We start from the raw sequence: 230686 nt of genomic DNA, 5'->3' as shown, positions 1-230686 counted from the left end.
CTGCCGGTGCCTTCGAGGAACATGTTCTGTTGTTCGAGGTGGCTGAAGTCGATGGTGCCTTTGATTGCGAAGCGTTGCTCCAGCACTTGCAGCACGCCTTTGTTGCGTTCCAGGCGGCGGTTCTGTCCTTCCATCGGGTACAGCACCAGGCTGCCGTCGGCGTGGCTGCTCCACCAGTTGTTGGGGAAGATCGAATCCGGAGTGTGGGGCGCGGGGGTGTCCTGTACCACCAGCACTTCCACGCCATGCTTGCGCAGGGTGTCGACGTAACCGTCGAACTCTTCCAGCGCTTTGTGCTGTGCGGCCTGGGGATCGGCGGGCGCGCGCTGGAAGCGGTTGTTGATCGCGGTGTCCGGGTTAAAGGCAAAGTGTGCCGGGCGGATCATCAAGACGGTATTGGTGGTTTGCATGGGGGCACGAGTCCATGAGGTTGGGCATTGAGGCTATTGTGTGCGCTCTGGTTGCAGAATCCCGGCTGAAACAAGGTCGCGCCTCAGCCGGGAAAGCTGAAAAGAGGGGTGAGGCAGCCGAATCGGCTGTAGCGTCGAGCGCCGCTCAAAATGTGGGAGCTCCCACACAAGCCCACACATAGGTATTGTGGTGGCTGTCGTAACGTCGTCCGTCAGGAGGAGTCATGTCTACCGCCGTTCGCCTTGCTCAAGCCTCGGATGCCGAAGGCATCAGCCAGGTCATCCTTGCCGCCCTGCACAGCAGCAACGCCGGCGATTACCCGGCGGACGTGATTGCCCGGGTGGCGAGCAACTTCACGCCGCAGGCGGTCCTGCAATTGCTCACGCGGCGCACCGTGCTGGTTGCACTCCAGGATCAGCAAATCGTCGCGACCGCCGCCCTTGATACCAATGTCGTGCGTTCGGTGTTCGTCAACCCGGCACTGCAAGGGCAGGGCATCGGCCGCCAACTGATGGTCGATATCGAACAGCGGGCCCGTGAAGCTGGGGTCACGGTGCTGAGCGTACCGTCGTCCCTCACCGCCGAGCCGTTCTATACCAGGCTGGGGTTTCATACCGTGCGCGATGTGTATCACGGCAACGAGCGCACGCTGGTGATGGAGAAGGTATTGTCGTCACGCCATCCCATCGGCGTCTATCGCGACCGCCAGCACCGTGCCCAGGTGGCAGCGCTGTGGCAGCAAGCGTTTGGTTATGACACGCCACACAACCGGCCGGAACTGGCGATTGATAAAAAGCTGGCGGTCGACGATGGGCTGTTTTTTGTCGCTACCGATAAGACGGCGGTGATCGGTACCTTGATGGCCGGTTACGACGGGCATCGTGGCTGGTTGTATTCGGTGGCCGTGCATCCCGACTATCGCCGCCAGGGCCTGGGCGCGTCATTGGTGCGGCATGGGGAGCAGGCGTTGATCGCCCTGGGCTGCCTGAAGATCAACCTGCAGATCAATCTGGGTAACGATACGGTGGTGGGGTTCTACGAAGCGCTGGGGTATGGCGTGGAACCGAGGATCAGCATGGGCAAGAAGATTGCGCAGAACCTGCCCAAACCCTGAAACCATCCCCAAACACATGTGGGAGCGGGCTTGCTCGCGAAAGCGGTGGATCAGTCTATACATCTGGTGACTGACCCACCGCATTCGCGAGCAAGCCCGCTCCCACACAAGCCGGCTCCTGCAATCAGTGTTGGCTTAGACCTTGACGATCCAGCCCGCTGGCGCTTCGACATCACCGGACTGCACACCGGTCAGCTCTTTGTAGAGCTTCTGGGTGACCGGGCCGACGTCTTTTTCGCTGTAGAACACGTGCAGCTTGTCTTTGTACTCAATGCCGCCAATCGGCGTGATCACGGCAGCGGTACCACAGGCGCCGGCTTCCTTGAAGTCTGCCAGTTTGTCGATCAGCACATCACCTTCAACCACTTCCAGGCCCAGGCGGGTCTTGGCCAGCTCGATCAGCGACAGGCGGGTGATGCCTGGCAGTACCGACGGCGAGTTCGGGGTGACGAACTTGTTGTCGTGGGTGATCCCGAAGAAGTTGGCCGAGCCGACTTCTTCGATTTTCGAGTGGGTGGCCGGGTCCAGGTAGATGCAGTCGGCAAAGTTGGCTTTTTTCGCCAGGGAGCCGGGCATCAGGCTGGCCGCGTAGTTGCCACCGACCTTGGCGGCGCCGGTGCCGTTTGGCGCGGCGCGGTCGTAGCCGGAGATCAGGAAGTTGTGCGGGGTCAGGCCGCCCTTGAAGTAGGCGCCGACCGGGATGCAGAAGATCGAGAAGATGAACTCGGGCGCGGTACGCACGCCGATGTTGTCACCGGTGCCGATCACGAACGGGCGCAGGTACAGCGCGCCGCCGGTGCCGTACGGCGGGATGAAACGCTCGTTGGCGCGGACCACTTCCTTGCAGGCTTCGATAAAGGCTTCGGTCGGCACTTGTGGCATCAGCAAGCGGCCGCAACTGCGCTGCATGCGGGCGGCGTTCTGGTCCGGGCGGAACAGGTTGATCGAGCCGTCCTTGCAGCGATAGGCCTTGAGGCCTTCAAAGCACTGCTGGCCGTAGTGCAGGGCAGTGGAGCCCTCGCTGATGTGCAGCACGTTGTCGTCGGTCAGGGTGCCTTCTTGCCAGGCGCCGTCTTTCCAGGTCTGGAGGAAGCGCTTGTCGGTCTTGATGTAGTCAAAACCCAATTTGTCCCAATTGATGCTTTCGTTACTCATGACACCCTCTATCTCTTTGCAACCGCCTGGTCGAAGGCAGGCTTTCGGTTTATTTCCGGATGGGCGCAACAATACTTCATTCCGCTGCTGGTCTTCCAGTTGCATACGGTTCCTGTAGGAGCGAGCTTGCTCGCGAGAATCGTCAACGATAACGCGTATAACCAAAATAAACGCGGTGCCCTTGAGTTTTTCGCGAGCAAGCTCGCTCCTACAGGGTTGTGTGTGGCTTTTTACAGGTGCAGGGCATGCCCCAAGGCCCGCAGGGCTGCTTCCTGCACCGCTTCGCCCAAGGTTGGATGGGCATGAATGGTGCCGGCCACATCTTCCAGGCGGGCGCCCATTTCCAGGCTCAGGCCAAACGCCGTGGACAGCTCGGACACGCCAACCCCCACTGCCTGCCAGCCGACAATCAGGTGATTGTCGCGGCGCGCTACCACCCGCACGAAGCCGGTTTTTGACTCCAGGGTCATGGCCCGGCCATTGGCGGCGAACGGGAAGCTCGACACGATGCAGTCCAGGCCTGCCGCCTTGGCTTCGTCCGGGGTCTTGCCGACCACCACCAGTTCCGGGTCGGTAAAGCACACCGCCGGGATCGCCGCCGGGTTGAATTCCCGGGATTTACCGCTGATCAGTTCGGCGACCATTTCGCCCTGGGCCATGGCCCGGTGCGCCAGCATCGGCTCGCCGCTCAGGTCACCGATGGCCCAGACATTGCGCATGCTGGTCTGGCAACGGTTGTCGATCTTGATCGCCGCACCGTTCATCGCCAGGTTCAAGGCTTCCAGGTTCCAGCCCTGGGTGTTGGGTTTGCGCCCGACGGCGACCAGTACCTGGTCGGTGTCCAAAGAGAGCGTGTCGCCATTTGGATCGCGTACCTGCAGGCTGCCACCTTCAAACCCGGTGACGCTGTGCTTGAGGTACAACTTGACCCCCAGTTGCTTGAGGGACTCGGCCACCGGTTGCGTCAGCTCGGCGTCGTAGGCTGGCAGGATGCGATCCTGGGCTTCGACCACGCTGACCTCGGCGCCCAGTTTGCGATAGGCAATCCCCAGCTCCAGGCCGATGTAACCGCCACCGACCACGATCAAGCGTTTGGGTACGCGGGTTGGCGCCAGGGCTTCGGTGGACGAGATGATCGGCCCGCCAATCGGCAGCATCGGCAGGTTGACGCTTTTCGAGCCGGTGGCCAGCAGCAGGTGTTCGCACTGGATGCGTTGCTCGCCTACCTCCACGGTCTTGCCGTCGATGACCTTGGCCCAGCCATGGATCACCTGGACCTTGTGCTTTTTCAGCAGCGCGGCGACGCCAGTGGTCAGGCGGTCGACAATGCCGTCTTTCCATTCCACGCTCTTGCGGATATCCAGGCTCGGCACATCCACGTCGATGCCCAGGGCCGAACCCTGGCTCAGGTGTACGGTTTGCTGGAACTGTTCGGCCACGTGAATCAGCGCCTTGGACGGAATGCAGCCGATGTTCAGGCAGGTGCCGCCCAACGCCTGGCCTTCTACCAGGATGGTCGGGATGCCCAGTTGGCCGGCACGAATGGCTGCCACATAGCCGCCAGGGCCGCCGCCGATAATCAGCAGCGTGGTGTTCAATGCTTGCGACATGACTTACTCCAGGAACAGGCTGGCGGGTTGTTCGAGCAAGCCACGGATGGCCTGGATGAATTGCGCCGCGTCCATGCCATCGACCACCCGGTGATCGAAGGAGCTGGAAAGGTTCATCATCTTGCGGATCACGATCTGCCCCTTGATCACCATCGGCCGCTCGACGATGCGGTTGACCCCGACAATCGCCACTTCCGGCAGGTTCAGCACCGGGGTGCTGACAATCCCGCCCAGCGCGCCAAGGCTGGTCAGGGTGATGGTCGAGCCTGACAGCTCGTCGCGGCTGGCCTTGCCATTGCGTGCAGCAGTGGCCAGGCGGGTGATTTCCTCGGCGGTACCCCACAGGCTGCGTGCCTCGGCGTGCCGTACCACCGGCACCATCAGCCCAACATCGCTCTGGGTGGCGACGCCCACATGCACCGCGCCGAGGCGGGTGATGACCTGGGCTTCGTCGTCATAACGCGCGTTGATCTGCGGGAAGTCACGCAGCGCCACGACCATCGCCCGCACCAAAAATGGCAACAGGGTCAGCTTGCCGCGGCTGGCACCGTGTTTTTCATTGAGGTGTACGCGCAAGTCGTCGAGGGCCGTCACGTCGATTTCTTCGACGTAGCTGAAGTGTGCGGCGCGGCGGGTCGCGTCCTGCATGCGCTGGGCGATCTTGCGACGCATGCCGATCACCGGGATCTGCTCTTCGTCGTTGCGTTCGGCATACGGGTTGGCGCCGGCCGAGGCCCGCGTGGAACCCTGTTGCAGATAGGCATCGAGGTCTTCATGCAGAATGCGCCCGGCCGGGCCCGAGCCCTGGACCAGACGTAACTGGATCCCGGCGTCCAGCGCATGCTTGCGCACGGCCGGGGAGGCCAGCGGGCGCTCGGCGGCGTCACGGGCCACCGGGGCTTGCGCTGTTGTCACTACCGGCTTGGTCGCTGCCGGCTTGCTTTCAACCACGGGTGCCTTGGTTTGGGCTTGCGGTGCCGGCGCGGCTTGTGCAGCCACCGCCGACAGCGCCGATTCCTTGGTATTGCCGGCGCCTTCCACTTCAATGCTGATCAGGATGCTGCCCACCGCCATGACTTCACCCGGCTCGCCGCCGAGGGCAATCACCTTGCCGTGGACTGGCGAGGGGATGTCCACCATCGCCTTGTCGGTCATCACATCCGCCAGTACCTGGTCTTCGACGACCATGTCGCCGACCTTGACGTGCCACACCGACAACTCAACCTCTGCGATGCCTTCGCCAATGTCCGGCATCTTGATAACGTGCGTGCCCATTCAGACCTCCATGACCCGTTGCAAAGCCGCGCCCACACGGGACGGGCCAGGGAAATACGCCCACTCTTGCGCGTGGGGGTAGGGGGTGTCCCAACCGGTCACACGTTCGATTGGCGCTTCCAGGTGGTGGAAGCAGTGTTCTTGCACCAACGACACCAGCTCGGCGCCGAAGCCGCAGGTACGGGTGGCTTCATGCACCACCACGCAACGGCCGGTCTTTTTCACTGACTTGACGATGGTTTCCAGGTCCAGCGGCCACAGGCTGCGCAGGTCGATGACTTCGGCGTCGATCCCGGTTTCTTCGGCGGCCACTTGCGACACATACACCGTGGTGCCATAGGTCAGCACGGTCACGGCCGAGCCAGGGCGCACGATGGCGGCCACATCCAGCGGTACGGTGTAGTAACCGTCCGGCACCTGCGCCTGCGGGTGCTTGGACCATGGCGTTACCGGGCGATCGTGGTGGCCGTCGAACGGGCCGTTGTACAGGCGCTTGGGCTCCAGGAAGATCACCGGGTCATCGTTTTCGATCGAGGCGATCAGCAGGCCCTTGGCGTCATACGGGTTGGACGGCATCACCGTGCGCAGGCCGCAGACCTGGGTGAACACCGCTTCGATACTCTGGCTGTGGGTCTGGCCGCCATAGATGCCGCCGCCGCAAGGCATGCGCATGGTCAAAGGCGCGGTGAACTGGCCGGCCGAGCGATAGCGCAGGCGCGCCGCTTCCGAGATGATCTGGTCGGTGGCGGGGTAGACATAGTCGGCGAACTGGATCTCGGCTACCGGCCGCAAGCCATACGCGCCCATGCCCACGGCCACACCAACGATGCCGCTTTCGGAGATCGGTGCGTCGAATACCCGCGAGGTGCCGTATTTGGTCTGCAAGCCTTCGGTGCAACGGAACACGCCGCCGAAATAACCGACGTCCTGGCCGAACACCACCACGTTGTCGTCACGCTCAAGCATCACATCCATGGCCGAGCGCAGGGCCTGGATCATGGTCATGGTGGAAGTGGTCATGGCGGTTTCCAACTCGATTTTATTGTTGTGATCGTTCATGTCAGATCCCCAACTCTTGACGCTGGCGCTTCAAGTGCTCCGGCATCTCTTTATAGACGTCTTCGAACATGCTCGCGGCGCTCGGGATCTGGCCACCGGCCAGGGTGCCGTACTGTTCGGCTTCTTTCTGCGCGCTGATCACTTCGGCTTCCAGCTCTGCACTGACTGTGGCGTGTTCCTCTTCGGACCACTGGCCAATCTTGATCAGGTGCTGCTTGAGGCGGGCAATCGGGTCGCCCAGCGGGAAATGGCTCCAGTCGTCGGCAGGCCGGTACTTGGATGGGTCATCCGAGGTGGAGTGCGGGCCAGCGCGGTAGGTGACCCATTCGATCAGGGTCGGGCCGAGGTTGCGTCGCGCACGTTCTGCGGCCCAGGCGGAGGCGGCGTAGACGGCGATGAAGTCGTTGCCGTCCACGCGCAGGGAGGCGATGCCGCAACCCACGCCGCGTCCGGCAAAGGTCGTGGCCTCACCGCCGGCAATCGCCTGGAAGGTGGAGATTGCCCACTGGTTGTTGACCACGTTGAGAATCACCGGCGCGCGGTACACGTGGGCGAAGGTCAGGGCGGTGTGGAAGTCCGATTCGGCGGTGGCGCCATCGCCGATCCACGCCGAGGCGATCTTGGTATCGCCCTTGATCGCCGAGGCCATGCCCCAGCCCACGCCCTGTACGAATTGGGTGGCGAGGTTGCCGGAAATGGTGAAGAAACCAAAGTCCTTGACCGAGTACATGATCGGCAACTGGCGGCCCTTGAGCGGGTCGCGCTCGTTGGACAGCAGTTGGCAGATCAGGTCCACCAGCGGCACTTCGCGGGCCATCAGGATGCTTTGCTGGCGGTAGGTGGGGAAGCACATGTCGTCGATGTTCAAGGCCAGGGCCTGGGCGCTGCCGATGGCTTCTTCGCCAAGGCTTTGCATGTAGAACGACATTTTCTTCTGGCGTTGGGCGACCACCATGCGGTTGTCGAAGATTCGTGTCTTGAGCATGGCACGCATGCCACGGCGCAAAATCTCTACCGGCACACCTTCAGCCCAGGGGCCCAGGGCCTGGCCCTGGTCGTCGAGCACGCGGATCAGGCCCTTGGCCAGGTCGGCGGTGTCGGCGGGTTCTACGTCAACAGCGGGTTTGCGCACCGTACCGGCGTCGGTCAGACGCAGGTAGGTAAAGTCGGTCTTGCAACCTGGGCGGCCGGAAGGTTCGGGAACGTGCAGGCGCAGCGGTTCATAGTGCTGGGTCATGGCTTTCTACGCTCGATCTTGTGGATTTCTTATAGTGGGCGCGCTTAGCTGACAGTCAGTCCCCGGGTAAGGGAAATCTTGTCCTACAACAATCATAGGCCGGGCTGGGGAGAATATTTATCTCTGTTTGGTTGCGCCTGAGATCATTTGCGGATAAAAAATCTGCATAAACATAATAAACAGGTGGTTTTGTCTCATGCGCAAGCTGGACCGTATCGATATCGGGATTCTCAACAGTCTTCAGGAGAACGCCCGCATCACCAACGCCGACCTCGCACGCTCGGTCAACCTGTCGCCTACACCGTGTTTCAACCGGGTCAAGGCGATGGAGGAACTGGGGCTGATCCGTGACCAGGTGACACTGCTGGACGCTGACCTGCTGGGGTTGCACGTCAATGTGTTTATCCACGTCAGCCTGGAAAAACAGAACGAACTGGCGCTGCAACAGTTCGAGGGGGCGATTTCCGACCGGCCGGAGGTGATGGAGTGCTACCTGATGGCCGGTGATCCCGACTATTTGATCCGGGTACTGGTGCCGACCATCCAATCGCTGGAGCGCTTCATGATGGACTTTCTGACCAAGGTACCGGGGGTGGCGAACATCCGCTCGAGCTTTGCGCTCAAGCAGGTGCGCTACAAGACGGCGCTGCCGTTGCCGGCCAATGGCATCAACCTGGGTTGATGATTGGAATGCGTTTGAAAATGTAGGAGCTGGCTTGCCTGCGATAGCGGTAGATCAGGCAAAGCTGTGTTAACTGGCCCACCGCTATCGCAGGCAAGCCAGCTCCTACAGGGGGCGGTGTTTCACAGTTGGTTGAGGGGGATCTTCAGGTACACCACCCCGTTGTCTTCCGCCGGCGGCATATGCCCCGCCCGCACATTCACCTGGATCGCCGGCAGCAACAGCGTCGGCATGCCCAGCCCGGCATCGCGCGTTGTACGCATCTGCACAAACGCCGCCTCATCCACCCCGTCATGCACATGAATATTGCCTGCTCGCTGCTCGGCCACGGTGGTCAGGCATTTGGCCGGGCGGCCTTGCGGTGGGTAGTCATGGCACACATACAACCGTGTGTCGTCGGGGAAGGCCAGCAGCTTGCGCATCGAGGCATACAACTGGTGCGCATCGCCGCCGGGGAAGTCGCAGCGGGCGGTGCCGACGTCGGGCATGAACAGCGTGTCGCCGACCAGGATCATCTGGTCGTCGATCAGGTAGGCCATGTCCGCCGGGGTGTGGCCGGGCACGTGCAGGGCCTGGGCCTTGAGCTGGCCGATGTGGAAGATCTCGTTGGGGGCGAACAGATGGTCGAACTGCGAGCCATCGACGCGGAACTCCGGCTCCAGGTTGAACAGGTTCTTGAATACATCCTGGACCTTGCTGATGGATTGCCCAATCGCGATCTTGCCGCCCAACTGCCGGCGCAGATAAGGCGCGGCAGAGAGGTGATCGGCGTGGGCGTGGGTTTCCAGCAGCCATTGCACTTGCAAGCGGTGCTCAACCACAAAAGCGACCAGCCGCTCGGCCTGCGCGGTGCTGGTGCGCCCGGACGCCGGGTCGTAATCGAGTACCGAATCGACGATGGCGCAGGGGCCACCGTCGGCTTCATAGACGATGTAGGTCCAGGTCGACGAGGCCTCGTCCAGGAAGGGTTGAATCAGCGCTGACATGACGGCGGTCCCTGATGGCTAAAAAAAGGCGTGATATTCACTTTATATTTAAACATAATGTTTTGAGCTTAAGTGAGAGAAAGGACCGAGGCAAATGGAATCCAGTCTGAGTGAAGGCGAAGTCGCCCAGTTGCGTGCATCGGCGTCCAAGGCGTGCACCTTGCTCAAGGCCCTGGCCAATGAGGACCGGCTGTTGATCCTCTGTCAGTTGACCCAGGGTGAACGCAACGTCGGTGAGCTGGAAACCATGACCGGCGTGCGCCAGCCAACGTTGTCCCAGCAGCTGGGGATCCTGCGCGATGAGGGGCTGGTGGCGACACGCCGTGAAGGCAAGTACATCTTTTACGGGCTGGCCAGCCACGAAGTGATTCAAGTGATGAAAACCCTCTCCGGGTTGTACTGCGGGGCGGTGATAAAAAGCTGGGCGTGACGCCATGCGGCAGCGACCCTTGTGTGCATTGATTCAAAAGGCGATAGACCATGAACGAGCAACACTGTGGCCCAACCATCAGTGGCGATATCGTAGTCATCGGCGGCGGCTCGGCAGGCATCGGCCTGCTGGCCAGCCTGCTCAAGCGCGACCCGCAGCTGAATATCATCCTGATCGAACCCAGCGCCGAACATTACTACCAGCCCGCCTGGACCCTGGTGGGCGGCGGCGCCCATGACATTCGCAAAACCATGCGGCCCATGGCCCGGGTGCTGCCCGATGGCGTGACCTGGGTCCAGGCGGCGGTCAGCGAGCTGCTGCCCGACGAGCAAGCCCTGCTGCTCGACAGCGGCCAGCGCGTGACCTGGAACAACCTGATTGTCTGCCCGGGCCTGCGCCTGGCCTGGGAGAAAATCGAAGGCCTGGAGCAGACCCTGGGCCACAACGGCGTCACCTCCAATTACAGCTACCAGCACGCGGCCTACACCTGGCAGTTGGTGCAGCAGCTCAAGGGTGGCAAGGCGATCTTCACCCAGCCGGCCATGCCGATCAAATGTGCTGGCGCGCCGCAAAAAGCCCTGTATCTGTCCTGTGATCACTGGCTCAGGCAAGGCGACCTGCACCACATCGAGGTTGAGTTCAACCTGGCGGGCGCGGCCCTGTTTGGCGTCGCGACCTTTGTCCCGCCGTTGATGAAGTACATCGAGAAATACCGCGCACGGTTGGCCTTCAATTCCAACCTGATCAAGGTCGATGGCCCGGCGCGCAAGGCCTGGTTCGAGGTCAAGGACGCCGAGGGCAATGTCAGCGTCGAGGAAAAATCCTTCGACCTGCTGCACGTAGTCCCCCCTCAAATAGCCCCGGACTTTATTCGCCACAGCCCGCTGGCCGATGCTGCCGGCTGGTGTGAAGTCGACCCTCACAGCCTGCAGCAGGTGCGCTACCCGCACATCTTTGCCCTTGGCGATGTGTGCTCCACCAGCAATGCCAAGACAGCGGCGGCGGTGCGCAAGCAGATTGTGGTGGTGGCCGAGAACCTGCTGGCCCTGCGCAGGCAGGCGCCGTTGCCGCTCAAGTACGACGGCTATGGCTCCTGCCCGCTGACGGTCGAGAAGGGCAAGGTGGTGCTGGCCGAGTTCGGCTATGGCGGCAAGCTGTTGCCCACGTTCCCCCTCGACCCGACGGTGGCGCGGCGCTCGGCGTGGTTGCTCAAGGCGACGCTGCTGCCGTGGTTCTACTGGAACGGCATGCTCAAGGGCCGCGAGTGGCTGACCCGTCTGGCCAAGGTGGATTGAGAGAACCCTATGCTGCTGGCAAGTTTTTTTGGCGTGATGATGGGCCTGGTCATGGGCTTGACCGGGGCCGGGGGCGGGATTCTCGGCGTGCCGGCGTTGGTGCTGGGGCTGGGCTTGAGCATGACTGAAGCGGCGCCGGTGTCGTTGTTCGCGGTCGGCGCGGCGGCGGCTGTCGGTGCCATCGATGGCCTGCGCCATGGCCTGGTGCGTTACCGCGCGGCGCTGTTGATCGCCTTGCTCGGCGCGCTGTTTTCACCACTGGGGGTGTTTTTTGCCCATCAACTGCCGGACAAGATCCTGATGGGCCTGTTCAGCGCGCTGATGGTGCTGGTGGCGTGGCGCATGCTGCGGCGCGAGAAGGTCGAAGCCGGCCCCAGCGATCACGGCGCAGCGTCCTGGGGGCAGAAGAACTGCATGCTCGATCAGCAGACCGGGCGCTTTTCCTGGACCGCTAAATGCACCGCGACCCTGGCGGCATTGGGTGCGGTGACGGGGGCGGTATCGGGCCTGCTCGGCGTGGGTGGCGGCTTTCTGATTGTGCCGGCGTTCAAGCAACTGACCGATGTGCAGATGCGCGGGATCGTCGCCACGTCGCTGATGGTGATCAGCCTGATCTCGCTGATCGGCGTGGTGGGGGCGTTTCATGCGGGTGTGACCATCGACCCTCTGGGCTGGGTGTTTATCGGCGCCAGCATTGTCGGCATGCTCGTTGGCCGGCGCCTGGGTTCGCGGGTTCCGGCGCGGGTGCTGCAAGTCGGTTTTGCCAGCCTGTGTGTGGTGGTCGCCGGCGGGATGTTGTTCAACGCGGTCTAACCTGCGCACCGCTCACCTTGCTCGTGAAAAAACCAAGGACGCCCCCGTTCTTTCAAGCACCCCGCGTCATCATTGACGACCTTCGCGAGCAAGCTCGCTCCTACAGGTGTAAGCCTTAAGTGGCGGGCCCTTGCCGCCGTCCAAAGCACCGCACATTCCCCTCCAAGGCAGCGTTTAACCGCGCAGCCTGCCTTTCGATAATCGCCTCCGACACCCAGACCCCCGTCGCGGAGCGCGCCATGCATAACAATAAGAATGTCCCCCGTCATTTGTTGCCTGTCTTTATCGCCAGCCTCGGTTTGAGCTCAGTGGCCCAGGCCGAAATAGTGCTGTACGACAAGGACGAGACCACGTTCTCGACCGATGGCTATATCAACGCCTTCTACGTCAACAGCGATGTGGACCGTGCCGGCGAACAGTACGACCGGCGCCAGTCGCGGGTGAAGATGGGATTTCTGCCCAACTACCTGGGTTTCAACATGGGCAAGCAGGTCGATGACCTCAAGCTCGGCGCCCGGGCCTCGTTCTGGGTGACCATCAACGACAGCGAAACCAACGGCACCGACACCGCCATCGACGTGCGCCAGTTCTACGGCACCGTGGCCAACCCCGAATGGGGCGAGGTGTTGATCGGCAAGGACTTCGGCCTGTTCGCCCGCTCCAACATCCTGCTCGACGAACTGCTGGCCGGTTATGGCCAGGTCAGCGACAGCCTGGGCCTGGTGGACGGCGGCGGGGTGTCGTTCGGCAATATCGGCAGTGGTTACCCGTACCCGTTCCCCACCTCGCAGATCACCTACCGCACCCCGGTGATGGAAGGCCTGCGCGTGGCGGTGGGCATCATGGATCCGGTCGATACCAACGACAGCAGCACGCTGGGCAAGGCCTACCAGAAGAACCCGCGCACCGAGAGCGAGATCACCTACCAGTTCGATGTCGGCGGGGCGAAGATCTACAGCTGGCTCAACGGCAGCTACCAGACTTCGGACAACACCGATTCCACCGTCGAATCGGTGACCTCCAAGGGCCTGGGCTACGGCGTGCAGGCGAAGATGGGCGGCTTGTCGCTGACCGGCTCGGGCTTCCAGGCCAAGGGCATCAACCCGTTCTTCACCAACAACGCGGGTGAGGCGACGCTGCGTAATGTCGACAGCAACGGCTACCTGTTGCAGGGCTCCTACAAACTGGGCAAGAACCGTCTGGCCCTGTCCTACGGCAAGACCAAGGACGACGGCAACGGTGTGGTCGGCAGCGGCGCGGATTATGAAACCCGTGGTATTGCCCTGTTCCATGACATCAACGACAACCTGAAACTGGTGGCCGAGTACAACCAGTTCGAGATCACCGGCCACGACACCAGCGCGCAGAACGAAGACACCGATACCTTTGCCGTAGGTGCGGTGCTCACCTGGTAATGACTTGGAATGGGATCAAAATGTGGGAGCGAGCAAGCCCGCTCCCACATTTTTTGATCTCATTTCACATGGATTGCTCGCCAACCTGGCGTTCTCATCCCATCGAAGCCCCGACCCAGTACCCAAGTAGCATAGGTTGCCATCCCGCGCGTTCGTACACTTGAGTTTCAAAGGCGGAGATGACCATGCAACAGATGCACAGCGAAGGCGTAGTCACAGCCATGTCCCAGGCCAGCGAGGCGTGGCAGGTGGCTGATGAGCTGGCCAGCCAGTTGTTGCACCCGTACCTGGGTTTCGTGCTGTTCTTCTGCTCCGCCACCTATGACCTAAAGGCCCTTGGCCAGGCCCTGCAGCAGCGTTTCGGCGGGGTCCGCGTGGTGGGTTGCACCAGTGCCGGCGAAATCACGCCCCAGGGCTATGGGCGCAATTGCGTGACAGCGGTGGGGTTTGATCATGCGCACTTTTCCATCGCTACCGAATTGATCGACCAGGTGGAACACTTCAGCCTGATCGACGCCCAGCAAATGGTCGAGCGCCTGGTGGGTGGCTGTCGCAGCAACAGCCTGGCGCCGATCAAGGGCAACAGCTTTGCCTTGACCCTGCTCGACGGCCTGTCCAGCCGTGAAGAGATGGTCCTGGCCGCCCTGAGTGCGGCTCTGGGCGATATCCCGCATTTTGGCGGCTCGGCGGGTGATGACAACCACCTGACCCACACTCACGTGTACTTCGACGGTGAGTTTCACAGCGGCGCGGCGGTGGTGGTGCTGGTCAATACCTGGCTGGATTTTGAAGTGTTCACCACCCACCACATCCTGCCCCGGGCGCAGAAACTGGTAGTGACCGGCGCCGACAGCCCTTCGCGGCGGGTCTTCGAACTGAATGCCGAACCTGCCGCCGAAGAATACGCCCGGCACATCGGCGTGGCGGTGGAACAACTCGATCACCGGATCTTCGCCGCCCACCCGCTGGCGGTGCGCATCAACGACCAGTACTACGTGCGCGCGATCCAGCGGGTCCACGCTGACCTGAGCCTGAGTTTTTACTGTGCGGTAGAGAACGGCATCGTCCTCACCGCCATGACGCCGGGGCCGATCCTGCCCAACCTGCAAACCCTGTTCGACGGCCTGCAAGCACGCCTTGGCGACCTGCTGCTGACCATCGGCTGCGACTGTTTCCTCAGGCGCCTGGAGCTGGAAGACCACGGTACCCTGGAGTCGATCGGCACATTTTTGCGTGAGCAACGGGTGATGGGGTTCAACACCTACGGAGAGCAGTTCAATGGCATGCACATCAACCAGACCTTTACCGGGGTCGCCATTGCCCGTGGTCGTCCCCCTGGACAGCGCTGAACTGCAGGCGCAGATCAGCGCCCTGCAGCAGGACAACCACAAGCTGCAACGGATCAACGCCGCGCTGATCGAACGCATCGAGTCCGGTGCCACCCGTGGCAACGACCCTTATGCGGCGTTCCAGCATTCGGTGGTGCTGGCCGAGCAGGTCCGCGAGCGTACCGATGCGTTGAACCAGGCCATGGCCGAACTCAAGGCCAGCAACCATCTGCTGAGTGATGCACGACTGCGGGCAGAAACCGCGCACCAGCATCTGATCGATGCCATCGAGAGCATTTCCGATGCCTTTGTGCTGTTCGACCAGCACCAACATATTGTGTTGTTCAACAGCCGCTTCCAGGGGTTCTGGAGCAACAGCCCGGTGCAGATTGTCGCGGGCATGGGCCTGCGCGAGGTCAAGCGGCTGATGACGGTCAACGGTCTGTTCACTGAAGAGGCCCACGGGCACGCCGATGAGACCCTGTTCTATCGCCTGGATAACGGGCGCTGGCTGCAAGTCAGCGAACGGCCGACCCAGGACGGCGGCCGGGTGATTCTGTTTACGGATATCACGGACGTCAAACTGGCCGAGACCCTGCGCCGAGAACAAGCCGTCGCGCAGAAATCCCAGGAGAGCGAGCGCTGGATTCGCCTGATTACCGACCATGTGCCAGCGTTGATTGCCTACCTCAATGGCGACTTGATCTACGAGTTCACCAATAAAGTCTACGAGCAATGGTATTGCTGGCCCCAGGGCGCGATGCTCGGCAAAAGCCTGCGCCAGGCCCACAGCGAACAGCATTACCAGCGTCTGGAAACCTACGTGGCGCAGGCGTTGGCGGGGGAGAGCGTGACCTTTGAGTTCGCCGAAACCAACAGCAACCACCAGGAGCGCTACATGCTGCGCTCCTATGTGCCCAACCGCCTGGCCAGTGGCGAAGTGGTGGGGATCTTTGTGCTGATCCGCGACATTACCGAGCGCCGCCGCACCGCCGAAGCCTTGCACCAGGCCTATCAGAACCTGGAGCTGCGGGTACGCGAGCGTACGGCCGAGCTGACCTCGCTCAACGACCAGTTGTTACAGGAAATCGACGAGCGTCGCCGCGTGGAATCGCGCTTGCTTGAGGCCAAGCTGGAAGCCGAGCAGGCCAATTTGTCGAAAACCAAGTTTCTCGCGGCGGTCAGCCATGACCTGCTGCAACCGCTCAATGCCGCGCGCTTGTTTACCGGCGCCTTGCTGGAACGGCGCGACCCGGTGGCCAACGAGACGCTGGTGCGTAACGTCAGCAACTCCCTGGAGGATGTGGAAAACCTGCTGGGTACCCTGGTGGATATTTCCAAACTCGATGCTGGGGTGATCAAGGCCGATATCGCGCCGTTTGCCTTGAGCGAACTGCTGGACAACCTGGCCGCCGAATACACCCAAGTGGCGCGCAGTGAGGGGCTGGAATTGCATTTTATCGGTTGCTCGGCACTGGTACGCAGTGACGTTCAACTGCTGGCGAGGATCTTGCGCAACCTGTTGAGCAATGCCATTCGCTACACCTTTAGCGGGCGTGTGCTGCTGGGCTGTCGGCGTGAGCATCAGCGCTTGTCGATCCAGGTCTGGGACACCGGCATGGGCATCGCCGAGGAGCGTCTGGAGGAGATTTTCCAGGAGTTCAAGCGCGGTGATGTGCAACGCCCGGATCAGGATCGCGGGCTGGGCCTGGGCCTGGCGATTGTGGAGAAGATCGCCAGGATTCTCGGGCACCGGATCACCGTACGCTCATGGCCGGGCCGGGGCTCGATGTTCAGCGTGGAGGTACCGCTGAGCAGCACCGCGCCCAAGGCTTTGCCCAAGCCGGTGATGAGCGAGCCGATGCTGGAGCGTTTGCAGGGCGCGCGGGTGTGGGTGCTGGATAACGACGCCGCGATCTGCGCCGGCATGCGCACGCTGCTTGAGGGCTGGGGCTGCCAGGTGGTGACGGCCTTGTCCGAGCAGGACCTGGCGCGCCAGGTGGACAACTACCATGCCCAGGCGGATTTGCTGATTGCCGACTATCACCTGGATGACGAACAGAATGGCGTGGACGCGGTGGCCAGGATCAATGCGCGGCGGGCCAGCGCGATCCCGGCGATGATGATCACGGCCAACTACAGCAATGAACTGAAACTGCAGATCCGCGAGTTGGGGCATACGTTGATGCACAAACCGGTGCGGCCGATGAAGCTCAAGACAGCCATGAGCCACTTGCTCGGCCGGCCCTGACACTGTTGCGATCACAGGTGGGTGTCATATCCCCTGTAGGCGCAGAGTTATTTGCCACTGGTAATCTGCCTTACCAGCAGCCCATGCCCTGTCACGTCCTCGGCCCGGGAAATGGCCTGGATCACCAGCAACCGGTTGCCGGAGCCGGCCAGGAAGGTCGAGTTCAAGGTCTTGCCGCCGCCCATGCTCGCGGTGGCATCAATCTGGCGCAGGCCCACGCCTTTGATCAGCAGTTTCTTCTGCGACAGTTTTTTGTAGTCCGGCAGGCTGGTGCCGACGTCCTTGAGGAAACCTTCAACCGCGCTATCGAGAAACAGCGGTTCGTCGTCCTTCAGGTCGATGCCGTCGTTGCGCAGGGTCTGGGCCACGACCACCACGCTTTTTGACGCCTGGTTGATGTACATCGTGCCGTTGGCGCCAGCGGTACCCTGGGCTTGCGCGCCAGCGGGCAAGGCGTCGGCGACATAGCCTTTGGGCAGGGTGAAGGTGAATTTGCCGTCGAGGGTCGAGACGATCTGGAAGTCGTCCGGTTGCGCAGTGGCCGGCTTGGCTGCCGCGAACAGCGGGCTGGCACCCAGGCTGATGGTCAGCGCCAGGGCCAGGCGGGCGGCGGTTTTGCTGAGAATGGCCATGAGGTGGTCCAATGGGTGAACGAAATTGCGACCTATTCTGTCAGAAAATTCGCAATTTCGTTCGGATCCATCCTCAAGCCTTGCCGGACTCTTCCTCAAGACGGTCCATTTCAAACAGACGGGCCAATTCTGCACGGGACTCCTGGGCCGACTGCATCACCTTGGCCGCGTCGTCGTACACCGCGTGCTGGGCGGTCAACAGTTGCAGGTCATGGTGTTTGAAGCGGTTGATCCGCGCATCGGCCTGGGTTTCGCTCAGTCCCAGGCCGACCAGGGTGCGGCGGCTCATTTCCAGGCTGGAATAGAAGGTTTCGCGCACCGGTGACGCGTCCAGGTCCACCAGGCGATGCACGTGCTGGCGGTTACGGGCACGGGCGATGATCTTCATGTGCGGGTAGAGGTTGCGCACCAGTTCAGCGGTCTTGATATTGATTTCGGGATCATCCATGGCGATCACGAAGTACTCGGCCTGGTCGACCTTCGCCGCATGCAGGATCTCTGGCCGCTGCGGATCACCGTAGAACACCGGCATGCCGCCGAAACTGCGGGTCAGCTCGATGGTTTCCACCGAAGTGTCGAGGGCGATAAACGAAATGTTTTGCGCCCGTAGGATCCGTGCCACGATCTGCCCCATACGGCCCATGCCGGCGATCACCACCCGAGGCGCATCGCTCTCGATGGCGCGGTACTCTTCTGGCACTTCCACCGGCTTGGCCTTGGGCCTGAACAGTTTCGGGCACAGCAACAGCAGCAGGGGCGTGAGGGCCATGGACAGGGTGATGGTCAGCACCAGCACGTCGTACAGGTGCGGGGCGAACAGGCCCTGGTCGCGGCCGATCTTGAACACCACGAAGGCAAACTCACCACCGGCCGCCAGCACCACACCCAGGCGTACTGCGCTCTCGCGGTTCAGTTCGCCGACCATCTGCCCGACCGCGTACAGCAGCGGCAACTTGATAGCGATCAGCAGCAGGGTCAGCCCCAGCACCACAAAGGGTGTGCTGAACAACAGGCCGATATTGGCGCCCATGCCCACACTGATAAAGAACAAGCCCAGCAGCAGGCCCTTGAACGGTTCGATCTGCGATTCCAGTTCGTGGCGGTATTCCGAGTCGGCCAGCAGCAGGCCGGCGAGGAACGCGCCGAGGGCCATGGACACCCCCACCAGCTCCATCAGCCAGGCGGTGCCGATCACCACCAGCAGCGCGGTGGCGGTAGACACTTCGCGCAGGCCGGTCTTGGCGACGATACGAAACACCGGGCGCAGCAGGTAGCGGCCGCCGATGATCACCACGGCGATGCTGCCCAATACCTGCAAACCGTGGTTCAGGTCCTGGGCGGCGGTGGTGGTGTGGTCGCTGCCGGCCAGCAGCGGCACCATGGCGATCAGCGGGATTGCCGCGATGTCCTGGAACAGCAGGATCGCAAAGGCCAGGCGCCCGTGGGGGCTGTTCAGTTCCTTGCGTTCGGCCAGGCTTTGCAGGCCGAAGGCGGTGGAGGACAACGCCAGGCCCAAGCCCAGCACAATGGCGCTGTTCCACGACTGGCCAAAGGCCCAGAGTGCCACTGCGCCCATCACCATGGCGGTCAACAGCACTTGCGCCAGACCCACGCCAAACACCGCCTTGCGCATCACCCACAGGCGTTTGGGCGACAGCTCCAGGCCGATGATGAACAGCAACAACACCACCCCCAGCTCGGAGAACTGCGCGACGCTTTGCGGGTTGCCTATCAGCCCCAATACCGAGGGGCCGATAATCACGCCGGCGAACAGATAGCCCAGCACCGCCCCCAGTTTCAGGTGCTTGGCCAGGGGCACGGTGAGCACCGCGGCCAACAGGAACACCACGGCCGCTTGTAACAGGTTGCCTTCATGGGGCATCGCTTACTCCAGGATCTTTGAGGCGAATCGACAGGGCGCTATTAGAGCGCGCTTTTACGCAGTTGAATCTGAATTTTTGCCGAGCTCCGGCGCTTCACTCCAGCGCCTGTTGAATGTCGTGCAAATCCTACAGGGCACTTACGAAAGTATTAATACCATTTATTTCAATGACTTTAACGCGCGTCAGCTACGGTTCTGACAACAGGATTGTTGTCATCACGGTCAGGTAATTCGCTTTTGATGCGTGTTGGATCTGTTACATGGGGCTTCTACGCATTCACGGACGAAAGGCTTGGACCACGAAGGAGTGACCCGTGGAAAGAAGACTTGTTGCTGGCGCTAAAACTCGTGTTTCTCCTCTCTCTCTTGCGATTCGTCTCGGTGTGCTCGGGCTGGTGGTTGGCCTGGTGAGCCCCGAGGTGTTGGCGGCGTGTACGACGGTGGGTGTCACGGTGACGTGTACCGGGGCGCCAAGCCTGCCCCTGACGCCAGCGAACAGTTTTGCCAGTTCGGCCAATGACCTGCAGGTCACTGTCCAGGCCGCAACGCGGATGAATAGCTTAGTGGGCACGGTATTGAGCCTGACCGGCAGCGGTGTATCGCTGACCAACCTGGGCGTGATTGATCCGGCTTTCCTGTTGTCCCTGAGCGTCTTGACCAGTGGTGTGGTGATTGGCAACTCCTCAACCTCAGGCAATGTGTCAGTGACCAACAGCGGCACGATCAAGGGCACTATTCCCCTGGTGGATGTGGCCTCGTTGCTGGGCGGCGCGGCGCTGAGTATTACCAATGGTGCAGGCTTCACCACCACCCTCAACAACAGCGGCATCATCGGCGCCTCCAGCATTGGTGTATCCGTGTTGCAACCTGACGAGGCAACTGTCGTGGTGGTGCAGGGGGGCTCCCAGGTCAATATGACCAACAGTGGCACCGTCACGGGTCGGATCGGCTTTGAGGCGTCAGGTGTCGCCGGTGGGGTGGGCAACTCGTTTATCAATGCCGGCACGCTCAACGGTGGGGTTTCCCTGGGTGCCGGGCGCGGTGGCAATACATTTACCGCGGTTACCGGGTCTGCGGTGAATGCCGGTACCGGGATCAGCCTGGGTGGGCTGGTCAACATCAACCTGTCGTTCGCGCCCACCGGCAAAGTCGACGGCGGTGTGGGCGGGACCAACAACACCCTGATCCTCGATAACCAGTTGGCTGGGGTGAACGCCGCAATCCAGACGGGCACCGCATCCAGCGGCCAATACATCAACTTCAACAACCTGGTGATCAATGGCGGGACCTGGACCCTGCTAGGGGCACTGGTCAATGGCTCGACTGCGCTCAATGGCGGCATCGTGCAGTTCGACAATAACGCCACGTTTGGCAGCGGCTTACTGAGCGTCAATGGCGGGACCCTGGCGGCGAGCGCCGGTAACTTGAGCCTGGCCAATGATGTGGTGATCGGCGCCAGTGGGCTGGCGGTACAGGGCGTCAACGGCTTTACCTTCGGTGGCAACCTCAGCGGTACGGGGGCCTTGAGCAAGACCGGTACGGCTGACTTGACCCTCAGTGGCACCAACACCTACGGCGGCGGTACCACATTGAGCGGCGGCCGCCTGTTGCTTGGCTCGGGCAGTGCCTTGGGCACCGGCACGCTGACGGCGGCGGGCAGTACTTCGCTGGTCAGCAACAGCCAGATCACCCTCAATAACGCCGTGACCCTGGGTGGCGCGGTGAGCCTGCTGGCGGACGGGATCAGCCACCTGACCCTGAACGGCCAGATCGGCGGCACTGGCAGCCTGGTCAAGACCGGCGCGGCCAACCTCATCCTCAACAATACCAATGCCTACAGCGGTGGCACCCAGTTGAACGCTGGCACCCTGGTGGTCGGAGCAACGGGCGCGCTGGGTACCGGTGCGTTGAACGCCGCCGCAGGCACCGCACTGGATGCCAATGCCGCAGCAACCCTGAGCAACCAAGTCAGCCTTGCAGGCGCGGTCACGGTAGGCGGCAGCGCAGACCTGACGCTCGCCGGGCCGGTTATCGGAGCAGGCAGCCTGATCAAAAATGGCATCGCCAACCTGAGTCTCACTGGCGCCAACAATTTCCTCGGCGGTCTGACCCTTAATGCCGGGACGCTGACGGCGGGCAGCAGTTCTGCACTGGGACTGGGTAACTTGACCGTGGCGGGCGCCGCGAAACTGGACAACAGTACAGCGGTTGCCCTGGGCAACAACATCGTCCTCAACGCCGGCCTGACTGTGGCGGGTAGCAACGCCCTGACCCTGGGTGGCGTACTCAGCGGCGCCGGTCCACTGATCAAAGAGGGCGTGACCAATCTCACCCTCAATGGGGTCAACACTTACCAGGCGGGCACTGTGCTCAATGCCGGTAGCCTGACCCTGGGCAATGCCGCGGCCCTGGGCGGCGGTGCGTTGACTGTCGACGGCCCGGCGAGCCTGGAGAACAGCGGGGTGTTCACCCTGGGTAACAACATCACCCTCAATGCCGACCTTGCCCTGGCCGGCACCCAAAATCTGACCCTGGGCGGCGTAATCAGTGGCGCCGGCGGCCTGGTCAAAAATGGTACGGCCGACCTGACTCTGACCGGCACCAACACCTTTACTGGCGCCTTGAACATCCAGGGTGGCAGCGTGTTCGCCAGCAGCGCCGCTGCCCTTGGGGCCAACTCCGGGCTGACCATCGGCGCCGGCGCCAGTCTCAACCTGGCAGGCAATGGTGTACTCGGCGGCTTGAGTGGTGCGGGTGTTGTCGATGTGGGCTTGAACAACAGCTTGACCGTAGGCGGCGCCAACACCAACACCACGTTCAGCGGCAGCCTCACTGGTAGCGGCGACCTGATCAAAGTGGGCAGCGGCGAACTCGACCTGATCGGGGTCAACAGCCTTAGCGGTAACATCCAGGTCAATGCCGGCATCTTGAAGGTGAGCAATACCCTGGCAAGTGCCATCGTCGATGTGAATGCCGGGGCGACCCTGACCGGCGGCGGTTCGTTGCTGGGTACGCTGAATATCAACAGCGGCGGCCATCTGGCCTTGAACAGCGCGGATACGCTGTCTGCTGCTTCGCTGGTGGTAGGCAGCGGCGCCAGCCTGGATGTGAGTCTCGGCGCGCCGTCCCTGACGCCACTCCTCGATATCGGCGGCAATGTGAGCCTGGATGGCAACCTGAATGTGAGCAATGGCGGAGCCTTTGGCGCGGGTATCTATCGGTTGATCAACTACACCGGCAGCCTGGCCGGGCAGGGCTTGACGGTGACCGGTGTGCCGCTGGGCTTCAACCTCGGCGACGTGCTGGTGGATGTCACCACGGCCAACCAGGTGAATGTAGTGGTGTCGGTGGCCAATATGCTGTTCTGGGACGGTAGCCAGATCACCGGTAATGGCACGGTCGAGGGTGGCAATGGCACCTGGAGCGTCGGCGGCAGTAACTGGACAGTCATCGGCGGCACGCCCAACTCGGCCTGGGCCGGCGGGTTTGCGGTGTTCACCGGCGCGGCGGGCACGGTCACTGTGGACGGTACGCAGCAGTTCACCGGGCTGCAATTTGCCAGCGACGGCTACAACGTCGTGGGCGGTACGGCGGGGCAACTGACGGCGATCGGCAGTACGACAATCCGGGTTGATCCGACACTCACCGCGACCCTGGGCGTCAATATCGACGGTAGCGGCACCCTGGCCAAGGTCGACAGCGGCACTCTGGTGCTCAATGGCAACAACAGCTACACCGGCGGCACTTCCCTCGACGGTGGGGCAGTGGTGGTCGGCAGCGATACCGCGCTGGGTAGCGGCCTGTTGAGCGCGGCCGCAGGCACCGCACTTTCCAGCAATAAAACCGTGACCCTGGGCAACGATGTGGTCCTGGCTGGCAACCTTAGCGTCGCCGGCAGCAATGCCCTGGCCTTGAATGGCGTGATCAGTGGCGTAGGCGGCCTGCTCAAAAATGGTACGTCGCAGCTCACGTTGGGCGGTGTGAACACCTACCTCGGGCCCACCGCGCTGAACACCGGTGGCCTGATCCTGGCGAACAACGGCGCCTTGGGTGGCGGTGCGCTGATTGCGGCAAACGGTACAAGCCTGGATAGCAGCACCGCCGTCAGTGTCGGCAATGCTATTAACCTGGCGGGCAACCTGGCCATTGGCGGTAGCGCTGACCTGACCCTGGGCGGCCTGGTCAGCGGTACGGGTGCGTTGATCAAAAATGGCGGGGCTAACCTGACCCTCAATGGCCTCAATAATTACCAGGGCGGCCTGACCCTCAACGCGGGCACACTGACCCTGGGCAACGCTGCGGCACTGGGCACGGGCGGCCTGATCGTGGCGGGCAATTCGACCCTGGCCAACAGCACACCGCTGGTCCTGGCCAACGACCTGACGGTCAACGCCGGCTTGAGCGTGGGTGGCAGCAACAACCTGACGTTGGCCGGGGTGGTGGCGGGCAATGGCAGCCTGATCAAGACCGGTACTTCGGACCTGGCATTGTCGGGAAACAACACCTTCAGCGGTCTGCTGGATATCCAGGCGGGCAGTCTGACCACCCTGGGCGCAGGTGCGCTGGGTAACAACAGCGGGATCAATCTGGCGTCCGGCACTACCTTCAACCTGGGCAGTTCCGCCAGCCTGGCCAACCTCACAGGGGCGGGCACAGCGGTGGTCGGCCTGGGCAATACCTTGAGCCTGGGTGCCAATAACGCAAACAACACCTTTGGCGGCATTCTTGCCGGCCTGGGCACTGTCGAAAAACTTGGCAGCGGTACTCTAACCCTGTCCGGGATCAGCGCGCTGACAGGCAACACCCAGGTCAGCGCGGGCACCTTGAACGTCAATGGCCAACTGGCCAGTGCCGGCGTCAATGTGAACAGCAGCGCGACCCTTGGCGGCTCGGGCACCTTGCTGGGCGCGGTGAACATCGCCGACGGTGGCCACCTGGTGGTGAACTCCGGCAGCACCCTGACCACCGGCTCGCTGGTGCTGGGGGCCAATGCCAACCTCGATGCCGGCCTCGGCGCACCCTCCAGCGGCGGCACCGAGTTGCTCAAAGTGCTGGGCAACCTGACCCTGGACGGCACTCTCAACATCAGTGATATCGGCGGATTTGGCGCCGGGCTCTATCGCCTGATCGACTACACCGGCGTGTTGACCAACAACGGCCTGCAACTGGGCAGCCTGCCCGGTGGCGTCCTGCCGGGCAGCCTCGACCTGCAAACCGCTATTGGCAACCAGATCAACCTGCTGGTCACTGGCAGCACCAATGTGCAGTTCTGGGACGGCAGCCAACTGGTGGGCAACGGTACCATCGAAGGCGGCAACGGCACCTGGAGCGCGGCGGCCAACAACTGGACCGGGATCAACGGCAGCCTCAACCAGGGCTGGGCACCCAATAGCCTGGCGGTGTTCCAGGGTGCGGCCGGCACGGTCACGGTTGATGGCGCGCAGGCGATCACGGGCCTGCAATTTGTCACCGACGGCTACAACCTAGTGGGGGGGACGGCAGGGGGGCTGACGCTGTTCAATGGCGCCGGCGGCAACACGGCAGTGCGGGTTGATCCTACTGTCACCGCAACCCTGGATGTGAACCTCAATGGCGGCGGCACTCTGGCCAAGCTCGACACCGGCACCCTGGTGCTCAATGGCAGCAACGCCTACACGGGCGGTACGGCGCTCAACGGCGGCACCTTGATCGTCGGCAATAACAACGCCCTGGGCACGGGCCTGTTAACCAGCGCCAATGGCACCACCCTGGACAGCAACACAGCCGTGGTGCTGACCAATGGTGTGGACCTCAATGGTAGCCTGACCATCGGCGGTAGCAATGCCCTGACCCTGGCGGGCAGCGCGAACGGTGCCGGTAGCCTGATCAAAAGCGGCATCGGCAACCTGACCCTCGCCGGCAGCAACGGCTATGTCGGCGGTACCCAACTCAATGCGGGCAGCCTGACCGTCGGAACGGACAGCTCCCTGGGCTCTGGCACCTTGCTGGTCAACAGCCCGGCGACCCTCGATAGCAGCACGAATGTGACGCTGAACAATGCCGTGACCCTCAATGGCGCGCTGACAGTGGCCGGCAGCAATGGCCTGACATTGGCCGGGATAGTCGACGGCGCCGCGCAGTTGATCAAGAACGGTGGCGCCAACCTGAGCCTCAATGGCGCCAACAACTACGGCGGCGGTACATTGCTCAACGCCGGTACGCTTACCCTCGGCAGTAGCACTGCACTGGGCAGCGGCAACTTGAGCGTAGGCGGTGTGGCCACCCTGGATAACAGTGCACCACTGGTGCTGGCCAATGCCATCGACCTCAATGCCGACCTGACAGTCGCCGGCAGCCACGACCTGACCCTGTCCGGCATCTTGGCCGGCAACGCTGCGCTGATCAAAAATGGCACGGCGAGCCTGACCCTCAGTGGCAACAACCTGTTAAACGGGCCGTTGAATGTGCTGGGCGGTACGCTGACCACGGTCGGCGCCGGCGCCTTGGGCAACACTTCCGGGGTTACGGTGGGTAGCGGTGCAACCCTTAACCTGGGCGGTAGCGCCACGCTCAACACTCTGGCCGGCAATGGTGCGCTGCAAGTGGCGGTGGGCAATACGCTGACCGTCGGCGGTAATAACACCTTCGGCGGCAGCCTGGGCGGCAGCGGTGCCCTGGATAAAATTGGCACCGGCACCCTCGACCTGACTGGCAATAGCAGCCTGAGCGGTGCGACCAGCGTCACGGGCGGCACGCTCAACGTGGCCGGCAGCCTGGCCAGCGGCAGCGTGACGGTCAACAACGGTGCGACCCTGACCGGTGGTGGCACCTTGGCGGGTGCGGTGACGGTGGCCGATGGCGGCCATCTGGGCCTGAGCAGCGGCAGTGCGCTGACGCTGGGCTCGCTGGTGCTGGGAGGCAATGCCAACCTGGATGTGGGCCTTGGCGTACCGGTAGTCGGTGGCGGCAGCGGGCTGCTGAATGTCGGCGGCGACCTGACTCTGGACGGCAACCTCAATGTCAGCGACCTCGGTGGTTTTGGCACGGGCGTCTATAACCTCATCAACTACAGCGGGGCCCTGACCAATAATGGCCTGACCCTCGGTACCCTCCCATCCAGCGTGATCGCCGATGACCTGCAACTGCAAACCGCGGTCAACAACAAGGTCAACCTGGTGGTGATCGCGCCCAACACCAGCGTGCAATTCTGGGACGGTGGCCAGTTGATCGGCAACGGCGCTATCGAAGGCGGCAACGGCACCTGGGGCAGTGGCACCAATTGGGCGAATGTCGACGGTAGTCTCAACCAGAACTGGAGCGACAAGTTTGCGGTGTTCCAGGGCGCGGCAGGCACGGTCACGGTGGACGGCAGCCAAAGCCTGACGGGCATGCAATTTGTCAGTGACGGTTACAACCTGGTGGCCGGTACCGCCGGCCAGTTGAATCTGGTCAATGGCGGCACTGGCAACACCGCAGTGCGGGTCGACCCCAACGTCACCGCGACCCTCGGTGTAACCCTCAATGGCAGCGGTACCCTGGCCAAACTGGACAGCGGCACCCTGGTACTCAACGCCGCTAATGCCTACACCGGTGGCACCGCCCTTAATGGCGGCACGCTGGTGGTGGGCAACAACAGTGCCCTGGGGACGGGTCTATTGACCGCCGCCAACGGCACCACCCTGGCCAGCAACACGGCTGTGACCCTGGGCAACAACGCGCTGCTCAACGGCGTGATGACCGTGGGCGGGGCCAACGGCCTGACGCTGGATGGGGTGGTCAGTGGCAATGGCAGCCTGGTCAAAACCGGGGCATCCAGCCTGACCCTCAATGGCGTCAACACCTACATCGGCGGCACCAGCCTTAACGCCGGGCAGTTGATTCTTGGCAACAACGCTGCGCTGGGCAATGGTGCCCTGAGCGTAGGCGGCGCTGCACAGTTGGATGGCAGCAGCGCCCTGCAACTGGCCAATGCCATTACCCTGGGGGGGCAGTTGACGCTATTGGGCAGCAATGACTTGACCTTGAGTGGCGCGCTCAGCGGTACCGGTGCCCTGGTGAAAAGCGGTAATGGTGTGCTGTTGCTTACCGGCACCAACACCTATGGTGGCGGGACAATTCTCAATGGCGGCAGCACCACGGGCAGCACCAGCAGCCTGCAAGGGGCGATTGCCAACAACGCGGCGCTGACCTTCGAGCAAAATGCCGATGGCACCTACACCGGCAACCTTACAGGCAGCGGCTCGCTGACCAAGACCGGCACTGGCGATCTGTTGCTGAGCGGCAACAACAGCTTCACCGGCAGTACTAACGTCACGGCCGGCGGCCTGGTGGTCAACGGCACCTTGAACAGTGCTGCCGTGCAAGTCGCCAACGGCGCCTCGCTGGGTGGCAGTGGGCAACTGGCGGGAGCGGTGAACATGGCTGACGGTTCGACACTCACTGCCGGGGCTGCGACGCCGCTGTCGGTGGGAGCCCTGGCATTGTCTGCGGGGACGCGGTTGGACTTCGCCCTCGGCGCACCGGGCTCATCGACCACGGTGGTCAACGTGGCCGGCAACCTGACCCTGGATGGCACCCTCAATGTCAGCGACGCCGGCGGGTTTGGCGTCGGCGTCTACCAACTGTTCCGCTACGGCGGCAGCCTGACCGACAACGGCTTGCTGTTGGGCACATTGCCAACCGGGATTGTGCCGGGCGCACTGAGCCTGCAAACCTCGCTGGCCAACCAGCTCAACCTGTTGGTGCAAACCACGCCTGGGCAGATCCAGTTCTGGAACGGCGGCACCACCAGCCCTGACGGCACGGTGCATGGCGGCAGCGGCACCTGGGGCCCTGGCACCAACTGGACCGATCCTACCGGCACCCAGGGCCAGGCCTCGAACAACCAGTTCGCCGTGTTTGGCGGGCAGGGCGGGACCGTGACCGTGGCGGGTAACCAGAGCTTCACCGGCCTGCAAGTGCTGGACAGCGGCTACTCCCTGGTCGCTGGCACCGGTGGCAGCCTCAGCCCCACCAATGCCGCAGATGGCAGCCTGGCGGCGATACGCATCAATGCCGGGGTGACCACAGAAATCTCGGCGCCCCTGGTGGGTAGCGCAGGGATCAATAAAGTCGACGCAGGTACCTTGTTGCTGACCGGCAGTAACACCTACAGCGGCGGGACCATTGTCAGCGGCGGGACGTTGGCGGGGAACACCACGAGCCTGCAAGGGGCAATCACCAACAACGCGAACCTGATGTTCCAGCAAGACAGCAATGGCCAGTTCAACGGCACGCTGACCGGCACCGGCACGCTGGTCAAGCAGGGCAGCGGCAGCCTGCTGCTGACCGGCAACCAGCCCTTCAGCGGTGCAGTGGCCGTCAACCAGGGGCTGCTGCAAGTGGGCAATGCCAGCAACCCGGGGACCGTGCTGGGCGGCCAGGTGACCGTCGCCAATGGCGCAGGCCTGAGTGGCAATGGCAGCGTCGGCTCGCTGGTCAACCACGGCGTGGTCACTCCCGACAGTGGCAAGCTCAGTGTTGCCGGCAACTTCACCAATGCTGTCGACGGCACCCTTAACCTGGTGATTACGCCATCGGTGGCCGGCTCCTTGGCGGTCGGCGGTAGTGCGAACCTGGCGGGCAGCCTGAATGTGGTCAACCTGGTGCCTTACACCGGGCCCACCACCTACACCCTGTTGACGGCAGCCGGCGGCGTGACCGGCACCTTTAGCAACACCAACCTGGAGAACCTGGCGTTCCTCGATACGGCCCTCAACTACAGCCCGAACCAGGTGGCGCTGGCTGTGAGCCGCAACACCACCAGCTTCGCCAGCGTGGCGGCCACCGGCAACCAGCGGGCGGTTGCCACGGCATTGGGCAGCGGTGTGGCAGTGGGCGGCAGTGCGATACAAAATGCCTTGCTGACCGGCAATGCAGCCAGCGCGCGGGCGGCCTTCGACAGCCTGTCGGGGGAGATCCATGCCAGCACCGCCAGCGCCATGCTTGAAGACTCGCGCTACGTGCGTGACGCGGTCAACGAGCGCATGCGTCAACCGGGTTGCTACCGCCAGGACGATCCGCGGAACAGTCTGGCACCCAGCGAAAACCGCCTGAGCAGCGCCGGTTGCCACGGCGAAATGGTTGGCTGGATGCGCGTCCTCGGTACCTGGGGCCACCTGGGCGGCGACAGCGATACCGCGCGCCTGGATCGCAACCTCAGCGGCTTCCTGTTGGGCACTGACAAGCAACTGGACGACGCCTGGCGTGCCGGTATCGCTGCTGGTTATACCCGTAGCGACCTGGACGCCAAGCGCCGTAACTCCAGTGCCGATGTCGACAGCTACCACCTGATGGCCTACACCGCGTACCAGCAAGAGGCTTTCGCTGCGCGCATGGGTGTGGGCTACACCTGGCACGACATCGAAAGCAAACGTGACGTGGCAGTGGGCACCGAGGGCCAACGCCTGAAAGCCGACTACAAGGCGCGCAGTGCGCAAGTGTTCGGTGAAGTCGGTTACACCATTGAGGCTGGCGGCCTGGCCGTGGAACCGTTCGCAGGCCTGGCCTACGTCAACTACGACAGCGACACCCTCAAGGAAAAAGGCGGTTCGGCCGCGCTCAAAGGTGATGCCGACCAGGACATCACGTTCTCCACCCTTGGCGTGCGCCTGGGTAAAACCATCAGCCTGGGCAACGGTTCGAGCATCACCCCACGGGGCAGCATCGGCTGGCGCCATGCCTTGGGTGACAGCAAGCCGGATGCAGACCTGAGCTTTATCAACGGTGGCGCATCCTTCAGCACCCAAGGCGTGCCGATTGCCAAGGACAGCGCGGTAGTGGAAGCGGGCGTGGATTACCAGATCAGCCCTAACGGCAAACTGGGACTGGGTTACTCGGGCCAGTTGTCACGCAATGACAAGGACCATGCGATGACCATCAGTTTCTCCCTCGGCTTCTGATCAAGGCTGAGTTCTTCAAGCCGCCCGTGAGGGCGGTTTTTTTGTGGATCAGGGCACACGGGGTATATGAGCGCTGTGCGAATCCCTTGTGGGGGCTCGACAGCTTCCACATTGGATTTCGCAATCTTGTTACCATCCTCCTCCGTCGTCACCAGGAGCCACCGCCTCATGCAACACCAGTGGGATGAAATGCACCGCACCCGCAAGCCCTCGTTCGTGCTGTGCGGCGAGCCCCGGGGACAGGTGCTCAATCTCTATGTCCATGGCTATTCCGCGTTTTTCAACCCGCAACAGCTGGCCAGTTTCCAGGCGCAACTGGCGGCGATCGAGGGTTCGACCAACCTGATGCTGTTCTGGCCGGCCGGGCATTTCCTGGAAAACCTGTTCGCCCCCTTCAAGGACATCATCGCCTCGATGCTCGGCGGCGGCACCCTGGGCGCGGCGACCGTGGGCCTGGGCAAGGCGGTGGGCTATTTTCTCGATCACTACAAAAGTGTCGAAGCGCGGGTGGACGAAGTGGCCAGGACACTGCTGGTGGAGTTGGCCAACTACCTGCACGCCGAGTCAATCGAGGTGCGCCAGATCAACCTGATCGGCCATTCCCTGGGCGCCCGCCTGCTGGTCAAGAGCCTGCTGGCCAGCCCCGAGCTGGCCCGGGAACTGCCGCTCAATCACCTGTTGTTGATGGGCGGCGCAATTTGCACCTCCAGCCCCTGGGAGCAGGTGTCGGCGCCGCTCAAGGGGCGGGTGATCAACTGCCATTCCAGCAAGGACTGGGCCCTGGCGCTCAAGCCGGATACCGAGCGCTGCATTGGTCGCTATGCGATTCCCTTGACGCCATCCCTCAAGGGCAAAGTGACCAACGTGCATCTGGTCACTTTCGACCACGCTGCCTACTGGCCGCAGTTGCAGACCGTGGTGCAGTACACCGACTTGCTGCACGAGCGCCGCGGCATGATCCGTGCGGACCAGCGCAGTGCCGAGGTGCGTTTTGCCGAGGAAGACGTGGACCTGTTCCCGGTGCTGCGCCAGGCACGGGCGCCAGAGCTGCAGTTTCTCGCCGAGCTGATGGCCGCCAAGCGCAGCGCGACCATCGAAGCCGAGGTACGCGACCCATTGCAGTTGGCTATCGAGTTGCAGCGTATGGGCGGTGACAGCTTTATGAACCTGGCCCGTGGGCACGGGGTGAGTTATCGCCAATTGGCCCAGGACGTGGCCCTGCGCGTCGGTCTCAAGTTTGACCAGCCCATCGACAGTGTGGCCCTGGTGAGCCTCGAAGAGCGGGTCGCCGAGACCCTGATCGAGCAGTACAAGGATAAACTCAGCCTGGCCGACCGCGCAGTGTTCGAGGCCGAACTCAGGGCTGCGGCGCAAAAGGAACAGGGGTTTTTCAACCGTTTCGATGTCGCTCGTTCGGCCACTACCGCCTTGAGCGGTACGGCGCTGGCCGGGCTGACCGGGTTTATCCTGCGCCGAGGTGCGGCCACGGCGATCCCGGTGGTGGGGCAGGCGCTGGCGGCGGCCATGCTGCTGGTGAGCGGGGTGCGGGCGTTTTCCGGGCCGGCGTATTCCATCACGACCCTGGCGGTGCTGGTGCTGGGGGTGATTCGCCAGCGCATGGAGCGTGAGGCGCTGAATCAGGAAATGGACCTGGTGGTGCAGGTGGTCGAGGCCTTTGACCTGCCCCGGGAAACGCTGATGCGCACGGTCTCGCCGGACTGCTAAGCTGCGTCCTTGTCCTGTGTGTCTGCCTGGTACCCCGCGTGAAATTCAGCCTGCCGAAAATTGCCACTGCCCCGTTCTGCCCGCCAGAAGTGGCGGGCACCATCCCCGTTGATCCCCGCGCGTCGTTTTTCAAACGGGTGCTGCAGTTTGCCGGCCCCGGCCTGCTGATTTCCATCGGCTACATGGACCCCGGCAACTGGGCCACGGCCATCGAGGCCGGGTCGCGCTATGGCTACAGCCTGTTGTTCGTGGTGTTGCTCGCGAGCCTGGCGGGGATGGCGGTGCAGTGCCTGTGTTCACGGCTGGGCATCGCCACCGGCAAGGACTTGGCGCAGTTGTGCCGCGAACGCTACAGCCAGCGCTCCGCGCGCACGCAATGGGTGCTGGCGGAAATCTCGATCATCGCCACCGACCTGGCCGAAGTCCTCGGCTGCGCCCTGGCGTTCCACCTGCTGCTGGGGGTATCGCTGACCACCGGCATTGTCATCACCGCGTTTGACACGTTGCTGATCCTGGCCCTGCAAAACCGTGGCTTCCGGCGCCTGGAAGCGATCATGTTGGCGCTGGTGGCGACCATCGGCGTGTGCTTCTTCGTCGAGCTGGTGCTGATCAAACCCTATTGGCCGGACGTCTTGCGTGGTTTCACGCCGTCGCTCTCGGCGATCAGCGATGCCGCGCCGCTGTACCTGGCCATCGGCATCCTCGGGGCCACGGTGATGCCCCATAACCTGTACCTGCACACGTCCATCGTGCAAACCCGCCTGTTCGGCCAGGACCTGGCCAGCCGCCAGGATGCGGTCAAACTGGCGCGCATCGACACCATCGGCTCCCTGGCCCTGGCCTTGCTGGTCAATGCCGCGATCCTGGTGCTGGCGGCTGCGGCGTTCCACCAGACCGGCCATACCGAGGTCGTGGAGATCCAGGATGCCTACCATCTGCTGGATCCGCTGGTGGGCGGCGCCTTCGCCAGTATCCTGTTCGGCATTGCCTTGCTGGCGTCCGGGCAAAGCTCGACCTTCACCGGGACCATCGCCGGCCAGGTGATCATGGAGGGCTACCTCAACCTGCGCATTCCCTGCTGGCAACGCCGCCTGATCACCCGTGGCCTGGCGCTGATCCCGGCGTTCCTCGGGGTGTGGTTGATGGGGGACGATGCCATTGGCAAGTTGCTGATCCTCAGCCAGGTGGTGCTCAGCCTGCAGTTGCCCTTTGCCCTGTATCCACTGATCCGCATGACCGGCGACCGGCAATTGATGGGGCCTTTCGTCAATCGCCTGCCCACCAGGATCCTGGCCTGGAGTCTGTTCAGCGTGATCAGCGGCGCCAATGCCTGGCTGATCGGCCAGTGGCTGTTCTGATTCAGCGGTCCCGGTAAGATAGGTGGTGCGTGCAAACTTCTTCGCTTGAGGCGGTGGGCCACCCACCAATGGCACGAGCGCCGACAGGCAGCGTAAGCTGGCCTCCCTTTTCCTCATGTTGTGGAGTTTTATCGTGGCCAAAGCCGCTGCTTTTATTGAAATCCCGGCCTCGGCCGACGAAGTCTGGCACCTGGTCGGCGGCTTCAACTCGTTGCCCGATTGGCTGCCCCTGATTGCCAAGAGCGAACCGGGCGAAGGCGGGCGTGTGCGTCATCTGCAAACCGTGGATGGCGCGGTGGTGGTCGAGCATCTGCAGACCTTTGATAACGCTGCGCGCACCTACAGTTACACGATCAGTGAATCGCCGTTCCCGGTGAGCGCGTATCTGGCGACCTTGCAGGTTGAAGCGCTGGGTGAACACTCGGCCAAAGTCACTTGGTCAGGTGTGTTCACCCCGATCGCCGGTGTGACCGAGGCTGAGGTCGAAGCGCTGTTCAGCGGCGTTTATACCGGTGGTGTCGAGGCCTTGCGCAAAAATTTCCCGGCCTGACCTTGTAGGCGCCGGCAAGCCGGCGCCTACAGTGGGTTTTTTGGGCGGCATTGCAGGGTCAGTCGCGCGCCGCCGCGCTCGCTGCTGCCGACTTCCAGCCCAAAGCCATGCAGGTTGATGATCGCCGCCACAATCGACAGGCCCAGGCCAAAGCTGCCCTGTTGCTGACCGTCATCGACCCGGTAAAAACGCTGGAACACCGCGGCCCGTTCTGCTTCTGGAATTCCTGGGCCGGAGTCCACTACATCGATGCGCGTACTGCCAGCCTCGTTGCTCCCTCGCACAATCACTTCGCCGCCCGGCGGGGTGAACTTGATCGAGTTGCTCAGCAGGTTGGCCAGCGCTTCGAACAGCAGCGCGCGGTCACCATTAATCGGCGGCAGTGCTTCGGGGACCTGCAACAGCAGCGCTAACTGGCCTTCTTCCGCCAACGGCAGGTAGAAGTCATGGAGTTCCTGAAGCAACGGCAGGGGATCGAACACCAGGAAGCCGGAGCGTCGTTGCCGGTCTTCCAGTTCGGAAATGCGCAGCAAGCCGCGAAAGCGCGCCATCAGCGTGTCGGTCTCGTTGATCACTTCATCGAGTTGCAAGGCCAGGGGCGAGTGTTCATCGGCCTGTTGCTTGATCCGGTACAACTGCGCACGCAAACGGGTCAGCGGGGTACGCAGGTCATGGGCAATGTTGTCGCACACGCCCTTGACCTCGTTCATCAGTTTTTCGATGCGCCCGAGCATGGCGTTGACGATGGCCGCCAGCATGTCCAGTTCGTCACGACGGTTGGACAGCGGCAGGCGATGGGTCAGGTCGCCGGCGACAATGGCTTCGGCGCTGGCCTGGATTGCGCGAATCCGGCGCAACGGGCGCCGGCGCAGCAGATGCCAGCCGGCGACGCCGGGGATAATGGTCAGGGAGATCGCCCAAAGCAGGGCTTGCAGGATGATCCGGGTCACGCCCAGCAATGAGCCGTTATCGCGTACCAGCACCAGCCAGCGGCCATCCTGGGTCTGGGTCGCCACGGCGTCGCAACTGCCCAGGGGCAGTTTCGGGTCATCCGACTCGATGCAGTTGGCCAAGGCATGGATGCGCCCGTCGAGGGGCAAGCCTGCTGGAATCTGCTGGATCGGGCCGCTGAGTGGGCGTTGTTGCCCATCGAACAGGCCGTAGGCGTCGATGCCCTTCATGTCGAAGGTCATGCTGGTGGCCAGGGCTTCATCCAGTTGTGCGCCCTCGAATCGCTGGAACAGGTGTTGGCGTTGCATCAACGAGTGGCGCGAAAGGTCGCCCAGGTATCCCGAGACCTCGTAGTACAACACCCCCATGAGGATGCAGCTCCAGGCCACGAACAGCGAACTGTACAGCGCCAGCAACCGGCTGCTGGACGAGCGCCAGCCGTTAGACGGGTTCAGCAATGACATAGCCCGAGCCTCGTACCGTGCGAATCAGCGGCGTCTGGCCCGGGGGGTCGATTTTCTTGCGCAGGCGGCCGATATGTACGTCGATCAGGTTGGTGCCCGGGTCGAAGTGATAACCCCAGACTTCCTCGAAGATCATCATCCGCGAGAGGATTTGCCCGGTGTTGCGCATCAAGAACTCCAGCAGCTTGTACTCGGTGGGCAGCAGGCTCAAAGGCTGCTCGGCGCGGCTGGCTTCACGGCTGATCAGGTTCAATTCCAGGTCGGCCACGCGCAGTGCGGTTTGCGCAGCCTTCACCGCATTGTTGCGGCGCAGCAGCACCTCGACCCGGGCCGCCATCTCGTCGGAGGCGAAGGGTTTGGTCAGGTAGTCATCCCCACCGGCCCGCAAGCCGCGGACCCGTTCATCCACGTCGGAAAGGGCGCTGATCATCAGGATCGGCGTCGACACGCCGAGGGTACGCAGGGTGGTGACGATGGCCAGGCCATCGAGCTCCGGGAGCATGCGATCGAGGGTGATCAGGTCGTAATCGCCGCTGACGGCCCGGCTCAGGCCTTCGCGGCCGTTATCTACCCAGTCCACGTCCAGGCCATGACTGCTCAGCTCGGCGACGATCTCGCGGGCCGTCACAGCGTCGTCTTCGATGGTCAAAATACGGGTCATGGGGGCTACCTGGTCAAACTGGAGTGAAGCATTTTGCCAAGAAATGATAGTGAGGTTTCTAAAAGAAAATTCATGTAGGCAATTCTCAGGGCCACCTCGGTCAAAATGTGGAATATGGCGCAGGCCTTTTTAGTCGTCGAACCCCACCTGTTCGTGAATCTCATCGACCTTCAGCTCCAGCCGGTACGCCACGGCAATAAACAACGCCTGGCACAGGCACAGCGTTGCGCTCAACGAGCGAAACGCGAACGAAGACCCTTCATTGACCAGTAACACCGCGTTGGCCCGCTTGGCCAGCGGCGACAGGTTGCTGTCGGTGATGATCAGCGTCTTGGCCTGGTGGTGCTGGGCGATGCGCAGGCAGTGCTGGGTTTCCTTGCCGTAGGGCGTGAAGCTGATGGCGATCACCAGATCATTGGCGCGTACGCTGCGCATCTGTTCGCGGTAGCTGCCGCCCAGGCCCGAGACCAGGTGGATGCGCTTGTTGGTGTGTTGCAGGTTGTAGACCAGGTAGTCGGCCACCGCAAACGAGCGGCGTACGCCAACCACGTAGATATTGTCGGCGTTGACCACCAGGTCCACGGCTTTCTCGAAGGCCGCGTCGTCCAGTTCCAGGCCCAGGCGCTCGATGCCGGACAGCGTGGCGCTCACGCACTCGCGGGCGAGGTCGCCGCCGCTGGCTTTCTGCGACTTGTTGGCGATCATGCTGCGGATGCGCTGCTGGTAGTTCTGCACCGGCGTGGTCTTGTGGGTATACGCCTCGCGAAACAGCGCCTGCATTTCACTGAAGCCACTGAAACCAAAACGCTGGGAAAAACGCACGATGGCCGACGGGTGGACTTCGCATTCCCGGGCGATATCGCTGATGCGGTCGACCATGATCCGATCGCTCTGCTGGCTCATGTAGCTGGCGATGCGCTTGAGCTGGCGGGGCAGGCTTTCGTATTCGTCGGTGATCAACTGCAACAGACGTTCGGCATTGATCGGAGGATTGGCGAGAGCGTCGGTCTCGGCGCAAGACTGCTGATCGGTGCGGGACATAAGCAATCCTTCTGGCTTGTTCTTACAGGGCAGGTGACAGGCACGGTGCCCCTGACAATAGGTCAATGGGCGCAAGTCTACAGGGAAGGCACCAAAAAATACCTTAATGGAAAATATATTCCACATAAAATATTTATAGAATAAATATTGATTGATGGCGCCGGACGTCCTAGTCTGCATCCACCAAGAGCGTCGCCGTTTTGACGGCAGGCGCGGGCTGATAAAAATAACAGGAGCCAGCATGGGCCAGACTCGTTTTGCCAGTGGGCGTCAATTGGATCTGATTTGTCTCGGGCGCCTGGGCGTCGACCTGTACGCGCAGCAAGTCGGGGCGCGGCTGGAGGATGTCTCAAGCTTCGCCAAGTACCTGGGTGGATCTTCCGCCAATATCGCTTTTGGCACGGCGCGACTGGGGCTCAGGTCGGCGATGTTGAGCCGGGTCGGCGACGATCACATGGGGCGTTTCCTGGTGGAGTCGTTGGTGCGTGAAGGCTGTGATGTGAGTGGCATCACCGTCGACCCACAACGCCTGACCGCCATGGTCCTGCTGGGCCTCAAGGACCGCGAAACCTTCCCGTTGGTGTTCTACCGCGAAAACTGTGCGGACATGGCCCTGCGTGCCGAAGATATCAGCGAAGCCTTTATTGCCAGCAGCAAGGCGCTGCTGATCACCGGCACCCATTTTTCTACCGGCGACGTGTACCAGGCCAGCCTCCAGGCCCTGGATTACGCCGAGCGGCACGGCGTCAAGCGCGTGCTGGATATCGACTATCGCCCGGTGCTCTGGGGGCTGGCGGGCAAGGCCGACGGCGAGACCCGTTTTGTCGCCGACCAGAATGTCAGCCAGCATGTGCAGGGCATCCTCGGGCGTTTCGACCTGATTGTGGGCACCGAAGAAGAGTTCCTGATTGCCGGCGGCAGTGCGGATCTGCTCAGCGCCTTGCGCACGGTGCGGCGCCTGACGACGGCGACCTTGGTGGTCAAGCTCGGCCCGCAGGGTTGCACGGTGATCCACGGCGAGATCCCGGCACGGTTGGCAGACGGTGCGATTTACCCTGGCGTGCGCGTCGAAGTGCTCAATGTACTGGGGGCCGGCGATGCGTTTATGGCGGGTTTCCTCAGTGGTTGGCTGAACGAGGCCAGTGATGAGCGTTGCTGCCAGTTGGCCAATGCCTGCGGCGGTTTGGTGGTGTCGCGCCATGCCTGCGCCCCGGCAATGCCGACCCCGGCGGAACTCGAATACCTGTTCAACAGCCCGGTGCCCATCACCCGGCCGGACCTGGACCCGGTATTGCAACGTTTGCATCAGGTCAGCGTGCCGCGCAAAAACTGGAAGCAACTGTTTGTGTTTGCCTTCGATCATCGCTGGCAACTGGTGGAGCTGGCGCAAAAAGGTGGCCAGGACCCCGCGCGGATCAGCGCGATCAAGCAGCTGTTTATCCAGGCGGTCGAGCGTGTCGAAGGCAAGCTGCGCGAGCAGGGCGTCGAGGCCGATGTGGGCATTTTGGCCGACCAGCGTTTTGGCCAGGATGCGCTGAACGCCGCCACCGGCCGTGGCTGGTGGGTCGCGCGCCCGGTAGAGGTCCAGGGCTCGCGGCCGTTGGCGTTCGAGCATGGCCGTTCGATTGGCAGCAACCTGATCGCCTGGCCCCAGGAGCAGATCATCAAGTGCCTGGTGCAGTTTCACCCCGACGACGAGCCGTTGCTGCGCCTTGAGCAGGAAGCCCAGCTCAAGGGCCTGTACCAGGCAGCGCAAACCAGCGGCCATGAACTGCTGCTGGAAGTGGTGCCACCCAAGGATCATCCTTCGACCTACCCGGATGTGCTCTATCGCAGCCTCAAGCGCTTGTACAACCTGGGCATCTACCCGGCGTGGTGGAAGATCGAGGCGCAGACTGCCGAGCAGTGGCGCAAGCTCGATGAGCTGATCGAGGAGCGCGATCCCTATTGCCGGGGCGTGGTATTGCTGGGTCTCAATGCTCCGGCGCAATCCTTGGCCGAGGGCTTCCAGCAGGCGGGCCAGAGCCGGACCTGCCGTGGGTTTGCCGTGGGCCGCACGATCTTCCAGGAGCCGAGCAGGGCGTGGCTGGCGGGTGAAATTGACGACGAAACGTTGATCCAGCAAGTGCAGCAGATCTTCGAGCAATTGATCCAGGCTTGGCGCAGCTCCAGAGTTTAAACACGATCAATTGTAGGAGCTGGCTTGCCTGCGATAGCGGTCTGTCAGATACACATTAAGTGCCTGACCCACCGCTATCGCAGGCAAGCCAGCTCCTACAGAAAGCAGATCCCAGTGATCTCAGGTTAAAACAATAAAAGGTGCAGCCATGCCCGCAATCCGTATTGGCATCAACCCCATCTCCTGGAGCAACGACGACCTGCCGGCCCTGGGCGGCGAGACGCCCTTGAGCACCGCGCTCAGCGAAGGCAAGGCCATCGGCTACGAAGGTTTCGAGCTCAACGGCAAGTTCCCCAAGGACGCCAAGGGCGTGGGCGATGTGTTGCGCCCCTACGACCTGGCGCTGGTCTCCGGCTGGTACTCCAGCCGCCTGGCCCGACGTTCGGTGGCCGAGGAAATCGACGCCATCGCCAGTCATGTGCAACTGCTGCGTGAGAACGGTGCCACGGTGCTGGTCTACGGTGAAGTGGCCGACTCGATCCAGGGCTCGCCGGTCCGCCTGATCGAACGTCCGCGTTTCCACTGTGAGCAGGCGTGGCAGGCCTACGCCGACAAGCTCACCGAGCTTGCGCGTTTTACCCTGTCCCAGGGCGTGCGCCTGGCCTATCACCACCATATGGGCGCTTATGTCGAATCCCCGGAAGACATCGACACCTTGATGCGCCTCACCGGCCCGGAGGTCGGCCTGCTGTTTGATTCGGGGCACTGTTACATGGGCGGCGGCGAGCCGGTCGAGGTGCTGCGCAAGCACCTGGCGCGCATCTGCCATGTGCATTTCAAGGACGTGCGCAAGCCGGTGGTGCAACTGGCGCGCAACCAGATGTGGAGCTTCCCCGACTGTATCGTCAACGGCACCTTCACCGTGCCGGGGGATGGCGATATCGACTTCGCCGAGTTGCTGGACGTACTGTTGGGCGCCGGTTACAGCGGTTGGCTGGTGGTGGAGGCTGAGCAGGATCCGGCCGTGGCGCCCAGCTATATCTATGCAAAAAAAGGCTTCGATACCTTGCGGGCGCTGTTGGATGCGAGGGCTGGACAATGAGCCTGTTGGTCAAAAGCACGCCGCGCGGGCAAACCATGGTCGCGCTGCCAGCAGGCGGCCTGGAGTATGTGGGGTTTGCCGCTTACCGCCTGGGCCTGGGGCAAACGCTGCCGGTCAGTGCCGACGACAAAGAGTTGTGCCTGGTACTGCTCAGTGGCCGAGTGACGATCGAAGGCGAGGGCTTCAGTTGGCAGAACCTCGGGGATCGCCAGTCAGTGTTCGAGGATAAATCGCCGTTCGCAGCCTATCTGCCGCCCAACACGGTGGCCCAGGTGACAGCCCTGAGCGATGTGCAGATCGCCGTCTGTGCCGCGCCGGGCTCTGCCGCCGCCGGTCTTGCGCCCCGGCTGATCCGTCCCGAGCACTGCCGGCGCAGCGTGCGCGGCAAGGGGGCCAACACCCGCTATGTCTGCGACATCCTGCCCGACAGCGAACCGGCCCATTCGCTGCTGGTGGTGGAGGTGCGTACGCCGTCCGGGCATTCGTCCAGCTACCCGCCGCACAAGCACGACACCGATGACCTGCCGCACCAGAGCTTTCTCGAAGAAACCTACTACCACCAGATCAACCCATCCCAGGGTTTTGTCTTCCAGCGGGTGTACACCGACGACCGCAGCATCGACCAGGCCATGGCCGTGGAAAACCACGATCTGGTGGTGGTGCCCAAGGGCTATCACCCGGTCAGCGTACCGTATGGCTACGAGTCGTATTACTTGAACGTGATGGCCGGTCCCAAGCGCGCCTGGCACTTTCACAACGACCCCCGGCACAGTTGGTTGCTGGATCTTTAACAACGCCAAATCCAAAAGACACGGGTGCGAAACATGACCACAACCCGATTGACCATGGCCCAGGCCCTGGTGAAGTTCCTCGATAACCAGTACATCGAAGTCGATGGCGTGCAGAGCAAGTTCGTCGCAGGGGTGTTCACCATCTTCGGCCACGGCAATGTGCTGGGCCTGGGCCAGGCCCTGGAACAGGACAGTGGCGACCTGGTGGTGCATCAGGGCCGCAACGAACAGGGCATGGCCCATGCCGCGATTGGCTTTGCCAAGCAGCATCTGCGGCGCAAGGTCTACGCTTGTACGGCGTCGGTCGGCCCCGGCGCGGCAAATATGCTCACCGCCGCCGCGACCGCCACCGCCAACCGCATCCCGCTGTTGCTGCTGCCGGGTGATGTGTATGCCTGCCGCCAGCCGGACCCGGTGTTGCAGCAGATCGAACAATTCCATGACCTGAGCATCAGCACCAACGACGCGTTTCGCGCCGTGAGCAAATACTGGGACCGTATCAACCGCCCCGAGCAGTTGATGAGTGCGGCAATCCACGCCATGCGCGTGTTGACTGACCCTGCCGAAACCGGCGCCGTGACCCTGGCCTTGCCCCAGGACGTGCAGGCAGAGGCCTGGGACTACCCGGATTATTTCCTGCAAAAGCGCGTACACCGCCTGGACCGTCGCCCGGCCACCGAAGCGATGCTGCGCGAGGCTGCCGCGCTGCTCAAGTCCAAGCGCAAGCCACTGATTATCTGCGGTGGCGGGGTCAAGTACGCCGGGGCGAATGCGGCGCTGCAAGCGTTTGCCGAGCGTTTTCAGATCCCCTTTGCCGAGACCCAGGCCGGCAAGAGCGCAATCGTCTCCAGCCACCCCTTGAATGTCGGCGGTATCGGTGAAACCGGTTGCCTGGCCGCCAACCTGCTGGCCCGCGACGCCGACCTGATCATCGGCATTGGCACGCGCTATACCGACTTCACCACCTCATCGAAATCGCTGTTCCAACACCCCGAGGTGCAGTTTCTCAACCTCAATATCAGCCCCGGCGATGTCCTGAAGCTCGACGGCGTGCAGGTGCTGGCAGATGCCAGGCTGGGGCTGCAGGAGTTGACCGGCGTCCTGGGCGATTACTGCGCGCAATGGGGCGAGCAGCCACGCCAGGCCCGTGCGCAACTGGATGCCGAAGTGGACCGGGTCTATCAGGCGCGCTACACCGACGCCGACTTCACCCCCGAGATCAATGACCACATGGACCCGGCGGTACTGCGCGAGTTTATCGAACTGACCGGCTCCTGCCTGACCCAAAGCCAGGTACTGGGCGTGCTCAACGAGGCCCTGGCCGACGATGCGGTGATTGTCGCCGCTGCCGGCAGCCTGCCGGGGGATTTGCAGCGCAGTTGGCGCAGCAAGGGGGTCAATACCTACCACGTCGAGTACGGTTATTCGTGCATGGGCTATGAGATCAACGCGGCCCTGGGCGTGAAACTGGCCGAGCCGGCGCGTGAGGTCTACGCCCTGGTCGGCGATGGCTCTTACATGATGCTGCATTCGGAGCTGGCGACCTCGATCCAGGAGCGGCGCAAGATCAACGTGGTGCTGCTGGACAACATGGCCTTCGGTTGCATCAACAACCTGCAGATGGGCAACGGCATGGACAGCTTTGGCACCGAATTCCGTTTCCGCAACCCTGCCAGCGGCAAGCTCGATGGTGGCCTGGTGCCGGTGGATTTCGCCATGAGTGCGGCGGCCTATGGTTGCAAGACTTATAAGGTCACGACGGTTGCGCAACTGCACGCCGCGTTGGCCGATGCACGCGAGCAGAGCGTGTCGACCCTGATCGACATCAAGGTTTTGCCCAAGACCATGATCCACGGCTACCTGTCGTGGTGGCGGGTCGGCGTGGCGCAGGTGTCCACCAGCGCGCGCACCAACGCCTGCGCCAAACAACTCAATGAACGCCTGGCCAAGGCCCGGCAGTACTGACAATAAGAGGAGTGTTGCCATGTCTTTGAAGTTGGGTGTGATCGGTACGGGCGCCATCGGCCGCGACCATATTCGCCGTTGCAGCCAGACCTTGCTCAACAGCCAGGTGGTGGCGGTCACCGATATCAACCTTGAACAGGCGGCCCAGGTGGTGGCGGACCTGCAACTCAATGCCGAGGTGTACGCCGATGGTCATGCGCTGATTAACTCGGCGCAGGTCGAGGCGGTGCTGGTCACCTCCTGGGGGCCGAGCCACGAGGCGTTCGTGCTGGCGGCGATTGCTGCGGGCAAGCCGGTGTTCTGTGAAAAGCCGCTGGCGGTCACAGCCCAGGGCTGTCGCCACATCGTCGAGGCCGAAGTGGCCCATGGCAAGCGCCTGGTCCAGGTCGGTTTCATGCGCCCCTACGACCAGGGCTATCAGGCGCTCAAGGCGGTGATCGACAGTGGCCAGATCGGCGAGCCGCTGATGCTGCACTGCGCCCATCGCAACCCGAGTGTGGGCGAGAACTACAGCACCAGCATGGCCATTACCGACACCTTGATCCATGAACTGGACGTGTTGCGCTGGCTGTTGGCCGATGACTATGTGTCGGTGCAGGTGGTGTTCCCGCGTAAAACCAGCAAGGCCCTGAGCCATTTGCGCGACCCGCAGATCGTGCTGCTGGAAACCGCCAGGGGCACGCGGATTGATGTGGAAGTGTTTGTGAACTGCCAGTACGGCTACGACATCCAGTGCGAAGTGGTGGGGGAGACCGGTATTGCCAAATTGCCGGAACCGTCCCAGGTGCAATTGCGCAGCGGCGCCAAGCTGTCGAATGCGATTCTGATGGATTGGAAAGATCGCTTTATCGCTGCCTATGACGTCGAGTTGCAGGCCTTTATCGATGGTGTGCGTGCCGGCCAGGTGGGTGGGCCATCGGCGTGGGATGGCTTTGCCGCAGCGGTGGCGGCGGATGCGTGTATCGAGGCCCAGGGCAGTGGGCAGATCGTCAAGGTCAGCCTGCCGGATCGCCCTGCGTTCTACGGCTAGCGCCTCCCATTCCACAGGTGAAACGCGGTCGTTGTAGGAGCTGGCAAGCCAGCTCCTACATTTTGATGGGGTTTGCACTTCAAGCAAGGAGTTGGTTCATGCGCATCGGACTGGTTGGATACGGCCACGGTGGCCGTTTTTTTCATGCCCCGCTGATCGCCACATTGCCCGGGGCGACGTTTGTCGGTGTGGTGACTCGCTCGCCCGAGCGGCGCCAGCAACTGGCGACGGAGCATCCCGGATTGCCGGCATTCGACAGCATCGCGCAGATCGTTGAGGCCGGGGTGGATGTGCTGGTGATTTCCACCACACTCAAGGGCCGCCCGGCCCTGGTGCTGGAGGCCATTGAATATGGTGTGGCGGTGGTCAGCGACAAACCGTTTGCCAGCAATGCCGAGCAGGCCCAGGCGCTGATCACCGCAGCCGAACGTGAAGGGGTGAAACTCAGCGTCTACCAGAACCGGCGCTGGGACTCGGATTACCTCACCTTGCGCAAGCTGATCGACGCTGGCGCTCTGGGCACCATCACCCGCTTTGAATCCCGAGTGGAGCGCTACAACCCGCAAGCGGTGGGCAATGCCAGCGGCGGCGGGTTCCTGCGGGATCTGGGCAGCCACTTGGTGGACCAGGCTTTGCAGTTGTTCGGCCCGGTGGAGCGGGTGTTTGCGCAATTGCAGTACAGCGCCGAGCATCCCACGGTCGATCATGGTTTTTTTGTCTGCCTGACCCATGCCAATGGGGTGATTTCCCACTTGTGGGGCAGCGCCCTGCAAAACAGCCCGGCCCCGCGTTTTCGGGTCAATGGCACGGCGGGCTGCTACACCGTCGAGGGCCTGGACGGCCAGGAAGAAGCGCTGATGGCTGGCAAGACCCCGAAGACTGAAGGCGAGCACTGGGGCGCCGAAGAACATCGGCGCTGGGGCTGGTTTGAGCAAGGGGCGGAACGCGAGCGAATCCCCTCGCAAAAGGGCGCCTGGAACGAGTTCTACCGGCAGTTGCAACGTGCTGTGCAAGGCCTCGGCGCACTGCCGGTGGAGTCCCGGGATGCCTGGGAAACCACACGGGTGCTGGATGCCGCCAGGCTCAGCGCCGAGCACCGGCAAGTGGTAGAGATGGCCGCGGTGAAAGGGGGGGGACGAAAATAGAATAAAATTCTAAAATGAGTTGATATGGAAATTATTTTCCAATAAAGTCATTCCAGGTTGCTGAAAGTCCGTCTCGGCCTTCCTTTCTAAAGGAGCCGCGGGACTCAACAAAAACAAGATAAAAAACAACCAGGTACCGTCAGATGAAAATCTCCAACGCTGTACTGCAAGTGTTACGTTCTGCCTTCCTGCCCCGCGCACGGCCCTTCTATTTCTCTTTTCTCAATGTCCTTTGCGTCGAAAGCAAGGGCGCCCTGGTGTGCTGCATCCCAGGGGCGCCAGTGGTGCGACTGCCTGCTTCAACACCATCGCTCTGATAAACGCTACGTCCAGAAAACCAACAAGAAAGTGGAGACAGACCGTTCATGAAGACTCAGATCCGTTTCGCCCCGCTGGCCTTGGCGATGCTGCTTGCCAGTGGTGTGGCCGCCGCCGCCGATCTCAAGATTGGCGTCAGCATGTCGCAGTTCGACGACACTTTCCTGACCTACCTGCGTGAAGACATGGACAAGCAAGCCAAGTCCTACCCCAAGGGCGACGGCGTGCAACTGCAATTCGAAGATGCCCGCGCCGACGTGGTCAAGCAACTGAGCCAGGTCGAGAACTTTATCAGCCAGAAAGTCGATGCCATGGTGGTCAACCCGGTGGATACGGCCTCCACCGCCCGTATCACCAAGGCTGCGGTGGCGGCCGGCATCCCGCTGGTCTACGTCAACCGCCGCCCGGATCAGACCGACCTGCCCAAAGGGGTGGTGACGGTGACGTCCAATGATGTCGAGGCCGGCAAACTGCAAATGCAGTACCTGGCCGAGAAGATGGGCGGCAAAGGCAAGATCGTGATTCTGCTGGGTGACCTGGCCAACAACTCGACGACCAATCGCACCAAGGGCGTCAAGGAGATCCTCGGTCAATATCCGGACATCAAGGTTGAACAGGAGCAGACCGGGATCTGGCTGCGGGACAAGGGCATGACGCTGGTGAACGATTGGTTGACCCAGGGCCGCGAGTTCAATGCGGTGGTCGCCAACAACGACGAAATGGCGATTGGTGCGGCCATGGCGTTGAAAACCGCCGGCGTCAAACCGGGCAGCGTGTTGATTGGCGGTGTCGATGGCACGCCCGACGGGTTGAATGCGATTTCCAAGGGGGAGATGGCGCTCTCGGTGTTCCAGGATGCCAAGGGGCAGGCGGTCGGTTCAGTGGAGGCTGCGGTGAAAATGGCCAGGGGCGAGGCGGTCGAGCAAAACGTCGTGGTGCCTTTCCAACTGATCACCCCGGACAATGTTGCGTCATTCAAGTAGCGTTCAATAACAACAATAAGCCTGCAGGGTGATCACCGTCGCCCTGCTGATGGAGCCCCGATATGCTCGCTCAAGCGACGGCTGCGCAGCCCGCCGGCCTGGAACAACCCTACCTGCTGGAAATCGCCCATATCAGCAAAGGCTTTCCCGGCGTCGTGGCCCTGGACGATGTGCAATTGCGGGTGCGCCCCGGCTCGGTCCTGGCGCTGATGGGAGAGAACGGTGCCGGCAAGTCGACGCTGATGAAAATCATCGCCGGTATCTACCAGCCCGATGCCGGAGAAATCCGCCTGCGGGGCAAACCGGTGGTATTCGATACGCCATTGGCCGCGTTGCAGTCGGGCATTGCGATGATTCACCAGGAGCTCAACCTGATGCCCCATATGAGCATCGCCGAGAACATCTGGATCGGTCGCGAGCAGCTCAATGGCCTGCGGCTGGTCAATCACCGGGCCATGCACCGCTGCACGGCCGAGTTGCTGGCACGGTTGCGGATCAACCTCGATCCTGAGGAACTGGTCGGCAGCCTGAGCATTGCCGAGCGGCAGATGGTGGAGATTGCCAAGGCGGTGTCCTATGACTCTGACGTGTTGATCATGGACGAACCGACGTCGGCAATTACCGACAAGGAAGTGGCCCATCTGTTTTCGATCATTGCCGACCTCAAGGCCCAGGGTAAAGGCATCATCTATATCACCCATAAAATGAATGAAGTGTTTGCCATCGCCGATGAAGTGGCGGTGTTTCGCGACGGCGCCTATATCGGCCTGCAACGGGCCGACAGCATGGACAGCGACAGCCTGATCTCGATGATGGTCGGGCGTGAATTGAGCCAACTGTTTCCCGTGCGCGACAAGCCCGTCGGCGAGCTGCTGCTGTCGGTGCGCGACCTGCGCCTGGAGGGTGTGTTTGAGGGCGTATCGTTTGATCTGCATGCCGGCGAGATCCTCGGTATTGCCGGGCTGATGGGCTCGGGCCGCACCAACGTCGCCGAAACCCTGTTCGGCATTACCCCAAGCGACGGTGGCGAAATCCGCCTCGACGGCCAGGTGCTGCGCATCAGCGACCCGCATCTGGCCATCAAGCAGGGTTTTGCACTGTTGACCGAGGACCGCAAGCTCAGTGGCCTGTTCCCCTGCCTGTCGGTCCTGGAAAACATGGAAATGGCAGTGCTGCCGCACTATTCGGGCAATGGCTTCATCCAGCAAAAAGCCCTGCGGGCCTTGTGCGAAGACATGTGCCAGAAACTGCGGGTGAAAACCCCTTCCCTTGAGCAGTGCATCGACACCCTGTCCGGCGGCAATCAGCAAAAGGCCTTGCTGGCCCGTTGGCTGATGACCAATCCCCGGCTGCTGATCCTCGATGAACCGACCCGTGGCATCGACGTCGGCGCCAAGGCCGAGATCTATCGCTTGATTGCCTTGCTGGCCAGCGAGGGCATGGCGGTGATCATGATTTCTTCGGAACTGCCGGAAGTGCTGGGCATGAGCGACCGCGTCATGGTGATGCACGAAGGCGAGCTGATGGGCACCCTGGACCGGGCCGAGGCCACCCAGGAAAAAGTCATGCAACTGGCTTCCGGTATGACGGCAGTCCACTAACGAATAAAAAGGTGACGGGTAATGAACGCGATACTGGAAAGCAAACCCGAGGAAAAGAAGCCCGCCACGGCACCGGTCAAGAGTCGGCGGCGGTTTCCTACCGAACTGAGCATTTTCCTGGTGCTGATCGGCATCGGCCTGGTGTTCGAATTGTTTGGCTGGATCGTACGTGACCAGAGCTTCCTGATGAACTCCCAGCGCCTGGTGCTGATGATCCTGCAAGTGTCGATCATCGGTTTGCTGGCGATTGGTGTGACCCAGGTGATCATCACCACGGGGATCGACCTGTCCTCGGGCTCGGTGCTGGCGCTGTCGGCGATGATTGCTGCGAGTCTGGCGCAAACCTCGGATTTTTCCCGTGCGGTGTTTCCATCACTGACTGACTTGCCAGTGTGGATCCCGGTGGTGGCCGGCCTGGGCGTGGGGTTGTTGGCGGGGGCGATCAACGGCAGCATCATTGCCATTACCGGGATCCCGCCGTTTATCGCCACCCTGGGCATGATGGTTTCGGCCCGTGGCCTGGCGCGTTATTACACCGAAGGCCAGCCGGTGAGCATGCTGTCGGATTCCTACACGGCCATCGGCCATGGCGCGATGCCGGTCATTATTTTCCTGGTGGTGGCGGTGATCTTTCACATTGCCCTGCGCTACACCAAGTACGGCAAGTACACCTATGCCATCGGCGGCAATATGCAGGCGGCGCGGACTTCGGGGATCAACGTCAAGCGCCACCTGATCATTGTCTACAGCATCGCCGGGCTGCTGGCCGGGCTTGCGGGTGTGGTCGCCTCGGCGCGGGCCGCTACCGGGCAGGCCGGGATGGGTATGTCCTACGAACTGGACGCAATTGCCGCGGCGGTCATCGGCGGCACCAGCCTGGCGGGCGGGGTAGGGCGTATCACCGGCACGGTGATTGGCGCGCTGATTCTCGGGGTGATGGCCAGCGGGTTTACCTTCGTGGGGGTGGATGCCTACATCCAGGACATCATCAAGGGCCTGATCATTGTGGTGGCGGTGGTGATCGACCAGTATCGCAATAAGAAGCAGCGCAAGCGTTAAGCTTCAAGCTGCAAGTGCGGCGGGCTTGACAGCTTGTCGCTTGCAGCTTGCAACTTATAGCTGCTTTATGAAAATTCCTGCTATAAACGCACTCCGATAACCGCCTGCCAAGCCCGTCCTGGTGCCTTTTGGGAGAATGTCGGACAAATTGCCTGTCATTTCAGTTGCTGCGCCCTCAAGTCAGCCGTAGACTGCCGCCCCTCGTAAATTGAGTGCCGGGTGGCGCTTGGAATGGACGGCGTCTTTCCCCGATCTGCAGAGGTTGGCCGGAACGCTCCCTTATTCGCCTTAATGCACGTATTTTTTATAGAGAAATCAATGACAAAGGAAAAGTTGCTGGCCATGCCGGCGGATGACTACATGAATGCCGAGCAGCACGCTTTTTTCGAGCAGTTGTTGCAAGACATGAAAGTCGAACACCACGAGCGCATTGAGCAGAACCGCATCGCCATTGAAAGCCTGGACACCCCGGCTGACCCGGCTGACGCCGCTTCGGTAGAAGAAGAGCGCACCTGGCTGGTAAACGCGATCGACCGCGACCAGCGCATGCTGCCGCAACTTGAGCGTGCCCTGGAGCGCATCAAGGAAGATTCCTTTGGCTGGTGTGATGACAGCGGCGAGCCTATCGGCCTCAAGCGCCTGCTGATCAGCCCGACCACCAAGTACTGCATCGAAGCGCAAGAGCGCCACGAGCAAATCGACAAGCATCAGCGCCAAGCCTGATCTGTCCGCCCCTGTAGGAGCGAGCTTGCTCGCGAAAGTCGTCAACGATTACACGTGTATTCTGGATAAACGTGTTGTCCCTGAGTTCTTCGCGAGCAAGCTCGCTCCTACATCAGGTGAGGGTCAGCAACCTCATCCCCCCAGTCTATTGATCTGCTGCAAGCCCTAACACCAAAGGCCCATGGATAATGGCCAATTAGTGGCGTTTAATGCAGGCACAATAATGACAGACAGTGGGGTGACAAGCATGGCTGGGGATGGATCTCTGATGGGCGCCGCCGTGGTGCCGCATGCGGTGAGCCGCCAACTGCCTGGTTGGGTGACGCCGTTCCTGCAAAGCATCGCCCTGGTGCTGATACTGTTGGGCCTGGCGTTTGCCGAGCTGTCGATCTACCTCTGCGTGCCCGTCGCCCTGTTGCTGGTCTGGCTGCCACGCCTGAAAAAACCGGCCCGCAGCCTTGCGCCTGATGTGGCCGAGGATGCCATGGGCGCGTTGACTCGCGATCTGTCCTACACCACCAGCCATAATGCGTTGTCAGCAGCTGGCGTGGCCTATTCGGTCAAGCAACTGGCGGCCAGGCTGCAATCGCAATTGGGCGCTGCCCAGCAAATCGTCAACAGTGCCGAAGTGATGATTGGCACCGAGCAACAGACTTCCCAGCTCAGCCGTGAGGCCCTCAGTGCAGCGGGCCAGGCCCATCAGCGCAGTACCGAGGGGCGGGCGGTGCTGGGGGAATCCATCAGCCGCATGCACCAACTCAGCCAGCGCGCCAGCGACAGTCGCCAATTGATCGAGGCCCTGAGCCAGCGCAGCGAAGAAATCCAGCGCGTGACCCTGGTGATTCAGTCCATCGCCAGCCAGACCAACCTGTTGGCCCTGAATGCCGCGATTGAAGCCGCCCGTGCCGGTGAGCATGGGCGCGGGTTCGCCGTGGTGGCCGATGAAGTGCGTGGCCTGGCGGGCCGTACGGCGACCGCCACCGATGAAGTGGGGGTGATGGTCGCGGACATCCAGCAGCGTACCGCCCAGGTGGTGGAGCAAATTCGCCAACTGTCCGTGGATTTGCAGGCTGGCGTCGAGCAGGTGGAGCACGCCGGCGAGCAACTGGAAAGCATTGCCACGTTGGCGGCGGGAGTGGAGGGCCAGGTCAGCGCGATTGCCCAGGGTACCGAGACCAATCGGGTGCAGCTCGACAGCCTGTTCCATGCGGTGGAGCAGATGCGTAGCGACTTGACCGTCAGCGACCAGCAGACCCAGCAGTTGGCCCAGGCCGCCGTGCAAATGGAAGGGCAGGCCGAAACGATCAGCGAGCGCCTGGCTGAAGTTGGCCTGGACGACTATCACCAGCGCATCTACGACCTGGCCCGCGAAGGTGCGAGCCGGATTGCCGCGCAGTTCGAAGCGGATGTCCAGCAGAACCGCATCAGCCTCGACGACCTGTTCAATCGCAGCTACACACCGATTGCCAACAGTCACCCGACCAAATATCACAGCCGTTTCGACGGCTACACCGATCAAGTATTGCCCACTATCCAGGAAGCCTTGCTGCCCCGTCACGAAGGCTTGGTGTTCGCGATTGCCTGCACGCCACAGGGTTATGTGCCGACGCACAACAAGGCGTTTTCCCAGGCGCTGACCGGCGATACCCAGGTGGACGCCGTGAACAATCGGACCAAGCGCAAGTTTGAAGACCGCACCGGGATTCGTTGTGGCAGTCACCAGCAGGCCGTGTTGTTGCAAACCTATACCCGTGACACCGGGGAGTTGATGCACGACCTGTCCGTGCCGATCATGGTCAATGGCCGGCATTGGGGCGGTTTACGCCTGGGTTACAAGCCTGAAGGGCAGGCTGGCGCGCAGTAGGTCCGGGCCCGGATTGTTGCGTGTTCTGCAAGGAAGCTTCTACGCCGATAGCTTTTTCCAGCGTAGGGAACAGCTTAAGATATTGCATATTGTTAGCTTGCTAACTAATCCTGCGGAGAACTTCCATGCGAAGCAAAGTCGATGTGGCGGTGATGATTGGCAGTGGTGTGCCACAGACCCTGCGTGCGCTGGGCCTGAGGGCCTGCTGGGTGGTGTTGCTCAATGGCGAACAGCGCGGCACCGCCTTTGCCAGCCGTGACGAGGCCCAGGAGTGCCGCGCCGCCTGGCAGGCATTACTGGACCTGGAGCGATCAGATCGCTTGCATTGAGTGCTGGTTACACGCTTTGTTGCAGTCGACGCTTAAGGTGTTGTGGTGCAGAGCAGGGCTTCCAACTCTTTGGCCAAGGCGCAAGCCTTGTTGTGATCGCTGCGAAAGCCTTTGACCCGACCGCTGGGCACTTCAAGAATATGGAAAAAATTCCTGCCAGCCGGGACGACCCGATACAGCGCGAAATCCGGGCACACGTTGTTGGCATGTACACTGTAGAATAGCGCGCTACCCTTGCGGGACAAGGTGCCGCAAGCCTGTGTCGGTTGACGTTGAACTCGTTGCATGGCCAGCTCCTGTCGATCTGTTGACCTACGTGCAGCTTTTCGGGTGGTTTTAAGCCGTGTTGCTGTTCTAATATTGTTGTCGGCAGCCCACGTTCGGTTCCATCCAACGTTTTTCCGTTGTTTATGGCTGTCGGAAACCACCCTTTCAAATGGGGTATTCTCTGAAGTGGGGCGTCCAGTATTCTCTGGCCGATAAACCTGTGATTTCCTGCAATGCCTGACGACCTTGTATAAGGCCTGTCCGGCCCGGCTGTACGAGTCTGGCGGGGATCAACTTCAGTTTTTCAGTGTGTCGTGCCGTATCGGCCTTTTTTGTGCTGCCTGCCTGGGCGGGTAGCGCTTTTTTAGATGTGGGGGCGTTTCCTTGGCAGTCAGTAATCTGGATATGCACGCATTGTTCGTGCTGGGTGATTTGCGCGCAAAGTTGGTTAAACAGTTTCAATCGCGGTTTGTTTACATCACGGAACAAACCCCGGAAGGCATTTATATTGCTGAAATCGATACTGAAACAGCGCTGGTGGTCGATGACAAGCCGCGGTTGGAACTCAAGGTCGGTGATCATTTTCGCGCGGCAGTACTGCCCAGTCGTGAAGGTGGCAAGTTCGAACTGAAGTTTCGCGATATCAAGTTGACGGTCTATGGCCTGGGCGACTACGCGTTTGTTTCCACGGCGCAGGGCGAGGGCATTGTGTTCAAGGAAGGCCACAGCGTGATGCTGGTGTTCGCCACCCACGAACAGTTGCAGGAAGGCCTGAGCAAAACCCTCAAGGCCGTGACCGGCAAGGCCGCCAAGTGGCGCAAGGGTGAGCTGGTGACCTTCAAGGCCAGCGAATAATGAGCGAAGGCCGGGCCCGTTTTCACCAGCAGCACCTGGCAGATGCCCAGGCCAAGGCTGCCGAACTGCTGGCTCGCAAAGATGACTTGCAAGGCGCCTGGCTGAACTGGGTGGCCAGTCAACTCTATGCCCTGCGGCCCGCCGAGTACGCCAGCATGGTGCGCCGGGAGCTGCAGCGTTTGCATCAGCAGCCCTGAATACCGGCAACCGTTTGAACCTCTACTACAGTTGCGTGGACTTAATTATTCAGGGGCTTTCGCGGCGTGACAGCAAAGCCATCCGTCATGGCTGTGTAAACGCGAGGTTCAAAGGCATGAAAGCAATTCGAGCGCTGTTGGCAGCGTCCCTTACCACTCTGGGCCTGTCGATGGCCGTACCGGTAGCGGCTGCCCAGGCGCCTATCCACTTTGCCGACCTGAATTGGGAAAGTGGCAGCCTGATCACCGAAGTCCTGCGGTTTATCGTCGAGAAGGGCTACGACTTGCCCACCGACACCTTGCCCGGTACCACCATCACCCTGGAAACCGCCCTGGCCAAAAATGATATCCAGGTGATCGGCGAGGAATGGGCGGGACGCAGCCCGGTGTGGGTCAAGGCTGAAACTGAGGGCAAGGTGGTCGGCCTGGGCGATACCGTCAAGGGTGCAACCGAAGGCTGGTGGGTGCCGGAATATGTGGTCAAGGGCGACCCGGCCAGGGGCATCAAGCCGCTGGCTCCTGAGCTGCGCAGCGTACAGGACCTGGCGCGCTACAAGGACGTGTTCAAGGACCCGGAGGCACCTGGCAAGGGGCGGTTCCTCAACAGCCCTATTGGCTGGACGTCGGAAGTGGTCAACAAGCAGAAGCTCAAGGCGTATGGGCTGGACGCGAGCTACGTGAACTTTCGCAGCGGTTCAGGCGCGGCCCTGGATGCCGAAATTGCCTCGTCGATCCGCCGTGGCAAACCGATCCTGTTCTACTACTGGTCGCCGACACCGCTGATGGGGCGCTACAAGTTGATCCAGCTGCAAGAGCCGCCGTTCGATGCCGAGGCCTGGAAGACCCTGACCGATGCCGACAACCCCGACCCCAAGCCGACACGGTCGTTGGCGTCCAAGCTGAGTATTGGCGTGTCCACGTCGTTCCAGCAGCAGTACCCGCAGATCGCGCAATTCTTTGAGAAGGTCGACTTCCCGATTGAACCGCTCAACCAGGCCCTGGCGACAATGAGCGAAAAACACACCCCGCCCCGTGAAGTGGCGCAGGCGTTTCTCAAGGAGCATCCGCAGGTGTGGAAGGCATGGCTGACGGAGGATGTGGCCGCAAAGGTCGAAGCCAGCCTCAAATAACCTCTTATATGAAGACCAAACTGTGGGAGCGGGCTTGTGTGGGAGCGGGCTTGCTCGCGAATGCGCAGTGTCAGTCACCAGATGTATAGACTGACCCACCGCATTCGCGAGCAAGCCCGCTCCCACAGGTTTAACTGCATTCCAGCCTTAGAACTTGGTCTGCACCGCCAACTCGAAGGTGCGCGGCGATCCCAGGTAATACGCCGGCGACACATGGGCAAACTGCGCATACACCTCATTGGTCAGGTTGCGCACCCGGCCTGTCACCGAGGTGTGTTGATCGACCTTGTAGGTCAAAAACGTGCCAAACAGGGTGTACGCCGGCACAGTCAGGGTATTGGCGTTGTCGGCATACACCTGCGCCACGTAGCGCGCATCCACGCCGCCTTGCCAGGCAGGTGCGATGTCATAGGTCAGCCACAGGTTAGCCACCCGTTTCGGCACGTTGGTCGGCGTATTGCCCTTGCGCGAGACCACCGCGCCGCTGGCGATTTTCTCGTTGAAGTCATCGTATTGCGCATCGACCCAGGCGAAGTTGCCTTCCGCCAACAGCTTGGGAGTAATACGCAACGAACTGGCCAACTCGATGCCTCTGGACGTCTGTGCGCCCACTGCAAGGCTGCGGGTAGGGTCTTGTGGGTCGGTCACGGCAAAGTCCTTGCGCTCGATGTGGTACGCGGCAACGGTGGCTGAACCGCGACCGTCCAGATAATCGAACTTGCTGCCCACTTCCCATTGCTTGCCGGTGGACACATCAAACACCTGGGTGGTGCTGGTGGGCTGTTCGGCTGCGGTGCTGTATTGCACATAGACATTGGCCGAAGGGATGAACTGGTAGGTCAGGCCAACGCGTCCGGTGACCGGCTCCCAACGGCGTTTGACGTTAGGTTGATTGTCACGGTGGCTGGTCACGTCCAGGTCGATGGCGTCATAGCGCAGGCCGGTCAGCAGTGACAGTTTGTCGGTCAGGCCCAGGCGGTTCTCGACGAACAGCGCCTTGGTCGTCACTTCGGTGGTCTTGTCCTTGATAAAGCCTGGTTTGGTGCCAGGGAGGTCGTAGAAATGCCCCGGATCATAGTGGTTCGGGTCCACCGCGTTCTTGCCGGACACGTTCAGCGGGCTGGCGGTGGTGCTGTTGACCTTGTATTCGAAACCGCCGGACCAGGTGGTGGCCAGGCCGAACAGGCTGTTGTCATGGCGCAGCTCGAACTGGTTGCCGTTCTGCTCACCCTGATGGCGCACCTGATAGGCCGTCGAACGGTTCACCACGCTGTTGTCGGCGCTGTACTGGTAGGTCTCCAGGTTGCGGTAGTCGCGCTGGCTGTCCAGGTGATAGAGGGTGTTGCGCAAGGTGGTGCTGTCGTTGATCCGGTAGTCGATGATCGATCGGGCCCAGATTGTCCGCTGTTCGTAGCGGCCATCGGCGACGTTGTAGTTGTTGAAGCGGTTGTGCTTGTCGATCTTCAACTCGCCGGCCTTGGGGTTGAGCACCGGGGTGCCCCAGTACGGGCTGTCTTCGTGTTCGTCCTGATACTCCAGGGCCAGGGTGTGGGACAGGTTGGGTGTGAGGTCACTGAGCAGGGAAAAGGCCACGCTCCAGGCGTCACGTTGCTGGCGGTCGATATGGGTGTGGTTGGTGTTGCGGCTGACATCCAGGCGCGCGTAGTGCTGGACCTCGGCCCCGGGCTCGGTCAGGGCGTGGTTCAGGCCCAGGGCGATGCCGGTGGTGTCGTAGCTGCCATAGTTGATCTGGCCTTCGACGGCCTGTTCTTCGCGGGTGGCGAGCTTGGTCACGTAGTTCAGCGAGCCGCCCACGGAGCCGGCGCCGTTGATCAGCGAGGAGGGGCCGCCCACCAGCTCCACTCGGTCATAAATCCACGCATCCACCGGCCGTGCGAGGCCACCGGCGACGTTGATGCCGTTGAACATCTGGGTGATCTGGCTGCTGGTAAAGCCCCGATAGGAGATGAAACCACCAAACCCCGGCGGCGCACTGGCGTTGACCCCGGGCAGGGTATTGGCCGCATCCTGGAAGGTCTTGGCGCCACGGCGCTCGATATCATTGCGGTCGGCGATGCTGATGGAGGCCGGGGTTTCCCGCACGCTCAGCCCCAGGCGCGAGGCCATGCCGCTGGATTGGTCCAGGGCCAGGCCAGGCTCGTTGCTGGCGGCGCCGTCAATGGTGGTGGGGGCCAGCTCAAGGGCCCAGGCGCCAAAAGGCAGGCAGCCGCACAGGCCCGCCAGTAGAGGTAAATGTTTCATCGATAAATCCTGAAAAGCATGGCTTGGAAGCAACGCACAGCCGTCCGCGCTTCCCAGGGGAAGCAGCGTGGTATGCGGGTCAGAAAGCGCAGGTATCAGGCGTAGGCGGGTGGGGCGCGCGGATTAGCCGCAGGCCAGGTAAAACGGGTGGGAATGTCAGCCGTGACCACCACGGCTGGCGGTGGCGCGTGAGGCTGGGGCAGGACCGCAACGTTAAGGCTGGAGTTGAGCGCCGGGCCCATGCCGCCGGTGGAACACAGCGGGCAACCGAAGGCCTTGGACAACGTAGGCAGCGACTCATCGCCCGTGTTTACGGGGGCTGGCGCCTGGGTGCGCGGGTCTACGGTACAGAACTGGCCGCCAATGCCGTTGAGCTGCATGCCGACCATTTGCCCATGGCCAATACTGCAGGCGAACACGTTGAACAGGACGCAGCCATAGAGCATCCAGGCAATCAACGAGCGGTCGGCACGGGCGAGTTTCATGGGGCGGCACTTTATCACCAGACGACTAAATGCCTGCAAAAAATCTGAAAAGGACTATCCTCTTTCGAACTTTTTAAGGGGTATCCAGCCATGAGCTTTGTTATTGCGAGGTGGGTTGTCGGGGTATTTGCGTTTATCAGCATGGTCCATGTGTACTGGGCCGCAGGCGGCAAGTTCGGCAGCACGGCGGCGATCCCGCAACTGCCCGGCGAGTTCGCCAGCGGGCCGCGACCGGCGTTCAAACCGTCGGCGCTGGGCACCTTCCTGGTGGCCGTGGGGCTGGTGCTGATTGCATTGCTGGTGTGCCTGCGGGCGGGGCTGTTTTTCCAGCAGGTGGGCCATCAGGCCTTGCAGTGGGGGATCAGCGCGATTGCCTTGATCATGTTTGCGCGAGCAATTGGGGACTCGGAGCTGGTGGGGTTTTTCAAGAAGGTTGGCGGCTCGCGGTTTGCCCGGCTGGATACGTTTTTCTATTCGCCGCTGTGCCTGGTGTTGGGCACAGGGTTGCTGGTCGTCGCCTGGGCCTGAATGTGGGAGCGAGCAAGCCCGCTCCCACATTTTTTTACCGATCAGCTACCACTCTCGGTGCGACGGCTGCTGACCTCGGCCGGCACATCTTCCCCCGCCATGCGCTTGCGAAACAGCGATGTGCGCGCCAGCAACAGGGTGGTCACCGGTACGGTGATCGACAGCAGGATCGGAATCAGCCAGCCGTGCAGCACCGGCCCGGACTTGAGGGTCGAGAAATAGATAATCGACGCCAGCGCCACGCACCAGGCGCCAAGGGTCGAGGCCAGCGCCGGTGGGTGCATGCGCTGGAAAAAGTCCTTCATCCGCAGCAGCCCAATCGCACCAAGCAGCGCAAACAGGCTACTGAGCAGCAGCAAGATTGCCACGAGCACTTCCACCCACAGCGGCAGTTCACTGACATTGATCATTCGATCACCTCTCCACGCAGCAGGAACTTGGCCAGGGCAAACGAGCCGACAAAGCCGAACAGCGCAATCAGCAGCGCTGCTTCGAAGTAGGTATCACTGGCGTAACGAATACCCAACGCCAGCATCATCAGCATCGCCAGGATATACAGGTAGTCCAGGGCCAGGACCCGGTCCTGGGCCGACGGTCCCTTGAACAGGCGTACCAGGGTCAGGACCATGGCCAGGGAAAACAGGAACAGGCTGGCCAAGATCGCATTGGAGAGCAGGGCACTCATTCGAAGATCTCCATCAGGGGCCGTTCATAGGCCTGCTTGAAGTGCTCGATAAACTGCGCGTCGTCATCCAGGTCGAACACGTGCAGCAACAGGATGCTGCGGTCCAGGGCCAGTTCCGACCAGACGGTGCCTGGGGTCACGCTGGTGATCATCGACAGTACCGCCAGGCCGTTGGCGTCACGCAGGTCCAGGGGGATTTTGACAAAACGCGAGCGCGGCGGCCGTGTGCCGCAGGTCAATATGCCCCAGGCCACGTGCAGGTTGGAGAGGATGACATCGCGGCCGACCAGGAAGAACAGACGAATGATTACGCCAGGGCGGCGGATACGGACCGGCAGTGGGCGCAGCGGCGCCATCATCAGCGGCGCGAGAAAACCCAGGATCGCCCCCAGCAGCAGGTTGCCGGGGCTGATCGACAGGTTCAGCACCAGCCACAGTGCCCACAATGCCAACGACAACCACGGGGCGGGAAACAGACGTTTCATGGCTGCACCTCCACGGCGGCGGCCTGGGCTTGCGGGCTGGGCACTGGGCGGGTGGCCATGACGGCCATTACATAGTGCTCGGGGTTATTGAGGCGGTTGGCGGTGTCCTGGGTAAAGCGCATCAGCATCTCTGCCTTGAAGGTCAGGCCAATCGCCAGGCCAAGCAGGACGAAGATCGGCACGCACTCCAAGCGGCGCAGCAGCGGTGAAGGCCGTTCTTCCGGGGTCCAGAAGCGCTGGATGCCCAGTCGGGCAAAGGCGATCAGCGAGGCCAGGCCCGAGAAGATCAACAGCGCGACCAGGCCCCAGGCCGCCGGACGGATCGGCTCACTTACGGCATGGCCCAGGCCCAGCGGGTTGATCAGGGCGCTGAGCAGGCTGAGCTTGCCGATAAACCCCGACAGCGGCGGCATGCCGATGATCAGCAGGGCACAGGCAATAAAGCTCAGACCGAGAAAGGCCATGGTCCACGGGATGACTTGGCCGACCACGGCCTTTTGTTCATCGTCGAGGTTGGTACCCTTGGGTGGATGCGGGGTTTCCATGGGGCGCGGCAACGTTTCGATTTCATCGTCCAGCAGCAGTTCATTGGACGAGCGCGAGCGTTCGATCAGTTCGGCCAGCAAAAACAGCGCGCTCAAGGCCAGGGTCGAACTGACCAGGTAAAACAGCGCGCCAGCGGTCAGGCTGGGCTGGGCAAAGCCTACCGCCGACAGCAGGATGCCGGCCGAGACCAGGATGCTCAGGCTGGCCATGCGCTCCAGGCGTTGGGCGGCGAGCATGGCCAGGGCGGCGCAGAGAATGGTTGCCATGCCGCCGTACACCAGCCAGTCGCCGCCAAACAGCGCCGAAGCGCCGGCTTGCCCGGAAAACAGCAGGGTCCACAGGCGCAACACGGTGTACACGCCGACCTTGGTCATGATCGCAAACATCGCCGCCACCGGCGCGCTGGCCGCGGAGTAGGCCGGCGTCAGCCAGAAGTTCAACGGCCACATCCCGGCCTTGGCCAGGAACGCCGTGGCGAGAATCGCCGCGCCGGCATGCAGCAGGCCGCGGTCGGCTTCCGGGACCAACGGGATCTTCAGCGCCAGGTCAGCAAAGTTCAGGGTGCCGGTGACGCCGTAGATCAGCGCCGCGCCAATCAGGAACAGTGACGAGGCCAGCAAGTTGATCGAGATGTAATGCAGCCCCGCCGACACCCGCGCCCGGCCCGAGCCATGGAGCATCAGGCCGTAGGAGGCCGCCAGCAGCACCTCGAAGAATACGAACAGGTTGAACAGGTCAGCGGTGAGAAAGGCGCCGTAGAGGCCCATCAACTGGATCTGGAACAGCGCGTGGAAGCTTGTACCGGCGCGGTCCCAGCGGGCCATGGCGAACAGCAGGGCGCTGACGCCAATGATCCCGGTGAGCACCAGCATCAACGCAGACAGTTGGTCCACCACCAGCACGATGCCGAACGGCGCCTGCCAGTTGCCCGGCAGGTACACGCCGATGGAGGCGGGGCCACCTTTTTGCGTCCAGTACAGCATCAGCACCGCGATGCCCAGGCCGGTCATGCTCGACAGCAGGTTGATCTTGGCCTTGAGCGGGCGGTGTTTCTCGCCCAGCATCAGCATCAGCGCGGCGGTCAGCAACGGCAGCAGGATCGGCGCGATGATCAGTTGGTTCATCCAGCTCATTCCTTGGGCTCCCGGCCGTCCACATGGTCAGTGCCGGTCAGGCCCCGGGACGCCAGCAGCACCACCAGGAACAGCGCAGTCATGGCGAAGCTGATCACAATCGCCGTCAGCACCAGGGCCTGGGGCAGGGGATCGGTGTAATTGAGCAGGTCCTGGGGCACGCCGTCCTTGATGATTGGCTCCTTGCCGATAAACAGGCTGCCCATGCTGAAGATGAACAGGTTGACCCCATACGACAACAGGCACAGGCCCATCACCACCTGGAAGGTCCGCGGCCGCAGCACCAGCCAGACGCCGGAGGCCGCCAGGACCCCAATGGCAATTGCGATGACTTCTTCCATCAGGCGGCAGCTCCTTGTGGGTTGGCGGCGGCTTTCGCCTGGTTGCCGGGTTTATGGGCCCGCACCGATTGGTGACCCAGGGCGGTGAGCATCAGCAGGGTCGAACCGACCACCATCGCGTATACGCCCACGTCGAAGAACAGCGCGCTGGCGATATGGATGTCTCCCAGCACCGGCAAGCTCAGGTGCAGGGTACTGGTGGTGAGGAACGGGTAGCCGAAGAACAGCGCGCCCAAGCCGGTCAATGTCGCCGACAACAGGCCGAAGCCCATCCAGCGCAGCGGCCGCAGGTTCATCTGCGCCTCGACCCACTGGGTACCGGCGACCATGTATTGCAGGATAAACGCCACCGACATCACCAGGCCTGCGACAAACCCGCCGCCCGGCTGGTTGTGGCCGCGCATGAACAGGTAGAACGACACCACCAGGGCAATCGGCAGCAGCAGGCGCACCAGCACCGCTGGCACCATCATAAAGCCCAGGGCGGTGTCGCTGGCCTGGCGTGGGTTGACCAGGTCGGTGTCCACGTCCGGTGCCAACAGCCGCTGTTGCGCGGGCAGTTGTTCGCTTTCCTTGGGCGGGCGGAAGCGGCGCAGCAGCGCATAGACCGTCAAGGCCACAGCGCCCAGCACGGTGATTTCGCCCAGGGTATCGAAGCCACGGAAGTCCACCAGCATCACATTCACCACATTGCTGCCGCCGCCTTCAGGCAGGGCACGACTGAGGTAGAACGAGGAAATGTCGTTGGGGGTCTGGCGGGTCAGCATGGCATAGGACAGCAGCGCCATGCCGCCACCGACCACAGTGGACAGCAGCAAGTCGCGCAGCCGGCGAATGCGCGCCTTGCGCAGCGAGTTGGGCAGCGGCGAGACCTCTTCGATCCGCCGTGGCAGCCAGCGCAGGCCCAGCAGGATCAGCACGGTGGTCACCACTTCGACCACCAGTTGTGTCAATGCCAGGTCCGGCGCAGAGAACCAGACAAAGGTCACGCAGGTCATCAGGCCGCAGACGCTGACCATGGTCAGGGCTGCCAGCCGGTGATACTTGGCTTGCCAGGCGGCGCCCAGGGCACAGGCAATCGCCAGCAGCCACAGGGTGACGAAGACGATGGAGCCGGGAATCTTCGGCCGGTCGCCCCAGCTCAGGCTGTTGCCCAGCATCGGGATCATCCCGACGACCACCGCCGCCAGCACCAGCAGGAACAACTGGGTCTGCAGGCGCTTGGTGCTGATGTATTTTTCAAGCCGGCGCACACCGCGCATCATCACCACCAGGCAGCGCTCGAACATGCGCTTGCCATTGAAGTAGCTGATGATCGGCGGGTACTTGAAGCGCCCGCGCTTGAGTTGCTTGCGCAGCAGCAGGTACAGGACCACGCCACCGGTCATGGCCACCAGGCTCATGATCATCGGCGCGTTCCAGCCGTGCCAGATCGCCAGGCTGTACTGGGGCAATACACCGCCGACTACCGGCAGGGCGGCGGCGGCAAGGATCGAACCCACCACCTGGGCCGGGAAGATCCCCACCAGCAGGCAGGTGAACACCAGCAGCTCCACCGGCGCGCGCATCCAGCGTGGCGGTTCGTGCGGGGTGTGCGGCAGGTCAGTGGCCGCCGGGCCGAAGAACACATCCACGGTGAAGCGCAGGGCATAGGCCACGCTGAAGGTACCGGCGATGGTCGCGATCACCGGCAGGGCAATTTCCACCCACTGGGTCGAGGAGATAAATACCGTTTCGGCGAAGAACATTTCCTTGGACAGGAAACCGTTGAGCAACGGCACCCCGGCCATGGAGGCGCTGGCGACCATGGCCAGGGTCGCGGTAAACGGGATCAGGCGCACCAGGCCGCTGAGCTTGCGGATATCGCGGGTGCCGCTTTCGTGGTCGATGATGCCTGCTGCCATGAACAGCGAAGCCTTGAACGTGGCGTGGTTGAGGATATGGAACACCGCCGCGACGGCGGCCAGCGGGCTGTTGAGGCCCAGCAGCAGAGTGATCAGGCCCAGGTGGCTGATGGTGGAGTAGGCCAGCAGGCCCTTGAGGTCGTTCTGGAACATCGCGCAATACGCGCCGAGCAACAGGGTCAGGGCACCGGCGCCACCGACCATCCAGAACCATTCTTCGCTGCCCGACAGCGAGGGCCACAGGCGGGCCAGCAGGAACACGCCGGCCTTCACCATCGTGGCCGAGTGCAGGTAGGCCGACACGGGCGTCGGTGCGGCCATGGCGTGGGGGAGCCAGAAGTGGAAGGGGAATTGCGCGCTTTTGCTCAGGGCGCCGATCAGGATCAACGTCAGCAGGATGGGGTAGAGGGAGTGGGCACGGATCTGGTCGCCGGCGGCAAGCACCTGGTCCAGATCGTAACTGCCGACGACATGGCCGAGCAGCATGACCCCCGCCAGCAGGCACAAACCACCCGCACCGGTCACCATCAGCGCCATATAGGCACCACGGCGCGCATCGGAACGGTGGTGCCAATAGCCGATCAGCAGGAACGAGAACAGGCTGGTCAGTTCCCAGAAAAACACGATCTGGATCAGGTTGCCGGAGATCACCAACCCGAGCATCGCGCCCATGAACGCCAGGAAAAACGCAAAGAAACGCGGCACCGGGTCATCCGGCGACATGTAATAGCGGGCGTACAAAGACACCAGGCTGCCGATGCCCAATACCAGCAGCGAGAACAACCAGGCGAAGCCATCCATGCGCAACACGAAATCCAGGCCCAGGCTGGGCAGCCAGGAGAATTCTTCGCGGATCACGCCACCGTCGGCGATCTGGGGGTAGAGCAGGGCGACTTGTACAGTACCGACCAGGGCCACAAGGCCGGCCAGCAGGGATTCAGTATTACGTGCGTTGTGCGGCAGCAAGGCCGCCAGACAGCTGCCGATGAAAGGCAGAAGCAGTAGAACTATCAGGGACATAGGCTTCTAATCTGCAGTGGTTTGGGATGCATCATACGTGCCGGAAACCGGATTACCAAACGGCAAGCTGTGGCAGGATCCTACAAGATGCACCGAAAACCCTTAACTGTCCCTGTGTAGGAGCGAGCGTGCTCGCGAAAAACCTGAGAGCGCTGCGGGGTATCAGGTTACCCGCGTCATCGTTAACGCTCTTCGCGAGCAAGCTCGCTCCTACCAGTGGACTTCTGTTGCCGGGTCTTCATCTCACTGACAATCACCGCCGCCACAATCAACACCGCCCCCAGCATGGCAATCGGCGGGAAGCGCTCACCGGCGATCCGCCCGATCACCCCGGCCCAGACTGGCTCGCCGGCATAGATCAAGGTGGCGCGGGTCGGCGAGACGCTTTTCTGCGCCCAGTTCATCGCCAGTTGAATCACCGCGCTGGTCAAGCCCAGGCCCATGGCGATGAACAGCAGTAACCAGGAAAAGCCCGGTAACGATTCGCCCATAGGCACCATCAGCAGGAACGACAGCAGCGACGCGGTGGCCAGTTGCACCACCGTCACCCGGCGTACATCCACTTGGCCGGCGTAGGCGCTGATCAGGATGATTTCGGCGGCAATCGCAATGGCACCGATCAGGGTCGCGATTTCACCGGGGCTGAAGTTCAGCGATGCACCGGCGGGGCCGGTCAGCAGCATCAGGCCGGCGAAGGCCAACATGATGCCAATGCTCGGCATCAAGCCCGGGCGCCGCCCCAGCACCAGCCATTGCAACAGCGGTACGAAGGGCACATAGAGTGCGGTGATGAACGCCGACTGGCTGCTGAGGATCGTTTGCAAGCCAATGGTTTGCAGGCCATAGCCAAACATGATCGCGGTGCCGATAAAGGCCCCGGCCTTGAGTTCAAACAACGTCAGGCCGCGCAGGTTGCGCAGGGAAAACAGGCCCACCACCAGCGCCGCCGCCGCGAAACGCAGGCCGACAAAGAACATCGGCCCGCTGACGGTCATGGCATGTTGCACCAGGATAAAGGTTGCGCCCCAGATCATGGTGATCAGCACCAGCACGCATTCGGCTTTGCTGAAACGGGAAAACAGTGCGGAGGAGGTCGAGGTGGTCATGGCGGCTCTGGTCTTGCACAGGAGGGGCGCGGAACGCACAATGCGCCGCAGCTGGGCAGTATACTGCGCAAACCCATCGAGTGAGCAATATAGTGCACAAAGAAAATCCGCAACGGGCTTCGGTCCTGCAGCACGTCAGCCAGAACGTTCGTCGCCTGCGCCACGCGGCCGAATTGAGCCAGACGGCCCTGGCGGAAAAATCCGGGGTCAGCCGGCGCATGCTGGTGGCCATCGAGGCGGGTGAAAAGAACGTCAGCCTGTCCACCCTCGACCGTGTGGCCGAAGCGCTGGACGTGGCCTTCAGCGACCTGATCCAGGCGCCCGATGCCCGTGACCACAGCCGCATCAACGAACTGGCCTGGACCGGGGAAATCGATGGCAGCAAAGCCGTGCTACTGGCCAAGGCTACCGCCCGGCGTGAGGTTGAACTGTGGGAGTGGCGCCTGGAACCGGGCGATCGCTATTGCCCGGACCCCGACCTGGAAGGTTGGAGCACGCAATTGTTTGTGTTCGAGGGCAGTCTGACCCTGGTGGTGGGCGATGTCGAAACCACCATCGCCGCCGGCGAGTTCTTTATGTTTCCCAGTCACCAGCCCCATGCCTATCGCAATGAGGGGCCCGTGGCGGTGCGCTTTATCCGCAATGTGGTGATCTAGATCCACACATCATTGAGCATGGTCCGCTCGCCGCCCTGATCACCGGTATTCAACACACCGCAGGGCTCGACCAGCAGTAATTTCACCTCACCCTCGGCATACGGTTTGTGCTCGACGCCCTTGGGCACCACAAACATCTCACCGGCGCCGATCTGTACCGCACCATCGCGAAAATCAATACGCAGCGCGCCGTCGAGGACAATGAAGGTCTCATCGGTATCCGCGTGGCTGTGCCAGACAAAATCCCCCTCGATCTTCACCACCTTGAATTGGTAGTCGTTCATCTGCGCGACGACCTTGGGTGTCCATTGCTCGCTGAACAGGCTGTATTTGTGCGCAAGGTTGATGGCGGTGTAGGAGGGCATGGCAGTCATCTCAGGTGATCCAGGAAAGGCCTGAGCTTAGTAGCGGCGCGATAGCCGGTATTGAATGATTGTGCGATTGTTTGGCAAATAGAAATGTTATATTGTATCTATCAATAACGATTCTCATGTATCTCCATGCCTGAGGTCGGCTCGTTTACTTTTGGCTCAAGGGATTGCAGATGAACCAGTTGCACGGGATTGCTCCACGGTTTCCCACATTGTTGGCAGTGGGGCTGATGTCCTCGCTCACTGGCTTACCCGCCGTCGCAGCAGAAGATCGCGAAGAATCGGTCACCGAGCTTGAAGCCACCCGGGTCAGCGCACCGCTGAACAAGGCGCTGGAAGTGAATGCCGGTGGTTTTGGCGCCAAGGACGCCATGGAAATCCCCCTGGCCATCCAGAGTTACTCCAGCAAGACCATCGCCGACAGCTCCGCGCGCACCGCCGTGGACGTGTTGAGCCTCGACCCTTCGGTGCTCAGTGCTTCAGGCGGTAGTGGGTTTGACAACTTCCGCCTGCGCGGCTTTGCCATGGACAACTTCAACACCATCCGCCGCGACGGCCTGACCCTGGCACCGCACCACGATGTGCCCCTGGAAAACGTCGAGCGCATCGATGTGCTCAAGGGCCCGTCGGGCTTTCTCTACGGTTTCAACTCGCCGGGCGGCACCATCAACTACATCCTCAAGCGCCCGACCCTGGAGCCGCTGCTCAATGTCAGCGTGCAAGGCTCGTCGTTGCTCGGCCGCTACGTGGCGATTGATACGAGTGACTCATTCAACGACGGCGCCTTTGGCTATCGCCTGAATGCCGGCTACGAAAAAAACGGTGACTTCGATCACGCCCGCGACATGGAGCGCAAGTTCATTGGCCTGGCCACCGATTTTCGCTTGAGTGATCGTGCGCTGTTGCAACTCAACGCGGACTGGTCGCGCAAATCCACGGTCTCCGACCCATTGCTGCGTGCCGACCAGAGCGGCCGCGCCAATCCGCTGGATCCGTCCAGCTATGTACTGCCGCCCAAGATCAATCGCCGGGATCTGCTGACCGGTTCCTGGTTCCGCCACCAGACCGAAGGCGCCAACCTCGACGCCAAGTTCGAGTACGAACTCGATGACAACTGGACGTCCGTGACCCAGGGCAACTATTCGCGGGTCGAGCGCCACGGCGGCTACAACGACCTGTTCGGGATCAAGCCCAACGGTGATATTGGCTCGGCGGACTTTTATGTGTCCCGTGGCGAAGTGTTCAGCACCTGGTCACTGCAGTCGTACCTGGCCGGCAAGTTCGCCACCGGCAACATCTATCACGACGTGTTCTTCGGCACCGGCTACAAGCAATTCAAGGATGTCAGCCCGTTTTGGGACTCGGTGGACAGCGGCACTCCGGGCATCAGCATCGGTGACGTCTCGGTAGGCAACATCCTGCACCCGGTCAACCCGCCGAAATGGCATTTCGGCCCGGAGCAGCCCACCGACTTTGTGTCCTCCATCAAGGAAACCTCGGTCTTTGCCAGCGACCTGATTTCCCTGAACGAACAGTTCCAGGTGATGCTCGGTGGGCGCTATATCTGGTACCGCGCCGATCATCTTTCGGCCAAGGCGCCGGCGCAAAGCCACAACGTATTCGTGCCCAGCGCCGCGCTGATCTATCGGCCCTGGGACAGCCTGATGACTTATGTCAGCTACTCCAAAGGCTTTGAAAAGGGCGACTACGCACCCCACACCGCGACCAACGCCAGCCAGCCCACCGACGCCATTGAGTCCCAGCAGTACGAAGTCGGCCTGAAGCTGGACCTCAATGATCGCCTGAACCTGGGCCTGGCGATATTCGATATCCGGCGCGAGGCCAGTTACCTGAATACCAGCAACACCTACGTCAGCAACGGCGAATACCACCACCGTGGCGCTGAACTGACCCTGTCCAACCGCGTCACCGATGCCCTGACACTCACCGCCAATGCGGCTTATTTGTCCACGCGCATGGAAGATGTCGATGACGTCACGGTAGAAGGCAAACGCACCGAAAGTGTGCCCAAGTGGAAAGGTGCGGTCGGTGCCTTGTACAGCGTGGCTGCCGTGCCCGGTCTGTCGTTGGACAGCACCTTGAGCTACGTCGGCAGCCGCCCGGTGGATCCACAGAACAGCGGCTACATCCCCAGCTACACCTTGCTCGATGCCGGCGTCAGTTACCGCTCGAAACTGGCGGATACCCCGGTGACCTACCGCCTGCACGGCAAGAACCTGACCAACAAGTACTACTACGCCAGCGCCTATTACCAGGGTGGGCTGGATGTGGGGCGCGAGCGCGAAGTGTTCCTCTCGGCCAAATTCGAGTTCTAGACCGATGACCCATTCCAGCTCATTGCCCGGCCTGCGCCACCTGTGGGTCGAGCGGCTGCTCGATCAGCACCGCACCCGATTGACCGAACTGGTCGACGGCCTTGGCTCGCCATTGCATCTGCTGTGCCCGCAGATCTTTCACGCCAATGTCGAAGCCTTCCAGCACAGCTTCACCGACGCCCAGGTGCGCGGCAGCCTGTTATTTGCCAAGAAGGCCAACAAGGCCAACTGCTTTATCCAGGCCTGCGCGCAGTGTGCGATTGGCGTGGATGTGGCCAGCGTCGGTGAGCTGCAAAAGGCCTTGGCGGGCGGGGTTGCCGGCGGTGATATCGGCGTGTCCGGCCCGCGCAAGAGTGATCAGTTGCTGGGGTTGGGCTTGAGCCACCAGTGCTTGCTGGCGGTGGATTCGCTGGAGGAACTGATGCGTATCCAGCAGTTGGCGCAATCGATGCGACAACGGGCGCACCTGCTGTTGCGTTATTGCCCCAGCAGCCAGCCCCACAGCCGCTTCGGCTTGAATGCCCGGGAGTGCGACCAGGCCCTGGTGTTCTGCCGCCAGCATGTGGCGAACCTGGACTTGCAAGGCTTTTCCTTTCACCTGGGCGGTTATGACACCGAGCAGCGGGCGCAAGTCGCCAGCCACTTGATCGATCTGTGCCAGGCCAGTGAGTTGGACAACTGCCGCACGGTCAACCTGGGGGGTGGTTTTGCCGTGCGTTATGTCGACCCGGCGCAGTGGCGGGCCTTTATGGCCGAGGACTGTGCCGAGGGTTATCACGGGGAAAAAGGGTTTGTCGGGTTCTATCCCTATGGTGCGTTGCGCGCCGGGGCCGAGGCCCTCGACGATATCCTCGCCACGCCCGTCAGCCCCGGCCTGAGCCTGGCGCAAAAGGTCATCGAACACGGGGTGCGCCTGATCATTGAACCTGGCCGCGCCTTGCTCGACCAGGCCGGCATCAGTGTGTTCCGCGTGCAGGGCGTCAAGGACCGCAGCGCCAGCGACGGGTATGCACTGGTCACCGTGCAGGGCAGCAGCTTCAGCCTCTCCGAACAATGGTTCAACAGCGAGTTCCTGCCTGACCCACTGCTGCTGCCGGCAACGCCACGGGCGCCGTCGCCCTTTGTCGCCTGTATCGGCGGAGCCACCTGCCTGGAGTCGGACATGCTGACCTGGCGCAAAGTCGCCTTCGACTGCCCGATCCAGGCCGGCGACTTGCTGATCTACCTCAATACTGCCGGCTATCAGATGGACTCCAACGAGTCGCCATTTCACGAAGCCCCATTGCCCCACAAAGTGGTGGTGGAACTGCGTAATCAACACCTGCGCTGGAAGCTGGACAGCCTGGCGTGAGCGTTAAAACCATTGCACAAGGAGCCTTGAGTGAACAGTTCGAACAAACCCGCTGCCCCCGCTGATCTATGGGTGCTGCCCCAAGCCGCGCTCGAAGACCTGGGGGTGAGTTACCGCGAAGTGCTGCAGGTGGTCGAGCAGGCGTACAAGGCCTTGCGCAGCGGCGACTCGCAGAACCCGCTCAAGACCATTGTCGAACCGGCAGACCGGCGCTCAATCAGCTACTCGATGGTCGGCCGCGATGGCGCGAGCCAAACCGTGGGTTTCAAGGTGGTCTACGAACATGATCCGCAGCGCACCCGCGATGCCTATCAATTCCACTCGTTTATCTTCTTGTGTGATGACCGCACCGGCCGTCCGATTGCCTTGATGGATGTGGTCAAGCTCGGGCCGCTGCGCACCTCGGCTACTTCGGCGTTGATGGCCAGGGCCGCGTGCCCGGATGCCCGCAGCGCCCTGGTGGTCGGCACCGGTGTGCAGGGCCAGGTGGCGCTGCCCATGCTGCTGGCGGCCATGCCGGACCTGGAGCGATTGTATGTCTATGGGCACTACGCCGAGGGCCTGCGCGCAGTGCGGGACAACCTGCACAAACACTATCCGTTGCGCGATGTGATCGTGGTCGACGACCTGCAGGCGGCGGCTGGCGAGGCCGATATCATCCTCGGCGTCGCCGGGCTTTCGGCGCGCCAGCAAGTGCAGCGGGCCTGGCTCAAGCCGGGCGCCGTGGCAGTGCTGGTCGGCTATGGCATCGATGCCGACGTGCTGCATGGCGCTGACTACCGCATCGCCACCGACATCGCGCAGATGCAGGTCACCAGCGCCGACCTGGCGGCGGCTGACGGCAGCCTGCCCGAGGTGGACGCCGAACTGCCGGATATCCTCCTGGGCCTGGCACCCGCACGGCGCCATCGCGATGATGTGGTGTTTGCCTACAACAGCGGCATGGTGGTGACCGATGTCGCCCTCGGTCGCTTGATGGCCGATCGCGCGCTGGCGCAGAACCGTGGGCAGAGGGTCCAGCTATGGTCGGCTTGAATACCGCGCAACCTGGCGCCTGGCGCGCTGACAGCCGGGCACTGTTGCTACTGGCACTGCCGCTGATCCTGACCAACCTGGCGTATGTGGCCCTGACCACCATCGATATCGTGGTGCTTGGCACCCTGGGCGCCAAGGAGCTGGCAGCCGGTGGCCTGGCACTCGCCCTGTTCAACCAGTTGCGCACCACCGGCACCGGGCTGGTCACGGGCGTCAGTAATCTGGTGGCGCAAGCCAACGCCAGGGGCGATGAAGCTCAAGTGCGTGCGCTGCTGGTGGCGGGCCTGTTCTGGGCCACCGTCAGTGGCCTGGTGTTTATGGGCGTGTTGTTGGCGTTGCGTCAACCACTGACATGGCTGGGCCAGGACGCCAGCGTCGTGGCGGGGGCCATGGACTTCCTGTTGATTATTGCCCCAGGCCTGTTGCCGTGCCTGTGGTTCCAGGCGCTGCGCCACTTCACGGTCGGCCTCAAGTTCCCCGGCCCGTTGCTGGCAATCACCTTGGTGTCGATCGTTCTTACGGCGGCACTGAACTACGTGCTGGTGTTCGGCAAACTGGGCCTGCCGGCCTATGGGCTGGCAGGGGTGGCAATCACCAGCGCGGTGGTGTTCCTGCTGTCGTTCCTGATGTTCCTCGTGGTGGTGCTGACCCACCGGCGCCTGGCCGGCTACTTCAAGCTTGCACAGCTGAGTTTTTCGCCGACGGCGATCAAGGCCGTGTGGAAGCTCGGGCTGCCGATTGCCGGGACCTATGCCAGCGAGGCCGGATTCTTCAGCGTGCTGACCCTGCTGATCGGCACCCTGGGCATGGAAGCGCTGGCGGCGCAGACCGTGCTCAACCAGATCATCTACATCGTGTTCATGTTCTCGGCGGGGATCTCCCACGCGGCCTCGATCCATATCAGCGAGGCCTGCGGCACCGGGCAGTATCAGCGCGCCCGGCAGCTGGGGCGCCTGGGGCTGGGGCTCGGAGTGGTGGTCATGCTGCTGTTTGCGATTCCCTATGCACTGCTGCCCGAACAGGTGATCGGCCTGTTTATCAGCACCGAACACGCCAACAACCAGGATGCAGTGAGCCTGATGGCTACCGGTTTGCTGATCGCCATCGTCCTGCAGATCTTTGATGCCAGCCAGAACATCGGCAACGGCATCTTGCGCGGTATCGGCGATACGGCGGGGCCGTTGCGTATTTCGCTGTTCGGCTACTGGCTGGTGGGGCTGCCCGCCGCCTGGTTGCTGGGCATCGTCAGTCCCTACGGCATCTTTGGCGTATGGGCCGGGCTGGCGATAGGCCTGGCGGCCACGGCGCTGCTGCTGATCGTCTCGTTTGAACGGCAACTCAAGGCGCTGGACCGCGCAGGCGCCATCGCACTGTCATAACAAGGAGGTGTTCAATGCATCAAGACAACCCCGCCCACCGCATCGAGGCGCTGGTGCGGCCCAGTGTGCGACGCTTGCCCCTGTACGACCCGGGCGCCGATCCACGTAAGCTCGGTACGCCAACGGTGACCAAGCTGTCCAACTGCGAAAACCCCCTGGGCATGTCGCCGGCCGCCGCTGCCATGCTTGCGCGTCAGGGCGGGGCAGGGTTGGAGCGTTATCCCGACCCCAGCGGTCGGGCGTTACGGCAACTGATCGGTGGGCAGTTGGATATCGATCCGGCCAGAATCATCCTCGGCAACGGTTCGGAAAACATCCTCGAATTGCTGTGCCTGGCACTGCTCGATCCCCAGGATCGGGTCGTCACCCAGCAGCCTTGTTTCAGCCTGCATGAAAGCCTGCCGTTGATGATGGGGGCGCAGGTGGACAAGGTGCCGCTCAACGATGACTTCAGCCTCAATTTGCCGGCCTGGGCTGCGGCCCTCCAGCCACCGGCGAAGATGCTGATGCTGAGCACGCCCTGCAACCCGGTAGGGACAGCGCTATCGCCGGTTGAACTGACTGAGCTGGTTGCCGCCGCCCATCCCGACACCTTGCTGGTGATCGACGAGGCGTACTTCGAATTCGTCGAGGACGGCGCCGACGCCCTGGCGATCCTGGGCGCGCAGACGCGGCCGTGGATCATCCTGCGCACATTCTCCAAGGCCTACGGGCTGGCGGGGCTGCGGATCGGCTATGGCATTGCCTCGCACCCCAGCCTGATCGACGCGCTGCACCGGGTGCGTACGCCGTACAACGTCAATCAACCGGCCCAGGAGGCTGCCCAGGCCGCCTGGCTTGACCAGGCGCACGTGGTGCGCAGCCGCGAATTCATCACGATCGAGCGCCAGCGCCTGACCCAGGGGCTACAGGCTGCGGGTTTTCGCGTGGCGCCGTCCCAGGCCAATTTCCTGTTTATCGATACCGCCCGCAATGCCCTGGAAGTGGTCGAAGAACTGCTCAAGGACGGGATCATCGTCAAGGCCTGGCGCGAGCCGGGGTACACCGGTTTCATTCGCGTGTCCCTGGGCCTGGCCGAGCAAAACCAGGCGTTTCTCGCCAGCTTGCAACGCGCCGTCGCGGCCCTGGCCGGCTAAGCGCCGCGCCTGTTTTTCATACTGCCCAGAGGTTGTCATGATCAAGACTTGCCTGTCCGAACTGATCGGCGATACGCCGCTGCTCAAATTATGCGTCACTGAAAACGGCAGCTGCGTGCTGCTCAAGCTGGAGCAATTCAACCCCACCGGCACCGCCAAGATCCGCATGGCCCGGCAGATGCTCGATGAGGCACAGGCCTCGGGGCAGCTTAAGCCGGGTGGACGGATTGTCGAATCGACCTCGGGCAACACCGGGTTGGGCCTGGCGTTGCTCGCCGCCGAGCGCGGTTATAGCTTCACCGCAGTGGTTGACGAACACGCCAGCCCCGACAAACTGCGGGCCATGCAGGCCTTTGGTGCGCAGTTGGTGCGGGTTGGCGATCCCGGTGGCGGGCTGGCTACTGCCGACCGGGATGCCACCGCCGAACGTATCGCCAGCGAGCAGGGCGCCTACTGGACCCGCCAGCACCACAACCCGGCGAATGCCAATGGCTACACGGCGCTGGCAGCGGAATTGCGCGCGGCGCTGGGGGACGAAATCCACTATCTGGTGGGCGCCGTGGGCACCGGCGGCTCGCTGTGCGGCACTGCGCGCGCCTTGAAACGCCATGCCCGCGGCCTGCAGGTGATCGGTGTCGAACCCTGTGGGTCGGTGATCTTCGGCGGCCCCGGTGCGCCGTATCACCAATCCGGTACCGGCACCCCCGAAGGCGCGGAAATCGGTGCCGTGGTCGACTATGCGCTGATCGATAAAGGATTGACCGTCAGCGATGCCCAGGCCTTTGAAACCGCACGCTACCTGGCCCGGCATTACGGCTTGCTACTGGGCGGCTCGGCTGGCGGCGTGGTCTACCAGGCCCTGCGCGAGGCCCGGCACGCGCCGGCCCACAGCGTGATCGTGGCGCTGGTGTGCGATGGCGGTGAAAAGTACCTGGACACGGTATTCAACGACCAATGGATGGCTGACCGGCAACTGCTGGCGCCACAGGTCCATCGTGAGTTGGAGCAGTGGTTGAGCGCAGCGCCCCAGGCCAGGCAGCAGGCCGTCGCCGGGGGGTAGCGGCTTGCCTGGGGCGCCGCCCTTCGCTACTGTGGCGCCCCGCCCGCGTGAGCCCTGCCATGAGTGACACCACCGTTGAACTGATCCAAACCGGCCCTGAACAGGCCGAGCTGATCCGCAACCTCTACCAGTTCTATGCCTATGAATCCTCGGATTGGGAACAGGAAGACGTCGAGGCGGACGGCCGTTTCTATATTCACGAAGAACACCTGTCGCGCTACTGGCAAGACCCGCAATGGAGCGCCAATCTGTTGCTGGTCGACGGTTATATCGCCGGTTTTCTATTGATCGAACGCAGCGAGCTGGCGGGAATCAACGCCCTGGAGTTGGCGGACCTGTTTATCCTCAAGCGCTATCGCCGCAAGGGCATTGGCCGTGCCGTGGCCACTCAGGTATTGACCAGCGGCGAGGCTGACTGGCTGGTGCGTTTCTACGACCAGGACGAGGCCTCCCAGGCGTTCTGGCGCAGCGTGCTGGACCACCTGCCGCGTCCGGTGCAGGCGATTGAACTGGAAGACGAGCCGCAGTTGTTGAGTTTTTTGGTGACCCGGGCTGTCGTTCACTGAGCCGACCCAAAGCGTTATTTTTCCCTGTAGGAAGGACTTGTGTGGGAGCGGGCTTGCTCGCGATGGCGGAGTGTCAGTCGACACATGTGCTGAATGATCCGCCGCTATTGCGGCATGAGTATCTACACAGTTCTTTTCTTCTTGGCGTTGTGTACCTATCCGTTTTTTGTGTAACGGCGGCTAATGGTTCCGCTTTTACAGCGGCTCACTTTTGAACAGCGCAAAAGTAAGCAAAACGCTCTTGCCCCACCACTCGGCACCTCGCCTAGGCTCGGTGTGCCCGTCATCCGATATTGATTTGGGGGGGGGCGCCCCCAAATCAATGTCGGATGACGGCCAGCGTGGTTTAACGGGGCGCCTAAGATCAAAATCAAAAACAAAGCGAGGCGGCCTGACAGCCGGCCTGATCGTCGAATCGTGCGCGTACCCCTGTGGGAGCGGGCTTGCTCGCGATGGTCGTTAACGATGACGTTGGGTATCTGACACTCTGCGGCGTTCTTACTGACGCTTTCGCGAGCAAGCCCGCTCCCACAGGTAAGTAGCTCCGCACTTTGCTTTTGCTCTTGCTGTTGATCTTAGCCGCCGTTACACAAAAAACGGATAGGTACACAACGCCAAGAAGAACAGAGCTGTGTAGATACCGATGGCATCGCAGGCGAGCCAGCTCGTGCAATCAGCGGGCGCTGTAAGGCAGCAAAAACGCCACACTCAGCCCCGCCAGTGAAATCAACCCAAACCACGCCACCGGCCCCATGGCCCAGCCCCATACCTGCACACTCACGGCAAAGCTGGCCGCCAGCAGCACCCAACCCATCCCCCGCAAGCCACGCCGCAGCATGGGCGAGGGCAGGCGTTGCCAGAGTTGTTTGTAATGCCGTTCCAAGCCCAGGCATAAGCCCAGCATTCCACCGCAGGCCAGCAACAACGCTGCTATCAATGCCATCTCAGTTGGCCTCTGCCACAGGTTGCTTGCCTACGCGCCGTGGGGCACGTTCCTTGGGCGCCTGGCACAGCTTCCAGCACGGCCAGGCCAGCATCAGGCCGAGGGCGACGGTGGTCAATTCCAGGTAGAAGTAATCACCCTTGCTGCCCCCCAGCAGGTTCAGCGCCGGCAGGCCGATACACAGCGCAGCCGCCAGTGCCAGTTGTTCACGCCAGGCACTGCGCCACGGACGGACAATGGCGTGGCCGAGGCTCAACAACCACACCAGGAAAAACACCCGCACCTCCCAGCCACCGCGTTGGGCCAGTTCCACCGGCAGCAAGCGGTTGGCCCACAGGAAGGCCACGCACGCCACCATCAAACCGGCCACCACCGCCACGTTCAGGCGTTCGGCGACGTGGTAGAGCAGGGCGCCGACAGCCCCTTCGCCATCGTGGCGACGGCGGCGCTTGACGGTAAACAGCACCACACCGGTCGCCAGCATCGCGCAACTGGCCAGGCCGCAGACAAAGTACAACCAGCGCATCGAGTAGCCGCCAAACTGGGCGAAGTGCAGGCCGGCCATGACCTTTTGGGTCAGCAGGCTCGGCCGGCTGACGGCGGGTTGGCGCAGAATCTCACCGCTGACCCCGTCAAACAGCATGCTCTGGCCCTTGGTCAGTTCGATGCGGTTGCCCAGCACCGGGCGCGCCTCGATACGCGCGTCGCTGCGGCCCGGGTTGTGGATCGACAGACTGGACACTGGCCCCATGGCTCGCTCCGCTGCGAGCAGCAGCGGTTCCAGCGCCGTCAACTCGGCGGCTTCGCTACGTGTGGGGCGTTCGCCGCGCGCCTGTTGTTCGGCGGGCGCACCGCGCAGGGCCCGGCCCAGGTTGTCGCGATCGCCATCAAACAGTGCATCCACCGCCGCCGGCATGTAGATCAGGTAGAAAATCACCAGCCCGGTATAGGTGATCATCAGGTGAAACGGCAGCACCAGCACCGCCGTCGCATTGTGCGCATCGAGCCAGGAGCGTTGGCCCTTGGCGGGGCGGAAGGTGAAGAAGTCCTTGAAGAACTTCTTGTGAATCACAATCCCGCTGATCAGCGCCACCAGCATTGCCATGGCCGCCAGGCCGACGGTCCAGATCCCCAGGTCACGGGGCAGGTTGAGGGTGAAGTGGAAGCGGAAGAAGAACCCGCCACCGGCAGTTTCGCGCACGCCCAGGGGCTCGCCGGTGTGTGGGTCGAGCGCGGTGCCGCCGCCACGGCGTTGCTCGCCGGCCGATACCGTCAGGGTGTCGGAACGCTCGCCAGGCAAGCCGATGTTCCAGGTCTTCGCCTCGGGATGCTGGCGCGCCAGGTAGCCGAGGGCCTGCTGCGCGGCAGCGCTTTGCGACAGGCTGGTGGTGGGGACTTCCGGGCGCATCCAGCCGTCGATTTCCTTGTCGAACACCGCCAGGGTGCCGGTGAGGAAGATCGCAAACAGCAGCCAGCCGAACACCAGCCCACTCCAGGTATGCAGCCAGGCCATGGCCTGGGTCAGGGTCTTGTGTTTCATCCCAGCACCTCGCGCCATTGTGGCCAGAACCCGATGGCGGCCAATGGCAGCGCCAGGGCCACTCCGGCCCAGGCGCGCCAGGCGTTGCGACAGCCAAAGGCCCAGAGGATTACCAGGGTGTAGATCAGGAAAGAAGGCAGGGTCGCGACGACCAGGGCATCAACCTTGTCCATGGGCAACAGGCGCGCCAGGGCGGCGGTAAACGCATAGGTAAACAGGTAGCCGCCGATCAGCGCGGCGACAATCCGCGAGAGTGTCGGCCAGGCAGGGGATTTGCTTTTCATGGTGGGCTCATCGGGGCCAGATCAGGCAACACAACCCCTTTGGGATCGAGTTGGTCACAAGTAATGCATGGCGCCAATGCTAGTGATTCTCATATGGGAGTAAACGCAATTTACAACTTATACACTTTGAGCCGCAGATGCAGGCACAGGCCGGGCGTGGTGTTTTGCGCCCATAACGTGCCGCCCTGCAACTGCACGATGCTGCGCGCAATCGACAAGCCCAGGCCATAACCGTCACCGCCCGGGCGGGCGGCATTGAGGCGGGTGAAGGGCAGGAAGATCTGCTCCAGCTTGTCCGGCTCGATCCCCGGCCCCTGATCCTGAATGCACAGGTGCCAGAAATCGCCCTCAAGCTTACCGGTCAGGCGCACCACACCCTGTTCTGGGGAGTGGCGGATAGCATTGCGCAGGATGTTTTCCAGGGCCTGGGCCAGGCCATTGAGGTTGCCCAGCACCCAAACGCCTGCGGGCAGCTCGCAAGGCAGGCGCTCGCTCGACCAGCCGCTTTCAAAGCAGGCGTCTTCGCGCAACAGGTCCCACAACGGCTCCATCTCCACCGCTTCCACCGGCATCGACGGGCGTTCGGTATCCAGCCAGACCAGCTCCAGGGTGCTGCCGATCAAACGTTCCATGCCTTGCACTTCGCGCTCCAGGCGTTGGCGCAATGCCGTTGGGTCGGGCTCGCGCTCACCGGCCACCCGCAACCGACTCAAGGGCGTACGCAGTTCGTGGGACAAGTCCCGCAGCAAGCGCCGCTGCAGGACCACGGTGCTCTCCAGGCGCTCGGCCATATGGTCGAAGGCCCGGGCCAACTCGCCCAGCTCATCGCGGCGGCGTGTCACCTGGGGCCCGACCCGTGACGCCAGGTCACCGGCGCTCAGCGCATTGGCCTGGCGCCGCAGGATCACCAGCGGCGAAATCAGCACCCGGTACAACAGCACGCCGAACAACAGCGCCAGTGAGGCCGGCAGTACGTGTTGCAGGAGGATGTTCCAGCGGCCATTGTCCTTGCGCGGGTCCAGGTGCAAGGGCAACTCCATCACCAGCCGCGATTGGCCATCGCTGAACGGGATATAAAACGTTGGCCGGCCACCGGGGCGACCCACCGGCCAGTCGATCCGGCGCACGAAATCCAACTTGCGCCGTTCAAGCCTGGTCAGTGCCTGGGAAGACAGCGAATGGTGCTCATCCACCACCACCGCCCACACCTGCTCCCTGGCGCGCAAGGTATTCAGGAACTCGTCGACGCCCGCCGCGCCGCGCTCATGCCAGGCGGCTTCGGCCTGCTGCGCATAATCGGTAAGAACTTGCCGGGTGGGCGCGGGCAAGCGCGCAGTGGCTTCCTGGATACGCTGGCTCACATCCACTTGCAGGCTGACCACCAGCAAGCACAGCACCGCCAGTAGGCCGATCAGTTTCCACAACAGCGAATGACGGTGGGGCAGCCTCATGGCGCCAGCCGGGTCAGGATGTAGCCGGTGCTCCTGACCGTCTCCACGCGTCCGGCGGTGTAGCCGATGGCCTGCAACTTGCGGCGGATGCGGCTGACATGCATGTCCAGGCTGCGATCATGCCGGGAATAGGCGCGGTGCATCACCTGCTGGTACAGGAATGCCTTGGTCAGCACCTCATCGACATGGGCCACCAGGGTTTCCAGTACCCGATACTCGGTCGTGGTCAGGTCGGCCCACTGCTCATTGAGGCTGACATCGTTGCGTTGCTCGTCGAACGTCAGCTGTGGGTCCTCATTGCGCGCCGTGCCGGGCACCTCATGTTCATAGGCCACGCGGCGCAGGATCGCATCGATGCGCACATCCATTTCCAACATGCTGAACGGCTTGGGCAGGTAATCGTCGGCCCCCTGGCTGAACCCGGTGATGCGATCCTGTTCGGCGCCGAGGGCTGACATCAGGATCACCGGCACCCGTTGATGCCGGCGTAGTTGCGCGAGCACCTCCAGGCCGCTGCTGCCTGGCAGCATGATATCCATCAGGATCAGGTCAAAAGGCTGGGCGCGCACCAACTCGACGATTTCTCCACCGTTCTGGCGCAACGTGACCTCGAAGCCACGTTGGCCCAGGTGGCTGTCCAGATGGGCGGCGAGCACCGGGTCATCCTCGACGGCGAGGATGCGACGCGCAGCGGGGAGCGAAGGGTGGGCGTGCATGGGAATATCCTGCGAATGCGAATGTTTCTAAGTTGCGCATTCTGGCAAATCTTTCGGCACATTCCTATTGATTGCGGTTTATTGCTGCATTTGCCGGATGATCCGACAGAACACCGGGTCATCCAGATACGCCACGTTGAGCCGGGTCCAGGGCACGACGCTCTTGGGTTGGGTGGAGAAAATCGCCCCTGGTGCGAGCATCACGCCCTCGGCCAGGCACAGGCGGGTCAGCAGGTTGGCGTCGTCGACCTGGGGGAAACGCGCCCACAGGTACAGGCTTTGTTCGGGGCGACAAAATACTTCGGCACCCAGTTCGTCGAGCAAGGCCAGGCCGCGGGCGGTGGCCTGGCGCAGGCGATCTTGCAGGCGCGACAAGTGCCGCAGGAACTGACCTTCGCCGAGAATCACGTCGATGGTCCGCTCGCTGTACTCGGCGCCGCTGTTATGCAGGATCATCTTGATATCGGCCAACTCTTCGACCCGCTGCTTGCTGCCGGCGATAAACCCCACCCGCAGCGCCGCCGACACCGACTTGGAAAAACTGCCCAGGTACAACGTGCGGTTGAGTTGGTCCAGGGCCGAGAGTTTGATCGCCGAGCTGGGCTTGAAATCGGCCATGGCGTCGTTTTCCACCAGCAGCAGGTCATAGGTTTCGGCGATGCGCAGCAACTGGTGCGCCTTGGCCGGTGACAGGTCCGAGCCCGTGGGGTTATGCCCGATCGATTGCAGGAAGAACAGCTTGGGGCGATGGGCCTTGAGCAACTGTTCCAACACCTCCAGGTTCGGCCCGTCGGGCTCGCGTGGCACGCCGAGCATGCTCGCGCCTTGCAATTGCAGTTTGCCGAACAGCGGGTAGTAGCCCGGGTCTTCCACCAGCACCGGGTCGCCCGGGTTGACGTAGCGGCGGATGATCAGGTCCATGGCATGGTTGGCCCCAAGCGTTGTGACCAACTGGCGGGTCGAAACCTTGATGTTGTAGTCCGCCAGCTTCTGGACCAGGCGTGCGCGCAGCCCGGCGTTGCCCAGGCGCGTGCCATAGCGAAACAAAGTGGTGACACCGGCCCGCACCACCTGGCGATGGAACTTGTCCAGGCGCATATCCATCAGCCATTCGACCGGCGGGAAACCTTCCCCCAGGGGCGAATGCCCAGGGTCGCGCAGGAACTGCTGGCGCATCATCCAGATGGTGTCCAGCGCCCGGTTGTAGGGCAGGCTGTCGTCTTCTTCGCGGGGCTGGGCCACGCGCTTGATGACAAAAAACCCCTGTCCGTGGCGGGCCTCCACCAAGCCTTCGGCGGCCAGGTGTTCGTAGGCGGTGATCACGGTATTTTTCGAATGACCGTGCAGGCGCATGTATTCGCGCAGCGACGGCAGCTTTTCGCCGGCTTTCAGGGCGCCATCGGTGATTTGCTGGGCGATGGCGCTGGCTACCTGCTGCGCGAGGGTCGAGCGCGCCATGGGGCATTTCCTCGTGGGGTGCTTGTTATGGGTACAGTCGCGTAACTGTCCGGCAAAACTGTACCTTCTTTCAAGGCTACAGATCGGGCAATTTGGCGTCATCCAATAACAAATGACTCCCCAAGGAGCCCCTGATGCCAATCGATTCGCGCTTGCCCAATTTTCGTAGCCTGTCCCCCCGCCAGCGTCTTGACCACCTCCAGCAACTGTTGGGCCTCAGCGCGGCAGATGCCGACCTGTTGCGCGGGGCTGGCGCGCTGCCCCTGGAGATCGCCGATGGCATGATCGAAAACGTGATCGGCACTTTTGAATTGCCTTACGCCGTGGCCAGCAACTTCCAGGTCAACGGCCGCGACGTCCTGATCCCGTTGGTGGTGGAAGAACCCTCGGTGGTCGCCGCGGCCTCGTTCATGGCCAAGCTGACCCGTCACGCCGGCGGTTTCCAGACCTCCAGCAGCGCGCCATTGATGCGTGCGCAAGTGCAGATTGTCGGGATTACTGACCCGTTCAATGCGCGCCTGAGCCTGTTGCGGCACAAGGATGAAATCATCGCCCAGGCCAACAGCAAGGACCAATTGCTGATCAAGCTGGGTGGCGGTTGCCGCGACATCGAGGTCCATACCTTTGCCGACAGCCCGCGCGGGCCGATGCTGGTGGCGCACCTGATCGTCGATGTGCGCGATGCCATGGGCGCCAACACTGTCAACACCATGGCTGAAGCCGTGGCGCCGCTGATGGAACGCTTGACTGGCGGCAAGGTGCGCCTGCGCATCTTGTCCAACCTTGCGGACCTGCGCCTGTCCCGTGCCCAGTTGCGCATCGCCCCTGAGCATCTGGCCACCGCCGCGTACAGCGGTGAAGAAGTCATTGAAGGGATCATCGACGCCTACACCTTTGCGGTGATCGACCCGTACCGCGCTGCGACCCATAACAAAGGGATCATGAACGGCATCGACCCGTTGGTGGTGGCCACCGGCAATGACTGGCGTGCCGTGGAGGCGGGCGCCCATGCCTACGCCTGCCGCAACGGTCACTACGGCTCGCTGACCACCTGGGAAAAGGACAGCGCCGGGCACTTGGTCGGCACCCTTGAGATGCCAATGCCGCTGGGGCTGGTGGGCGGGGCGACGAAGACCCATCCGCTGGCGCAATTGTCGCTGCGCATTCTGGGCGTGAAGACTGCCCAGGAACTGGGGGAGATCGCCGTGGCCGTGGGCCTGGCGCAGAACCTCGGCGCCTTGCGTGCCCTGGCCACCGAAGGCATCCAGCGCGGGCATATGGCCTTGCATGCGCGCAACGTTGCGTTGTCGGCCGGCGCCCGTGGTGAAGAGTTGGACTGGCTGGTCAAACGCATGGTCGAGAGCCATGACGTGCGCGCTGATCGGGCCGCCGAGCTGTTGCTTGAAAAGCGCGGGCAGTAACCGTGGACTCTGTGCGGTTGGTGGAAGTGAGCGCGCGCGATGGCCTGCAAAATGAGGCCCGCAGCCTGCCGGTAGAAACCCGCGTGGCGCTGTTGGAGGGGCTGGTCGCGGCGGGGCTGAGAACCCTGGAGGCGGGGGCCTTTGTCTCGCCACGCTGGGTGCCGCAGATGGCCGGCACCGACGAGGTGCTGCGCCGTCTCGGGCAGCCAGCCGGGGTGACCTACAGCGCCCTGGTGCCCAACCTGCAAGGCCTGGACGCCGCGCTGGCGGTGGGGTGTCGGGAGGTGGCGGTGTTTGCGGCGGCCTCCGAGGCGTTTTCCCGCAAGAACATCAATTGCTCGATTGCCGAGAGCCTTGAGCGCTTTGGTCCGGTGTTGGCCAAGGCGCGCGAGGTAGGCGTGGCGGTGCGTGGTTATGTGTCCTGCGCGTTGGGTTGCCCGTTCAGTGGCGAGGTTGCGCCCGGCGACGTGGCACGGGTGACGACGGCACTGCATGAGATGGGCTGTTATGAAATCAGCCTGGGCGACACCATCGGCGTCGGTACTGCGCAAGCCACTTCCCGGCTGATCGCGGCCTGTGCTGCAGAGGTGCCAGTCAGCGCCCTGGCCGGGCATTTCCATGACACCTATGGCATGGCCGTGGCCAACGTCCAGGCGGCATTGGAGGCCGGGGTCAGGGTGTTCGACAGCTCCGTCTCCGGCCTGGGTGGCTGCCCTTATTCACCGGGAGCCACCGGTAATGTGGCAACCGAAGAGTTGGTCTACCTGCTGGAACATCAGGGTTTGGCAACCGGTGTCGACCTTGAGCGATTGATCGAGGTCGGCGTGTTTATCGACAGCCAGTTGCAGCGCGTCGGCGGCTCGCGAGTGGCGAAAGCCATAAAAGCGCGTCAATGCTTCTCATAAAAAGCCTTAATAAAAACAACAAGCCCGCAAGGGCGCGGAGGGCACCATGCAGCAACCTCTTTCACCGCCAAAAAAGCAAAACCTCTATGAGGTCTGGGGCGACACCATCGATGGCCGCGACCTGGTGCTGTCCATCGGCATCGGTGCAGTGGTCAGCCTCGGTGCGTATTTCGGCGCACATTACCTGCTGCAACCCATCGTCGAGTCGGCGCAGATGGCCAAGACCTACGCCATGCTGGTGGGCGTGCTCGGCTGCCTGGGTGCAGGCGTGATCAGCGCCAAGTTGTTCCCGCCCAAGCGTGACGTGCAGGAGCACGCGGCGGACCCGGCGTTTCGCGCACAAGTGGTGGCCGATCTGCTCAAGGAGTACGGCAGCCTTGGTCGGTTGGAGGACTTGTCTGACGAAGTGATCGCCGAGTTGCGCGAACTGGAGCTGTACGACTTGTTCCGTGAAGGCCAGGCTCGTGAAGAACAGGCGCACCTGAACGGAGGGCGACCGTGATGGAAATGCTGATGCATGAAATCATGATGGCGTTCGCCTTGGGGCTGCTGGGGGCGGTGGTGTTTTCCGCCATCGGCCTGGTCTCGGGCACCGACGAAACCGCCACCCTGGCGCCGTTGACCATGCTGGTGGTGTTGCTCGGCGCACCGCCTGCCGGGGTGTTGACGTTCTTCCTCGCGGGCGCGGTGGCCAAGCACATGACCCACGCGGTGCCCACGGCTCTGCTGGGCATTCCCGGTGATACGGTGGCCACCGCCTTGCTTGGCGACGCCAACTACCTGCGCAAACTCGGCGTGCCACATATCGCCCTGCGCAAAATGATCACCGGCGGCGCGGTGGCGGCGTTGATTGCGGTGCCGTTGTCGGTTCTGTTCGCGGTGTTACTGGCGCCGTTTGGCGGGGTGATCAAGCAGTTCGCGCCGTGGGTGTTCCTGTGTGCGGCCCTGGCCATTGCCTATTTCTCCGCCGGGCGCTGGGCCTCGGTGCTGACCCTGGTGCCGTTTGTGGTGGTGATCGTCGCGTTGCAGGCCTTGACCGGCCACTACGGGGTGAAACTGTCAGTCAGCTATTTCCTCGGCATCGCCGTGGCGCCGCTGATTGCGTCGCTGTTTTCGCTGTTGGCCCCAAGTGAGCGCGAGCACATGCGCCGCAACGAATACCGGGTGTTCTCCCTGGCGCCGGACGTCAAGGGCTGGAGCGGCTACTTCCCCAACCCGTTCAAAGTCATCAACCGACGCCAGGTGAAAGTCACGGCCATGGCCGCCAGCGTGTCGAGCGCGACGTTCGTGTTCAGCCCGGTGGCGATGACGGTGATCATGGGCGAAGTGATCGGCGCGCGGATCAAGCAGGCGTACGACCGCCTGACCACGGTGATCACCGCGCGAAACGGAGTTACCGAGTCCACCTACATTGCCGAAACCCTGATCCCGCTGATGGCTTTCGGTCTGCCCCTGAGCCCGGTGGCTGCCGGCCCCGCTGCGCCACTGTTCAACGCACCGCCACGCTTCTGGGTGGACAACGCCAGCGGCCAGGTCAACAACCTGCACAACTTGCTCAGCACCTGGGACTTCCTCGGCTACGGCATGCTCGCCGTGATCGTGGCAATCCTGGTGGCCTACCCGTTCACCATGAACTTTGCCCATGGCGCCGCCGCCTTTGTGGTGCGCAAGATCAGCCACGAAGCGGTGATCGCAACGTTTATCGGCCTGGTGCTGGTGATCGGTATCTGGGAGGGCGGTCTGCTTGGGCTGCTGGTGATCGTCACGGTGGGGTTGCTGGGTGGTTTCCTGGCACGCTTTCTGGGTTTCAACACCGGCGTGCAATTCATGGGGTATTACACGGCGGTGCTCAGTGTGCCGGCGATCATCGCGCTGGCGGGCTAGGTAACCCAGCAGCCTCTTAGCTAGAACCACCACGACATTTTCCCGGCAGATAGCGGTTTATCTGCGACGGGAGAGTGTTGCCTGTCAAAAAGCAAAGGAATAACAACAATGAACATCCTTTCCCGTTCCAACCCTGTGCTGCTGGGCTGCCTGGCGTTTACCGCCAACAGTTATGCCGAAGGTTTTGTCGACGACGCCAAGGCCTCGTTGAACCTGCGCAACTTCTATATCAATCGCAACTTTGTCGATGATCGTTACTCCCAGGCCAGGGCCGAGGAGTGGACGCAGAGTTTTATCCTCGATGCACGCTCCGGCTTTACCCAGGGTACCGTGGGCTTTGGCCTGGATGTCCTGGGCCTGTATGCGGTGAAACTCGATGGCGGCAAGGGCACCGCCAACACCCAGTTGTTGCCGGTGCACGACGACGGTCGCCCGGCGGATGATTTCGGGCGATTGGGCGTGGCATTGAAGGCGAAGCTTTCCAACACCGAGCTCAAGGTCGGGGAGTGGGCACCGGCCCTGCCGGTGTTGCGCTCTGACGATGGCCGTTCGCTGACCCAGACCTTTCGTGGCGCGCAATTGACCTCCCGCGAGCTCAACGGCTTGACGCTGTACGGCGGCCAGTTCCGCGCCAACAGCCCGCGCAATGACGCGAGCATGGAAGACATGTTCATGGCCGGGCGCGCGGATGTGACCTCGGACCGTTTCAACTTCGGCGGCGTCGAGTACCAGTTCAACGACAAGCGAACCCAAGTGGGCGTGTGGTACTCGGAACTGGTCGATATCTATCAGCAGCGCTACTTCAACCTGATCCACAGCCAGCCCCTGGGCAGTTGGGTATTGGGGGCCAACCTGGGTTATTTCTCTGGCGAAGAAAACGCCAAGGCCCTGGCTGGCGACCTGGAAAACCGTGCGCTGTCGGCGATGCTCTCGGCAAAAACAGGTGCCCATACCCTGTACCTGGGCGGGCAACGCATGTCCGGGAAAAATGGCTGGATGCGGGTCAATGGCACCGCCGGTACCAGCCTGGCCAACGACAGCTACAACGCCAGCTACGACGCAGCGCGCGAGCGTTCCTGGCAACTGCGTTATGACTATGACTTCGCGGCCCTGGGCGTGCCGGGGCTGACGTTGATGACTCGCTATATCCGCGGCAGCAATGCCCATGTAGGGGCGGTCACTGATGGTCGGGAATGGGGGCGGGAGTCGGAGTTGGCGTATGTGGTGCAAAGCGGGGTGGCGAAGAACCTCAACGTGCGCTGGCGTAACTCGACGTTGCGTCGCGATTACAGCACGCTGGAGTTTGATGAGAACCGGTTGATTATCAGTTATCCGTTGTCGTTGTTGTAAGTGGAGGGCGTGGCGGCCTCAGGGCCGCTGCGGCTTCACCCCTGTCCCAAACGTATTGCCCATCCGCACGCTGGTCGCCGCAGGTGTCGACAAGCCAATCTGGTTCGGCGGCCGCTGATGGACCGGTTTTTCCCGGGTCTCGCGGTTTTTCTGCGCGGCCTTGCCGCCCATCTGCTGGCTCAAGCACCCATAGTCAGGCGCCTTGTACCCATCCACCCTGGCTTCGACACAACCGCCCGGCGTGTCCTCGGCCTGCACGACCGACACCAGGCCCGCACACAGCAACAGCATCACCAACCGCTTCATCAGGGCCTCCTGGCTGGCCCGAGGAAGTGGGCCGTAAGTGCTTGCCAGTCTAGCCCGATGAAACAGGCGAAACCGTGATGTTTTTTTTGCCATCACCGTAACATCAGGTTCATAAATTGGCCTCAGGATGACGCTTTTCCCAGGACACGTCAGCCGTGCAGCAAGGCAGAGCAGGGGTCGAACGGTGGGCTTGGAGGCGCACACACTGCTGCCTGGCCTTGCTGTTGGCCTGGATGTGGTTGCCACTGCCCGCAGCCCTGGCTGGGGAGCCGAAGGTGTTACGCCTGGATCTGCCTGCGCAAAGCCTGGTGCCAGCCCTGGAAGCCTTCAGTCGTGCCACCGGGATGGCGGTGTTGGTGGACCGCGAGTTGACCCACGGGCGGCGTTCGATTGGCGTGCATGGGCACTACAGTGCCCAACAGGCCTTGGGCCTGTTACTGACCGGGAGTGGTCTGATGGCGCGTTACGCACGCAGTGATGCATTTACGCTGCAGTTGCCTGAAGTCAGCCAGTCGCTGGCCGGTCGAGGGGTGTCGCCGCGCAATGCTGCACGGCTCAACCGCAGTTATGCCACGGCCTTGCAGCAGGCCGTCGAAGCCAGCCTGTGCCGTTCGCCCATGACCCGCCCCGGCAGTTTCCGGGCGCTGGTACAGGTCTGGGTCAACCACGACGGGTGGATTGAACATAGCCGCCTGGTCAGTTCCACCGGTGATGCGCAGCGTGATGAAGCGCTGGTTCGCAGCCTGGGCAGCACCCGGATAGAACGCCCGGCACCCAGTTCGATGCGGTTGCCGTTGACCCTGCTCTTAATGCCCGACACCACAGGAAAACGCATGGAATGCACAGCACGGGAAGGAGTTTCCGGGGCATGAAGGATACCGGGCACACGCCAATGGTCAGGTTGTTCCTGGCCTCCTACGAAGACTTCAAGGTGCGTTTGCGCAAGCGCCTGGGTTCGGAGGACCTGGCCAATGACGTCCTGCATGAAACCTACCTGCGGGTCGACCGCATGGACATGCCGGCCAACCTGCAACAACCCAATGCCTATCTGTATCGCATGGCCTTGAACATCGCCGCCGACCGGCGCCAGGCTGATGCCCGCCTGCTGACCGGCAGTGAGGTCCAGGAGTTGCTCAACATCAGCGACGAAGCCCAGGATCCCTCGCGGGTGGTGGGCGGCCAGAAAGAAATCCAGTCCTTGCTCAAAGCGCTCTACGAACTGCCCGCCCGGCGCCGCAAGATCCTCATCGCGGCCCGCCTGGAGGAAGCGCCGCACCTGGAAATCTCCCAGCGTTTCGGCATCTCCACGCGCATGGTCGAGAAGGAAATCAAGGCCGCCCTGGGGCATTGCGCCCAGCGCCTGGAAAGAAAAGTCATCCAGCGGTTCGGTCCCGGCGCCGGAAAACCGTCTTAGTGTTGAGTCCCTGACAATCCGTGAGTACCTGCGCGCTTGAAAATTTTTAGCTTTCCCACTGCCCGGGGCACGCCCGACAGCCGATTGCACGACGAAGCGCGCGATTGGCTGGTCCTCCTGACCTCGGGCCAGGCGACCGTGGCCGATGCCAAGGCCTTGCGCCAGTGGTGCGCCCAGAGCCCGGAGCACGCCCAGGCTTTCGAACACGCCAAGCGGTTGTGGCAACAATTGACCCCGGCGCTGGCACAGGCCCAGGCACCCCGGCATTTTGGCCGGCGTGCGTTCCTCGGCGGGGCGCTTGCCGCCTCGGTTGCCTTGGTGATGGTACGCGTCACGGTGCCCGGTGGTTTTGCCGGGTTGAGTGCCGACTACCGCACGCAGGTGGGTGAGCAGCGGCGGGTTGAACTGAGCGAGGGCATCAGCCTGGAGCTCAACACCCAGACCCGTATCAGCCGACGTGAGCAGGGCATTGAATTGCTTGAAGGCGAGGTCGAGGTGCTGGCGGCGCAGCCGCTGACGGTACAGGCGGGGGCAGGGTGGCTGAGTGCGAGCCAGGCGCGATTCAATGTGCGCAACACCGATCACAGTGTGTGCGTGACCTGCATTGAAGGCTCGCTGGCGGTTGCCGTGGGTGGGCGCAGCGTGCGCCTGGACAGCGGGCGCCAGTTGACCTACGACGCGGCAGGGCTGGGGCAAGTGCTGACGGTGGACACCGAGGCCGTGATCGCCTGGCGCGAGCAGGTGCTGGTGTTCAATAACGCCACGCTGGACACGGTGATCGACGAGATCAACCGTTACCGGCCGGGGATGTTGGTCTTGCTCAATCGCGAACTGGGCAAACGCCGGGTGCAGGCGCGCTTCAGCCTGGAGCAATTGGCAGGCGTGGCATTGCTGATTCGCGATGCCTATGGGGCCAAATGCACGCAGCTGCCGGGTGGGGTGGTGTTGCTCAGCTAGGCGCGGACTCTATTCCCTCCTGTCGGCGAGGTTCCCTGTGGGAGCGGGCTTGCTCGCGAAGGCGTCGGCCCAGCAAACATTGATGTTGACTGACCCGCCGCTTTCGCGAGCAAGCCCGCTCCCACAGGTAAGCAACCGCGCACAAGGGGAGATCGCTGCAATTCAGTCCAACGGCCCCAGCACCTGCCGATAGCGCTCCACCCCCTGCGGTGTCTGCCGCACCAGGGTGATTTCCAGCCCCGCCGGATGGCTTCGGCGATTGCCGCTCAACTGCCGCCAGCCCTTGTCGTTATCCCAGACCCGTACTTGCAGGTCGCTGACCTGGCTCAACACCGCCACCGCCTCCTTGGGGGCCGGTAGCGGATAGCGATCCCGTGCCGGTGCCGCGGCGCGGTACAAGGTGTCGCCCTTGAGCCACCATCGCACCCGTTGCAGACCATCGCCCGGGGTTGGCGCGCTGCGGATCAGCTCCAGGCGAAACCCCTTGCTGTCGGAACTGCGCACAGTCACCGCCGGCAAAGCGTCTGCGGCGGGGGGCTGGTCGGCGGTGGGTGGCGGCGCCAGTTCCACCCCGGCGCGCAGGCTGACGTCCAGTTGCAACTGGTTCAGGGCACGCAGCAGCGCCTGGGTCTGTTCGGTACTCGCCTGCAAGTGGGCGTCGGCGCGGGTCACGCTGTCCAGGCCGCGCCAGGCAATCAGGCTGACGACCGCCATCAGCATGATCGCCACCATCACCTCGATCAGGGTAAAGCCTTGCTGGTTACGGTTCATGGCGGGCTCACCACGCGCAGGGCGCCGGTTGCATCACGTTGCAGGCTGAGGCTGTGCTGCCCGTCCGACAACAGCACCTGCAGCGGCGGATTGATCCATTCGGCATTCAGCACCAGGGTTTGCCGGGGTTCGATGCGCACCTGCAGCGGCGTGGTGTCCCAGGTCCGTGGGCGCAGTTGTGGATCGCCCTTGAAGTCCTCCAGCCCTGGGCCATCGTCGCGGCTGCGGCTCAAGCGGTAGCCGTTGGCATCCGCGCGCCAAGTGATCGCACGGCCATCGGCGCGGGCTTCGGCCTGGGCGATTTGCAACACCTGAGCCAGGCGCTCGGCGTCCTTGCGCAACAGGTGCAAGGGGTCCGGCTTGATGCTCAGGCTGATGGCAGCGCTGGCGATGCCAATGATCACCAGCACCACCATCAACTCGATCAAGGTGAAACCTCGTTGCCTGCGATCCGTCATGCGTGTGCCCTCAACCGGATCAACCACTGAAATAAAACCGTGAGATTTGCCCTGTAGGCTGTCGGGATGGACAAACAGGAGGTCCCGCCCATGGCATTCATCGATCGCTTATCTGCCGCCCACGGCGTCCAGGCCCTGGCCTTGCTGGCGACGCTGGCCGGGGTTGCTACATGGACGCCGCTGCTGCTGACGTCCGCGCAGTCCCATACCCCGCCGATTGCACCCCAGGCGTTGGCGGCGCGCAGTGACAGCCCGGCGCTGCAATGGTTTGCCGATGTGCCGGCGGCGCTACAGGTCAAGGTGTCCGGGGTGCTGGCCGGCGCCCAGGGTGCAGTGGCAATCCTCAGCCTCAACGAAGGACCGCCACGCAGCTTTCTCGCCGGTGAGCGCCTCAGCCCCGGCGTACGCCTGGCGGCCATCGAGGGCGATGGGGTGGTGATCGAGCGGGGCACCGAAAAGGTCCGGGTCAATCTCGATAAACTGCCCGAGGCACCAGCCTTGCCCAGGCTCACTCGACCTTGACCTGTTGCAACGCAGGCGCGCGGTCCACCCGGGTTTCCAGGCGTGCCAGGGGCGGCGCCTCGCGTGTGGCATCCAGCACCTGCACGCTGACCTTCAATAGGGAACCATCGCCCGCCACCACCTGTTCACAGCGCAGCTTCAAGCGCCCCTGATCACACTCAAACGTCTTGCGTCCGGGGCTTGCGCGCCCCTCCAGGCGCAGTTGGGCCAGGCGACTCTGGGCCGCCAGCATGGCGATGGATTTGTCGCGCAACAGGCCATTGCCCTGGGTCATCAACCCCGCCACCCGCACAGCCGCCGCCATGGCCACGGCAATAATCGCCAGGGCCACCAGCACCTCGATCAGGGTGAAACCTTGGTTCTTCTGACGACCACGCATGACGTGCTCAATGCCGGGAAACAGGCCCGCAGACTAGCCGCTGCACTTGACCGATTGGCGACCAAAGCTCCCGAGGATTTTCAATACGACTGACATGTTGGCTTGCAACACTGCGCGACGAAAAGCACTCAAGCCAAGGAATGTCGAGATGGATATCGCGCACGTCACATCCACCCCGCGAGGCCCTCGGGGCCAGCGTGGCTTCACCCTGATCGAGATCATGGTGGTGGTGGTCATTCTCGGGATTCTCGCTGCCATGGTGGTGCCCAAGGTGCTTGACCGCCCGGATCAGGCGCGGGCCACAGCCGCCAGGCAAGATATCGGTGGCTTGATGCAGGCGCTCAAACTCTACCGCCTGGACCACGGCACCTATCCGAACATGACCCAGGGTCTCAAGGTCCTGGTCGAGCGCCCGGCCGATGCGAAGAGCAGCAACTGGCGCGCCTACCTCGAACGTTTGCCCAACGACCCGTGGGGCCGCCCGTATCACTACCTCAACCCTGGCGCCAATGGTGAAGTCGATGTGTTTTCCCTCGGGGCCGACGGCCAACCGGATGGCGACGGCGTGAATGCCGATATCGGCTCCTGGCAGTTGTAAGGCGCGCCATGAACAGGCATTTGCCCAGTGCGGCGAAGCAGCATGGCATGGCGATTATCAGCGCGTTGCTGATCGCCGCCGTGGTGGCGGTGCTCGCCGGGGCCATGCTCACCCGCCAAAGCGTGTTTACCCGTAGTCTTGAGGCCGAACAACTGCGGGTCCAGGGCAGTTGGCTGTTGCAGGGTGCGCTGCAAGCCAGTCGACAACAGTTGTGGGATGCGCGGCGTAAAGACGTGCTGACCCGCCTCGATCAGCCTTGGGCGCGACCCTTTGCCGGGGCGGTCGAGGGGCGCCTGGATGACGAACAGGGCAAGTTCAACCTGCGCAACCTGGTCCGCCAGCAGCAGCCCGATGCTGCGCAATTGCAGAGTTTCCAGCGCCTGTGCCAGTTGCTTGGCATCGACCCTGGCGTCGGCCAGCGCATCAGCCAGCGGGTGCTTGCTTCGTATGCGCAACGTGCGGGCGAAAGTGAGGTGATCAGCCTGCGCAGCACTTCACCCGAGGCCGCCCAGACCCTGCTGCCGGCCAAGGCCCCGATGCTGCGCAGCCTGGATGACCTCGCCGGTATCGACGGCCTTGAACCGCGTGTGCTGCAACGCCTGGCGGCGTATGTCAGCGTGCTGCCCGGCAATACCTGGGTCAATGGCAACACTGCCAGCGCCGAAGTGCTCAGTGCGGTGGTGCCCGGGCTCAGCCTGCCCCAGGCCCAGGGATTGGTGGCCGAGCGGGACAGCGGGCGCTGGTTTATCAACCGGGGCGATTTTGTCAACCGCCTGCGCATGCCCCACCTGGTGGTGGATTCGGTGCAGGTGGGGATCACCAGCGAGTGGTTCCGCTGGCACGGCCGCGCGCGTCGCGAGCAGCGCCGGGTTGCCGCGCAAGCGCTGTTGTATCGCCCTGAAGACCGGCAACCCCAGGTGATCTGGTGGCGGGTGGGCGCATGACGCGCTTGCGGATTGCCTTGCCGCCGCTGGACCAACTGAGCGCCGAGAGCCTGGTGCACTATGCCTGGCTGGACCGCACCGGGCAGGTCAGCCGGCAAGGGCAGGCCAGCCTTGGGCAGTTGGCACCACCGCGCAAGACCCTGGCGGCCGAGTGCTTCCTGCACCCTTGGGACAGTTTGCTGAGCAGCCTGGAACTGCCGCCATTGACGGCGGCCAAGGTGACGGCAGCTGTGACCTGTGCAGCCCAGGCGCTGATCCTCGGCCCGGTGGCACAGGTGCAGGTGGTCCATGGCCCCCGGGAGAGCAACGGGCAAGTGCAAGTGGGGTGGCTGCCAAAGGCGGGCCTGGAACAACTGAACCGGGTCCTGGCCCAGGTGCATATCAGCCTGCGTGGCCTGTACCCGGCGCCCTATGCCTTGCCCGTACCGCCGGCGGGAGGCTTGAGCGTGGCCTGCGTCGAGGGGCATCTGCTGCTGCGCCAGAGCCTGCACCAGAGCGCCTTGCATCCCCTGGGCGCGCGAGCCCTGGAGGCGCTATTGAACGGTGGCGCGCAACTGCATCAGATCGATGAGCACACGGCCCAGCGCTGGCAGGGTGTGGTGCCGGGCTGGGGCTTGCACGGGCGCCTCAAACGCCCCAGCAACGGAGGTTGGGGGCGGGCACTGGGGCTCAGCGCATTGGCCGTGGCGGTCTGGACCCTGGGCCTGAACCTGTACGCCGCGCGCCAGGTAGGCGAAGGGCAACAGCTCAAGGCGCAGATGATCGCCCAGGTCAAGCAGGCCTTCCCGCAATTGCCGGTCATCCTCAATCCGCTGCAACAGGCCCGCCAGCAATTGGCCGCCGCGCAAGGCGCCGGCGCCGACCCCGGCCAGCGTTTCAGCAGCCTGGTGCAATTGGCGGGCAGCCACCTGCCGTTTATGGTTGGCAGCGTCCAGGCCCTGGCTTTTGAACAAGGCCGTTTGCACCTGCAATTGTTGCCCGACAGTCGCAACCCGACGGCCGCAGGTGATTGGCAGGCGGCGCTGGCCCAGGCCGGTTTCACCGCCACCCGTGATGATCACGGCTGGACCCTTGGGCCGCTCGACAGCCCGGAAGACGCCAATGAGTAAGCTCAGCTATCAACGCCTGCGCGCGCAGTTCCAAACGTTCTGGAGCGCCCTGGCGCTGCGCGAAAAACGCCTGCTGGGCGGCGGCGGGGCAGTGTTGGCGGGCCTGCTGGTGTGGTTGCTGTTGATTGAACCACCCTTGCAGCAGATCGACTACTGGCAAGCCGAAACCCCCAAGCTGCGTACCCAGGCTGCCACCTTGCAGGCGCTGTTGCAGGGCGCCAGTGCCGGCGCGCGCGCCGGGCAAGACCGCGAAGGTGCCTTGCGCCAGGCCCTCGACGCTGCCGGACTTGAAGGCCGTTATCAATTGCAGGTCGTGGACTCCAACGGCTGGCGCCTGACCTTTACCGACGCGCCAGCGGATGCCGTGGTCGGATGGTTGCTGGCGAGCCCACGCGCACTTTCCCTGGAGGTGTCCCAAGCGCGCTTGCAGCGTGTTGGCGACACCGCTGAAAACCCGGCCGGCAGATTGTCCGGGACCGTTCGCATGGATCAGGCGCCTGGCGCTAAGGAAGCTTCATGAAGTGGTCATTCGCCCTTTCGGCGCCGTTTCGCCAGGTAGCGCCGCTGCTGTTGCTGGCGCTCAGTGCCTGTAGCAACACCCAGTCGCCGACACCTGCGCCATTGCTGGTGGACAGCGAACTCGGCCAGCCCCTGGCCGATACCCGGCGCAACGGTGTGCCGATACCCGAGCGCCAGCGCGAAATCACCCCTCAGCCACGGGCCCAACACCCGGTGACCCAACGCGCCCGTGGCCATGCCGCCGCCCCGGCCAAAGTGCGCAACCCGCTGGGCGACCAGCCGGTGCAATTGAACTTTGTCGAAGCCGACATCCAGGCGGTGGTGCGCGCCTTGTCCCGCGCCACCGGCCAGCAGTTCCTGGTGGATCCACGGGTCAAGGGCAACCTGACCCTGGTCAGCGAAGGCCAGGTCCCGGCGCATCAGGCCTATGACATGCTGCTGGCGGCGCTGCGCATGCAGGGCTTCAGCGTGGTGGACGTCGGCGGTGTGGCCCAGGTGGTCCCGGAAGCCGATGCCAAGCTGCTGGGCGGGCCGATCTACAATGCCGCCAGCCCCAGTGGCAATGGCATGCAGACCCGCACCTTCCGCCTGCAATACGAAAACGCGGTGAACCTGATCCCGGTATTGCGGCCCATTGTCTCGCCAAACAATCCGATCAATGCCTACCCCGGCAACAACAGCATCGTCATCACCGACTATGCGGAAAATCTCGCGCGGGTGGCGCAGATCATCGACGGCATCGACACCCCGAGCGCCATCGACACCGACGTGGTGCCGGTGCAAAACGGCATTGCCGTCGATATCGCGGCGATGGTCGCCGAGTTGCTGGAAACCCAGGGCAACGACCAGACCCAGAAGATCGCCGTGGTCGGCGACCCGCGCTCCAATTCGATCATCATCCGCGCCGGCAGCCCCGAGCGTACGGAACTGGCGCGCAACCTGATCTACAAACTCGACAATGCCCAGAGCAACCCCAGCAATATGCACGTGGTGTACCTGCGCAACGCCCAGGCCGGCAAGCTGGCGCAATCCCTGCGCGGCATGCTCACCGGTGAAAGCGAAAGTGGCGTGAGTGACGAGGCCCGCACTAAGTTGAGTGCAATGGGCGGGGCAGGCACTACCAGTCAGGGCAGCCCCCAGAACAGCAGTGGCGCGCCGACCGGTAGCGCTGTCCAGCCCAGTGGTTATGCAAAGGACAGCACAGGTGCGAGCAATACCACCAGCGAGCAGAACACCGCTTTCAGTGCCGGCGGCGTGACGATCCAGGCCGATGCGACCACCAACACCCTGCTGATTTCCGCACCCGATCCGCTGTACCGCAACCTGCGTGAGGTGATCGACATGCTTGACCAGCGCCGCGCCCAGGTGGTGATCGAAAGCCTGATCGTCGAAGTCAACGAAGACGATGCCAGCGAATTCGGCGTGCAGTGGCAGGCCGGCAACCTGGGCGGCAAGGGTGGTTTTGGCGGGGTCAACCTGGGCGGTAGCGGAATCAACGGCACCCCCACCAGCAAGACCAGTATCGACGTGTTGCCCAAGGGCCTGAACATCGGCCTGGTGGACGGCACGGTGGATATTCCAGGGATCGGCCGGGTGCTGGACCTCAAGGTCCTGGCGCGGGCGTTGAAGAGCAAGGGCGGGACCAATGTGTTGTCCACGCCCAACCTGCTGACCCTGGACAACGAAGCGGCGAGTATCTTCGTCGGCCAGACCATTCCCTTCGTCACCGGCAGCTACGTGACCGGTGGCGGTGGCACCAGCAACAACCCGTTCCAGACCGTGCAGCGTGAAGAAGTAGGCCTCAAGCTGAACGTGCGGCCACAGATCTCCGAGGGCGGCACGGTGAAGCTGGATATCTACCAGGAAGTCAGCAGCGTCGACGCCCGCGCGTCGGTGGAGGCGGGGACGGTGACCAACAAGCGGGCGATCGATACCAGCATCTTGCTCGATGATGGACAGATCATGGTGCTGGGCGGGTTGTTGCAGGATGGCTATACCCAGAGCAACGACGCGGTGCCGTGGCTATCGGACATCCCGGGGCTGGGTGCGCTGTTTCGCAATGAGTCGCGCAGTGTGAACAAGACCAACCTGATGGTGTTCTTGCGGCCCTACATCATTCGCGACAGTGGCGCGGGGCGCAGTATTACGCTTAATCGCTATGACTTTATGCGCCGTGCCCAGGGTGGGTTGCAGCCGCAGCACAGCTGGGCGCTGCCGGATGTGCAGGCGCCGCAGTTGCCGGCGGTGGAGAAGGCGATTCCGGGGGCGGTGCCGGTTCGTGGGAGTACACAGCCGTGAGTTGTATCACCTGTAGGGGCTGGCTTGCCTGCAGTGGCGGCAATTGTGTTGTGGGGGTACATATCCATCCCTGTGGTAACGGCTACTTAGGGTTCCGCTCTTACAGCGGGTCACTTTTGGCAAACGCCCCCCCAGTCAATGCAGCCAGTCCAGAGACACCCCATTCAAAATGTGGGAGCTGTCGAGCCCTAGCGAGGCTGCGATGGCGGCGGCATGATCAACATCTATGTCGCCTGACCCACCGCTATCGCAGCCTCGCTAGGGCTCGACAGCTCCCACAGGAGGTTGCTGGTACTTTTGATCTTGAGCGCCCCGTTCCGAGCCTGGGCGAGGCAGCGAGTGGTGGGGCAAGAGCCTTTTGGTTACTTTGGGGCTTTTCCAAGGTGACTCGCTGTAAGAGCGAAACCACCAGTTGGCATCACAAAAATAACGGATATGTCCCCAATCAAAGGGCTCAAACACCATGAGCCTGCTCCCCTACGCCTGGGCCAAATCCCAACGCATTCTCCTGCACCCCACCCCCAGCGGCCCGCGCCTGACCATCTGCCCCTCGACTCCCGGCTGGTCGATCAGCGAAGTCCATCGCCAATTCGGCCAGGCCCCCATCGAACACGTACGCGACGATGAACTCGACGGCCTGCTGGCCAGCGCCTACGCCGACACCGGCAGTGCTGCAGCGGTGGTCGGCGCGGCCGAAAACGAAGTCGACCTCGACCGCCTGATGCAAGACATCCCCGAAATCACCGACCTGCTCGACACCCAGGACGGCGCTCCGGTGATTCGCATGATCAACGCCTTGCTGACCCAGGCCGCCCGTGACGAAGCCAGTGACATTCATATTGAGCCCTTCGAAACCCACTCGGTGGTGCGCTATCGCGTCGACGGCACCCTGCGCGATGTGGTGTCGCCGCGCAAAGCCCTGCATGGCGCGCTGGTGTCGCGAATCAAGATCATGGCTCAGCTCGACATCGCCGAAAAACGCCTGCCCCAGGACGGTCGTATCGCCCTGCGGGTCGCCGGGCGGCCGATTGATATCCGCGTGTCGACGGTGCCTACCGGCCATGGCGAGCGGGTGGTGATGCGCCTGCTGGATAAACAGGCCGGGCGCCTGCAACTGGAAACGCTCGGCATGGACCCGCAACTGTTGGCGCGCCTCGATGGCCTGATCCGCCAGCCCCATGGCATCGTGCTGGTCACCGGGCCCACCGGCAGCGGCAAGACCACTAGCCTCTACGCGGCCCTGGCGCGGCTGGACGCCAGTACCAGCAATATCCTCACCGTGGAAGACCCGGTGGAATACGACCTGCCGGGGATCAGCCAGATCCAGGTCAACGCCAAGATCGACATGACCTTCGCCCTGGCCCTGCGCGCGATTCTGCGCCAGGACCCGGACATCATCATGATTGGTGAAATCCGTGACCTGGAGACCGCGCAGATCGCCGTCCAGGCCTCGCTCACCGGCCATCTGGTGCTGGCCACGCTGCACACCAACGATGCGGTGTCGGCGGTCAATCGCCTGATCGACATGGGGGTGGAGCCGTTCCTGCTGGCCTCGTCGCTGCTTGGCGTGTTGGCCCAGCGCTTGGTGCGGCGCCTGTGCCCGCACTGCAAGCAGCCGGACCCGGCGGCGCCCGGCACCTGGCGCCCGGTGGGGTGTGACCAGTGCAACCAGGTCGGCTACAGCGGCCGTACCGGTATCCATGAACTGTTCTGCGTCGATGATGCGGTGCGTGGGCTGATCCACAAGGGCGCCGGCGAGCAGGAAATACGCATCGCCGCCCGCGAGGCCGGGATGTTCAGCATGCGTGAAGACGGCGAGCGCTGGGTCCGCAGCGGCGCCACTTCGCCGCAAGAAATCCTGCGCGTAACACGGGACGCCTGATGAATCGCTATCGCTATGAAGCCTGTGATGCCAGCGGCAAGCTGGAAACCGGGCACCTGGAGGCCGAGAGCCAGGGCGCAGCCTTTGCCAGCCTGCGCAGCCGGGGCCTGACCGCGTTGCTGGTGCAGGTCGAAGGCAGCGCCAACGCAGTGGGCAGCAGCAGCCTGTTCAGTGCCAAGCTGTCGGACAACGACCTGGCGTGGGCCACCCGCCAACTTGCCAGCCTGCTCGGTGCCAGCCTGCCCCTGGAGGCGGCGCTGAGTGCCACGGTCGAGCAGGCGGAAAAAAAACACATCGCCCAGACCCTCAGCGCGGTGCGCGCCGATGTGCGCAGTGGCATGCGCCTGGCCGATGCATTGGCCGCACGGCCACGGGATTTCCCGTCGATCTACCGGGCGTTGATTGCGGCGGGGGAGGAGTCTGGCGACCTGGCCCAGGTCATGGAGCGCCTGGCCGACTACATCGAGGAACGCAACAACCTGCGCGGCAAGATTCTTACCGCGTTTATCTATCCGGGCGTGGTGGGCCTGGTGTCGATTGGCATCGTCATCTTCTTGTTGAGCTACGTGGTGCCGCAGGTGGTCAGTGCCTTTTCCCAGGCGCGCCAGGACCTGCCGGGGCTGACCCTGGCGATGCTCAATGCCAGTGACTTTATCCGCGCCTGGGGCGCGCTGTGTTTTGCCGCCCTGGTGGGTGGTTTCTGGTGTTGGCGCCTGTACCTGCGCAACCCCGTGGCGCGCTTGAACTGGCACAGCCGGGTATTGCGCCTGCCGCTGATCGGGCGGTTTGTGCTGGGGCTCAACACTGCGCGCTTTGCCTCGACCCTGGCGATCCTCGGTGGCGCCGGGGTGCCGTTGCTGCGTGCCCTGGAAGCCGCGCGCCAGACCCTGTCCAACGACCGCCTGAGCCAGAGCGTCAGTGATGCCACGGCCAAGGTGCGCGAGGGGGTCAACCTGGCGCCGGCACTGGCGGTGGAAAAGGTCTTCCCCCCCGTGTTGATTCACCTGATCGCCAGCGGTGAAAAAACCGGCTCCCTGCCGCCCATGCTGGAGCGCGCGGCGCAAACCCTGTCACGGGATATCGAACGGCGGGCCATGGGCATGACGGCCTTGCTGGAGCCGTTGATGATCGTGGTGATGGGCGCGGTGGTGCTGGTGATCGTGATGGCGGTGCTGTTGCCGATCATCGAGATCAACCAACTGGTCACTTGAATCCGACTGACACCATTGCCCAAATGTAGGAGCTGGCTTGCCTGCGATAGCATCACCTGGGTGTGACTGAAAAACCGAGTTGCCTGTATCGCAGGCAAGCCAGCTCCTACATTTGGATCACCTAACCTCGGGTTCCTCATTTCGTCATTTTTTAACCCACGGCACACAGCCGGTGTTCCTTCCAGCCCACGCCTCGAAACAACCCCTGCAACCTTGCTGTCACTCAGCCCGTTAAAAGCCAGAATCATTGCCAAAACACCCGAGAATCTTTTTAAAAATCAAGCTGTTCCTCCCGAGGTTTTTTCCTACATCTGTCATCGGAAACTGCGAACTTCGTGTCCATGGCCTCGCCCGGCAAGCCCTCTGGATCAAGGCGTGTGAACCGAGTGCCATGGCGTCATGCAAGAGCCATCTACCTCAACGTATGAACACGACGAAAGGAGCTTCTTCATGTTTAAGCGCAATGTTCTCGCGGCATCCATGACCCTCGCGGCCCTGTGCTCGGCCCAGGCAGCATTTGCTGATATCAACGGCGGCGGCGCAACCCTGCCACAGCCGCTGTACCAGACCCCCGGCGTACTGACTGCCGGTTTCGCCGCGTACATCGGTGTCGGCAGCGGCAACGGCAAAGCGGCATTCCTGGAAAACAAGTACGACAAGCTCGTACCTGGCGTGACCACCAAGAACGTGCACTGGGCGGGCAGCGATTCCAAGCTCAATGCCACTGAGTTGTCGACCTACGCATCGGCCAAGCAACCAGGCTGGGGCAAGCTGATCCAGGTGCCTTCGGTAGCCACTTCGGTTGCCATTCCTTTTCGCAAGAGCGGTGCCAACGCCGTTGACCTGAGCGTCAACGAGCTGTGCGGTGTGTTCTCGGGTCGTCTCACTGACTGGAGCCAGATCACTGGCGCTGGCCGTAGCGGTGCAATCACCGTGGTTTACCGCAGCGAAAGCAGCGGCACCACCGAACTGTTCACGCGCTTCCTCAACGCCCAGTGCGCTGAAACCGGCAGCTTCGCCGTTACCACCACCTTTGCCAACAGTTACAGCGGTGGCCTGCCGGCCGGTGCCGTTTCTGCCGCCGGCAGCCAAGGTGTGATGAATGCCTTGAACGATACGACGGTCGCTGAAGGCCGTATCACCTACATGAGCCCTGACTACGCCGCCACTACCCTGGAAGGCCTGGACGACGCTACCAAGGTCGCTCGCGTTGGCAAGGACGTGGCCAGCAACACTGCAGGTGTATCGCCAGCGCCGGATAACGTTTCCGCTGCGATTGATGACGTGTCGGTACCTGCCGTGGCTGATCGCTCCAACCCGGACAAGTGGGTACCTGTATTCGGTAAAAGCGGCGTAGCCGGTGTGGTGCCTTACCCAACGTCGGGCTACCCGATCCTGGGCTTCACCAACCTGATCTTCAGCCAGTGCTATATCAACGGCGACCAGTCCAACCAGGTGCGTGACTTCTTTGCCCAGCACTACGGCGAGACCGTCAACAACGATGACGCCATCCGCGCCAACCGTTTCGTGCCACTGCCAGACTCCTGGAAAAGCGCGATCCGCAGCAGCTTCCTGACCGCCGGCAACTCCCTGAGCATCGGCAAGACCGACGTCTGCAACGGTATCGGTCGTCCGCTGTAACCCCAGCGTTCATCGACCTGCGACACCTGATCAGCAACGGCCTGTGCCGTTGCTGATTTTTTATTTGCCTACCCGCCAACACCGGCCCCGGTAGCCGTTGCCGAGGGCGGTGGGCGCTAGATGAATTTTGCATGACAGAAGTTCAGTCCCGTCCCTCGCCAACCGCCTAACTCCCATACGTGATGTGCATCTCAACACACAAGGATGATTCCAGATGGTCCGCTGCAAACCACCGGTTAACCTGAATGCCCGCGGCCCGCACGGCCAGACAGTCTTGCGCCTCAAGCCGTTGGCCCATGCCATTGCCTTGTTGCTGGTGGCGGGCAGTGCCCAGGGGGCCACGGCGTTCAGCTCTGGCTGGTTTGCGGCCAAGGGCGCGTCCCAGGCGGCCACGGCGGCGCGTCCGGGGGCGCAGGTGCCGGGGATGCCGCCGCCGTTGTCCCAGCAGGCGCGGGTCAACCAGCAGATGCAGCGCTCACTGAGCACGCTCAACAACAGCGTTGCGGCGATTGCCGCCCAGCAGGCCGCGCAGGCGGCGGGGCGCCAGGCAGCGTTGGGGCAGGTCTCGACGATTCCCGATGGCCTGGGCAAGGGCGGCTTGCAGGTAGACAACAGCCTCACCCAGGGTTGGATCAACGCCAAGGGCCCGACCCAAAGCCAAGCCGGTGGCCAGACCACGGTGAGCATCGAGCAGACCGCCGACAAGGCCATCCTCAATTGGGAGACCTTTAACGTCGGGCGCAACACCACTGTCGACTTCCAGCAGCAGTCCAACTGGGCCTTGCTCAACCGCGTCAATGACCCCAACGCGCGCCCCAGTGAAATCCAGGGCCAGATCAAGGGCGCTGGCACTGTGATGATCATCAACCGCAATGGCGTGGTGTTCAGCGGCAGCAGCCAGGTCAATGTGCGCAACCTGGTGGCGGCCGCAGCGAATATCAGCGATGAGCAATTCACCCAGCGCGGGCTCTACGTCGACGCCAACGGCACCCAGCCAACGTTCACCGATGCGGCGGGCAAGGTCCAGGTGCAGCGGGGCGCGCTGATCCAGACCCATGATGCGGCCACGTCCACCGATGCCGGTGGCTATGCCTTGTTGTTGGGCTCGGAAGTGGAAAACGCCGGGACCCTCATCACCGCCAAGGGCCAGACGACCCTGGCCGCCGGCGACAGTTTTTATATCCGCAAAGGCGTGGGCACCACCGGCAATGCACGTTCCACCACACGCGGCAATGAAGTCGCCAGCAGCCTCAAGGCCGGCAGCAGCGCGGGCAGCGTGACCAACAGCGGCCTGATCATGGCCGCAACCGGCGACATCACCCTGACCGGCCACGCCGTGCAGCAAAACGGCGTCGCCCTGGCCAGCACGTCGGTGGACACGCGTGGCACCCTCCACCTGCTCAATTCGTCCACTGACACCACCGGCAGCGTCAGTCTTGGCGAAGGCAGCACCACCGCGATCCTGCTCGACAGCAGCGGCTCCACCGCACTCAACAGCCAGCGCGACAATGGCCTGGTCAATCTTGACGGGCTGGCGAACCCCTTGATCAGCGGGCAGTTCAATAACCTGGGCAGTGTGGCTGACCGTACCGATCAGTCGCGCATCGAGATTGTCAGCGGCGGCACCGTGGACTTCCAGAAGGGCTCGATTACCCTTGCCACCGGTGGCCAGGTCGCGGTCAGCGCCGGCCAGCGCAGCCTGGTGCGCGACGGTGCGATGATCGACGTGTCCGGCGCCATCGGCGTCAAGGTGGCGATGCAAGCCAACAACATCAAGATCAACGTGCAGGGCAACGAGCAACGTGATGCACCGGTCAACCGCGATGGCGGGCAGTTGATCAACAACGATGTGTGGGTCGACCTGCGCGAATTGGTGTTTGTGCCAGCGGGTACCAACGGCTACGCAACGGATCGCTGGTACACCGCTGGCGGCCTGCTGGAAGTCGGTGGCTATCTGGGCACGCAAGGGCACGCGGTGGGCGAGTGGATGGCCCAGGGCGGTACCGTGACGTTTACTGGCCGTGACGTCGTGACCCAGCAGGGTGCGCAGATCAATCTGTCGGGCGGCACCGTGGATGTCCAGGCCGGTTATGTCCAGCAAACCTGGCTCAAGGGGCCGGACGGGCGCTTGTACGAGCTGTCGAAAGCACCGGGCGATATTCTCTACAGCGGGCTTTACAAAGGCTTTGAAGACACCAGTGAGCGCTGGGGTCGGACCGATCTCTATTACAACCCGTTGATCGCCCCACAGCGTCGCTTTGAGGCGGGTTACACCGTGGGCCGCGATGCCGGCAAGCTGGTGGTGGGTACGCGCAGTGCGGTGCTTGAAGGCCAACTGATCAGTGATGTGTTCCAGGGCGATCGCCAGACCCTGGCACCGAACATCAACCTTGACGGTTACCAGCAGTCGCAAAAGGCTCAGGCCCAGCGTGCGCAACTGATCATTGGCCAGTACACGCCGATCTTCAACAAAAGCACGGGTACCCTGCGTTACGCCCTGACGCCGGGCATGGAGCAGCTAGTGATCGAGAGTGGCGCGCCAGCCATCGCCGACAGCCTGGACCTGAGCGCCGCGCTGCCGGCCGGGCGCCAGGGCAGGCTGGTGCTCGACAGCGAGCAGCTCAACGGCTTCCAGTTGGGCGCGATCAAGGTGGGTGCCAAACAGCAGATCACGGTCAATGGCGCGTTGTCGGTGGCGGACGGTGGCGATATCACCCTGTATGCGCCGCAGGTGGCGGTCAACGCCAACCTAACGGCCCACGGCGGCAGCATCAATGCCGGCAACGTACTGAGTCAGGTCAACCTCAATCGGCAGAATGGCGTTGAAGATGTGATTCTGGCGGGGATCGGGCAAGTCGCTGTGGCCTCCGGGGCGGTGCTGGATGCCTCCGGGCGCTGGAACAACCTGGCACTGCAGCCGTCCATCATCGGTGGTGTGGCTTACGCCAATGGCGGCAAGGTGTCGCTGCGCAGCACCGGCGATGTGAGCCTGGGGGCGGGGAGCCTGGTGCAGGTGTCTTCGGGCGCGACTGCTGGCCAGGATGGCAAGGTCAGCGGGGGCAAGGGCGGCAGCGTGACGTTGGGCGCGCTGGGGGCGCTGGTGTTGGGCGGTGAGATTCGGGGTTACGGTGTCAGCGGTGGCGGCACCCTGGCGTTGCAATCGCACAAGGTGCTGATCGGTGAGGCAAGCACTCCAGACGCGGACACCCTGCAACTGGCGGGAGACTTTTTCAACAAAGGGTTCTCGGCGTATGACATCACTGGCAATGAAGGATTGATCGTCGCTGACGGCACTCAGGTCGCGGTCAACATGCCGGTCTACCGTGTTGGCGAGCAGGTGCAAACGGTGCCGAGCGGCAGTGATCCGGCCAGCCTGATGGCGCTGTGGACACCCCCGGTGTATCAGCAGGATGCGCTCAACAGCGTGCTGAGCCAGCGTCGCGGCGCCAGCTTGAGCCTGACGGCCGGGCATCAGGAGTCCACCGCTGCGCAATTGGCAACCACGGCGCTGAGCGTGGGCCAGGGGGCGGTCATCACGGTCGACCCGGGCCAGGCGATCAACCTGCGCAGCGTCGGCCAACTGACCCTCAATGGCACGCTCAACGCCTGGGGCGGCAGCGTCAGCCTGAGAGGCCTGAACGTGGCCAGTTCCGAGGCGGTGAATGCCGCGGGTCACGGGCGTTCGATCTGGGTTGGCGAGCAGGCGCTGATTGATGTGGCCGCGCGGGCGGTGAGTGCCGTGGACAGTCGTGGCCGCAGCTATGGCCTGGTGCGCAATGGCGGCACGATCAGCCTTGGCGGCGAGCTTGACCTCGCCACCGGCATTGCCAAGGCCAGTGATGTGTTTGTGGTGGTACGCGATGGCGCGCGCCTGGATGCGTCCGGTGCCCAGGCGGGCCTGGATCTGCCGGGTCGGGGCCGGGTGCAGGTGGCCAGCAATGGCGGCAGCATCAGTGTGGCCTCCAACAATGGCCTGTACCTGGACGGCAGTCTTGTGGCCCAGGCCGGCGGTGCCGGTGCATCGGGCGGGAGCCTGGCCCTGGCCCTGGAAAGCCCTTACTACATCAAGAATGCGGTCTCCGACCGGGTGCTCATGCCACGGGAGCTGGTGCTCAGCCAGACCCGGCAGGACAGCACCCTGGCGGGCACTGCCCAGGCTGCGGCTGTCGAGCTGGAATATGGGCATGCTCGCCTGGGCGTGGATCAGGTCAGCGCCGGTGGCTTTGACAACCTGGCATTGCTGAGCAATGGCCTGCTGAGTGTTGACGGTGATCTATCGCTGCAGATGGGCCAGAGCCTGCGCCTGTACAGCGGCGCCCTCGGCCTGAGTGAGAATGCTGCGCCAGATGCCCGGGTCAACCTGTCGGCACCTCACCTGCTGTTGGCGGGCATCCTTGCGCCCTTGGAAGCCAAGGACCAATACCTGCATCCGGTGTTGACCAGCGCCATGTCGCAACGCGCCACCGAGGCGGTGTTCAACGCCAACGCCAATCTGCTGGAGGTACGCGGCAATGTGTTGTTCGGCAACAAGAGCAGCCTGACTCAGGCCGACAATAGCCAGGTGAGTGTCGAACGGCGTGGTTTCGATGATGTGCAACTGAGCAGCCAGGGTGACCTGCGTTTCCTCGCCGGGGCCAGCGCGGATGCAATCGCCCTGGGCATCAGTACCCAGCTCATGACCCGGGGCGACATGACCCTGCGGGCCGCGCAGTTGTACCCGGCGACCGAAGTCGGGGCACGGGTGCTGGCTGGCTACGTGGACGGGGTTGCCGGCTACGACCCGACGCGCACCCTGACCATCGCCCGTACCGGCAACGAGGCAGGCGCTGTACCTTACTCGGCCTTCGGTCGCCTGCAACTGGGCGGCCCGACCATCCAGCAGGGCGGGGTCGTGCGCGCCCCCCTGGGGCTGATCGAGGTCGGCATCCTGGGCACCCAAAAAGTCGAGCTGCTGCCCGGTAGCCTGACTTCGGTGAGCGGCAAGGGCCTGGTGTTGCCCTACGGTGGCACGGTGGATGGCCAGGTCTACCAGTACAACGGTAAGACCGTGTCGTTCCTTGGCCAGGGGGCGATTGCGAACCTCAATGGCGACCTCAATGTGGGGGTGATCCTTGGCGGTCAATCGGTGGCGGTGCTGCCAGAGGCCACGCTGGACCTGTCCGGTGGCGGCGAATTGCTCGGCGCCGGGTTTATTTCCGGACGCGGCGGTTCCACCGATGCGCGCTACAACCCGCTGATGCAGATCGGCACCAACGGCGGCTTTGTCCTGCCGGGCCTGGGCAGCAACCCGGTCTACGCCATCGTGCCTGGGGGGCAGCCGGGTTATGCCCCGGTGGCACCGGAGGGCGGCGCGGTAGACCCGTTGATCGGCCAGCAAATCACCCTGGACGCTGGCGTACCGGGACTGGCTGCGGGGACCTATACCCTGATGCCCTCCACCTACGCCTTGATGCCGGGGGCGTTCCGTGTGGAAATCAACGGCCTGGCGGGGCGCGGGACCGAAGACGTGCCACAGGCACTGCGCAATGGTTCATGGTCGGCTGCCGGGCGCCTGTCCATCGTCAATACCGGGATCAGCAACCGTGTGGCCAGCCAGTTGATCCTGACTTCGGCCGACACCCTGCGCCGTTACTCCCAGTACAACGAAACCGGTTATGCCCAGTTCGCCGTGGCCGATGCCGCCAAACTCGGCGTGCCACGGGCGTTGCTGCCGGTGGATGCCAAGACCTTGAAACTGGCGTTGAACCCCGGTGGCGGGGCAGACGCCTTTTCCTTCGCCGGTATCGGCCGCTTCGAGGCGGCAACTGACGGTTATGCCGGCACGGTTGCCGTGATGAACATGGGGACCGGTGGGATGGAGGTGGTGGCGCCAGGCAAGGCGGCCACTGATGGATTCGGGGGCGTCACCGTGGCGGCGGACAGCCTCAACGCCCTGGGCGCGGCACGCCTGATGATTGGTGGGATGACCCAGGTTTCGTATGGCCAGAGCGGCAACTACATCAATGTGGTCGGTGCCAACAGCGGCTCTATCACCTTGCGTGAAGGGGCGAACCTGGCTGCACCGGAAGTGTTCCTGGTGAGTACCACCGGCGAGATCATCATGGAGCAGGGCGCCTCGATCAATACGATTGGCCGGGGCAAGGCCAGTTATGACGCACGCGACGGTTTTGTCTACCAGGTCGCGAATATGCTGGCGGTCTCCAACGGCTTGCTCAACGTGGTCAACGCCGTACAGGCGGGCGGTGCCTCCAGTGGCGGCATCAATCTGGGGGTGTGCAACAGCGCGCCCTGCGATGGCCAGACTGCCCTGTATTCAGACGGCAGTATCGTCGCCCTGACCGACAAGACGTTGCAGATGGGGGATGAGGTGCGCTACGGCACCCGTCATCTCAACCTGGGGCTGGCCAGCATCAACGTCGGCAGCCCGCAAGCGTTGGCCGAGGCGGCGGCCGGCAATCGCCTGCCGGCCGGCATGACCCTGACCCAGGATGTGTTGAATCGCTTGTTGCGTGGCGACACGCAATTCGGCGCGCCGGCCCTGGAAACCCTGCAACTCTCGGCCCGCGACAGCTTCAACTTCTATGGCTCCAGCACCCTCGATACTTATGACGCAGTGACCGGCAAATCGTTGCTGAGCAACCTGATGCTCGCCACCCCGGCGATCTATGGGGCCGGCAGTGCCAGTGATGTGGCGAGCATTCACACCGCCAACCTGATCTGGCTCGGCGCGCAAACACCTGCCGGCGCGGCAATCGCGGGCGGGGCCGGCAGTGGTAGCGGGCGCCTGGATATCAGTGCCGAGCGTATCGAATTGGGTTATGGCGATTTTGCCCAACCGAGCACCACCCAGCGCTTCGACCGCCTCGCGTTGGGATTTGCCGACGTCAACCTCAAGGCCAGCGAGCGCATCACCGCCAATCACAAGGGCAGCCTGTCGGTCTATCAGCGCCAGGGTGCTTACGACCCCATCAAAGGGTTTGCCTACACGGGCGGCAACTTGAACATCCTGGCGCCGTTGCTGACCGGTGAGGCGGGATCGGTCAACCGCATCACCGCCGGTGGCGTACTGGATATCGCGGCAGCAAAGGGTGTGCGTGGCAAGGTCGAAGGCCAGGGCGGCGAGCTGGCGTTGCAGGGCGACAGCATCCGCCTGGCCAGTGCGGTGGTGTTGCCCAGCGGCAAGGTCACCCTCGACGCACGTGGCGACGTGGTCTTGAGCGATGACGCACTGATTGATGTGGCCGGGCGCGCCATCGTCTTCAACGATCTGACTAAATACGGCGCGGGTGGCGAGGTCTCGTTGCAAAGCCGCGAGGGCAATGTGCTGCAGGCCGCAGGCTCGACCATTGACCTGTCGGCCCAGCACAACCAGGCGGGCAAGCTGCGGGCGGTGGCGGTGGGTGAAGCCGGCGGCGTGGTTGACCTGGCGGGCAAGCTCTTGGCGGGCAGCAGCGGTGACTACGATGCCGGCGGCACCCTGGTGCCGTACCTGGCCGGTGCGGTTGAGATCCAGGCCCAGCGCTTGGGCACTCGCGGTACCCTGGACGAGCAGTTTGCTGCTCTCAACCAGCGGCTCAACCAGGGCCAGGTATTTGGCGCGCGCAGCTTCCAGCTCAAGCAGGGCGACCTGAGCATCGGCAATGACGTCAAGGCCAACAGCGTCAGTGTCTCGCTGGACAATGGCAGCCTGCGCGTTACCGGGCGGGTGGATGCCAGTGGCGAGCGGGTGGGCAGCATCAACCTGCTGGCCAAAAAAGGCCTGGCCCTGGACGGCAGCGCCGTGCTCGACGCCCATGGCAGCCAACTGCGGGTGGACAGCCATGGCCAGATCATCGATGCGCCGAACCGCGCCACGGTGGTGCTCGGTTCGGGCCAGGGCCAGTTGACCCTCGCCGATGGCGTACGCATTGACCTGCGCCACGCTACCGAGGCGACGGGCAATGATGGTCGCAGCCGTGGCACCCTGGAACTCAATGCGCCGCGCTTGGGCAGCAATGACATTGCCATCGATGCCCGTGGCCGCCTGGATATCCAGGGTGCGCGCTCGATTGCGCTCAACGGCATGATCAGCTACGACGATGCGCTGATCAAGACCGATGCCACGGCCAGCGGGCGCCCGTACCAGGTGATCGACCAGAAGTACCTCGACGCCAAACATGCCTTGAGTGTGTTGTTCATCAACGCTGCCCTGAAGAACAACGACCTGCTGCAGAACAAACTGGCAGGCTTGAACAACGCCACCTATGCCGACGCTTTCCATCTGCGCCCGGGTGTGGAGATTGTCAGCAAGACGCCCCAGGGCGATCTGGTGGTGCAGGGCGATCTCGACCTCTCCGGTTATCGTTACGCCAGCCTCAGCCCGCATACCCAGAAAAACGCGGATATCTACGGCTCCGGCGAAGTGGGTCGCCTGACCCTGCGCGCCGGCGGCGACCTGAATATCTACGGCAGCATCACCGACGGCTTTGCGCCGCCACCGCCGACCGACGATGACAACGGCTGGGTACTGCGCCCCGGTATCGATTACACCGGCGGCACCCAAGTGGTGCCGGGTACGGGCGTGACCCTGGCTGACGGCACGAAGTTTCCGGCGGGTGCGGTGCTCAACTTCGATGTGTCGATCAAGGCCCTGAGCCTGGCGAACGGTACACGGCTGCCGGTACCGGTGACCCTCAGCCAGCCTCTGGTACTGCCTGCGGGTACGGTGCTGGCGGCAGCGATACTGGATGCATCCGGCAAGGAGCTGTTTGCTGCGGGGACGCTGCTGAGCCAGAGCCAGACCCTGGCGAGCGGCACTGTACTGGGGGCCGGCACCCTGCTGACCAGCAACACCAGCGTGCGGGCGTTTATCTGGCCCAAGGGCGTGCCATTGCCCGGGCGCCTGGGCAGTACGGCATTCGTGACCCTCAATGGCAGCAAGGCACTGCCCCGTGGCGCACTGCTGCCGGCAGGCACTGATGTCAAGTTGTCGGGCGGTGTGAAGTCGGTGAAATTGCGCGTCGAGGAGGCGGGGCGTCAGGGCAAGAACTGGGGCGTTGCGCCGATGCTGACGGAAGGCTCCCAGGCGTGGTCGATCCGCCTGGTGGCCGGGGCTGACACCCAGGCGGCTGACAGTCGGCTGCTGCAGCCGTATCCGTCGACCGGCAACCTGCGCCTGGCCGACAGCCATTTCGGCATGTTCGCCGAGGGTGTGCTGGTGTGGACCGAGCAGGGCTCCATCGACAATTACGGCGACACCAGCATGGTCGGCAAACCCGTGAGCGCCGGCAACCTCGGAACGTGTACTGACTACCCCGGTTCCTGTGAGTCCGGCGGTGATGCCTACAGCCTGGTGGCGGGGGGCAGCAGCCGTTTCAGTGTGATCCGCACTGGCGCAGCCGACCTGGACCTGCTGGCGGCTGGCAACCTGAGCATGGAATCGCTGTACGGGGTCTACACCGCTGGCAGTTCTTCCACGGGCACCTCGGCCAACGACCCCTACAACCTGCCGCGGGCACTGGGCGAAAATGGCAAGGTGTTGGGCAATAGCGTGGGCGGCAACGAGAAACTGGTCAACGGCGGCGCCGACAGTGTGTACCGCGCCTGGTACCCGCAGGCGGGTGGCAACCTGTTGTTGAAAGTGGGCGGGAACCTGACTGGTAACATCACCAGCCCGTCACTCAGTGTCTCGGGACGCCCGGTCAGGAGCGATCGTGGCCAGGACTCGGCGAATGTCGGCAACTGGTTGTGGCGCCAGGGCAATGGTTTGAGTGGCCCTGAGGCGCAAGCCACTGCCTGGTGGATCAACTTTGGCTCCTACGCCACCAACCTGGCCCAGGCGGGAGGCGCCGACCAGATGCTGGGCTTCACCGGCTTCGGCACGTTGGGCGGGGGCAACCTGAATGTCGAGGTGGGCGGCGATGCCGGGATCATCCGGCCGTTGGCTGCCGGTTATGTACCTCAGGCGGTGAACTTGCGCAGCCAAGGGGTGGTGTTGGCGGTGGGCAGCAGCGGGCGCGTAGCGGCTGATGGCAGCCTGCAATTGACCGGCGGTGGCGACTTGAACCTGCGGGTCGGCGGCGCGGTGAATCCAGGCAGTCAGATCGCTATGGATCACCTCAATGGCGCGCTGGTGAACCTGCGCGGGAATGTGCAGTTGACCGGCGGTGCCCTGGGCAGCCTGACCTTGCGGTATGGCAGCCGGGCTATCGACCAGAGCCCCAGTGAAGTCCGCGCCTATGACCCACTGCGCGCCACATCGGCCTCGGCGGCCGGTGGCTTGAGCCTGTTGCCCGGTGATGCCACCTTCAACCTGGCCACCCGTGGGGACCTGGTGTTGCAGGATGTGGCCGATCCAGGGCGCGTCGCCCAGACAAATGCCCTGGCCTACGTAAACAATGGGGTCAACGGCGTCGGGCAAAGCTGGTTCAGCCTGTGGACCCGCAACACGGCAGTGGACCTGTTCTCTGCCGGCGGCAACCTGACACCGCTGACCCAAACCCTGGAAACAGACATGGCGGCGGTCTATCCCGCCACATTACGTGCGGTGGCCGCCAGCGGCAGCCTGTATTACGGGCGTGCGGCGACTGCGAACCCCGGCTCGATGCCAGCGCTTGTGGCGCTGGTACTGGCGCCATCGGCCAACGGCCAATTGCAGTTGCTGGCCGGGGATTCTATCTATGGCGGCGACCTGACCGTCAGTCGCTCCAGCGCCGCGCCGGACAGCCTGGCAACGATCCTCAACCCGGCGTTCCTGGGCTTTGCCAATTCCCTGCCGATCGCGGGCAGCGGCAACCTTAGCGGTGATAGCAATATTGCGCGCCTGGGGCTTTCCCCGCTGTTCACCTTCGGTGCCAACACGGCCAGCACGTTGTGGGGCGATACCCTGGACCCTGCGCGCTTTTATGCGCTGAGCGGCGACCTGCTGGGCGTCAACAGTGGGCGTGCCCTGACCATCACCAGTGCCGGTGACCCGCGTGTGGGGCAAACGTTTTATGAAGGCGCAGGTCCGGTATGGATGCTGGCCGGACGTGACATCGTCAGCAGCGGCACGCGTCTGGGTGGCGCCAGCGGTGGCGAATCGGCGACCGGTGAATATGCTTTCGACGCCAACCTGTTTGTGCATAACGGCCTGACTGATATCTCCATCGTCAGTGCCGGGCGCGACATTCTCTATAGCAGCTTCAATGCGGCGGGGCCCGGTACGCTGGAGTTGATGGCCGGGCGCAACATCCTCATGGAGGACAAGGTCAGCGTCAACAGCCTTGGCGCTGTGGCAGCGGGTGATAGCCGTGCCGGCGCGAGTATCGTCATGCAAGCCGGAGCCGGCCCCAACGGCCCGGACTACCGACGTTTTGTCGAGGCTTACCTGAACCCTGAGAGCCAGTTGCAAACGGGCGAACCCTTGACGCTGCTGGGCGGCAAGGTTGCCAAGACCTACGAGCGTGAACTGCTGGACTGGCTGGCCGGGCGTTTCGGCTTTGTCGGTGACAGCCAGCAGGCCAGGGCCTACTACGCGGCGCTGCCAGCGGAGCAGCAGCGAGTGTTTGCCCGTGAGGTGTACTTCGCTGAACTCAAGGCTGCCGGCCGCGAGTACAACCAGGCGGGCGGCGTACGCGAGGGCAGCTATGTGCGCGGTCGGGCGGCGATTGCCGGGTTGTTCCCGGACAAGGACGTGGCCGGTAATGCCATTGCCTACAAGGGCGATATCACACTGTTTGGCGGCGCGGGGGTGCACACCAACTTCGGTGGTTCGATCCAGATGCTCACGCCGGGTGGTGGCCAGACCTTCGGTATCGAGGGCGCTGCGCCGCCGTCGACGGCTGGGGTCATCACCCAGGGCGCGGGCGATATCCAGCTGTATTCCCTGGGCAGCATCCTGTTGGGCCAGAGCCGGATCATGACCACCTTTGGCGGCTCGATCATGGGCTGGTCTGCTGCGGGCGATATCAACGCCGGGCGGGGGTCCAAGACCACCGTGGTCTACACCCCGCCACGGCGGGTGTACGACAACTGGGGCAATGTCAGCCTGTCGCCGTCGGTGCCGAGCACCGGGGCGGGCATCGCCACCCTCAACCCGATCCCGGAAGTGCCGGCGGGGGATATCGACCTGATTGCGCCATTGGGCACCATTGATGCGGGTGAGGCGGGGATCCGTGTGTCGGGCAATATCAACATTGCCGCGTTGCGGGTGGTCAACGCGGCGAATATCCAGACCCAGGGCAAATCGTCGGGGGTACCGGTGTCGGCGGCGGTCAATACCGGGGCGATGAGCTCGGCCAGTGCGGCGGGGGCGGCAGCGTCCCAGGCGGCCGAAGACGCGGCCCGCAATCAACAGGCAGCGGCGCGCCAGGGCCGGGCGTCGATTGTGACGGTGGAGGTGCTGGGGTTCGGCGCGGAGCCGGTGCAGCGGGGGCAGGAAGAGGCACGCAGGGCGCCGGCGTATGACCCGCACAGCCCGGTGCAGGTGTTGGGGGCGGGGCCTTTGAGTGAACAGGCCAAGGCGCGGTTGACGGATGAGGAGCGGGGGCAGATTAGTTTGTAGGGAGAGTGTGCATATCCGGTGCTGCGGTAACCACGGCTACCCCGGCATCCACTGCACAATACCTGCCTGCGGCCAGTGTGGTTGAACGGGTCGCCTAAGATCAAAAGCAGAGCAAAAGCAAAGTGCGCAGCTGCTTACCTGTGGGAGCGGGCTTGCTCGCGAATGCGGTGTATCAGTCACCGCAAGCGTTAGCTGGTCCACCGCATTCGCGAGCAAGCCCGCTCCCACAGGGGTACGCGCACGATTCGACGATCAGGTCGGCTGTCCGGCCGCCTCGCCTAACGCTGACAAGGATCCGTCTTGTTCAACAAATTCCCCGTCGAATACCAGACCCGCTGCGCCGCCGGCCCCAGGTCCAACGCCACTGGCGCATCCGCCCGGCCTTCGAGCAAGGTCGGATAGACCCCAGGCTTGAGCGGTGACTGGCAGACAATCGGCAGCGACTGCACGGTGGTGAAGTTCAAATCCACCGTAGACACCAGTTGCGCCGCCGAAAACGGCGCTGGCGGCCCAGGCAGGGCAATGATCTCCTGGAAGTCCGGATCCTGGGCGATGTAGTGGGTCAGGTGCGCCTCCTTGCCCCGGCCAAACAAGGTGTACACCAGCTGTTTGGGCCGGTCGATGCCCAGGTTGAACGGCCGGTAAATCACCACCGACTCGACCGTCACCGGCACGTTGTCAAACAGCACCGGCCCTGGTGTGCCGCCGCCGTCATTGGAGTAACCGTCATAGATCGTCGCCTTGAACGAGGTCACTTCACCGGACTTGAGTTGCGGCAAGGTGAACGTGTCGTTATCGACGTTGATCAGGTTATACGGCTTGCTCGGATTGGCCGCGCGCAGCGCCTGGTACTGGGTCATCACGTCAGCCGGCAGGCTGGCCTGCAGGACGATCTGGTACATGTGTTTTTCCGTGGTGAACATCGGCATATGCACCAGGAACAAGGTCTGCGAACCGACCATGAACATGCCGTGGTTGCCCGGTGCATCGGCATCGGCGCCGTTGCTCACGGCGTGCAGTTCGTGAGCCGAGTGGGCGAGGGCGTGGGGGCTGAGGACTGTCAGCAGGGCGAGCAGCAGGGTGGCAAGTGAGCGTTTCATGGTTGGACGTCCTTGAGGGTTTCGAAAGCCTGTACACGTTTGATCAGGCCATTTTGCGTAGCCGAGTCGGCATTGTTGAACAGGAACGAGAAGTCCGAGGCCAGGGTGGTACTGCCGGCGATCGTCGCGTTCTGATGGCACACGTTGCATTCCTTGCCCTGCACGTAAGTCTCCATGGTGGTGTTGGCCACCGGCACGTTGTCCTGGCTGATGAAGGCGCCGTACGACAGCGGTACCGTCGCTTTGGGCCCCGGCTCCGGGATGTTTGGCGGCGTCGGTGAGGTGATCCACAGCACGTTGATCAATTTGTAGTACTGGAACACTGACTGGCCCTGGGTCTGCTGGGCGAAGCTGGCCTGGACTGCGGCGTTGAGCGCTTGCATTTCCGAGGGTACGGGGTTGACCCGGGTGGTCTGTACCGGCTGGTCCCGTGGGTAGGGTTCGGTGCATTGGCGATCCGGGTTGTGCTGCTGGCATTGGATGCGCGCCACGTTGGGCGTGCACACGTCCGGGCCACCTGTGCAGTCGGGGTTGTTGAAGGTGAAACCTTCAGCCGGCGGCTGCTGTGCGGGCACTTGGTCGGGTTCGGGCACATTGTCGACCTGTTCGAAGGTGGTCCAGATGAAGTTCGGTGAGCTTTGGGTCTTGTTGATGATATGCAGGCCCACCAGGCCCACTACCTGCTGGTTGCATTGCAGGGTGGCGGGGTCCTTGAGCCAGGCGACGGTGGTCAGGTAGCGCCCGTAGAGCTGGGGCTGGCCGGTGAGAATCCGCCAGGCGGCCTTGAGCTCCAGTGCTCCGAGTTGGTCCTGGGGCAGCGGGGTCTTGGGCATCGAACGCAGCTCCTCGCCAGCGGGCAGCGACAAGCCAGCCGGGTGCTGGCCGTCGACGTTCTGCGCCACGGCCAGTTGCTGGGCGGCGTCATACAGCTGGTTGTTGACGATGTAGTTGAATTCGGCCTTGCCTACCTTGCGTTCGAAATACACCAGGTTGCCGGTCTGATCGGTCAGCCAGCCGCCGTCCGCTTCCATGATCGGGTCAGGAAGGGTGGCCAGGGTGCCGCTGGACAGGTGAAAGCGATGCCGGGCATTGATTGCGCTTTCCGAGGTGGCGTTCATGAACTTGCGCGCCCCTACCGACAAGGCTTTGAGGCTGCCCTCACTGCTGCAATTGGACGGCACCAGTGTCTGTACGCCCCAGCCTGTGGGCGGTCGGGCGCCGGGCAGGAAGATATCGTTGGCGTCTTTGTAGCTGGCCCACACCGGTGCGGTGGCCATGGGTTGCCCTGCGGCCTGGGGCACGCCAAATTGCGCCATGGTGATCTTGCGGTTCGGCTCGCCCGCGAGGGCCGCATTGGCTGGCCACCCGGGATCCACTGGCCAGTTCAGGGCAATAAACAGCTGCCAGCCAAAGCAGTTCATAAAGCTCTGGCCGGTGGTGTTGAAATTGTTGACGGGTAGAAAACCGCCGCTGTTGGGATCGAACACCAACTGCTGCTGGACGCAGGTGTCGGCATCCGATGCCTGGGCCGAGGGCAGGAAAAACAGGGACAGCAGCGTGCTGACCAGCAGCAGTTTGCTCAAGCGGAACTTGTGCATGATCGCGCTCCTTGCATGAAGGTGAAGCTGATAACGGCCCTGTAGGCGCTGGCAAGCCAGCGCCTACAGGGGGCGGTGTTTGCCCTTAGGTGGACGGCACCAACGCCAGCCCGGACTCCCACGGATGGTCCGCCGCGCTGACGTTATCCGCCTCGCCCGGGTTGAGCGCGCGCACCGTCACCAACCCTGGCGCAGCGTTTGGCGCGACGGTGATGGTCATGATGTAACCCTGGGTCCCACCCGAATTGGTCTGCCCGGGAATCGCCGAGGCATCGGGCAGAAATTGCGTGACCTGCGCCGTGACCCCGGGGTTGCTGAACTGGATCCGCGCGGTGGCGGCGGTGGTCTTGAGGTCGGCGCCTTGTACCACCAGGGCAAACGGGTTGCGGGTGCCTTGGGCGAGCCAGGCCGGGAGGTCGGTGGGCGACTGGCCGTAGAACAGGTCCAGCGGTAGCAATTGCACCGGCCAGGGTTGCAAGCCATTGACCCGATCCTGCACACAAGGCGACGACGGCGGCGTGCTGCTGATCGGCGTGGCGGTCACACTCAGGCCCACCAGCAACTGCTGGGCAATCACCCACACGTAGTCGACAGCCTGGCCGTTGATGGTGATGTCATTGATCGAAAATCCTGCGCTGGCCGGTACTTCAAACACCGCCTGCAGAATTTGGTCAGAGCCGTTGACCGCTGATTTGGCGGTGCCTCGGGTAATGCGCCAGTACTGGCTGACATCCTGGCCCTGCGGGCCTTTCCACGCCGAGAAGTTGGTGGGCTGTTGCAGGTACAGGGCGATGGGGTTGGTCAGGGAAATCCGGTTTTCGACGGCCACGCCGTTGGCCGCAAAGCCGATATGCGGGTCGGAGTTGCGATAGTTCTGCCCGTATTGCGCGCAGCAGATCAACGATTGCGGGCTCTGGCTGCTGCTCAGGGGGCGCATGATCGTGGCCGCTGCTGCCAGGTACACCTCGGCGCTGAGGGTGTTGGGGCCGGAAGTCAGGTGCATCGCGCCGCCGAACTGGCCGGGGGTGCAGGCGGTGCCGGCGTTCCACTTGTTGACGGTGTCGTAGGCGGGCTGGCCCGTGGTGGGGTCGATCACCGGGTCGCCGGCCTTGCCGGTCGGGCAGTCGGCGGTATAGCGCAGGTACAGGTCTTCCAGTTGTACGGCCGGGTCGATGTAGTCGCGATACAGCCCCAGCACGGCATTCGGATCGATGCGCCACATCGCCAGGAAATACGCCGGGTTTTCGCTGGTGAAGGTGATCTTGCGCATGTCGCCATTGGCATCGCGCACAATCGACCATTCGCAGTATTCGTCCAGCCAGCCGCGTGGCCCCGAGGGCGAGAAGTCTTTGTATTTACCCTGCCAGTCGATGCTCGGGCAGCGGGTTACCGGCAGTTGCAGCAGGGTGCCCTTCTTGTCCGGGTCGTACAGGCTGTACAGGGTGTCGTTGATGGTGATCTGGCCGTTATCGGTCAGTTCCATGACTTGTTGCAGGGTCATGGCCTTGCCGCCCAGTTGCGGGATCACCGCCGTGCCGTTGTTGTAGAAAAAGGTCCACAGCCGGTTGGGGAAGGGCTGCCAGGTGATCGCAGGCGGGGTGTCGGGGCCATAACCCTCGACCAGCGGGTTGTAGTAGCCCGAGCGGGGTGCGTCATACAGGCCCGACCACGGGTTACCGATGATCGCGGCTTCGGTCCAGCCGGTGACGTCGTTGTTCCAGTCGGTTTCAAATTGCGGCAACTGGTTTTCCAGGCCCAGCTTGTTGTAGTCCTTTGGCGCTTGCCCAGCGGGGGAGGTGAATTGCTTGAAGGGCGTGCTCATGTCAGATCTCCATGGGGTGTGGGGGTAGCTGCACAGCAACCGGCACTCGGGGGAGGGTCGGCAACGGTCTGGCGCGGGTCGTCCCACACCAGTTGGGCGATAAAGCCAGGCAGCGGCGCGTACTCTTGCGGCGCCAATACCCGGCCACTATCGAGATGGGTGACCAGCAGGCTCAACTGCACGGCGTGCGTGGGGCCAAGGTGCAATGCCGTGGCACTGCGCGCGGCATTCAGCGCGCGGCATACGCCGTGGGTGATGCAGCGCCCCTTGTCATCCACCAGCCCCATGCCAATGCGACTGAAGCGCCCGACGTAGTGCGGGTTATCGGCGTTGACTTGCTGTGGCGTGGCGTCGGGCTGGTTGAGGAAGACGTCGATCAGGTAGGTGTCGTGGGTGCAGCGCACATGGTCGAACACCACCCACGGGCCGCTGGCCTGCACCTGCTCCTGGACAGGCGCGGCACTGTGCGGGCAGCAGGCTTTCGCGCTGGCGCGGCGTGCGCCAAACGGCGGCGCCACTGGCGTGCCGTAGTCATAGCCGATATGCCGGCTGTCCTGGGCCATATCGCCCAGGGTGGTATAGCGCCAGGCATCGGCACTGGTGAAGGTCACCGTCTCGGCCTGGCTGCCGGCAAACGGCTGGAGCAGGCACTGGGTGGTGTACTGCGCCGCCGGGTTGGCGCGGATCCAGAGTTCCAGCACGCGGTCGATATTGGCGTGGTAGGAGCAGAACACCGGGTCAAACGCGGTGTAGGCGTTGTCGGCCATATCACCACCGATCCAGCCGTGATAGTTGTCGTGGGGTTGTTCGTAGAGGCCATCGAAGTTCAGCGTGCGGTTGGGGTACAACTCGTCTTTTTGCGGTGGATCAAACACGGTGATATTGGCCCAGGGATACCCCGGCACGCCCTGGGGCTGGCTGAAGGTCTTGAACGTCAGGGCGTCGACCACCTGCTGCTGGAAAATCCGGCTCATCCCATACAGTTGGGTGCGTTTGAGGCGCTGCTGGTCACCCTGGGTATAGAACAGCGGGTTGCGTTGCACGAACCGGCAGTCCACGCCCTCGACGTTGCCCGAGGCACAGACTTTCGAGCGACCGTCCTTGGCCGCTGCATAGCGCAACGGGTTGCGCCGCACTTCACCGCTGTGCGGGTGTACATAGGTTTCATCGAGAAAGGCCTGGGGCAGGCCGGCCTGAGGGCTGCCATCGACACTGGCGTCCTCGGCCATCCAGTCCCAGTACGGGATCGGGCAGTCGATCAATGCCTCCAGGTACAGCAGGTAGGCGCGATGCCACAGGGCAAAGGCCTCCTGGTAATGCAGGCACCAGTTGGTGTGGATATAGGCGTAGCGCTGCCAGGGTGAGCCGCTGTCCGGGTTGCCTATCTGCATCACGTCGTCGAGCCGCGCGCGGTACAGGTCCAGTTGTGCCTGGCTCAACGCGCGGATGTCCTGGCGCACGCGCTTGACCGGGTGCGGCAGGTCTGGAGGCGGGATGCGCTCGGCGATGTCGAACGGCGAAAAGCTGTTCAGGCGCCAGCCCTGGTTGACCCACAGGCGGAAGGTTTCCAGGGCATCGATGGGCCAGAACTGCCGGTCATCCAGGGTCAGCGGCATATTGCGCGACGCCAGGTGCTGGTAGATGGTTTCTGACCAGGTCTTGACCGAATCGGGGTCTTCGAGGAACACGTCGTAGGCGTTCATGCAGCGCACCCACGAGCCTGCGACGATGGCGCGATCTGCGGGTGGTATCCAGTAAGGCGCGGTGAAAAGCCCTTGGATATCAGCGGTCCATGTCGGTTTGGCGACTATCATAGGATCCCTCTCATGCAGCCCCCATGCTGGATCTGCCGGGGCTGCTAAGCTGGATTTGATAGTAACGGGCCACTGTGCAGTGATTTGTGCAAATTGGTCGGCGGTTACGGCGGATTCATTGCAGTTTTCTCAAGGAAGAAGTGGAAATAATGACAGACGCCATGGATTTGAAAATTCTCGGCAAATTGCAGAAGGATTGCACCCAGAGCCTGGACCTGCTCAGCGACAGCGTGGGGCTGTCCTCGACCAGTTGTTACCGGCGCATCCGGCGGTTGGAGAGTGCAGGAATCATCAAGGCGAAAGTCGCGGTGTTGGATGAAAAAAAGCTGGGGATCCAGGTCACCGCGTTCTTTTTGATCAAGCTCGACAAGGACAGCAACGACATTGATCGCAAGATGCAGCACATCCTGGCCAGTCACCCGGAGATCCAGGACTGTTACCTGATGACCGGGGAGTTTGATTTTGTGATGGTGGCCAAGTTTCGCGATGCCACGGAGTACACCGAATACATCTATCGGTTTCTCGATACTTACCAGGACATTCCGATTCGCACGTATTCATCGACGTTGGTGGTGCGCACGGTGAAGAAGTCTTATGAATTGCCGTTGCAGGGCGTGCAGCATCTATAGGAGCGAGCTTGCTCGCGAAAAACGCAAGATCACCACGTTCCGTCAGGCCCCCCGCATTATCGTTGACGACCTTCGCCGGCAAGCCGGCTCCTACACAGGGGGCGTCAAAGAGTGAAGCTTTTGTGACAAAAGTTCGGTAGCTCCCCCGTCCCCCCGTCTTGCCTATGTAACGCGCTCAAGCACGCGAAACAGGCCAGGAGTGGGGCGGATGGGAACTATGGAACGCTACTCGAAAGTAGGCATGCAGGAGCTCGACCAGCGCCTGTCAAAGATCGTCGAAGCCGCGCGCAAGAAGCCGGTTTCGGTCTATCGCTATGGCGCGCCCTGGGTCTGGATCGTGTCCCAGGAGGACTGGCAGGGCGCCTTGAAAGAAGTGTCCAGCTACATACCCGCCGGTCACTCCCTGGTGTTGCTGCGCCCGCAGATCGACGAGGTGCTCGACCAGCACCGCGACTTGCTCCAGGCCCTGAATGCCGAGCCCGGCATGCTCATCGCCCCGCGTACGGTGTTGCAGATCCTGTTGCTGCAACTGCTCTATTCGGTACCCAGCGAACAGCAACTGCATGAGCAGCTCAACTACAACCTGCTGTTTCGCTGGTTCGTCGGCCTGGACCTGACCCAACGGGTCTGGGGCATCCACATCCTGCAACGCGATATCGCCACGCTCCTGGGCAACCCACGGGCAGTGCAGTTGATCCAGAAAATCATCGGTGAAGTGTTCTGTGGCGCCTTGCTGCACATGCCGGAGTTCTCCTTGAACTTCGCGCTGCTGCACACCTGGCTGGCACGGCATGCCAATACCTCGACATCCAGCAATTGAGCAGGCCAAACGCTGTGCCAACAACAGTGAAGGCCAATAACTTCAGTAATCCAGGGGGCGGTGTGACGCATCTGTTCAAATCAACGTTGGCACTGTGTTGCCTGACGCTGGGGGCGCTGGCGCCGCCGGTGTGGGCTGAGGAAGAGGCCGCGGTGCGCCGGGTGGACGTCAATGAGTACTTCGTGCGCGGCAATACCGTGCTCGACGCCCGGGCCATCGAGGAGGCGGTGTACCCGTTCCTCGGCCCGCAAAAGACCCTGGTCGACATCGAGGGTGCCCGCGATGCCCTGCAGAAGATCTACCAGGCACGTGGTTATCAGTCGGTGTTTGTCGAATTGCCCGAGCAGAAGGTCGATGACGGCATCGTCTACCTGCAAGTCAGCGAGACCAAGGTCGGCCGTGTGCGAGTGGTGGGGGCCAAGCACTATTCGCCGGTGGAAATCCGCGAAGAGGTGCCAGCACTGAAGGAGGGTGCAGTGCCGGATTTCGCCACTGTACAGACTCAGCTGGCGGGCTTGAATCGCGGGGCAGGGCGCCAGGTCACGCCGTTGGTGCGTGAGGGCCAGCGCCCCGGCACCATGGATGTGGATCTGCAGGTCGAAGACCAGAATCCCTGGCACGCCAGCCTCGGCTTGAACAACGACTACAGCGCCGACACCGAGAAACTGCGCAGCGTCGCGACCCTGGGTTACGACAACCTCTGGCAACTGGGGCACAGCGTGTCCCTGACCTTTTTCACGGCGCCCCAGGACAGTGAAAACGCCAAGGTCTGGTCGGGTTCCTACAGCGCACCGCTCAACGAGCGTTGGACCTTGCAGTTCTCCGGTTACCAGTCCGACAGCAATATCGCCACGATTGGCGGCAGCAACGTGTTGGGCAAGGGCCACTCCTACGGCGTCTCGGCGATCTACAACCTGCCGGCCACGGGCAGTTGGGCCAATTCGTTGTCGGTGGGAGTGGACTTCAAGGACTTCGACGAGCAGATGCAGTTTGGCGGCAGTCGCGACCAGATCCCGCTGAAGTACGCGCCATTGACCTTCGGCTACAACGGCTACCGCTATACCGAGCAGGCGCAACTGGGCCTGGGCCTGAACCTGGTGGTCGGCACCCGTGCGTTTTTTGGCTACGGCAGCGACGCCGAAGAGTTCCAGTACAAGCGCGACCAGGCCAGCCCCAGTTTTGCCGTGCTCAAGGGCGACCTGAATTACACCTACACCTTCACCGGCGACTGGCAGTCGGCGACCAAGACCGCCTTCCAACTGGCCTCCGGGCCGCTGGTGTCCAACGAGCAGTACTCCGCCGGCGGTGCCACCTCGATCCGTGGCTACCTGGCCGCCGAGCGCACCGGGGATGAGGGCTACTTACTCTCCCAGGAACTGCGCACGCCGTCCCTGGCCAAGTTCCTCGGCAGCTATGTGCAGGAATGGCGTTTCTACGCCTTTGCCGAAGGTGCGCGCCTGCGCCTGCACGACCCGTTGCCCGAGCAGGAAGACGAATACAGCCTGGCCAGCGTCGGCCTCGGTACCCGCGCCAGTTTGAGCAAGTGGTTGTCCGGCAGCCTGGATTGGGGCTACCCGCTGCTCGATGGACCAAACACCCAGAAACAGGACTCGCGACTGCACTTCAGTGTGCAGACGACTTTCTGACCCTTTTTTCCGGAGAACCCTTCACATGCAACGCCTATTTCTGAGCCTGTTGATCTGCCTGGGCTTCGCGCTCCCGGCCACCGCCCATGCCTGGTGGCAGGACGACTGGCATTACCGCAAGCAGATTTCGGTGGACACCACCCCCCAAGGTGCCGCGATCAATCAGGCGCTGGGCCGCACCGCGTTGCTGGTGCGCCTGCACACCGGCAACTTCACCTTCGACGGGGTCAAGGAAGACGGCGCCGACCTGCGCTTTGTCAGCGTCGATGACAAGACCGTGTTCAACCACCAGATCGAAAGCTTTGACCCACTGATGGGCATGGCACTGATCTGGGTCGACATGCCCAAGGTCGAAGGCGGCCAGCGCCAGGACCTGTGGATGTACTACGGCAACGAGAAGGCCCCGGCGACCGGCAACGGCCAATTGACGTTCGATCCGAGCTACACCGCGCTTTACCATTTCGATGGCGCCAACGGCACCCCGGCCCGTGACACCACGGCTTATGGCAACACCGCGCTGAACGCCACCGGCGCGAGCATCGACGGCGTGATCGGGCGGGCCTTGCAGTTCAGCGGCCAGCCCTTGCTGTTGCCGGCCAGCCCATCGTTGCAGCACACCGCCAACGGTGCCTTTACCTTCAGCGCCTGGCTGCGCCTGGATCAGGCCGGCGGTGAGCAAGTGGTGCTGGCCCGGCGCGAAGGCACCGCCAACCTGCTGCTGGGCTTGAACCAGGGCACGCCGTTTATCGAGATCGACGGCCAGCGCGCGGTGTCGACCCAGCCGCTGAACCCCGGCCAATGGCAACACCTGGCGTTTACCGCCGCCGGCAATAGCGTGACGCTGTACGTCAACGGCCGTGAAACCGCGAGCCTGGCGCAGGCGATGCCGGCGTTCAACTCACAACTGGCCATCGGTGCCGACCTGCCGCAATCCACCAGCGGCTTGCTGCCATTTACCGGGGCGATGGATGAACTGCGCCTGTCCAAGGTGGCGCGTGCGGCGGGGGTGTTGCTGGCCGATGCCAGTGCCCAGGGTTCCGAGTCGAAACTGCTGGCCTATGGCGTGGACGAAGAACAGTCAGGCTTCGGTTTCGGCAGCCTGGGCTTTTTGCTCAAGGCTGTGCCGATCGATGCCTGGGTGATCATCCTGGTGCTGGTGGCGATGATGTTCCAGTCGTGGGTCATCATGATCCGCAAGAACCGCATGGTCAGTCGCGTCAGCAGTGCCAACGAGGTATTCCGCGAGCAGTTCGCGCAGATCGGCACCCGCCTGGAAATGTATTACGACGACCAGCTCCTGGCCGAGCGCCTGACCCACTCGTCGCTCTGGCGCCTGTACCGCGTTGCAGTCCAGGAAATCCGCACCCGCCGCGCCCAGGGCGCCGACACCAGTTCGGTGTCGGCGGCCACCATCGAAGCCATCCGTTGCTCCATGGACGGCGTGCGCACCCGGGAAAACCAGCAACTCAGCGCCAAGCTCTCGACCTTGTCCAACGCTATCGCCGGCGGCCCATACATCGGCCTGCTCGGCACGGTCCTGGGGATCATGGTGGTGTTCCTCGGCACGGCCATGGCCGGTGACGTCAACATCAATGCGATCGCCCCGGGCATGGCCGCCGCCTTGCTGGCCACGGCCATGGGCCTGTTCGTCGCGATCCCCGCGCTGTTTGGCTACAACCGCCTGATCACGCGCAACAAGGAAGTCAGCGCCGACATGCGCGTGTTCGTCGATGAGTTCATCACTCGCCTGGCGGAGATGCACGGCGAGAGCCAGTCCAGCGAGGCCGCGCATCGGCGCGTCCAGCCCGCCCACGTACCGGCCTGAGGAGAACCCGCATGGCTTCTGTGAATGCCTCCCACGATGATGAAGAAGACGCCGCCGTCGACAGCATCAACATCACGCCCCTGGTGGACGTGCTGATGGTGGTGCTGGTGATGTTTATCCTCACGGCCACGGCCCAGGTCTCGGGGATCCAGATCCACTTGCCCAAGGCCAGCGCCTCGGTGTCGTTGTCCGAGGCCAAGACCAAGGCGATCTCGGTCAACGACGGCGGCCAGGTGTTCCTCGACGCTTACCCGGTGACCCTGGGTGAACTGGAAGAGCGCCTGCGCATCGAGAAGGCCCTGAACCCCGAGTTCCCGGTGATTGTGCGCGGCGACGCCACGGTGCAGTACCAGAAGGTCATTGAGGTGCTCGATCTGTTGCGCCGCCTGGAGCTGTCCCAGGTTGGCCTGGTCACCGGAAAACCGTCATGACCGCACAAGTGCCAATCCCGCCCACGCCCGTGAAAAAGTCGCCGCTGCGCCCGCTGAAGTGGGGCGCGGGCCTGCTGGTGGGCGCCGTGGCCGCGTGGTTTTTGTGGCAGTGGGCCAATGACATGAGTGGCGTGCGCCGCGAAGCGCCCAAGGTACCGATGATTATCCCGCTGCCGCCACCACCGCCACCGCCACCGCCGCCGGAACCGCCCAAGGAGCCCGAGCCCCAGGTCGAGGAAAAAATCCCCGAACCCGAGCCAACCCCTGCGCCGCAAGAGGTCAAGCCCGAAGAGCAGGCACCGCCCAGTCCCGCCGACGACTTGGCCAACCCGATGCAGATCGACGGCGATGCCCAGGCCGGTAACGACGGTTTCAACGTTGGCGCCGGCAAGGGTGGCGGCATGGCTGGGTCAGGCGCGGGCGGCCTGGGCACGGGAACGTTCAAGCAGTACCTGGTCGGGGTGTTCCAGCGCCTGCTACGTGAAGACCCGCAGTTGCGCAAGAAGGCCTATGCGGTGCAGGCCGACTTGTGGTTGAGCGGCGATGGCGAGGTGACGCGGGTGGAGCTGGCCCAGTCCAGCGGCGATGCCGACACCGATGCCCAGGTGCTGGCGGCGCTGCGGGCCACGCCTCGTTTGAAAGAACGCACACCGGCCTCCCTGACCTTGCCGGTGCGCCTGTCCCTCAAGGGCCGACGCCCGGAGTGAGTGAACCTTTTTTGCAGTTTTCTACAGGAGTTGTGTGCAGATGATTTCCCACGTGAATCGATTGACCCTGGCGGTCGGCATGGTCATCGCGACCCTGGTTGGCCAGGCAACGGCCGCCCCGGTCGCGCCCTCGGAAAACGCCACGATCAACCTGATCCGCCTGCTGGTGCAGCAAGGCGTGCTCAAGCAAGAACAGGCCGATGGGCTGATCGCCCAGGCCGAGAAAGAGGCAGTGCAGGCGCGCCAGACGGCAGTGGCCGCCGGGCCTGCGGCGGCACCCGGGGATGTGCGGGTGCAGTATGTGCCGGCGGCGGTGCGTGATCAGATCCGCGACCAGGTCAAGGCCGAAGTCATGGCCACCGCCAAGCAAGAGAATTGGGCGCAGCCCAACACCTTCCCGGATTGGGTATCGCGCATCAGCTTTGACGGTGACATTCGCCTGCGCGACGAATCGCGGTTTTTCTCGGGCAATAACAGCAACGAAATCGTCGACTACGCCAAGCTCAACGAGAACGGCCCCTACGACGTCAATAAAGACACCAACACCCGCCTGCCGCCGTTGCTCAACACCCGCGAGGACCGCGAGAACCTGTTCCGCCTGCGCGCGCGCCTGGGCATGAAGGCAATCATTTCGCCCGAGTGGACTGCCGGTATCCGCATCGGCACTGGCTCCGACAACAACCCGGTGTCCACCACCCAGACCCTGGGCGGCGGCTTTGGCAAGAAAGACATCTGGCTCGACCAGGGCTACCTGACCTGGAAGGCCACCCAGGACCTGACCCTGACCGGCGGGCGGATCGCCAACCCGTTCTATTCCACCGACATGATGTACTCCAACGACCTCAACTTCGACGGTGTGGCGGCGATCTTCAACCACAGCCTCAACAACGAGTGGGGCCTGTTCGGCACGATCGGCGCGTTCCCGGTGGAGTACACCTCCGACACGGCCAGCAGCAACGGTTTCGACAAGGAAGACAGCGACACCAAATGGCTGTTCGGCGGGCAGATCGGCGCCAACTGGAAGATCAACCGCAGCAACAGCCTCAAGGGCGCGTTGGCCTATTACCGCTTCGACGACATCGAAGGTCAGCGCTCCAGCCCTTGCTCGCCGTGGGCCGGTGCGCCGGGTTGCGACACCGACGGTTCGCGCGTGGCCTTTATGCAAAAGGGCAACAGCGTGTTCCTGCTGCGCAATATCAACGCCAACCCGGCGACTCCGGGCCTGACCCCGCAGCCACAGTACGTGGGTCTGGCCTCCAAGTTCGATGTCCTGGACCTGAACCTGGTGTGGGACAGCGAGCTGCCGCAAGACTTCAAGCTGCGCAGCCAGGCCAACTTCATTCACAACCTGGCCTACGACAAGGGCGAAATGCTCAAGCGCAGCGAAGGCGAGATCGTCAACAACATCAACAGCAAGGGCCAGTTTGAAAGTGGCGGCAATGCGCTGATGGTGCAGTTCACCCTCGGCAGCGCGCTGGAGATGAAAAAGGCCGGCGACTGGAACCTGTTGGCCGGCTACAAGTACATCCAGCCAGATGCCTTGCCGGACGGTTTCAACGACTCGTCGTTCCACCTCGGTGGCACCAACGCCAAGGGCTATTTCATTGGCGGCAACTACGGTATCGACAAGAACATCTACGCCAGCGCCCGTTGGTTGAGCGCATCAGAAGTGTATGGCGCGCCGTTTGAAGTCGACGTGATGCAACTGGAACTGAATACGCGCTTCTGACGCGTCGGGAGAAACCCATGAACATGCGAATTTGCGGGCTGGTCCTGGCCCTGGTCGCCACTGGCGCCTCGGCTGAAGGCATGGAGGAGCGCCTGCGCACTCAGTTGCGCAGCACCACCGCGCAATTACAAGCGCTGCAAAGCGAGCAGGCCCAGGCCGCTGCCGCACGGATTGCCGCCGAAAACCAGGCCAGGCAGGCCCAGGTGCAGATCAAGCAATTGAGCGCCGATTTGGACAAGGCGCGCGGCGTCGCCGAGCAGTTGGCCGGCCAGCAGCAGAGCCTGCACAGCCAGGCCCAGGCGCAAGTGGCGGCGAGTGCCGAGCAGACCGGCAAGTTCAAGAAAGCCTACGAGGAACTGCTGGTGCTGGCCCGTGGCAAAGAAACCGAGCGCGCACGCCTGCAGGCGCAATTGAGCGAACGTGACACACAAGTGCAGCAATGTTCAGCCAAGAATCAACAGATGTACGGCGTGGCCCAGGAGTTGCTCGCGGCCTACGAAAAAATCGACGTGGCCGAGGTCATGAGCATCCGCCAACCGTTCGCCAGCGGCGCGCGGGTCAAGTTCGAGGAACTGGCCCAGGGGTTTGGCGACGGCCTGTACAACAGCCGCTTTGATGCGCCCCAGGCGGCGCTCAATCACTGATCAACCAAGGAAGAGATGAACATGAGCGAATTGATGAGCAGCGTGACCACCCAGAGCCTCACCGAGTTGCTGCAAGAGGCCGGCTACCGAGTCAACCAGAGCGAACAGAACGGCATCGTGCAGTTGCTCAGCGCCAGCCAGGGCATCGGTTTTGCCGTGCGTTTCGGTAATCCGGCGCCAGAGCAGGGCGCCTACGTGGACTTCACCTACAGCTGCGCGCTGCGGGTCCAGGGTGAGCTGCCCGAAGGCTTGACCCAGGTGTGGAACACCTCGCGACGCTTTGCCCGGTTGTCGGTGCAGGGTGAATTCCTGCTGATGGAAATGGACGTGGTGGTGGCGGGCGTCGGTGCCCTGTATCTGCGCAGCCAATTGGAATTGTGGGACCGGCTGTTGCAGGAATTTATCGTCTACCTGCGTGAGTACAGCCAGACTGCCGCGCAGCTCCAGTCCCAGGACGCTCCAGGCGTTGAAACCCGTGAAGAGGCGCCGGTGCTGTGAAAAAACCAACCCTGGTGGTGGGTGCGCTGGCCCTGTTGGTGGTGGCGGTCGGGTTGGGCCTGCGCTCGGGCAGCGACCCGGTCGCGGCCCAGCCGCCAGCCCCGGTGAGCGTTGCGGACGGCCCGGCGGTGGCGCGCCTGGGCAATCAGCAGGTGGCGGTGCCGGAACTGCAAGCGTTGTTGGCCACCTTGCCGGCCGAATCGCGCGAGCAATTGCGCGCCAATCGAGGGGCTCTGGAAACCTGGATCCGCTCGCGCCTGGCGCAAAAAGCGGTGCTCGAACAGGCCGACGCCCAGGGCTGGCGCCAGCGTCCGCAAGTGGAACAACAGACTCGCGCTGCCACCGAGCAGATCGTGTTTCGCGACTACCTGTTGTCGGTCAGTCAGGTACCGGCCGACTACCCCAGCGCTGCTGAATTGCAGTTGGCCTACGACAGCGGCAAAGCGCAGTGGATGACGCCGCCGTTGTACCGGGTCAGCCAGATTTTCCTCGCGGTGGATGACCCGCAAAGTACCGAGGCCGTACGGCGTCAGGCCCAGGAACTGAGCCGTCGGGCCCAGGCCGCACCGGCGGAGTTTGCCGGGTTGGCCAGCCAGTATTCCCAAGAACCGGGCAGTGCCGGGCGTGGCGCTGATTCGGGGCTGCAACCCTTGCAGCAACTGGTGCCGGAGGTGCGTAGCGTGGTGGCGCAACTCAAGCCGGGCGCTGTATCGCAGGCTGTGCAAAGCGCAGCGGGGTTCCATGTGCTTAAGTTGACCGAGCAACAACCGGCGCGTACTGCCAGCCTCGATGAACTGCGTCCACGCCTGACCGAGGCCCTGCGGGCCCAGCGCCAGGAGCAGATCGCCAAGGCTTACCTGGAAGGCATGCTCAACACCGCCACCTTGAGCATCGACGGTGCGCAATTGAACAAGGTATTGGAATAAAAACGGCAGCACGCATGGATGCACAGACCCAATCAAGACAGGGAGTTCCCCATGGACTATCTAGAGCCCGCTGCACCCCAGGGCATGATGCCCTACCGCGCGCCCGGCGAACCCCGGGAAGCCTGGCTGGCCCTGGCCGCCGGCATCGACCCGGAGGTGGCGCGCTACTTCCTGATCAGCGCCCGTTGCGGTTGTTTCATGCAGGCGGCGCGCAGCCTGAACATCAAGGCCACACTGCTGCGCAAACGCCTGGCGCTATTGGAAGAGCAGATGCGCCGTTCACTGTTCAGCTACCAGGGCAACGTCCTGGCCCTGAGCCGTGATGGCCTGCAATTGCAGGCGCGCTTGGTGACCCTGGCCAACGAACGGCGCTTGCCTGTGCAGGAGCAACCCTTGATTCGCCTGGCGGTGGCCGAAACCATCCTGCACGACATCCTCGGGCGCGACCTGATCTCCCTGCTGCGTCGCAACGCCAGTGTGCGCCTGGAGATTGTCTCCATCGACAGCCCGCAGGCATTGCAGGCGGTGGAGGCCGACGTGGTGCTGTGGCTGGCGGGTGTCGACTCGCCGCAGCCCGGCCCGGGTTTTGCGACCCACCCACCGCAGGCGCTGGCTTGCCTGGATTACGTGCCACATATCGCCAAGCGCTACTCACGCCTGGCCGCGCGGCCGGACAGTGTGGATGACTTGGCGGACTACATGTTGGTGCAATGGCAGCCCGATGGGTTGGTCGAGGCCTTGGCGCCGTGGAACCACGTGGTGGAACAGCGATTGGCGGGGGTGGTGCAGGTGCAGGCATATCCGCTGATGCTGGAGATGATCCGCTGCAGCGCCTGCATCGGGTTATTGCCGCGCTACATGAGTTGCTTTGACCGGGGCTTGATGGCGCTGCCAGGGTTGTTTGCCCAGGACATGCAGCGCCAGGTATGGATGGCGGTCAATGCCGGGGCGGCGCATCCGCAGGAGGTGCAGATGATTGTGGCGATGGTGGTCAACACGTTCGAGGAACGGCGGGAGTGGTTTGGCTGAGCAGAGCCATCCCTGTGGGAGCGGGCAAGCCCTAATGCCAGTCAGTTAAGCGGATTCTGCTTTCTGTAGGAGCGAGCTTGCTCGCGAAGGACGTCAACGATAACGCGTGTTTGCTAGGTAAACGCGGTGCTTTCAAGTTCTTCGCGAGCAAGCTCGCTCCTACAGGGTTATGCATTTGCTGTAATGATCCGGTTGCCTATCAGGCCGCCACAGCCTGAAGCTGCAACCCACCCTCGACATCCTTGACCAACCCGCTGGCCAGCAACAACGGCAGCAAGCGCTTGTGCAACTGTGGCTCGACAAATTCCTTCACCGTTTCCAGCGCCAAGTCACCACTGCCAGGCAGCTCGGCCTTGGTGTATGACAGCCAGGCTTTTTTCAGCATCTGCAACACATCGCTGCCAGCGGTCAACGCAAAGCGGCGGTGGGCGGTGTGGCCCTGGAAGTTGAAGGTGTGCTGATACTCGTAGCCTTTCTCGTCACCTGCGCTGGCAACGCAGCGCACGCAGGTGCAAGGACCGTCACCAAAGGCGGCCAGCAGGTAGCTATTGAAGTCCACCACGGGCTTGAGCGACAGGCGCTTGTCCACTTCGAACAGGTCGCCGGTCATTTTTGCGTCGTTACTCACGGTGCATTTCCTCGCAGGTCTACGGCTGGTTTTTCAAAGCGCGGCATCATACCAGCCGACAGCGTGGGCAGTCGCCAAGACTTGTCCGCTCACTGTCAGGGGCTGTGGCCCAGGTGGCCCTTGATCCAGTCGTACAGGTTATTACCCTCGCTCGACAGCTCACTGTTGGCCCGGCGACACAGGTAATACTGGCGACCGTCATCGACCGGCACATCAAACAATTGCACCAGCTCACCGCTGGCCACCAAGGGCGCCACCAACGGCGCACGCAGCAGCGAGCAGCCAAGGCCGGTGAGGGTGGCGATCAGGGTCAACTGGCCGTCCTCCAACAACAGACCATTGTGCGTGTTGCTGTGACTGGCCTCGGCGACATCGAACCATTGCCCCCAGGTGCCGCGTTCTTCGTCGTGCAGCAGTGGCAGTTCGCTGAGCGCCTGCGGTGTGGCGATAGGACCGTGGCGCTGGAGGAATTGGCGGCTGCAAAACGGCGTGACTGCGCCGCTGATCAGTGGCTCGCTGTGATAGCCCGGCCAGTGCCCGGTGCCGAAGCGGATCGACAGGTCGGCGGCATCGCTGGGGTAGCTGCGGTGGTTGGCGTAGGTGATGTTGATGTCCAGCGCCGGGTTGGCACTGAGAAATTGTGGCAGGCGCGGGATAAACAGGTTGGTCGCGAACATCGGAATCAGGCTGATGGTGACCTGGCGCGTCGCGCTTTTTTCCCGCACATGTTCGGTGGCGCTGCGCAATACCGCGAAGGCCGAGCGAATCGCCCGGTAGTACTCGCGGCCTTCTTCGGTCAGCCCCAGGTTGCGGCCCTGGCGCAGGGTCAGCGGCTGTTGCAGGAAGCTTTCCAGCAAGTGCAGCTGATGGCTGACAGCCGAGGGCGACACCCCCAGTTCGCGGGCGGCGGCATTCACCCCGCCATGGCGGGCAAAGGCCTCGAAGGTGCGCACGGCACGCAACGGTGGATCGTTGGCTAATTGTTCTAAATTATTCATGTGTTGAATTAAATACTAAGTAAAAAGATAAATAAAGCGGCTTTTGTATGGAGAAAACGCCGTAAATAGGGCGTTTTTTATTTGGTATAAACATATTCCTTTCAGATATTTGATAAAAACAGAATAAATAACTAGTGTTCCGCGCTCGGGCTTTTAGTCGGTGCGCCCTGGCACCGATGTTTTTGTGTATGGAGTTGATGGTTCTCATGGATGCGTTTATCCAGCAACTGCTTAACGGCTTGCTGTCGGGCAGTCTCTACGCGCTAGTGGCCTTGGGTTACACCATGGTCTACGGCATTTTGCGGATCATCAACTTTGCCCACGGCGATGTGTTGATGATCGGTGCGCTGGTGGGCCTGTCGGTGATCCGTGTGCTGCAGGCGGCCTTCCCGGATATGCCGCCGGTGCTGTTGCTGCTGGCCGCGGCGATGATCGCCATGGCCTTCTGTGCGGTGCTGGCGGTGGTGATTGAGCGCGTGGCTTATCGGCGCTTGCGTAACGCGCCGCGCCTGGCGCCGTTGATCAGTGGTATCGGCGTGTCGCTGTTGTTGCAGACCGTGGCCATGCTGGTCTGGACCCGTAACCCGCAGATGTTCCCGCAGCTGCTGCCCCTTGCCCCCATCGAAGTGCTGGCTGGCGATGCCACCCATGCCGCCGTGACCAATGCCACTGCGCTGACCACCATTGGCGTGGCGTTGAGCCTGATGGTCGGGCTGTTGCTGCTGGTGGAGCGCACGCGTTTTGGCCGGGCCATGCGCGCCGTGGCCGAGAACCCGCAAGTGGCGAGCCTGATGGGGATCAATCCCAACCGCATCATCGTCATGACCTTCGCCATCGGCGGCGCCCTGGCCGCGCTGGCGGGCATCATGATGGCCAGCAACTATGGCAGCGCGCATTTCTATATGGGCTTCCTGCCCGGCATCAAGGCGTTTACCGCGGCGGTGCTGGGCGGCATCGGCAACCTCAAGGGCGCCATGCTCGGCGGCCTGCTGCTGGGGCTGATCGAAGCCCTGGGCACCGGCTACCTCGGTGCCGCCACCAACGGCGTGTTCGGCAGCAACTATCAGGACGTGTTCGCCTTTATCGTGTTGATCGCGGTGCTGGTGTTCCGGCCCCAGGGGGTGTTGGGCGAACGACTGGCGACTCGCGCATGAGCCTGGCAACCGCTGTGAGCCCTTCGAGCAAACGCGCCAGCCTGGGTCTGTTGCTGTTCGCCCTGGCCCTGGTATTGGCCCCGTGGATTGTCGGGCATGCCGGCGGCAATACCTGGGTGCGCACCCTGGACTTTGCCCTGCTGTACATCATGTTGGCCCTGGGCCTGAACATCGTGGTGGGTTATGCCGGCCTGCTGGACATGGGCTTTATCGCCTTCTATGCGGTGGGTGCCTACCTGGCGGCCTTGCTCTCGTCGCCCCATCTGTTGCAACAGTTCCCGGCCTTGCTGGCGTTGCTGCCGGAGGGCATGCACACCTCGATTTGGCTGATCCTGCCGCTGGCAGCGCTGCTGGCGGCCGGGTTCGGGGTGATCCTTGGGGCGCCGACCCTGCGCCTGCGCGGCGACTACCTGGCCATCGTCACCCTGGGTTTTGGCGAGATCATCCGCATCCTGCTGCGCAACCTGGACCGCCCGGTGAATCTCACCAACGGGCCCAAGGGCATCGCCCAGGTCGACCCGGTGACACTGCTGGGCGTCAACCTGGGGCGCACCCAGGAGCTGTTCGGCCTGCGCCTGCCCTCGGTCTACCTCTATTACTACCTGTTCGCCGCACTGGTAGTGCTGATCCTGTTTGCCTGCATCCGCCTTGAGCGCTCGCGTATCGGCCGCGCATGGATGGCGATCCGCGAGGACGAAGAGGCGGCCCAGGCCATGGGCCTCAATACCTTGCGCCTGAAGCTGTTGGCGTTTGCCATTGGCGCAGCGTTCGGCGGTATCAGCGGGGCGCTGTTTGCCTCGTTCCAGGGCTTTGTTTCACCGGAATCCTTCACCCTCAACGAGTCCATCGCCGTGCTGGCCATGGTGGTGCTCGGTGGTATGGGGCATATCCCCGGGGTGATTCTGGGCTGTGTGTTGCTCGCCGCCCTACCCGAAGCGTTGCGCGCCAGCATGGGCCCCTTGCAGCAGGCGCTGTTTGGCCAGGTGCTGGTGGACCCGGAAATTATCCGCCAGCTGTTCTACGGCCTGGCGCTGATTCTGGCGATGCTGTATCGACCCGCCGGCCTTTGGCCGAGCCGCACAGGAGGTGCACCTTGAACCATCCGTTATTGCAGATCGAGAAGGTCAATAAACAGTTTGGCGGCGTGGCCGCGCTCGATGACGTGAGCTTGAGCATCGAGGCCGGGGAAATCTACGGCCTGATCGGGCCCAATGGCGCCGGCAAGACCACCTTCTTTAATGTGATGACGGGGCTGTACACCCCGGACTCCGGGCGCTTTCAACTCGACGGCCAGGAGTACCAGCCCACGGCGGTGCACCAGGTGGCCCGCGCCGGCATCGCCCGCACGTTCCAGAATATCCGCCTGTTCAACGCCATGAGCGCCCTGGAAAACGTCATGGTCGGGCGCCACGTGCGCACCCATAACGGCGTCTGGGCAGCCTTGAGCGGGCATTCGCGCGGGCGCGAGGAAGAAGCACAGACCCGCGCCCATGCCCACCGCCTGCTGGCCTATGTCGGCCTGGCCGGGTTTGCCAACTACCGCGCCGACAGCCTGTCCTACGGCCACCAGCGACGCCTGGAAATTGCCCGCGCCCTGGCCACCGAGCCGCGCCTGCTGGCCCTCGACGAGCCGGCTGCGGGGATGAATGCCAGTGAGAAAGTGCAACTGCGCAGCCTGCTGGAAAAAATCCGCGATGACGGTCATACCCTGTTGCTGATTGAACACGACGTGAAGCTGGTGATGGGCGTGTGTGACCGCATCAGCGTGCTGGACTACGGACGCGTGATCGCCGTGGGGGCGCCTGCCGAAGTGCGTCGCCACCCGCAAGTGATCCAGGCCTACCTGGGAGCCGGCGCCCATGTCTGAAGCGTTGTTGCAGATTGCCGGCCTGAAGGTGCGCTACGGCGCCATCGAGGCGGTCAAGTCCCTGGATCTGCATATTGATGAAGGCGAGCGGGTCACGTTGATCGGCGCCAATGGCGCGGGCAAAAGCTCCAGCCTCAAGGCCCTTACCGGTCTGCTGCCGGCCGCTGCGGGGCAGATCCGTTTTGCCGGGCGCTCGATCCTGAACCTGGCGCCCCATGAGCGCCTGACCCTGGGCATCGCCATGGTGCCGGAAGGGCGTGGCATTTTTGCGCGCATGAGCGTGCTGGAAAACCTCCAGGCCGGCGCGTTCCTGCGCCGCGACCCACAGCAGGTCAACCTGGAAATCCGCCAGCTGTTCGAACACTTTCCGCGCCTGGAAGAGCGCTTGCAGCAGTCGGCCGGCCTGCTCTCCGGTGGCGAGCAGCAGATGCTCGCCCTGGCCCGTGCGTTGCTGTCCAAGCCACGGCTGCTGGTGCTCGATGAACCGTCCATGGGCCTGGCGCCGATCATGGTCGAAAAGCTGTTCCAGGTGATCGATGATGTGTGCCGCCAGGGCATGACCCTGCTGCTGGTGGAGCAGAATGCGCGCCTTGCGCTGCAAGTGACTGACCGCGCCTATGTGATGGATACCGGGCGCATCAGCCTCAGCGGTGCCAGCGACCAATTGCTCGACCACCCCGAGGTGCGCAGTGCTTACCTCGGTGAATAACCTCAATACAAACGCCACCGGACGCCCGGCGTGTTTCGCCCACCCCACAGGCCATGAGGGCCTGATGAGAAACAGGAAAAAAGCATGAACAAGACTGCCCCCTTCAAACGTGTACTGTTGTTGAGCCTGGCCCTGAGCGGTGTGGCCCAGGCCGACCAGACGGTACTGATCGGCCTGGCCGGCCCCTTGACCGGCCCGTCGGCGCGGATCGGCAAGGACCTGGAGAACGGCGCGCAACTGGCCATTGACCAGGCCAACGCCAAGCACCCGAAAATCAATGGTGAGGCCGTGACCTACAAGCTGGTTTCCGAGGATGACCAGTCCGACCCGCGCACCGCCGTCACCGTGGCCCAGCGCCTGGTGGACGAAGGTGTGGTCGGCGTGGTCGGCCACTGGAACACCGGCACCAGCATTCCTGCGGCGCGGGTCTACCATGACGCCGGGATTGCCCAGGTCGCACCGGTGGCTACCGGTCACGCCTATACCCAGCAAGGTTTCGATACCAGCTTCCGGATCATGGGCCACGACGATGACGGCGGCCAGGTAGCCGGTGACTACGCGCTCAAGACCCTCAAGGCGCAGCGCATCGCCGTGATCGACGACCGCACCGCATTCGGCCAGGGCCTGGCGGACCAGTTCGTCAAATCCATCGAGGCCGGTGGCGCCAAGGTGGTTGCGCGCGAATACGTGGACGACAAGACCATCGATTTCAGTGCGGTGCTGACTAACATCCGCGGGCAAAACCCGGACCTGATCTTCTTTGGTGGTGTCGACTCCCAGGCTGCACCGCTGGCCCGGCGCATCAAGCAGTTGGGGATCAAGGCCCCCTTGATGGGGGCTGGCGGCTTTGTCAGCCAGACCTTCCTGCAACTGGCACAGAACGAAGGCGAGGGCGTGATCGCCCTGGAACCGGGCCTGGCCGTGGCACAGATGCCGGGTGGCCAGGCGTTTGAAGAGGCCTACAAGACGCGCTTCAAGAGCAATATCGAGCTGCACGCACCCTTCGCCTATGACGGCGTTGGCGTGTTGATCGCCGCGATTGAGCAGGCCAACTCCACCGATCCGCAGAAGTACCTGCCGGTACTGCGCGCCATCAGCTATCCAGGCGTGACCGGGACCATCGCGTTTGATGCCCAGGGCAACCTGCAGAACCCGTCGTTCACCGTTTACCAGGTCAAGGCCAATCAATGGCAACCGGTGAGCGTGGCTGGCGGTAAAAAGTAACGCGCTGAATTTCAATGTAGGAGCTTCTTATAAGGGAGCTCCCACATTGGATCTTCGCAGCCATTTGAATGAGGTACACCATGAGCAAACTGGAAGGTGAACTGGGCATCCTGGCCCGCCGGCGCATCGAAGCCGAGATCATCAAGCCGATCTACGAAATCCTCGTGCGCGAGCAGGGCAAGGCCTTTGCCGCAGCGGTGATTGGCGAAGCGGTGGGCAACGCCGCGATCCAGGCGGGCAAGCACTTTGCCGCCCAGGAAGAGCAGGGCGCCGACCTCAAGAGTTTCGTTGAGCTGCAAGTGCTGTGGGAAAAGGACGATGCGCTGAAAGTCGAGATCATCGCCAGCGACGCCGAGCATTACGACTATGACGTCAAGCGCTGCCGCTATGCCGAGATGTACCACGAAATGGGCCTGGGCGAGATCGGCCACCTGTTGTCGTGCAACCGCGACGAGCTGTTTATCGTCGGCTACAACCCGAATATTGAATTGACGCGCACCCAGACCATCATGGGCGGCGCGCCAAGCTGTGACTTCCGCTACCACGCCAAGCCCCAGGGGCCACGCTCGTGAGCGCCCTGGCGCGGGTCAACGGCGAGCGCTTGTGGGACTCGCTGATGGAAATGGCGCAGATCGGTGGCACGCCCAAGGGTGGCGTGTCGCGCCTGGCCCTGACCGACGAGGACCGGCGCGGGCGTGACCTGTTCGTGGCCTGGTGCACAGCGGCCGGCTGTAGCATTCGTGTGGACGCCATGGGCAATATCTTCGCCCGCCGCGCTGGCCGCCATGACCACCTGGCCCCGGTGCTGACCGGCTCCCATGGCGACTCGCAGCCAGCCGGCGGCAAGTTCGATGGCATCTACGGCGTGCTTGCCGGCCTGGAAGTGCTGCGCACCTTGAACGACCTGGGCATCGAGACCGACCGGCCGATCGAGGTGGTCAACTGGACCAACGAAGAAGGCTCGCGTTTTGCTCCGGCGATGATTTCCTCGGGGGTGTATGCCGGGGTGTTTGACCTGGAATACGGCTTGTCCCGCGAAGACAAGGCCGGCGTGACCATCGGCCAGGCGTTGCAACAGATCGGCTACGCCGGCGCGCACCCGGTGGGTGGCCAGGCGGTGCATGCGGCGTATGAACTGCATATCGAACAGGGCCCGATCCTCGAAGCCCAGGACCTGACCATCGGCGTCGTTACCGGCGCCCAGGGCCAGCGCTGGTATGAAGTCGAACTGAGCGGGCGCAGTGCCCATGCCGGCACCACGCCCATGGATCACCGCCTGGATGCACTGCTGGGCTTTGCCCGGGTGGTGGAAGCGGTCAACCAGATCGGCCTGGCCCAAGGCGCCGAAGGGCGTGCGACGGTGGGCATGGCCAATATCTTTCCCAACTCGCGCAATGTGGTGCCGGGGCGGGTGTTCTTCAGTGTCGAGTTCCGCCACCCCGATGAAGCGGTGCTGGGTGTGCAGGACCAGCAACTGCATGAGGCGGTGGCCCGGATTGCTGAAGGGATTGGCTTGCAGGCCAGCGTCAAGCAGATCTTCCAGTACGCGCCGATTGCCTTCGACAGTGACTGCGTGGAAGTGGTACGGGCCTCGGCCGAGGCCTTGGGTTATAGCCATCGGCGGATGATTTCCGGCGCTGGGCATGATGCCTGCTACCTGAACAAGGTCGCGCCGACGGCGATGATCTTTGTGCCCTGTGTGGATGGCTTGAGCCATAACGAGGCGGAAGAGATCCACCCGCATTGGTCGACAGCCGGGGCGGATGTGCTGTTGCAGGCGATTCTGGCTTCGTCGCGCGAGTGATGGGGGTACCCGCCCAAAAATGTGGGAGCGGGCTTGCTCGCGAAAGCAGTGGGTCAGTCAACATCAATGTTTGCTGGGCCGACGTCTTCGCGAGCAAGCCCGCTTCCACAGGGGACAAGATATACCCCAAAAAACCTTAGCCGCGCACAAACAGCCTGCTCATCACCTGCAACAAGCGGTCATCCTCGCCCGCCGCGCCAATCACCTGCAACCCCACCGGCATGCCCCTCACGTGCCCCACCGGCAGGCTGATCGAGGGCAGTCCGATGAGGTTCCAGGCACTGGTATGGCTGAGCACGGCGGCGCGCACATCAATGTCCTGTTCGCCTACCCGGACTTCGCGCGCATTAACCTCGGTGGCGGTAATCGGCACGCTGGGTGAGACCAGCAAGTCATAACGTTCGAACAAACGTGCCATCGCCGCTTTGTACTGCGCCTGGCTGGCCTGTGCGCGAATGTATTGCCAGCCTTTGACTTCGCGCGACACCTCAAGGCGTTCGCGTACCTCAGGGTCAAACGTGTGTGGCGCATCGCGCATGCGCTCGGCATGCACCTCAAAGGCTTCGGCACGTTGCAGTGTCTGCAAGGTGTCCTTCATGCCGGCCGCCATTGTTTGCAGTTCGTCAGTCTCCTGCAGCGCGTCGCCGAATAACTGCTGCGCCGCCTGATAAACCTGTCGATTCACCTCGGCGTCGACCGGGCCGAAGCTGCCACTGGTGATCCAGCCCACCCGCAGTGGTTGCGCATTGGCAGCCGGCGCACAAGCGCGGCCTGCCAACACTTCGAACAGCAGGCGCGCATCTTCAACGTGGTTGGCGATGGGGCCTACGTGGTCGAGGCTGGAGGACAGTGGGAACACGCCTTCTACCGGCACGCAGGCAAACGAGGGCTTGAAGCCGACCGTGCCGCACAATGCCGACGGAATCCGGATTGAACCGCCGGTGTCCGTACCCAGCGCCAGCGGCACCATGCCGCTGGCCACCGCCGCGGCACTGCCGGCGCTGGAGCCGCCGGTGATGCAACGGGCATCCCACGGGTTGCGTGCAGCCCCTTGCAGCGAGCGGTCGCCGGTCGGGCCGTAGGCGAACTCGTGGGTCAAGGTCTTGCCGATAATCACGGCTCCAGCCTCGCGTACGCGTTGCACGCACAGCGCATCGTGGTCCGGCTGGAAGCCGTCGAAATGCGCTGAGCCGTAGGTGGTGACATAGTCAAACGTGTCGATGTTGTCTTTGACCGCTACCGGTATGCCGTGCAGCGGGCCCAGGTCCTGGCCTTGGGCCAACAGCGCATCGGCCTTGCGCGCCAGGGCCAGTGCGACGGGTGCATCGACGCTGACGAACGCATTCAATAGCGGATTCAAGCGTTCGATGCTGTCCAGGGCGGCTTGCGTCAGCTCGACACTGGTCACGTTGCCGGCACGCAGGCGCTCGGCCAGCGTGACGATCGACAGGCCAAAAAAGTATCCAGTGTGGGTAGGCTTCACCAGGCTCATATAAGCAACTCCATCAAACAACGGCGGGTATAGAGGACGGGGCTTGCTGGCGCCCACCTGGGCGCACCATCAGCATGGCGCTCATGCCCAGCGCCGTGGCCACGGCAGCGGCTACGAACATCGATGAGTAGCCGTAACGAACGGTCAGGTAGCCAGTGAGCATTGGGGCGATGAACGAAGCGGTGTTGGCGATGAAATGCGTCATGCCGCTGTAGGCGCCAACCCGATTGGAGGGCGCAGTGTCGATCACCACGGCCCAGTAGACGGAGTTGGGCAGCGCGTTGAGCGCGTTGGCCAGCGTCATCAGGGCAATCACACCCCAGACGGTCTGGGCCTGGGAAACCATGATGAAACACAGGGTTGTCAGCAGCAGGCAGGTCGCGGCCAGCCAACTGCGGGCGACTTTCAGGTTGCCGGTGCGGCGCAGCAGCAGGTCCGAAATCTTGCCGCCCAACAGCACGGTGAAGCAGGCGCCGGTCCAGGGGATCATGCCCATGTACCACAGCGACGACAGGTTGTAGTGGAACTCGTCCTGCAGGTATTTGGGGGTCCAGGTCAGCAGCAGGAAGGTCACGTATACAAACGAGAAGTAACCGACGGCGTTGAGCAGTAGGTCCTTGTTCTTGAAGAAGTGCCAGATCGGCGCCACGCTGGTGGTGGGCGTTGATGCATTGGCGGCTTCGGCGCGCTCTTTGCGCAGGAAGTCGAGTTCCGCCTTGGACACGCGCGGGTTTTCATCCGGGGTGTTGGTGAAGCGGGTCATGAAAAAGATCAGCAGCAACAGACTGACCACACCCAGCACCACAAACATGCTGCGCCAGCTACCGGTCAGGGTTTGCAGGCCCACAGCCACGGGCGCGGTCAACAGCGCACCCAACGGGGTGCTCAAAAGCCCGACCGAGACGACGAAACCGCGCTCTTTGGGCGTGGCCCAGTTGGCCACGCTCTTGTTGATCACCGAGTACGCCGGACCTTCGGCAAACCCGAACATCACGCGGATCGTGGCAAAACCGGCCATGGCCGAGCCTCCCAGGAACGCCAGCCCGAAATCGCCGGCAAAGGCCGTGGCAATTTCGAAGATCGACCACGTGGCGCCGGCGATCAGCCAGATGCGCTTGGCACCAAAGCGGTCGGCCAGGATGCCACCGACCAGTGCCCCAAGAATGTAGCCGTAACCGAAGTAACCCAGCACATTGCCCCAGTCGGCTTTGTCGAAACCATACTCGGGAAGAATGCTCGCCGACGCATAGGCAATCGCGCCGCGGTCAATGTAGTTGAGCAGGGCCATCAGCATGATCAGGAAGAAAATCTGATAGCGGAAAGACGGGATAGCAAGGCTATTCATAGGGATCTGACTCTTCAAAATGATGGCAGAAGTCAAAAAGTCGGCCGCGTCCGGCGTATTTTTATTGTGTTGCCCAAACGTTTGGGTTGGCGAAATGTAAGGCGGCAGAAAATTTTAGTCAAACGTTTGGGTAAAGATTTATCTGCGGTTGCGACGCGCCTGTTCGGGTAGACTCTGCGCGCTAAATAACCGACTGCTGGAAGCCTCTCAACCATGTCGAGCCCATCTCGCCCAGCCACCTTGAAGTCCATGGCGACCGCACTTGGCGTGCATGTTTCCACCGTGTCCCGGGTACTCAATGGCGACCCGGCGGGGGTAGAGCGTGCGGCGTCGGCAGACGTGGTGGCGCGTATTCGTGCATTGGCCACAGAGCTGGACTATCGGCCGAACACCCAGGCATCGAGCCTGAAGTTGCGCAAAAGCCAGGAAATCTGTGTGCTCATGCCAAGGCTCACCGATCTGGTGATGGCGACTATTTATGACAGCATTGACAGTGCCGCCGAACAGGCCGGCTACCTGACCTTCGTCTCCAATACCGACGACCAGCAAACACGCCAGATGGCACGTGCCGAACACGCCTTGCGCCGCTCGGTGGCGGGGCTGATCGTCGGTGATTCACATGTGGGCGAAAGCCAGCCGCTGCTCGACCTTCTGACGCGCAAACACATTCCCTACGTGCTAGTCAGTCGCCAGATTGCCGGGCATCTGGCTGCGTGCAGTGACGATGAACTGGGCGGCTGGTTGGCGGCCGAGCACTTGTACCAGTTGGGCTGTTGCGAGGTGGCCATTCTGGCGGGTGAGCGGCATGCCTCGACCGGAGCTGATCGCACACGCGGGTTTACCCGCTATTACCGCGAGCAAGGCATCACGCTACGCCCGGAGTGGACGCTCAATGGTCCTTTCGACAGCCTGACCGGGCACCGCCAGGGCGAGTATCTGTTGGGCCTGAGCCCACGGCCCCAGGCGTTTTTTGCGGTCAATGACTTCCTGGCCATCGGCTTGATGGGGGCCGCACGTGACAAGGGCTTGATGCCGGGCAAGGACATTGCCGTGGTGGGTTTCAACGACATACCGCTGGCCAATGAATTGATGGTGCCACTGACCAGCGTGCGCCTGCCGTTGGCCGAGATGGGCCGACATGCGGTTGAGCTGTTGCTCAAGCGCATCCAGGGTGAGGCTGTCGAATCGATCATGCTGACGCCGCAGTTGCAGGTGCGGGCGAGTTCTTCGGTGTTGCGCTGAAGGTGTGGGAGCGGGCCAGAGATCAGCGAAAAAACTCCCCTGGCGTCGCATCAAACTGCTGGCGAAATGCCGCAATAAACGCCGAAACCGACTCATACCCACACCCCAGCGCCACATCCGTCACCCGTTCCCCGCGCTCCAGGTCGGGCAGGGCGCCGAGCAATCGCAACCGTTGGCGCCAGGCGCGAAATGTCAGGCCGGTATCGCTCAAGAACAACCGGCTCAAGGTTTTCTCGCTGATGCCCAACTTCTGGCTCCACTGCCCCAACGTGGTCGCCTGTTCCGGGTGCAGGCTCAAGCTGCGATAGATCTGCCGCAACCGGCTGTCCACAGGCAGCGGCAGCATCAAGTCGACCTGCGGTGCGGCGGCCAATTGGTCCAGCAGCACCTGCGCCAGGCGGCCGTCCGGGCCATCCTCGGCATATTCCACCGGCAGTTCGCTGAAACGCCGAATCAGTTCGCGCAACAGGTCGCTCACCGCCAATACCTGGCAGCGCTCGGCCGCCCAGGTCGTCACGCTACAGTCCAGGTACAAGCTGCGCATTTCGGTATGGGGCGAACTGAACACGCGGTGCGCCATCCCCGCCGGGATCCACACGGCCCGTTGCGGCGGAGCGATAAAGCGCCCGGCGCTGGTCTGGATCTCCAGCACCCCGCTGATTGCATAGGACAACTGCACCCACGGATGGCTATGGCGGCGGGTCAGGGCGCGGTTGGGCAGGGATTCGGTGCGGCCATACACCGGGCGCGGCAGGCTGGAGAGCCCGGGGATGGTGCGGCGAACGGCCTTTGCATGTCCTTTAGGCGGCATTTACTGGCTCATTGGCGTTAGTCGGTAATAGGTCGTTACGTTAGAGTCGGCACAACGCCCTGGCAACCCCCGGAAAAACAGCCCATGACCCGCCCCCGGTTTTTACCCGACAATTTCACCCTGACCTTGATTGCCACGGTGCTCCTTGCTTCCTTGCTGCCAGCCAGCGGCCAGACCGCTGTGGCCTTTGGCTGGGTGACCAACCTGGCGATCGCGCTGTTGTTCTTCCTGCATGGCGCCAAACTGTCGCGCCAGGCCATCGTCGCCGGGGCCGGGCACTGGCGTTTGCACCTGCTGGTGTTCAGCCTGACCTTCGTGCTGTTTCCGCTGCTGGGTCTGGCGCTCAAGCCGCTGTTGGCGCCGATGATCGGCAAAGACTTGTACATGGGCATGCTCTATTTGTGTGCGTTGCCGGCCACGGTGCAGTCGGCGATTGCCTTTACTTCGCTGGCGCGGGGCAATATCCCGGCGGCGATCTGCAGTGCGGCGGCGTCCAGCCTGTTCGGGATTTTCCTCACACCGTTGCTGGTGACTCTGCTGCTCAACGTACACGGTGATGGCGGCTCTACCCTGGATGCCATTCTCAAGATCAGCGTGCAACTGCTGCTGCCATTCATTGCCGGGCAGATCGCCCGGCGCTGGATCGGCGAGTGGGTGGGGCGCAATAAAAACTGGCTGAAGTTCGTCGATCAGGGTTCGATCCTGCTGGTGGTCTACGGCGCTTTCAGCGAAGCGGTCACCGAAGGTATCTGGCACCAGATCCCGCTATGGGAATTGGGCGGCCTGGTGGTGGCGTGCTGCATCTTGCTGGCGCTGGTGCTGGCAGCGTCCGCGCTATTGGGTAAAGCGTTTGGTTTTAATCAGGAAGACCGCATCACCATCCTGTTCTGCGGTTCGAAGAAAAGCCTGGCCACCGGGGTGCCGATGGCCCAGGTGTTGTTCGCCGGCAGCACCATAGGCGTGTTGATCCTGCCGTTGATGCTGTTTCATCAGATTCAATTGATGGTTTGCGCGGTACTGGCCCAGCGCTATGCCAACCGCCCGGAAACCATTCCCGAGATCATGGCGCAAGTCGATCCCTGAACCATCGTGTTACTATTTTTGCGCGCCGCTCAAGGGCTGGCATCGGGCCGTCAGGATCGGCGCGTAACAGAGTAAAACGACCCGTCGATGAGCACTTGCGCCGCAACACCTCAAGCCAACTGGCAACCGGTCATCGCCCTGGCGTTGGCCGCCTTTGTATTCAACACCACGGAATTTGTGCCGGTCGGCCTGCTCAGCGCCATCGGCGCGAGCTTCGACATGCCCATCGCCAAGGTCGGCCTGATGCTCACGATTTATGCGTGGGTGGTGTCATTGACGTCGCTGCCGGTGATGTTGCTGACCCGTAACGTTGAGCGGCGCAAGCTGCTGATCGTGTTGTTCGGCATGTTTATCGCCAGCCATATCCTTTCCAGCGTGGCTACCAGCTTTGGCTTGTTGATGGTCAGCCGTATCGGCATTGCCTTGTCCCATGCGCTGTTCTGGTCTATCACCGCCTCCCTGGCAGTGCGCCTGGCGCCGCCGGGCAAGCAGGTGCAGGCGCTGGGCTTGTTGGCCACAGGCACCTCGTTGGCGATGGTCCTGGGCATTCCCTTGGGTCGCCTGCTGGGTGAAGCCATGGGCTGGCGCACCACATTCATTGTGATCGCCGGCTTTGCCGCCGCCCTGGTGTTCTGGCTGGCGCGCACCTTGCCGCTGTTGCCGAGCCAGAACTCCGGCTCGCTGCGCAGCCTGCCGATGCTGTTCAAGCGCCCGGCGCTGGTGGCGTTGTATATCTTGACCGCAATGGTGGTCACTGCCCAATTCACTGCCTACAGCTACATCGAGCCTTTTGTCGAAGGCGTCGCTGGCCTGGGAGGCAATGCGGTGACCCTGGTGCTGCTGGTGTTTGGCGGGGCGGGGATCATTGGCTCGTTGCTGTTCAGTGTGCTGCACCGTTTCAATCCCTACCGTTTTCTGCTGGTGGCCGTATCGGTGCTGGCGCTGTGCCTGGGGCTGCTCTTGCCACTGAGCGGCGATGTCTCGTACCTGGTGGTGTTGAGCGTGTTCTGGGGCATGGCGATCATGGCCTTTGGCTTGGCCTTGCAATCGAAGGTCCTGGTGCTGGCGCCGGATGCCACGGATGTGGCGATGGCGATGTTCTCCGGGATCTACAACATCGGCATTGGGGGCGGGGCGTTGCTGGGTAGTTGGGTTGGCGGGCACTTCGGCTTTGCCTGGATTGGCGCAGCGGGGGGCTTGCTGGCGGTGGCGGCGTTGGGGCTGTATTGCCTGTCGATTTATCGGTTTGGGCAGGGTGGATCAAGCGAATAAGGCAAACGACGTTTGCGGTATGAGCCGGCAAGCCGGCTCATACCCGGGAGACGTTTATAGCCCTGCCAACACGGCCTCCAGCTTCTCCTGATCCCGCGCAAACTGGCGAATGCCCTCGGCCAGTTTTTCGGTCGCCATCGCATCTTCATTGGACGCCCAGCGAAATTGCGCTTCGCTTAGGTGCTGACGCGGCTCACCGGCTACGCCCGGCTGCAATTTGCGCTGCAGCGGCCCCTGGTCGGCATCCAGTTGTTGCAGCAGGTCGGGGCTGATGGTCAGGCGGTCGCAGCCGGCCAGTTGTTCGATCTGGCTCAGGGTACGGAAGCTGGCGCCCATGACCACGGTCTGGATGTCGTTGGCCTTGTAGTAGTTGTAGATGCGCGTCACCGACTGCACGCCTGGGTCCTCAGCGCCGGTGTAGTCCAGGCCGGTGCTCTTGCGGTACCAATCGTAAATGCGACCCACGAACGGCGAAATCAAAAACACCCCGGCGTCAGCACAGGCCTGGGCCTGGGCGAAGGAGAACAGCAGGGTCAGGTTGGTCTGGATCCCGGCTTTTTCCAGGCGCTCGGCAGTGCGGATACCTTCCCAGGTCGAGGCCAGCTTGATCAGCACCCGGTCACGCCCCACGCCAGCCTGGTCGTAGAGGGCGATCAATTGGTTGGCCTTGGCCCACAGCGCCTCTTCATCGAAGGACAGGCGCGCATCGACTTCGGTGGAGATACGCCCCGGAATCACCTTGAGAATGCCGCAGCCCACCGACACCGCGAACTGGTCGCACGCCAGGCCCACATCACCCTTGGCCTGGGCGACGGCGCTGCGCAGCAGGTCGGCGTAGTCCGGGATGGCGGCGGCCTTGAGCAGCAGTGACGGGTTGGTGGTGGCGTCCACCGGGCGTAGGCGGGAGATGGCGTCAAGGTCGCCGGTGTCGCAGACCACGGTCGTGAATTGCTTGAGTTGTTCGAGTTTCGAGGTCATGGGCGGGCAATCTCCTTAAAGGTTAGGTGTTGAGGGCCTGGGCGGTTTCCAGGTCGGTGACCAGTACGTCCAGATAGCCGCCCTTGAGCGCGCCACGAATCGCCTGGACCTTGTTCAGCCCGCCTGCCAGGCCCAGCACGCGTTGGATCGCGCGCAACTTGGGCAGGGCGACGGACACGACGAATTCTTCATCCTCTTCCAGTACCGGGCGGCCTTCGGCGTCGAAGTAACGCAGGCAGATATCGCCCACTGCGCCACGCTCGGCCAGCAGGCGCAGCATGTCTTCGGTGTAGTAGTTGCCGCTGTTGCGCAGCAGTTGCGAGGGTTCCAGGTCACCGATGCCGACAATCGCCAGGGTGATGCTGTCGAAGCGGTTGAGGACTTCCTTGACCTCTTCCATCTCGATGATGCGCTGCTTGCTCTCCACCGATTGCTCGATGCTTTGCGAGGGCAGCAGGAACGCCGGGCAGTTGAGCAGGGTGGCCAGGCGCTGGGTCAGCAGGGTGGCCTCGAACGCGCCTTTGTTGCCGACGCCGCCGAGCAGTTGCACCACTTCCTCGGCGCCTTGCTTGCCGGGCTGCACATGCAGATGGCCAACCATGGCACGGATGGTGCTGCTCCACGATGAGATGCCGATATGGTCCTGGGGCGACAGGCTGGTTTCCAGGTAGTGTGCGGCGGCCGAGCCGATGGCTTGCTTGATGCTCTCATCGTTGCCCGGTTCCGTGGCTTCGACCACGATTACCCGGCGCACGCCATAGCGGCGCTGCAACTGGCTTTCCAGCTCCAGGTGCAGGCCTTGCAGGCGCATTACGCTGATTTTTACCACGCCTTCCTGCAGCGCCCGGCGCAGGGCGCGGCTGATAAAGGACTGGGACAAGTCGAGCTGTTCGGAAATCTCGGATTGCTTGAGCCCTTCCTCGTAATAGAGGCTGGCGATCTTGGTGATCAGGCGCTGTTCTTCGATCTGGCTCATGAAGGCCTCAGGTTCCTTATCGTGAGGGGCACAACAACAATGCCGGTGAGGATACCAAACCGGCGCCGCTCGTTACGACATGATCAGCCCACCGTCGATATTGATTGCCTGGCCGGTCAGGTAAGCGGCGTCATCCGAGGCCAGGAAGGCCACCAGGCCGGCGACGTCCGAAGGCTTGCCGGCGCGGCGCAACGGGATGTTCTTGACCCATTCGGCCATCAACTCGCCCTTGGCGTAGCGCTTTTCGTCGGTGCTGAGGATTTCGCCCCACACGCGGTCGTTGTAGTCCCACATCTCGCTTTCGATGATGCCAGGGCAGAACGCGTTGACCGTAATGTTGTGCCGCGCCAGTTCCAGCGCCAGGCTTTGGGTGATGCCGATCACCCCCATTTTGCTCGCGGCGTAGTGCGGGGTGTAGATAAAACCCTGGCGGCCCTGGCCGGAAGAGGTGTTGATCAACCGCCCGCTGCCTTGCTTGACCATGTACTTGGCCGCTTCCCGGCAACCCAGCCAGACCCCGGTGGTGTTGACTTGCAGCACCTTGTCGAAATCGGCGCGGGGCATTTTGTCGTAGTGGTCGATGGTGATGATGCCGGCGTTCTGCACTGACACGTCGATGCTGCCAAAGCGTGCATGGGCATCGTGATAGAGCTTTTCGATATCGCTTTCGCAGGTGACATCGATGGCCATTGCCAGGGCCTCGACCGTGTATTCGCGGGCCAGTTGCTCGGCGGTGAAGGTCACGCGCTCCAGGTCATTGGAGGCCAGCACCAGGTTGGCGCCTTCCTGGGCAAAGCGCTCGGCAATGCCGGCGCCGATGCCACGGCAGGCGCCGGTGATCACGATGGTTTTACCGCTGAATCGTTGCGACATGTCACGGGCTCCACGGTTGTTTTTCAAAGGCTTACCAGCAGACAAAACCGCCATCGACCAACAGGTCGACACCGGTGCAGAAAGACGATGCCTGGCTGACCAGGAAAATCGCCGGGCCGACCATTTCTTCCACACTGGCCATGCGGCCCATGGGGGTGGTCTGTTCGAAAATCTTCACCTGGTCGGCGACCTCAGGGCGCGAATTCATCGGCGTGGCGGTGTAGCCGGGGCTGATGCAGTTGACCCGCAGGCCCTTGTCGGCCCATTCCATCGCCAGGCTTTTGCTCAGGTGAATCACCCCGGCCTTGGAGGTGTTGTAGTGGGCTTGCAGCAGGCCGCGGTTGACGATGCTGCCGGACATCGAGGCGATATTGACGATGGCACCCTTGCCTCGTGGCAGCATCACGGCGGCCTGGGCCTGGCAACTGAGGAAGATCCCCGTGAGGTTGATATCCAGGGTGGTTTTCCAGCGTTCCAGCTCCAGGTCTTCGGCCGCCTGGGCATTGGCAATGCCGGCACAGTTGACGGCCACACTCAACTCGCCGAGGGCTTTCTCGGTGCGGGCGACAGCGGCGTCCAGCTCATCACGGCGGGTGACCGTGCCAGCCAGGGCCAGGCCGCGACGGCCAAGGGCCTCGATGCGTTCGATGGTGCTGCGCATACCGGGGCTGCCGGGCAGGTCGAAACAGGCCACATCGGCACCGGCTTCAGCCAGGCCGACCGCGATGGCCTGGCCGATGCCACTGCCGGCACCGGTGACGAAGGCAACTTGGCCTTTGAGACTGAACAGTTGCATGGGGGGACTCCGAGTCAGTGTGTATTTGTGAGAACAATGGAGATCAAAATGTGGGAGCTGGCAAGCCAGCTCCTACAAGGGGCAGCGTTGTTCAGGCGGTGGCCATCTCCATCACCGAGACGGGGGTTGCTTCACCACGCGCCAATATCCCCATCTGCCGCCCGCGGCTCATCACCATCACTCGATGGGACAAGCCCAGCACTTCATCCAGGTCGGAACTGACCACAATCACCGCCATGCCCTTGGCCGCCAGGTCCGCGATGACTTCATAGATCGCCGCCCGCGCGCCGACGTCGATGCCACGGGTCGGCTCATCGAGAATGAACACCTTGGGGTTGCGCGCCAGCCATTTGGCGATGATCACTTTCTGCTGGTTGCCGCCCGACAGGCTGGAAATCCGCTGCTGCGGCGCACCTTTGACGCCGAGGCGCGCTACTGCCGTCTGGGCAAATTCGCGCAGGCGACTGGGGATGACCCAACCGCTTTTATCCAGCAGGTCGGTATTGCCATACACCAGGTTGTCCTCGATGCGATGCTCGACCACCACCCCTTGCTGCTTGCGATCTTCGGGTACCAATACCACGCCGGCCTGGATCGCTTCGCAGGGGGTGCGCAGGCGGCGAACCTGGCCGTCCAGTTGCAAGTGGCCCTGGATATCTTCGGCGGCGCCGGCGATGGCGCGCACCAGCTCGGTACGCCCGGCGCCAACCACCCCGGCGATCCCGAACACCTCACCGGCCCGCACGCTGAAATCAATACCGTGCAAGGCAAACTCGCGGCAACTGAGGTCCTTGACCTGCAACATCACGTGTTCCTTTGGCGCATGCAGGGTCGGGAAGATCCGCTCCAGGCTGCGCCCGACCATTTGCTCGACCAGCTCGCGCACCGGCACCTGGGCGCTGGCGTGCAAGGCAATCTGCCGGCCATCGCGCAGCACCAGGATGCGGTCGGCGATGCGTGCGATTTCTTCCAGGCGATGGCTGATGTAAATGAACGAAACGCCTTCGGCCTTGAGCCGTTCGACCTGCTGGAACAGCAACTCGGTTTCCTCACCGCCCAGGGCCGCCGTTGGTTCATCGAGGATCAGCAGCCGCGCCTTGAGGGTCAGGGCCTTGGCGATCTCCACCAGTTGCTGGGCGGCGACGCTCAAGCCTTCGACCTTGCGGGATGCCGGGACATTCAGGCCCAGGCGTTGCAACTGAATCTGCGCCTGGGCTTCGATGTATTCACGGTCCACCCGGCCAAAACGCATGGGCAGGCGGCCGACAAAGATATTCTCGGCAATCGACAGTTGCGCCAGCAGGCGGATTTCCTGGTGGATCAGGCCGATGCCAACCCCCAGCGCCGCGCCGGGGGAGGCGGGCGCATAGGGCTGGCCCTGCCAGGTCATCGAACCGCCAGCATCGGGTTGCACCACACCGGCAATGATCGACGACAAGGTGGACTTGCCGGCGCCGTTCTCGCCCAGCAAGGCCAGCACTTCGCCGGGACGGATATCGACATTGATCTGCGACAGCACCTGCACCGGGCCGTAGGCCTTGCCGATATCGCGCAGGCACAGTACGGCGTCCGGTTGGGGGTGACGGTTATCCAGTGCGGCTTGCATGGCGAACTCCAGGGCTCAAGGGTGTTGTTGCAGGAAAGGCGCGACGTTGTCCTTGGTGGTCAACACGGTTTCCAGCAGTTGTTCCTTGGGCACCGCCTTGCCGGCCTTGAGGTCGATCGCCGAGGCCACGGCCAGGCGTCCCATTTTTTGCGTCTGTTGGGTCATGGTTGCGTTGAGTACACCGTTTTGCACGGCCTTGAGACCGGCGACATCGCCGTCAAACCCCACCACGACCACCTTATGGTCGAGATTGCCGACTTTTACCGCCTGCGCGGCGCCCAGTGCCATGGCATCGGCCCGCCCGAAGAATACGGTGATGTTCGGGTCGCGCTGGAGCAGGTCCTGGGCCACGGCGAAGCCTTTGTCCTGGGCCCATTCGGCCGGCTGTTCGGCGACCACTGTGAGTTCGGGGAACGCTTTGAGACCTTCGGCAAAACCCTTGGCCCGATCGTTTTCCGGGGTCGTACCCAACTGGCCCTGGAGGATCGCAATGCGGCCCTTGCCCTCGGTGACTTTGCCCACGTACTCGGCGAGCGCCTTGGCCCCGGCCACGCTGTCGCTGGCAATAAAGGTATCGCCCGGTGCGTCAGGTGCATTGCGGTCCACGGCGATCACCGGGATACCCGCAGCCTTGGCGGCTTTGACCGGCACACCGGCAGCCGTGGCACCGGCGGGGATGTAGATGAGCACGTCGATCTGGCGGGTGATCAGGTCTTCAATCTGGCTGACCTGGGTCGAGGAGTTGCCCTGGGCATCGACGGTGATCACCTTGATCCCCTTGGCCTTGCCCTCGGCTTCCACCGATTGTTTGATCTGGTTGAAGAAGTCGGCTTGCAGATTGGCCACGGCCAGGCCGATGGTCAGGTCCTTGGCCCAGGTGGTGCCGACGCTGCCCAGTGTCGCGGCGGCAAAGGCAGTGGCAAGCAGCAGTTTCTTGGTGATGAACATGTCGGTGACTCCTGGTTTTATTGTTGGAGGGTGTCAACTGGCGGACAGGTTTAACGGGCGGTACTGGAACGGCGGCGCAGGGTGTCGATGGTCACGGCCAGCGCAATCACCACACCAATCACCACTTGTTGAATGAACGGGGAAACCCCCAGCAGGTTGAGGCCGTTGCGCAGCACGCCGATGATCAGCACACCCACCAGGGTGCCACCGACACTGCCGACGCCGCCGCTGAGGCTGGCTCCGCCAATCACCACGGCGGCGATGGCGTCCAGTTCCAGGGTCAGGCCGGCGCTGGGTTGCGAGGAGTCGAGGCGGGCGGCCATGGTCACGGCAGCGATCCCGGCCAAGGCGCCGCTGACGGCGTACACCCACAAGGTAATCGCCCGCACCTTGATCCCCGACAGGCGCGCCACTTCCGGGCTGCCACCAATCGCATAGAGGTTACGGCCACCCGCGCGAAAGCGCAGGAACACCCAGGCCACTACCAGCATCACCAGGAACAACCCGACGGTGGCCGAGAGGAAGCCGAAATGGCGCACGGTCGCCAGGTTGGTAAACCATTCCGGGTAGCCGACGATCTGCCGCCCTTGCGTGAGGATGTTGGCCAGCCCGCGAGCCACCGACATCATGGTCAGCGTGGCAATGAATGGCGGTAGCTTGGCGTAGGTGATCAATGCGCCGGACACCAGCCCGGCGAGCATGCCCGTGGCAATCGAGATCGGGATGGCAAAGCCCAGCGGCACGGCCTGATCCTGATACAACCAGCCGAGCATCATCATCGAGAACGCCAGTACCGAACCCACCGAGAGGTCGATACCGCCGATGACGATCACGGCGGTCATGCCAATGGCGAGGATGCCCAACACCGTAACCTGATCAAGAATGTTCAGGCCATTGCGCAAGGAGAAGAAGAATTCGGAACTGAAGGAGAAAACCAGCACCAGCAAGGCCAGGCCAATCAGCGGGCCGCCGATATTACTGGGCAGTAGTTTGACCAGCCGAGGGCGGCGGGTGGGCTTGAGGTCAGCCTGATGGACCGAGGCTTTGGCGTCCACGTGGTTCTCCTGATTTATTTTTTTTGGAGGTCGTCATGGCCATCTGAATATATATGCATGCCTGACTGTTAATTCAGATTCCGGTGCCACGGGGGTAAAGTCAAGCGCTTTAATTTTCTTCGAGGGCTTGTACAACCTGCCAAGACCTCCCTGTAAGCCTTGAACCAGAGCGATTGCAGCGGGATTTTCACCGTCTGTCCGAGGGTTTTTTTAGCGATTTATTTGATTTTCAGCCAGTCGGCCCCTTGACCCGACGCGTGAACGGCGCCTAAATAGAAATATATTGTCACGGCTGAATAAATATTCAAAAGGCAGCCTTGGACACTTTCACCTCGCGTGGTCAGCCCCACAGGAGCCGCTGCATGAATGCCTTCCAGTACGACGCCCTGCAAATAAAGGAACAGGCTCGCCTGATCCGGCGCAATATCATCCGCCTGAACGCCGACTCGCCAGCGGGCGGCCATACCGGTGCCGATCTCTCGGAAACCGACATCCTTGCCACCTTGTACTTTCGCATCCTCAACGCAGGCCCGGAGCGTACTGAAGATCCCGAGCGCGATATCTACATCCAGAGCAAAGGCCACGGCGTCGGTGGCTTGTATTGCTGCCTGGCCCAGGCTGGCTACATTCCAGAGCAATGGCTGGGGACCTATCAGCATTTCAACTCCCACCTGCCGGGCCACCCTGTGCGCCAGAAAACCCCAGGCATCGAACTCAATACCGGCGCCCTCGGCCATGGCTTGCCCGTGGCTGTGGGCCTGGCGCTGGCGGCGAAAATGTCCGGCAGCCCAAAGCGCATCTATGTGCTGACCGGCGACGGTGAGCTGGCCGAAGGTTCGAACTGGGAAGCGGCGATGGCGGCGGCCAAGTATGGCCTCGACAACCTGTTTGTGATCGTCGACAAGAACAAGCTGCAACTGGCCGGGCTGACCGCCGAGATCATGCCGCTGGACCCGCTGGACGTGAAATGGGCCGCCTTCGGCTTTAGTGTCAGCGAGTGCGACGGTAACGACGTGGCGCAACTGATCGACTCCCTGGAACGCATGCAAACCCGCCATGGCGCGCCGCAGGTGCTGATCGCCCACACCATCAAGGGCAAGGGCGTGTCGTTTATCGAAGCCCGTCCCGAATGGCACCACCGCGTGCCCAAGGGTGATGAAATCAACGCAGCACTGGAGGAGTTGAGTCATGGCGAGTGAACATTTGGCGAGCGTCATGGTTGAGGCTTTCATGGCGGCGGTGGATGCCGGCCTCGATGTAGTCCCTGTGGTCAGCGACTCGACCTCCACGGCGAAGATCGGCCCCTTCATGCAGCGTTTTCCCGAGCGCGTGATCAATGTCGGGATTGCCGAGCAGTCGCTGGTCAGCGTCGCTGCCGGGCTGGCGCTGGGAGGTAAGATTGCGGCCACCTGCAATGCGGCGCCATTTCTGATCTCGCGGGCCAATGAGCAGATCAAGGTGGATGTCTGCTACAACCAGGCCAATGTAAAGATGTTCGGCCTCAATGCCGGCACCAGCTACGGCCCGCTGGCCAGCACCCATCACAGCCTGGACGATATTTCGGTGATGCGCGGCTTTGGCAATGTGCAGATATTTGCTCCGGCCGACGCCATCGAGTGCCGGCAAATTGTTGATTACGCTCTGCGTTACCAGGGCCCGGTGTATATCCGTCTGGACGGCAAGGCGCTGCCCGATGTGCATGGTGCGCAATACCGTTTTGTACCGGGGCAGGTCGATGTGTTGCGCCAGGGCGCGGACCTGAGCATTGTCGCCTTGGGGTCAGTGGTGCATGAGGCGGTGGACGCGGCGGCACGTTTGGCCGAGCAGGGGATTGAGGCCCAGGTGATCAACCTGTCCTCGATCCGGCCGTTGCAGCGCGATGTCTTGCTCAATGTGCTCAGTGGCACGCGTGGGGTGATCAGCGTGGAAGAACACAATATCAACGGCGGCGTCGGCAGCCTGGTGGCCGAAGTGCTGGCCGAGGCCGGGCTGGGCGTGCCATTGATTCGCCTGGGCATTGGGGATGGTGAGTACGCCGCCGCCGGCGCCCGCGAACCGACACGCGCCTTGCATTGCATCGACGCGGCTGGGATTGTGGCGGCTGCCACTCGGTTGCGGTGATGCCCATGAACGAAACGACTCCACTGATCCTGGCGATTGACGAGGGCACCAGCAATGCCAAGGCGGTGCTGGTCAACGAGCTGGGGCAGGTGATTGCCCGGGGCTCGCGGCCCTTGAGCCTGAGCCATCCCCAGGACGGTTTTTCCGAGCAGGACCCGCAACAGATCTGGGAGAGTACCCTGGCGGCGATTGATCAATGCCTGGCCCAGGTTGACCGGCCGATCACCGCCATGGCTATCAGTAACCAGCGCGAATCGGTGGTGGCCTGGGATCGCAATAGTGGTGAGTTACTGTCGCCGTGCATCAGTTGGCAATGCCGGCGTTCGACGCCGTTGTGCGCGCAGTTGCACGCCCAGGGGCATGAAGCGAGCATCCTGGAGAAGACCGGGCTGGCGCTGGACCCGATGTTTTCTGCGGGGAAAATGCGCTGGATTCTCGACCACCTGGAAAATGGCCATGCCCGTGCGGCGACTGGTGAAATCTGCCTGGGTACCGTCGACAGTTGGCTGTTGTACAAGCTCAGTGGCGGCCAGGTATTTGCCACCGACTACTCCAATGCTGCACGCACCCAACTGTTCAACCTGCACACCTGCCGTTGGGACGAAGAGCTGCTGGCCTTGTTTGCCATCCCGCTGGCGGCACTGCCGACGATCCAGGCCAGCGCCGGTTTTTTTGCCCAGACGGTAGCCTTTGGTCGACTGCCGGCGGGTATCCCGGTGATGTCGATGATTGGCGACTCCCACGCCGCACTCTACGGGCAGGGCGGTTTTGTGCCGGGGCTGGTCAAGGCCACCCTGGGCACCGGTTCTTCGTTAATGACCCCCATGAGCGGGCCGCTGGCCTCGACCCACGGCTTGTCCACCACCCTGGCCTGGCACGACGGCGTGGCAGCGACTTACGCGATGGAGGGCAATATCGTCCACACTGGCGCGGCCGTGCAGTGGGCCTCGCGGCTGGTGGCGGGGGAGTCCCTGGACCAGTTGACCGAACAGGCGGCGCAACTGCCGGATAACGGTGGTGTGTACTTTGTCCCGGCGTTATCGGGGCTGGGCGCACCGCATTGGCAAGCTGACGCGCGAGGGTTGATCTGCGGGCTGACCGAGGCGACGTGCGGGGCGCATATCCTGCGGGCGGCGCTGGAGTCCATCGGTTATCAGATCCGCGATGTATTTGATGCCATGGCGCAAGACATCGGCAGCCCACTGAAGGAGTTGTGGGTCGACGGTGGCGTCACGCGCAATCGCTGGCTGATGCAGTTCCTTGCCAACCTGTTGCAATGCCCGGTGGTGCGCAGCCTGTCACCGGAAGTCTCGGCTCTGGGCGCAGCTCATCTGGCGGGCAAGGCGCTGGGAGTATGGGCCGACGACCAGGCACTGGCGCAATTGGAGCGCCAGCGCGAGCGGTTTGAGCCGGACAACGGAGCATCGATGGAGGCGCACTACAGCGCCTGGAAAAAGGCGCTGCAACGCACGCTGTCTTGACCCACCGCAATCGCAGCCAGCTCCCACACTTGATCCATGTCGCGGCCAAAATCCCGGACCTGCCACCAATCCCTGTGGGAGCTGTCGAGCTTCAGCGAGGCTGCGATGACGGCGGCACAGGCGCTAGAGAGCGTGTCAGAACTGCGGGGTGTATTTGACGCTGAACATCACATTGCGCGGGTCACCGTAGAAGTTGTTGCCATTCAACTGGTTGTACCCGGATGCGTAGTAGGTCTTGTCGAACAGGTTGTTGGCATTGACTGCCAACCCCACTTCTGGGGTCATCTGGTAAGCCAGTCGGGCATTCCAGACCGTGTAGCCCGCCACGTCATAGGTGTATTCATACCCCAGGGTATGGCTCTGGGTGGTGAAGCCCAATCCGGCGCTGACCTTGCTCCAGTCGCCGCTGAACTGGTAGTCGCTCCACACCCGCAACATATGCTTGGGCGTCCACTGGCTGAACACCCGGCCTTTGTTGTCGCGATCCTCAAGGTACTTGGTGGTGTTGTAGGTATAGCCGGCAAACAGTTGCAGGCCGCTCAGCACTTCACCGCTGATCTCGGCTTCAAGGCCCTGGCTGCGGACCTTGCCAGAACCCGTTGCGCAGTAAGTGCCGCCGCAGATTTCGCCCAGGGAATAATCGGTGATCGCACGGTTTTCCTGGTCATAGCGGAACAACGCCAGCGACGTATTGACCCGTCCGTCCAGCAATTCACCCTTGAGGCCGACTTCGTAGTTGCTGCCAATCACCGGCTTGACCACCGCGCCACTGAGGTCGCGTTGGGTCTGTGGCTCGAACACATCGGTATAGCTGGCGTACACCGCCCACTCGCGGCTCAGGTCGTAGACGATCCCGGCGTAGGGCGTGACTTCGCCGGTTTCGTTAGTGGTACTGGGCTTGTTGACGGTGGTGGCGTGGGTCACCGCCGTGATGCCCGAGGAGGTGTAGCTGTAGTCATACCAACTGACACGGGCGCCGAGCACCAGGGTCAACGGATCGATCGGCTTGACGCGCCAGCTGCCATACAGGCCTTTCTGGCGGATGTCGTACTTGCTTGGCGTCGCCCGGCCGCCGGGCGTATTCATCAGGCTTTCGTAGGTGACTTCGGGGCGATGGTTATTGATGTCGAAGATGTTGTCGGCGCTGTCGTTGAACGTCCGCGCAATGATGTCGTTGGTGGTGTACTTGGAGTAGTTGCCGCCCAGGGTAATTTCCTGCGCCATGGACAGCGCCTCGAAACGCCCGGTGAGGTGGGTGTCCAGGCCGATCTTGGTGCCGTCGAAATCGGTGTACCAGTCGGCGTATGACACGCCGCTGCCGTCGGCTTCAATGCCTTCGTTGTTGGTCTGCACGCGCTGGTGGGTCGAGGTGTTTTCTTCCTTCATGCGCACCGCGCCGACCTTGAACTTCCAGTCGTCGTTGAAGCGGTGCTCCAGGTCGGCATACAGGGTGGTGACGTCGATCTGCGAGTGGTTCCAGCGTGAGCCGGTGAAGGTCGAACGTGACAGGTCGATCGACTTGCCGCTGGCATAGCGTGGCAGGCCGCGCAGCATGGGCCGCGACTCGGCGTTGGTGCGGCTGACGGCCAGGCCCAGGGTGGTGTCTTCCTGCAGGTCGAAGTCCAGGGCGCCGTACAACGAGTGGGTCTTGCTCCATTCGTAGTCGATGAATGAATCGCTCTGGTCTTCATCCGCCACCATCCGCCCACGGACCGTGCCGCTCTGGTTCAGCGGGCCGCCGGCGTCCAGTTGCAGGCCGTAGTGGTCCCAACTACCGGCCTTGGCGGTGAGGGCGACGGTGGGTGCCGCTTGCCCGCGCTTGCGCACCAGGTTGATCGCGCCACCGGGGCTGCCGGTGCCCTGCAGCAGGCCGGAGGCGCCGCGCAGCACTTCCAGGCGGTCGAAGAAAATCAGGTCCTGGGTCGCCCAGTTGCCCAGGGCATAGGTATTGCGCGGGATCGGCACGCCGTCGTATTGCCAGTCGTCGATCTGGAAGCCTCGGGAGGTGATGATCATGCCTTTGCCCACCCCTTGCACGCCCACCAGGCCGGTGGTCTGGTTGACGGCGTCCTTGAGGTCGACCAGGCCCTGGTCATCCATTTGTTTGCGGGTCATCACCGTGATCGACTGGGGGATTTCCTTGAGGGTGTGGGTGCCCTTGCCGATAGTCACGGCCCGTGCGGCGTAGGAGCCGGAGTCTTCAGTGATAGTGGGGTCGATGCTGTGGGCGGCAATGGACGTCACGCCCAGTTGCAGCGCGGCGCCGCTGTCGGCGGCAGGCTCGACGCTGAAATTACCTTGCCCGGTCACCCGCAACTGCAAGCCGCTGCCCGCCAGCGCACGGTCCATGGCCCGTTCGGCCGGCATCTGGCCACTCACCGCCTGGGCCTGTTTGCCCTGCACCAACACCGGGTCCAGGGACACAATCCGCCCGCTCTGGCTGGCAATGGCGTTCAGCGTTTGGGCCAGCGGGCCGGCCGGCAGATTGAAAGACAGGCTTTGGGCCTGTACCAGGGCAGGGCTCGCCAGGGTTGCCAGGGCAACGGCGACAGAAAGGGCATGGGGCCAAGGGTTGAGCACAGCATTCTCCTGAAGGTGTGGACGTGTCAGGAGATAGGTGGGCCGAGAAATGAAAACCGGACACAAATAAGAGTGATTTGCATAAAAAACGTTGGTCCGGGTTATCGGGGGCGAATCAGGGTCAGCCATGGGCTGTAGTGATCGACCCGGATCGGCAGGGTTTCAGCCAGTGCATCGAGGGCGCGATGGGGGGCGTTGAGCGGGAATACACCTTGCACGCGCAATTGGCGAACCTGTGGATCGACCCGCACAAAGCCCCGGTTATAGGGGCGCAGGGCGTTGACCACCTGTTCCAGGGAGTCGTCCAGTACGCTGAGGTGGCCGTCGAGCCAGTCGGCACGGTAGCGTTGGTCGCCCGCCACCGGCTCGATCCGGTCGGCATAAAGCAATACCGACTGGCCTTGCTGTACGGTGCGTTGGGTACCATCGGGCAGTGTGGCCAGCACCGAGTGTTCCAGCACTACCACGCGTGTGGCATCTGCTTGCTGAGTGACCAGGAACCGCGTGCCCAACGCTTGGATGCTGCCTTGGGCGGTGCGCACCCGCAACGGCCTTTGCGGATCGGCTGCCACCTGAATCACCAGCTCACCCTGGCGCAGGATGATCAGGCGCTGGTGCTCATTGAATTGCAGGTCCACCGCGCTGCCAGCATTGAGGCTCAACACACTGCCATCGAGCAAAGTGAACGTCTGGCGCTGGCCGCGCCCGGTGTGCAGGTCGGCCAGCAGGTTGTCACCCAGCGGGCTGCGTGCCGCCAGCCACAGGCCGCCACCGAGCAGCCCCAGGCCCGCGATGGCGCGCAGCACTTCACGGCGTGAGCCCTGGGGTTGCAATAGCACCTGGCGTGCTTCGCCGGGCAGGCGTTTATCGAGGCTGCGCAAGGTGTTCCACGATCCGCCCAGGCGTTCCTGCAAACGGGTCCAGGCCTGCGCGTGGGCGGGGTCCATGCCCAGCCAGGCATTGAAACGCTCCTGTAGCAACGCATCCGGTTTACCGGCGCGCAGGCGCACCATCCAGTCGATGGCCTGTTCGCTGACCGGGTCCAGGCGGGTCTTGCTCATGGGGCCATCTCGGCCAGGTAGCACTGGCGCAGGGCCTGTTTCATGTAGCGGCTAACGGTGCGCTCGGACAATTGCAGCTTGCGCGCAATTGCCACGTAGCTCATGCCGTCGAGCTGGCTGTAAAGGAACGTGGCCTTGACGATCAGCGGCAAGCCATCGAGGGCACGGTCGATCGCCACCAGGGCCTGGATCAGTTGCAACTGGTCTTCGGGGGAGGGCGCCAAGGCTTCGGGCGCTGCGGCCAGGCGCTCCAGGTAAGCGGTTTCCAGGCGGCTGCGGCGATAACGGTCAAAGATCAGCCGGCGGGCGATAGTCGAGAGATAGGCCCGTGGCTGCTCAATGCTGTCGGGGTCGACCCGGGCGGCGAGCATCTGGCAAAAGGTATCGGCGGCGGTATCTTCGGCGTCGGCGTGGTTACGCACGCGATGCTGGATATGTTGCAGCAGCCACCGGTGATGGTCGTTGAAAAAGAAGCCCAGCTTGCGGATTGGAGGTGATTGCACGGGACGACTTTCTCAGGGTGGTATTGTGAATCGTTCTCAATACTACCTTTTGTGCGAGTACGGCTGCAACAATCGGTAATTGTAGGAGCGAGCTTGCTCGCGAAAGACGTCACCGATCACGCGTGTTGGCGGGGTAAGCGCGGCGCTCTCAGGTTTTTCGCGGGCAAGCTTGCTCCTACACGGCATTACGGTGTTAGAGGGCCGGTTGTGCGCAGCTGTCCAGTGCCTTGTCGACCAGCATCTGCACGCCGTCGAGCATCCGGCAGATACCCAGCGCCATGCTGCGGGAGGTGCCGTCGACTTCAAAGGCCAGGTGAGTGGCAAGCACATTGATCGAGGCCAGGTCTTGTGCGGCATTGACCAGCAGGGTTTCGGCGTCCAAGTCAGTGCGCACGCTGAATAATCCCGCTAACACCGGGTCGCTGGGGGCAGCGGTTGGGGCTGGGGAGGCGGGCTGTAGATAGTGGTTGATCGCACGATAGGCGGCATCACGAAGCCGGCTGGCATCGTAGCTGGGTGGGGGATTGGGGCTGTGTTTGATCATGGTGAAGCTCCTGGTAGGTGGAGCTGCCACCATTCGCGGTCAAACGAATAGGGTGGCAGCTGTACGCGGGTTGACCGACCGGAACCAGTGATCCGGCATACCCGAAGGTATCCCGCGCACAACTGCCGCGACACGATACCTCAAGCATAAAAAAAACGCCTGAAATAGGTCTTGGGCGCTTTGGCGCACTGGTTCACGCGGACGGTCAAATCCGGCCGCTGATTTGGCAGCGGCGTCGGGAAGGTTAGTCAGCGCCCGTCCGAGGGACAACCTGAAACAGGTGTGGGAAACGTCTGGCCCTTCAGCGTTTTTTGCCACCAATACCAGAGCCAAACTTCGGCAGTACCATGCCAACGCTCTTCTGATAACACCGGTACTGTTGGCCAAAGAGCGCAACCAGGTCCCGTTCCTCAAAGTGGGCGCCGATAAACAGGTAGGCCGACATCCCCAGCGCAAAGAGCAGCCGGCCGGCGCTCATGTCCGGTGTCGCCCAGAACACAATCAAAAAACCCAGGTACAACGGATGGCGCACCCGCTTGTAGGGCCCTGGCGTTTTAAAGGCATGGGCGCGGGGGGCAGCGTTTCGGTAGCGGTCGATGGCCTGCCTGAGGCCAAACAGCTCGAAATGGCTGATCAGTAGCGTGGCCACCAGGACCAGCCCCCAGCCCAGCCAGAATATTGCGCTCACTATCACTCGCAGCAGGCTGGCTTCCACTGTCCATACCGGCGCGGGCATCGGTTGCCAGAGCCAGAACATCAGCATCAACACCAGGCTGCTGAGCAGCACGTAGGTCGAGCGTTCAACGGCTGTGGGAATGTAGCGGGTCAGCCAGGACTTGAAACCTTGACGCGCCATCACCGTGTGCTGCAGCGCAAACAGGAGCAGCAGCGACAGGTTGATCAGCGCGGCCCACCAGCCGTTGATGACAATGCCATTGTCTATGTTTTTGGGCACGACCACGCGGCCAATAAAGCCAATCAGGTAGAGGAAGGTGAGGAGGAATATCAAATAACAGCAGGCGCTGTAGATCAATCCAGCCAGGCGCACTGTCAGGCCGTTTGTGGTTGTATCGATGTTCATGGACGACTCCTTTCGTACATGGTGTATCCGTGACCGGCGGCCACGTGGGAGAGCGTGCGCGGACTTCCTTTCTCGCCTAAACGGACAAGGCTAGGTACAGAACGGTATCTGGTCAAAGAAAAGAATAAAAAAGGCTGGGGATCGATAACCCCTACAGGGGTTTTTGATCACTCCCACAGGACGTGGGAGTGATCCGAGGAACAAGACGCTATCAGGCGATAGCATCCCAGGCGCGGTCGCCTTTCTCGTCCTTGATACGGGTCGGCAGGCCCATCACGTCCAGCGCCTTGAGGAACGGCTCGGCTGGCAGTTCTTCGACGTTGGCCATGCGTTGCACGTCCCACTCGCCACGGGCAACCAGCAGCGCTGCGGCTACAGGCGGCACGCCGGCGGTGTAGGAGATGCCCTGGCTGTCGGTCTCGGCAAAGGCTTCTTCATGGCAGGCCACGTTATAGATGAACAGCTCACGCGGCTGGCCATCCTTGGTGCCCTTGACCAGGTCGCCGATGCAGGTCTTGCCGGTATAGCCCGGTGCCAGCGACGACGGGTCAGGCAGCACGGCCTTGACCAGTTTCAATGGCACCACTTCCAGGCCTTCGGCGGTGGTGACCGGCTTCTCGGAGAGCAGGCCGAGGTTTTTCAGCACGGTGAACACATTGATGTAGTGCTCGCCGAAGCTCATCCAGAACCGCACGTTGGGCACGTCGAGGTTTTTCGACAACGAGTGCACTTCATCGTGACCGGTCAGGTACAGGTTCTGCGAACCGACCACCGGCAGGTCGTCGGTACGTTTGACTTCGAACATGGTGTTGCTGGTCCACTGGCTGTCCTGCCAGCTCCACACCTGTCCGGTGAACTCGCGGAAGTTGATTTCCGGGTCGAAATTGGTGGCGAAATATTTGCCGTGGCTGCCGGCATTGACGTCGAGAATGTCGATCGAATCAATGCGGTCAAAATGCTGTTGTTGTGCCAGCGCCGCATAGGCGTTGACCACCCCTGGGTCAAAACCAACACCGAGGATCGCAGTGATGTTCTTCTGCTTGCATTCCTCCAGGTGGTTCCACTCGTAGTTGCCGTACCACGGCGGGGTCTCGCAGACCTTGCCCGGCTCTTCGTGGATGGCGGTGTCCAGGTAAGCCACGCCGGTATCGATGCAGGCACGCAGTACCGACATGTTGAGGAAGGCGGAGCCGACGTTGATGACGATCTGCGATTCGGTTTCGCGGATCAGTGCCTTGGTCGCTTCCACGTCCAGGGCGTTCAGCGCGAAGGCCTGGATCTGGGCGGGTACCTTGAGGCTACCCTTGGCCTTGACGCTTGCGATGATGGCCTGGCATTTGGAGATGTTGCGCGACGCGATAGCAATCCGACCGAGTTCGTCGTTGTGCTGCGCGCACTTGTGGGCCACCACCTTGGCGACACCTCCTGCACCAATGATAAGAACGTTCTTTTTCAATTGCTTTATCTCTCCTTTATCTGCCAGCTCAGGACAGGCTGGACAGGTAATCTTCGAAGCCAAATTCACGAACCACTTCGACTGTACCGTCGAGTTGTTTCACTACGATGGACGGCATTTTCAGGCCGTTGAACCAGTTTTTCTTGACCATGGTGTAGCCTGCGGTGTCGATGAACGACAGCCGATCGCCGATGGCCAGCGGACGATCGAATTGGTATTCACCGAAGATGTCCCCGGCCAGGCAGGATTTGCCGCACACCATGTAGGTGTGTTCGCCATCGCTCGGCGCCAGTTTGGCGTTGAGGCGATAGATCAGCAGGTCCAGCAGGTGGGCTTCGATGGAGCTGTCTACCACGGCGAGGTTCTTGCCGTTGTAGAGGGTGTCGAGCACGGTGACTTCCAGGGAAGCACTGTTGGTGATCGCCGCTTCCCCGGGCTCCAGGTAAACCTGTACGCCGTAGGTCTGCGCGAAGGCCTTGAGCCGTGCGCAGAATGCGTCGATGGCATAGCCTTCGCCGGTGAAGTGGATGCCGCCGCCCAGGCTGACCCACTGCACTTTATGCAGCAGGTGGCCGAAGCGTTCTTCGATGGTGCACAGCATCTTGTCGAACAGCTCGAAATCACCGTTCTCACAGTTGTTGTGGAACATGAAGCCTGTGATCTGGTCGATCACGCCTTCGATCTTCACCGGGTCCCACTCGCCCAGGCGGCTGAACGGGCGCGCCGGGTCGGCCAGCAGGTAGTCGGAGCTGCTCACTTGCGGGTTGACGCGCAGGCCGCGGGTCTTGCCTTCGGATTTCTGGGCAAAGCGCTGCAACTGACCGATGGAGTTGAAGATGATCTTGTCGCAGTTATCGAGCATTTCGTCGATTTCATCGTCGGCCCAGGCCACGCTGTAGGCATGGGTCTCGCCTTCGAACTTCTGGCGACCGAGCTTGAGCTCGTACAGCGACGAGGACGTGGTGCCGTCCATGTACTGCTGCATCAGGTCAAACACCGACCAGGTGCCAAAGCACTTGAGTGCCAGCAACGCCTTGGCGCCGGACTGTTCGCGCACGTAGGCGATCTTCTGCATGTTGACCAGAAGCTTCTGTTTGTCGATGAGGTAATACGGCGTTTTGATCATTTTTCAGAGCCTGTGGCGGAGCCTGCCAAAAAAGGACAGGCATTGTGCCCGCACTTCGTCAGGATCGAAAGGTTAGTCAGCGGAATTTGCAGGTTGGGGCCATTGATACGCCATCCCCGTTACTTTTTTGTAGGCGCCGGCTTTGCGGCGATGGTGGCGCAATTGCTGGCGGCGGTGAGTCAGCTTCTGGCGCTGATCCTGGGTGTTGTGCACGCTCGTAAACTGCTGTCATAGCACCTGTGGAACCTATGGTGCTGAAGTACGACGTACTGGGGAATACATCATTGCTGGGGATACTACTGTGACAGTTAACCTGAACGCTTACTCAAGTGCCTACCCACTGAGTTATTCACCCAACGATAGCGCCGAGCAAACGGACAACCGGGAGGCCTCTGCACTGTCCAGGCAAAAGCGCGGGGTAGCATCAACTTCGGCGTTGTGGCCACAACATTCGGTCATAAGAATTTCCCTGATGGGTATGACCAACGAGCAAGAAACGTTCACAAAAGCCAACATTAATAAATGGGCGCCTCACGTCAATCTGACATTTGAGTTCACAGACGACGCCGATGGGGATATCAGGATTGCTGCAAACAACGACATTTCAGGGGGGCATTCGTACGTGGGTTTCCATGCGCTCGATGTGCCAGCCGAAGAACCTACAACGGTCATCGGTTTCAAGAATGGTCTCAATGCTTTTAACGCCGGTACGATCCAGCATGAATTTGGCCATGTTCTGGGGTTGCAGCATGAGCATCAGCACGAGAACAATGATTTGGATATTGACTGGTTGGAAGTTAATAAAGACTACGCAGATAAAGGCGGAGCGGAAGAAGTGAAGTTGAACTTTGAGCCCTTGGTTAACGATGTAGTTACCTCTGATTATGATCGCCAATCCATCATGCACTACGGTTTTGATTCATCCTTGCTCAATGGTGGAAACGCCATCGCGGATAACAACGAGCTCTCTGAGGGTGACATCAACTTTATTCGCTCGCTCTACCCACCTGTGGTCAGGAAAAAACCGGCCACCCTCAGTTGGTGGGATTTCCGTCAGGCTCACAAGCCTGCTTGAAAAGCACTGTGCGCCAATCATGAATAAATTTCGTGATCATCAAAAATAAAATGAGTTTGTCTCACGATGACCTGCTGCCGACAATAGCTCCCATCCCAACACATTGGAGTTTTTTGTCATGGCAGTCGCTCATTCCCTTGGATTTCCGCGCATTGGACGCGATCGTGAACTGAAAAAAGCGCAGGAAGCGTTTTGGAAGGGCGAGCTGGACGAAGCCGGCCTGCGTGCCGTAGGCCGTGAGCTGCGCAAGACCCACTGGGACTTGCAGAAACAGGCGGGCATCGAGCTGCTGCCCGCTGGGGATTTTGCCTGGTACGACCAGGTACTGACTCACTCGCTGATGTTCGGCGTGATCCCCGAGCGTTTCCGCCCGGCTGATGGCAAAGCCACGTTGCAGACCTTGTTCGGCATGGCCCGTGGTGTCAGCGACAGCTGCTGCGGCGGTGCCCATGCCCAGGAAATGACCAAGTGGTTCGACACCAACTATCACTACCTGGTACCTGAATTCAGCGTCGACCAGCAGTTTCACCTGGGCTGGGACCAGTTGTTCGAAGAAGTCAAAGAGGCCCGCGACCTGGGGCACACCGTCAAGCCGGTGGTGATCGGGCCGTTGACTTACCTGTGGCTGGGCAAGGCCAAGGGCGGCGACTTCGACAAGCTCGAACTGCTCGACCGCCTACTACCGCTGTACGGCCAGATCTTCCAGCGCCTGGCGGACCTGGGCGTGGAGTGGGTACAGATCGATGAGCCGATCCTGGTGCTTGACCTGCCTCAAGACTGGAAAAATGCGTTTGAGCGCGCCTACAACCTGATCCAGCGTGATCCGTTGAAAAAACTGGTCGCCACTTACTTTGGGGGCCTGGAAGAGAACCTCGGCCTGGCGGCCAACTTGCCGGTCGATGGCTTGCACATTGACCTGGTGCGTGCACCTGAACAGTACCCGACGATTCTCGATCGTCTGCCGGCCTATAAAGTGCTGTCCCTGGGTGTGGTCAACGGGCGTAACGTGTGGCGTTGCGACCTGGAAAATGCCTTGGCCACCTTGCAGCATGCCCATGAACGCCTGGGTGATCGCTTGTGGGTCGCGCCTTCATGCTCGTTGCTGCATAGCCCGGTGGACCTGGGGCGTGAAGACAAGCTGGATGCCGAGCTGAAAAGCTGGCTGGCCTTCGCCGTGCAGAAGTGCGAAGAAGTGGCCGTGCTGACCCAGGCCATCAACCAGCCAGAAGCCGCGAAGGTGCTGGCGGCCTTGGCCCAAAGCCGTGCCGTGCAGGCCGCCCGTGCTGCCTCGCCGCGTATCCACAAACCGGCTGTACAAGCGCGCGTTGCCGCCATCACCACCAAGGACAGCCAGCGCCAGTCGCTGTTTGCCCAGCGTATCGCCAAGCAGCGCGCCGGCCTCGACCTGCCGCTGTTCCCGACCACCACCATTGGCTCGTTCCCGCAGACCGCGTCGATCCGCCTGGCACGCCAGTCGTTCAAGGCTGGCAAGTTGAGCGAAGCCGAATATGTCGAGGCAATGCACAGTGAGATCAAACACGCCGTTGAAGTGCAGGAAAACCTCGGCCTGGACGTGCTGGTGCACGGCGAAGCTGAACGTAACGACATGGTTGAGTATTTTGCCGAACAACTGGACGGCTATGTGTTCACCCGCTTTGGTTGGGTGCAGAGCTACGGTTCGCGCTGTGTGAAACCGGCGGTGATCTTCGGCGACCTGAGCCGCCCGAAAGCCATGACCGTGGAGTGGATCCGCTACGCACAAGGCCTGACCGACAAGGTGATGAAAGGCATGCTGACCGGCCCGGTGACCATGCTGATGTGGTCATTCCCCCGTGAAGATGTGAGCCGCGAAGTGCAGGCCCGGCAACTGGCGCTGGCGATTCGCGACGAAGTGGTGGACCTGGAAGCGGCTGGCATCAAGATCGTACAGATCGATGAAGCGGCGTTTCGTGAAGGTTTGCCCCTGCGCCGGGACCAGTGGCAACACTACCTGGACTGGGCCACCGAAGTATTTCGCCTGTGCGCTTCGGGTGTGCGTGACGAAACCCAGATCCACACCCATATGTGCTACAGCGAATTCAACGATGTGATCGAGTCCATCGCGGCGATGGATGCCGATGTGATTACCATCGAGACCTCACGTTCGGATATGGAGTTGTTGGACGCGTTCGAAGCCTTCGCTTACCCGAATGACATCGGCCCGGGCGTCTACGACATCCACTCGCCACGGGTACCGGAGGTCTCGGAAATGGCCAACCTGTTGCGCAAGGCTGCCCGGCGCATTCCTGCCGAACGGCTGTGGGTCAACCCCGACTGCGGCCTGAAGACCCGCGGCTGGCCTGAGACCGAGGCGGCGTTGATCCATATGGTTGCGGCGGCTCGCCAACTGCGTACTGAGCTGGCTTAACGGCAAACACCGAGCTTGGTGTGGGACCGGTCAGTGTGGGAGCGGGCTTGCTCGCGAAAGCGGTGGTTCAGCCACTACATCTGGTGGCTGGCACGCCGCCATCGCGAGCAAGCTCGCTCCTACAGTTGGATGTTTGGGGTTAGAGGTATTTGAGCCAGGCAATATCCCGTCGCCGGGCCTTCAGCCCGGCAAACCAGCGCACTGGCAGGTACAGCGCCAGCGGCAACAGCAGCGCCACCAGCCACACCGCCCCGACGTTGTCGAACCCAAAGTACGTCCCCTGGTTCAGGCCAAACAGCGCCACGCCCATCACGTACAACACTTTCAGCACATACAAGTGCAGCAAGTAGAAGAACATCGGCACTGCGCCGAACACCGCCAGGGTACCGATCCAGCGTCGCTGCCCGGCGCGTTCGAAGGCCAGCAACAGCAATAGCCCCACACCCAATGTCAGCGCGAGGAACAGCAGCGAAGGTGGGTATTTGGTGATGTTGAAGAAACTCATCAGCGTCTGCACAGGGCTGTCATACACCTGCCATGGCGCCTCGCCGTAACCATTGATCGCGCGCAGCACTACAAAGCCAAGCAGTGCGCTGATACCTGCCAGCCACAGGTAGCGCTGACGCCGCGCTGCCGGCATCGCCCCGGCAAACCACGGGCCAATGCCGTAACCCAGGGCAATCACCCCGATCCACGGCAATACCGGGTAGGTCGTGCGCAGACGCAGGCTGTCGCCCACCTCGATCCAACTGCGTTCGTGCAGGATCGTCCAGGGAATGTGCAACGCCGAACCCGCTGCGAAATGCACGCCATCGAGCAGGTTATGCCCGCCAATGATCACCAGCGCCAGGCCGATCAGCAGTGGGCGGGGCAACCACACCAGCACGGCGAGGGCGATCATGCTCACGCCGATGGCCCAGATCACCTGCATATAGATGACGCTGGGCGGCAGTTGCAAGGTCCAGGCGAAGTTCACCAGGGTAAAATCCAGCACTACCAGAAACAGCCCGCGCTTGAACAGAAACGCCGAAACGTCACCACGGCCCTGGTATTTTTCGCCGTACAAATATGCCGACAGGCCGGTCAGCAACACAAACACCGGCGCACACAAGTGGGCCAGGGTGCGGCTGATAAACAGCGCCGGCTCCGTCGTGTCGATGTTCATCGGATCGCTGACTTGCCGGTGCAGCAGGAATGTCTCGCGCACGTGATCGAGCAACATGAACAGGATCACCAGGCCGCGTAAGGCGTCGATGGACAACAGGCGTTGGCGTGAACGGGCAGCGGGAACAGCGTCAGTCATGGTGCAAGGTCGCCGGAGGGAAAGGGGAGTGGTGGTTATCTTATAACATTGACTGGCAGTCGTGGATTTCCGAGTCGGAATCAGGCCAGGCAGATGCTAGGGTAGGGCGCAGACCTTGACGACCCAGGAGTCATTTATGAGCGTTGCGATTGATATCAAGGCTGTCGTGCAATTCTGGACGACGGCGGGCCCATCGCGCTGGTTCAAGAAAGATGAACAGTTTGATGCCGAGTTTGGCGCGCGCTTCCACGAGGCGCACTTCCAGGCGGCCAGGGGCGAGCTGGAGCACTGGATGAACGAGCCCGAAGGCGCACTGGCGCTATTGATTCTGCTTGATCAGTACCCGCGCAATGCCTTCCGGGGCACCGCCCATATGTTTGCCACCGACCCCCTGGCCAGGGCTTACGCCGGGCGTATGGTCGATGCGGGGATGGACCAACGGATCGACCCGGCATTACGGGCGTTTTGCTATTTGCCTTTCGAGCACTCCGAAAGTCCCGAGGACCAGCAGCGCTCCCTGGCGTTGAACCAGCAACTGGATGCCAACACGTATCACTGGGCCAGGGAACATGCCGAGATCATCGAGCGCTTCGGCCGTTTTCCCCATCGCAATGCGGCGTTGGGCCGGGTGACGAGCGATGAAGAGCAGGCGTTTCTCATGGGCGGGGGGTTCTCGGGCTAGGTTCCACCTTGGGTTGTCGACAGAGTTCAAGGGCATCCAGGAACTCGGCTTTGTTACTCAGTTTGCGTTTCGCTATTTCATCCTGATATTTGATGACTTGGGCTGAGGTCAGTCTCAAGCAACTGCCGAACAGCTCGTTGGCCTGTTGGATCACCGTGACTTTGTCTTGTGCGGTCACGGTGATCGCGGGATCAAACCAGGTGGAGACAAAGTTCAGCGCTGCCGCTCTTCGCCGTGGGGTGTCTGCATCACTTTCCTGGATATCTGCCAGGTAGTTTTTGCTGTCGTTGCGGTTTTCGGCGCTTTCCAGGCTGGCCTTGATGATGTCGATCCTCTCGGGGGTGATCTGCCGGCTGCCGGCTTCGCCATCCAGTTGGCTCTTGAGCGCGGAAAACACCAGTTGCTGGGAGTCATTGACCATCGCGTCTTCAGCCTTGCGCACCTCCAGCACCACATAGGAGTTGCCGCGATAGTCACAGGCGCCAGTGTCGATCTTACCGGCTACGCACTCAGCGATTTCCAGACGTCCGGTTGAGGTATTGAAGGTCAAGTCCTTCCACGGTGGCGAGGTGTTGCGATCCTCGGTACGGATCAGCACGTAGTCGCCGCTTTCCAGGTAGCCGGTTTTCGGGTTTTTTGAATTCACGCGTTTTTTCATGCCGACCAGATCAAAGGAATAAGTGAACGCATTGTCGTCCTGGTCATCCTTGATAAACGTGTCGGCCAGGGCAGACAGCACACCCGCCGCCGGGTGCGCCGGCGGATAAAAGGTTTTGCCCAGGCTGGCCAGGCTGCCGAGCATTTGCCGTACTTGGGCGCCGCTCTCATCCAGTTCGATGATGTAGATATCCAGCTTGAACGGGTTGCCGTTGTAGGTCATCGGGCCGTAGACGTTGCTGAGGTTGGCGAGGTTCAGGAATTGATTTTCCCGCACATCATTGGAGTAGAAGATGACCTTCGAGCTGCGAATGCCTTCCGCCCCCTGTTTGCGGTCGCAGGGGCTTTCACAGGTGCTTGCGACAAGCGCCACATCCCCGGTGGCCGGGTCACCACGAAAAAGACGCAATGGCGTTGCAAACTCTGTCAGATCCTTGATGAATACGGTCTTGAGCGAGATGGCGATAGGGTCGCCGGCCTTGAAGATGTGGGTCGCCTCCTTGGCGTAGATGTTCTTGGACGTCAAGGTGCCGTCGTTGGTGCCGGGACGGTGGTATCGATAGTCGATAGCTCCCTGGTTGCTGATTGCGCAGCCGCCGAGTGTCAGCAGGGTGGCGGTAGCCAGTAGGTAAGCAGGTTGCAAGGTGCGCATGGGGTTCTCCTTGACTGGCGGTCGCCTCGGCGAAGGATAGTCAAGGTTGGTGGCTTTGCCATTAAATTGCCATTGCCGGAAGGCCCCGTATTCATTGGCCGCTCCTGCACTTTTAACTGCTATTCCTCCCAGGAATGCCCCCATAGAAACTCGGCATTGTATTTATCGCCGTCCATCTCGTAGCGTGGCTGCTCACCCAAGGAGATGCCGCCGTGAGTAACCTGCCGATGCGCTTGTATGTGGATGCACCGTTCACCAGCCCGTATGCGCTGTCGGTCTTTGTGACCCTGCGTGAAAAAGGCTTGGCGTTCGAGGTACACACCCTGGACCTGGACGCGCTGGAACAGCAGGCGCCGGCCTTTGCCGGGCTGTCCGTGACCCAGCGGGTACCGACGCTTGCGCAGGATGGGTTTGCCTTGTCCGAGTCTTCGGCGATTACCGAGTACCTGGAGGATGTGTTCCCGCAGGTACCGGTGTACCCCCGGGAGCCACGTCAACGCGCACGGGCGCGGCAGATTCAGGCGTGGTTGCGTAGCGACCTGCTGCCGATCCGCCAGGAACGCTCCACGCTGGTGGTGTTTTACGGGGTCAAATACGGCCCGTTATCAACCTCGGCCCAAGCCGCTGCCGACAAACTGATTGCAGCGGCGCAGCATTGGCTGGCTGCAGGTGATGACTATCTTTTTGGCCAATGGTCGATTGTCGATGTGGACCTGGCCTTGATGCTCAACCGCTTGATCCTCAACGGTGATCCGGTGCCCGCGCCGTTGGTGGCGTATGCCCAGCGCCAGTGGCAGCGGCCATCGGTGCAGGCCTGGGTCAACCAGGTACGTCCGACGTTGTAGCGCCCAGCGGCCATTGCTGCGCGACCCGGCGGTCGAGGTCTTCCCAGTCTTCCATACCGAGCACCCGGGTCGTGTTCAAGCCGCGCAGATAACCGCGCAACTGTTGGGCGGCGACGCAGGCCTGGGCGGTATCGGTAGTTGGGTCCTGCAGGATATTTTCGTACTCGACCAAATAGTCGGCGACGCGCTCGCGAAACTCCGGCAGGACGGCGTTGCGGATGCGATCAAAAGTCTTCTGATGGGGTTTCATGGATAGGTCCTTCTTATAGATTTTATGGTGTGCCTGTGCCGCAACTATCAGCCTGGCATGGCTTCACGGCTGAATGCATCCACCGCCGACACCAGCCCCTTGGCGGCCAGGGCCACCAGTTCACCGCCTTTCTCAGGTGTGGCCAGCGCCGGGTCGGAGCCCATGCGCCCATCCGGGTGGCGGGCCCGGAAGTCCTGGGCTTCGCGGATCGGGCCGGCGGGTGCGATCCGGGGCGAGTAGTCTGCCGTCTTGATCGCATCCGGGTAAGCCCACTGGGTAATCGCGATCTCGGAAGGCGTGGCATGGGTGCCGTGCCCCGTCGGGAACTGCGCGCGCGCCAATTCGCCAACACCTTCCAGGTCCCACCAGTTGCACAGCTTCAAGGCGAAGCCGGCGGGGCGGCGGGCAAAGCTGGCCTCGGCGTACAACTCGGAAAAGGCTGCTTCAATGGTGGCGATGTTGCCGCCATGGCCATTGAGAAAGAGGATTTTCTCAAAGCCATGGGCCGCCAGGGAGCGGGTCCAGTCGCCAATCGCGGCGATAAACGTCGACGGGCGCAGGGAAATGGTGCCGGGGAACCCGAGGTGATGTTGGGCCATGCCGATATTGAACGTCGGGCCGACCAGGATATCAGCGTCTTTTTGTGCGTGATGGGCAATGATTTCCGGGCACATCCAATCGGTACCCAACAGGCCGGTGGGGCCATGTTGCTCGTTGGAACCGATGGGGATCACCACGGTGCGGCTGCGGTCGAGAAATTGGCCAATCTCGATCCACGTTGACTGGTGCAAAAGCATTTCAGGTCCTCTCTCTGGTCAGGCTCGGCCTGCCAGATACTACCTCAACCGGCGCTGGCGATCTGGCGCGGCTTGCAATTGAGGTAGGCCGAGGACTTCAGCCAGCGTTGGTCGGGGTACCAGGAAAACATGAACTGCCCACCCTTGAGCTTGTCCACCACCTGGCGCGCCACTTGCGGGCGCACGGCGGGGCAGCCCTGGCTGCGGCCGATCCGGCCTTCACGCTTGCTCCACTGGGGGCTTACGTAGTCGGCGGCATGGATCACGATGGCGCGGTCGCGGGCCAGGTCATTGAAGCCCGGTTCCAGGCCGTCCATGCGCAGCGAGTAGCCGTGGGTGCCTTGATAGCTTTCCTGAGTGCGGAACAGACCAAGGCTGGATTGGTGGCTACCTTCGTTGTTGGAGAATTGGGTGGCGAAGTTTTCCCCGGATTTTTGCCCGTGGGCCACCAGGTCGCGCAGCACCAGCTTTTTTTTGCGCAGATCGAAAATCCACAGGCGCCGGGCGGTCGAAGGTTGTGAGTAGTCGATCACTGCCAGGCGTTGCGAACGCTCCTGGCCGTTATTGACGGCGCATTGCATCGCATTGAGGGCGCTTTGGAGGACTGTGGGATTGAGTTCTGGAGCCGAACGCGCCAGGCTGCTATACAAGGTATGAGGTTTGGCATTCTCTGCGAAGGCACCCGTGCAGAACGCGGCCAGGGTGGCGGCGATCAGGCCGAGTCGGCAGTAAAAATTCTGCATTTATCTAGCATCTCCGCCGTGGATTGGAGCTAAGCCATTGTTCAAAAAACACGCATGTTACTTGAGCCTTTGCTTGCTCGTAGCACCATTGGTCGCAACAGCCGATGAAGTGCCGGTCGAGCCGTCAAACCCAGTACAGCTGGCACTTGCGCAGTTGTCGAGTGTTTGCCCCGGTTTGGCTACCCAATTGGATACCACTGCCGAACTGCGGCTGCAGGATTTTTACCAGCAACAAGGCAATGTCGGCCTCTGGTCAGAGGACGGGCGCCGAGAGGCATTGCAGGGCCAGTTGCTATTGCTGGCCGACGACGGCCTGGACCCGGCGCACTATCGACTGCCTGACGCGGTAGCCAGCGCCAATGTGTTGTGTACCGACTTCGAAACCACCCAGCACTATCTGCAAGCCCTGCATGACTTGCATTATGGCCGTCTGCAACAGTCCCATTACGAACCGCTGTGGCACTCCCAGCCACCGAGCGAGGACCCGGCCCTCGCTGTGCTGGCCCTGGCTAATACAGGGCTTGCGGACATGCCGGCAGCCTTCGATCAGGCCAGGCCAGGTGCCGAACTGTACCGCAGCCTGCGCAAGGCCTACGCCGCGCAACGCCTGCAACCCTTGCCGCAGTGGGGCGTGGTTGCCGACGGCCCGCTGCTGCGCCCCGGCCGCGAAGACCCCCGGGTGCCCGCACTGGCCCGGCGCCTGCTCAGTGGCGGCTACCTGGCGAGCCTGCCCACAGGCCCGGCCCATCTCTACGGCAACGACCTGGTGACGGCAGTTAAGAGCTTCCAGGCCAGCCATTCGCTGCAAGCCGATGGGGTGATCGGCCCGGGCACGGTGGCGGAGCTCAACGTCAGCCCGGCGGTGCGTCGCGAGCAACTGCGGGTCAACCTCGAGCGTTTTCGCTGGCTGGCCCAGGACCTGGAGCCTGATGGCATCCTGGTCAACGTCGCGGCTGCCCAGTTGAGCGTCTACCAGGGCGGTGTCCCCGTGTGGCAGACCCGCTTGCAGGTGGGCCGCGCCGAACGGCAAACGCCGCTGCTCAAGTCGCGTATCACGCGGTTGACCCTCAACCCCACCTGGACGATCCCGCCGACCATCATGCGCGAGGACAAGTTGCCGGCCATTCGCCTGAACCCGGAGTACTTGCGCCAGCAGAACCTCAAAGTGCTCGACAGTGAAGGTCGCGCCCTGTCGCCCGAACAAGTGGACTGGTCGCGCCCGGGTAATATCCTCCTGCGCCAGGACGCCGGCCCGCGCAACCCGTTGGGCAGGATCGTCCTGCGTTTCCCCAACCCATTCTCCGTCTACCTGCACGATACGCCCAGCCAGCCGTTGTTCAGCAAGGGACCGCGGGCGTTCAGTTCCGGGTGTGTGCGGGTGGAGCAACCGATGGTGCTGCGCGACTTGCTGGTGAACCCGGCGGAAAAGGCGCGGACCGAGGAATTGCTGGCGACCGGGGTGACCCATGAGTTCCGGCTGGCCACGCCGGTCCCGGTGTTGCTGGGCTATTGGACGGTGCAGGTGGATAGCCAGGGTGCGTTGCTGTACGCACCGGATATTTATAGCCGCGACGGTGTGCTGTTGAAGGCCCTGGGCGCTGTCCTGTAGGGGCTGTCGTGAAACTGCGCAATATGAGACCCGGTTGGCATCCTTGAAAGAATAGCCATCAGATAATTCTGAAAAGCTCAAGAAACCAACCATGCTTGCCGACGTGATGGGTACATACCCAGGAGCGTTCAATATGAGCAGTCAACGTTTGGCAGTTGGTATCAGCCTGTTTCTTGCGCTCGTCAGTGGCAGTGGCCAGGCGGCCACGACCGTGGCCCAAGGTGTTATCCAGTTCCGTGGCAGCATTGTCGAGGCGACGTGCAATGCGGGCGATGGGGCGGGGTCGACACTGGCCTTGAGGGGTTGCCCGATGTTTGCACCTGGGGGCAACATCGGCGCCTATGGCGTCGAGCCGGTTCGTACGGTCAGTGCGCCGGATCGCTCGGCGGTCAAGGTCACGCTGGTGGCCGAAACGACGGGTGATGGCCGTTACTTCGACCGGCAATACCGCTTGAACGATGCGGCGGGAAAACCGTTGCAGTCGGGGGCTTACCTGGTGACGCTGAGTTACCCATAAGGCCAGTCGAAGGCTTGCCGGATGCGCGGTTCCGGCAGGCTGCGGCCTAGCTCAGCTGTTCACACAGGAACGCGGTGCTGGCAAGTCTGGAGGTCGGGTGGAATGCCAACAAACGAGTGGCAACCAGCAGATACGCGACCTCTTCTGAAGACATGAAGGCCATGCCTCCCAGGATTTCGAAAGCGCGAGTGCTAATGCGGTTCACGGCGTCCTGTATGGCAAACCGGGTTGCCTGTGCTCGCGCCAAATCACTGCGCAAGAAGCGATTGTCGTCTATCGACGCTGCCAGGCCGCGCAAAGCCATTGTGGCGCCTTGCAGATCGATGAGCAGCAGGGCTCGATCTTCTTGCGAGCCTTTTTTACCGGTCAATGCACGTGACGCCAACGCCGATGCCATTCCCAGGTAGGACGCGCTGGCCAGCAGTTGAAACCAGATGGCGAACAAATGGTTGCCGGTTCCTTGTTGAGCCTCATCGAGTTGATCATCGACGGCTGCGCTGAAACACATCATGGCTTCGGGAACCATCAAGTTATTGAAGATGACTTCATGGCTGTCAGCCGCCTGCAAATGCGGTACGGACCAGAACTCTTTCCGCTCGATGCTCGGGTCTGCGGCAAATCCTACGCCTATGCCGATTTGGGGCTGGCCTTGAGGGGCCATGTAGTTGACGCCAAAGGTGATGAGGTCGAAGTGATGTGTCATGGTGCAAGGTTTCTTGCTGCCGTTGACGAGGTAGCCGCCGAGGGTTTTTTGAACGGCCATTGTCGACGCTAAAATAGGCGTATTCGTGCGCCCTTCGGCAAAGCCTGAGGCAACTAATAAGTTGTCGCGAGCGATCATGGCCAACAATCCCTGGATATCTGGGAAGAAATGCCTGGCGGCCATCATTCCGGCGACAGTGTGGTGATGCATGGTCATCATAATTGCCAGGGACGGACAATGTGCACCGACCCAAGTATGCAGTTGCGCCATGTCCAATGCACTGGCACCTGCGCCACCCAGCTCTTTGCCAATGGTGAGCGCGGGTTGGCCGAACTTTCGAAATAGGTCGGCTAAGCGCCGAGACTCTCCACGCTCAAGATCAAGAAGTGAGGCGGTTTCAAGAAAAGATACCATCTCCGGCATCCATTTGAAGGCAGTGTTTCTTTCTTCTTGTAATAACATATCGATTAAGTTCTTTAAGGTTCAGGAGGGGTGTGCAGGCGTATCTGTCTTCAGGTAATGACGCGCATAGCGGCTGTCCAACTTCGACAGTGGTAACAACATAAAGAAATCAGCTGCATTGTAATCAGGATCCCAGGCGGGCTCGCCACACACCCAGGCGCCGCTGCGCAAATAACCCTTTAACAGCGGAGGCATCTGTGGAATATGTCCACTTTCACGCTCATGCACGGGAAATGGATTGTGCGGGGTCACGTGATATTCGCTGGGGGCAAAGTTTTGCGCGGTCAAGGCGTGATACAACGCTGCGGCATTGTGGCCGCCATCCGCCAGGCTTACGCTGGCGCAACCCACCAAATAATCGCTGCGTTCACGTCGCATATACATGGCCAACCCCGTCCATAACAGCATGATGACACTGCCGCTGCGGTAATCCGGGTGCACGCAGGCATGCCCTGCTTCGGTCATGCGCGGTCGTAAGTGATTCAGGCGACTGAGGTCAAATTCCTGCTCGCAATAGTAACGTCCCATGCGTTGTGCGGCCGTGGGGCTCATCACGCGATAAGTCCCCACCACGTATGATGTCTGAGTGTCGCGCACTATCAGGTGATCACAGTAGGCATCAAACTCATCAATATTTAAACTGCCGGAGTTGATAGGTTCGGAAAGCTGGAAAGTTTTAGTGAAAACTCTATGGCGTAGACGTTGTGCTTCACGTATTTCTTGCGGTGTGCTGGCAAGACTTATGGTCAATTTTGTATGTTTTAAGTGTGCGCTTGAATGGCTCTCATTGGACGGTGTCATTGATTGCATGCGACTTCCATTTAGATTTGTTTAATCCTGTCTGATAGCGCTCGAAATAATAACGTTCCACTTTTGGCCGCGGCATAAGGAAAGTCTGAAGTGTTCGCAAATACATGCGTTGAGAATAAGACAGGACTCGTCTGTGGACCTCGCTGTCCTGGCCGGCGCATGGTTATGGACCGAGAGGCTGGCCCCGTCGCGATTGGTTGTTGCAGCTCGCGTTCGTACTTGACACGGTCGGTGGTGCCGAACTGTGCCAGGGGCTCGGGCAACGGGTCATTGGCCATGAATAACTATCCATGGCACCAGAAAGCCATCCATCGCGTCCGCACAGGCCGGCGCCTACCAGGTCATACAGCACCACGCGAAAACGCTCGATGAAATAGGGCAGCAGGTAATTCCACATGACCTGGTTGCAGTCAAAGCCATGGGAAAACGACCAGGGTCGTGGAGCCATTGCCCATTACGTTGACGTTGTTGCGATGTCGAAGGTCCATGGGAGTACTAGTGAAGTCATTTTGCCATGAGATTTTGCCGTCAATTTAGAGCGTCATCCGTATGGGGTCACTAGGTATAGCGTTGATAGGTTAAAGTCGCTGCCTTCAGGATGAAACGTCAGGTAACAAAGTATGCGGCTGTTTTTACGGCAATCGGCCCTGGGCCTGCTGGTCATGGTGTTCACCGCGCTGGCCTTGGCGCAAACGGCGCCACCGGCACTGGTCAACGTGGCATTGAACCAGCGGGTGATCGACCTGACCAATACCCTGGATACCTCGACCCAGCAGCGTCTGACCAACCAGCTTGCGGATCTCGAACAGCGCAAGGGCGCGCAGATCGCCGTGATGCTACTGCCAAGTACCGGCGACGCTGATATTGACGCGTTCACCACCCAGCTGTTCCGCGCCTGGAAACTGGGGCGCAAGGGCATCGACGACGGTATTTTGCTGCTGGTGGTCAAGGACGACCGCAAGGTACGGATTGAAGTCGGCTACGGCCTGGAAGGGGTGGTCACGGACCTGTTGAGCCACCGGATTATCGAGGAACAGCTGACCCCGGCGTTTCGCCAGGGCAATTACGCTGCGGGTGTGCAGCACGCCGTGGATGCCCTGACCATGCTGGTAGAGGGGGAGGACATGCCGGCGGTGGACGACACCCGGGAGACGATCGATGAGTCTGCGGTGTTACTGGCGTTGCTCCTCGGCGCTGTTGGCGGGGTGCTGCTGGCCGCGGGCAAGCTGCATTGGCGACGGGGCCTGATCGCTGCCCTGGTGTTGACCGTTCTGCTGACGGCGTTGGCCGCGATCAATGGCAAGGCCTGGCCGTTGTATATGCTGGCACTGCCGTTTTGCATGTCGATCACCGCGGCTATATTTGGCGCATTGTGGCAGGCCAAGGCGGTGTTTTATTTCGTGCTGGGGCTGATTGCCTACAGCGTCGGCCTGGGGCTGGTGGATCACTACCTGACGCAAGTGTCCTTCATCAACTGGCTGGCATGGCCGATGGCCGGGTTGGTGGTACTTGGCCTGTACCTGATCCTGTTCATGGTGATGAAGGCTGCCTGGAAAAACAGCCCGCTAGGGTTCTGCGTGCAGTCAGTGATGGTGCTGGGGGTGTATGGCGCGGCGGGCTACTTGTTGGAGCTGGGGCTTGAAGGCTGGTTGTTCGCCTTGCCCATCAGCTCGTTCGCGGCGCTGTTCATCTATGGCCAGGGTACGGGGGGATCGGGCTCCAGTTCCAGTTCCAGCGATCGCTCAAGCTCCAGCTCCAGTTCGAGCTCAAGCTCCGGTGGTGGGTTTTCCGGTGGCGGCGGCTCCAGCGGCGGCGGTGGGGCCTCGGGGAGCTGGTGAAGCCCGGCGTCTGTTCAGAGCGCCATTACCATCTCATGCCACGCCATCCCGCCGTGGTCTGATGCCGAGGGCTGCACATACTGGTAGCCCATGCGCGTGTACAGCGGCACATGCTGTTGCTTGCACATCAGGTGGATGGTTTGCTTGCCCATCTCGCGCATCTGCTGCACAAATGCCGTCATCAATTGCGTGGAATACCCCTTGCCCTGATGCGCCGGGTCGACCACCACCGACATGATCACCACATTTGGCGCATCTGCCGAGTGCCCTACCAATTCCTTGAAGGCCTCGTCCGACATCGCCACGTCATGGGCGCAACCGCCGTTGATAAAGCCTGCGACCTGGCCGTCGACTTCCAGGATCAGGAAACCTTCCGGGTACAGGGCGATACGCGTGGCGATCTTCTCCAGTGTCGCGGCTTCATCACCCTCGTAGGCGCTGATTTCGATCTCGTAACAGCGCTCGGCATCTGCCGGGGTGGCGTTGCGTAGGGTGAGGGTGGGCATGGCGGTTCCTGGGCTGGGCGGTTGAGCGAGGGGCTGCATGATAGCGGGGTAGGTGTACTGACGAAAATCCCATAGATAAAACCCGCCCACAGTAGATGCCGGCAAGTCGGCACCTACAAGGACGCGCTGTATTTGACGGCCGCCGCCGCCCGCGATGGTACGTTCAGGCTTCTCAGCAATCCCGAGACATGGATGCGCACGGTAAACGGTGAAATATCCAGGGCCTTGGCGATTTCCTTGTTGGTCTTGCCTTGGGCGATCAGCCGCAATACGTCTTGCTGACGCGCGGTCAGGGTGTTGGTGTCCAGCGGCAACAGCCCCGAGGGTGCAAACTTGACCAGCACCTCGCCTTGGCGAATGGCGAGCAGGGCCTGGCCGATTTCTTCGGGGGCGATGTTTTTGCCGATAAAACCATCGGCGCCCATCGCCATCACCTGTTCGATCAACTGCGGGTCATCGACCATCGATACCACGATCAACGTAGTGCGCCGCAGTTGCTGGCGCAGCTCGCCCAACTGGCTGATGCAGGTCAGGCCCGGGAAGCGCAGGTCGAGGATCAGCGTGTCGACTTCGCCGCCGGTCTTGAGCATTTCCAGCACCGTGTCCAGGTCGCCCGCCTGTTCCACGCAGGCCTCGGGCAGCAGGCGTTGCACGGTACGCAGCATGCCCTCGCGAAACATCGGGTGATCGTCGGCGATAATGATCCGGCATGTCATGGGGTGCTCCTCCCTGGGGCCAGGTTGTCCTGTGGCATGCTACTTTAACACTCTGCTCAGCGCCTGCCTCCCAGGCGCACAGATATGACGATGACCGTACAAGGACGTTGCCCATGAAGTTCGTGAAAGACGCCGAACTGGATCAAGCCAACCTGCGCATTGTGGTTGCCGCCATAGCCCTGGTTTACATCGGCCTGCTGGGTTTTCTGCCGGGGCAATCGGTGGCGCGCTATGTGCCGGTAATGATCTATATCGGCCTGTTCCTGCTGGTCTCGATTGTGCTGCGCCAGGTCATCGCGCGCTGGCCGGGGCATTACCCGGCACGGCGGATTTTCGGGATGATCCACGACTACACTGGCACCTCGTTCGGCCTGGTGGTGGGCGGGGAGGCGGCGCTGCCGCTGTATGCGGTGATGGTCTGGGTCAACCTCGGCAACGGCATGCGCTATGGCTCGCGCTACCTGGCGATTGCCACGGGCCTGGCGCTGCTGGCGCTGCTGATCGTGTATCGGCTGACACCACTGTGGCAGGCACAACCGTTTATGGTGTTGATGCTGATGATCACCAGCACGGTGATCCCGATCTACGCCCACCTGTTGCTGGAGCGCACGCGCAAGGCGTCTGAAGAAGCCATCGCCGCCAACCTGGAAAAGTCGCGCTTCCTGGCCCAGGCCAGCCATGACCTGCGCCAGCCGATTCACTCCATCGGCCTGTTTACCGCGTGTCTGCGCGAAGCACGGCTGGGCGATGAAGAGCGGCGCCTGGTCGACAATATCGACCGTTCGCTGCTCAACGTATCGCAGTTGTTCCGCTCCATCCTTGATCTCTACACCTTGGACAACGGCCGGCTGCTGCCCAAATACCAAGCGGTTCACCTGGACGAGTTGCTCGCCGACCTGGTGCGCCAGAACGCCGAAGCCGCGCGTTGGGCCGGGGTGGAGCTGCGTTTGCGGCCATGCGCCCATTGGGTCAGGGTCGACCCGGCACTGCTGGCGACCATGGTGCAGAACGTGCTCTCCAATTGCTTTAAATATGGCGGCCAGCACCCGGTGCTGATCGGTGTGCGCAAGCGCGGCGACGGGGTCGTGATAGACATTCATGACCAGGGGCGGGGGATTGCCGAAGAACATCTGCCCAAGGTCTTTGAAGAGTTCTATCGCGTGCGTCAACAGCGGGACAAGGACGTTGAGGGCGTCGGCCTGGGGCTGTCCATCGTCAAGCGCCTGGGCCAGTTGATGGAGCTGGACGTGGTGTTGCGTTCACGAGTTGGCCGTGGCACCTCCGTCAGCCTGCAGGGCTTGCCCCTGGCGGTAGCATCCCGGCCGATGCTGGTTCGCGACGACGCGCGCCAGGTTGGACTGCTGACCGGGTTGAAAGTGTGCCTGGTGGAAGATGACCACAACGTGTTGCTGGCCACCCAGGCCTTGTTGGAACGCTGGGGCTGTGAAGTGCAGGCCGAATCCTCAGGGCACAACCTGGTCAGTGATTGCGACATCATCGTCGCCGACTATGACCTGGGCAATCAGGCCACCGGTATCGAGTGCATCGACCACCTGCGCCAGCAGCGCGGTTGGGCGGTGCCGGCGCTGATCCTCACCGGACACGACGTAGAGAAGATCCAGGCGGCATTGCATGATCGCCAGATCGCGATCCTCTCCAAGCCCGTGCGCCCCGCAGAGCTGCGGGGTACGCTACGAGCGCTCAGCCAGCAGGCGGCAATCAGTTAAACGGCATCAGCGGGTTGCCACGGGCACCCTTGGGTTGGCAGTAGGCGGCGGGTTTCATCAAGCCAAAGCTGGCCACGGCAAACATCCCGCCGCTGGCACCGCTGGGCACGGAGCAGTTGTAGTCGCCGGACGCGGTGCTGGCGATGTAATAGGTGGTCATGGAGTCGCTGCGAACATTGGAAACACGCTTGACCGGCTCGCCGAGGTTGGTTTCCGAGAGGGTCTTGAGATGGTCTTCGGTGGGCTTGATATTGCTGCAACCGGCAACGCCGATCATCAGGGCGCCCAGCAGGGCAAGGCGGGTGACAGGGGAGTGCAGTTTCATGGCGCTTCTTCCTTGGGGTTGTTTTGGTTTTTTCAACGCACAACGATCCCTTGCACGGCGGGTTCGACGTGCTGGCGGGGAGCATTGGGGTTGCCGGGGAATATAGCGCCGGGTGCTTGCGAGGTCGATTAGCACAAGTGTGCTAATGGCACCTTGAGGTCATGGCAAACAGGTTTATTCAGGGAGATTCGAATGCTGCATATCAGACGCGCCACTCACGACGACGGCCCCATCGCCTTCGACATCCGCCTGCAGGCGATCCGCAGCCAATGCATCGGCGCCTACACCGCCGAACAGATGCTGACCTGGACCCGTGGCGCGGCCGAGGACGGCTATAGCGCACTGATGGGCAAGCCGTTCTACCTGGGTTGCGTCGACGGTGAGCCGGTCGCTACCGGCATGCTCGACCCGGACCATCGGGAAGTCGGTGCACTGTTTGTACTGCCCGGTTTTACCGGGCGCGGGTTTGGCGGGCAGATGCTTGAGCACTTGGAGCAGGTGGCGCTGGAGTTGGGGATTGCGCAGGTGGTGCTGGATGCAACCTTGAATGCCGCACAGTTCTATCGCAGCCGGGGTTACCAAGGCTGCGAACAGTCCATCTATCATTCGCCCACGGGGCTGGATCTGGCGTGTATCCCGATGGTCAAGCGCCTGTCCCCTTGAACGCTTCACGCAGGCGCTCAATCACTGCCGGTACCGAGAGCCCGGCAGTGGCTGGCGGCGTCGGGTTTTCACCGAACTCGCGCCAGATAAACAGAGTGAGTTCAGCCCCATCCGTCAACGATTGCCCGGAGCTGCCAGCGCCGAAGTTTTGCAGGACCCTGTAGCGTTCATCCTGCCAGAACAGGGTCTCGACCCAGTCATAGACCGGGATCAAATGAAAGTGCAACGGGAAGCCGGGCATATGCCCAAAGCGGCTGATATACAGCCATTTGGGTTGCAGTTGCGCTTGCATCACCCGCTGGGTTTTCGCCAGCAGGCCGCCCAGTTCCGCCAGGGCCGCGTCCGGCAGGTCAGCCAGTGAGCTGACCGGCGTCTTGGCCCCCAGCATCAAATAACCGGGCAGGGCCGAGGCCAAGTGATGGTTGAGCAGCCAGTGCTCGGTTTCGTGGAGGATATGGGATGGGGCAATGTGCATGGTTGGGCACCTGGCAGGTCGGACCGGCAGGATACCAAGGGCAAATCCTGGATCCCATCGGTGCTGATGGCAGGGATTAGTTATCAGGCTGGCGGAGGGCCTAAAATCACAAACAAAGCAAGGCGGTCTGACAGCCGACCTGATCGTTGAAGCGTACGCGTTCCCTGTGGGAGCTGGCTTGCCTGCGATGGTCGCTAACGATGACGGATGAATACCTGGCACCCTGCGGCGGCCTTATTGACGCCATCACAGGCAAGCCAGCTCCCACAGGGGGATGCAGCTCCGCGCTTTTGCTCTGCTTTTGATCTTGGGCGCCCCTGCGGATCAGTGGTGCATGTGTTCGCCGTCAGCGCTGCCCAGGCTGCGGGCAGGGGCCTGGACCTGAATGTCCTGCTTCTCGCCCTTGGCATTTTCCACGGTCAGGGTCAGCGGCACCTGGTCGCCTTCCTTGATCTGGCCCGTCAGGCCCATGAGCATCACGTGATAACCCTCGGGATCGAGCTTCACTGCCTGGCCGGCCGGCAGGGCCACGGAGTCCACCGGGCCCATGCGCATGACGTCGTCCTTCATGCTCATCTCATGAATCTGCACATCCTTGGCCACCGGCGACTTGACGCTGAGCAACTTGCTGTCGCTGTCGGCGGTCAGGGTCATGAACGCCCCGCTCGAATGCTGGCCCGGCACAGTGGCGCGGGCCCAGGCGTCGCTGATCTGGACCTGGGCGCTGGCGTGGGCGGCGAGGCCCAGCAGGGAAAGACCGAGGGCGATGCGCTTGAGGGTTTGGACAGCAGTCATTAGCAGACCTCCATGACGGTGAGCAGGTCTTCTGCGCACTCTTTGGCGTTAAGGGATGCCGACAGGCCCAGGCGCAGGTTGCTGCGGGTGTCGAACACAAAACTGGTGGCGGTGTGAGACAGGGTGTAGGTGTCGCCGGCGGGGATCTTTTCATAAAAGATCCCGAACTCCTTGGCGGCCACGGCGATTTCTTCCGGGGTGCCGTAGAGTGCTTCGAAGCTGGGGTCGAAGGCCTTGACGTAGGCGTCGAGCACCTGGGGCGTGTCGCGTTCCGGGTCCAGGGTGATGAAGATCACCTGCATGATTTCGCCGTCGCGGCCCATCAGCTTCTTGGCCTGGGCCATGCGCGCCAGGGTGGTAGGGCACACAGCCGGGCACTGGGTGAAACCGAAGAACACCACCGGCATCAGGCCGCGGAACGAGGTCAGGGTCACGGTTTCGCCAGCGGTGTTCTTGAGCTTGAACGTGCGGCCCATGATCTTGTTGCTCAGGTCCTTGCCGTACTTGAAGTTCAGCTTGGGGCCGGTGTCGCAGCCGCTCAACAGGCCCAGGCCCAGCAGGCCCATACCGGTAAGGACCTTACGACGGGTGAATAACGTACTCATGAAAGGGGCGTCCCGTGAAGCGCCTGACGGCTGCGCATAACAGGTCAGTCAGGCTTTGAAAAGCGGTGAACAGGAAGGTGGGTAGTCTACCGACCTTGATCGCGCTTGATAATCTGCGACGTTCTGCCACAGGGGCGGTGGCCACCTTACCAGCCAAGGGGGTAATTGCGTCTGTGGCACACTGTCGCAGACATCGGCAAAGGCCCGCCGCACAAGGCTTGGGGCAAATGTATCAACGATTATCAGGGCCCTTGACCCGCATCAAGGCAGCGCTTGCTCGCTGTAGGGCACAGTCACGGTATAAGGACCGGCCACCGTGAGGCTCTGATGCTCTATCTTTTGTTCCTGCTGGCCCATCTGTTCGCAGCGCTGATTTTCATCGGCACGGTGTTCTTTGAAGTGTTGATCCTTGCCAGTGTGCACAGGCAACTGCCGGCCCGCGTCATGTTGCTGGTGGAGCAAGGCATTGGTCGCCGGGCCAGGGCTTTGATGCCGTGGGTGCTGCTGGTGCTGTTCGGCGCCGGCATCGGCATGGTCTGGCTGCGCTACCTGCCGGTGCTGGCCGCGCCGTCGAGTTCGGCATTCGGTGCGCTGCTGACCCTCAAGCTGATCCTGGCCGCCAGTGTGCTGATGCATTTTTTGCTGACGGTGGGGTTGATGCGCCGTGGGCAGGTCAGCGCGGCCTATCTGCGCTTTGTCCATCTGAGCCTGTTCTGCCATATGGTCGCCATTGTGTTGCTGGCCAAGGGCATGTTCTACATCACCTGGTAATCGCCGGCGCTTGATGCATATCAAGGTGCGCTGTCCGGTCGCACCGCACAATGACCCACCGTAGCCAGACCCGGAGGCCGTCATGCTCACTGTCATTCATCCCGCCCGCGAGTGGCGCCTGCGCCGTGACCAAAGCGTGCTGGACCAGGGTCAGGTGGATATCGGCAGATTTCATTCGGGCATCGGCTCCCTCGACCTGCTGCGCGCCTTGCGCAGCAGCCGCCAGCGGCAACGGCCCCTGGCGCTGAACCTGCAATGGCCGGCCGGCCTGGTGGCCGATGATTACCTGGGCGCGCTGGAGCAGGAGATCCACCTGGTCGGTTGCCATGTGGGCGGTCGGCAACCGGTGGATCAATTCCATCTGGGCGGCGCCACACCGGCGATTGCCGACCTGCAACGCTTGATGGCGCACCTGCGCAGTCGCCTGCACTTTCTTGAGCACGACCAGGGTGACTACAGCCTCGATCTCGACCCACTGCATACCGACTGGGCGACCATGGGCCTGCTGCGCGAGATGGGGTTCAACCACATCAACATCGGCGTGCCGGATGCCAATGCCGAGGTCACGCCATCGGTGGCCGGCTATCAGGACCCGGCGCCGATCCAGTCGCTGATCGATGCGGCGCGCACCTTCGGCTTTCGCTCGGTGAATGTCGACCTGGGCTATGGGCACGCCTGGCAGACCTGCGACAGCTTTGAAGCCAAGCTGGCCAGCCTGATCGCCCTGGAGCCGGACCGCCTGCAAGTGTTCGACTATGCCCAGGCCCCACGGCGCTACCAGCAGCAGCCACGGCGTGCGCTGTCGTCGAATGTCGACAAATGTGGCATGCGCCGCATCGCCTTCCAGCGCCTGGAAGCCGCCGGTTATCACTACATTGGCCTGGGCCAGTTCGTACGCCCCGACGATGACCTGGCACTGGCCCAGGAGCGCGGGCACCTGAGTCGCAATTGCCAGGGGTTTACCCGTCACGGCTACTGCGACCATATCGGCTTTGGCCTGGGCGCCATCAGCCAACTCGACACCCTGTATGCGCAAAACACCGACGACCTGGCGCGCTATCGCCAGCAGTTGGACAGCGACCTGTTGCCCACCGCCCGCGGCTGGCGCTGCGAGGCGGGCGACCAGATCCGCCAGCATGTCATGGAGCGCCTGGCCTGTGACCTGGAGCTGGATATCCAGGCCCTGGAGCGCCGCTATGGGGTGATTTTTCCCCGCTATTTCTCGGCGATCTGGCCGCTGCTGGAGCATCTGCACCAGGACGGCCTGATCGACTTGTCCGAGCGTTTCCTCTGTGTGCTGCCGGCTGGCCGGCACCGGGTCGAAGCCCTCTGCGCGCTGTTTGACCGGGCCGCCAGTGCTGTCCCTCCTTGCTCCAACGATGAGACCATCGACCATGAAAGCGTTTGAGTTCAACCGGGCCCTGGTGCAGAAATACGACCGCCCGGGGCCGCGCTACACCTCGTACCCGACTGCGCCGCAGTTTCACTCAGCCTTTGCCCTGGATGACTACCAGCAGGCGGTCGCGACCAGCAACCACGCGGTGGCGCCCAAGGCGTTGTCGGTGTACATCCACGTCCCGTTCTGCCAGAGCCTTTGCTACTACTGCGGCTGCCACAAGATCATCACGCGCAAGACCCACCGCGCGGTGGAGTACCTGAGCTACCTCAAGCGTGAAATCCAGATGCAGGCGGCGCTGTTCGACCGCGCGCGGCCGCTGACCCAGTTGCACTTGGGGGGCGGTACGCCGACCTACCTGGACGATGGGCAACTGGCCGAGTTGATGGACTGCCTGGCCCAAGGGTTCAGCCTGGATACCAGTGATCGCCATGAGTTTTCCATTGAAGTGGACCCGCGCACCATCAGTGTCGAGCGGATCCACAACTTGCGCGGGCTGGGTTTCAATCGCCTGAGTTTTGGCGTGCAGGACTTTGATGCGGATGTGCAGGCGGCAGTCAACCGTGTGCAGAGCGAAGAGCAGATCGTGCAACTGGTCTCGGCGGCGCGTGAGGCGCGGTTCAAGTCGATCAGCGTAGATCTGATCTATGGCCTGCCGTTGCAGACCGTGGCCAGTTTCGACGTGACCCTGGGCAAGCTGATTGCCTTGCGTCCCGACCGCGTGGCGGCCTACAGCTACGCGCACCTGCCGACACAAATCCGTGCCCAGCGCATGATTCGCCCCGAAGACATGCCACCGCCGGAGCGCAAGCTGGAATTGCTGGAGTTGACCATTCGCCGGCTGACCGAGGCCGGTTATGTGTATATCGGCATGGATCACTTTGCCTTGCCCGACGATGAACTGGCCCTGGCCCGGGCCAATGGCACCTTGCAGCGTAATTTCCAGGGCTACTCGACCCATGCCGATTGCGACCTGATCGGGCTCGGTGTCTCGGCCATCGGCAAGGTGGGCGACAGCTACAGCCAGAGCGTCAAGGAGTTGTCCCAGTACTACGCACGTATCGACGCCGGCTTGTTGCCGGTGCAGCGCGGCTACCGCCTGAACGCGGATGACGTGCTGCGTCGCGACGTGATCAACGGCCTGATGTGCCACGGGCGTATTGACTTTGCCGGGGTCGAGGCGGGGCACGCGATCCAGTTTACCGAGTACTTCGCTCAGGCCCTGTCGCGCCTCGATGAGCAAGTGGCGGATGGTTTGCTGCATATCCAGGACGATGCCGTGCAACTGCTGCCCCAGGGGCAATTGATGGTGCGCAGCGTGGCGATGGCGTTTGATGCGTACTTGGGCGGGCAGCAGAAGGGCCAGTTTTCCCGCACGGTCTGACCCGTGCAGTGCCTGATCAAACCTGGGGCAAGGTGACTTGTCCTAATACCAACTGTAGGAGCGAGCTTGCTCGCGAAAAACTTAACGACAACGCGTTTACCCAGGCAACCCGCGTTATCGTTGACGACCTTCGCGAGCAAGCTCGCTCCTACAGCGGTATTTGGCCAAACCTATAAGATCAGGCCCCGGCAACGGCGTTGGTGCGCTCTATCTCTTCAACCAGCTTATCGATCCCTTCCAGCCGCGCGCGGTTGTCGTGATCCCATGGATGAAACCCCGGCTTGAAGTAATGCAGCCACGGCCGGGCCATGCGCGGGAATACGCCCCTAGTGCCGTAGAGAAACTTCAGCATCCGCCAAAACCCCTTCAGATGCCCACCCGCGCGGCGGTCGGCGAACAGCAGGCGCAGGTGGAAATCAAACACCACCAGCCAGAAAAACACCGTGGTAAACAGCATGGTCCCGGTGCGCAGCAAATAGCGCCTGGGCCCTGGCTTGATTACGCGGTTCCACACATCGAAGGCCACGGCCTTGTGTTCCGTTTCCTCAAGCGCGTGCCAATACCACATCTGCTGGTAGCCCTTGAGCGAATCCCCAAAGCGCGTGGGATCGCTGAGCAGGATTTCCGCGAGCATCGCGGTGTAGTGTTCCAGGGCAATGGTCACCGCCAGGTTGAAGGACGGCGGCAAGTGCTTCTTTTGCAGGTCGAGGATGAATTTCAACCGACGGTCGAGCAGATGGGCCGGCAGCCCGGCGGCTTGCAGCAGATCGTTATAGGCCACATGTTCACGGCTGTGCATGGCTTCCTGGCCGATAAATCCCTGGATTTCCTTCTTTAATACCGGGTCGTCGATGCGCTGGCGATAGTGGCGCACGCTGTCCATGAAGAACAGTTCACCCTGGGGAAACAGCAGCGACAGGGCATTGAAAAAATGCGTGATAAAGGGACCTTGCTCGTGCCAGTCCTTGATGCGCTCGGCGGGCAGGGCAAAATGCAGGTCGCGGCGAATGGGCAGCATTATGGCGACTCCTGTTCAGTGATGGGGGTGGGCACCGGGGCCTTGCGCTTTTTCGGTGCCATGCGCCGGCTGGCAAAGACCACCAGCGCCTGATAGGCCGCCGGCAGAAAGCGTGCGAGCAAGTCCAGGGCGTAGGCATCGCGACCAATCAGCACGCGGCGCTTGTTCTTGCGCACGCCTTGCAGGATCACCTTGGCGGCTTGGTCGGCGTCAGTGATAAACAGCTTCTCGAAGTCGGCGCGGGCCTGTTGTTCGCTGTGGATCAGGAACCCGGTCATGTTCGCGTCGATCCGGCTGCTGCGGCAGATATCGGTACGGATCCCGCCAGGATGCACGCAGGTGGCCGAGACCCCGCTGCGTTGCAAATCCAACTCCTGGCGCAAGGATTCGGTGAAGCCGCGCACCGCGAACTTGGTGGCGTTGTAGCCGCTCATGCCGGGTTGGGCGAACAGGCCGAACACGCTGGAGGTGTTGACCACATGCCCGTCGCCGCTGGCCTTGAGGTAGGGCAGAAAGGCCTTGGTGCCGTAGACCACGCCCCAGAAGTTGATGCCGACGATCCATTCAAGATCGGCGTAGTCCACACCTTCCACGGTACTCGACAAGGCCACCCCGGCATTGTTGAAGATCAGGTTGACCTGGCCGTGCTCCGCCGCACAATTGGCTGCCCAGTCCTCCATGGCCTGGCGGTCGGACACATCCACCTCCCGGGAGGTCACGCGGACCGGTGCCAGGGTGCCGCGCTGGATCAGCTCCACGGTTTCTTGCAAACCGGCCTGGTTCTTGTCTGCCAGCGCCAGGTGACACCCCTCGCGCGCCAGGGCCAGGGCCAAGGCGCGACCCATGCCTGAGGCGGCCCCGGTGATGGCCGCCACACGGCCATTGAATGACTTCATGACAGGCTTCCTTCTGCGGTGGAGTGGGGCGGCGCGAGGGGATGCAGTGCGGTGCCGCTAACCAACGGCGTGACGTGATAATCGCGCAAGGCGAACTGGCGGGTGACCTGTTTGAAGCGCCAGGTCGAACCGGGCCACAACGTGGTGTTTTTGCCGGTGCGCGGGTCGAGGTACCAACTGCGACAGCCGCCGGTGTTCCAGATGGTGCGCTGGAGTTTTTCCTGGATGTGCAGGTTGTAGGCGCTTTCCACCGCTGGCTTGACGTCCACCGTGGCAATTTGCTGGCGGCGCATCTGTTGCAGGGCGTCGAGGATGTAGGTGACTTGCGCCTCGATCATCAGAATCATCGAGTTGTGGCCCAGCCCGGTGTTGGGCCCGACGATCAGGAACAGGTTTGGATAGCCCGGCACGGTGGTGCCCTTGTACGCATGGGCGCCATCGCGCCAGGTGTCCATCAGGTCCACGCCGTCGCGCCCGATGATGCAGTCGCGGGGCAGGGGATCGGCGGCCTGGAACCCGGTGCCGAAGATCAGGCAGTCAGCCGGGTGCTTGATGCCATCGGCGGTGATGACGCCGTCGGCTTCGATCCGCAGCACATGCTCGGTAACCACCTCGACATTGCTGCGTGACAGCGCCGGGTAGTAGTCATTGGAGATCAGCACGCGCTTGCAGCCGATGGTGTAGTCCGGCCGCAGCACCTTGCGCAGGGAAGGGCGCGCCACTTGTTTGTGCAGATGGCGCAGGGCGATTTTCTGCACCATTTTCATCAGCCGCGGGTGCAGCGCAAACCCTACGACTCGGCCTTCCAGGGCCCAGTAGAAGGCCCCGCGCACCAGGCGCTGGGTGAACGGCAGGTGCTTGAAGGCCCAGCGCTCAACACGTGAAATGGGCCGGTCCGGCTTGGGCATGATCCACGGCGGGGTGCGCTGGAACAGGTCCAGGTGCGCCACCTGCGGGGCGATCTGCGGCACGAACTGGATGGCACTGGCGCCGGTGCCAATCACCGCCACGCGCTTGCCCTTCAATGAATACTCGTGGTCCCACTGCTGGGAGTGAAAGCGCTTGCCCTTGAAACTGTCCAGCCCCGCAATATCCGGCAGCGCCGGACGTGACAGACCGCCCATCCCCGACACCAGCACCCGTGCACTGACGTGGCGGCCATTGCTGAACTGCAACTGCCAGCGTTGCAGTTGCTCATCGAACACCGCCCGTGTAAGACCCATGCCAAAGCGCAGGTACGGCGCCAATTCAAAGCGTTGCGCACATTGCTCCAGGTAGGCGCGGATTTCCGCCTGGGGGGCGAACTGTCGGGTCCAGTCCGGGTTGGGCGCAAACGAAAACGAATAGACGTGGGATTGCACATCACAGGCGCAGCCCGGGTAGTGGTTGTCGCGCCAGGTGCCGCCCAGGGAATCGGCCTGTTCGGCGATGAAGAAGTCGTCGAGCCCGGCTTGCTTGAGTTTGATCGCCATGCACAGGCCGGCAAAGCCTGAGCCAATGATGGCGATGTCTACGCAATCTGCCGGGCCGCTCGGGCGGGTAGAGGCATTCATAGGGTGTCCCTCGTGGGCTGTGGGCGCCTGACGGGTTTTGACATCGGATGTGCTCCTGTTTTTGTTTTTGGCTTTTAGATAGAACACCATTGCAAAGAAAAATTGTATTTATTATTTTAAAAAAGATTTTAAATAATCTACCTGAAAATATCGCCTACGCTAGAGCCTTGTCCTTTATGTGCGATTTGTCCGACGGACGAACCTTTTGCGCACGTAGTTGAAGTCCAGGGTGTGGACGATGGCTGAGGTCTTGACCAATACCGGTCGGATCGCCAGCAGCAGGGAAGCAGAGGACCGAGCTATGGCTGTCGAATGGGTTGTCGCTGCGGGTGTGTTTATCGGCGCAAGTGCGGCGTTGTGGGGCTTGAGTGCCTGGATGACGCGTCGTATCGAAGCGGCTGTTCCAAGCAACGGGCGCTTTCTGGAGGTGGATGGCGAGCGCTTTCATTATGTAGACGAGGGCAAGGGCCCGCCGCTGGTGATGATCCACGGCCTGATGGGCAGCAGTCGCAACCTGACGTATGCCTTGTCTGCGCAATTGCGCGAGCACTTTCGGGTGATCACCCTGGACCGCCCCGGTTCAGGCTATTCCACCCGGCATAAAGGCACCGGCGCCGACCTGCAAAGCCAGGCCCGGCAAGTGGCGACCTTTATCCAGACCCTGGACCTGGGCCAGCCCTTGGTGCTGGGGCACTCCCTGGGCGGGGCGATTTCCCTGGCCCTGGCCCTGGACCATCCCCACGCTGTGTCCGGGCTGGTGCTGGTGGCGCCATTGACCCATCCCCAACGCATGCTTCCCCTGGTCTTTTTGTCACTGGCCGTGCGCCCGGCCTGGCTGCGGCGCTGGGTGTCGCGCACGCTGACCATACCCATCGGCATGCTCACCAGCGGTGCGGTGGTCAAGGGCGTGTTCGCTCCCGACCCGGCACCGGCCGACTTCGCCACCCGTGGCGGCGGGATGCTGGGCATGCGCCCCGACAACTTCTATGCCGCCTCCACCGAGATCGGCCTGGTCAACGAGTACCTGCCGGAGATGGTCAAGCGCTACCCGCAGTTGCGCCTGCCCATCGGCCTGATCTATGGCTCACGGGACAAGGTGCTGGACTTTCGAAAGCACGGTCAGGCCCTGGCGGACAAGGTGCCGGGGCTGAAGCTGCAGTTGGTCGAGGGGCGCGGCCATATGCTGCCGATCACCGCGACAGAGCGGGTGGCCGCACTGGTCCAACAGGTTGCCAAACGCCGCCAGCCGGTGGAAAGCGCCACTGTCCTGCACCCGCCATTTGCACTGGCGAGTAAATAATCATGAACCCCACGGCGTGGTCGAGACGCGGTAACGCTTGCCCTAGACACCTGACCGAATGGATGAAAAAGAGACTGCCCGGTCACGTCGAAAAGGCCTCGAAAAAGTAGTTGACGACCTAACGGTTCCGCGCTATTTATTTAAAAAAATATTTCAATATTTATTTTGAAATGATTTTTGAAATGCCTAAGAGCGAATAAAATAATGAAAAAAACGCCTTTTATCGCATGGTTGATTTCAAGTGGCTTTCACTGCTGCCTGAACCTGTTTTCTGCCCCTGTTGCTTCGCTCCCACTCCCTGCCGCGCAGTGCGCCCGGAGGTTGCCATGAATCAGACCCTGGCTGCCCCGCACGTCTGGACCGATGGCAAGCGCCACCTGTGGTGGCTCGGCATCATGCCGTTGGCAACCCCGCTGCTGTCCGGCGCCCTGGCCATCACCACCGGTGTACAAGAACTGTGGTGGGTGGGTGTGCTGGTGATTTTCGGCCTGATCCCGCTGATCGACGGCCTGCTTGGCGAAGACGTCAGCAACCCGCCGGAATCTGCGGTCAGCGGCCTTGAATCGCAGAAGTACTATCGCTGGATTGTCTACACCGGGGTGCTGCTGGTGATTTCCTCCCTGGTGATGACCGGTTGGATGGCCGTCAGCGGCATTGACTGGATGATCAACGGCGGGTTGTTGCAACTTACGGCGTCCCTGGACCCTTCGGGCTGGATGGCGCAAACCGCCAGCTTCCTGACTGCCCGGGTGCAACTGCACGGCGAGGTCAGTTGGTTCACCTACCTGGGCATGGCCATGTCCACCGGCGCCGCCACCGGGATCGCGATCAACACCGCCCATGAACTGGGGCACAAGCCGCGCCTGCTGGAGATCGTGCTGGCGAAGATCACCCTGGCGCCGACCTTCTACGGGCACTTCTATACCGAACACAACCGTGGCCATCACGTACGCGTCGCCACCCCGGAAGATCCGGCCAGTTCCAGGCTGGGGGAGAGCTTCTGGGCGTTCCTGCCGCGCTCGGTGTGGTTCAGTGCGCGCTCGGCCTGGAACCTGGAACGCGAACGCCTGCGCAAGCTCGGCCTGCCGGCCTGGCACTGGAAGAACGGCGTGCTCAGCGCCTGGATGTACAGCGTGGTGCTGTGGGGTGCAATGATTGCCTGGCTGGGTGTGGCGGTGATTCCATTCCTGTTGATCCAGGGTATCTACGGCTTCTCGTTGCTGGAAGTGGTGAACTATGTCGAGCACTACGGGCTTAAACGCCAGAAGTTGCCCAATGGTCGCTATGAGCGGTGTTCGCCGCGCCATTCGTGGAACAGTAACCGTATTGTCACCAATATCTTCCTGTTCCAGTTGCAGCGTCACTCCGATCATCACGCCAACCCGACCCGCAGTTATCAGTCGCTGCGCCACTTTGATGAATCGCCACAACTGCCGTATGGCTACGCCAGCATGATTGTCTGGGCCTATGTCCCTTACTTGTGGCGCCGACGTATGGATCACCGGGTACTTCGGCACTATTCGGGGGATGTCACCCTGGCCAATATCCAGCCATCCAAACGCCTGAAGATACTGGAAAAGTACGGCAATACCAGCACCTTCTAATGTGAGTTAACTGTTGTAGGGCGCACTCGGGATCTGTGCATCGCGCAGGTTTTCATCGCCCACGGTTTGCCGGTTTCGAGTGCTGCTTAGTTGCAAGAAAGTTGTTTGACCCTGACAAAAATAAAATCAAGGGAAGGACGTACACCATGCAAACGCCTGCCAAGTTCACTGCTCATATCCTGCTCGCAGCACTGGGTCTTATTGCCTATCACCAGGCCCAGGCCGCGCGTATCGAACCCGCCGGCAGTGCCTTTACTGCCCAGGGCCCCATCAGCTTTTCCAAGGGCGCGCTGATCAGCGCCGACTGCATCATCAAGGTGGCCGGCAAAGTCGCGGCCGATGGCTCGCACGTCAATGTCGACAAGGTCGAGTTCGACGGTGGCCTCAAGTGCAGTCGCGTCGAAGCCATCAACTTGCCGTGGATCCTCGTGGCCAAGGACACCAAGAGCGGCTCCATGTCGAAGATCAGCGTCGACGTGCACGCCTTTGGCCTGGGCGGCAAGTGCGGCCCATCCACCGCCGAAGGCACCTGGGATAACGCCACCGGCAAATTGGAAGCGGCCAATGTGCCGATTGGCGAAGACTGCACGATCAAGACCGTGTCGATCAAGATGCCGCCGACGTTCAAAGTCGTCGAGTAAACCCCCGAATTTGTAGCGGTAGTTGAATTGAAATTTGGCTGGAAAGGGAAGTTCTGCTGTTTTTCCGTGACCTCTCGATCATGGCCATTACCCCGGCGAAATGACTCGCCATACATGTGAGGAAAAATAATGAAAAGTTTCAAAACCCTCGTTTGTGTAAGTTCGTTTGCTCTGTGCTTTGGTGCGGCTTCGATGGCCAGTGCGGCATCGATCACGCCTGATGGCCCATTTACCACTAACTCGGGCACTCTCGTGGTGAAAACGCCTTCTGCACCTGGCGATATCACTTGCAATGTGACCTTCGGTGGGAACGTTTCCGGCGGGGTGGCCACCATTACTTCGGCGCAGCTTTCGGGCAACGTGCTCTGCAGCCTGCCAACGTTGAAGAACATTCCTTCCCCAGGTTGGGTACTAACTGCAAACACCTTTGACCCGGGTACCCAAACCGGTACTGGCACCGTGACTGGTGTGGGCTGGACCATCACCTTCCCAGCGTCCAACTGCGGCCCAGGCCCACTCAACGTAGTGTGGGACGAAGCAACCAAAACCCTGTCGACCACTGGCAGCCAATCGCTGTCCGGTAACTGCTTCGTCAGGTCGCTGAACGTCAAGGCCCCAACCCTGAAGTTGCAATAAGAGCAAAGGGCTGATCACCCCTGAGAGAAGCAGGTGCCTCGTTAGAGGCACCTGTTGAGGCAAAGCGGCTCGGTTGTACCGGTTGTGATGAATAAAAATAATAAGGAGTGGCGCATGAATAACAAGAAACAGCAGGCCCAGGCGTTATTAGGCCTGGCATTGTTGGGCGGGCTGATCGCCTCGGCAGGAACCGTTCAGGCGGGTGGCTTCATGACGCCAACTGCGAATACTGCTGGCTGGGGCCGGGCATTTGGTGGCGGTTCAATGTTCAAGAACGATCCATCAGCGGCCTACAACAACCCGGCTGCAATGGCTTTCATTGATAAAACCATTTCGCAGTTCACCCTCAACTACGCGAATATCGATATCAAATACAAAGGCTCGGCGTATGACTACGCTGGCAATCCGACGTCCAACACCGTCATGGATCCTGCGACTGGGGAACTTGTCTCGTCGACCCCGCGCACCGGTAACGGCGGCCAGGGCGGGTTCGAAGCATGGGTGCCTACCGGCTTTATGGTGATTCCGATCAACGATCGTTTTGCCTTTGGTTTGAGCCAGGTGGTGCCTATGGGCGCCCGTACAACTTGGGATGAGGATTGGAAAGGCCGCGACTTCGCGGTGGATACCCGCATTGAAACCGTTGGCCTGACCGGCTCCCTGTCGTTCAAGGTCAATGATGAGTTCTCCATCGGTGGCGGTGCGATTCTTCAGCACACCAAAGGCTTTGTGAGCCAGAACGTCGACCTGTATGCCGCTGCTGCGCAATCGCCGGACTTCGGGATGATTCCGTTCCCCGCTGGCCAGGGCTTCGCCTTGATGCGCGTCAAGGTCGACAACAACTCTCTGGGCTGGTTTGCAGGGATGACCTGGAAACCCACGGCGCAAGACACCCTGGGCTTGAACTACCACGCCAAGATCAAGAACAAGCTGGAGGGCAAGTACAACATGTACGCCGATCCGACCTCGGAAGGGCTGATGACCATTCCTGTGGTCGACGGTAAAACCCTGGTGGAGCTGGCTTACCCTGGCCTCAAGCTGTATCCGGGCGGTGCCAATGCCTCCACGCAACTGGATATTCCTGCCAACGCGTCCCTGGACTGGGTGCACGACTTCTCTGACCGCCTGACCCTGGGCGCCAGCGTGACCTGGACCCAATGGTCATCCTTCGAGGCGCTGACCTTGAAGTCCAATGGCAGCACCATCGTGTCGATCCCGTACAAGTACAAGAACACCTGGATGTATTCGTTCGGTGGCGACTACAAGCTCACGGATGACTTTACCGTGCGCGCCGGTGTGGCCTTCGACCAGACCCCAACCCGCAACTCCACCCGTGACCCACGTATCCCGGATGGTGATCGCACCTTCGCCTCCCTGGGCTTTGGCTACAACATCCGCGCCATTCCTGGCCTGAGCATCGACGGCGCGTATTCCCGCCAGTTTGTGGAAACCGTCAAGCTCAAGACCAAGAACGTTGATCGTCTTGGCGCGGCATCGCTGGATGGCAAGTCCGAGGCCAAGGGCGAAGTGGTCAGCCTGTCGGCTACCTACGCTTTCTGATCTGTCGTTGTATCTGCGTAGTCCCAGCGTAAACGCGTAGTCGGCGCATCGTTCTACTGCGTTTACCGGGTGCCGCACCGGTGGGTCGCCCACGCGACCCCTTGTGATTTCCTTCCCCTTTGGCATTTCGGCTGACGCGTTCGGCCGTGAATTTTTTCGCGAAATGATTAAATAAAAATTTCAAAACAAAATTTGAATTTAGCTTTTCAAGTTTGTAGTGTGGTGATCAGTCGCAGGCCATACCGACCTGCTGATAGGCGTGCCGCGCCCTGAACAAGTAGAGGTATCTCCATGGTTATCTGGTTATTGGCAGGACTCGCTGCGGCAATCGCCCTGGCGTATCGACAAGCGGCAGCCAGCCTGTGGCTGGGCGTTGGCCTAGCCTGGTTGGCGGGCGGTTATCTGTTCAATGGGGTCGCAGGGTTTGGCCTGAGCGTTGCGGCGCTGCTGGTGGTATTGCCGGCGCTGCTGCTGAGCATCAAGCCTGTGCGCCGTGCGCTGCTGACCAGCAAGGCCCTGGGTCTGTTTCGCACGATCATGCCGGCCATGTCCGACACTGAGCGCGCGGCTATCGAGTCCGGCACCGTGTGGTGGGACGCCGAGCTGTTCAGCGGCAAACCCAACTGGCAGCGCCTGCTGCAAGCCGCCCCGGCACGCTTGAGCGCTGAAGAGCAGGCGTTCCTCGACAACGAAGTGGAAACCCTTTGCGACATGGCCAACGACTGGGAAACCACCCAGGTCTGGCAGGACCTGTCGCCTGAAGGCTGGCAGTACACCAAGGACGCCGGTTTTCTCGGCATGATTATTCCCAAGCAATACGGCGGCAAGGGCTTCTCCCACTACGCCCATTCGCAGGTGGTGATGAAGCTGTCGACCCGTTGCTCGGCGGCGGCGATTTCGGTGATGGTCCCCAACTCCCTGGGCCCCGCCGAGCTGTTGCTGCATTACGGCACCGATGCCCAGCGCAATTACTACCTGCCGCGCCTGGCCCGTGGTGAAGATATCCCGTGCTTTGCCCTGACCAGCCCCTATGCCGGCTCCGACGCTGGCGCCATTCCTGACCTGGGCATCGTCTGCAAGGGCATGCATGAAGGCCAGGAAGTACTGGGCTTCAGCGTGACCTGGGACAAGCGTTACATCACCCTCGGCCCCATCGCCACGGTGCTGGGCCTGGCCTTTCGCGCCGAAGACCCGGACGGGCTGCTGGGCCAGCCCGGTTCGCTGGGTATCACCTGCGCGTTGATTCCCACATCCCATCCCGGGGTGAACAGTGGCCGCCGTCACTGGCCCCTCAATGCGGTGTTCCAGAACGGTCCGACCACGGGCAAGGACGTGTTTATCCCCCTGGAGTGGGTGATCGGCGGCCGTGAGCAAGTCGGTAATGGTTGGCGCATGTTGATGGAATGCCTGGCGGCCGGACGGGCAATTTCCCTGCCGTCGGCCAACGTTGGCCTGGGCAAGGTGGCGGTGCGCGGTACCACGGCCTATGCGGCGATGCGCAAGCAGTTCGGCCTGCCGATTGGCAAGTTCGAAGGCGTGCAGGCGCCCCTGGCGCGCATGGCCGGGCACCTGTATGCCTGCGACGCGGTGCGCAAGGTGTCGGTGGCGTCTTTGGATGCCGGCGAGAAACCCTCGGTGATTTCGGCGATTGCCAAATACCACGTCACCGAGCGTGCGCGAATCATCGTCAACGATGGCATGGACATCGTCGCCGGTAAGGGCATCTGCATGGGGCCCAACAACTTCCTGGCCCGTGCCTATCAACAAAGCCCCATCGCGATCACGGTGGAAGGCGCGAACATCATGACCCGCTGCCTGATCATCTATGGCCAGGGCCTGATCCGTTGCCATCCTTACGTGTTCCGTGAGATGGAAGCGGCACGCAACACCGATCATCGCCAGGCGTTGCTGGCGTTCGACAGCGCCATGTTCGGTCACCTGAGCTTCGTGCTGGCCAATACCGTACGTGCGGCGGTGCATTCGCTGACAGGCGGGCGGCTGATTGCCGTGCCGGCCAAAACCGATCCGGCGCTGGCATCCTACTATCGCCAGGCCAATCGGCTGTCGGTGGTGTTGGCGTTGATTTCCGATATTTCCATGGGCGTGCTGGGCGGGGCGCTCAAGCGCAAGGAAAGCATCACCGGGCGCCTGGGCGATATCCTGTCCCAGCTCTACATTCTGTCCTGCGTGCTCAAGCGTTTCGAGGACGATGGCCGGCCCCAGGCGGACCTGCCGCTGGTCCACTGGTCGGCCCAGGATGCACTGTTGCGGGCCCATGAGGCTCTGGCCGAAGTGCTCGACAACTACCCCTCGAAGCCTGCTGCGGCGGTGATTCGCGGCTTGAGCTTCCCGTTCGGCATTCCCCAGCGCAAACCGTCGGATCGCTTGCTGGCCCAGGTCGCGGAACTGGTGCAGACCCCGGGCGAAAGCCGTGACCGTTTGCTGGCCAATTCCTACATTCCACGCCCGGAAGTCGACAAGCTGGCCTATGGCGAATTGGCGTTCCGCTTGTTGCCGCAGGTAGAGCTGATCGAAGGACGGCTCAAGGCGGCGGTCAAGCAAGGCACTCTCGATCCGATGCCAATCAGCGCCACGGCCTTTACCGCCTGGCGCATCAAGGCCCGGGCCCTGGATTTGATCACCAGCGAGGAAGACACCTTGCTGGCGCGCTATGTGGAGTACGCCGACCACGGCATCCAGGTGGATGACTTCCCTCAGGACTTTGGCTTGCTGGAGGCGTTGCAAAAGCGCCAGCAAACCTTGGAGCAAGCGGCCAAGCCCAGCACCAGAAAGCGTGAAAACGCCACGGTGAACTAAAGACCAACGCGCTCGATGTAGGAGCTGGCTTGCCAGCTCCTACAGGAGATTGGGTTTGCAGGTCAGGAAAACGGATCGATTTATGAGCGACAGCTACCTCTCTTTTGTTAATTCTTCCTGGGGCCGTCGCCTGGCCCAGACCATTGGCTTGCCACAACCCTTGCCCCTGCAACGCCACCGCAGCGGCCAGCAAGGCCTGGCCAACCCGGTGATCATCGCCGGGGCAGGGCGCCTGGCGGACGAGGTGCGGCGCATCTTCAAGGCTACCGACACCGTGCCGGCCCAGGCCGCCACGCTCAAGGCACCGTCCACGGTCAAGGTCCAGGGCGCAGTGTTCGATGCCAGCGCCGTGGTCGACCTCAAGCAACTGGACGAACTCTACGAATTCTTCCACGCCAATGCCCGGCGCCTGGGGCAACACGCACGGGTGGTGGTACTGGGCACCGCGCCCGAGCACTGTCAGGATTTGCCCCAGGCCATCGCCCAGCGCGCCCTGGAGGGTTTGGTACGGTCCCTGGCCAAGGAGTTGCGCCGGGCGATCACCGTGCAGTTGATCTATGTCGCGCCGGGTGCCGAGCAGGACCTGGAAAGCAGTCTGCGGTTTTTCCTGTCGCGGCGTTCGGCCTATGTCTCGGGGCAGGTGGTGCGCCTGGAAAAATCGGTGGACGGCGCGCCCAGTATCGACTGGGGCAAACCCTTCAGCGGCCGCCGTGCCCTGGTCACCGGCGCCTCCCGCGGTATCGGCCTGGCCATCGCCCAGGTCCTTGCCCGTGATGGCGCACAGGTGGTGTGCGTGGATGTGCCGCAAGCATTGTCATCCCTGGAGCAGGCGGCCAGCAGTGTCGGCGGCCATGCCTGGGCGCTGGATATCACCGCCGCCGATGCGGTGCAGCAGTTGCAGGCCTATGTGGCCGAGCACGGCGCATTTGATGTGGTGGTGCATAACGCCGGGATCACCCGCGACAAGACCATTGCCAAGATGACCGAAGCCGCCTGGCGCAGTGTGCTGGCGGTCAACCTCCAGGCGCCGTTGCAACTGAGCGACGCCTTGCTGCAAGGGCAGGGGCTCAATGCGGGTGGGCGGATTGTCTGTGTGTCGTCGATTTCCGGGATCGCCGGCAACCTGGGGCAGAGCAACTACGCCACGTCCAAGGCCGGGGTGATTGGCCTGGTGCAGGGCCTGGCACCCGTGGCGGCGGCGCGGCAGGTCACGGTCAACGCCGTGGCGCCGGGGTTTATCGAGACCCAGATGACCGCAAAAATCCCGCTGATGATTCGCGAGGCGGGGCGGCGCATGAACTCCCTGTCCCAGGGCGGGCAACCCATCGACGTCGCCGAAACCATCGCCTGGCTGGCGCACCCGGCCTCGGGCGGGGTCAACGGCCAAGTGGTGCGGGTATGCGGCCAAAGCCTGTTGGGAGCCTGAGCATGGACTACGTGACACAGATCATCGACCCGCCTCCGTCGCGCAATCGCCTGCTGCTGGATGGCCTGTTGGCACTGCGCAAGCCCAAGCTCGAGGGCGCGCCAACCTTGCCCAAGGCGCGCCTGGTGCGCTCGGCGGTGGAGTTGATCGCCAATGATATTGCCGCCTATGGCCGGGCCTGTGGCTTTCGGCGTGAGCAAGGGGTGCCGTTGTCCTATCCCCATGTGCTGGCGTTCCCCTTGCACTTGATGCTGCTGACACGCCCGAGCTTTCCCTACCCGGCCAGCGGCATGGTGCATCTGGCCAATTGCATTCGCCAGCATCGACGCCTGCAGGAGGGCCAGGCCCTGCGCCTGGAAGTGTTTGCCGAACGTTGGGTGGCCCATGCCAAGGGCCAGGCCTTGAGCATCGCCACCCATGCCTATAGCGCCGGCGAGTTGGTGTGGCAAAGCGAGAGCCTGTACCTGCGTCGGGATGTCGCCAACCCGGTGGGCGAGCCTTGGGGCGACAGCCTGGGGTTGCCCGAAGAAGGCTTGCGGCGCACTCAGCGCTGGGTGCTGCCGGCGGATCTGGGGCGGCGTTTTGCCAAGGTATCGGGGGATTTCAATCCGATCCACACCTCGCTGATCGGTGCGCGCCTGTTCGGCTTTCGTCGGGCCATCGCCCATGGCATGTGGACCTTGGGCCGCGCCTTGGCCGCCCAACAACCGCCAGGCGGGCTGGACGTGGCCGAGGCCCATTGCGAGTTCAAGTTGCCGATTTTCCTGCCCGGTCAGGTCGCCCTGTGGAATGCCCCGGCAGACGGCCCCCGCCGTGCATTCGAGGTGCGCAACCCGGCCGGGGACAAACCCCATATGCGTGGCCTGTTTATCTGGCATCCACGTTTTGATGAGAGTCGTCCATGAGTGACTACAGCTTCAGCCCCGCCCCGACGCGCCGCGTGGCGATTGTCGGCGGCAACCGCATTCCGTTTGCCCGCTCCAACACGGTGTACGCCCACGACAGCAACCAGGATTTGCTGGTGGCCGCACTGCAAGGCCTGGTGGACCGCTACAACCTCCACGGCCTGCGCCTGGGCGAGTTCGCTGCGGGCGCGGTGATCAAGCACTCGCGGGATTTCAACCTGGCCCGCGAATCGCTGCTGTCCACCACCTTGTCTGCCGAGACCCCGGCCTACGACCTGCAACAAGCCTGTGGCACCGGCCTGGAGGCGGCGTTGCTGGTGGCCAATAAAATCGCCCTCGGCCAGATTGACGTGGGGGTTGCCGGGGGCGCCGATACCACCTCCGACGCGCCCATCGGCATCAACGAAGCCCTGCGCCGTACGCTGCTGGCGGCTAACCGCGCCAAGGGTACTGGCAACAAATTGCGCAGCCTGTTGCAGGTGCGCCCGTCGATGTTTTTCAAGCCGCTGCTGCCGCGCAATGGCGAGCCGCGTACTGGCTTGTCCATGGGCGAACATTGCGAAGAAATGGCCAAGCGCTGGCAGATCAAGCGCCTGGCCCAGGACGAGTTGACCCTCAACAGTCACCAGCGCCTCGACGCGGCCTATAAAAACGGCTTTTTCGACGACCTGATCAGCCCCTATCGCGGCCTGGCCCGCGACAACAACCTGCGCGCCGATGCCAGCCTGGAGAAGCTCGCCAGCCTGGCCCCGGCCTACGACCGGCAGAACGGCACCCTCACGGCCGGTAACTCCACGCCGCTGACCGACGGCGCTTCGGTGGTGTTGCTGGCCAGTGAGGAATGGGCCGCTGCACGCGGCCTGCCGGTGTTGGCCTACCTGCGTACCGGTGAGACCGCCGCGGTGAATTTTGTCGATGGCAGCGAAGGCTTGCTGATGGCCCCGGCCTATGCGGTACCCCGCATGTTGGCGCGGGAAGGCCTGAGTTTTGCCGATTTTGATTTTTTCGAGATCCATGAAGCCTTCGCCGCCCAGGTGCTGTGCACCCTCAAGGCCTGGGAAGACGCTGATTATTGCCGGGAGCGCCTGGGGCTGGAAGCGCCGCTGGGGCCAATCGAGCGAGCCAAGATGAACGTCAACGGCGGCTCGCTTGGGTGCGGTCATCCATTTGCCGCCACCGGGGGCCGACAATTGGCAGCACTGGCCAAGGCCATCCACCAGCGCGGTGGCGGGCGCGGGCTGATTTCCATCTGTGCCGCCGGTGGCTTGGGCATTACCGCCATCGTTGAAAAGTAGCCGTACAAAAACAACAACAAAGGAGACTGCCATGAACGCTGTGAGCCAGGAACAAACCGAACGTATCTGGTTGAACGCCTACCTGCCCGGGGTGCCCACGGACATTGAGGCCGGTATCGAGGACTACCCGTCGTTGCGCGAGGTCTTCCTGGAGCATCTGCACAAGTACCGTGACCGTGTGGCCTACGTCAGCATCGGCACCGAAATGACCTACGCCGCCTGGCAAACCCAGGGCATTGCCTTTGCCGCCTGGCTGCAGGCCCAGGGTGTGCGCAAGGGCGACCGCGTGGCGTTGATGATGCCTAACTGTTTGCAGTACCCGATCTGCCTGCTGGGCACCCTCCTCGCCGGCGCGGTGGTGGTCAACGTCAACCCGCTGTACACCTCTCACGAACTCAAGCACCTGCTCAAGGACAGTGGCGCCGAGACCGTGGTGATCTTCGAAAACTTCGCCCACACCCTGGAAAAAGTCGTGGCCGGCAGCACAGTCAAACGTGTGGTCATTGCCGCTATCGGCGACCTGCTCGGCACCTTCAAAGGCGCGGCGATGAACTTCATCCTGCGCCGCGTGCAGAAACAGGTGCCGGCGTTCAACCTGCCAGGCGCGGTACGCTTCAACACCGCGCTCAAGCAGGGGCGTGGCCAGACCCATACGCCGGTGCCGCTGGCGCGTGAAGAACTGGCGTTCCTGCAATACACCGGAGGCACCACCGGCGATGCCAAGGGCGTGATGCTCAGTCACCGTAATATCATCGCCAACCTGTTGCAGGCCAAGGCGTGGGTCGGCGATCAACTGGACCAGAATCAGCAGGAAACCAACGTCACCCTGTTGCCGCTCTATCACATCTTTTCCCTGACGGTGAATTGCCTGATGTTCATGTGCCTGGGCGGGCGCAACATCCTGATCGCCAACCCTCGGGACGTGAAGCGCGTGCAGATGATCCTGCGCAAGGAGCGTTTCAACGGGATCGCCGGGGTCAATACGCTGTTCAACGGCTTGCTGGAGAACGCGGAGTTCCGTGCGCGGGATTTTTCCGACCTGCGCCTGGTGATCGCTGGCGGCATGGCCACGCACACCGCGGTGGCCAAGCGCTGGAAAGAAGTCACCGGCCTGCCGATCATCGAGGGCTATGGCCTGACGGAATGCTCGCCGGTGGTGAGCATCAGCCCCATCGATATCTCACGCATGCGCGACATGGAATTTACCGGCAGCATCGGCGTGCCATTGCCGTCGACCTGGGTGCGCTTTATTCGCGAGGACGGTGCAGTGGCTGACATCGGCGAGCCGGGCGAATTGCAGGTGCGCGGCCCGCAGGTGATGCAGGGCTACTGGAAACGCCCCAAGGAAACCGCCGAGGTGCTGGACGCCGAGGGTTGGCTGTCGACCGGGGATATCGGGGTGATGAATGCACAGGGTTTCATTCGCCTGGTGGACCGCAAGAAGGACATGATCCTGGTGTCGGGCTTCAACGTGTACCCCAATGAGATCGAGGATGTGGTGGCCTTGCACCCGGGCGTGGCGGAAGTGGCGGCGATTGGTGTGGAAGACGGGGTGACCGGGGAGAAGGTGAAGATTGTGGTGGTGCGCCGTGATCCGAACCTGACCCAGGAGCAACTGCTGGCTCATTGCCGGGAGTACCTGACGGGCTACAAGGTGCCCAAGTTTGTGGAGTTTCGCACCGAGGAACTGCCCAAGACCACCGTGGGCAAAGTCCTGCGCCGGGCGCTACGCTGACCTGACCCGATCTAATGTAGGAGCTGGCTTGCCTGCGATGGCGGAGTATCAGCCAGCACATTTACTGACTGACGCTCCGCCATCGCAGGCAAGCCTGCTCCCACAGAGGATTGTCTATATTATTCAGACCTCGTTCACCTTGACCCAGCGCTCTTCCCGCGCAGCCATGCGAATGGCTGTCGCCAGCCGCTCCACTGCCCAGGCTGCTTCAAAATCAGTGCCCTCAGCACCTTGCCCGGCCAGCGCCATGATCAACTCCTGCACCTCCAGGGTCTTCAACTCGTTGTACCCCAACTGATGCCCCGCCGCCGGGCTGAACGCGGCATAGCCGGGCAGGGTGGGGCCGGCCAGTAAACGCTGGAAACTGTCTGCTCCAGCCCGGCATACCCGCAGTTCATTCAAACGCTCCTGGTCGAAGGCCAGCGTGCCTCGGGTGCCACTGATTTCGAAACTCAAATGGTTCTTGTAGCCACGCTTTAGCCAACTGCTGCTGACGGTCCCACGCGCGCCGTTGGTAAAGCGCAGCAAGGCATGCACCTGGTCGTCGATCTCGATCGGGCGCATCTGGCTACTGCCAGGGCTGGCCGGTCGTTGGGCGTGTACCGTCTGGCTGTCGGCGCAAACGTGAGTGATATCGCCCACCAGGTACCGCGCCATCGCCAGCAGATGACTGCCCAAGTCCGCCAGGGCGCCGCCGGCATGTCCCACTTCGCAGCGCCATGACCACGGCGAAGTCGGGTCGGCCATGAAGTCTTCACTGAACTCGCCTTGGAAACTGATGATCTGCCCCAACTCGCCAGCCTCGATCATCTGCCGTGCCAGGACGATCATCGGGTTGTGCTGGTAGTTGTAGCCAACCCGTGTCACCACCCCGGCCGCGCGGGCGGCACGGCGCATGGCGTCAGCTTGTTCCAGGCTCACGGCCAGGGGCTTTTCGCAATACACCGCCTTGCCCGCCGCCAGCGCGGCCATGGCCATGGGGTAGTGCAGGTGATTGGGGGTGGTGATGGCCACCAGGTCCACTTGCGGGTCATCGATCAACTGTTGCCAGTCGCCATGGGCCTGGGCGAACCCCCAGGCGCTGGCGCAGCGCTGGGCGCGTTCGGTGTCGGCATCGGCCAGGGCCGCCAGTTGCACATTGACCGGTAACTCAAACACCGTACGGGCGTTATTGAACGCCAGCGCGTGGGCACGGCCCATGAAGCCTGTACCGATCAGGCCGATTCCAAGTGCTCGCATAGCGGTGGTCCTTGTGGATTATTGTTTTCAGGAGGGCAATTAATAGAATAAAAATTCTCAACTATCAATATCTAGAATAAAAATATCGCTGCCTTGTAGGCGCGAGCTTGCTCGCGAAGGTCGTCAATGATGACGCGGGGCACCAGGCTCCCCGAGGTGCTCTGGGGTTTTTCGCGAGCAAGCTCGCTCCTACAGAGCAATGTACGAAACTATCATTTCGGCGAATGCGGCTATATTCAGCCAGCAGGCAAAAGGCCTTCAGTTAACAAAAGATAACGTAGCGCCGATTGTCAGACGATTCGAAAGCCCGATAGGATGGCCCCTGCTTCCTCAAGGGGCTCTAGATTGCAGGTTTGCGCACTGCGAACACCCTGGAAGGTGTTACGACCTAACAATAATAAATGGGAGAAAGGTCTATGAGTGAGCCTGTCATGGGTGTGGGTTTTTGCCGCCCGCTCGCGTCGCGCAAGGTCGCGGTGCTGGCTACAGCGCTCTCGCTGCTGGGGGTTGTTGCGTTGTCGACGGCTGCCCAGGCTGCAACCAACGTCGCAGAGCCTGCGACATTTGCCATTGAATCGCCAAGGGCCGAAAAAGGTCTGATGATCGACGTCGTGCACGCCGGCAAACGCCTGGTGGCGGTCGGTGATCGCGGGCATATCCTTTATTCCGATGATCAGGGCGCCACCTGGGTGCAAGCCAAGGTGCCGACCCGGCAACTGCTCACGGCAGTGTTTTTTATCGACGAGCAGCACGGTTGGGCGGTGGGGCATGACGCCAAGATCCTCGCCAGCACCGATGCCGGGGCCACCTGGACTGAGCAGTTCAAAGACCTCAGCCGTGAAGCGCCGTTGCTGGACGTGCTCTTCAACGACGCCAACCATGGCTTTGCCGTGGGCGCCTACGGTGCGTTGATCGAGACCACCGATGCGGGCAAGACCTGGACCGATGTCAGCGACCGCCTGGACAACGAAGACCAGTACCACCTCAACGCCATCGCCCAGGTCAAGGACGCCGGCCTGTTTATCGTCGGCGAGCAGGGCAGCATGTTCCGCTCCAGCGATGAAGGGCAGACCTGGGAAAAACTCGAAGGCCCCTACGAGGGCTCGCTGTTCGGCGTGATCGGCACCGCGCAGCCCAAGACCCTGCTGGCCTACGGCTTGCGCGGCAACCTGTTCCGCTCCACCGACTTTGGCGACACCTGGGAGCCGGTGGCGCTCAAGGCCGACCGTGGTGCCCTGGAGTTTGGCCTGTCGGGTGCGACGCTGCTCGACGACGGCACCCTGGTGGTGGTCGGCAACGGCGGCAGCGTGGTGGTCAGCCACGATGATGGCCTGACGTTCAGCGTATTCAATCGCCCGGACCGCATTTCACTCTCGGCAGTCACGGCAGCGGGCAATGGCGACTTGATTCTGGTGGGGCAGGGTGGCGTGCGCGTCGCCCTGCCAACCGGCGCCGAACGCAAAAAACAATAAGAAGGCGGGGATAGAATGAGCAGTCATCACAACGATAAAGCGACCTTTCTTGAGCGCCTGATTTTTAACAACCGCCCGGCAGTGATCGTGATCTGCCTGCTGGTGAGCATTTTCCTGTTCTGGCAGGCGACGTTGATTCGCCCGTCCACCAGCTTTGAAAAAATGATCCCGTTGCAGCACCCCTTCATCGAAAAGATGATGGAGCACCGCAACGACCTGGCAAACCTGGGCAACACCGTGCGCATCTCGGTGGAGGCCAAGGACGGTGACATCTTCAGCAAGGAGTACATGGAGACCCTGCGCCAGATCAACGACGAGGTGTTCTACATCTCCGGTGTCGACCGCTCCGGCCTCAAGTCCCTGTGGAGCCCCAGCGTACGCTGGACCGAAGTGACCGAAGAAGGCTTTGCCGGCGGTGAAGTGATCCCGCAGAGCTACAACGGCTCGCCGGAAAGCCTCGATCAGTTGCGCAACAACGTGCTCAAGTCCGGCCAGGTCGGGCGCCTGGTGGCCAACGACTTCAAGTCGAGCATCGTCGATATCCCGCTGCTGGAGTCCTATCCAGACCCGCAGGACCAGGGCAAGTTGCTGGCCCTGGACTACCAGAAGTTCTCCCATGAACTGGAAGACAAGATCCGCACCAAGTTCCAGGAGCAAAACCCCAACGTCCAGATCCATATCGTTGGTTTTGCCAAGAAAGTCGGCGACCTGATCGACGGCCTGATCATGGTGGTGCTGTTCTTCGGCATCGCGTTCGTGATCACCCTGGTGCTGCTGCTGTGGTTCACCAACTGCGTGCGCAGCACCATTGCGGTGTTGATCACGACGCTGGTGGCCGTGGTCTGGCAGCTCGGCTTGATGCACTTCTTCGGCTTCGGCCTGGATCCGTATTCCATGCTGGTGCCGTTCCTGATCTTCGCCATCGGCATTTCCCATGGTGTGCAGAAGATCAACGGCATCGCCCTGCAATCGAGTGAGGCAGACAACGCCCTGACGGCGGCCCGCCGCACGTTCCGGCAGTTGTTCCTGCCGGGGATGATCGCGATTCTCGCGGATGCGGTGGGCTTCATTACCCTGCTGATCATCGACATCGGCGTGATCCGTGAGCTGGCCATCGGGGCCTCTATCGGCGTGGCGGTGATCGTGTTCACCAACCTGATCCTGCTGCCGGTAGCGATTTCCTATGTCGGCATCAGCAAACGTGCGATCGCCAAGAGCAAGAAAGACGCAAACCGCGACCATCCGTTCTGGCGCCTGTTGTCGAACTTCGCCAGCCCGAAAGTCGCCCCCATCTCCATTGCCCTGGCCCTGGTCGCCTTCGGTGGCGGCCTGTGGTACAGCCAGAACCTGAAGATCGGCGACCTCGACCAGGGTGCCCCGGAACTGCGTCCGGACTCGCGCTACAACAAAGACAACAACTTCATCATCAGCAACTACTCCACCAGCTCCGATGTGCTGGTGGTGATGGTCAAGACCAAGTCCGAAGGCTGCTCGCGCTACGAAGCCATGGCGCCCATCGACCAGTTGATGTGGAAGATGCAGAACACCGAGGGCGTGCAGTCGGCGATCTCCCTGGTGACCGTGTCCAAGCAGATGATCAAGGGCATGAACGAGGGCAACCTGAAATGGGAAACCCTGTCGCGTAACCCGGATGTGCTGAACAACTCCATCGCCCGTGCCGATGGCTTGTACAACAACAATTGCTCCCTGGCGCCGGTGCTGGTGTTCCTCAACGACCACAAGGCCGAGACCCTCGACCGTGCGGTGAAGGCAGTGCAGGATTTTGCCAAGGAAAACAACAAGGACGGCCTGGAGTTCATCCTGGCCGCCGGCAACGCCGGGATCGAAGCGGCCACCAACGAGGTGATCAAGGAAGCCGAGCTGACCATCCTGATCCTGGTCTACCTGTGCGTGGCGACCATGTGCATGATCACCTTCCGCTCCTGGGCGGCGACCCTGTGCATTGTGCTGCCGCTGGTGCTGACTTCGGTGCTGGGCAACGCGCTGATGGCGTTCATGGGCATTGGCGTCAAGGTCGCGACTTTGCCGGTGGTGGCGCTGGGCGTGGGGATTGGCGTGGACTACGGCATCTACATCTACAGCCGCCTGGAAAGCTTCCTGCGTGCCGGTTTGCCGTTGCAGGAAGCCTATTACCAGACGCTCAAGTCCACCGGTAAAGCCGTACTGTTCACCGGCCTGTGCCTGGCGATCGGCGTGTGCACCTGGATCTTCTCGGCCATCAAGTTCCAGGCCGACATGGGCCTGATGCTGACCTTCATGCTGCTGTGGAACATGTTTGGTGCGCTGTGGCTGCTGCCGGCACTGGCGCGGTTCCTGATCAAGCCGGAGAAACTTGCCGGGCAGAAGGGCAATTCGTTGTTTGCCCACTGATCCAATCCAGCCTGCAGAAACGCCCGATGTCAGAACCATCGGGCGTTTTTGATCAGGTGGTTGAGGGGGCGATGGCTAAAAACAGTTGATCCTCAGGCGGCGTGATCAATACATACAGAATCTTCTCGATAGGTTCGGCCCCCGGCGCCTGCTGGTTGCTTAACCGCGCTTGAATATGGGCCTTGAGCAGGTCCTTTTGCGTGTATTTACGCTGACTGGCCAATTTCAAATGCGCCCTGGTGTAGCGACTGGGCGGTGCGTTGGCAGTTGCATAGTGGAAATGGGCATACCAGAGCACCTGCGGTGGCTTTTGAGCTTTGTCATACACGGCGTACTCGGTGAAAAAATCACCGCTGAGGGTGGGCCGCTGCGGGTCTGCCTGGCTGGTCAGGTTGATGTCGATTTCTTTTTGTCGCCACAAGTATTCAAGGCTTTGCAGTGTTGGCCACTGGCGTTTGTAGGCCTCGCTGCACACCCGCTTCGCCATTCGCTGCATGTCTCTGGCATGTGCCCGATAGTTGTCGATCAGGTCCAGCGCCAACGGCTGGTTGCGGTGTGCTCGCGAGATTTCATCGGCCAGGTCGGTTAACTTTTTGGCTTGTTCGGTAAGCAGCTCATTCCAGTCTGCTGGGTTGACGTCTTGCAGGCTGATGGGGCTTTCCAGCTTCTGTTGCTGAGTGGTTATGACTCGTTCGATCTCGGTACGCTGCTGGATCAGTATTTCGCCCTGGGTCCTGAGCACCACCAGGGAACTCGCTTGGGGGGCTGGTTCTGGTAGGGCAACGCGTGTCTGGGGAGCCTCTACCCAACTATCGGAGTCAAATTGATTGAATGAGGAAACGGTTTCGCCAGTGAATGTGTTGGTAATGGTGAGATGTTCATGAGGGTGTTGGCCATCAGCAGGTATCAGGTTACCCACCAGGTATTTTCGATTGCGGGTTTTGAAAATGCGCTTTGTCGGCGCTTTCGGTCTGCGTAGCGTTGCCAATGATGCCTCGACCTCCAGTGCCTCCTGGCTGCGGACTACGGCTTCCAGCTCTGTTTCGGCAAGCGTGTGGGCATGCTTGAGCCCATTGAGCAGCCGCTCGGCGATGGGGTGTATGCGTTGCGGATTTATAAACTTGAGAGCTTCGATGGCGTGCGCATAGCTGCGGTACTTATCAAGCAGGGTGTCGTAGAGCATACGCTGCGCATCGAGTGGGTAGCCGGTGCTGCTACGCACTTCGGTGTGCGACAGCAAGGCCTGGCTCAGGCTCGAATCATCGAGATGTTGGATATACAGGGCCTCCAGTGGGGAGGGCTCAATCGCTGACGGTTTGACGACCCCCCACGACAGCGGGATTAGCGCGTGGATTTCCAGGTTGTCTGAAAAAAAATGTTGGGGGAAGTCGATTTTTGCCAGTAACTCTTCACGGATGGCACGTCCCGCTACGGAGTCCTGCTCCAACAGCGCAAGGGTGGTTTCCATTTCTCTAGAGCGAGCGGCCATGCGTTGGATGACGTCTGCCAGTCCACTCGATCGAGTCATGTGTTCGTTATAGATCCAGGGACGTCCGCTCTGTAACTCAGGCAGCATCCGCTGAACCAGGTCATTCATAGGCTCACCAAGATCGCTGAATAGAAAGGTATCTGCCCATTTCTGCAGGTAGATATGCACACGCTGCTGGTCATCCCAGAGCGTTTTCAGGGTTGTCGCCCGGTCCTGGACATGGCCACGAGCTCCTGCGTATCTTTCCAGGTCCTGGCCCACCTTGAACAGTTCAATCCGCTTTGGCAGCAGCAGGGCATGTTGTCGCTCCAGCCTCTCCAGGACGAGTTCATAGTCGGTGCGGATCTTTGAGTAGTTTGATATTTCTTGCTCGTGGCGCGCTTGAAGGGCCGATTTCTGAGCGCCGCTGGCTGTTTCCAGAAGGCGCCATACCAGTTTCAATGTATTGATTTGTTTTATCAGCGTTTCGCGGTTGCTGTTTATTCGAGTCAGCCAGTTTTTGAGTTCGGGCATCGCGTGGGTAAGTTCTACACTGAGTACTTGCATGCGCCCCTGAAGCTGCTCTATCTGGCGCTGGTTTTCCTCGCGCAAGGCTGCCAGGCGCTTGGGGCCACCGCCTGCCAGTTTCAGCCCGCGATCCAGGGTCCAACGGCCTAAGCTATTGGCGCGGAGCTTGATTCCGGGATGCTCTGGTTTTTCGGGGGCAATGATGAATACTTCATCAACCCCTGGGGTAATCCCCACGCGGAAAAACAAGCCGGCCACGGAGCTGTACCAGAGGTTGTCGAGCTTGAACAACCCCTTGAGCGCACCTGTCGCGATGGGTTCCGGTGCCGGTTCGGGCCAGGGAACGTTGACCTCAAGCAGTTTTTGCAGCAGGCGCGCCGATGCACTGTCGCTGGCCAGGGAACGGTCAATATCCAGCAGGGTTTTGCCGCCCCCTGGCGGTTCGGAAGGCAGTCCAACGATGCCTCGCTCAACGATGGGGCGCTGACTGATTGCCTGGTTGTAAGGCTGCCTCAATGGCAGGGCTACCAAGGGCTGTTGGGCTGCACTATCTTCGATCAATGGCCTGCCTGCTGCTGGGGAGGGCAATCCATGGTGGATCAAGACCATGCTGAGGTTGAGCAGCAGATCAACCCACGCAAGTTCCCTGGCAATAGGGTCTTGGCTCGCCAGGGCCGGCAGGTCATGCTCAAGGCTCAGGGCCAGTTGCATGAACCAACCCACTGCCGCCAACGGGCCGCGCACCAGCATCAACAATGTATTGAAACCCAGTTGTACCCCTTCAAGAATCAACGCCCATCGGCTTTCGGCATTGGACGTTGACTCTCGGTCGGCCTGACCCAGTAACTGACGGGCTTCGCAAACAAACAAGTACTCCATCAGTTGGTTGTTGTTCAACGCCTGCAGGATCTGATCGTTGCTTTCATCGTCGGTACTTGCCAGCGTCGGGGGTTTCGGGACGCTGGGCAAGGGGTCGAACTCTGAACCTATCCCGCTGACACGTACGTAATGCGGTTCTTTAAAGCCACCATTGCTGTAGACATCCCTGGCATCATCCGCCAGCCACGTCAGCACGCTCTCCTGGATTGCCCCGGGCTGTGCGATGGCCGCCAATAAGCTGTGGCGGCTGGCAAATTCCAACAGCGCGTCCTGATAAGCCGGGCGATAGAGCAGGTGCGGCCCGGACTGTCCGTTGCGCGATTCAATGATGAACATGTTCTGCGCCACATCGGCCTTGGCCCCAGGTTTGCGTTGAAACGCCAGGGCTCGAATGACGATTTCATCATTGTCGACCCAGCGCTCTGTACGGTGGGTGCCGACCACGGCCATGACGTAGCGCAAACCTCTCGGCGTCAGCCCGGCTTGCCCCTTGATTTTGTGCTCCAGGGCCTGGATCTTCAGGTCGATTGGCCGTTGCCCGCAGAACAGGTGTTTGCGTTTTTCAGCCTCCGCAGTGTCACTCAGCAGTTGCTGCTGGATATAGACCGGGTAGTTCAGGCCGACATTGACGCGTTGGACCAGCTCATCCAGGTAAGCCTGGGTCAGCCATGCCTCGATCTCCTGACCGCCAGTGTGGCGCAAGCTCACAGTGCCACTGGGTTTTCCCGAAAGGTTTTTCAGGGCCAGATCGACCAGGCTCATCGTCACCTTCTCGATGTAGCCACTTTGTAGAGTGCCGACGGCCACATCGAAGGTCAGTTCCAGTTCGTTGGCCTTGTACTTTGAGTGTGCAATGTCTGTACAGGTGTGCGTGCCGTGCAGCACGAAGTTTCTCTTCAAGCACAGTTGGTGGTTCAGATGGCTGGCGGCATAGGTGCGGATATCGTCCAACCCACTCAAGTAGCCTTCGCCCCGTGTCAGGCGCCTGAGGCTGGCCTGTTCGATCACGCATTGGCGATAGGCAAAGAGGTCAGCGGGCGAGGCCGCTCGCAGCCACTCGGGGAGGGCGGCCTGGACCGGCGACAGGGTCTTGACTGGTGTGAGTGGCGAATGGGTAAACAACGTGGCTGGGTTGGTGATCGACTCAAAGAGTCCTTCCACCTTGCTTACCGAGGTGCCAGCAGGCAGCTGGATCGCCGCGAGATCTTCCAACTGCTGGTTTAATGCCAACGCGGCTTGTACCTCGAAAATATCGCCATCGGGCTCGTATTGGCGCCAAGTGATTTTGTCGGCGATGAACTGCTGCCCCATGCGCTCACCCCATGCCTGGGCGAATGCATCCAGGCTGGCATAGAGTTCAACCTGGCCTGCCAGGGTGTACAGAAACACGCGCTTGCCGCTGACCACCAAGAGATCGCTGGACTGCAAGGTCAGCGTGGTGCTGTCACGTACCAGATGCGCTTCGAGGGTATAGGCATGGATCGAATTGTCGGGCCAGGGCAGGTTGGCCCTGGCTTCCCGGCTGGGGTAGCTGGCCAGTGTGCTGAGTATCTGCAATTGTTCGGCATCATCGCCCGATTGGCGAATGGCCGCAGTTCTCAGCATGCCTTGCAGCAGCCTGGCAAGCCACTGCCAGCGATTGCCACCGGCGTCGCTGTTTTGTCCCCAGTAGTCAGCCAGGGCATCTTGAAAACTGATAAACAGAATCAAGGACAGTTCCCATACCACGGCTTTGACGACGTGCACGTCATATGTGTCCAGACGGGTACCGGTGGCATCACTCAGGTAGCAGTCAAGGTTGTCGCGAGTGGACAAGTCGGGGAAGCTGCCGTCGGCAATATGCTGCAGTGCCACATCCAGCAGTGGCTGCAGGGTTCGACCGCCACCGTCGCGGGGGAGCGCCAAGTAAAGGTCGCTGGATTGATAGGGTAAGAGTGCATATTTCTCTTTCAGGGTGTATGTCAGTGTCTGAGCGGCCACTGAGCGCAGAGTGGGGCGAGTGGAGAAGTGTGCGGCCACTGCTTTTTGCAGAATATTTTCGGATGGGTTTGTCGTGGGGTTTGGCACAGGTGAAGTCCTTTACAGAGGGAGGCGTATTCCCCCGTAAAGTACTGTCAACGTCGCGCCTGGTGCGGTAACCCGCTACCGCTGGGCAAAGCAAGGCAGGAAAGACGCAAGGGATTGCCCTATCATCAGCGTTTTTCCAACGGATGAATGATCCCCGATGACTGCCGCTACCCTGCTGACTGAACTTGCCTCCAGCGATATGCTCGTAATCGATGGCCTGCATGCCTTTGACTTCAACTTAACGGATCAACAGTTGCTGATTAAAAGCATGGACGGTCGGGCCGAGAAGCGCTGGACGTTCAGCATCGCGCAAGTGCAGGCGGCGATCTTTGATGAAAGCTTGCAAAGCTGGACCCTTGCCGGCGATACGGGCGAGCATCGCCTGGTGTGCCTGAGCGCGGTCACCGGCAACAACGACGACGAGGAAGACGAGCATGCTGATGCGTAAATTCTGGCCCCTGCTGATGGCTGGCAGTGTCGGCGCCATGTCGGTCCAGGCCGCACCGGTCGATACCGTTGAGCTGTTGGTGGGCAGCTATACCGCCGGCACCAGTGAAGGCATCTACCGCCTGCAGTTCGACAGCCGCACCGGCCAGTTCAGCGGCCCGCCGGTGCTGGCAGCCAAGACGCAAAACCCGTCCTGGCTGACCCTGTCCAAGGACCGCAAGCGCCTGTTTGTGGTCAACGAAAACGGCCCCGGCCAGCAAGACCCGGTAGGGCGTGTCAGCAGCTACAGCATTGACCCGGTCACCCATCAACTGACCCTGATCAACCAGGTGCAGAGCCTGGGTAACGAGCCGACCCACGCCAGCCTGGCCGCCGACGGGCGTTACCTGTTTGTCGCCAACTATTCGGTGCTGGAAGATCCGGGCGGCAGCCTGGCGATCCTGCCGGTAGACGGCGAGGGCAAACTGTCGCCGCCGGTGCAACTGAGCGCGCACCCGGCCAGCCGGGTCAACCCCGAGCGCCAGGCATCCAACCATGTGCATTCGGTGGTGTCGTCGCCCGATGGCAAGTACGTGTTCGTGCAGGACCTGGGGGCGGACAGGCTTTTTGCCTACCGCTACGACCCCAAGGCCAACCCCGAACTGCCGCTGACGCCGGCCGATCCGGCCTTCGTGCAGTTGCCGCCAGGCAGTGGCCCGCGGCACCTGCTGTTCAGCGCGGACGGCAAGCATGCCTGGCTGACCACTGAGATGAGCGCGCAGGTCGCGGTATACGACTACCTGGACGGCAAGCTGACCCAGCGTCAATTGGTGGAATTTGCCGCCGGCCAGCCAGTGTCAGACAAGGCCGGTGCGGCGCTGCATGCGTCCAGTGACGGCAAGTTCCTCTACGTCAGCAATCGGGGGACCGCCAATCAGATCGTGGTGTTTGCCATCGATCCGGCCAGCGCGCAGCTCAAAGAGATCCAGCGACGCTCCGTGGAAGGCGATCATCCCCGTGAGTTCAGCCTTGACCCGAGCGGCAAGTTCCTGCTGATTGCCAACCAGAAGAGCAACCAGATCGTGGTGATCGAGCGCGATACCACGACCGGTCAATTGGGCAAGACGGTACAAAAACTGCCGATTGATGCCCCCAGCGACCTCAAGTTCGTGCTGCGTCAATAAGCCACAGGCCCCGCCGTGCGGGGCCTGACTCGTTGTATTAATCCCAGTGATAACGGCTACTGTTTCAAAGCATTTCAGCCAGCCGGTACCCAGGCGTAAGTTTGCTCCAAGGCCTTCACAAGCCATCCAGCCAACTGAACACAAGGGTTACCGCCATGAACTTCAATCTCTTCTCGATCATCGCCGCCTCCGCTGTTTCCGCCACCGTTGCCCTGCCTGCCAGCGCCAGCGTGGAGATCAGCAGCAAAAACTCCAGCACCAGCGCCTACACCCAGAAGTACCTGCAACAGAGCGCCAATTTCTATGCTGCCCTGGACCATAAGACCCAAGCCTGAAGTCTTGTAGGCGTCAGTTTGCCGGCGATGGCGGTGTGTCAGTCACAGTAATTCCAACTGACAGATGGCTATCGCCGGCAAGCGGGCTCCTACAGTGGGTTGTTTTTGGCCATGATCGCGGTAAACAGCGACGACGCCAAAAACCGCTCCAACCATTGCTGCAGACGCAGATAAGGCGTGGTTGCAAACCACTCCCGATCGACATGGGCAAACTGCCGTACAAACGGCACCAGCGCCACATCTGCCAGGCTCAAGTGATCGGCCAGCAGGTAATCGCGTTGGCCCAGCAACTCTTCCAGCCTGCGCAAAAACACCTCACCCTCGGCCCGATACTGTTCCATCGTCTGCTCCGGGTAGCGCTCGGCGTATTTGTAGCGATTCAAATGCACCTTGAAGGCCTGGTCATTCTCTTCAAGTAAACCCGCCATCAGCGCCTGCGCCGCCGGATCGTCCTTGAGCAGCCAATCTTCGGGATCATTTTGCGCCAGCGCCCAGTGCATGATCGCCAGGCTCTCGTCGATCACCTGGCCAGCTACCGCCAGCACCGGCACCGTGCCCTTGGGCGACAGCGCCAGCATCTGGGCGGGCTTGGCCTTGAGGCTGACTTCGACAATGTTCACCGCCACGCCTGAGTAACGCAGGGCCATGCGCGCACGCATGGCGTAGGGGCAGCGGCGGAACGAATACAGCACGACGTCGCTCATTTCACCTCCAGGGTGCTCAGGCCATTGCCTTGGCGCTTGACCTGGATCTGTACCGGAATCCGCTCGTGCATTTCCTGCACATGGGAAATCACCGCCACCTTGCGGCCCTGGGCCTGCAAGCCGTCCAGGGCATCCATCGCCAATTGCAGGGATTCGGGGTCCAGGCTGCCGAAGCCTTCGTCGATAAACAACGACTCGATTTTCAGCGTGCTGGAGGCCATCGATGCCAACCCCAGGGCCAACGCCAGCGACACCAGGAACGTTTCGCCGCCGGACAACGAATGCACCGAGCGCAGTTCATCACCCATTTCTGTGTCCAGCACCAGCAGGCCGAGCATGCTGCCGCCGCGCTTGAGGCGGTAGCGACGCACCAGTTGGCGCAGTTGCACGTTGGCGTGGTGTACCAGCAGGTCGAGGTTGTAGGCCTGGGCGAATTTACGGAACTTGTCGCCGGTGGCCGAACCGATCAGCGCATCGAGCCGGGCCCAGCGTTGCCATTGCTCATAGGCCTGGGCGGTGGCGAGTGCCAGGGTCTGGTTGGCGTCCTGGCGCCGCTGGTCTTCGGCTTGGCGTGCGCGCAGTTCGGCGCAGTGTTTTTCGCCGCTGCTCAATTGCTGGTTGAGCTCGGCCAGGGCGCTGTCCAGCTGTTCGGTGTCAAGGTTGCCGTTGTGCAGGGCCTGGTGGTCCTTGAGGCGTTGCTCGCGTTCTTGCAGCAGGACTTTGGCTTGTTCGATGGCTTTTTCGCTGTGCTGCACCTGCTGGCGCAGTTCGCTGATACCGGCCTCGTCGAAGGCCAGCAGGTGCGCCAGGCCGGTGTCGTCGAGTTGCGGATGCTGGGCGCGCCATTCGCCGATACGGCTGTGCAGCGCCTGGAGTTCGGTGTCCAGGGCGTGCTGGCGTTCCTGCCGGGACTTGAGGTCGGCGGCCAGTTGGATCAGTTCGTTGCGGGTGTCCTGCAACTGTTGATTGGCCTGGGTCTCGCTGTGGCGCGCCTGTTCCACGGCCAGGTCGAGTTGCTGCTGCCAGTGCTCGGCGCTGGAGTGTTCGCCCACCAGGGCGCGGAGTTTTTCCTCGGCGGCTTGCTGCTGGGTGGTCAGGTCGACCAGTTGCTGGTGCAGCACGGCCAACTGTTGCTGGCGATGTTGCTGGCGGTCCTGTTCTTTTTCGATGGCTTGCTGGCGCTGTTGCTGCTCGGCCAGTTCATCCTTCTGGTAGCCAAGCTGCTCCAGGCGCTGGCTGATCTGCTGGTCCAACAGCATGAACGTGGCGGCCGGCTCCGTACGCAAACCTTCGAGGGTCTCGGCCGGCAGCAGGCTGGCGAAGGCGCTCAGTTCCTCGTCCAGGCGCTCGCGGTCGTTGGCCAGTTCCCGTTGCTGGTCGATCAACTGTTGGCGGGACTGCTGGCTGGCGTCCTGGGCGGCTTGCAACTGCTGCTGCATGCGCCCGGCGTTTTGTTGCAGGTTGAGCAGGGCGCCCTGGCGTTGTTCGTCCTGGGTGATGCTCTGGTTGAGCTGGCCCAGTTGCTGCGCCAGCCAGGCGCTGCGCTTGCCGCTGTCCTGATTGAACAGGGCGGCGCTTAACGGGTGGGCATCGAGGCTGGGGACCAGCGCCTGGCACTGGGACGCCAGTTGTTCCTGCTGTTGCAAAAATTCCTTTTGCTGGGCGATCAAGCCGCCGACTTCACCGCGCAACTCGGTGAGCTTTTCCTTGAGGGTGTCGACGGCCTTCTGCGCATTGGCTTCTTCATTTTCATCATGGCGCGTGAGGCTGTGCAGCAGGGCTTCAGGCTGGTGATACGGATGCTCGACGCTGCCACACACCGGGCAAGGCTGCTCATCCTGCAATTGCCCACGCAGTTCTTCGACACTGGCGCTGCGCGCCAGGCGCTGGCGTTCGAGTAACTGCTTGGTCACGCTCAGCGTCTGCTCGGCCACGCTCAGTTCGGCCTTGGCTTGCAGGCCGGTCTGGTTCAACTGCTCGCGCTGTTGCTGGGCGGTGGCCTGCTTGAGGGCCAACTCCTGTTGCTGCTGGTCCAATTGCTGCTGGCTGTCCCACAGCCGCGTCAGGTCCTCGAAGGCCCGTTGCTGCTTGCGGTTGTCCTTGAGCAGGCTGTCGAGCAACTGGATCTGCTCGGCCACGGCGTGGGGTTCGGCGCCGGCTTCCTGATACAAGAGGTCCAGGGCCGTGCGCTGTTGGGCCCATTGCTCGCTGGCGCTGTTGGCACGAGCCTCCAGTTGGGGCAGTTCGGCCTGGCCTTTGTTCAGGCGATTGCCGATCAGCATCAGCTGTTGCAGGCGGTCGCGGTAGGCGTTCCAGGCATCGCTCAAGGGCGCAAGGGCAGCACTGCGTTCAAGCTGTGCCGCCAGTTGTTGCAGGCGGCTGGCAACCTGCTGTTGCTGGGTGTGCAAGGCATCCAGGCTGGCCTGGCCCTCGGTGCAGGCGGTTTGCCCCAGTTGCTGTTGTGCGCGGCTTTGGGCCAGTTCGCGAGTCAGGCGGGCGAGGGTGCTTTGCGCTTCGAAGGCCTGGCGTAGCAGAGGCACGGACTCGGTCTGCTGTTGCAGGGCGGCGGCCAAGGCGCTGTGTGCGCTGGCTTGCTGCTGTTGCAGTTGTTCCTGGCGCGCGTGCAGGGCGGTCTGCTGCTCAAGATGCTGGCGGATCTGCGCGGCCAGGGGCTCCAGTTGGCCGGTCAACTCGCTGTGCCGCGCGAAATGATGACGCTGCGGTGCCAGTTGTTCCAGGCGGCTCAAGTCCAGGCGTTGCGGGCCCTGGTTGTGCCACGCCTGCTCGGCCTGTTGCAGTTGCTCAACCGCACTGTGCTGGCGCTCTTGCCACTCACGCAGCTCCTTGAGCCAGGTGTGCTGCAGCTCCAATTGCTTGAGCTGGGCCTGCTGGGTCTTGAGCTGTTGCTGGGCCGTACTCAACTGTTGATCCAGCTCGGCGCGGTCTTCGGCCGGCAGCGGCGTGACGCCGCTGGCCTGGTCCTGCAGCAGTTTGTGGGCTTCCTTGGCCTCTCTGGCCTTGACGAACGCGCGCTGCCCCAGCTGGGTGTAGAGCGCAGTGTCGGTGAGCTTTTCCAGCAATTCGCTGCGCTCATTGTCGTTGGCCTTGAGAAAGGCGCTGAACTCACTTTGTGCCAGCAGTACGGCGCGGGTGAACTGCTCGAAATTCAGACCCAGGGCCAGTTCCAGCTGAGTCTTGTATTCGGTTTTCTGGCTGGCCAGCAATTGCTCGCTGTCCAGGTCGATCAGGCTTTGCCGGCTGTTCTGCAGCTTGCCGCTGGCCTTGTCGCGGGCACGGTTGGCTTCCCAGCGCGCACGGTAGCGGCGCCCGCTGACCCCGATAAAGTCCACCTCGGCATAACCACCCCCGGTGCCGCGTCGGATCAGGGTGCGTGGGTCGCCGATGGAAATATCGGTATCGGCATCGGGCATTTTCGCCTGGCCGGTGTCGCCCAGGCGTGGCACGGCACCAAACAGTGCCAGGCACAGGGCATCGAGCAGTGTGCTTTTACCGGCACCGGTGGGCCCGGTGATCGCAAACAACCCGGCACTGGCCAGGGGTTCGGCAGTAAAGTCGATCTCAAACGGCCCGGCCAGGGAGGCGAGGTTTTTCAGGCGGATGGCGAGGATTTTCATGGCTGTTCATCCTCCTGTTGCACTTCCTGGAGCAGCACGGCGAAATCCTTCAGGGTCTGTTCGTCCACATCATTGCCGTAGCTGTCCTGCCAGGCGCGGCTGAACAGCTCCTGGGGGGTGAGTTGGTCGAGTTCGATCAGGCTGTTTTCGTCACTGGCATCGCTGGCGCGTTGACCGGCGTACTCAGCGGCGATGCGCACCAGGCGCACGGCCTTGCCAAGTAGGGCGGTTTCGATTTGCTGGCGCAGGTCCGGTTGCGGTTCGTCGAGGCGCACCCGCACTTCGAGCCAAGGGTGGCGCTGGGTTTCGGCGAGCAGGTCGATATCCGGCAGATCTGCCAGGGCCTTGAGGATATCGGCCAGGGGCGCGGCTTCCAGGCGTTGCAGGTTGACCGCGCGCGGAATCAGGAGGGGTTCGACGCTGACCAGCATTTGGCCCTGGAATGTCACGTCGAGGATCTGGTGTTTGTAGCCGATTTCGGAAAACGACAGCGGAATCGGCGAGCCGCTGTAGCGAATCCGCTCTTCGCCATTCACCTTTTGCGGCTTGTGCAAATGGCCGAGGGCAACATAGCTGACACTTTTGTCGAACAGCTTGGCCGGCAGCGCCTCGGCGTTGCCGATGATCAGACTGCGCTCGGAGTCTTCCGACACCGAACCACCGGCCATATGCGCGTGACTGATGGCAATCAGCGCCTGGCCTTTTTTGCGTTTGGCGTTGGCAGCGGCAATGAGCCATTCATGGACCTGGCCGATACCGCGCAGGTAGTCGTCACCCAGGTGCGCACCGGTCACTTCTGCCGGGCGCAAGAAGGGCAGTGCAAGGCACCACGCGGCGATCTTGCCCTTGGCATCCGGCAGGGGGATCAGCAGGCGCTCGGCATCCAGTTGGCCATCATCCAGCCACAACACGCGACCCACTGCATGGGTACGCAAACGACGCATCAACGGCGCAGGCAGTTCGATACGCGAGCCGGAGTCATGATTACCGGCGATCATCACAATCGTCAGTGTGGGATTTTGCTCATGGGCGCTGATGATGAAGTCATACAGCCGCTCCTGGGCCTTGAGTGGCGGGTTGACCGTGTCGAAGATATCGCCGGCGATCAGCAGCACGTCGGGGCAGTGCTGCTTGATCTGGCCCAGCAGCCAGTCAAGGAAACAGGCGTGTTCGAAGTCGCGTTCCTGGCCGTGGAGGTTTTGGCCCAGGTGCCAGTCGGAGGTGTGAAACAGACGCAAGGCGAACTCCGTGGGGAATTGATAAAGGTGGGGAGTTTACCTGTAAATGCCTGCACGCTTGCATCCATGCAGGCAACGTGTAGAGGGTCAATGGGGTTTGAGGCAGTCGAGCGCGCGGTCAGCTAGGGTTTTTGCCTTGTCTATCAAGTGCGCGGTGGCACCAGCCATGTGGCGTTGATCGCCGACCATCCCCTGGGTGGTGCCGGCGGCGGTGGCGGCTGCGCAGCGCAGCAGGTCGCAGATTTGGGCAAGGGCGTCTTCGAAGCTGAGGTCTTGCTGCACGGTGAAGGACGGGGGCGAAGTGGGTTGCAGGTAGTGGCGCAGGGCGCGGTCGAAGATTTCGCGGTCGGGGGTGAAACGGGGTGGGTCGGGGACGATTTTGTTCATGCAGAAGCTCCTACTGAAAAGGGAGCCATCTCGATGCCGGTCTCACTCGACAACAAGGTGGCAGCTATGTGCGGGGTGAGAATACCGGACAGTAGGACTCCGGCCAGACCGAAGTCTGCCCGCACACAGCCGCCATAGAACATGGTGCAGACGGTTGTGGCGCTTGGCGCCTACTGGTTCACAGGTTCTCACACCCGATCGCTGATATGCAGCGACGGAGCGAAGGCTAGCCAGTGAGGTGAACAGGCGCAAGGCCGTGGGATTGTCTAGGAAACGTCCTGCAAATTAAAGGGATAGGGATTGCTGGCCTTTAACAATGCATGTCAGGGAGCTTACGGTTATTTGGGATACAGCGGCGGCAGGCTGGTGCTGTCGGCCACCGGCGCCTGTTCGCGTTCGGCCATGGGGATGGCCTTGACCGCCCGCCACAACTCCTCGCCCTGCCAGTACTGGCCGCTTTCGCTGTAGAGCGCACCATTCAACCCATCCAGCGCATCGGACAACGGCACAAACCGCGCGGCCATGTCCGCCAGGGTTTCCGGTTGCTGGCGTGCCCAGGCATCCAGGGCCTGACGCGTGGCCTGGGGGTCATTGGCCTGGCTCGCGCGCTTGAGGTCATCGAGCAAGGTACGCGGGCTGGGGCCGGTCTGGGCGGCGCGCAGGATTGCCGGGCGTGAGCGGGCGCGCCACCACAGGCCGAAGCCGAGCAGGGTGGTGCAGGCGAAGATCAGGCTGGTCAGTTGCCAGATCCACAGGCGGCCATCGTCCGGCGCAGTGATGACCGTGGGGGTGGCTGGGGTGTCGACCACCAGGCTCGGGTTGACCGCCACTTGCAGGGTGCGGGCCGGCAGGCTGGTGCGTTCCAGGTGGTCCTCGTGGGTGTTCCACCACACCACCTCCACCGCGGGCAACTCCAGGGCGCCGGCGCGATTGGGCACCAGGGCTTCGCGGTCTTCGCGGCTGCCGATCACCCCGCGTTCGCTGTTCTGGTTGCTCAGCACCGGCTGGTCGGGGTAGCGCCGCAGACCGGCGATTTCGGTGCTTGGCAGCGCGGGCAACTGGGCGCTGGCCAGGCCTTCGGCCTTGAGGGTGAGGATGCGGGTGAGGGAGTCGCCGACCTGTACGTTTGTCGGTTCCGGGTTCCAGCTTTCGCCCAGGCTCAGGCTGCGGGCCGGCAGCCAGGGGGCATCCGCTGGATAGAGCGCCGGCTTGGGCTTGACTGTCAGGGGGATCTCGGTGGAATTGACATGCAGCAGCTTGCCAGGCCTCGGCGCCTGGGGCGCAGTGCCCTGGGCCGGGCGCGGTTCGACCATGGTCGCGCTGAACATTTGCGCGGGGATCAGCAGTTGTCCGCTGTGCTGCGGGTAGATCCCGTAGCGCATTTCGATCACGCCATGGCGCACGCCGTTGATGACTTTTTCATAGGTGCGTGAATCGCCCACTTGCTCGACCCGCGCGTCAGACAACTGCAAGGGGGCGAGGCTGCTGTCGTCATACAGCGCCACCGAATGGTAGATGCGCACGGTCAACAGGGCCTGGGCCTGCACATAGACGCTGTCCTGGTCGAGACTGGCTTCGATGAAGACCGGCGCCAGTTGGTTGTCGCTGTCCTGGCCCAGGGTTTCGTCCACTTGCAGGCTGAGCGCCTGGGTCTTGAACTCACCCAGTTGCAGCGACGGGATCACCACGGTGCCGGTGGTCTTGGGCTGCAAGGTGATGATCCAGCGAGTCGTCGCGTGGTTGGCTCCGTCGAGGGTGGTGAGTTGGTTGATCTGGCGGGTGCCGCGTACGTCGAACAGCGGGTCCAGGGGCGACAGGTCCGGCTTGCCGAACTGGGTGACGTCGTTGGACTCGATTGTCAGCTCCACTGTTTCCCCGGAATTGACGCGACTGCGGTCGAGACTGGCAGCCAGTTCGACCGCCTGGGCGTGGCCGGCCCACAGCGCGAGTACTAAGAGGAATGGGGTGCAGCGGCTCATCGAGTCTTGTCCTGATGTTGTTGCTGTTCGTACCAGAATTTGCGTCGCAACAACTCGCCGGGGTTGTCCGGGATCTGTCGCAGCCATTGTTCCAGGGCCTGGCGGTGCTCCTCGTCGAGGTTGGCTTCGGCCGGGCGCAAGGGGGGCGTGGTGGTCTGTTCGTCGCCCAGTTCGCTGCCGGGTACTTCGTTGTTGCCAGCAGGCGGCGGGGGGGCGGTGGGTTTCTCAGCCGTGCCCGCCTGGCCCGCGCCCTGGGGGGATTGCTCGCCGCTGCTGGTTTGCTGGCTGTTGTCGCCTGGTTGCGCAGTTTGGCCGGGTTGGGCGGATTCGTCATCCTCGTTTTTTTCAGGTGTTGGCGGTTCGGGTTCCGGTTCTTCCAGCAACAGGCTTTCGACAAGGGCTTTGTTTTTCAAGGCGGGCTGCAAGTCCGGCTGGGCTTCCAGCGCTTGCTCATAGGCGTCTATCGCGGCTTCCAGCTCCCCGGCGCGGGCCAGGGCGTTGCCGCGATTGTAGTGGGAATAGGCGTCATTGCCCTCGGCAAAGCGCCGGGCTGCCTCGGCGTAGTTGCCTGCCTCATACAGGGCGACACCTTGCCATTGCGGGTTTTCAAAGTGTTCGGCGGCCTCGGCCGGGCGCTTTTGCTTGAGCAGATACTGGCCCTGTTGGTCGGGGCGCAGCCACAGATCCTGGAAGTCGAACGCATAGCTGGGCTGTGGTGCTGCCAATAGCAGCAACGGCAGGCAGAACAGCCAGCCCCGGCGCCCGGCGCAGGCGGCGAGCAACAGCAGCGGCAGCAGCAACCAGTAACCCTGGTCGGCCCAGGTGTCCAGTTGCAGGCGCTGGCCGTCGTCGCGCAGGTTTTGCGGGCCGTCCAGCAGACCCAGGTTGCGCAGGTCCTTGTCATCCAGGCGCGCCTGGCGATAGCGACCGCCCATTTCGCTGGCGAAGGCCTTGAGCGTCGGGCTGTCCAGGCGCGGGATCAGGATCGCGCCTTGTTCATCCTTGAGGAACTCACCGCTTTCCTGGGTGACAGGTGTGCCTTCGCGGCTGCCGATTCCGAGGATCGACAGGCTCGGCGCCTGGCCTTGCAGCAGCAGGCGAATGCCCTGGCGCTCCTGTTTGGACAGTGACGAGCCTATCAGCAACAAGCGACCCTGGCCGAGGCCGCCGTGCTTGAGCAGGTCCAGGGCTTTTTCCACTGCCAGGTCCGCACGATGGCCGGCCTCGGGCATGATCGAGGGGCGCAGGGCATCCAACAGGTTGCGGCTGGTGGCCAGGTCATCCGACAGCGGCACCAGCGTATGGGCACTCCCGGCATAGACGACGATGGCGGTCTGCGCATCGCTGCGCGCCTGCAGCAGGTCCACCAGCTTGCGCCGCGCCTGTTCCAGGCGGTTGGGCGGGCTGTCGGTGGCGAGCATCTCGGGAGTCAGTTCCAGCAGTACCACCAGCGGGTCGGCGGGTTTCTGGCTGATCTGTTCGACTCGCTGCCAGCCAGGGCCGAGCAGGGCCAGCGTCGCCAGCAGCCAGGCCAGGCCCAGCAGCAGCCATGGCGACTTGCTTTCCCGGCCATTGCCGCCACTGAGCAGGGCGGCGTGGAAAGCCGGCGGCAGGATCATCTGCCAGCGCCCGGCGCGTTTCTGCCGATGCCACAGTTGCCACAGCAACCAGCAAAGTACAGGCAGCAGTAACAGCCACCAGGGGCGCATCCAGTGCGGCCATAAAGCGATCATCGCCGCCTCCGTAAACGCAGGCGGTTGAGGCGTTGGCGCCATTGCGGGTGCTGTTGCAGGAAATGGCCCTTGGTCGAGAGTTTATTGAGCAGACGCTGCAGGGCGTTGTCCGGCCAGCGCTCCTGGATCACCAGCAACAGGCTCAGAAACAGCGCCAGGGCCAGCGGCCCGCTATACAGCGCCTGGGCCGGACGGGCCTGGGTCGGCTGTTGCGCCACCGGTTCCAGCTGGTCGAGGGTTTCCTTGATCGCTTGCAGTTCTGCACCGTCGTGGGCGCGGAAGTACTGCCCGCCGGTGGC

At 62.2% G+C, this 230686-nt stretch carries 187 protein-coding genes and 2 pseudogenes (2 of these 189 only partly in view); 107 read left to right on the top strand and 82 right to left on the bottom strand.

Annotated elements, in window-relative coordinates; translation table 11 throughout:
- Positions 1–410, bottom strand: partial view of a citrulline utilization hydrolase CtlX gene (gene ctlX / locus FJD34_RS10655; protein ID WP_032860179.1) — the 5' end (the start) only. The gene continues 517 nt to the left of window position 1, outside the view; 410 of the gene's 927 nt are visible here — the first part of the coding sequence; its start codon is at positions 408–410; its stop codon lies off the left edge, out of view.
- 224 nt (positions 411–634) lie between these two features.
- Here ctlX and FJD34_RS10650 point away from each other — a divergent pair, with 224 nt between their 5' ends.
- Complete coding sequence (locus tag FJD34_RS10650; protein ID WP_082445576.1) at positions 635–1525, top strand: GNAT family acetyltransferase; 891 nt, start codon at positions 635–637, stop codon at positions 1523–1525.
- A gap of 135 nt (positions 1526–1660) precedes the next feature.
- On the opposite strand, the gene FJD34_RS10640 is transcribed toward FJD34_RS10650, so the two are convergent.
- From FJD34_RS10640 to FJD34_RS10620, 5 genes are all read right to left on the bottom strand, one after another.
- Positions 1661–2680 carry a branched-chain amino acid aminotransferase gene (locus FJD34_RS10640; RefSeq protein ID WP_065943689.1) on the bottom strand — a complete coding sequence of 340 codons (1020 nt, stop codon included), beginning with the start codon at positions 2678–2680 and terminating at the stop codon, positions 1661–1663.
- Between the two features lie 230 nt (positions 2681–2910).
- Positions 2911–4290: a dihydrolipoyl dehydrogenase gene (gene lpdA, locus FJD34_RS10635; RefSeq protein ID WP_032860177.1), complete on the bottom strand. Its 1380-nt coding sequence runs from the start codon at positions 4288–4290 to the stop codon at positions 2911–2913.
- Between the two features lie 3 nt (positions 4291–4293).
- Complete coding sequence (locus tag FJD34_RS10630) at positions 4294–5565, bottom strand: dihydrolipoamide acetyltransferase family protein (protein WP_032860176.1); 1272 nt, start codon at positions 5563–5565, stop codon at positions 4294–4296.
- Positions 5566–6624 carry an alpha-ketoacid dehydrogenase subunit beta gene (locus tag FJD34_RS10625; RefSeq protein ID WP_032860175.1) on the bottom strand — a complete coding sequence of 353 codons (1059 nt, stop codon included), beginning with the start codon at positions 6622–6624 and terminating at the stop codon, positions 5566–5568.
- A gap of 1 nt (position 6625) precedes the next feature.
- Positions 6626–7861, bottom strand: coding sequence for a 3-methyl-2-oxobutanoate dehydrogenase (2-methylpropanoyl-transferring) subunit alpha (locus FJD34_RS10620; RefSeq protein WP_032860174.1), 1236 nt, complete (start codon positions 7859–7861; stop codon positions 6626–6628).
- 196 nt (positions 7862–8057) lie between these two features.
- On the opposite strand from FJD34_RS10620, the gene bkdR reads away from it, so the two are divergent.
- Positions 8058–8543 carry a Bkd operon transcriptional regulator BkdR gene (gene bkdR / locus FJD34_RS10615; protein ID WP_032860173.1) on the top strand — a complete coding sequence of 162 codons (486 nt, stop codon included), beginning with the start codon at positions 8058–8060 and terminating at the stop codon, positions 8541–8543.
- Positions 8544–8665: 122 nt separating this feature from the next.
- Here bkdR and FJD34_RS10610 read toward each other — a convergent pair whose 3' ends face one another.
- A complete protein-coding gene (locus tag FJD34_RS10610; RefSeq protein WP_032860172.1) occupies positions 8666–9529 on the bottom strand; it encodes an MBL fold metallo-hydrolase in 864 nt (287 codons plus the stop codon).
- A gap of 94 nt (positions 9530–9623) precedes the next feature.
- Here FJD34_RS10610 and FJD34_RS10605 point away from each other — a divergent pair, with 94 nt between their 5' ends.
- From FJD34_RS10605 to FJD34_RS10580, 6 genes are all read left to right on the top strand, one after another.
- Positions 9624–9959, top strand: coding sequence for an ArsR/SmtB family transcription factor (locus tag FJD34_RS10605; RefSeq protein WP_032860171.1), 336 nt, complete (start codon positions 9624–9626; stop codon positions 9957–9959).
- Between the two features lie 50 nt (positions 9960–10009).
- Positions 10010–11254 carry an NAD(P)/FAD-dependent oxidoreductase gene (locus FJD34_RS10600; RefSeq protein ID WP_032860170.1) on the top strand — a complete coding sequence of 415 codons (1245 nt, stop codon included), beginning with the start codon at positions 10010–10012 and terminating at the stop codon, positions 11252–11254.
- Between the two features lie 9 nt (positions 11255–11263).
- Positions 11264–12067, top strand: coding sequence for a sulfite exporter TauE/SafE family protein (locus tag FJD34_RS10595; RefSeq protein WP_032860169.1), 804 nt, complete (start codon positions 11264–11266; stop codon positions 12065–12067).
- A 239-nt stretch (positions 12068–12306) separates the two neighbouring features.
- Positions 12307–13482 (top strand): porin, encoded by a 1176-nt coding sequence (locus tag FJD34_RS10590; RefSeq protein ID WP_032860168.1) that lies wholly within the window; start codon positions 12307–12309, stop codon positions 13480–13482.
- Positions 13483–13667: 185 nt separating this feature from the next.
- Positions 13668–14831, top strand: coding sequence for a nitric oxide-sensing protein NosP (nosP, locus tag FJD34_RS10585; RefSeq protein ID WP_090290831.1), 1164 nt, complete (start codon positions 13668–13670; stop codon positions 14829–14831).
- Positions 14800–17061 (top strand): hybrid sensor histidine kinase/response regulator, encoded by a 2262-nt coding sequence (locus tag FJD34_RS10580; RefSeq protein ID WP_223232697.1) that lies wholly within the window; start codon positions 14800–14802, stop codon positions 17059–17061. The genes nosP and FJD34_RS10580 overlap by 32 nt, the downstream gene beginning before the upstream one ends.
- A 47-nt stretch (positions 17062–17108) precedes the next feature.
- On the opposite strand, the gene FJD34_RS10575 is transcribed toward FJD34_RS10580, so the two are convergent.
- Together FJD34_RS10575 and FJD34_RS10570 are read right to left on the bottom strand one after the other, a co-directional pair.
- Positions 17109–17693, bottom strand: a complete 585-nt coding sequence (locus FJD34_RS10575; RefSeq protein ID WP_065943695.1) for a DcrB/PsbP domain-containing protein — start codon at positions 17691–17693, stop codon at positions 17109–17111.
- Between the two features lie 73 nt (positions 17694–17766).
- Positions 17767–19575, bottom strand: coding sequence for a monovalent cation:proton antiporter-2 (CPA2) family protein (locus FJD34_RS10570; protein WP_032861096.1), 1809 nt, complete (start codon positions 19573–19575; stop codon positions 17767–17769).
- A 314-nt stretch (positions 19576–19889) separates the two neighbouring features.
- On the opposite strand from FJD34_RS10570, the gene FJD34_RS10565 reads away from it, so the two are divergent.
- The 4 genes from FJD34_RS10565 to FJD34_RS10550 all read left to right on the top strand — a co-directional run bounded on the left by FJD34_RS10565 (position 19890) and on the right by FJD34_RS10550 (position 34127).
- A complete protein-coding gene (locus FJD34_RS10565; protein ID WP_090290833.1) occupies positions 19890–30494 on the top strand; it encodes an autotransporter-associated beta strand repeat-containing protein in 10605 nt (3534 codons plus the stop codon).
- 168 nt (positions 30495–30662) lie between these two features.
- A complete protein-coding gene (locus tag FJD34_RS10560) occupies positions 30663–32219 on the top strand; it encodes a DUF726 domain-containing protein (RefSeq protein ID WP_032861094.1) in 1557 nt (518 codons plus the stop codon).
- A 38-nt stretch (positions 32220–32257) separates the two neighbouring features.
- Positions 32258–33577: an Nramp family divalent metal transporter gene (locus FJD34_RS10555; protein ID WP_032861093.1), complete on the top strand. Its 1320-nt coding sequence runs from the start codon at positions 32258–32260 to the stop codon at positions 33575–33577.
- 115 nt (positions 33578–33692) lie between these two features.
- A complete protein-coding gene (locus FJD34_RS10550; RefSeq protein WP_229752086.1) occupies positions 33693–34127 on the top strand; it encodes an SRPBCC family protein in 435 nt (144 codons plus the stop codon).
- Positions 34128–34153: 26 nt separating this feature from the next.
- Here FJD34_RS10550 and FJD34_RS10545 read toward each other — a convergent pair whose 3' ends face one another.
- The 3 genes from FJD34_RS10545 to FJD34_RS10535 form a co-directional block, all read right to left on the bottom strand.
- Complete coding sequence (locus FJD34_RS10545) at positions 34154–35542, bottom strand: sensor histidine kinase (RefSeq protein ID WP_090290834.1); 1389 nt, start codon at positions 35540–35542, stop codon at positions 34154–34156.
- Positions 35520–36203: a response regulator transcription factor gene (locus FJD34_RS10540; RefSeq protein WP_032861091.1), complete on the bottom strand. Its 684-nt coding sequence runs from the start codon at positions 36201–36203 to the stop codon at positions 35520–35522. The genes FJD34_RS10545 and FJD34_RS10540 overlap by 23 nt, the downstream gene beginning before the upstream one ends.
- Positions 36204–36332: 129 nt before the next feature.
- Positions 36333–37244, bottom strand: coding sequence for a MurR/RpiR family transcriptional regulator (locus FJD34_RS10535; protein WP_032861090.1), 912 nt, complete (start codon positions 37242–37244; stop codon positions 36333–36335).
- Positions 37245–37485: 241 nt separating this feature from the next.
- On the opposite strand from FJD34_RS10535, the gene FJD34_RS10530 reads away from it, so the two are divergent.
- The 12 genes from FJD34_RS10530 to FJD34_RS10475 all read left to right on the top strand — a co-directional run bounded on the left by FJD34_RS10530 (position 37486) and on the right by FJD34_RS10475 (position 52273).
- Positions 37486–39423 (top strand): bifunctional 5-dehydro-2-deoxygluconokinase/5-dehydro-2-deoxyphosphogluconate aldolase, encoded by a 1938-nt coding sequence (locus FJD34_RS10530; protein WP_065943698.1) that lies wholly within the window; start codon positions 37486–37488, stop codon positions 39421–39423.
- A gap of 148 nt (positions 39424–39571) precedes the next feature.
- Positions 39572–40465: a myo-inosose-2 dehydratase gene (gene iolE / locus FJD34_RS10525; protein ID WP_090290835.1), complete on the top strand. Its 894-nt coding sequence runs from the start codon at positions 39572–39574 to the stop codon at positions 40463–40465.
- On the top strand, positions 40462–41256 hold the full coding sequence (gene iolB / locus FJD34_RS10520) for a 5-deoxy-glucuronate isomerase (protein ID WP_032861085.1): 795 nt from the start codon (positions 40462–40464) through the stop codon (positions 41254–41256). The genes iolE and iolB overlap by 4 nt, the downstream gene beginning before the upstream one ends.
- 33 nt (positions 41257–41289) lie before the next feature.
- Positions 41290–43221 (top strand): 3D-(3,5/4)-trihydroxycyclohexane-1,2-dione acylhydrolase (decyclizing), encoded by a 1932-nt coding sequence (gene iolD / locus FJD34_RS10515; protein ID WP_090290836.1) that lies wholly within the window; start codon positions 41290–41292, stop codon positions 43219–43221.
- 19 nt (positions 43222–43240) lie between these two features.
- Positions 43241–44251 (top strand): Gfo/Idh/MocA family oxidoreductase, encoded by a 1011-nt coding sequence (locus FJD34_RS10510; protein ID WP_090290837.1) that lies wholly within the window; start codon positions 43241–43243, stop codon positions 44249–44251.
- A 98-nt stretch (positions 44252–44349) separates the two neighbouring features.
- Complete coding sequence (locus FJD34_RS10505) at positions 44350–45396, top strand: Gfo/Idh/MocA family protein (protein ID WP_032861080.1); 1047 nt, start codon at positions 44350–44352, stop codon at positions 45394–45396.
- Between the two features lie 365 nt (positions 45397–45761).
- Positions 45762–46697: a sugar ABC transporter substrate-binding protein gene (locus FJD34_RS10500; protein WP_032861079.1), complete on the top strand. Its 936-nt coding sequence runs from the start codon at positions 45762–45764 to the stop codon at positions 46695–46697.
- A 62-nt stretch (positions 46698–46759) separates the two neighbouring features.
- On the top strand, positions 46760–48298 hold the full coding sequence (locus FJD34_RS10495; protein WP_032861078.1) for a sugar ABC transporter ATP-binding protein: 1539 nt from the start codon (positions 46760–46762) through the stop codon (positions 48296–48298).
- A gap of 21 nt (positions 48299–48319) precedes the next feature.
- Positions 48320–49357, top strand: coding sequence for an ABC transporter permease (locus FJD34_RS10490; RefSeq protein WP_032861077.1), 1038 nt, complete (start codon positions 48320–48322; stop codon positions 49355–49357).
- A gap of 318 nt (positions 49358–49675) precedes the next feature.
- A complete protein-coding gene (locus FJD34_RS10485) occupies positions 49676–50080 on the top strand; it encodes a TraR/DksA family transcriptional regulator (protein WP_010564800.1) in 405 nt (134 codons plus the stop codon).
- A gap of 181 nt (positions 50081–50261) precedes the next feature.
- Entirely contained in the window at positions 50262–51944 is a 1683-nt protein-coding gene (locus FJD34_RS10480; RefSeq protein ID WP_373290072.1) for a methyl-accepting chemotaxis protein, read from the top strand.
- A gap of 125 nt (positions 51945–52069) precedes the next feature.
- Positions 52070–52273 carry a hypothetical protein gene (locus FJD34_RS10475; RefSeq protein ID WP_090290839.1) on the top strand — a complete coding sequence of 68 codons (204 nt, stop codon included), beginning with the start codon at positions 52070–52072 and terminating at the stop codon, positions 52271–52273.
- 32 nt (positions 52274–52305) lie between these two features.
- Here the strand turns inward: FJD34_RS10475 and FJD34_RS10470 are convergent, their stop codons facing one another.
- Positions 52306–52560 carry a hypothetical protein gene (locus FJD34_RS10470; protein WP_065943703.1) on the bottom strand — a complete coding sequence of 85 codons (255 nt, stop codon included), beginning with the start codon at positions 52558–52560 and terminating at the stop codon, positions 52306–52308.
- 385 nt (positions 52561–52945) lie between these two features.
- Here FJD34_RS10470 and FJD34_RS10465 point away from each other — a divergent pair, with 385 nt between their 5' ends.
- From FJD34_RS10465 to FJD34_RS10455, 3 genes are all read left to right on the top strand, one after another.
- Entirely contained in the window at positions 52946–53395 is a 450-nt protein-coding gene (locus FJD34_RS10465) for a hypothetical protein (RefSeq protein ID WP_032861073.1), read from the top strand.
- Complete coding sequence (locus tag FJD34_RS10460; protein WP_032861072.1) at positions 53395–53592, top strand: hypothetical protein; 198 nt, start codon at positions 53395–53397, stop codon at positions 53590–53592. Before FJD34_RS10465 ends, FJD34_RS10460 begins: the two co-directional genes overlap by 1 nt.
- Before the next feature lie 116 nt (positions 53593–53708).
- Positions 53709–54722 (top strand): ABC transporter substrate-binding protein, encoded by a 1014-nt coding sequence (locus FJD34_RS10455; protein WP_090290840.1) that lies wholly within the window; start codon positions 53709–53711, stop codon positions 54720–54722.
- A gap of 147 nt (positions 54723–54869) precedes the next feature.
- Here FJD34_RS10455 and FJD34_RS10450 read toward each other — a convergent pair whose 3' ends face one another.
- Positions 54870–56984 (bottom strand): TonB-dependent receptor, encoded by a 2115-nt coding sequence (locus FJD34_RS10450; protein ID WP_090290841.1) that lies wholly within the window; start codon positions 56982–56984, stop codon positions 54870–54872.
- Between the two features lie 95 nt (positions 56985–57079).
- Entirely contained in the window at positions 57080–57469 is a 390-nt protein-coding gene (locus FJD34_RS10445; protein WP_032861069.1) for a DUF2946 family protein, read from the bottom strand.
- Between the two features lie 90 nt (positions 57470–57559).
- On the opposite strand from FJD34_RS10445, the gene FJD34_RS10440 reads away from it, so the two are divergent.
- Entirely contained in the window at positions 57560–57997 is a 438-nt protein-coding gene (locus FJD34_RS10440) for a DUF3995 domain-containing protein (protein ID WP_090290842.1), read from the top strand.
- A 41-nt stretch (positions 57998–58038) separates the two neighbouring features.
- Here FJD34_RS10440 and FJD34_RS10435 read toward each other — a convergent pair whose 3' ends face one another.
- The 7 genes from FJD34_RS10435 to FJD34_RS10405 form a co-directional block, all read right to left on the bottom strand.
- Positions 58039–58407: a Na+/H+ antiporter subunit G gene (locus FJD34_RS10435; protein WP_032861067.1), complete on the bottom strand. Its 369-nt coding sequence runs from the start codon at positions 58405–58407 to the stop codon at positions 58039–58041.
- Positions 58404–58682, bottom strand: coding sequence for a K+/H+ antiporter subunit F (locus FJD34_RS10430; RefSeq protein WP_032861066.1), 279 nt, complete (start codon positions 58680–58682; stop codon positions 58404–58406). Before FJD34_RS10430 ends, FJD34_RS10435 begins: the two co-directional genes overlap by 4 nt.
- Positions 58679–59167 (bottom strand): Na+/H+ antiporter subunit E, encoded by a 489-nt coding sequence (locus FJD34_RS10425; RefSeq protein WP_065943707.1) that lies wholly within the window; start codon positions 59165–59167, stop codon positions 58679–58681. The genes FJD34_RS10430 and FJD34_RS10425 overlap by 4 nt, the downstream gene beginning before the upstream one ends.
- Entirely contained in the window at positions 59164–60846 is a 1683-nt protein-coding gene (locus tag FJD34_RS10420) for a monovalent cation/H+ antiporter subunit D (RefSeq protein ID WP_065943708.1), read from the bottom strand. Before FJD34_RS10420 ends, FJD34_RS10425 begins: the two co-directional genes overlap by 4 nt.
- Complete coding sequence (locus FJD34_RS10415; protein ID WP_005789164.1) at positions 60843–61187, bottom strand: Na+/H+ antiporter subunit C; 345 nt, start codon at positions 61185–61187, stop codon at positions 60843–60845. The genes FJD34_RS10420 and FJD34_RS10415 overlap by 4 nt, the downstream gene beginning before the upstream one ends.
- Positions 61187–64111, bottom strand: a complete 2925-nt coding sequence (locus FJD34_RS10410; protein ID WP_090290843.1) for a monovalent cation/H+ antiporter subunit A — start codon at positions 64109–64111, stop codon at positions 61187–61189. Before FJD34_RS10410 ends, FJD34_RS10415 begins: the two co-directional genes overlap by 1 nt.
- Positions 64112–64293: 182 nt before the next feature.
- Positions 64294–65217, bottom strand: coding sequence for a DMT family transporter (locus FJD34_RS10405; RefSeq protein WP_090290844.1), 924 nt, complete (start codon positions 65215–65217; stop codon positions 64294–64296).
- Between the two features lie 92 nt (positions 65218–65309).
- On the opposite strand from FJD34_RS10405, the gene FJD34_RS10400 reads away from it, so the two are divergent.
- On the top strand, positions 65310–65873 hold the full coding sequence (locus tag FJD34_RS10400) for a helix-turn-helix domain-containing protein (RefSeq protein ID WP_032861061.1): 564 nt from the start codon (positions 65310–65312) through the stop codon (positions 65871–65873).
- Here the strand turns inward: FJD34_RS10400 and FJD34_RS10395 are convergent.
- Positions 65870–66238 (bottom strand): cupin domain-containing protein, encoded by a 369-nt coding sequence (locus FJD34_RS10395; protein ID WP_090293103.1) that lies wholly within the window; start codon positions 66236–66238, stop codon positions 65870–65872. The genes FJD34_RS10400 and FJD34_RS10395 overlap by 4 nt on opposite strands.
- A gap of 179 nt (positions 66239–66417) precedes the next feature.
- Between FJD34_RS10395 and FJD34_RS10390 the strand changes: the two genes are divergently transcribed.
- The 7 genes from FJD34_RS10390 to FJD34_RS10360 are packed head-to-tail and all read left to right on the top strand — an operon-like array spanning position 66418 to position 75107.
- A complete protein-coding gene (locus FJD34_RS10390) occupies positions 66418–68580 on the top strand; it encodes a TonB-dependent siderophore receptor (protein ID WP_090290845.1) in 2163 nt (720 codons plus the stop codon).
- 4 nt (positions 68581–68584) lie between these two features.
- Positions 68585–69931, top strand: a complete 1347-nt coding sequence (locus FJD34_RS10385) for an alanine racemase (RefSeq protein WP_090290846.1) — start codon at positions 68585–68587, stop codon at positions 69929–69931.
- Between the two features lie 30 nt (positions 69932–69961).
- Positions 69962–70966: an ornithine cyclodeaminase gene (locus tag FJD34_RS10380; RefSeq protein ID WP_032861058.1), complete on the top strand. Its 1005-nt coding sequence runs from the start codon at positions 69962–69964 to the stop codon at positions 70964–70966.
- Entirely contained in the window at positions 70954–72345 is a 1392-nt protein-coding gene (locus FJD34_RS10375) for an MATE family efflux transporter (protein WP_050593377.1), read from the top strand. Before FJD34_RS10380 ends, FJD34_RS10375 begins: the two co-directional genes overlap by 13 nt.
- Positions 72346–72359: 14 nt before the next feature.
- Positions 72360–73481, top strand: a complete 1122-nt coding sequence (gene hisC, locus FJD34_RS10370) for a histidinol-phosphate transaminase (protein WP_090290847.1) — start codon at positions 72360–72362, stop codon at positions 73479–73481.
- 37 nt (positions 73482–73518) lie between these two features.
- The gene (locus FJD34_RS10365; RefSeq protein WP_032861056.1) at positions 73519–74541 is read left to right on the top strand and encodes a PLP-dependent cysteine synthase family protein; all 1023 of its coding nucleotides are present in this window, start codon (positions 73519–73521) and stop codon (positions 74539–74541) included.
- A 59-nt stretch (positions 74542–74600) separates the two neighbouring features.
- On the top strand, positions 74601–75107 hold the full coding sequence (locus tag FJD34_RS10360) for a GNAT family N-acetyltransferase (protein ID WP_032861055.1): 507 nt from the start codon (positions 74601–74603) through the stop codon (positions 75105–75107).
- Between the two features lie 673 nt (positions 75108–75780).
- On the opposite strand, the gene FJD34_RS10355 is transcribed toward FJD34_RS10360, so the two are convergent.
- The 6 genes from FJD34_RS10355 to FJD34_RS10330 all read right to left on the bottom strand — a co-directional run bounded on the left by FJD34_RS10355 (position 75781) and on the right by FJD34_RS10330 (position 81499).
- The gene (locus FJD34_RS10355) at positions 75781–76050 is read right to left on the bottom strand and encodes a DUF3325 domain-containing protein (RefSeq protein WP_090290848.1); all 270 of its coding nucleotides are present in this window, start codon (positions 76048–76050) and stop codon (positions 75781–75783) included.
- Position 76051: 1 nt separating this feature from the next.
- Entirely contained in the window at positions 76052–77590 is a 1539-nt protein-coding gene (locus FJD34_RS10350; RefSeq protein ID WP_090290849.1) for a PepSY-associated TM helix domain-containing protein, read from the bottom strand.
- On the bottom strand, positions 77587–77874 hold the full coding sequence (locus FJD34_RS10345; protein ID WP_065943716.1) for a DUF3649 domain-containing protein: 288 nt from the start codon (positions 77872–77874) through the stop codon (positions 77587–77589). The genes FJD34_RS10350 and FJD34_RS10345 overlap by 4 nt, the downstream gene beginning before the upstream one ends.
- Before the next feature lie 110 nt (positions 77875–77984).
- Positions 77985–79325, bottom strand: coding sequence for a sensor histidine kinase (locus tag FJD34_RS10340; RefSeq protein ID WP_032861052.1), 1341 nt, complete (start codon positions 79323–79325; stop codon positions 77985–77987).
- The gene (locus FJD34_RS10335; protein WP_032861051.1) at positions 79322–80041 is read right to left on the bottom strand and encodes a response regulator transcription factor; all 720 of its coding nucleotides are present in this window, start codon (positions 80039–80041) and stop codon (positions 79322–79324) included. The genes FJD34_RS10340 and FJD34_RS10335 overlap by 4 nt, the downstream gene beginning before the upstream one ends.
- Positions 80042–80119: 78 nt before the next feature.
- The gene (locus FJD34_RS10330) at positions 80120–81499 is read right to left on the bottom strand and encodes an aminotransferase-like domain-containing protein (protein WP_090290850.1); all 1380 of its coding nucleotides are present in this window, start codon (positions 81497–81499) and stop codon (positions 80120–80122) included.
- Positions 81500–81633: 134 nt separating this feature from the next.
- Here FJD34_RS10330 and FJD34_RS10325 point away from each other — a divergent pair, with 134 nt between their 5' ends.
- The 5 genes from FJD34_RS10325 to FJD34_RS10305 all read left to right on the top strand — a co-directional run bounded on the left by FJD34_RS10325 (position 81634) and on the right by FJD34_RS10305 (position 87059).
- Positions 81634–82920: a hydroxymethylglutaryl-CoA reductase, degradative gene (locus tag FJD34_RS10325; RefSeq protein WP_032861048.1), complete on the top strand. Its 1287-nt coding sequence runs from the start codon at positions 81634–81636 to the stop codon at positions 82918–82920.
- Between the two features lie 2 nt (positions 82921–82922).
- Positions 82923–83825, top strand: a complete 903-nt coding sequence (locus FJD34_RS10320) for a hydroxymethylglutaryl-CoA lyase (RefSeq protein ID WP_194532069.1) — start codon at positions 82923–82925, stop codon at positions 83823–83825.
- A gap of 46 nt (positions 83826–83871) precedes the next feature.
- Entirely contained in the window at positions 83872–84327 is a 456-nt protein-coding gene (locus tag FJD34_RS10315) for a hypothetical protein (RefSeq protein ID WP_090290851.1), read from the top strand.
- 11 nt (positions 84328–84338) lie between these two features.
- The gene (locus tag FJD34_RS10310) at positions 84339–85709 is read left to right on the top strand and encodes a tripartite tricarboxylate transporter permease (protein WP_373290069.1); all 1371 of its coding nucleotides are present in this window, start codon (positions 84339–84341) and stop codon (positions 85707–85709) included.
- 108 nt (positions 85710–85817) lie between these two features.
- On the top strand, positions 85818–87059 hold the full coding sequence (locus FJD34_RS10305) for an OprD family porin (RefSeq protein ID WP_065943720.1): 1242 nt from the start codon (positions 85818–85820) through the stop codon (positions 87057–87059).
- An 18-nt stretch (positions 87060–87077) separates the two neighbouring features.
- Here the strand turns inward: FJD34_RS10305 and FJD34_RS10300 are convergent, their stop codons facing one another.
- Complete coding sequence (locus FJD34_RS10300) at positions 87078–87365, bottom strand: hypothetical protein (protein WP_032861043.1); 288 nt, start codon at positions 87363–87365, stop codon at positions 87078–87080.
- A 233-nt stretch (positions 87366–87598) separates the two neighbouring features.
- On the opposite strand from FJD34_RS10300, the gene FJD34_RS10295 reads away from it, so the two are divergent.
- The 4 genes and pseudogenes from FJD34_RS10295 to FJD34_RS28290 all read left to right on the top strand — a co-directional run.
- The gene (locus tag FJD34_RS10295; protein ID WP_090293106.1) at positions 87599–88237 is read left to right on the top strand and encodes a secretin and TonB N-terminal domain-containing protein; all 639 of its coding nucleotides are present in this window, start codon (positions 87599–87601) and stop codon (positions 88235–88237) included.
- Positions 88234–88779, top strand: a complete 546-nt coding sequence (locus tag FJD34_RS10290; protein WP_032861042.1) for an RNA polymerase sigma factor — start codon at positions 88234–88236, stop codon at positions 88777–88779. Before FJD34_RS10295 ends, FJD34_RS10290 begins: the two co-directional genes overlap by 4 nt.
- A gap of 36 nt (positions 88780–88815) precedes the next feature.
- Positions 88816–89736 (top strand): FecR family protein, encoded by a 921-nt coding sequence (locus FJD34_RS10285; RefSeq protein WP_032861041.1) that lies wholly within the window; start codon positions 88816–88818, stop codon positions 89734–89736.
- 19 nt (positions 89737–89755) lie between these two features.
- Positions 89756–89869 (top strand): annotated as a pseudogene (locus tag FJD34_RS28290) (metal ABC transporter ATP-binding protein); the annotation flags it as partial.
- Positions 89870–89898: 29 nt separating this feature from the next.
- Here the strand turns inward: FJD34_RS28290 and FJD34_RS10275 are convergent.
- Together FJD34_RS10275 and gspH are read right to left on the bottom strand one after the other, a co-directional pair.
- Positions 89899–90507, bottom strand: a complete 609-nt coding sequence (locus tag FJD34_RS10275; RefSeq protein WP_065943722.1) for a type II secretion system protein GspJ — start codon at positions 90505–90507, stop codon at positions 89899–89901.
- The gene (gene gspH, locus FJD34_RS10270) at positions 90504–90965 is read right to left on the bottom strand and encodes a type II secretion system minor pseudopilin GspH (protein ID WP_032861038.1); all 462 of its coding nucleotides are present in this window, start codon (positions 90963–90965) and stop codon (positions 90504–90506) included. Before gspH ends, FJD34_RS10275 begins: the two co-directional genes overlap by 4 nt.
- A 90-nt stretch (positions 90966–91055) precedes the next feature.
- On the opposite strand from gspH, the gene FJD34_RS10265 reads away from it, so the two are divergent.
- On the top strand, positions 91056–91487 hold the full coding sequence (locus FJD34_RS10265) for a type II secretion system protein N (RefSeq protein WP_032861037.1): 432 nt from the start codon (positions 91056–91058) through the stop codon (positions 91485–91487).
- On the opposite strand, the gene gspI is transcribed toward FJD34_RS10265, so the two are convergent.
- Positions 91474–91866, bottom strand: coding sequence for a type II secretion system minor pseudopilin GspI (gspI, locus tag FJD34_RS10260; RefSeq protein WP_032861035.1), 393 nt, complete (start codon positions 91864–91866; stop codon positions 91474–91476). The genes FJD34_RS10265 and gspI overlap by 14 nt on opposite strands.
- 148 nt (positions 91867–92014) lie before the next feature.
- Here gspI and gspG point away from each other — a divergent pair, with 148 nt between their 5' ends.
- From gspG to FJD34_RS10215, 9 genes are all read left to right on the top strand, one after another.
- A complete protein-coding gene (gspG, locus tag FJD34_RS10255; protein WP_032861034.1) occupies positions 92015–92464 on the top strand; it encodes a type II secretion system major pseudopilin GspG in 450 nt (149 codons plus the stop codon).
- 8 nt (positions 92465–92472) lie between these two features.
- The gene (gene gspK / locus FJD34_RS10250; RefSeq protein ID WP_157695976.1) at positions 92473–93408 is read left to right on the top strand and encodes a type II secretion system minor pseudopilin GspK; all 936 of its coding nucleotides are present in this window, start codon (positions 92473–92475) and stop codon (positions 93406–93408) included.
- Positions 93405–94517, top strand: coding sequence for a type II secretion system protein GspL (gene gspL, locus FJD34_RS10245; protein ID WP_090293109.1), 1113 nt, complete (start codon positions 93405–93407; stop codon positions 94515–94517). The genes gspK and gspL overlap by 4 nt, the downstream gene beginning before the upstream one ends.
- The gene (gene gspM, locus FJD34_RS10240) at positions 94510–95037 is read left to right on the top strand and encodes a type II secretion system protein GspM (RefSeq protein ID WP_032861032.1); all 528 of its coding nucleotides are present in this window, start codon (positions 94510–94512) and stop codon (positions 95035–95037) included. Before gspL ends, gspM begins: the two co-directional genes overlap by 8 nt.
- Positions 95034–97334, top strand: a complete 2301-nt coding sequence (gspD, locus tag FJD34_RS10235) for a type II secretion system secretin GspD (protein WP_090290852.1) — start codon at positions 95034–95036, stop codon at positions 97332–97334. Before gspM ends, gspD begins: the two co-directional genes overlap by 4 nt.
- Positions 97335–97797: 463 nt before the next feature.
- Positions 97798–99216 carry a type II secretion system ATPase GspE gene (gspE, locus tag FJD34_RS10230; protein WP_090290853.1) on the top strand — a complete coding sequence of 473 codons (1419 nt, stop codon included), beginning with the start codon at positions 97798–97800 and terminating at the stop codon, positions 99214–99216.
- Positions 99216–100427, top strand: coding sequence for a type II secretion system inner membrane protein GspF (gene gspF, locus FJD34_RS10225; protein ID WP_032861028.1), 1212 nt, complete (start codon positions 99216–99218; stop codon positions 100425–100427). Before gspE ends, gspF begins: the two co-directional genes overlap by 1 nt.
- A 450-nt stretch (positions 100428–100877) precedes the next feature.
- Complete coding sequence (locus FJD34_RS10220) at positions 100878–102068, top strand: substrate-binding domain-containing protein (protein WP_032861026.1); 1191 nt, start codon at positions 100878–100880, stop codon at positions 102066–102068.
- A gap of 214 nt (positions 102069–102282) precedes the next feature.
- Positions 102283–114591, top strand: a complete 12309-nt coding sequence (locus FJD34_RS10215) for a filamentous hemagglutinin family protein (RefSeq protein WP_090290854.1) — start codon at positions 102283–102285, stop codon at positions 114589–114591.
- 278 nt (positions 114592–114869) lie between these two features.
- Here the strand turns inward: FJD34_RS10215 and FJD34_RS10205 are convergent, their stop codons facing one another.
- The 4 genes from FJD34_RS10205 to FJD34_RS10190 form a co-directional block, all read right to left on the bottom strand.
- Positions 114870–115691 carry a hypothetical protein gene (locus tag FJD34_RS10205; RefSeq protein WP_090290855.1) on the bottom strand — a complete coding sequence of 274 codons (822 nt, stop codon included), beginning with the start codon at positions 115689–115691 and terminating at the stop codon, positions 114870–114872.
- Positions 115688–117289, bottom strand: coding sequence for a hypothetical protein (locus FJD34_RS10200; RefSeq protein ID WP_090290856.1), 1602 nt, complete (start codon positions 117287–117289; stop codon positions 115688–115690). Before FJD34_RS10200 ends, FJD34_RS10205 begins: the two co-directional genes overlap by 4 nt.
- A gap of 85 nt (positions 117290–117374) precedes the next feature.
- A complete protein-coding gene (locus tag FJD34_RS10195; protein ID WP_065942438.1) occupies positions 117375–119111 on the bottom strand; it encodes a hypothetical protein in 1737 nt (578 codons plus the stop codon).
- A complete protein-coding gene (locus FJD34_RS10190) occupies positions 119108–120925 on the bottom strand; it encodes a tyrosinase family protein (protein WP_065942437.1) in 1818 nt (605 codons plus the stop codon). Before FJD34_RS10190 ends, FJD34_RS10195 begins: the two co-directional genes overlap by 4 nt.
- A 161-nt stretch (positions 120926–121086) precedes the next feature.
- On the opposite strand from FJD34_RS10190, the gene FJD34_RS10185 reads away from it, so the two are divergent.
- From FJD34_RS10185 to FJD34_RS10130, 11 genes are all read left to right on the top strand, one after another.
- On the top strand, positions 121087–121554 hold the full coding sequence (locus FJD34_RS10185; protein WP_090290857.1) for an Lrp/AsnC family transcriptional regulator: 468 nt from the start codon (positions 121087–121089) through the stop codon (positions 121552–121554).
- 217 nt (positions 121555–121771) lie between these two features.
- The gene (locus FJD34_RS10175) at positions 121772–122374 is read left to right on the top strand and encodes a transposase (protein WP_032861019.1); all 603 of its coding nucleotides are present in this window, start codon (positions 121772–121774) and stop codon (positions 122372–122374) included.
- Between the two features lie 62 nt (positions 122375–122436).
- A complete protein-coding gene (locus tag FJD34_RS10170) occupies positions 122437–124020 on the top strand; it encodes a ShlB/FhaC/HecB family hemolysin secretion/activation protein (RefSeq protein WP_090293111.1) in 1584 nt (527 codons plus the stop codon).
- A 25-nt stretch (positions 124021–124045) separates the two neighbouring features.
- On the top strand, positions 124046–125845 hold the full coding sequence (locus FJD34_RS10165; protein WP_065942436.1) for a DUF2341 domain-containing protein: 1800 nt from the start codon (positions 124046–124048) through the stop codon (positions 125843–125845).
- Between the two features lie 11 nt (positions 125846–125856).
- Positions 125857–126276 carry an ExbD/TolR family protein gene (locus FJD34_RS10160; RefSeq protein WP_065942435.1) on the top strand — a complete coding sequence of 140 codons (420 nt, stop codon included), beginning with the start codon at positions 125857–125859 and terminating at the stop codon, positions 126274–126276.
- Positions 126273–126983 (top strand): energy transducer TonB family protein, encoded by a 711-nt coding sequence (locus FJD34_RS10155; protein ID WP_090290858.1) that lies wholly within the window; start codon positions 126273–126275, stop codon positions 126981–126983. Before FJD34_RS10160 ends, FJD34_RS10155 begins: the two co-directional genes overlap by 4 nt.
- 40 nt (positions 126984–127023) lie before the next feature.
- Positions 127024–128712: a putative porin gene (locus tag FJD34_RS10150; protein ID WP_032861015.1), complete on the top strand. Its 1689-nt coding sequence runs from the start codon at positions 127024–127026 to the stop codon at positions 128710–128712.
- A 17-nt stretch (positions 128713–128729) separates the two neighbouring features.
- Entirely contained in the window at positions 128730–129356 is a 627-nt protein-coding gene (locus FJD34_RS10145) for a hypothetical protein (protein WP_032861013.1), read from the top strand.
- Positions 129357–129377: 21 nt separating this feature from the next.
- Complete coding sequence (locus FJD34_RS10140; protein WP_174553281.1) at positions 129378–129854, top strand: YbjN domain-containing protein; 477 nt, start codon at positions 129378–129380, stop codon at positions 129852–129854.
- The gene (locus FJD34_RS10135) at positions 129851–130780 is read left to right on the top strand and encodes a peptidylprolyl isomerase (RefSeq protein WP_090290859.1); all 930 of its coding nucleotides are present in this window, start codon (positions 129851–129853) and stop codon (positions 130778–130780) included. The genes FJD34_RS10140 and FJD34_RS10135 overlap by 4 nt, the downstream gene beginning before the upstream one ends.
- A 51-nt stretch (positions 130781–130831) precedes the next feature.
- Positions 130832–131809 carry a LysR family transcriptional regulator gene (locus FJD34_RS10130; protein ID WP_090290860.1) on the top strand — a complete coding sequence of 326 codons (978 nt, stop codon included), beginning with the start codon at positions 130832–130834 and terminating at the stop codon, positions 131807–131809.
- Positions 131810–132008: 199 nt separating this feature from the next.
- Here FJD34_RS10130 and FJD34_RS10125 read toward each other — a convergent pair whose 3' ends face one another.
- Positions 132009–132437: a hypothetical protein gene (locus tag FJD34_RS10125; RefSeq protein ID WP_090290861.1), complete on the bottom strand. Its 429-nt coding sequence runs from the start codon at positions 132435–132437 to the stop codon at positions 132009–132011.
- A 95-nt stretch (positions 132438–132532) separates the two neighbouring features.
- Positions 132533–133435 (bottom strand): LysR substrate-binding domain-containing protein, encoded by a 903-nt coding sequence (locus FJD34_RS10120; RefSeq protein ID WP_065942324.1) that lies wholly within the window; start codon positions 133433–133435, stop codon positions 132533–132535.
- Positions 133436–133641: 206 nt separating this feature from the next.
- Between FJD34_RS10120 and FJD34_RS10115 the strand changes: the two genes are divergently transcribed.
- The 7 genes from FJD34_RS10115 to FJD34_RS10085 all read left to right on the top strand — a co-directional run bounded on the left by FJD34_RS10115 (position 133642) and on the right by FJD34_RS10085 (position 140193).
- Positions 133642–134589: a branched-chain amino acid ABC transporter permease gene (locus FJD34_RS10115; protein WP_090290862.1), complete on the top strand. Its 948-nt coding sequence runs from the start codon at positions 133642–133644 to the stop codon at positions 134587–134589.
- Positions 134586–135686: an ABC transporter permease subunit gene (locus FJD34_RS10110; protein WP_032861002.1), complete on the top strand. Its 1101-nt coding sequence runs from the start codon at positions 134586–134588 to the stop codon at positions 135684–135686. Before FJD34_RS10115 ends, FJD34_RS10110 begins: the two co-directional genes overlap by 4 nt.
- A complete protein-coding gene (locus FJD34_RS10105; RefSeq protein ID WP_032861001.1) occupies positions 135683–136456 on the top strand; it encodes an ABC transporter ATP-binding protein in 774 nt (257 codons plus the stop codon). Before FJD34_RS10110 ends, FJD34_RS10105 begins: the two co-directional genes overlap by 4 nt.
- On the top strand, positions 136449–137165 hold the full coding sequence (locus FJD34_RS10100) for an ABC transporter ATP-binding protein (RefSeq protein ID WP_029292968.1): 717 nt from the start codon (positions 136449–136451) through the stop codon (positions 137163–137165). The genes FJD34_RS10105 and FJD34_RS10100 overlap by 8 nt, the downstream gene beginning before the upstream one ends.
- Positions 137166–137249: 84 nt before the next feature.
- Entirely contained in the window at positions 137250–138389 is a 1140-nt protein-coding gene (locus FJD34_RS10095) for a branched-chain amino acid ABC transporter substrate-binding protein (protein ID WP_090290863.1), read from the top strand.
- 80 nt (positions 138390–138469) lie between these two features.
- Entirely contained in the window at positions 138470–138961 is a 492-nt protein-coding gene (locus FJD34_RS10090) for an L-2-amino-thiazoline-4-carboxylic acid hydrolase (protein WP_032860998.1), read from the top strand.
- Positions 138958–140193 carry a Zn-dependent hydrolase gene (locus FJD34_RS10085; RefSeq protein WP_090290864.1) on the top strand — a complete coding sequence of 412 codons (1236 nt, stop codon included), beginning with the start codon at positions 138958–138960 and terminating at the stop codon, positions 140191–140193. The genes FJD34_RS10090 and FJD34_RS10085 overlap by 4 nt, the downstream gene beginning before the upstream one ends.
- A 136-nt stretch (positions 140194–140329) precedes the next feature.
- Here the strand turns inward: FJD34_RS10085 and FJD34_RS10080 are convergent, their stop codons facing one another.
- Together FJD34_RS10080 and FJD34_RS10075 are read right to left on the bottom strand one after the other, a co-directional pair.
- The gene (locus tag FJD34_RS10080) at positions 140330–141685 is read right to left on the bottom strand and encodes an amidase (protein ID WP_090290865.1); all 1356 of its coding nucleotides are present in this window, start codon (positions 141683–141685) and stop codon (positions 140330–140332) included.
- A gap of 13 nt (positions 141686–141698) precedes the next feature.
- On the bottom strand, positions 141699–143030 hold the full coding sequence (locus FJD34_RS10075) for an MFS transporter (protein WP_032860995.1): 1332 nt from the start codon (positions 143028–143030) through the stop codon (positions 141699–141701).
- A gap of 213 nt (positions 143031–143243) precedes the next feature.
- Between FJD34_RS10075 and FJD34_RS10070 the strand changes: the two genes are divergently transcribed.
- Positions 143244–144272 (top strand): LacI family DNA-binding transcriptional regulator, encoded by a 1029-nt coding sequence (locus FJD34_RS10070; protein WP_090290866.1) that lies wholly within the window; start codon positions 143244–143246, stop codon positions 144270–144272.
- 22 nt (positions 144273–144294) lie between these two features.
- On the opposite strand, the gene FJD34_RS10065 is transcribed toward FJD34_RS10070, so the two are convergent.
- Positions 144295–145083 carry an AraC family transcriptional regulator gene (locus tag FJD34_RS10065; RefSeq protein ID WP_032860992.1) on the bottom strand — a complete coding sequence of 263 codons (789 nt, stop codon included), beginning with the start codon at positions 145081–145083 and terminating at the stop codon, positions 144295–144297.
- 84 nt (positions 145084–145167) lie between these two features.
- Here FJD34_RS10065 and FJD34_RS10060 point away from each other — a divergent pair, with 84 nt between their 5' ends.
- Together FJD34_RS10060 and FJD34_RS10055 are read left to right on the top strand one after the other, a co-directional pair.
- Positions 145168–146166, top strand: a complete 999-nt coding sequence (locus FJD34_RS10060) for a bile acid:sodium symporter family protein (RefSeq protein WP_090290867.1) — start codon at positions 145168–145170, stop codon at positions 146164–146166.
- Positions 146167–146253: 87 nt separating this feature from the next.
- A complete protein-coding gene (locus FJD34_RS10055) occupies positions 146254–147438 on the top strand; it encodes a sugar transporter (protein WP_032860989.1) in 1185 nt (394 codons plus the stop codon).
- Positions 147439–147492: 54 nt separating this feature from the next.
- On the opposite strand, the gene tal is transcribed toward FJD34_RS10055, so the two are convergent.
- The 7 genes from tal to FJD34_RS10020 all read right to left on the bottom strand — a co-directional run bounded on the left by tal (position 147493) and on the right by FJD34_RS10020 (position 154670).
- Positions 147493–148416, bottom strand: a complete 924-nt coding sequence (gene tal / locus FJD34_RS10050; RefSeq protein WP_032860988.1) for a transaldolase — start codon at positions 148414–148416, stop codon at positions 147493–147495.
- A gap of 22 nt (positions 148417–148438) precedes the next feature.
- Positions 148439–149392, bottom strand: coding sequence for a sugar-binding transcriptional regulator (locus FJD34_RS10045; protein WP_032860987.1), 954 nt, complete (start codon positions 149390–149392; stop codon positions 148439–148441).
- A gap of 72 nt (positions 149393–149464) precedes the next feature.
- On the bottom strand, positions 149465–150265 hold the full coding sequence (locus tag FJD34_RS10040; RefSeq protein WP_090290868.1) for a glucose 1-dehydrogenase: 801 nt from the start codon (positions 150263–150265) through the stop codon (positions 149465–149467).
- A gap of 31 nt (positions 150266–150296) precedes the next feature.
- On the bottom strand, positions 150297–151061 hold the full coding sequence (locus FJD34_RS10035) for an SDR family oxidoreductase (RefSeq protein WP_032860985.1): 765 nt from the start codon (positions 151059–151061) through the stop codon (positions 150297–150299).
- A 91-nt stretch (positions 151062–151152) separates the two neighbouring features.
- Positions 151153–152667 carry a sugar ABC transporter ATP-binding protein gene (locus FJD34_RS10030; protein WP_032860984.1) on the bottom strand — a complete coding sequence of 505 codons (1515 nt, stop codon included), beginning with the start codon at positions 152665–152667 and terminating at the stop codon, positions 151153–151155.
- A 15-nt stretch (positions 152668–152682) separates the two neighbouring features.
- A complete protein-coding gene (locus tag FJD34_RS10025; RefSeq protein WP_032860982.1) occupies positions 152683–153615 on the bottom strand; it encodes a sugar ABC transporter substrate-binding protein in 933 nt (310 codons plus the stop codon).
- Between the two features lie 50 nt (positions 153616–153665).
- A complete protein-coding gene (locus tag FJD34_RS10020) occupies positions 153666–154670 on the bottom strand; it encodes an ABC transporter permease (RefSeq protein WP_032860980.1) in 1005 nt (334 codons plus the stop codon).
- Positions 154671–155032: 362 nt separating this feature from the next.
- Between FJD34_RS10020 and FJD34_RS10015 the strand changes: the two genes are divergently transcribed.
- Genes FJD34_RS10015 through FJD34_RS10005 form a run of 3 tightly spaced genes read left to right on the top strand, consistent with a single transcriptional unit; the run spans position 155033 to position 158272 of the window.
- Entirely contained in the window at positions 155033–155869 is an 837-nt protein-coding gene (locus tag FJD34_RS10015) for a transketolase (protein ID WP_032860978.1), read from the top strand.
- Complete coding sequence (locus FJD34_RS10010; protein WP_032860976.1) at positions 155859–156791, top strand: transketolase family protein; 933 nt, start codon at positions 155859–155861, stop codon at positions 156789–156791. The genes FJD34_RS10015 and FJD34_RS10010 overlap by 11 nt, the downstream gene beginning before the upstream one ends.
- A gap of 5 nt (positions 156792–156796) precedes the next feature.
- A complete protein-coding gene (locus FJD34_RS10005) occupies positions 156797–158272 on the top strand; it encodes an FGGY family carbohydrate kinase (RefSeq protein ID WP_032860975.1) in 1476 nt (491 codons plus the stop codon).
- 135 nt (positions 158273–158407) lie between these two features.
- On the opposite strand, the gene FJD34_RS10000 is transcribed toward FJD34_RS10005, so the two are convergent.
- The 7 genes from FJD34_RS10000 to FJD34_RS09970 all read right to left on the bottom strand — a co-directional run bounded on the left by FJD34_RS10000 (position 158408) and on the right by FJD34_RS09970 (position 166623).
- Positions 158408–160852 carry a TonB-dependent siderophore receptor gene (locus FJD34_RS10000; protein WP_090290869.1) on the bottom strand — a complete coding sequence of 815 codons (2445 nt, stop codon included), beginning with the start codon at positions 160850–160852 and terminating at the stop codon, positions 158408–158410.
- A gap of 101 nt (positions 160853–160953) precedes the next feature.
- Positions 160954–161913, bottom strand: coding sequence for a FecR domain-containing protein (locus FJD34_RS09995; RefSeq protein ID WP_032860971.1), 960 nt, complete (start codon positions 161911–161913; stop codon positions 160954–160956).
- Complete coding sequence (locus FJD34_RS09990; protein WP_032860969.1) at positions 161910–162416, bottom strand: sigma-70 family RNA polymerase sigma factor; 507 nt, start codon at positions 162414–162416, stop codon at positions 161910–161912. Before FJD34_RS09990 ends, FJD34_RS09995 begins: the two co-directional genes overlap by 4 nt.
- A gap of 193 nt (positions 162417–162609) precedes the next feature.
- On the bottom strand, positions 162610–162960 hold the full coding sequence (locus tag FJD34_RS09985; RefSeq protein ID WP_090290870.1) for a DUF6124 family protein: 351 nt from the start codon (positions 162958–162960) through the stop codon (positions 162610–162612).
- Between the two features lie 301 nt (positions 162961–163261).
- Positions 163262–164041, bottom strand: coding sequence for a methanethiol S-methyltransferase (gene mddA / locus FJD34_RS09980; protein WP_090290871.1), 780 nt, complete (start codon positions 164039–164041; stop codon positions 163262–163264).
- Positions 164042–164252: 211 nt separating this feature from the next.
- On the bottom strand, positions 164253–165497 hold the full coding sequence (locus tag FJD34_RS09975) for a saccharopine dehydrogenase family protein (RefSeq protein ID WP_032860966.1): 1245 nt from the start codon (positions 165495–165497) through the stop codon (positions 164253–164255).
- A gap of 28 nt (positions 165498–165525) precedes the next feature.
- Entirely contained in the window at positions 165526–166623 is a 1098-nt protein-coding gene (locus FJD34_RS09970; RefSeq protein ID WP_032860965.1) for a carboxynorspermidine decarboxylase, read from the bottom strand.
- 202 nt (positions 166624–166825) lie between these two features.
- Between FJD34_RS09970 and FJD34_RS09965 the strand changes: the two genes are divergently transcribed.
- Positions 166826–167698: a M12 family metallopeptidase gene (locus FJD34_RS09965; protein ID WP_308425959.1), complete on the top strand. Its 873-nt coding sequence runs from the start codon at positions 166826–166828 to the stop codon at positions 167696–167698.
- 118 nt (positions 167699–167816) lie between these two features.
- Entirely contained in the window at positions 167817–170105 is a 2289-nt protein-coding gene (metE, locus tag FJD34_RS09960) for a 5-methyltetrahydropteroyltriglutamate--homocysteine S-methyltransferase (RefSeq protein WP_032860963.1), read from the top strand.
- A gap of 139 nt (positions 170106–170244) precedes the next feature.
- Here the strand turns inward: metE and FJD34_RS09955 are convergent, their stop codons facing one another.
- Positions 170245–171408, bottom strand: a complete 1164-nt coding sequence (locus FJD34_RS09955; protein WP_090290872.1) for a DUF1624 domain-containing protein — start codon at positions 171406–171408, stop codon at positions 170245–170247.
- A gap of 136 nt (positions 171409–171544) precedes the next feature.
- On the opposite strand from FJD34_RS09955, the gene FJD34_RS09950 reads away from it, so the two are divergent.
- Positions 171545–172090: a DUF924 family protein gene (locus FJD34_RS09950; protein WP_032860961.1), complete on the top strand. Its 546-nt coding sequence runs from the start codon at positions 171545–171547 to the stop codon at positions 172088–172090.
- Here the strand turns inward: FJD34_RS09950 and FJD34_RS09945 are convergent.
- Positions 172065–173399 (bottom strand): hypothetical protein, encoded by a 1335-nt coding sequence (locus FJD34_RS09945; protein ID WP_032860960.1) that lies wholly within the window; start codon positions 173397–173399, stop codon positions 172065–172067. The two genes, FJD34_RS09950 and FJD34_RS09945, sit on opposite strands and share 26 nt — an antisense overlap.
- 227 nt (positions 173400–173626) lie before the next feature.
- Here FJD34_RS09945 and yfcF point away from each other — a divergent pair, with 227 nt between their 5' ends.
- The gene (gene yfcF / locus FJD34_RS09940) at positions 173627–174244 is read left to right on the top strand and encodes a glutathione transferase (protein ID WP_373290087.1); all 618 of its coding nucleotides are present in this window, start codon (positions 173627–173629) and stop codon (positions 174242–174244) included.
- Here yfcF and FJD34_RS09935 read toward each other — a convergent pair.
- Genes FJD34_RS09935 through FJD34_RS09925 form a run of 3 tightly spaced genes read right to left on the bottom strand, consistent with a single transcriptional unit; the run spans position 174219 to position 176034 of the window.
- Positions 174219–174494, bottom strand: a complete 276-nt coding sequence (locus FJD34_RS09935) for a hypothetical protein (RefSeq protein WP_090290874.1) — start codon at positions 174492–174494, stop codon at positions 174219–174221. The genes yfcF and FJD34_RS09935 overlap by 26 nt on opposite strands.
- Positions 174495–174541: 47 nt before the next feature.
- A complete protein-coding gene (locus FJD34_RS09930) occupies positions 174542–175291 on the bottom strand; it encodes a creatininase family protein (protein WP_032860957.1) in 750 nt (249 codons plus the stop codon).
- A gap of 44 nt (positions 175292–175335) precedes the next feature.
- Entirely contained in the window at positions 175336–176034 is a 699-nt protein-coding gene (locus tag FJD34_RS09925) for a murein L,D-transpeptidase catalytic domain family protein (RefSeq protein WP_090290875.1), read from the bottom strand.
- Positions 176035–176071: 37 nt separating this feature from the next.
- Between FJD34_RS09925 and FJD34_RS09920 the strand changes: the two genes are divergently transcribed.
- Positions 176072–177643, top strand: coding sequence for a L,D-transpeptidase family protein (locus FJD34_RS09920; RefSeq protein ID WP_090290876.1), 1572 nt, complete (start codon positions 176072–176074; stop codon positions 177641–177643).
- A gap of 133 nt (positions 177644–177776) precedes the next feature.
- On the top strand, positions 177777–178160 hold the full coding sequence (locus FJD34_RS09915; protein ID WP_090290877.1) for a hypothetical protein: 384 nt from the start codon (positions 177777–177779) through the stop codon (positions 178158–178160).
- Positions 178161–178206: 46 nt separating this feature from the next.
- Here the strand turns inward: FJD34_RS09915 and FJD34_RS09910 are convergent, their stop codons facing one another.
- From FJD34_RS09910 to FJD34_RS28285, 3 genes and pseudogenes are all read right to left on the bottom strand, one after another.
- Complete coding sequence (locus tag FJD34_RS09910) at positions 178207–179325, bottom strand: acyl-CoA dehydrogenase family protein (RefSeq protein WP_090290878.1); 1119 nt, start codon at positions 179323–179325, stop codon at positions 178207–178209.
- A 21-nt stretch (positions 179326–179346) separates the two neighbouring features.
- Complete coding sequence (locus FJD34_RS09905) at positions 179347–180135, bottom strand: GNAT family N-acetyltransferase (protein WP_090290879.1); 789 nt, start codon at positions 180133–180135, stop codon at positions 179347–179349.
- 322 nt (positions 180136–180457) lie between these two features.
- Positions 180458–180623, bottom strand: a pseudogene (locus tag FJD34_RS28285) (alpha/beta fold hydrolase); the annotation flags it as partial.
- Between the two features lie 132 nt (positions 180624–180755).
- Between FJD34_RS28285 and FJD34_RS09895 the strand changes: the two are divergent.
- Entirely contained in the window at positions 180756–181973 is a 1218-nt protein-coding gene (locus FJD34_RS09895) for a TPM domain-containing protein (protein WP_090290880.1), read from the top strand.
- Between the two features lie 14 nt (positions 181974–181987).
- Here the strand turns inward: FJD34_RS09895 and FJD34_RS09890 are convergent, their stop codons facing one another.
- Both FJD34_RS09890 and FJD34_RS09885 read right to left on the bottom strand, forming a co-directional pair.
- Entirely contained in the window at positions 181988–182479 is a 492-nt protein-coding gene (locus FJD34_RS09890; protein ID WP_090290881.1) for a GNAT family N-acetyltransferase, read from the bottom strand.
- Positions 182480–182592: 113 nt separating this feature from the next.
- A complete protein-coding gene (locus FJD34_RS09885) occupies positions 182593–183195 on the bottom strand; it encodes a LuxR C-terminal-related transcriptional regulator (protein WP_032860949.1) in 603 nt (200 codons plus the stop codon).
- Between the two features lie 113 nt (positions 183196–183308).
- Here FJD34_RS09885 and FJD34_RS09880 point away from each other — a divergent pair, with 113 nt between their 5' ends.
- Positions 183309–184922: an ATP-binding response regulator gene (locus FJD34_RS09880; RefSeq protein WP_090290882.1), complete on the top strand. Its 1614-nt coding sequence runs from the start codon at positions 183309–183311 to the stop codon at positions 184920–184922.
- Here FJD34_RS09880 and FJD34_RS09875 read toward each other — a convergent pair.
- Entirely contained in the window at positions 184915–185247 is a 333-nt protein-coding gene (locus FJD34_RS09875; protein WP_032860946.1) for a hypothetical protein, read from the bottom strand. The genes FJD34_RS09880 and FJD34_RS09875 overlap by 8 nt on opposite strands.
- A 192-nt stretch (positions 185248–185439) precedes the next feature.
- Here FJD34_RS09875 and FJD34_RS09870 point away from each other — a divergent pair, with 192 nt between their 5' ends.
- The gene (locus FJD34_RS09870; RefSeq protein WP_090290883.1) at positions 185440–185910 is read left to right on the top strand and encodes a GNAT family N-acetyltransferase; all 471 of its coding nucleotides are present in this window, start codon (positions 185440–185442) and stop codon (positions 185908–185910) included.
- On the opposite strand, the gene FJD34_RS09865 is transcribed toward FJD34_RS09870, so the two are convergent.
- From FJD34_RS09865 to FJD34_RS09855, 3 genes are all read right to left on the bottom strand, one after another.
- Positions 185891–186385: an HIT family protein gene (locus FJD34_RS09865; RefSeq protein WP_090290884.1), complete on the bottom strand. Its 495-nt coding sequence runs from the start codon at positions 186383–186385 to the stop codon at positions 185891–185893. The two genes, FJD34_RS09870 and FJD34_RS09865, sit on opposite strands and share 20 nt — an antisense overlap.
- 324 nt (positions 186386–186709) lie before the next feature.
- The gene (locus FJD34_RS09860) at positions 186710–187180 is read right to left on the bottom strand and encodes a copper chaperone PCu(A)C (RefSeq protein ID WP_032860943.1); all 471 of its coding nucleotides are present in this window, start codon (positions 187178–187180) and stop codon (positions 186710–186712) included.
- Complete coding sequence (locus FJD34_RS09855; RefSeq protein WP_032860942.1) at positions 187180–187785, bottom strand: SCO family protein; 606 nt, start codon at positions 187783–187785, stop codon at positions 187180–187182. Before FJD34_RS09855 ends, FJD34_RS09860 begins: the two co-directional genes overlap by 1 nt.
- A 327-nt stretch (positions 187786–188112) precedes the next feature.
- Between FJD34_RS09855 and FJD34_RS09850 the strand changes: the two genes are divergently transcribed.
- From FJD34_RS09850 to hemN, 3 genes are all read left to right on the top strand, one after another.
- Positions 188113–188556 (top strand): hypothetical protein, encoded by a 444-nt coding sequence (locus tag FJD34_RS09850; protein ID WP_065943617.1) that lies wholly within the window; start codon positions 188113–188115, stop codon positions 188554–188556.
- A gap of 82 nt (positions 188557–188638) precedes the next feature.
- Positions 188639–189964, top strand: coding sequence for an oxygen-independent coproporphyrinogen III oxidase (locus FJD34_RS09845; RefSeq protein ID WP_032860939.1), 1326 nt, complete (start codon positions 188639–188641; stop codon positions 189962–189964).
- Complete coding sequence (hemN, locus tag FJD34_RS09840; protein WP_032860938.1) at positions 189951–191336, top strand: oxygen-independent coproporphyrinogen III oxidase; 1386 nt, start codon at positions 189951–189953, stop codon at positions 191334–191336. The genes FJD34_RS09845 and hemN overlap by 14 nt, the downstream gene beginning before the upstream one ends.
- Positions 191337–191514: 178 nt before the next feature.
- Here hemN and FJD34_RS09830 read toward each other — a convergent pair whose 3' ends face one another.
- Genes FJD34_RS09830 through FJD34_RS09820 form a run of 3 tightly spaced genes read right to left on the bottom strand, consistent with a single transcriptional unit; the run spans position 191515 to position 194803 of the window.
- Entirely contained in the window at positions 191515–192354 is an 840-nt protein-coding gene (locus tag FJD34_RS09830) for a metal-dependent hydrolase (RefSeq protein ID WP_032860936.1), read from the bottom strand.
- Complete coding sequence (locus tag FJD34_RS09825) at positions 192354–193250, bottom strand: SDR family NAD(P)-dependent oxidoreductase (RefSeq protein WP_090290885.1); 897 nt, start codon at positions 193248–193250, stop codon at positions 192354–192356. Before FJD34_RS09825 ends, FJD34_RS09830 begins: the two co-directional genes overlap by 1 nt.
- A complete protein-coding gene (locus FJD34_RS09820; RefSeq protein ID WP_090290886.1) occupies positions 193247–194803 on the bottom strand; it encodes a flavin-containing monooxygenase in 1557 nt (518 codons plus the stop codon). The genes FJD34_RS09825 and FJD34_RS09820 overlap by 4 nt, the downstream gene beginning before the upstream one ends.
- Before the next feature lie 301 nt (positions 194804–195104).
- Between FJD34_RS09820 and FJD34_RS09815 the strand changes: the two genes are divergently transcribed.
- The 10 genes from FJD34_RS09815 to FJD34_RS09770 all read left to right on the top strand — a co-directional run bounded on the left by FJD34_RS09815 (position 195105) and on the right by FJD34_RS09770 (position 208722).
- On the top strand, positions 195105–196103 hold the full coding sequence (locus FJD34_RS09815) for an alpha/beta fold hydrolase (RefSeq protein ID WP_032860932.1): 999 nt from the start codon (positions 195105–195107) through the stop codon (positions 196101–196103).
- Positions 196104–196429: 326 nt separating this feature from the next.
- The gene (locus tag FJD34_RS09810) at positions 196430–197707 is read left to right on the top strand and encodes an alkane 1-monooxygenase (protein ID WP_090290887.1); all 1278 of its coding nucleotides are present in this window, start codon (positions 196430–196432) and stop codon (positions 197705–197707) included.
- A 146-nt stretch (positions 197708–197853) separates the two neighbouring features.
- On the top strand, positions 197854–198348 hold the full coding sequence (gene praA / locus FJD34_RS09805) for an alkane oxidation protein activator PraA (RefSeq protein ID WP_032860929.1): 495 nt from the start codon (positions 197854–197856) through the stop codon (positions 198346–198348).
- A 129-nt stretch (positions 198349–198477) separates the two neighbouring features.
- Positions 198478–198984: an alkane oxidation protein activator PraB gene (gene praB, locus FJD34_RS09800; RefSeq protein ID WP_065943623.1), complete on the top strand. Its 507-nt coding sequence runs from the start codon at positions 198478–198480 to the stop codon at positions 198982–198984.
- A 114-nt stretch (positions 198985–199098) separates the two neighbouring features.
- Positions 199099–200544 (top strand): outer membrane protein transport protein, encoded by a 1446-nt coding sequence (locus tag FJD34_RS09795; RefSeq protein WP_032860926.1) that lies wholly within the window; start codon positions 199099–199101, stop codon positions 200542–200544.
- A 291-nt stretch (positions 200545–200835) separates the two neighbouring features.
- A complete protein-coding gene (locus FJD34_RS09790) occupies positions 200836–203361 on the top strand; it encodes an acyl-CoA dehydrogenase (RefSeq protein WP_090290888.1) in 2526 nt (841 codons plus the stop codon).
- Positions 203362–203443: 82 nt separating this feature from the next.
- Positions 203444–204787 (top strand): 3-oxoacyl-ACP reductase, encoded by a 1344-nt coding sequence (locus tag FJD34_RS09785; protein ID WP_032860924.1) that lies wholly within the window; start codon positions 203444–203446, stop codon positions 204785–204787.
- 2 nt (positions 204788–204789) lie between these two features.
- A complete protein-coding gene (locus FJD34_RS09780; protein ID WP_032860922.1) occupies positions 204790–205692 on the top strand; it encodes a MaoC/PaaZ C-terminal domain-containing protein in 903 nt (300 codons plus the stop codon).
- On the top strand, positions 205689–206987 hold the full coding sequence (locus tag FJD34_RS09775; RefSeq protein ID WP_065943625.1) for an acetyl-CoA C-acetyltransferase: 1299 nt from the start codon (positions 205689–205691) through the stop codon (positions 206985–206987). Before FJD34_RS09780 ends, FJD34_RS09775 begins: the two co-directional genes overlap by 4 nt.
- 31 nt (positions 206988–207018) lie before the next feature.
- Positions 207019–208722 carry an AMP-binding protein gene (locus FJD34_RS09770; RefSeq protein WP_090290889.1) on the top strand — a complete coding sequence of 568 codons (1704 nt, stop codon included), beginning with the start codon at positions 207019–207021 and terminating at the stop codon, positions 208720–208722.
- Between the two features lie 123 nt (positions 208723–208845).
- On the opposite strand, the gene FJD34_RS09765 is transcribed toward FJD34_RS09770, so the two are convergent.
- On the bottom strand, positions 208846–209961 hold the full coding sequence (locus FJD34_RS09765) for a Gfo/Idh/MocA family protein (protein WP_065943627.1): 1116 nt from the start codon (positions 209959–209961) through the stop codon (positions 208846–208848).
- A 431-nt stretch (positions 209962–210392) separates the two neighbouring features.
- On the opposite strand from FJD34_RS09765, the gene FJD34_RS09760 reads away from it, so the two are divergent.
- On the top strand, positions 210393–211433 hold the full coding sequence (locus FJD34_RS09760; RefSeq protein ID WP_032860916.1) for a WD40/YVTN/BNR-like repeat-containing protein: 1041 nt from the start codon (positions 210393–210395) through the stop codon (positions 211431–211433).
- Positions 211434–211448: 15 nt separating this feature from the next.
- Positions 211449–213824 carry an efflux RND transporter permease subunit gene (locus FJD34_RS09755; RefSeq protein ID WP_032860914.1) on the top strand — a complete coding sequence of 792 codons (2376 nt, stop codon included), beginning with the start codon at positions 211449–211451 and terminating at the stop codon, positions 213822–213824.
- Positions 213825–213876: 52 nt separating this feature from the next.
- On the opposite strand, the gene FJD34_RS09750 is transcribed toward FJD34_RS09755, so the two are convergent.
- Positions 213877–218010, bottom strand: a complete 4134-nt coding sequence (locus FJD34_RS09750) for a dermonecrotic toxin domain-containing protein (RefSeq protein WP_223232695.1) — start codon at positions 218008–218010, stop codon at positions 213877–213879.
- Here FJD34_RS09750 and FJD34_RS28270 point away from each other — a divergent pair.
- From FJD34_RS28270 to FJD34_RS09735, 4 genes are all read left to right on the top strand, one after another.
- On the top strand, positions 217936–218631 hold the full coding sequence (locus tag FJD34_RS28270) for a hypothetical protein (RefSeq protein WP_223232694.1): 696 nt from the start codon (positions 217936–217938) through the stop codon (positions 218629–218631). The genes FJD34_RS09750 and FJD34_RS28270 overlap by 75 nt on opposite strands.
- 292 nt (positions 218632–218923) lie before the next feature.
- Positions 218924–219214, top strand: a complete 291-nt coding sequence (locus FJD34_RS09745) for a DUF5629 family protein (protein WP_065943629.1) — start codon at positions 218924–218926, stop codon at positions 219212–219214.
- Positions 219201–220376, top strand: coding sequence for a lactonase family protein (locus tag FJD34_RS09740; RefSeq protein WP_090290890.1), 1176 nt, complete (start codon positions 219201–219203; stop codon positions 220374–220376). The genes FJD34_RS09745 and FJD34_RS09740 overlap by 14 nt, the downstream gene beginning before the upstream one ends.
- Before the next feature lie 155 nt (positions 220377–220531).
- The gene (locus FJD34_RS09735) at positions 220532–220711 is read left to right on the top strand and encodes a hypothetical protein (protein WP_032860910.1); all 180 of its coding nucleotides are present in this window, start codon (positions 220532–220534) and stop codon (positions 220709–220711) included.
- An 89-nt stretch (positions 220712–220800) separates the two neighbouring features.
- On the opposite strand, the gene FJD34_RS09730 is transcribed toward FJD34_RS09735, so the two are convergent.
- From FJD34_RS09730 to FJD34_RS09700, 7 genes are all read right to left on the bottom strand, one after another.
- The gene (locus FJD34_RS09730) at positions 220801–221415 is read right to left on the bottom strand and encodes a glutathione S-transferase (protein WP_032860909.1); all 615 of its coding nucleotides are present in this window, start codon (positions 221413–221415) and stop codon (positions 220801–220803) included.
- Entirely contained in the window at positions 221412–225050 is a 3639-nt protein-coding gene (locus tag FJD34_RS09725) for an AAA family ATPase (protein ID WP_090290891.1), read from the bottom strand. The genes FJD34_RS09730 and FJD34_RS09725 overlap by 4 nt, the downstream gene beginning before the upstream one ends.
- The gene (locus tag FJD34_RS09720; RefSeq protein ID WP_032860906.1) at positions 225047–226288 is read right to left on the bottom strand and encodes an exonuclease SbcCD subunit D C-terminal domain-containing protein; all 1242 of its coding nucleotides are present in this window, start codon (positions 226286–226288) and stop codon (positions 225047–225049) included. Before FJD34_RS09720 ends, FJD34_RS09725 begins: the two co-directional genes overlap by 4 nt.
- Positions 226289–226375: 87 nt before the next feature.
- Entirely contained in the window at positions 226376–226675 is a 300-nt protein-coding gene (locus FJD34_RS09715; RefSeq protein WP_174553282.1) for a DUF6124 family protein, read from the bottom strand.
- 338 nt (positions 226676–227013) lie between these two features.
- Positions 227014–228654 (bottom strand): BatD family protein, encoded by a 1641-nt coding sequence (locus FJD34_RS09710; RefSeq protein WP_065943631.1) that lies wholly within the window; start codon positions 228652–228654, stop codon positions 227014–227016.
- A complete protein-coding gene (locus FJD34_RS09705; RefSeq protein WP_032860901.1) occupies positions 228651–230387 on the bottom strand; it encodes a tetratricopeptide repeat protein in 1737 nt (578 codons plus the stop codon). The genes FJD34_RS09710 and FJD34_RS09705 overlap by 4 nt, the downstream gene beginning before the upstream one ends.
- Positions 230384–230686: the final stretch of a vWA domain-containing protein gene (locus FJD34_RS09700; RefSeq protein ID WP_032860899.1), read on the bottom strand. It continues 786 nt past the right edge of the window; 303 of the gene's 1089 nt are visible here — the last part of the coding sequence; its start codon lies beyond the right edge, outside the window; its stop codon occupies positions 230384–230386. Before FJD34_RS09700 ends, FJD34_RS09705 begins: the two co-directional genes overlap by 4 nt.

This window comes from Pseudomonas brenneri (assembly GCF_007858285.1).
Classification (GTDB): domain Bacteria; phylum Pseudomonadota; class Gammaproteobacteria; order Pseudomonadales; family Pseudomonadaceae; genus Aquipseudomonas; species Aquipseudomonas brenneri.
The sequence above is the reverse complement of the archived record's forward strand: the minus strand, read 5'-3'. Positions and strand labels throughout refer to the sequence as shown.

Excerpts from the sequence above, each read along its gene's own strand:
- FJD34_RS10650 (WP_082445576.1), top strand. The coding sequence starts at position 635 with ATGTCTACCGCCGTTCGCCTTGCTCAAGCCTCGGATGCCGAAGGCATC.
- FJD34_RS10640 (WP_065943689.1), bottom strand. The coding sequence starts at position 2,680 with ATGAGTAACGAAAGCATCAATTGGGACAAATTGGGTTTTGACTACATC.
- lpdA (WP_032860177.1), bottom strand. The coding sequence starts at position 4,290 with ATGTCGCAAGCATTGAACACCACGCTGCTGATTATCGGCGGCGGCCCT.
- FJD34_RS10630 (WP_032860176.1), bottom strand. The coding sequence starts at position 5,565 with ATGGGCACGCACGTTATCAAGATGCCGGACATTGGCGAAGGCATCGCA.
- FJD34_RS10625 (WP_032860175.1), bottom strand. The coding sequence starts at position 6,624 with ATGAACGATCACAACAATAAAATCGAGTTGGAAACCGCCATGACCACT.
- FJD34_RS10620 (WP_032860174.1), bottom strand. The coding sequence starts at position 7,861 with ATGACCCAGCACTATGAACCGCTGCGCCTGCACGTTCCCGAACCTTCC.
- bkdR (WP_032860173.1), top strand. The coding sequence starts at position 8,058 with ATGCGCAAGCTGGACCGTATCGATATCGGGATTCTCAACAGTCTTCAG.
- FJD34_RS10610 (WP_032860172.1), bottom strand. The coding sequence starts at position 9,529 with ATGTCAGCGCTGATTCAACCCTTCCTGGACGAGGCCTCGTCGACCTGG.
- FJD34_RS10605 (WP_032860171.1), top strand. The coding sequence starts at position 9,624 with ATGGAATCCAGTCTGAGTGAAGGCGAAGTCGCCCAGTTGCGTGCATCG.
- FJD34_RS10600 (WP_032860170.1), top strand. The coding sequence starts at position 10,010 with ATGAACGAGCAACACTGTGGCCCAACCATCAGTGGCGATATCGTAGTC.
- FJD34_RS10595 (WP_032860169.1), top strand. The coding sequence starts at position 11,264 with ATGCTGCTGGCAAGTTTTTTTGGCGTGATGATGGGCCTGGTCATGGGC.
- FJD34_RS10590 (WP_032860168.1), top strand. The coding sequence starts at position 12,307 with ATGCATAACAATAAGAATGTCCCCCGTCATTTGTTGCCTGTCTTTATC.
- nosP (WP_090290831.1), top strand. The coding sequence starts at position 13,668 with ATGCAACAGATGCACAGCGAAGGCGTAGTCACAGCCATGTCCCAGGCC.
- FJD34_RS10575 (WP_065943695.1), bottom strand. The coding sequence starts at position 17,693 with ATGGCCATTCTCAGCAAAACCGCCGCCCGCCTGGCCCTGGCGCTGACC.
- FJD34_RS10570 (WP_032861096.1), bottom strand. The coding sequence starts at position 19,575 with ATGCCCCATGAAGGCAACCTGTTACAAGCGGCCGTGGTGTTCCTGTTG.
- FJD34_RS10560 (WP_032861094.1), top strand. The coding sequence starts at position 30,663 with ATGCAACACCAGTGGGATGAAATGCACCGCACCCGCAAGCCCTCGTTC.
- FJD34_RS10550 (WP_229752086.1), top strand. The coding sequence starts at position 33,693 with ATGTTGTGGAGTTTTATCGTGGCCAAAGCCGCTGCTTTTATTGAAATC.
- FJD34_RS10545 (WP_090290834.1), bottom strand. The coding sequence starts at position 35,542 with ATGTCATTGCTGAACCCGTCTAACGGCTGGCGCTCGTCCAGCAGCCGG.
- FJD34_RS10540 (WP_032861091.1), bottom strand. The coding sequence starts at position 36,203 with ATGACCCGTATTTTGACCATCGAAGACGACGCTGTGACGGCCCGCGAG.
- FJD34_RS10535 (WP_032861090.1), bottom strand. The coding sequence starts at position 37,244 with ATGTCCCGCACCGATCAGCAGTCTTGCGCCGAGACCGACGCTCTCGCC.
- FJD34_RS10530 (WP_065943698.1), top strand. The coding sequence starts at position 37,486 with ATGGGCCAGACTCGTTTTGCCAGTGGGCGTCAATTGGATCTGATTTGT.
- iolE (WP_090290835.1), top strand. The coding sequence starts at position 39,572 with ATGCCCGCAATCCGTATTGGCATCAACCCCATCTCCTGGAGCAACGAC.
- iolB (WP_032861085.1), top strand. The coding sequence starts at position 40,462 with ATGAGCCTGTTGGTCAAAAGCACGCCGCGCGGGCAAACCATGGTCGCG.
- iolD (WP_090290836.1), top strand. The coding sequence starts at position 41,290 with ATGACCACAACCCGATTGACCATGGCCCAGGCCCTGGTGAAGTTCCTC.
- FJD34_RS10510 (WP_090290837.1), top strand. The coding sequence starts at position 43,241 with ATGTCTTTGAAGTTGGGTGTGATCGGTACGGGCGCCATCGGCCGCGAC.
- FJD34_RS10505 (WP_032861080.1), top strand. The coding sequence starts at position 44,350 with ATGCGCATCGGACTGGTTGGATACGGCCACGGTGGCCGTTTTTTTCAT.
- FJD34_RS10500 (WP_032861079.1), top strand. The coding sequence starts at position 45,762 with ATGAAGACTCAGATCCGTTTCGCCCCGCTGGCCTTGGCGATGCTGCTT.
- FJD34_RS10495 (WP_032861078.1), top strand. The coding sequence starts at position 46,760 with ATGCTCGCTCAAGCGACGGCTGCGCAGCCCGCCGGCCTGGAACAACCC.
- FJD34_RS10490 (WP_032861077.1), top strand. The coding sequence starts at position 48,320 with ATGAACGCGATACTGGAAAGCAAACCCGAGGAAAAGAAGCCCGCCACG.
- FJD34_RS10485 (WP_010564800.1), top strand. The coding sequence starts at position 49,676 with ATGACAAAGGAAAAGTTGCTGGCCATGCCGGCGGATGACTACATGAAT.
- FJD34_RS10480 (WP_373290072.1), top strand. The coding sequence starts at position 50,262 with ATGGATAATGGCCAATTAGTGGCGTTTAATGCAGGCACAATAATGACA.
- FJD34_RS10475 (WP_090290839.1), top strand. The coding sequence starts at position 52,070 with ATGCGAAGCAAAGTCGATGTGGCGGTGATGATTGGCAGTGGTGTGCCA.
- FJD34_RS10470 (WP_065943703.1), bottom strand. The coding sequence starts at position 52,560 with ATGCAACGAGTTCAACGTCAACCGACACAGGCTTGCGGCACCTTGTCC.
- FJD34_RS10465 (WP_032861073.1), top strand. The coding sequence starts at position 52,946 with ATGCACGCATTGTTCGTGCTGGGTGATTTGCGCGCAAAGTTGGTTAAA.
- FJD34_RS10460 (WP_032861072.1), top strand. The coding sequence starts at position 53,395 with ATGAGCGAAGGCCGGGCCCGTTTTCACCAGCAGCACCTGGCAGATGCC.
- FJD34_RS10455 (WP_090290840.1), top strand. The coding sequence starts at position 53,709 with ATGAAAGCAATTCGAGCGCTGTTGGCAGCGTCCCTTACCACTCTGGGC.
- FJD34_RS10450 (WP_090290841.1), bottom strand. The coding sequence starts at position 56,984 with ATGAAACATTTACCTCTACTGGCGGGCCTGTGCGGCTGCCTGCCTTTT.
- FJD34_RS10445 (WP_032861069.1), bottom strand. The coding sequence starts at position 57,469 with ATGAAACTCGCCCGTGCCGACCGCTCGTTGATTGCCTGGATGCTCTAT.
- FJD34_RS10440 (WP_090290842.1), top strand. The coding sequence starts at position 57,560 with ATGAGCTTTGTTATTGCGAGGTGGGTTGTCGGGGTATTTGCGTTTATC.
- FJD34_RS10435 (WP_032861067.1), bottom strand. The coding sequence starts at position 58,407 with ATGATCAATGTCAGTGAACTGCCGCTGTGGGTGGAAGTGCTCGTGGCA.
- FJD34_RS10430 (WP_032861066.1), bottom strand. The coding sequence starts at position 58,682 with ATGAGTGCCCTGCTCTCCAATGCGATCTTGGCCAGCCTGTTCCTGTTT.
- FJD34_RS10425 (WP_065943707.1), bottom strand. The coding sequence starts at position 59,167 with ATGAAACGTCTGTTTCCCGCCCCGTGGTTGTCGTTGGCATTGTGGGCA.
- FJD34_RS10420 (WP_065943708.1), bottom strand. The coding sequence starts at position 60,846 with ATGAGCTGGATGAACCAACTGATCATCGCGCCGATCCTGCTGCCGTTG.
- FJD34_RS10415 (WP_005789164.1), bottom strand. The coding sequence starts at position 61,187 with ATGGAAGAAGTCATCGCAATTGCCATTGGGGTCCTGGCGGCCTCCGGC.
- FJD34_RS10410 (WP_090290843.1), bottom strand. The coding sequence starts at position 64,111 with ATGTCCCTGATAGTTCTACTGCTTCTGCCTTTCATCGGCAGCTGTCTG.
- FJD34_RS10405 (WP_090290844.1), bottom strand. The coding sequence starts at position 65,217 with ATGACCACCTCGACCTCCTCCGCACTGTTTTCCCGTTTCAGCAAAGCC.
- FJD34_RS10395 (WP_090293103.1), bottom strand. The coding sequence starts at position 66,238 with ATGCCCTCCTACACCGCCATCAACCTTGCGCACAAATACAGCCTGTTC.
- FJD34_RS10390 (WP_090290845.1), top strand. The coding sequence starts at position 66,418 with ATGAACCAGTTGCACGGGATTGCTCCACGGTTTCCCACATTGTTGGCA.
- FJD34_RS10385 (WP_090290846.1), top strand. The coding sequence starts at position 68,585 with ATGACCCATTCCAGCTCATTGCCCGGCCTGCGCCACCTGTGGGTCGAG.
- FJD34_RS10375 (WP_050593377.1), top strand. The coding sequence starts at position 70,954 with ATGGTCGGCTTGAATACCGCGCAACCTGGCGCCTGGCGCGCTGACAGC.
- hisC (WP_090290847.1), top strand. The coding sequence starts at position 72,360 with ATGCATCAAGACAACCCCGCCCACCGCATCGAGGCGCTGGTGCGGCCC.
- FJD34_RS10365 (WP_032861056.1), top strand. The coding sequence starts at position 73,519 with ATGATCAAGACTTGCCTGTCCGAACTGATCGGCGATACGCCGCTGCTC.
- FJD34_RS10360 (WP_032861055.1), top strand. The coding sequence starts at position 74,601 with ATGAGTGACACCACCGTTGAACTGATCCAAACCGGCCCTGAACAGGCC.
- FJD34_RS10355 (WP_090290848.1), bottom strand. The coding sequence starts at position 76,050 with ATGGCATTGATAGCAGCGTTGTTGCTGGCCTGCGGTGGAATGCTGGGC.
- FJD34_RS10350 (WP_090290849.1), bottom strand. The coding sequence starts at position 77,590 with ATGAAACACAAGACCCTGACCCAGGCCATGGCCTGGCTGCATACCTGG.
- FJD34_RS10345 (WP_065943716.1), bottom strand. The coding sequence starts at position 77,874 with ATGAAAAGCAAATCCCCTGCCTGGCCGACACTCTCGCGGATTGTCGCC.
- FJD34_RS10340 (WP_032861052.1), bottom strand. The coding sequence starts at position 79,325 with ATGAGGCTGCCCCACCGTCATTCGCTGTTGTGGAAACTGATCGGCCTA.
- FJD34_RS10335 (WP_032861051.1), bottom strand. The coding sequence starts at position 80,041 with ATGCACGCCCACCCTTCGCTCCCCGCTGCGCGTCGCATCCTCGCCGTC.
- FJD34_RS10330 (WP_090290850.1), bottom strand. The coding sequence starts at position 81,499 with ATGGCGCGCTCGACCCTCGCGCAGCAGGTAGCCAGCGCCATCGCCCAG.
- FJD34_RS10325 (WP_032861048.1), top strand. The coding sequence starts at position 81,634 with ATGCCAATCGATTCGCGCTTGCCCAATTTTCGTAGCCTGTCCCCCCGC.
- FJD34_RS10315 (WP_090290851.1), top strand. The coding sequence starts at position 83,872 with ATGCAGCAACCTCTTTCACCGCCAAAAAAGCAAAACCTCTATGAGGTC.
- FJD34_RS10310 (WP_373290069.1), top strand. The coding sequence starts at position 84,339 with ATGCATGAAATCATGATGGCGTTCGCCTTGGGGCTGCTGGGGGCGGTG.
- FJD34_RS10305 (WP_065943720.1), top strand. The coding sequence starts at position 85,818 with ATGAACATCCTTTCCCGTTCCAACCCTGTGCTGCTGGGCTGCCTGGCG.
- FJD34_RS10300 (WP_032861043.1), bottom strand. The coding sequence starts at position 87,365 with ATGAAGCGGTTGGTGATGCTGTTGCTGTGTGCGGGCCTGGTGTCGGTC.
- FJD34_RS10295 (WP_090293106.1), top strand. The coding sequence starts at position 87,599 with ATGTGGTTGCCACTGCCCGCAGCCCTGGCTGGGGAGCCGAAGGTGTTA.
- FJD34_RS10290 (WP_032861042.1), top strand. The coding sequence starts at position 88,234 with ATGAAGGATACCGGGCACACGCCAATGGTCAGGTTGTTCCTGGCCTCC.
- FJD34_RS10275 (WP_065943722.1), bottom strand. The coding sequence starts at position 90,507 with ATGAACCGTAACCAGCAAGGCTTTACCCTGATCGAGGTGATGGTGGCG.
- gspH (WP_032861038.1), bottom strand. The coding sequence starts at position 90,965 with ATGACGGATCGCAGGCAACGAGGTTTCACCTTGATCGAGTTGATGGTG.
- FJD34_RS10265 (WP_032861037.1), top strand. The coding sequence starts at position 91,056 with ATGGCATTCATCGATCGCTTATCTGCCGCCCACGGCGTCCAGGCCCTG.
- gspI (WP_032861035.1), bottom strand. The coding sequence starts at position 91,866 with ATGCGTGGTCGTCAGAAGAACCAAGGTTTCACCCTGATCGAGGTGCTG.
- gspG (WP_032861034.1), top strand. The coding sequence starts at position 92,015 with ATGGATATCGCGCACGTCACATCCACCCCGCGAGGCCCTCGGGGCCAG.
- gspK (WP_157695976.1), top strand. The coding sequence starts at position 92,473 with ATGAACAGGCATTTGCCCAGTGCGGCGAAGCAGCATGGCATGGCGATT.
- gspL (WP_090293109.1), top strand. The coding sequence starts at position 93,405 with ATGACGCGCTTGCGGATTGCCTTGCCGCCGCTGGACCAACTGAGCGCC.
- gspM (WP_032861032.1), top strand. The coding sequence starts at position 94,510 with ATGAGTAAGCTCAGCTATCAACGCCTGCGCGCGCAGTTCCAAACGTTC.
- gspD (WP_090290852.1), top strand. The coding sequence starts at position 95,034 with ATGAAGTGGTCATTCGCCCTTTCGGCGCCGTTTCGCCAGGTAGCGCCG.
- gspE (WP_090290853.1), top strand. The coding sequence starts at position 97,798 with ATGAGCCTGCTCCCCTACGCCTGGGCCAAATCCCAACGCATTCTCCTG.
- gspF (WP_032861028.1), top strand. The coding sequence starts at position 99,216 with ATGAATCGCTATCGCTATGAAGCCTGTGATGCCAGCGGCAAGCTGGAA.
- FJD34_RS10220 (WP_032861026.1), top strand. The coding sequence starts at position 100,878 with ATGTTTAAGCGCAATGTTCTCGCGGCATCCATGACCCTCGCGGCCCTG.
- FJD34_RS10215 (WP_090290854.1), top strand. The coding sequence starts at position 102,283 with ATGGTCCGCTGCAAACCACCGGTTAACCTGAATGCCCGCGGCCCGCAC.
- FJD34_RS10205 (WP_090290855.1), bottom strand. The coding sequence starts at position 115,691 with ATGAAACGCTCACTTGCCACCCTGCTGCTCGCCCTGCTGACAGTCCTC.
- FJD34_RS10200 (WP_090290856.1), bottom strand. The coding sequence starts at position 117,289 with ATGCACAAGTTCCGCTTGAGCAAACTGCTGCTGGTCAGCACGCTGCTG.
- FJD34_RS10195 (WP_065942438.1), bottom strand. The coding sequence starts at position 119,111 with ATGAGCACGCCCTTCAAGCAATTCACCTCCCCCGCTGGGCAAGCGCCA.
- FJD34_RS10190 (WP_065942437.1), bottom strand. The coding sequence starts at position 120,925 with ATGATAGTCGCCAAACCGACATGGACCGCTGATATCCAAGGGCTTTTC.
- FJD34_RS10185 (WP_090290857.1), top strand. The coding sequence starts at position 121,087 with ATGGATTTGAAAATTCTCGGCAAATTGCAGAAGGATTGCACCCAGAGC.
- FJD34_RS10175 (WP_032861019.1), top strand. The coding sequence starts at position 121,772 with ATGGAACGCTACTCGAAAGTAGGCATGCAGGAGCTCGACCAGCGCCTG.
- FJD34_RS10165 (WP_065942436.1), top strand. The coding sequence starts at position 124,046 with ATGCAACGCCTATTTCTGAGCCTGTTGATCTGCCTGGGCTTCGCGCTC.
- FJD34_RS10160 (WP_065942435.1), top strand. The coding sequence starts at position 125,857 with ATGGCTTCTGTGAATGCCTCCCACGATGATGAAGAAGACGCCGCCGTC.
- FJD34_RS10155 (WP_090290858.1), top strand. The coding sequence starts at position 126,273 with ATGACCGCACAAGTGCCAATCCCGCCCACGCCCGTGAAAAAGTCGCCG.
- FJD34_RS10150 (WP_032861015.1), top strand. The coding sequence starts at position 127,024 with ATGATTTCCCACGTGAATCGATTGACCCTGGCGGTCGGCATGGTCATC.
- FJD34_RS10145 (WP_032861013.1), top strand. The coding sequence starts at position 128,730 with ATGAACATGCGAATTTGCGGGCTGGTCCTGGCCCTGGTCGCCACTGGC.
- FJD34_RS10140 (WP_174553281.1), top strand. The coding sequence starts at position 129,378 with ATGAGCGAATTGATGAGCAGCGTGACCACCCAGAGCCTCACCGAGTTG.
- FJD34_RS10130 (WP_090290860.1), top strand. The coding sequence starts at position 130,832 with ATGGACTATCTAGAGCCCGCTGCACCCCAGGGCATGATGCCCTACCGC.
- FJD34_RS10120 (WP_065942324.1), bottom strand. The coding sequence starts at position 133,435 with ATGAATAATTTAGAACAATTAGCCAACGATCCACCGTTGCGTGCCGTG.
- FJD34_RS10115 (WP_090290862.1), top strand. The coding sequence starts at position 133,642 with ATGGATGCGTTTATCCAGCAACTGCTTAACGGCTTGCTGTCGGGCAGT.
- FJD34_RS10110 (WP_032861002.1), top strand. The coding sequence starts at position 134,586 with ATGAGCCTGGCAACCGCTGTGAGCCCTTCGAGCAAACGCGCCAGCCTG.
- FJD34_RS10100 (WP_029292968.1), top strand. The coding sequence starts at position 136,449 with ATGTCTGAAGCGTTGTTGCAGATTGCCGGCCTGAAGGTGCGCTACGGC.
- FJD34_RS10095 (WP_090290863.1), top strand. The coding sequence starts at position 137,250 with ATGAACAAGACTGCCCCCTTCAAACGTGTACTGTTGTTGAGCCTGGCC.
- FJD34_RS10090 (WP_032860998.1), top strand. The coding sequence starts at position 138,470 with ATGAGCAAACTGGAAGGTGAACTGGGCATCCTGGCCCGCCGGCGCATC.
- FJD34_RS10080 (WP_090290865.1), bottom strand. The coding sequence starts at position 141,685 with ATGAGCCTGGTGAAGCCTACCCACACTGGATACTTTTTTGGCCTGTCG.
- FJD34_RS10075 (WP_032860995.1), bottom strand. The coding sequence starts at position 143,030 with ATGAATAGCCTTGCTATCCCGTCTTTCCGCTATCAGATTTTCTTCCTG.
- FJD34_RS10070 (WP_090290866.1), top strand. The coding sequence starts at position 143,244 with ATGTCGAGCCCATCTCGCCCAGCCACCTTGAAGTCCATGGCGACCGCA.
- FJD34_RS10065 (WP_032860992.1), bottom strand. The coding sequence starts at position 145,083 with ATGCCGCCTAAAGGACATGCAAAGGCCGTTCGCCGCACCATCCCCGGG.
- FJD34_RS10060 (WP_090290867.1), top strand. The coding sequence starts at position 145,168 with ATGACCCGCCCCCGGTTTTTACCCGACAATTTCACCCTGACCTTGATT.
- FJD34_RS10055 (WP_032860989.1), top strand. The coding sequence starts at position 146,254 with ATGAGCACTTGCGCCGCAACACCTCAAGCCAACTGGCAACCGGTCATC.
- tal (WP_032860988.1), bottom strand. The coding sequence starts at position 148,416 with ATGACCTCGAAACTCGAACAACTCAAGCAATTCACGACCGTGGTCTGC.
- FJD34_RS10045 (WP_032860987.1), bottom strand. The coding sequence starts at position 149,392 with ATGAGCCAGATCGAAGAACAGCGCCTGATCACCAAGATCGCCAGCCTC.
- FJD34_RS10040 (WP_090290868.1), bottom strand. The coding sequence starts at position 150,265 with ATGTCGCAACGATTCAGCGGTAAAACCATCGTGATCACCGGCGCCTGC.
- FJD34_RS10035 (WP_032860985.1), bottom strand. The coding sequence starts at position 151,061 with ATGCAACTGTTCAGTCTCAAAGGCCAAGTTGCCTTCGTCACCGGTGCC.
- FJD34_RS10030 (WP_032860984.1), bottom strand. The coding sequence starts at position 152,667 with ATGCAAGCCGCACTGGATAACCGTCACCCCCAACCGGACGCCGTACTG.
- FJD34_RS10025 (WP_032860982.1), bottom strand. The coding sequence starts at position 153,615 with ATGTTCATCACCAAGAAACTGCTGCTTGCCACTGCCTTTGCCGCCGCG.
- FJD34_RS10015 (WP_032860978.1), top strand. The coding sequence starts at position 155,033 with ATGAATGCCTTCCAGTACGACGCCCTGCAAATAAAGGAACAGGCTCGC.
- FJD34_RS10010 (WP_032860976.1), top strand. The coding sequence starts at position 155,859 with ATGGCGAGTGAACATTTGGCGAGCGTCATGGTTGAGGCTTTCATGGCG.
- FJD34_RS10005 (WP_032860975.1), top strand. The coding sequence starts at position 156,797 with ATGAACGAAACGACTCCACTGATCCTGGCGATTGACGAGGGCACCAGC.
- FJD34_RS09995 (WP_032860971.1), bottom strand. The coding sequence starts at position 161,913 with ATGAGCAAGACCCGCCTGGACCCGGTCAGCGAACAGGCCATCGACTGG.
- FJD34_RS09985 (WP_090290870.1), bottom strand. The coding sequence starts at position 162,960 with ATGATCAAACACAGCCCCAATCCCCCACCCAGCTACGATGCCAGCCGG.
- mddA (WP_090290871.1), bottom strand. The coding sequence starts at position 164,041 with ATGAACATCGATACAACCACAAACGGCCTGACAGTGCGCCTGGCTGGA.
- FJD34_RS09970 (WP_032860965.1), bottom strand. The coding sequence starts at position 166,623 with ATGATCAAAACGCCGTATTACCTCATCGACAAACAGAAGCTTCTGGTC.
- metE (WP_032860963.1), top strand. The coding sequence starts at position 167,817 with ATGGCAGTCGCTCATTCCCTTGGATTTCCGCGCATTGGACGCGATCGT.
- FJD34_RS09955 (WP_090290872.1), bottom strand. The coding sequence starts at position 171,408 with ATGACTGACGCTGTTCCCGCTGCCCGTTCACGCCAACGCCTGTTGTCC.
- FJD34_RS09950 (WP_032860961.1), top strand. The coding sequence starts at position 171,545 with ATGAGCGTTGCGATTGATATCAAGGCTGTCGTGCAATTCTGGACGACG.
- FJD34_RS09945 (WP_032860960.1), bottom strand. The coding sequence starts at position 173,399 with ATGCGCACCTTGCAACCTGCTTACCTACTGGCTACCGCCACCCTGCTG.
- yfcF (WP_373290087.1), top strand. The coding sequence starts at position 173,627 with ATGCGCTTGTATGTGGATGCACCGTTCACCAGCCCGTATGCGCTGTCG.
- FJD34_RS09935 (WP_090290874.1), bottom strand. The coding sequence starts at position 174,494 with ATGAAACCCCATCAGAAGACTTTTGATCGCATCCGCAACGCCGTCCTG.
- FJD34_RS09930 (WP_032860957.1), bottom strand. The coding sequence starts at position 175,291 with ATGCTTTTGCACCAGTCAACGTGGATCGAGATTGGCCAATTTCTCGAC.
- FJD34_RS09925 (WP_090290875.1), bottom strand. The coding sequence starts at position 176,034 with ATGCAGAATTTTTACTGCCGACTCGGCCTGATCGCCGCCACCCTGGCC.
- FJD34_RS09915 (WP_090290877.1), top strand. The coding sequence starts at position 177,777 with ATGAGCAGTCAACGTTTGGCAGTTGGTATCAGCCTGTTTCTTGCGCTC.
- FJD34_RS09910 (WP_090290878.1), bottom strand. The coding sequence starts at position 179,325 with ATGTTATTACAAGAAGAAAGAAACACTGCCTTCAAATGGATGCCGGAG.
- FJD34_RS09905 (WP_090290879.1), bottom strand. The coding sequence starts at position 180,135 with ATGCAATCAATGACACCGTCCAATGAGAGCCATTCAAGCGCACACTTA.
- FJD34_RS09895 (WP_090290880.1), top strand. The coding sequence starts at position 180,756 with ATGCGGCTGTTTTTACGGCAATCGGCCCTGGGCCTGCTGGTCATGGTG.
- FJD34_RS09890 (WP_090290881.1), bottom strand. The coding sequence starts at position 182,479 with ATGCCCACCCTCACCCTACGCAACGCCACCCCGGCAGATGCCGAGCGC.
- FJD34_RS09885 (WP_032860949.1), bottom strand. The coding sequence starts at position 183,195 with ATGACATGCCGGATCATTATCGCCGACGATCACCCGATGTTTCGCGAG.
- FJD34_RS09880 (WP_090290882.1), top strand. The coding sequence starts at position 183,309 with ATGAAGTTCGTGAAAGACGCCGAACTGGATCAAGCCAACCTGCGCATT.
- FJD34_RS09875 (WP_032860946.1), bottom strand. The coding sequence starts at position 185,247 with ATGAAACTGCACTCCCCTGTCACCCGCCTTGCCCTGCTGGGCGCCCTG.
- FJD34_RS09870 (WP_090290883.1), top strand. The coding sequence starts at position 185,440 with ATGCTGCATATCAGACGCGCCACTCACGACGACGGCCCCATCGCCTTC.
- FJD34_RS09865 (WP_090290884.1), bottom strand. The coding sequence starts at position 186,385 with ATGCACATTGCCCCATCCCATATCCTCCACGAAACCGAGCACTGGCTG.
- FJD34_RS09860 (WP_032860943.1), bottom strand. The coding sequence starts at position 187,180 with ATGACTGCTGTCCAAACCCTCAAGCGCATCGCCCTCGGTCTTTCCCTG.
- FJD34_RS09855 (WP_032860942.1), bottom strand. The coding sequence starts at position 187,785 with ATGAGTACGTTATTCACCCGTCGTAAGGTCCTTACCGGTATGGGCCTG.
- FJD34_RS09850 (WP_065943617.1), top strand. The coding sequence starts at position 188,113 with ATGCTCTATCTTTTGTTCCTGCTGGCCCATCTGTTCGCAGCGCTGATT.
- FJD34_RS09845 (WP_032860939.1), top strand. The coding sequence starts at position 188,639 with ATGCTCACTGTCATTCATCCCGCCCGCGAGTGGCGCCTGCGCCGTGAC.
- hemN (WP_032860938.1), top strand. The coding sequence starts at position 189,951 with ATGAAAGCGTTTGAGTTCAACCGGGCCCTGGTGCAGAAATACGACCGC.
- FJD34_RS09830 (WP_032860936.1), bottom strand. The coding sequence starts at position 192,354 with ATGCTGCCCATTCGCCGCGACCTGCATTTTGCCCTGCCCGCCGAGCGC.
- FJD34_RS09825 (WP_090290885.1), bottom strand. The coding sequence starts at position 193,250 with ATGAAGTCATTCAATGGCCGTGTGGCGGCCATCACCGGGGCCGCCTCA.
- FJD34_RS09820 (WP_090290886.1), bottom strand. The coding sequence starts at position 194,803 with ATGAATGCCTCTACCCGCCCGAGCGGCCCGGCAGATTGCGTAGACATC.
- FJD34_RS09815 (WP_032860932.1), top strand. The coding sequence starts at position 195,105 with ATGGCTGTCGAATGGGTTGTCGCTGCGGGTGTGTTTATCGGCGCAAGT.
- FJD34_RS09810 (WP_090290887.1), top strand. The coding sequence starts at position 196,430 with ATGAATCAGACCCTGGCTGCCCCGCACGTCTGGACCGATGGCAAGCGC.
- praA (WP_032860929.1), top strand. The coding sequence starts at position 197,854 with ATGCAAACGCCTGCCAAGTTCACTGCTCATATCCTGCTCGCAGCACTG.
- praB (WP_065943623.1), top strand. The coding sequence starts at position 198,478 with ATGAAAAGTTTCAAAACCCTCGTTTGTGTAAGTTCGTTTGCTCTGTGC.
- FJD34_RS09795 (WP_032860926.1), top strand. The coding sequence starts at position 199,099 with ATGAATAACAAGAAACAGCAGGCCCAGGCGTTATTAGGCCTGGCATTG.
- FJD34_RS09790 (WP_090290888.1), top strand. The coding sequence starts at position 200,836 with ATGGTTATCTGGTTATTGGCAGGACTCGCTGCGGCAATCGCCCTGGCG.
- FJD34_RS09785 (WP_032860924.1), top strand. The coding sequence starts at position 203,444 with ATGAGCGACAGCTACCTCTCTTTTGTTAATTCTTCCTGGGGCCGTCGC.
- FJD34_RS09780 (WP_032860922.1), top strand. The coding sequence starts at position 204,790 with ATGGACTACGTGACACAGATCATCGACCCGCCTCCGTCGCGCAATCGC.
- FJD34_RS09775 (WP_065943625.1), top strand. The coding sequence starts at position 205,689 with ATGAGTGACTACAGCTTCAGCCCCGCCCCGACGCGCCGCGTGGCGATT.
- FJD34_RS09770 (WP_090290889.1), top strand. The coding sequence starts at position 207,019 with ATGAACGCTGTGAGCCAGGAACAAACCGAACGTATCTGGTTGAACGCC.
- FJD34_RS09765 (WP_065943627.1), bottom strand. The coding sequence starts at position 209,961 with ATGCGAGCACTTGGAATCGGCCTGATCGGTACAGGCTTCATGGGCCGT.
- FJD34_RS09760 (WP_032860916.1), top strand. The coding sequence starts at position 210,393 with ATGGGTGTGGGTTTTTGCCGCCCGCTCGCGTCGCGCAAGGTCGCGGTG.
- FJD34_RS09755 (WP_032860914.1), top strand. The coding sequence starts at position 211,449 with ATGAGCAGTCATCACAACGATAAAGCGACCTTTCTTGAGCGCCTGATT.
- FJD34_RS09750 (WP_223232695.1), bottom strand. The coding sequence starts at position 218,010 with ATGGGGCAGCAGTTCATCGCCGACAAAATCACTTGGCGCCAATACGAG.
- FJD34_RS09745 (WP_065943629.1), top strand. The coding sequence starts at position 218,924 with ATGACTGCCGCTACCCTGCTGACTGAACTTGCCTCCAGCGATATGCTC.
- FJD34_RS09740 (WP_090290890.1), top strand. The coding sequence starts at position 219,201 with ATGCTGATGCGTAAATTCTGGCCCCTGCTGATGGCTGGCAGTGTCGGC.
- FJD34_RS09735 (WP_032860910.1), top strand. The coding sequence starts at position 220,532 with ATGAACTTCAATCTCTTCTCGATCATCGCCGCCTCCGCTGTTTCCGCC.
- FJD34_RS09730 (WP_032860909.1), bottom strand. The coding sequence starts at position 221,415 with ATGAGCGACGTCGTGCTGTATTCGTTCCGCCGCTGCCCCTACGCCATG.
- FJD34_RS09725 (WP_090290891.1), bottom strand. The coding sequence starts at position 225,050 with ATGAAAATCCTCGCCATCCGCCTGAAAAACCTCGCCTCCCTGGCCGGG.
- FJD34_RS09715 (WP_174553282.1), bottom strand. The coding sequence starts at position 226,675 with ATGAACAAAATCGTCCCCGACCCACCCCGTTTCACCCCCGACCGCGAA.
- FJD34_RS09710 (WP_065943631.1), bottom strand. The coding sequence starts at position 228,654 with ATGAGCCGCTGCACCCCATTCCTCTTAGTACTCGCGCTGTGGGCCGGC.
- FJD34_RS09705 (WP_032860901.1), bottom strand. The coding sequence starts at position 230,387 with ATGATCGCTTTATGGCCGCACTGGATGCGCCCCTGGTGGCTGTTACTG.